Source organism: Pantoea sp. Sc1 (assembly GCF_000255315.1).
GTDB classification, from domain to species: Bacteria; Pseudomonadota; Gammaproteobacteria; order Enterobacterales; family Enterobacteriaceae; genus Pantoea; species Pantoea anthophila.
On sequence record NZ_AJFP01000001.1, the window covers coordinates 977,070 to 1,207,755 of the forward strand.

Annotated in this window: 202 protein-coding genes, 4 tRNA genes, 1 rRNA gene, 1 other RNA gene and 3 pseudogenes (2 of these 211 only partly in view); 127 read left to right on the top strand and 84 right to left on the bottom strand. The window is 57.7% G+C overall.

Features of this window, described 5'->3' with window-relative positions:
- The 3 genes in view from S7A_RS04640 to S7A_RS04650 are tightly spaced (at most 8 nt apart) and all read left to right on the top strand, a layout consistent with a single transcriptional unit that may run on beyond the window.
- Positions 1–3,340 carry the 3' portion of a cellulose biosynthesis protein BcsC gene (locus S7A_RS04640; RefSeq protein ID WP_009088379.1) on the top strand. The gene continues 464 nt to the left of window position 1, outside the view, so only the last 3,340 of its 3,804 coding nucleotides appear in the window; its start codon lies off the left edge, out of view; the stop codon is at positions 3,338–3,340.
- On the top strand, positions 3,340–3,783 hold the full coding sequence (gene bcsD, locus S7A_RS04645; RefSeq protein WP_009088381.1) for a cellulose biosynthesis protein BcsD: 444 nt from the start codon (positions 3,340–3,342) through the stop codon (positions 3,781–3,783). The genes S7A_RS04640 and bcsD overlap by 1 nt, the downstream gene beginning before the upstream one ends.
- A gap of 8 nt (positions 3,784–3,791) precedes the next feature.
- Positions 3,792–4,799: a glycosyl hydrolase family 8 gene (locus tag S7A_RS04650; RefSeq protein WP_009088382.1), complete on the top strand. Its 1,008-nt coding sequence runs from the start codon at positions 3,792–3,794 to the stop codon at positions 4,797–4,799.
- A gap of 83 nt (positions 4,800–4,882) precedes the next feature.
- On the opposite strand, the gene bcsG is transcribed toward S7A_RS04650, so the two are convergent.
- From bcsG to bcsE, 3 genes are read right to left on the bottom strand one after another with little or no spacing between them, the layout of a single operon-like run.
- Positions 4,883–6,547 carry a cellulose biosynthesis protein BcsG gene (bcsG, locus tag S7A_RS04655; protein WP_009088384.1) on the bottom strand — a complete coding sequence of 555 codons (1,665 nt, stop codon included), beginning with the start codon at positions 6,545–6,547 and terminating at the stop codon, positions 4,883–4,885.
- Entirely contained in the window at positions 6,537–6,734 is a 198-nt protein-coding gene (locus tag S7A_RS04660; protein WP_009088386.1) for a cellulose biosynthesis protein BcsF, read from the bottom strand. The genes bcsG and S7A_RS04660 overlap by 11 nt, the downstream gene beginning before the upstream one ends.
- The gene (gene bcsE / locus S7A_RS04665) at positions 6,734–8,269 is read right to left on the bottom strand and encodes a cellulose biosynthesis protein BcsE (protein ID WP_009088388.1); all 1,536 of its coding nucleotides are present in this window, start codon (positions 8,267–8,269) and stop codon (positions 6,734–6,736) included. Before bcsE ends, S7A_RS04660 begins: the two co-directional genes overlap by 1 nt.
- Before the next feature lie 195 nt (positions 8,270–8,464).
- Here bcsE and bcsR point away from each other — a divergent pair, with 195 nt between their 5' ends.
- The 8 genes from bcsR (at position 8,465) to S7A_RS04705 (ending at position 23,117) form a co-directional block, all read left to right on the top strand.
- Positions 8,465–8,662, top strand: coding sequence for a cellulose biosynthesis protein BcsR (gene bcsR, locus S7A_RS04670; RefSeq protein ID WP_009088390.1), 198 nt, complete (start codon positions 8,465–8,467; stop codon positions 8,660–8,662).
- Positions 8,662–9,387 (top strand): cellulose biosynthesis protein BcsQ, encoded by a 726-nt coding sequence (bcsQ, locus tag S7A_RS04675; protein WP_009088392.1) that lies wholly within the window; start codon positions 8,662–8,664, stop codon positions 9,385–9,387. The genes bcsR and bcsQ overlap by 1 nt, the downstream gene beginning before the upstream one ends.
- Positions 9,384–11,978: a UDP-forming cellulose synthase catalytic subunit gene (gene bcsA / locus S7A_RS04680; RefSeq protein WP_009088393.1), complete on the top strand. Its 2,595-nt coding sequence runs from the start codon at positions 9,384–9,386 to the stop codon at positions 11,976–11,978. Before bcsQ ends, bcsA begins: the two co-directional genes overlap by 4 nt.
- A 9-nt stretch (positions 11,979–11,987) precedes the next feature.
- The gene (bcsB, locus tag S7A_RS04685) at positions 11,988–14,279 is read left to right on the top strand and encodes a cellulose biosynthesis cyclic di-GMP-binding regulatory protein BcsB (protein WP_033736125.1); all 2,292 of its coding nucleotides are present in this window, start codon (positions 11,988–11,990) and stop codon (positions 14,277–14,279) included.
- Positions 14,272–17,739: a cellulose synthase complex outer membrane protein BcsC gene (gene bcsC, locus S7A_RS04690; protein WP_009088397.1), complete on the top strand. Its 3,468-nt coding sequence runs from the start codon at positions 14,272–14,274 to the stop codon at positions 17,737–17,739. The genes bcsB and bcsC overlap by 8 nt, the downstream gene beginning before the upstream one ends.
- A gap of 117 nt (positions 17,740–17,856) precedes the next feature.
- Positions 17,857–19,863, top strand: a complete 2,007-nt coding sequence (gene hmsP, locus S7A_RS04695; protein WP_033736127.1) for a biofilm formation regulator HmsP — start codon at positions 17,857–17,859, stop codon at positions 19,861–19,863.
- A gap of 225 nt (positions 19,864–20,088) precedes the next feature.
- A complete protein-coding gene (locus S7A_RS04700) occupies positions 20,089–21,378 on the top strand; it encodes a dicarboxylate/amino acid:cation symporter (protein WP_009088401.1) in 1,290 nt (429 codons plus the stop codon).
- A gap of 245 nt (positions 21,379–21,623) precedes the next feature.
- Positions 21,624–23,117 (top strand): pitrilysin family protein, encoded by a 1,494-nt coding sequence (locus tag S7A_RS04705; RefSeq protein ID WP_009088402.1) that lies wholly within the window; start codon positions 21,624–21,626, stop codon positions 23,115–23,117.
- Between the two features lie 2 nt (positions 23,118–23,119).
- Here S7A_RS04705 and S7A_RS04710 read toward each other — a convergent pair whose 3' ends face one another.
- Positions 23,120–23,992 (bottom strand): alpha/beta hydrolase, encoded by an 873-nt coding sequence (locus S7A_RS04710; protein ID WP_009088404.1) that lies wholly within the window; start codon positions 23,990–23,992, stop codon positions 23,120–23,122.
- A 489-nt stretch (positions 23,993–24,481) separates the two neighbouring features.
- Here S7A_RS04710 and msbA point away from each other — a divergent pair, with 489 nt between their 5' ends.
- Positions 24,482–26,245: a lipid A ABC transporter ATP-binding protein/permease MsbA gene (gene msbA, locus S7A_RS04715; protein WP_369750587.1), complete on the top strand. Its 1,764-nt coding sequence runs from the start codon at positions 24,482–24,484 to the stop codon at positions 26,243–26,245.
- Here msbA and S7A_RS04720 read toward each other — a convergent pair.
- Positions 26,217–27,149, bottom strand: coding sequence for a sugar kinase (locus S7A_RS04720; RefSeq protein WP_009088407.1), 933 nt, complete (start codon positions 27,147–27,149; stop codon positions 26,217–26,219). The two genes, msbA and S7A_RS04720, sit on opposite strands and share 29 nt — an antisense overlap.
- A gap of 280 nt (positions 27,150–27,429) precedes the next feature.
- On the opposite strand from S7A_RS04720, the gene pdeH reads away from it, so the two are divergent.
- Together pdeH and S7A_RS04730 are read left to right on the top strand one after the other, a co-directional pair.
- Positions 27,430–28,203: a cyclic-guanylate-specific phosphodiesterase gene (gene pdeH / locus S7A_RS04725; protein ID WP_009088409.1), complete on the top strand. Its 774-nt coding sequence runs from the start codon at positions 27,430–27,432 to the stop codon at positions 28,201–28,203.
- 63 nt (positions 28,204–28,266) lie between these two features.
- Positions 28,267–30,327: an AsmA family protein gene (locus S7A_RS04730; RefSeq protein WP_009088411.1), complete on the top strand. Its 2,061-nt coding sequence runs from the start codon at positions 28,267–28,269 to the stop codon at positions 30,325–30,327.
- Here the strand turns inward: S7A_RS04730 and ppiC are convergent, their stop codons facing one another.
- Positions 30,328–30,609 (bottom strand): peptidylprolyl isomerase PpiC, encoded by a 282-nt coding sequence (gene ppiC / locus S7A_RS04735; RefSeq protein WP_009088412.1) that lies wholly within the window; start codon positions 30,607–30,609, stop codon positions 30,328–30,330.
- Positions 30,610–30,684: 75 nt separating this feature from the next.
- Between ppiC and rep the strand changes: the two genes are divergently transcribed.
- On the top strand, positions 30,685–32,706 hold the full coding sequence (gene rep, locus S7A_RS04740) for a DNA helicase Rep (RefSeq protein WP_009088414.1): 2,022 nt from the start codon (positions 30,685–30,687) through the stop codon (positions 32,704–32,706).
- Positions 32,707–32,752: 46 nt separating this feature from the next.
- Here the strand turns inward: rep and gppA are convergent, their stop codons facing one another.
- The gene (gene gppA / locus S7A_RS04745) at positions 32,753–34,237 is read right to left on the bottom strand and encodes a guanosine-5'-triphosphate,3'-diphosphate diphosphatase (protein ID WP_009088415.1); all 1,485 of its coding nucleotides are present in this window, start codon (positions 34,235–34,237) and stop codon (positions 32,753–32,755) included.
- Between the two features lie 6 nt (positions 34,238–34,243).
- The gene (rhlB, locus tag S7A_RS04750) at positions 34,244–35,536 is read right to left on the bottom strand and encodes an ATP-dependent RNA helicase RhlB (RefSeq protein WP_009088417.1); all 1,293 of its coding nucleotides are present in this window, start codon (positions 35,534–35,536) and stop codon (positions 34,244–34,246) included.
- Positions 35,537–35,653: 117 nt separating this feature from the next.
- Here rhlB and trxA point away from each other — a divergent pair, with 117 nt between their 5' ends.
- From trxA to S7A_RS04830, 17 genes and pseudogenes are all read left to right on the top strand, one after another.
- Positions 35,654–35,986, top strand: coding sequence for a thioredoxin TrxA (trxA, locus tag S7A_RS04755; RefSeq protein WP_003851963.1), 333 nt, complete (start codon positions 35,654–35,656; stop codon positions 35,984–35,986).
- Positions 35,987–36,337: 351 nt separating this feature from the next.
- Positions 36,338–37,597 carry a transcription termination factor Rho gene (rho, locus tag S7A_RS04760; protein WP_003851960.1) on the top strand — a complete coding sequence of 420 codons (1,260 nt, stop codon included), beginning with the start codon at positions 36,338–36,340 and terminating at the stop codon, positions 37,595–37,597.
- A 280-nt stretch (positions 37,598–37,877) separates the two neighbouring features.
- Positions 37,878–38,957, top strand: coding sequence for a UDP-N-acetylglucosamine--undecaprenyl-phosphate N-acetylglucosaminephosphotransferase (wecA, locus tag S7A_RS04765; protein WP_033736131.1), 1,080 nt, complete (start codon positions 37,878–37,880; stop codon positions 38,955–38,957).
- Positions 38,958–38,987: 30 nt separating this feature from the next.
- Positions 38,988–40,037: an ECA polysaccharide chain length modulation protein gene (wzzE, locus tag S7A_RS04770; protein ID WP_009088421.1), complete on the top strand. Its 1,050-nt coding sequence runs from the start codon at positions 38,988–38,990 to the stop codon at positions 40,035–40,037.
- Positions 40,038–40,047: 10 nt separating this feature from the next.
- Positions 40,048–41,178 carry a non-hydrolyzing UDP-N-acetylglucosamine 2-epimerase gene (wecB, locus tag S7A_RS04775; RefSeq protein ID WP_009088424.1) on the top strand — a complete coding sequence of 377 codons (1,131 nt, stop codon included), beginning with the start codon at positions 40,048–40,050 and terminating at the stop codon, positions 41,176–41,178.
- The gene (gene wecC / locus S7A_RS04780) at positions 41,175–42,434 is read left to right on the top strand and encodes a UDP-N-acetyl-D-mannosamine dehydrogenase (protein WP_009088426.1); all 1,260 of its coding nucleotides are present in this window, start codon (positions 41,175–41,177) and stop codon (positions 42,432–42,434) included. Before wecB ends, wecC begins: the two co-directional genes overlap by 4 nt.
- A 33-nt stretch (positions 42,435–42,467) precedes the next feature.
- Positions 42,468–42,590: pseudogene (locus tag S7A_RS21080) on the top strand (glucose-1-phosphate thymidylyltransferase 2 RmlA2); the annotation flags it as partial.
- The gene (gene rffC / locus S7A_RS04785; protein WP_009088428.1) at positions 42,568–43,275 is read left to right on the top strand and encodes a dTDP-4-amino-4,6-dideoxy-D-galactose acyltransferase; all 708 of its coding nucleotides are present in this window, start codon (positions 42,568–42,570) and stop codon (positions 43,273–43,275) included. The pseudogene S7A_RS21080 and the gene rffC, both read left to right, overlap by 23 nt.
- Positions 43,262–44,392, top strand: coding sequence for a dTDP-4-amino-4,6-dideoxygalactose transaminase (gene rffA / locus S7A_RS04790; protein ID WP_009088429.1), 1,131 nt, complete (start codon positions 43,262–43,264; stop codon positions 44,390–44,392). Before rffC ends, rffA begins: the two co-directional genes overlap by 14 nt.
- Positions 44,392–45,642 carry a lipid III flippase WzxE gene (gene wzxE / locus S7A_RS04795; RefSeq protein WP_009088431.1) on the top strand — a complete coding sequence of 417 codons (1,251 nt, stop codon included), beginning with the start codon at positions 44,392–44,394 and terminating at the stop codon, positions 45,640–45,642. Before rffA ends, wzxE begins: the two co-directional genes overlap by 1 nt.
- The gene (locus tag S7A_RS04800) at positions 45,639–46,706 is read left to right on the top strand and encodes a TDP-N-acetylfucosamine:lipid II N-acetylfucosaminyltransferase (RefSeq protein ID WP_009088432.1); all 1,068 of its coding nucleotides are present in this window, start codon (positions 45,639–45,641) and stop codon (positions 46,704–46,706) included. Before wzxE ends, S7A_RS04800 begins: the two co-directional genes overlap by 4 nt.
- Entirely contained in the window at positions 46,703–48,046 is a 1,344-nt protein-coding gene (gene wzyE / locus S7A_RS04805) for an ECA oligosaccharide polymerase (RefSeq protein WP_009088434.1), read from the top strand. The genes S7A_RS04800 and wzyE overlap by 4 nt, the downstream gene beginning before the upstream one ends.
- A 25-nt stretch (positions 48,047–48,071) precedes the next feature.
- Entirely contained in the window at positions 48,072–48,812 is a 741-nt protein-coding gene (wecG, locus tag S7A_RS04810) for a lipopolysaccharide N-acetylmannosaminouronosyltransferase (RefSeq protein WP_009088435.1), read from the top strand.
- A 158-nt stretch (positions 48,813–48,970) separates the two neighbouring features.
- Positions 48,971–49,047, top strand: a tRNA-Arg gene (locus tag S7A_RS04815).
- Between the two features lie 98 nt (positions 49,048–49,145).
- Positions 49,146–49,221: transfer RNA gene (locus S7A_RS04820), tRNA-His, on the top strand.
- A gap of 16 nt (positions 49,222–49,237) precedes the next feature.
- Positions 49,238–49,324: transfer RNA gene (locus tag S7A_RS04825), tRNA-Leu, on the top strand.
- A 20-nt stretch (positions 49,325–49,344) separates the two neighbouring features.
- A tRNA-Pro gene (locus S7A_RS04830) sits at positions 49,345–49,421 on the top strand.
- Positions 49,422–50,513: 1,092 nt separating this feature from the next.
- Here S7A_RS04830 and hemY read toward each other — a convergent pair.
- The 4 genes from hemY to hemC are packed head-to-tail and all read right to left on the bottom strand — an operon-like array spanning position 50,514 to position 54,537.
- Positions 50,514–51,710: a protoheme IX biogenesis protein HemY gene (gene hemY, locus S7A_RS04835; protein WP_009088436.1), complete on the bottom strand. Its 1,197-nt coding sequence runs from the start codon at positions 51,708–51,710 to the stop codon at positions 50,514–50,516.
- A 2-nt stretch (positions 51,711–51,712) separates the two neighbouring features.
- Complete coding sequence (gene hemX / locus S7A_RS04840; RefSeq protein ID WP_009088438.1) at positions 51,713–52,846, bottom strand: uroporphyrinogen-III C-methyltransferase; 1,134 nt, start codon at positions 52,844–52,846, stop codon at positions 51,713–51,715.
- A 24-nt stretch (positions 52,847–52,870) separates the two neighbouring features.
- A complete protein-coding gene (gene hemD, locus S7A_RS04845) occupies positions 52,871–53,599 on the bottom strand; it encodes a uroporphyrinogen-III synthase (RefSeq protein WP_009088439.1) in 729 nt (242 codons plus the stop codon).
- Positions 53,596–54,537: a hydroxymethylbilane synthase gene (gene hemC / locus S7A_RS04850; protein ID WP_009088441.1), complete on the bottom strand. Its 942-nt coding sequence runs from the start codon at positions 54,535–54,537 to the stop codon at positions 53,596–53,598. Before hemC ends, hemD begins: the two co-directional genes overlap by 4 nt.
- Positions 54,538–54,854: 317 nt before the next feature.
- On the opposite strand from hemC, the gene S7A_RS04855 reads away from it, so the two are divergent.
- The 10 genes from S7A_RS04855 (at position 54,855) to S7A_RS04895 (ending at position 65,609) form a co-directional block, all read left to right on the top strand.
- Positions 54,855–57,413 (top strand): class I adenylate cyclase, encoded by a 2,559-nt coding sequence (locus S7A_RS04855; protein WP_009088443.1) that lies wholly within the window; start codon positions 54,855–54,857, stop codon positions 57,411–57,413.
- A 147-nt stretch (positions 57,414–57,560) separates the two neighbouring features.
- Entirely contained in the window at positions 57,561–57,761 is a 201-nt protein-coding gene (locus S7A_RS04860; RefSeq protein ID WP_009088446.1) for a lipoprotein, read from the top strand.
- A gap of 28 nt (positions 57,762–57,789) precedes the next feature.
- On the top strand, positions 57,790–58,614 hold the full coding sequence (dapF, locus tag S7A_RS04865) for a diaminopimelate epimerase (protein ID WP_009088448.1): 825 nt from the start codon (positions 57,790–57,792) through the stop codon (positions 58,612–58,614).
- On the top strand, positions 58,611–59,315 hold the full coding sequence (locus S7A_RS04870) for a DUF484 domain-containing protein (protein ID WP_009088449.1): 705 nt from the start codon (positions 58,611–58,613) through the stop codon (positions 59,313–59,315). The genes dapF and S7A_RS04870 overlap by 4 nt, the downstream gene beginning before the upstream one ends.
- Positions 59,312–60,217 (top strand): tyrosine recombinase XerC, encoded by a 906-nt coding sequence (xerC, locus tag S7A_RS04875; protein ID WP_009088451.1) that lies wholly within the window; start codon positions 59,312–59,314, stop codon positions 60,215–60,217. Before S7A_RS04870 ends, xerC begins: the two co-directional genes overlap by 4 nt.
- Positions 60,214–60,930: a 5-amino-6-(5-phospho-D-ribitylamino)uracil phosphatase YigB gene (gene yigB / locus S7A_RS04880; RefSeq protein ID WP_009088454.1), complete on the top strand. Its 717-nt coding sequence runs from the start codon at positions 60,214–60,216 to the stop codon at positions 60,928–60,930. Before xerC ends, yigB begins: the two co-directional genes overlap by 4 nt.
- Positions 60,931–61,042: 112 nt before the next feature.
- Positions 61,043–63,205 carry a DNA helicase II gene (gene uvrD / locus S7A_RS04885; protein ID WP_009088456.1) on the top strand — a complete coding sequence of 721 codons (2,163 nt, stop codon included), beginning with the start codon at positions 61,043–61,045 and terminating at the stop codon, positions 63,203–63,205.
- A gap of 67 nt (positions 63,206–63,272) precedes the next feature.
- On the top strand, positions 63,273–63,329 hold the full coding sequence (gene ysgD, locus S7A_RS21780; protein ID WP_350769477.1) for a YsgD/CorL family protein: 57 nt from the start codon (positions 63,273–63,275) through the stop codon (positions 63,327–63,329).
- A gap of 178 nt (positions 63,330–63,507) precedes the next feature.
- Entirely contained in the window at positions 63,508–64,461 is a 954-nt protein-coding gene (corA, locus tag S7A_RS04890) for a magnesium/cobalt transporter CorA (RefSeq protein ID WP_009088458.1), read from the top strand.
- Positions 64,462–64,556: 95 nt separating this feature from the next.
- Complete coding sequence (locus S7A_RS04895) at positions 64,557–65,609, top strand: AbrB family transcriptional regulator (protein WP_009088460.1); 1,053 nt, start codon at positions 64,557–64,559, stop codon at positions 65,607–65,609.
- Here S7A_RS04895 and rarD read toward each other — a convergent pair.
- Both rarD and S7A_RS04905 read right to left on the bottom strand, forming a co-directional pair.
- Positions 65,580–66,479, bottom strand: a complete 900-nt coding sequence (rarD, locus tag S7A_RS04900) for an EamA family transporter RarD (RefSeq protein ID WP_009088462.1) — start codon at positions 66,477–66,479, stop codon at positions 65,580–65,582. The genes S7A_RS04895 and rarD overlap by 30 nt on opposite strands.
- A 20-nt stretch (positions 66,480–66,499) precedes the next feature.
- Entirely contained in the window at positions 66,500–66,970 is a 471-nt protein-coding gene (locus tag S7A_RS04905; protein ID WP_009088464.1) for a thioesterase family protein, read from the bottom strand.
- 193 nt (positions 66,971–67,163) lie between these two features.
- Between S7A_RS04905 and pldA the strand changes: the two genes are divergently transcribed.
- From pldA to S7A_RS04925, 4 genes are all read left to right on the top strand, one after another.
- Positions 67,164–68,042 carry a phospholipase A gene (gene pldA / locus S7A_RS04910; protein ID WP_009088467.1) on the top strand — a complete coding sequence of 293 codons (879 nt, stop codon included), beginning with the start codon at positions 67,164–67,166 and terminating at the stop codon, positions 68,040–68,042.
- 24 nt (positions 68,043–68,066) lie between these two features.
- Entirely contained in the window at positions 68,067–69,893 is a 1,827-nt protein-coding gene (recQ, locus tag S7A_RS04915) for an ATP-dependent DNA helicase RecQ (RefSeq protein WP_009088468.1), read from the top strand.
- A gap of 12 nt (positions 69,894–69,905) precedes the next feature.
- Entirely contained in the window at positions 69,906–70,529 is a 624-nt protein-coding gene (rhtC, locus tag S7A_RS04920; protein WP_009088470.1) for a threonine export protein RhtC, read from the top strand.
- Positions 70,530–70,734: 205 nt separating this feature from the next.
- Complete coding sequence (locus S7A_RS04925; protein WP_033736133.1) at positions 70,735–71,535, top strand: DUF1460 domain-containing protein; 801 nt, start codon at positions 70,735–70,737, stop codon at positions 71,533–71,535.
- Between the two features lie 47 nt (positions 71,536–71,582).
- Here the strand turns inward: S7A_RS04925 and rhtB are convergent, their stop codons facing one another.
- On the bottom strand, positions 71,583–72,206 hold the full coding sequence (rhtB, locus tag S7A_RS04930; RefSeq protein ID WP_003854387.1) for a homoserine/homoserine lactone efflux protein: 624 nt from the start codon (positions 72,204–72,206) through the stop codon (positions 71,583–71,585).
- Between the two features lie 112 nt (positions 72,207–72,318).
- Between rhtB and pldB the strand changes: the two genes are divergently transcribed.
- Together pldB and yigL are read left to right on the top strand one after the other, a co-directional pair.
- Complete coding sequence (gene pldB, locus S7A_RS04935) at positions 72,319–73,311, top strand: lysophospholipase L2 (RefSeq protein ID WP_009088474.1); 993 nt, start codon at positions 72,319–72,321, stop codon at positions 73,309–73,311.
- Between the two features lie 52 nt (positions 73,312–73,363).
- Positions 73,364–74,164 carry a sugar/pyridoxal phosphate phosphatase YigL gene (gene yigL, locus S7A_RS04940; RefSeq protein WP_009088476.1) on the top strand — a complete coding sequence of 267 codons (801 nt, stop codon included), beginning with the start codon at positions 73,364–73,366 and terminating at the stop codon, positions 74,162–74,164.
- A 46-nt stretch (positions 74,165–74,210) separates the two neighbouring features.
- On the opposite strand, the gene glpT is transcribed toward yigL, so the two are convergent.
- Positions 74,211–75,551: a glycerol-3-phosphate transporter gene (glpT, locus tag S7A_RS04945; protein ID WP_009088478.1), complete on the bottom strand. Its 1,341-nt coding sequence runs from the start codon at positions 75,549–75,551 to the stop codon at positions 74,211–74,213.
- A gap of 373 nt (positions 75,552–75,924) precedes the next feature.
- Between glpT and S7A_RS04950 the strand changes: the two genes are divergently transcribed.
- A complete protein-coding gene (locus tag S7A_RS04950; protein ID WP_033736487.1) occupies positions 75,925–76,788 on the top strand; it encodes a carboxylate/amino acid/amine transporter in 864 nt (287 codons plus the stop codon).
- Positions 76,789–77,280: 492 nt separating this feature from the next.
- Here the strand turns inward: S7A_RS04950 and S7A_RS04955 are convergent, their stop codons facing one another.
- Both S7A_RS04955 and metR read right to left on the bottom strand, forming a co-directional pair.
- Entirely contained in the window at positions 77,281–77,760 is a 480-nt protein-coding gene (locus S7A_RS04955) for a DUF1456 family protein (protein WP_009088484.1), read from the bottom strand.
- Between the two features lie 83 nt (positions 77,761–77,843).
- Entirely contained in the window at positions 77,844–78,770 is a 927-nt protein-coding gene (gene metR, locus S7A_RS04960; protein WP_009088486.1) for an HTH-type transcriptional regulator MetR, read from the bottom strand.
- Positions 78,771–78,914: 144 nt separating this feature from the next.
- On the opposite strand from metR, the gene metE reads away from it, so the two are divergent.
- Positions 78,915–81,185 (top strand): 5-methyltetrahydropteroyltriglutamate--homocysteine S-methyltransferase, encoded by a 2,271-nt coding sequence (gene metE, locus S7A_RS04965; RefSeq protein ID WP_009088488.1) that lies wholly within the window; start codon positions 78,915–78,917, stop codon positions 81,183–81,185.
- Positions 81,186–81,236: 51 nt separating this feature from the next.
- Here the strand turns inward: metE and S7A_RS04970 are convergent, their stop codons facing one another.
- Entirely contained in the window at positions 81,237–82,070 is an 834-nt protein-coding gene (locus S7A_RS04970) for a dienelactone hydrolase family protein (protein WP_009088490.1), read from the bottom strand.
- Positions 82,071–82,373: 303 nt separating this feature from the next.
- Between S7A_RS04970 and udp the strand changes: the two genes are divergently transcribed.
- From udp to tatD, 10 genes are all read left to right on the top strand, one after another.
- Complete coding sequence (gene udp / locus S7A_RS04975; protein WP_009088492.1) at positions 82,374–83,135, top strand: uridine phosphorylase; 762 nt, start codon at positions 82,374–82,376, stop codon at positions 83,133–83,135.
- A gap of 77 nt (positions 83,136–83,212) precedes the next feature.
- Complete coding sequence (locus S7A_RS04980) at positions 83,213–84,481, top strand: lipopolysaccharide assembly protein LapB (protein WP_009088494.1); 1,269 nt, start codon at positions 83,213–83,215, stop codon at positions 84,479–84,481.
- Positions 84,482–84,566: 85 nt separating this feature from the next.
- On the top strand, positions 84,567–86,066 hold the full coding sequence (gene rmuC / locus S7A_RS04985) for a DNA recombination protein RmuC (protein WP_009088497.1): 1,500 nt from the start codon (positions 84,567–84,569) through the stop codon (positions 86,064–86,066).
- A 75-nt stretch (positions 86,067–86,141) separates the two neighbouring features.
- Positions 86,142–86,900, top strand: coding sequence for a bifunctional demethylmenaquinone methyltransferase/2-methoxy-6-polyprenyl-1,4-benzoquinol methylase UbiE (gene ubiE / locus S7A_RS04990; protein WP_009088499.1), 759 nt, complete (start codon positions 86,142–86,144; stop codon positions 86,898–86,900).
- 11 nt (positions 86,901–86,911) lie between these two features.
- Entirely contained in the window at positions 86,912–87,517 is a 606-nt protein-coding gene (locus S7A_RS04995) for an SCP2 domain-containing protein (protein ID WP_009088501.1), read from the top strand.
- A complete protein-coding gene (gene ubiB, locus S7A_RS05000; RefSeq protein ID WP_009088503.1) occupies positions 87,514–89,151 on the top strand; it encodes a ubiquinone biosynthesis regulatory protein kinase UbiB in 1,638 nt (545 codons plus the stop codon). Before S7A_RS04995 ends, ubiB begins: the two co-directional genes overlap by 4 nt.
- Positions 89,152–89,260: 109 nt before the next feature.
- A complete protein-coding gene (gene tatA, locus S7A_RS05005; RefSeq protein ID WP_009088506.1) occupies positions 89,261–89,515 on the top strand; it encodes a Sec-independent protein translocase subunit TatA in 255 nt (84 codons plus the stop codon).
- Between the two features lie 3 nt (positions 89,516–89,518).
- Positions 89,519–90,172, top strand: a complete 654-nt coding sequence (gene tatB / locus S7A_RS05010; protein ID WP_009088507.1) for a Sec-independent protein translocase protein TatB — start codon at positions 89,519–89,521, stop codon at positions 90,170–90,172.
- The gene (tatC, locus tag S7A_RS05015) at positions 90,172–90,930 is read left to right on the top strand and encodes a Sec-independent protein translocase subunit TatC (RefSeq protein ID WP_009088508.1); all 759 of its coding nucleotides are present in this window, start codon (positions 90,172–90,174) and stop codon (positions 90,928–90,930) included. The genes tatB and tatC overlap by 1 nt, the downstream gene beginning before the upstream one ends.
- Before the next feature lie 87 nt (positions 90,931–91,017).
- Positions 91,018–91,800 (top strand): 3'-5' ssDNA/RNA exonuclease TatD, encoded by a 783-nt coding sequence (gene tatD / locus S7A_RS05020; protein ID WP_009088510.1) that lies wholly within the window; start codon positions 91,018–91,020, stop codon positions 91,798–91,800.
- Here the strand turns inward: tatD and rfaH are convergent.
- Positions 91,797–92,285: a transcription/translation regulatory transformer protein RfaH gene (gene rfaH / locus S7A_RS05025; protein ID WP_009088512.1), complete on the bottom strand. Its 489-nt coding sequence runs from the start codon at positions 92,283–92,285 to the stop codon at positions 91,797–91,799. The two genes, tatD and rfaH, sit on opposite strands and share 4 nt — an antisense overlap.
- A gap of 206 nt (positions 92,286–92,491) precedes the next feature.
- Between rfaH and pepE the strand changes: the two genes are divergently transcribed.
- The 3 genes from pepE (at position 92,492) to fre (ending at position 95,525) form a co-directional block, all read left to right on the top strand.
- On the top strand, positions 92,492–93,217 hold the full coding sequence (gene pepE, locus S7A_RS05030) for a dipeptidase PepE (protein ID WP_009088514.1): 726 nt from the start codon (positions 92,492–92,494) through the stop codon (positions 93,215–93,217).
- Positions 93,218–93,297: 80 nt separating this feature from the next.
- Entirely contained in the window at positions 93,298–94,782 is a 1,485-nt protein-coding gene (gene ubiD, locus S7A_RS05035; RefSeq protein ID WP_009088516.1) for a 4-hydroxy-3-polyprenylbenzoate decarboxylase, read from the top strand.
- Positions 94,783–94,823: 41 nt separating this feature from the next.
- Complete coding sequence (gene fre, locus S7A_RS05040; protein ID WP_009088519.1) at positions 94,824–95,525, top strand: NAD(P)H-flavin reductase; 702 nt, start codon at positions 94,824–94,826, stop codon at positions 95,523–95,525.
- 67 nt (positions 95,526–95,592) lie between these two features.
- Here the strand turns inward: fre and fadA are convergent, their stop codons facing one another.
- A complete protein-coding gene (fadA, locus tag S7A_RS05045; RefSeq protein WP_009088521.1) occupies positions 95,593–96,756 on the bottom strand; it encodes an acetyl-CoA C-acyltransferase FadA in 1,164 nt (387 codons plus the stop codon).
- 10 nt (positions 96,757–96,766) lie between these two features.
- Positions 96,767–98,950 (bottom strand): fatty acid oxidation complex subunit alpha FadB, encoded by a 2,184-nt coding sequence (gene fadB / locus S7A_RS05050; protein WP_009088522.1) that lies wholly within the window; start codon positions 98,948–98,950, stop codon positions 96,767–96,769.
- 186 nt (positions 98,951–99,136) lie between these two features.
- On the opposite strand from fadB, the gene pepQ reads away from it, so the two are divergent.
- The 6 genes from pepQ to S7A_RS05080 all read left to right on the top strand — a co-directional run bounded on the left by pepQ (position 99,137) and on the right by S7A_RS05080 (position 105,053).
- Positions 99,137–100,468, top strand: a complete 1,332-nt coding sequence (gene pepQ, locus S7A_RS05055; protein WP_009088524.1) for a Xaa-Pro dipeptidase — start codon at positions 99,137–99,139, stop codon at positions 100,466–100,468.
- Positions 100,468–101,085, top strand: coding sequence for an IMPACT family protein (locus S7A_RS05060; protein WP_009088527.1), 618 nt, complete (start codon positions 100,468–100,470; stop codon positions 101,083–101,085). Before pepQ ends, S7A_RS05060 begins: the two co-directional genes overlap by 1 nt.
- Before the next feature lie 32 nt (positions 101,086–101,117).
- A complete protein-coding gene (trkH, locus tag S7A_RS05065) occupies positions 101,118–102,569 on the top strand; it encodes a Trk system potassium transporter TrkH (RefSeq protein ID WP_009088529.1) in 1,452 nt (483 codons plus the stop codon).
- 17 nt (positions 102,570–102,586) lie between these two features.
- Positions 102,587–103,120: a menaquinone-dependent protoporphyrinogen IX dehydrogenase gene (hemG, locus tag S7A_RS05070; RefSeq protein WP_009088532.1), complete on the top strand. Its 534-nt coding sequence runs from the start codon at positions 102,587–102,589 to the stop codon at positions 103,118–103,120.
- Positions 103,121–103,370: 250 nt separating this feature from the next.
- Positions 103,371–103,486: ribosomal RNA gene (rrf, locus tag S7A_RS05075) — 5S ribosomal RNA — on the top strand.
- A gap of 277 nt (positions 103,487–103,763) precedes the next feature.
- On the top strand, positions 103,764–105,053 hold the full coding sequence (locus S7A_RS05080; protein WP_009088534.1) for an MFS family transporter: 1,290 nt from the start codon (positions 103,764–103,766) through the stop codon (positions 105,051–105,053).
- A gap of 153 nt (positions 105,054–105,206) precedes the next feature.
- Here the strand turns inward: S7A_RS05080 and pssA are convergent, their stop codons facing one another.
- The 4 genes from pssA to trxC all read right to left on the bottom strand — a co-directional run bounded on the left by pssA (position 105,207) and on the right by trxC (position 110,641).
- The gene (gene pssA / locus S7A_RS05085; RefSeq protein WP_033736136.1) at positions 105,207–106,562 is read right to left on the bottom strand and encodes a CDP-diacylglycerol--serine O-phosphatidyltransferase; all 1,356 of its coding nucleotides are present in this window, start codon (positions 106,560–106,562) and stop codon (positions 105,207–105,209) included.
- 117 nt (positions 106,563–106,679) lie between these two features.
- Positions 106,680–109,337 carry a bifunctional acetate--CoA ligase family protein/GNAT family N-acetyltransferase gene (locus S7A_RS05090; protein WP_009088537.1) on the bottom strand — a complete coding sequence of 886 codons (2,658 nt, stop codon included), beginning with the start codon at positions 109,335–109,337 and terminating at the stop codon, positions 106,680–106,682.
- A gap of 125 nt (positions 109,338–109,462) precedes the next feature.
- Positions 109,463–110,140, bottom strand: a complete 678-nt coding sequence (locus tag S7A_RS05095) for a tRNA-uridine aminocarboxypropyltransferase (protein WP_009088539.1) — start codon at positions 110,138–110,140, stop codon at positions 109,463–109,465.
- An 81-nt stretch (positions 110,141–110,221) separates the two neighbouring features.
- Positions 110,222–110,641, bottom strand: a complete 420-nt coding sequence (gene trxC / locus S7A_RS05100) for a thioredoxin TrxC (RefSeq protein WP_009088541.1) — start codon at positions 110,639–110,641, stop codon at positions 110,222–110,224.
- 159 nt (positions 110,642–110,800) lie between these two features.
- Between trxC and S7A_RS05105 the strand changes: the two genes are divergently transcribed.
- Complete coding sequence (locus tag S7A_RS05105; protein ID WP_009088544.1) at positions 110,801–111,973, top strand: tRNA/rRNA methyltransferase; 1,173 nt, start codon at positions 110,801–110,803, stop codon at positions 111,971–111,973.
- 36 nt (positions 111,974–112,009) lie between these two features.
- On the opposite strand, the gene emrB is transcribed toward S7A_RS05105, so the two are convergent.
- The 8 genes from emrB to S7A_RS05145 all read right to left on the bottom strand — a co-directional run bounded on the left by emrB (position 112,010) and on the right by S7A_RS05145 (position 120,628).
- Positions 112,010–113,545, bottom strand: coding sequence for a multidrug efflux MFS transporter permease subunit EmrB (gene emrB / locus S7A_RS05110; protein ID WP_009088545.1), 1,536 nt, complete (start codon positions 113,543–113,545; stop codon positions 112,010–112,012).
- Between the two features lie 16 nt (positions 113,546–113,561).
- Positions 113,562–114,737: a multidrug efflux MFS transporter periplasmic adaptor subunit EmrA gene (emrA, locus tag S7A_RS05115; protein ID WP_009088548.1), complete on the bottom strand. Its 1,176-nt coding sequence runs from the start codon at positions 114,735–114,737 to the stop codon at positions 113,562–113,564.
- A 153-nt stretch (positions 114,738–114,890) separates the two neighbouring features.
- Complete coding sequence (mprA, locus tag S7A_RS05120; RefSeq protein ID WP_003850381.1) at positions 114,891–115,421, bottom strand: transcriptional repressor MprA; 531 nt, start codon at positions 115,419–115,421, stop codon at positions 114,891–114,893.
- An 855-nt stretch (positions 115,422–116,276) separates the two neighbouring features.
- A complete protein-coding gene (nrdF, locus tag S7A_RS05125; RefSeq protein WP_009088550.1) occupies positions 116,277–117,236 on the bottom strand; it encodes a class 1b ribonucleoside-diphosphate reductase subunit beta in 960 nt (319 codons plus the stop codon).
- An 8-nt stretch (positions 117,237–117,244) separates the two neighbouring features.
- Entirely contained in the window at positions 117,245–119,383 is a 2,139-nt protein-coding gene (gene nrdE / locus S7A_RS05130; RefSeq protein ID WP_071987795.1) for a class 1b ribonucleoside-diphosphate reductase subunit alpha, read from the bottom strand.
- Entirely contained in the window at positions 119,353–119,766 is a 414-nt protein-coding gene (nrdI, locus tag S7A_RS05135) for a class Ib ribonucleoside-diphosphate reductase assembly flavoprotein NrdI (RefSeq protein ID WP_009088554.1), read from the bottom strand. The genes nrdE and nrdI overlap by 31 nt, the downstream gene beginning before the upstream one ends.
- A gap of 4 nt (positions 119,767–119,770) precedes the next feature.
- Entirely contained in the window at positions 119,771–120,013 is a 243-nt protein-coding gene (gene nrdH / locus S7A_RS05140; RefSeq protein WP_009088556.1) for a glutaredoxin-like protein NrdH, read from the bottom strand.
- Between the two features lie 297 nt (positions 120,014–120,310).
- Positions 120,311–120,628, bottom strand: a complete 318-nt coding sequence (locus S7A_RS05145) for a DUF883 family protein (RefSeq protein ID WP_009088558.1) — start codon at positions 120,626–120,628, stop codon at positions 120,311–120,313.
- A 153-nt stretch (positions 120,629–120,781) separates the two neighbouring features.
- Between S7A_RS05145 and S7A_RS05150 the strand changes: the two genes are divergently transcribed.
- The 4 genes from S7A_RS05150 (at position 120,782) to S7A_RS05165 (ending at position 124,093) form a co-directional block, all read left to right on the top strand.
- Positions 120,782–121,117: a DUF2002 family protein gene (locus S7A_RS05150; protein ID WP_009088560.1), complete on the top strand. Its 336-nt coding sequence runs from the start codon at positions 120,782–120,784 to the stop codon at positions 121,115–121,117.
- 135 nt (positions 121,118–121,252) lie between these two features.
- Entirely contained in the window at positions 121,253–122,662 is a 1,410-nt protein-coding gene (gene mmuP, locus S7A_RS05155; RefSeq protein ID WP_009088562.1) for an S-methylmethionine permease, read from the top strand.
- Positions 122,652–123,587, top strand: coding sequence for a homocysteine S-methyltransferase (gene mmuM, locus S7A_RS05160; RefSeq protein ID WP_009088564.1), 936 nt, complete (start codon positions 122,652–122,654; stop codon positions 123,585–123,587). Before mmuP ends, mmuM begins: the two co-directional genes overlap by 11 nt.
- An 86-nt stretch (positions 123,588–123,673) precedes the next feature.
- Positions 123,674–124,093, top strand: coding sequence for a hypothetical protein (locus tag S7A_RS05165; protein ID WP_009088566.1), 420 nt, complete (start codon positions 123,674–123,676; stop codon positions 124,091–124,093).
- On the opposite strand, the gene speG is transcribed toward S7A_RS05165, so the two are convergent.
- The 6 genes from speG to S7A_RS05195 all read right to left on the bottom strand — a co-directional run bounded on the left by speG (position 124,094) and on the right by S7A_RS05195 (position 129,761).
- Positions 124,094–124,639: a spermidine N1-acetyltransferase gene (speG, locus tag S7A_RS05170; protein ID WP_009088567.1), complete on the bottom strand. Its 546-nt coding sequence runs from the start codon at positions 124,637–124,639 to the stop codon at positions 124,094–124,096. It abuts the gene before it with no gap.
- A gap of 157 nt (positions 124,640–124,796) precedes the next feature.
- Entirely contained in the window at positions 124,797–125,474 is a 678-nt protein-coding gene (locus tag S7A_RS05175) for an ABC transporter ATP-binding protein (RefSeq protein ID WP_009088569.1), read from the bottom strand.
- The gene (locus S7A_RS05180; protein ID WP_009088572.1) at positions 125,467–126,297 is read right to left on the bottom strand and encodes an ABC transporter ATP-binding protein; all 831 of its coding nucleotides are present in this window, start codon (positions 126,295–126,297) and stop codon (positions 125,467–125,469) included. Before S7A_RS05180 ends, S7A_RS05175 begins: the two co-directional genes overlap by 8 nt.
- Complete coding sequence (locus S7A_RS05185; protein WP_009088573.1) at positions 126,287–127,144, bottom strand: ABC transporter permease; 858 nt, start codon at positions 127,142–127,144, stop codon at positions 126,287–126,289. The genes S7A_RS05180 and S7A_RS05185 overlap by 11 nt, the downstream gene beginning before the upstream one ends.
- The gene (locus S7A_RS05190) at positions 127,141–128,193 is read right to left on the bottom strand and encodes an ABC transporter permease (RefSeq protein ID WP_009088575.1); all 1,053 of its coding nucleotides are present in this window, start codon (positions 128,191–128,193) and stop codon (positions 127,141–127,143) included. The genes S7A_RS05185 and S7A_RS05190 overlap by 4 nt, the downstream gene beginning before the upstream one ends.
- Complete coding sequence (locus tag S7A_RS05195; protein ID WP_009088577.1) at positions 128,193–129,761, bottom strand: ABC transporter substrate-binding protein; 1,569 nt, start codon at positions 129,759–129,761, stop codon at positions 128,193–128,195. The genes S7A_RS05190 and S7A_RS05195 overlap by 1 nt, the downstream gene beginning before the upstream one ends.
- A 657-nt stretch (positions 129,762–130,418) precedes the next feature.
- Between S7A_RS05195 and mgtA the strand changes: the two are divergent.
- Together mgtA and mgtU are read left to right on the top strand one after the other, a co-directional pair.
- A pseudogene (mgtA, locus tag S7A_RS05200) lies at positions 130,419–133,119 on the top strand (magnesium-translocating P-type ATPase).
- Between the two features lie 10 nt (positions 133,120–133,129).
- Complete coding sequence (mgtU, locus tag S7A_RS21785) at positions 133,130–133,216, top strand: magnesium transporter protection protein MgtU (protein WP_369750597.1); 87 nt, start codon at positions 133,130–133,132, stop codon at positions 133,214–133,216.
- A gap of 58 nt (positions 133,217–133,274) precedes the next feature.
- Here mgtU and S7A_RS05205 read toward each other — a convergent pair whose 3' ends face one another.
- The 12 genes from S7A_RS05205 to oxlT form a co-directional block, all read right to left on the bottom strand.
- Positions 133,275–134,129: a PA4780 family RIO1-like protein kinase gene (locus S7A_RS05205; protein ID WP_009088581.1), complete on the bottom strand. Its 855-nt coding sequence runs from the start codon at positions 134,127–134,129 to the stop codon at positions 133,275–133,277.
- 331 nt (positions 134,130–134,460) lie between these two features.
- Entirely contained in the window at positions 134,461–134,949 is a 489-nt protein-coding gene (locus S7A_RS05210; protein ID WP_009088583.1) for a cold-shock protein, read from the bottom strand.
- 261 nt (positions 134,950–135,210) lie between these two features.
- The gene (locus tag S7A_RS05215; RefSeq protein ID WP_009088586.1) at positions 135,211–135,456 is read right to left on the bottom strand and encodes a YmjA family protein; all 246 of its coding nucleotides are present in this window, start codon (positions 135,454–135,456) and stop codon (positions 135,211–135,213) included.
- A 138-nt stretch (positions 135,457–135,594) separates the two neighbouring features.
- Entirely contained in the window at positions 135,595–136,557 is a 963-nt protein-coding gene (locus S7A_RS05220) for a ribokinase (protein WP_009088588.1), read from the bottom strand.
- Complete coding sequence (alsK, locus tag S7A_RS05225; RefSeq protein WP_009088591.1) at positions 136,554–137,450, bottom strand: allose kinase; 897 nt, start codon at positions 137,448–137,450, stop codon at positions 136,554–136,556. The genes S7A_RS05220 and alsK overlap by 4 nt, the downstream gene beginning before the upstream one ends.
- A complete protein-coding gene (gene alsE / locus S7A_RS05230; RefSeq protein ID WP_009088593.1) occupies positions 137,447–138,139 on the bottom strand; it encodes a D-allulose 6-phosphate 3-epimerase in 693 nt (230 codons plus the stop codon). Before alsE ends, alsK begins: the two co-directional genes overlap by 4 nt.
- Positions 138,139–139,188: an ABC transporter permease gene (locus tag S7A_RS05235; RefSeq protein ID WP_009088595.1), complete on the bottom strand. Its 1,050-nt coding sequence runs from the start codon at positions 139,186–139,188 to the stop codon at positions 138,139–138,141. The genes alsE and S7A_RS05235 overlap by 1 nt, the downstream gene beginning before the upstream one ends.
- 15 nt (positions 139,189–139,203) lie before the next feature.
- Positions 139,204–140,193: an ABC transporter permease gene (locus S7A_RS05240; protein WP_009088597.1), complete on the bottom strand. Its 990-nt coding sequence runs from the start codon at positions 140,191–140,193 to the stop codon at positions 139,204–139,206.
- Positions 140,186–141,691 carry a sugar ABC transporter ATP-binding protein gene (locus S7A_RS05245; protein ID WP_009088599.1) on the bottom strand — a complete coding sequence of 502 codons (1,506 nt, stop codon included), beginning with the start codon at positions 141,689–141,691 and terminating at the stop codon, positions 140,186–140,188. The genes S7A_RS05240 and S7A_RS05245 overlap by 8 nt, the downstream gene beginning before the upstream one ends.
- 1 nt (position 141,692) lies before the next feature.
- Complete coding sequence (locus S7A_RS05250) at positions 141,693–142,676, bottom strand: substrate-binding domain-containing protein (protein ID WP_009088600.1); 984 nt, start codon at positions 142,674–142,676, stop codon at positions 141,693–141,695.
- Positions 142,677–142,688: 12 nt separating this feature from the next.
- Positions 142,689–143,519, bottom strand: coding sequence for a DeoR/GlpR family DNA-binding transcription regulator (locus tag S7A_RS05255; protein WP_009088604.1), 831 nt, complete (start codon positions 143,517–143,519; stop codon positions 142,689–142,691).
- Positions 143,520–143,960: 441 nt separating this feature from the next.
- Positions 143,961–145,217, bottom strand: a complete 1,257-nt coding sequence (gene oxlT / locus S7A_RS05260) for an oxalate/formate MFS antiporter (RefSeq protein ID WP_009088606.1) — start codon at positions 145,215–145,217, stop codon at positions 143,961–143,963.
- A 1,039-nt stretch (positions 145,218–146,256) separates the two neighbouring features.
- On the opposite strand from oxlT, the gene S7A_RS05265 reads away from it, so the two are divergent.
- Positions 146,257–146,895 (top strand): hypothetical protein, encoded by a 639-nt coding sequence (locus S7A_RS05265; protein WP_009088608.1) that lies wholly within the window; start codon positions 146,257–146,259, stop codon positions 146,893–146,895.
- A gap of 87 nt (positions 146,896–146,982) precedes the next feature.
- Here S7A_RS05265 and S7A_RS05270 read toward each other — a convergent pair whose 3' ends face one another.
- From S7A_RS05270 to S7A_RS05300, 7 genes are all read right to left on the bottom strand, one after another.
- Positions 146,983–147,474, bottom strand: coding sequence for a hypothetical protein (locus S7A_RS05270; protein ID WP_237712305.1), 492 nt, complete (start codon positions 147,472–147,474; stop codon positions 146,983–146,985).
- A 124-nt stretch (positions 147,475–147,598) separates the two neighbouring features.
- Positions 147,599–148,195: a hypothetical protein gene (locus S7A_RS05275; protein ID WP_009088612.1), complete on the bottom strand. Its 597-nt coding sequence runs from the start codon at positions 148,193–148,195 to the stop codon at positions 147,599–147,601.
- Between the two features lie 509 nt (positions 148,196–148,704).
- Complete coding sequence (locus S7A_RS05280) at positions 148,705–151,035, bottom strand: phage/plasmid primase, P4 family (RefSeq protein WP_009088614.1); 2,331 nt, start codon at positions 151,033–151,035, stop codon at positions 148,705–148,707.
- A 14-nt stretch (positions 151,036–151,049) separates the two neighbouring features.
- Complete coding sequence (locus tag S7A_RS05285; RefSeq protein ID WP_009088615.1) at positions 151,050–151,373, bottom strand: DUF5375 domain-containing protein; 324 nt, start codon at positions 151,371–151,373, stop codon at positions 151,050–151,052.
- Positions 151,370–151,594 (bottom strand): hypothetical protein, encoded by a 225-nt coding sequence (locus S7A_RS05290; RefSeq protein ID WP_009088617.1) that lies wholly within the window; start codon positions 151,592–151,594, stop codon positions 151,370–151,372. The genes S7A_RS05285 and S7A_RS05290 overlap by 4 nt, the downstream gene beginning before the upstream one ends.
- The gene (locus S7A_RS20710; RefSeq protein ID WP_071987823.1) at positions 151,591–152,130 is read right to left on the bottom strand and encodes a host cell division inhibitor Icd-like protein; all 540 of its coding nucleotides are present in this window, start codon (positions 152,128–152,130) and stop codon (positions 151,591–151,593) included. The genes S7A_RS05290 and S7A_RS20710 overlap by 4 nt, the downstream gene beginning before the upstream one ends.
- A gap of 28 nt (positions 152,131–152,158) precedes the next feature.
- Complete coding sequence (locus tag S7A_RS05300) at positions 152,159–152,425, bottom strand: AlpA family transcriptional regulator (protein WP_009088621.1); 267 nt, start codon at positions 152,423–152,425, stop codon at positions 152,159–152,161.
- A gap of 532 nt (positions 152,426–152,957) precedes the next feature.
- Between S7A_RS05300 and S7A_RS05305 the strand changes: the two genes are divergently transcribed.
- Both S7A_RS05305 and S7A_RS05310 read left to right on the top strand, forming a co-directional pair.
- A complete protein-coding gene (locus S7A_RS05305; RefSeq protein WP_009088622.1) occupies positions 152,958–153,233 on the top strand; it encodes an ogr/Delta-like zinc finger family protein in 276 nt (91 codons plus the stop codon).
- Between the two features lie 17 nt (positions 153,234–153,250).
- Positions 153,251–154,063 carry a hypothetical protein gene (locus S7A_RS05310; RefSeq protein WP_009088623.1) on the top strand — a complete coding sequence of 271 codons (813 nt, stop codon included), beginning with the start codon at positions 153,251–153,253 and terminating at the stop codon, positions 154,061–154,063.
- Between the two features lie 314 nt (positions 154,064–154,377).
- On the opposite strand, the gene S7A_RS05315 is transcribed toward S7A_RS05310, so the two are convergent.
- The 4 genes from S7A_RS05315 to smpB all read right to left on the bottom strand — a co-directional run bounded on the left by S7A_RS05315 (position 154,378) and on the right by smpB (position 157,835).
- Positions 154,378–155,499 carry a hypothetical protein gene (locus tag S7A_RS05315; RefSeq protein ID WP_009088624.1) on the bottom strand — a complete coding sequence of 374 codons (1,122 nt, stop codon included), beginning with the start codon at positions 155,497–155,499 and terminating at the stop codon, positions 154,378–154,380.
- A 49-nt stretch (positions 155,500–155,548) separates the two neighbouring features.
- Positions 155,549–156,754: an integrase domain-containing protein gene (locus S7A_RS05320; protein WP_009088625.1), complete on the bottom strand. Its 1,206-nt coding sequence runs from the start codon at positions 156,752–156,754 to the stop codon at positions 155,549–155,551.
- Positions 156,755–156,947: 193 nt separating this feature from the next.
- Positions 156,948–157,309, bottom strand: a transfer-messenger RNA (tmRNA) gene (gene ssrA, locus S7A_RS20715).
- Positions 157,310–157,352: 43 nt separating this feature from the next.
- A complete protein-coding gene (gene smpB, locus S7A_RS05325; protein WP_009088626.1) occupies positions 157,353–157,835 on the bottom strand; it encodes an SsrA-binding protein SmpB in 483 nt (160 codons plus the stop codon).
- A 158-nt stretch (positions 157,836–157,993) separates the two neighbouring features.
- On the opposite strand from smpB, the gene S7A_RS05330 reads away from it, so the two are divergent.
- Entirely contained in the window at positions 157,994–158,428 is a 435-nt protein-coding gene (locus S7A_RS05330; protein ID WP_009088627.1) for a type II toxin-antitoxin system RatA family toxin, read from the top strand.
- The gene (locus S7A_RS05335) at positions 158,421–158,714 is read left to right on the top strand and encodes an RnfH family protein (protein ID WP_009088628.1); all 294 of its coding nucleotides are present in this window, start codon (positions 158,421–158,423) and stop codon (positions 158,712–158,714) included. Before S7A_RS05330 ends, S7A_RS05335 begins: the two co-directional genes overlap by 8 nt.
- Before the next feature lie 89 nt (positions 158,715–158,803).
- On the opposite strand, the gene bamE is transcribed toward S7A_RS05335, so the two are convergent.
- From bamE to nadK, 3 genes are all read right to left on the bottom strand, one after another.
- A complete protein-coding gene (bamE, locus tag S7A_RS05340) occupies positions 158,804–159,151 on the bottom strand; it encodes an outer membrane protein assembly factor BamE (RefSeq protein WP_009088629.1) in 348 nt (115 codons plus the stop codon).
- Positions 159,152–159,336: 185 nt separating this feature from the next.
- Entirely contained in the window at positions 159,337–160,998 is a 1,662-nt protein-coding gene (recN, locus tag S7A_RS21185) for a DNA repair protein RecN (RefSeq protein WP_009088630.1), read from the bottom strand.
- 84 nt (positions 160,999–161,082) lie between these two features.
- Positions 161,083–161,961 carry an NAD(+) kinase gene (gene nadK, locus S7A_RS21190; protein WP_009088631.1) on the bottom strand — a complete coding sequence of 293 codons (879 nt, stop codon included), beginning with the start codon at positions 161,959–161,961 and terminating at the stop codon, positions 161,083–161,085.
- Positions 161,962–162,083: 122 nt separating this feature from the next.
- Between nadK and grpE the strand changes: the two genes are divergently transcribed.
- Entirely contained in the window at positions 162,084–162,665 is a 582-nt protein-coding gene (gene grpE / locus S7A_RS05355) for a nucleotide exchange factor GrpE (protein WP_009088632.1), read from the top strand.
- 59 nt (positions 162,666–162,724) lie between these two features.
- Here grpE and ung read toward each other — a convergent pair whose 3' ends face one another.
- Complete coding sequence (gene ung / locus S7A_RS05360) at positions 162,725–163,405, bottom strand: uracil-DNA glycosylase (RefSeq protein WP_009088633.1); 681 nt, start codon at positions 163,403–163,405, stop codon at positions 162,725–162,727.
- 242 nt (positions 163,406–163,647) lie between these two features.
- Between ung and grcA the strand changes: the two genes are divergently transcribed.
- The gene (gene grcA, locus S7A_RS05365) at positions 163,648–164,031 is read left to right on the top strand and encodes an autonomous glycyl radical cofactor GrcA (RefSeq protein WP_009088643.1); all 384 of its coding nucleotides are present in this window, start codon (positions 163,648–163,650) and stop codon (positions 164,029–164,031) included.
- 216 nt (positions 164,032–164,247) lie between these two features.
- Here the strand turns inward: grcA and srmB are convergent, their stop codons facing one another.
- Complete coding sequence (gene srmB, locus S7A_RS05370; protein WP_033736138.1) at positions 164,248–165,576, bottom strand: ATP-dependent RNA helicase SrmB; 1,329 nt, start codon at positions 165,574–165,576, stop codon at positions 164,248–164,250.
- 164 nt (positions 165,577–165,740) lie between these two features.
- On the opposite strand from srmB, the gene S7A_RS05375 reads away from it, so the two are divergent.
- The gene (locus S7A_RS05375) at positions 165,741–166,490 is read left to right on the top strand and encodes a tRNA1(Val) (adenine(37)-N6)-methyltransferase (protein ID WP_009088648.1); all 750 of its coding nucleotides are present in this window, start codon (positions 165,741–165,743) and stop codon (positions 166,488–166,490) included.
- On the opposite strand, the gene nadB is transcribed toward S7A_RS05375, so the two are convergent.
- Positions 166,475–168,097 (bottom strand): L-aspartate oxidase, encoded by a 1,623-nt coding sequence (gene nadB / locus S7A_RS05380; protein WP_033736139.1) that lies wholly within the window; start codon positions 168,095–168,097, stop codon positions 166,475–166,477. The two genes, S7A_RS05375 and nadB, sit on opposite strands and share 16 nt — an antisense overlap.
- Positions 168,098–168,509: 412 nt before the next feature.
- Here nadB and rpoE point away from each other — a divergent pair, with 412 nt between their 5' ends.
- From rpoE to acpS, 11 genes and pseudogenes are all read left to right on the top strand, one after another.
- Complete coding sequence (gene rpoE, locus S7A_RS05385) at positions 168,510–169,088, top strand: RNA polymerase sigma factor RpoE (protein WP_009088652.1); 579 nt, start codon at positions 168,510–168,512, stop codon at positions 169,086–169,088.
- A 27-nt stretch (positions 169,089–169,115) separates the two neighbouring features.
- Positions 169,116–169,769 carry an anti-sigma-E factor RseA gene (gene rseA, locus S7A_RS05390; protein WP_009088654.1) on the top strand — a complete coding sequence of 218 codons (654 nt, stop codon included), beginning with the start codon at positions 169,116–169,118 and terminating at the stop codon, positions 169,767–169,769.
- A complete protein-coding gene (gene rseB, locus S7A_RS05395; protein ID WP_009088656.1) occupies positions 169,769–170,725 on the top strand; it encodes a sigma-E factor regulatory protein RseB in 957 nt (318 codons plus the stop codon). The genes rseA and rseB overlap by 1 nt, the downstream gene beginning before the upstream one ends.
- Positions 170,722–171,187 (top strand): annotated as a pseudogene (rseC, locus tag S7A_RS05400) (SoxR-reducing system protein RseC). Before rseB ends, rseC begins: the two are co-directional and overlap by 4 nt.
- A 218-nt stretch (positions 171,188–171,405) precedes the next feature.
- Positions 171,406–173,205 (top strand): translation elongation factor 4, encoded by a 1,800-nt coding sequence (gene lepA / locus S7A_RS05405; RefSeq protein ID WP_009088658.1) that lies wholly within the window; start codon positions 171,406–171,408, stop codon positions 173,203–173,205.
- Between the two features lie 9 nt (positions 173,206–173,214).
- A complete protein-coding gene (lepB, locus tag S7A_RS05410; RefSeq protein WP_009088659.1) occupies positions 173,215–174,189 on the top strand; it encodes a signal peptidase I in 975 nt (324 codons plus the stop codon).
- A gap of 131 nt (positions 174,190–174,320) precedes the next feature.
- Entirely contained in the window at positions 174,321–175,001 is a 681-nt protein-coding gene (rnc, locus tag S7A_RS05415; protein WP_009088661.1) for a ribonuclease III, read from the top strand.
- A gap of 95 nt (positions 175,002–175,096) precedes the next feature.
- The gene (gene era, locus S7A_RS05420) at positions 175,097–176,002 is read left to right on the top strand and encodes a GTPase Era (RefSeq protein ID WP_009088664.1); all 906 of its coding nucleotides are present in this window, start codon (positions 175,097–175,099) and stop codon (positions 176,000–176,002) included.
- Between the two features lie 4 nt (positions 176,003–176,006).
- Positions 176,007–176,735, top strand: a complete 729-nt coding sequence (recO, locus tag S7A_RS05425) for a DNA repair protein RecO (protein ID WP_009088665.1) — start codon at positions 176,007–176,009, stop codon at positions 176,733–176,735.
- Positions 176,736–176,807: 72 nt separating this feature from the next.
- Positions 176,808–177,539 carry a pyridoxine 5'-phosphate synthase gene (gene pdxJ, locus S7A_RS05430; protein WP_009088667.1) on the top strand — a complete coding sequence of 244 codons (732 nt, stop codon included), beginning with the start codon at positions 176,808–176,810 and terminating at the stop codon, positions 177,537–177,539.
- Positions 177,539–177,919, top strand: coding sequence for a holo-ACP synthase (acpS, locus tag S7A_RS05435; RefSeq protein ID WP_009088670.1), 381 nt, complete (start codon positions 177,539–177,541; stop codon positions 177,917–177,919). The genes pdxJ and acpS overlap by 1 nt, the downstream gene beginning before the upstream one ends.
- On the opposite strand, the gene S7A_RS05440 is transcribed toward acpS, so the two are convergent.
- Positions 177,916–178,164 (bottom strand): YfhL family 4Fe-4S dicluster ferredoxin, encoded by a 249-nt coding sequence (locus S7A_RS05440; RefSeq protein ID WP_009088672.1) that lies wholly within the window; start codon positions 178,162–178,164, stop codon positions 177,916–177,918. The genes acpS and S7A_RS05440 overlap by 4 nt on opposite strands.
- A 55-nt stretch (positions 178,165–178,219) precedes the next feature.
- The gene (locus tag S7A_RS05445; protein ID WP_009088675.1) at positions 178,220–179,059 is read right to left on the bottom strand and encodes a MurR/RpiR family transcriptional regulator; all 840 of its coding nucleotides are present in this window, start codon (positions 179,057–179,059) and stop codon (positions 178,220–178,222) included.
- A 156-nt stretch (positions 179,060–179,215) separates the two neighbouring features.
- On the opposite strand from S7A_RS05445, the gene yfhb reads away from it, so the two are divergent.
- Together yfhb and tadA are read left to right on the top strand one after the other, a co-directional pair.
- The gene (yfhb, locus tag S7A_RS05450) at positions 179,216–179,854 is read left to right on the top strand and encodes a phosphatidylglycerophosphatase C (RefSeq protein WP_009088677.1); all 639 of its coding nucleotides are present in this window, start codon (positions 179,216–179,218) and stop codon (positions 179,852–179,854) included.
- 52 nt (positions 179,855–179,906) lie between these two features.
- Positions 179,907–180,398, top strand: coding sequence for a tRNA adenosine(34) deaminase TadA (gene tadA / locus S7A_RS05455; protein WP_009088680.1), 492 nt, complete (start codon positions 179,907–179,909; stop codon positions 180,396–180,398).
- Here tadA and mltF read toward each other — a convergent pair.
- Complete coding sequence (gene mltF, locus S7A_RS05460; RefSeq protein ID WP_009088682.1) at positions 180,395–181,861, bottom strand: membrane-bound lytic murein transglycosylase MltF; 1,467 nt, start codon at positions 181,859–181,861, stop codon at positions 180,395–180,397. The two genes, tadA and mltF, sit on opposite strands and share 4 nt — an antisense overlap.
- A 268-nt stretch (positions 181,862–182,129) precedes the next feature.
- Between mltF and purL the strand changes: the two genes are divergently transcribed.
- The 5 genes from purL (at position 182,130) to glnB (ending at position 190,533) form a co-directional block, all read left to right on the top strand.
- Complete coding sequence (gene purL / locus S7A_RS05465; protein WP_009088684.1) at positions 182,130–186,017, top strand: phosphoribosylformylglycinamidine synthase; 3,888 nt, start codon at positions 182,130–182,132, stop codon at positions 186,015–186,017.
- 560 nt (positions 186,018–186,577) lie between these two features.
- Positions 186,578–188,005: a HAMP domain-containing sensor histidine kinase gene (locus S7A_RS05470; protein WP_009088686.1), complete on the top strand. Its 1,428-nt coding sequence runs from the start codon at positions 186,578–186,580 to the stop codon at positions 188,003–188,005.
- A gap of 3 nt (positions 188,006–188,008) precedes the next feature.
- A complete protein-coding gene (gene qseG, locus S7A_RS05475) occupies positions 188,009–188,677 on the top strand; it encodes a two-component system QseEF-associated lipoprotein QseG (protein ID WP_009088688.1) in 669 nt (222 codons plus the stop codon).
- Positions 188,677–190,011: a two-component system response regulator GlrR gene (gene glrR, locus S7A_RS05480; RefSeq protein ID WP_009088690.1), complete on the top strand. Its 1,335-nt coding sequence runs from the start codon at positions 188,677–188,679 to the stop codon at positions 190,009–190,011. Before qseG ends, glrR begins: the two co-directional genes overlap by 1 nt.
- A 183-nt stretch (positions 190,012–190,194) precedes the next feature.
- Positions 190,195–190,533, top strand: coding sequence for a nitrogen regulatory protein P-II (gene glnB, locus S7A_RS05485; protein WP_003848647.1), 339 nt, complete (start codon positions 190,195–190,197; stop codon positions 190,531–190,533).
- A gap of 93 nt (positions 190,534–190,626) precedes the next feature.
- On the opposite strand, the gene hmpA is transcribed toward glnB, so the two are convergent.
- Positions 190,627–191,811, bottom strand: a complete 1,185-nt coding sequence (hmpA, locus tag S7A_RS05490) for an NO-inducible flavohemoprotein (protein ID WP_009088692.1) — start codon at positions 191,809–191,811, stop codon at positions 190,627–190,629.
- 324 nt (positions 191,812–192,135) lie between these two features.
- Between hmpA and glyA the strand changes: the two genes are divergently transcribed.
- Positions 192,136–193,389: a serine hydroxymethyltransferase gene (gene glyA, locus S7A_RS05495; protein ID WP_009088694.1), complete on the top strand. Its 1,254-nt coding sequence runs from the start codon at positions 192,136–192,138 to the stop codon at positions 193,387–193,389.
- Positions 193,390–193,517: 128 nt separating this feature from the next.
- The gene (locus tag S7A_RS05500) at positions 193,518–194,666 is read left to right on the top strand and encodes a 3-phenylpropionate MFS transporter (protein ID WP_009088697.1); all 1,149 of its coding nucleotides are present in this window, start codon (positions 193,518–193,520) and stop codon (positions 194,664–194,666) included.
- Here the strand turns inward: S7A_RS05500 and csiE are convergent.
- A complete protein-coding gene (gene csiE, locus S7A_RS05505; protein ID WP_009088698.1) occupies positions 194,648–195,916 on the bottom strand; it encodes a stationary phase inducible protein CsiE in 1,269 nt (422 codons plus the stop codon). The two genes, S7A_RS05500 and csiE, sit on opposite strands and share 19 nt — an antisense overlap.
- A 155-nt stretch (positions 195,917–196,071) precedes the next feature.
- Here csiE and S7A_RS05510 point away from each other — a divergent pair, with 155 nt between their 5' ends.
- The 3 genes from S7A_RS05510 (at position 196,072) to S7A_RS05520 (ending at position 198,886) form a co-directional block, all read left to right on the top strand.
- Positions 196,072–196,698: a DUF1007 family protein gene (locus S7A_RS05510; protein ID WP_009088701.1), complete on the top strand. Its 627-nt coding sequence runs from the start codon at positions 196,072–196,074 to the stop codon at positions 196,696–196,698.
- The gene (locus S7A_RS05515) at positions 196,689–197,669 is read left to right on the top strand and encodes a nickel/cobalt transporter (RefSeq protein ID WP_033736142.1); all 981 of its coding nucleotides are present in this window, start codon (positions 196,689–196,691) and stop codon (positions 197,667–197,669) included. Before S7A_RS05510 ends, S7A_RS05515 begins: the two co-directional genes overlap by 10 nt.
- A 203-nt stretch (positions 197,670–197,872) precedes the next feature.
- A complete protein-coding gene (locus tag S7A_RS05520) occupies positions 197,873–198,886 on the top strand; it encodes a TIGR04086 family membrane protein (RefSeq protein WP_009088704.1) in 1,014 nt (337 codons plus the stop codon).
- A gap of 59 nt (positions 198,887–198,945) precedes the next feature.
- Here the strand turns inward: S7A_RS05520 and suhB are convergent, their stop codons facing one another.
- Positions 198,946–199,749, bottom strand: a complete 804-nt coding sequence (suhB, locus tag S7A_RS05525) for an inositol-1-monophosphatase (RefSeq protein ID WP_009088706.1) — start codon at positions 199,747–199,749, stop codon at positions 198,946–198,948.
- A gap of 132 nt (positions 199,750–199,881) precedes the next feature.
- Here suhB and trmJ point away from each other — a divergent pair, with 132 nt between their 5' ends.
- From trmJ to sseB, 5 genes are all read left to right on the top strand, one after another.
- Complete coding sequence (gene trmJ / locus S7A_RS05530) at positions 199,882–200,619, top strand: tRNA (cytosine(32)/uridine(32)-2'-O)-methyltransferase TrmJ (protein ID WP_009088708.1); 738 nt, start codon at positions 199,882–199,884, stop codon at positions 200,617–200,619.
- Positions 200,620–200,764: 145 nt separating this feature from the next.
- A complete protein-coding gene (iscR, locus tag S7A_RS05535) occupies positions 200,765–201,262 on the top strand; it encodes a Fe-S cluster assembly transcriptional regulator IscR (protein ID WP_009088710.1) in 498 nt (165 codons plus the stop codon).
- An 88-nt stretch (positions 201,263–201,350) separates the two neighbouring features.
- Positions 201,351–202,511 carry an IscS subfamily cysteine desulfurase gene (locus S7A_RS05540; protein WP_009088712.1) on the top strand — a complete coding sequence of 387 codons (1,161 nt, stop codon included), beginning with the start codon at positions 201,351–201,353 and terminating at the stop codon, positions 202,509–202,511.
- Between the two features lie 159 nt (positions 202,512–202,670).
- Entirely contained in the window at positions 202,671–203,957 is a 1,287-nt protein-coding gene (gene pepB / locus S7A_RS05545) for an aminopeptidase PepB (protein ID WP_009088714.1), read from the top strand.
- A gap of 46 nt (positions 203,958–204,003) precedes the next feature.
- Positions 204,004–204,768 carry an enhanced serine sensitivity protein SseB gene (gene sseB / locus S7A_RS05550; RefSeq protein ID WP_009088716.1) on the top strand — a complete coding sequence of 255 codons (765 nt, stop codon included), beginning with the start codon at positions 204,004–204,006 and terminating at the stop codon, positions 204,766–204,768.
- Between the two features lie 38 nt (positions 204,769–204,806).
- Here the strand turns inward: sseB and sseA are convergent, their stop codons facing one another.
- Positions 204,807–205,649 carry a 3-mercaptopyruvate sulfurtransferase gene (sseA, locus tag S7A_RS05555; RefSeq protein ID WP_009088719.1) on the bottom strand — a complete coding sequence of 281 codons (843 nt, stop codon included), beginning with the start codon at positions 205,647–205,649 and terminating at the stop codon, positions 204,807–204,809.
- Between the two features lie 318 nt (positions 205,650–205,967).
- On the opposite strand from sseA, the gene ndk reads away from it, so the two are divergent.
- The 11 genes from ndk to S7A_RS05610 all read left to right on the top strand — a co-directional run bounded on the left by ndk (position 205,968) and on the right by S7A_RS05610 (position 218,657).
- Positions 205,968–206,399: a nucleoside-diphosphate kinase gene (gene ndk / locus S7A_RS05560; protein WP_003848684.1), complete on the top strand. Its 432-nt coding sequence runs from the start codon at positions 205,968–205,970 to the stop codon at positions 206,397–206,399.
- A gap of 186 nt (positions 206,400–206,585) precedes the next feature.
- Positions 206,586–207,755, top strand: coding sequence for a bifunctional tRNA (adenosine(37)-C2)-methyltransferase TrmG/ribosomal RNA large subunit methyltransferase RlmN (locus tag S7A_RS05565; protein WP_009088720.1), 1,170 nt, complete (start codon positions 206,586–206,588; stop codon positions 207,753–207,755).
- Positions 207,756–207,835: 80 nt separating this feature from the next.
- Complete coding sequence (gene pilW / locus S7A_RS05570) at positions 207,836–208,570, top strand: type IV pilus biogenesis/stability protein PilW (RefSeq protein WP_009088724.1); 735 nt, start codon at positions 207,836–207,838, stop codon at positions 208,568–208,570.
- Complete coding sequence (gene rodZ / locus S7A_RS05575) at positions 208,560–209,573, top strand: cytoskeleton protein RodZ (RefSeq protein WP_009088726.1); 1,014 nt, start codon at positions 208,560–208,562, stop codon at positions 209,571–209,573. The genes pilW and rodZ overlap by 11 nt, the downstream gene beginning before the upstream one ends.
- Positions 209,574–209,610: 37 nt before the next feature.
- Positions 209,611–210,732: a flavodoxin-dependent (E)-4-hydroxy-3-methylbut-2-enyl-diphosphate synthase gene (ispG, locus tag S7A_RS05580; RefSeq protein ID WP_009088728.1), complete on the top strand. Its 1,122-nt coding sequence runs from the start codon at positions 209,611–209,613 to the stop codon at positions 210,730–210,732.
- A gap of 105 nt (positions 210,733–210,837) precedes the next feature.
- Entirely contained in the window at positions 210,838–212,115 is a 1,278-nt protein-coding gene (gene hisS, locus S7A_RS05585; protein WP_009088729.1) for a histidine--tRNA ligase, read from the top strand.
- Between the two features lie 33 nt (positions 212,116–212,148).
- The gene (locus tag S7A_RS05590) at positions 212,149–212,766 is read left to right on the top strand and encodes a YfgM family protein (protein WP_009088731.1); all 618 of its coding nucleotides are present in this window, start codon (positions 212,149–212,151) and stop codon (positions 212,764–212,766) included.
- Between the two features lie 19 nt (positions 212,767–212,785).
- A complete protein-coding gene (bamB, locus tag S7A_RS05595) occupies positions 212,786–213,967 on the top strand; it encodes an outer membrane protein assembly factor BamB (RefSeq protein WP_009088733.1) in 1,182 nt (393 codons plus the stop codon).
- A gap of 174 nt (positions 213,968–214,141) precedes the next feature.
- Positions 214,142–215,632 carry a ribosome biogenesis GTPase Der gene (gene der, locus S7A_RS05600; protein WP_009088735.1) on the top strand — a complete coding sequence of 497 codons (1,491 nt, stop codon included), beginning with the start codon at positions 214,142–214,144 and terminating at the stop codon, positions 215,630–215,632.
- A 60-nt stretch (positions 215,633–215,692) separates the two neighbouring features.
- Entirely contained in the window at positions 215,693–215,914 is a 222-nt protein-coding gene (locus S7A_RS05605) for a zinc ribbon domain-containing protein (protein WP_009088737.1), read from the top strand.
- A 301-nt stretch (positions 215,915–216,215) separates the two neighbouring features.
- Positions 216,216–218,657, top strand: coding sequence for a glucose/quinate/shikimate family membrane-bound PQQ-dependent dehydrogenase (locus S7A_RS05610; RefSeq protein ID WP_009088739.1), 2,442 nt, complete (start codon positions 216,216–216,218; stop codon positions 218,655–218,657).
- Positions 218,658–218,701: 44 nt separating this feature from the next.
- Here the strand turns inward: S7A_RS05610 and S7A_RS05615 are convergent, their stop codons facing one another.
- From S7A_RS05615 to xseA, 3 genes are all read right to left on the bottom strand, one after another.
- Entirely contained in the window at positions 218,702–219,034 is a 333-nt protein-coding gene (locus tag S7A_RS05615) for a protealysin inhibitor emfourin (protein ID WP_009088741.1), read from the bottom strand.
- Entirely contained in the window at positions 219,031–220,044 is a 1,014-nt protein-coding gene (locus S7A_RS05620; RefSeq protein ID WP_009088742.1) for a M4 family metallopeptidase, read from the bottom strand. Before S7A_RS05620 ends, S7A_RS05615 begins: the two co-directional genes overlap by 4 nt.
- Before the next feature lie 261 nt (positions 220,045–220,305).
- Entirely contained in the window at positions 220,306–221,679 is a 1,374-nt protein-coding gene (xseA, locus tag S7A_RS05625) for an exodeoxyribonuclease VII large subunit (protein WP_009088745.1), read from the bottom strand.
- A gap of 168 nt (positions 221,680–221,847) precedes the next feature.
- Here xseA and guaB point away from each other — a divergent pair, with 168 nt between their 5' ends.
- The 3 genes from guaB (at position 221,848) to S7A_RS05645 (ending at position 226,046) form a co-directional block, all read left to right on the top strand.
- Positions 221,848–223,314 carry an IMP dehydrogenase gene (gene guaB, locus S7A_RS05630; protein ID WP_009088747.1) on the top strand — a complete coding sequence of 489 codons (1,467 nt, stop codon included), beginning with the start codon at positions 221,848–221,850 and terminating at the stop codon, positions 223,312–223,314.
- A gap of 68 nt (positions 223,315–223,382) precedes the next feature.
- On the top strand, positions 223,383–224,963 hold the full coding sequence (gene guaA / locus S7A_RS05635; protein ID WP_009088749.1) for a glutamine-hydrolyzing GMP synthase: 1,581 nt from the start codon (positions 223,383–223,385) through the stop codon (positions 224,961–224,963).
- 309 nt (positions 224,964–225,272) lie between these two features.
- The gene (locus S7A_RS05645; RefSeq protein WP_009088754.1) at positions 225,273–226,046 is read left to right on the top strand and encodes a DUF3750 domain-containing protein; all 774 of its coding nucleotides are present in this window, start codon (positions 225,273–225,275) and stop codon (positions 226,044–226,046) included.
- Between the two features lie 32 nt (positions 226,047–226,078).
- Here S7A_RS05645 and S7A_RS05650 read toward each other — a convergent pair whose 3' ends face one another.
- The gene (locus S7A_RS05650; RefSeq protein ID WP_009088756.1) at positions 226,079–226,258 is read right to left on the bottom strand and encodes a hypothetical protein; all 180 of its coding nucleotides are present in this window, start codon (positions 226,256–226,258) and stop codon (positions 226,079–226,081) included.
- 202 nt (positions 226,259–226,460) lie between these two features.
- Here S7A_RS05650 and S7A_RS05655 point away from each other — a divergent pair, with 202 nt between their 5' ends.
- Positions 226,461–226,958 carry an AlpA family transcriptional regulator gene (locus S7A_RS05655; RefSeq protein ID WP_009088758.1) on the top strand — a complete coding sequence of 166 codons (498 nt, stop codon included), beginning with the start codon at positions 226,461–226,463 and terminating at the stop codon, positions 226,956–226,958.
- Between the two features lie 3 nt (positions 226,959–226,961).
- Here S7A_RS05655 and mgtE read toward each other — a convergent pair whose 3' ends face one another.
- The 4 genes from mgtE to ppx form a co-directional block, all read right to left on the bottom strand.
- On the bottom strand, positions 226,962–228,395 hold the full coding sequence (mgtE, locus tag S7A_RS05660) for a magnesium transporter (RefSeq protein WP_009088760.1): 1,434 nt from the start codon (positions 228,393–228,395) through the stop codon (positions 226,962–226,964).
- A gap of 123 nt (positions 228,396–228,518) precedes the next feature.
- Positions 228,519–228,704, bottom strand: coding sequence for a YfgG family protein (locus S7A_RS05665; protein WP_033736145.1), 186 nt, complete (start codon positions 228,702–228,704; stop codon positions 228,519–228,521).
- Between the two features lie 101 nt (positions 228,705–228,805).
- Positions 228,806–229,420, bottom strand: coding sequence for a tellurite resistance methyltransferase TehB (gene tehB, locus S7A_RS05670; protein ID WP_009088764.1), 615 nt, complete (start codon positions 229,418–229,420; stop codon positions 228,806–228,808).
- A gap of 41 nt (positions 229,421–229,461) precedes the next feature.
- Positions 229,462–230,686, bottom strand: the 3' portion of a protein-coding gene (gene ppx, locus S7A_RS05675) for an exopolyphosphatase (RefSeq protein WP_009088767.1). 302 nt of this gene lie beyond the right edge of the window; 1,225 of the gene's 1,527 nt are visible here — the last part of the coding sequence; its start codon lies beyond the right edge, outside the window — the gene reads right to left on this strand; it ends in the stop codon at positions 229,462–229,464.

A 230,686-nucleotide genomic window follows, 5' to 3' on the forward strand; every position in this document is an offset into this window, starting at 1 on the left:
GGCGGCGGAATATTATCTCACCATGGCCGGCGACCGTACGCTGCTGCCGCAGGCGGTCGAGGCGCTGCGGCAGTTTGCGGCGCAGCATCCGCAGGACACGGGTGCGCAGCTGGCGCTGGGAAAAGCGCTGACCTATCAGGAGTCGACCCGCCGTGAAGGCATTGAAGTGCTGAGCGCGCTGGCGAGCGGCAATCAGGATGCTGACCGTTCACTGCGTCAGGCGCTGCTGTGGCTCGGCCCGCAGCCCGCCGATGCGGCGCGTTATCAGACCTGGCAGCAGCGTCATCCGCAGGACACAGCGGTCATGGACTACTACCGTAAGAACGTGGGTGGCGCAGAAAAAGGGGCGGGCTTCAGCGCGCTCAACAGCGGGGATGTCGGCGGGGCGCAGGCCAGCTTTGAGAAAGTGCTGGGTGCCAATCCTCAGGATGCGGATGCGCTGGCGGGCATGGGCTACGTGGCCCAGCGTGACGGACGTTATCAGGAAGCGGCCGATTATCTGCAGCGGGCGGCGCAGCTTGGCGGCGATCAGAGTGCGTCGCGTCAGCAGCAGGCCGACGATGCCCGCTTCTATGCGCAGCTGGCCAGCGCGCAGCAGGCGCTGAAAAACGGCGACAGCGCACAGGCGCTGACATTAAGCGAACCACTGATGCAGGCGCAGGGCGAAAAAGGGCTGGCTGCCAGGTTGTTCCGCGCCGACGTGCTGCGCCGCACGAATCAGCCCGTCCAGGCAGAGCAGATCTACCGCGAAATCCTGCAAAGCGATGCGGATAACCGCAGCGCCAAAGAGGGACTGTTCTACGTGCTGCGCCAGCAGAATCGCACGGCTGAAGCTGGCAGTCTGCTGGGCTCCCTGCCGGAGAGCGTACGCCAGAGCGTCGCACCGCGGGCGAATGAAGCCGATGCGCTGCGCCAGCAGGCGAAGCGTCAGCTGGCCGCCGGTAACAGCGCCGCGGCGATGGCGACGCTGCAACAGGCTATTCAGCGCTATCCCACGGAGGGGTGGCTGCGGCTCGATCTGGCCCGGCTCTACCGCCAGCAGGGGGATACGCTGCTGGCCGCTAACGTGATGCAGCCGGTCATGCGCAGCGGTGCCAGCAGCAGCGAGCTGTATGCTGGCGCACTCAACGCCAGCGAAAGCGGCGGCTGGCAGCAGGCCAGCACCTTACTGTCACGCATTCCCGCCAGCGCACAGACCGCAGCGATGCGTGAACTGGCGCAGCGGGTCAATTTCAACCTGCAGATGAGCACCGCCGATCGCTATCTGGCGCAGGGGGCCACGGCCGCCGCTGCCAATACCCTGAAAGCGCTCACGGTCAATCCGCCCGCGAATCCGGTTGATGCCGGTAACCTGGCGCAGAAGCTGGCGCAGGCGGGCGATCTCCCCAGCGCCGTCTCGCTGGTGCGGGCGAACCTGCAGCGCGGCGTGCAGGGGAATGCGGGCGACTATGCGGCGCAGATGGCGGTGCTGAATCAGGCGGGCCTCGGCAGTGAGGCACAGCGCTTCCTCAGCAACCCTGAGCTGCAGGCGCGCAGTACCCCGACCCAGCTGGCCGGCATTCGCAACGGCTATCTGATTAATGAAGTGGATCGCCTGCGGCAGCAGCGGCAGTATGCGGTGGCCTATGACAAGCTGATTGGTGCCCTGCAGCAGGATCCACAGAACCGCGACCTGATGTTCGCGATGGCCCGTCTTTACCAGGACGGTAAGATGAACCGGGATGCCGGTGTGGTGTATGACTACCTGATGACCCAGGATACTCCGACTCAGGATGCCCGTGTCGGGGCCATCAACGTGGCGCTGGCGCAGAACGATGTGCAGCGCGCCAGTGCGCTGAGTCGCGGCCTTAACCGCACCGCGCCGTCGGCCGATCGCCTGCTGCTGCTGGCGCGCGTCGCGGAAGCCAATGGCGACCATACGCAGGCGATGGGCTATCTGCGTTCCGCGCGTGGTCAGCTGATCGGCCTGCAGGGCGCGCAACCCGGCAGCGTGCCGACGATAGGCGGGCTGGCGCTGGCGGATAACCCCTTTATCAATCGCCACACTTCGCCGGTAGGACGCACCGCGTCCAGCTATGGCACCGTGCTGCCGTGGCAGGCAGCGCCTGCCGGGGTGACGGCACAGGGCGAACCGGCTGCGGGCAGCGAAACCGCGTCCCGACAGGCGCAGACGCTGCACGAGATCGACACCATGATGGATTCGCTGCAGGAGAAAACCGGCACCTGGAGTCAGGGTATGGTGCAGGTGCGCGGGCGTGATGGCGAGTCAGGCCTGAGCAAACTCACCGAAGCCAAAGCGCCGCTGACGTTCTCTACCGTGCCGTTTGAAAAGGCGCGCTTTGACTTTACCGCCACGCCGGTCTCGCTCACGGCGGGCAGCGGCGCGGCTGATGCGTGGCGTCGTTTCGGCACCAATGCGCTGAGCCAGGGCAATGTAGTCGCCGCAGGCGGTGCCACGGTCAATGATCTGCCGAACGCCACCACCGATTCGCAAACAGCGTCGGGCGTGGAGCTGAATCTGGCGCTGAAGGGCGACCGTTACAAGGTCGATCTCGGCAGTACGCCGCTGGGGCAGGATCTCAGTACCCTGGTGGGCGGCGTCCAGTGGTCACCGAAGCTGACCGACTTCCTGACGCTGATCCTGACCGGCGAGCGCCGCGCCATTACCGACAGCCTGCTCTCATATGTGGGCGCAGAGGATAAGGCCAGTGGTAAACGCTGGGGCCGCGTCACGAAGAACGGGGCTAACGCCCTGTTAAGCTATGACAATGGCGATGCGGGCTTCTATGCCGGGGCAGGCGCTTACAGCTATCTGGGCGAAAATGTTGCCAGCAACAACAGTCTGCAGGCGACGGCAGGCGCTTACGTTCGTCCGTTCCACAGCGACGACCGCGAGCTGAAAGTCGGGATGAGCCTGTCGTGGATGGACTTCTCGAAAAACCTCAGCTATTTCAGCTACGGGCAGGGCGGCTACTTCAGCCCGCAGAACTATGCGGCGGTCTCTTTCCCGGTGGAGTTCTCTCGCCGGTTTAACGATCTGAAAGTGAACATCGGCGGTTCCGCCGGTTATCAGAGCTACAGCCAGGATAAGAGTGCGTACTTCCCGGCCGATGCCCGGCTGCAGTCGCAGCTGGAGGCGCTTGCCGCCGGTGGCAGCGTGAAAGAGGCGTACTATTCGGGTGGCAGTAAAAACGGCGTCGGCTACAACCTGCACGCGGGGGCTGACTATAAACTCAATAAAGATGTGACGATTGGCGGCCAACTGGGCTATGACACCTTTGGTGACTACAACGAAAGCAGTGCGCAGCTCTATGTCCGCTATCTGTTCGGAGAGAAGTAATGAGTGAGCATTCGGGCGGTTCGCATCCCTGGCAGCCGGGCTGGTTTGACCTGGTCAGCGTGCTGATTGAGGGGATGATCGCCAACGCCGGTCAGCAGGAGGCGGAAGCCTTCCTCTACCGCATGGGGGAGTCGCTGGCGACCCGCTATCCGTTGCCAGCGGCACGCACCGTGCAGGATCTGGAGCGCGAGTGTAATCTGCAGCTGGCGCGCTTTAACTGGGGGTTTGTGCAGCTTCAGCCGGAAGAGGCGGCGCTGCGGATTACCTGTCACGCTATACCGGCAGGCGACAACATCCTTTCACCGGCTGAGTGGCAGTCGGCGTTTGGTGCGGTGCTGGCCGGTCTTTTTTCGGGCTGGCTGCAGGGGCAGGGCGGCAGCAACCGGGTGCCGGTAACGGCTGAACGCAGTGAAGGCAGTACGCTGTACTATCGATATCAATAGGATCAACTATGAAACGTAAGCCATTCTGGCTGGGCTGGATCTGCTCAGTGTTACTTCTGGCCTGCAGCGCGCAGGCCAGTGCCAGCGGCTGGGACACTTTTAAAAGCCGTTTTGTCACCCCTGAAGGGCGGATCATCGACACCGCCAATAACAATGTCAGTCACACCGAAGGTCAGGGGTATGGCATGTTGCTGGCAGTCGCTAACGATGACCGCGCCACCTTTGATCGGCTGTGGCAGTGGACGCGCACCCAGTTGCGTAATCCGCAGACCGAGCTGTTCTACTGGCGCTATGTGCCGGGCAGTGACAACCCGGTTGCCGACAAAAACAACGCCTCGGATGGTGATGTGTTGCTCGCCTGGGCGCTGCAGCGTGCCGCGCAGAAGTGGCAGGCAGAGAGCTATCAGCAGGCCTCTGACCGTATCCAGCGTGCCATCATCCGGCTGGATGTGGCGAATTTTGGCGGGCACACCGTGCTGTTGCCCGGGGCGCAGGGCTTTAACAAAGGCAGCTTTGTGGTGCTGAACCCCTCCTACTTCCTGTTTCAGGCCTGGCATGAGTTTGGCGAGCGCAGCCATCTCCAGGTCTGGGATAAGCTGATCAATGACGGTTTCGATCTGCTGGGTAAGCTGAGCTTTGGGAAAACCGGCCTGCCGCTGGACTGGGTGGCGCTGAATGCTGACGGATCGGTTGCCCCGGCCGTCGGCTATTCCAGCCGCTTCAGCTACGACGCCATTCGCGTGCCGCTGAATATCTGGTGGTATGACCCGCACAGTCTGGCGCTGGTGCCGTTTCAGCGCGTCTGGCAGGGTTACAGCCGGATGCTGACGCCAGCCTGGTTTGACGTGCTGGCGAATACCCCGGCCCCTTACCATCTTGAGGGCGGTCTGCTGGCAGTTCGTGACCTGACGCTGAATGAGACGGGTTATCTGAGCGATACGCTGGCGGCAGATCAGAACTACTTTTCGGCCAGCCTGCAGTTACTGACCTGGCAGGCCTTTCAGGAGAAGCGCTGATTGCTCAGCGCCCTGTTGCGGATAGCAGCGGGTTCATTCCGGTTCAGGCGCGCCGACGCGCCTGAACCCCCTTCATCGCTGCGCTACTGCGGGTAGGCGACCCAGTCGCCGCCGTTAAGCCGGATCCAGGGTTTGCCCTGATACATCATCACCACCGCACCATCATTCTCCGACACGACAGGCGTCTGCGGCAGCTTGTCCGTCAGCACCGACATGTTCACATTCGGCGCATTAAACACCTGACCATCGACCACGCGCGAGACAAGCTCTGAGACAGCCAGCAGGCTGGTTGGTGCATCGATATTCAGGGGCTGCCCCTGATGCGGTGCCTTCATGCCGACAAACTTAATTCCCACCGGCACGTGCGTGATGTCGGGGCTGGGGATATCGCGCAGGCCGGACATCTGCATTTTATCGCCCTGCAGCGCGGCACCATGCTCCGGCACCACCAGAACCATCACCCGGCGGCCCGATTTCTCCAGCTGCGTCAGGAAGGCGTCGATCTGGTCAAACAGCAGCTGAGCGCGCGGCTTCCACGGGGCCGTTTTCGTGCTGCCCAGGTCGCGCGTGCCGTCGTGCAGCGGGATCAGATTGTAGAAGGTGGCGCTGCGGGCATCGCTGCTCTTGCTGCGATCATCCAGCCAGCGCTGCATCACCTGGGCATCGTTAAGCACCGGCGAGCCGTCGAACGAGGTCAGTTCCGGCGCAATACCCGCCTGGGACATCAGCGGAGCCTGAATATCGCCTGACTCGCGTAACTCCTTGAGATAGTTACCGAACACACCGGTATGATCCATCATCAGCTGCTCTTTAAAGCCCAGTTTCGCCAGATTATCGAACAGATAGCAGCGTGAATCGGTGGGCTTATAAAGGTCACTGTGCGAGGTCTGACCGCAGCTGGCACGCAGCAGGCGAATCCCCGCCGGGCCGCTGTAGCTGGTGGCCGAGTTGAAGTTGGTCAGCATGATGTCGAAGTGCTGCCACAGCGGGTGATTACGCAGCTGGGACGCATCCATATCAGACCAGGCGAGCGAACAGATATTGATCACCAGAATGTCGAACGGCTGCGAATCGGCTGGCAGACTGTCAGGGAAGTGGGTGACGCGCTTGCGTTCACTCTCATAAAAGCGGCTGAGCCAGGCGGTCAGGCTGGCGCTGGTGGGGGCAGCCGACTGATCGAGCCCCTCCGGTGCCGCCGCGGGCTGGCTGGCGGCGGCGGGCGTCTGATTCAGAACCACCTGCGGCGTGGCGGCGCGCGTGGGTAGCAGCGACATCGCCGGGCCGGCGATAGTCAGCACGTTGAGCCAGATCATCATCAGCGACACCAGCACGGTGATGCGGAGCCAGGGCGAAATAAACAGGTAGATCACCAGCAGCACAAACAGCGCACCTAACATCTGCCAGTTAATAAAACGGTCAGCCAGATCGAGCAGGTAAGCGGCGGAGAAGCCCGCCAGCTGGTCGCCCTGGCTGAGCAGGCTGCTGAGCCCGGGCAGCCAGGTGTCATGCCAGAACAGCCCGATCCCGATGGGTAGGGAGATCCAGTGACGGAGGCGATGCAGGCGCAGCGACGGCAACGGAAAGAGGAGCCAGGCGAGAAACACCAGATTGCTCAGGGCGTGAAAATTAAGATAGCCGTACCACAGCAGGGCAAACTTCACTAAGAAATAGAAATTCCAGCCGCCCAGGCCGCGCCAGCAGGACCACAAACGGGAAGCGTGGGCTGCAGCGGGTTGATCATTTTTCATTAATGTTGGCATCCGTTTTTGAAGATTGACGCTGCCAGTGCCCCTCAGACTTCAGCGCACGTGCAGGTAACAGGCGATTCAGCAGACCGTTCCAGCGGCGCGGCAGCCACTGCTGCCACACGGGTCTGGCGATCAGCAAAATGAACAGCAGCAGCAGCGCAATCTGCACCCAATCCATCAGGTTCATCAGGACTCTCTCTCCGGCAGTAATGTAATGGGCTGCGGAACCGGGCGCTCCGGCGCGGCCACTGGCGGGATCTCCGCGGGGCGCACCGAATCGGAAACCGGCGTCAGCACCTGCAGCGCCATCGGCGTCATTTTTTTAATGTTGCCGATCTCGGCGAGGATCTGGTTGTCCTCAAACCAGATAATCCGGTTGGCAAACAGCTCATCGTGCGGCAGTGAAAAGATAAATTTCAGCGCTTTATCCAGGTCGTTGTAGCGGCAGGAGGAGAGGAACAGAATCACCCGATCCTCCAGCACCGTGACCAGATCGCCAAAGCGGCGCGGTTTGCAGAGCGTCAGAACCTGCTGAGGGGTGAGCTGCGGCACCGGGCGCAGGGCGACCAGCAGGCCTTTATCATTTTCCGGCAGCAAAGTGTTGCTGATTAACTGGCTGACCGCCTCACAGAACGCATCCAGGCGCAGATAACCTTTTTCATGCAGCGGCTGCAGGGAGGCGATCAGCGCATCCAGGCTGGCGGGCACGCGACGACTGAACCGCTGTCCCTGAATCCCTTCAAGCATGGTGAGAAAGCGCGACATCGCTGCCGTGGTGGGCACAATGGTGTTCACGCCGCAGGCCTGCAGCAGGCGCTCATCGCTGTAACGCAGGCTGACGCCCATCTCACGCACCACAATTTTCAGCCCGTTGCCGCGCGCGCGGCGCAGGCTGTGCACCATTTTTGCCAGTTCACCGATCTGTTCACTGTGATTCAGGCTGAAGATCACGGTGGCCGCATGGGCCTGCTGCGCCTGCAACCAGACCTGCTGATTATCGTCAAACAGCTGCCACTGGCGGGAAAGCGGCGGCGCGCCTTCAAGCACGCTTTTATCGGCCAGATAGTGTTGCTCGTCATTCAGGCTCAGCGGTTCCTGCGTTTCTTTTAACGCAAAGAAATGCGCATCTTCATAGCCCAGACGAAGCGTACGATCGGCAAACAGTCTTTCGCCGGTATACCACCAGCTTATTTGATACAGCCAGCTATCCTGCTCAACGGTTAAATAAGCCAGTCCGTCTATCTGACGATAATAACGCTGAAGCGAGCTGGTCTGATTAAAAAGAGTAATACCGGTGGTGACGATGAGAAGTGTAATATTTCGTTTGCGCAACATTCTGCGCATGCGTGTTATCCAGTCACGCAACTCCGCTTCGTTTAATTTATCCCATTGCGCCGTACTGCTGCTGAAGATCACCAGCCCACTTTTATGACTGAGCGTGCGGGATAAATCCCTTTCCAGCTGCAGCAGACTTTTTTTATTTGCCGGCAGAGAAAAGAGCGGGATACGGTCGGGGCCGCCCGTCAGGTCGGGCGTCAGCAGCTCGCGGGGCGGCAGCCCGGCGCTGATGAGCGTGGCGGCATGCTGCTGGGAAATAACCTGTCGAATAAAGGCACGCATATCCTGCTGACGTGCGCAGGTGACCCAATAAAAACCGGGATTTTGCAACGTTATGACTTCAGGCTGAACCTGTCGCAGCCCCAGTGAAAAAGAATTTTTCATAATGAATTCGATATTGTTCCAGCCCAGGCTAGTTTATTATAGTCAGCACAGGTTGTAACCTGACGAATTAAAAATTACTGCGACAGGCCAATTACGCTTTTCTGATAGCGTCCTTATTCTGGAAACCCCTTTTCAGAAAAAAGGCGAAGAGGCCACTGTCCTCAATCCGACACTGTTTATTCGTGGCGAAAAATAATGACAAACCCGAATGTTTATACGCCGGTCGCCGTTGAGGGTGGACCTCAGGATGATATCAGCGCACTGCGTGACGCCTTTTCTCTGCACGCGTTCCGTTATATCGATATTGCACGCGAAGAACGGCTGGCAGAGATCGTATCGCGCTGGCCATTATTAACCGAAACCGTTGCCGCACAGCCGGAGCCGCATCGCTGATGGCGCTGATGGCACTTCAGGGCATCCGGGGCGGTGTCGGCACCTCCTCTCTCTGCGCGGGCCTCGGCTGGGCGCTGTCGGCACTGGGTGAACAGGTTCTGCTGATTGACGGCTCGCCGGTCAGCCAGCTCGGCATGCATTTTAATCTGCCGGTGCAGGCGGAGCAGGGCTGGATGCAGGCGCTGTGTCACGGCGGCGACTGGCTGCAGAGCGCCCGACGCTATCCGCAGGGGCCGGATCTGCTCCCCTATGGTCAGCTCTCCGCTTCCGCCTCCGCTGCGGTTCAGGACAGCACGATTGCTGCCCCGCTGCTGGCGGCGTTACCGGCGCTGCGGGGGCGCTACGGCTGGATAATTTTTGATCTTCCCGCCGAAAGCGCGCCGTGGCATACAGCGCTCTATGCGCAGCTGGATGGCCTGCTCGGCGTCATTACGCCCGATGCGAACTGCCATTTGCGCCTGAGTCAGCAACGCTTTCCTGCGGCGACCCGTTTTCTGATCAACCAGTTCAACGCCAACAGCCGCCTGCAGCAGGATCTGCATCAGCTCTGGATGGCGTCGCTGAATCCGCTGATCCCGCTGCTGATCCACCGGGATGAAGCGCTGTCAGAAGCGCTGATGATGAAGCAGCCAGTCGGAGAATACCGGCCCCACGCGCTGGTCAGCGAAGAGCTCACCACCCTGGCGAACTGGCTGCTGCTTCATCTGAAAGGCGATCGCGTATGAACCCGCTGCGCTGGCTGCTGACCCGACCCGCCTGGCTGGCGTTGCAGCGTCGCTACAGCACCGCCCGGAACAACGGAGCATCCCGCTTCGCCAGCGCGCTGCATCTCTTCTGGTGCGGGCTGGCGGTGACGCTGTTGCGGCTGGAGGCACCGGGCTGGCAGCAGATTATTCAGCAGCGCCGCCGCCTCTATCCGCATATTTCGCCCGAACGCCCGCAGCCGCTTGATCCTGTGCGCTATCTGATCCAGACGCTCTGGCTGGTGTTTATCCTGCCGGGTGATGGCCGCCGCCGCGTGAACGGCTTCGCCACGCTGGCTGGCTGGCGGCAGCGGGTCTATCGCTGGCTCGACAGGCGTGGCAGGCAGGCAGAGGCGCAGGGGCTGGGCGCGCGGGCGGAAAAACGGCTGAAGAGACTGCCGCCCCTGCTGCGTTACGCTCTCCTGGCCGGGATGGGCGTGATCGCGTCGGTACTGGCGCTGCTCTGTATCAGCCAGCCCTTTGACCTGCTGACGCAGTTTATCTTTGTGTTGCTGCTCTGGAGTCTGGCGATGGTGGTGCGGCGCGTGCCGGGCCGCTTACCGACCATGATGCTGATCGTCCTGTCGCTGACCGTATCCTGCCGCTATCTCTGGTGGCGTTACACCTCGACACTCAACTGGGATGACCCGCTCAGCCTGGTGCTGGGTCTGCTGCTGATCGCCGCCGAAACCTATGCCTGGGTGGTGCTGGTGCTGGGCTATTTCCAGACGCTATGGCCGCTCAACCGTCAGCCGGTTTCGATGCCTGCCGATCGTGCGCTGTGGCCGTCGGTGGATCTGCTGGTTCCGACCTATAACGAACCGCTCAGCGTGGTCAGGCCGACGCTTTACGCCGCGCTGGGTATCGACTGGCCGAAAGATCGGCTTAACATCTATCTGCTGGATGATGGCAACCGGCCCGAGTTTCGCGCGTTCGCCGCCAGCATTGGCGTTAACTATGTGGTGCGTCCCTCGAATGAACACGCCAAAGCGGGCAACATCAATCATGCGCTGAAAAAGCACTGCCGCAGCGACTTCGTGTCGATCTTTGACTGCGACCATGTGCCGACGCGCGCCTTTTTGCAGATGACCATGGGCTGGTTTATCAAAGATCCCCGGCTGGCCATGCTGCAGACGCCGCACCACTTCTTTTCGCCCGATCCGTTTGAGCGCAATCTGGGCCGTTTTCGCCGCACGCCGAATGAGGGATCACTCTTTTACGGCCTGGTTCAGGATGGCAACGATACCTGGGATGCGACCTTCTTCTGCGGCTCGTGCGCCATTCTGCGCCGCACCGCGCTGGAGGAGATTGGCGGCATCGCGGTCGAAACCGTAACGGAAGATGCGCATACCTCGCTGCGCCTGCACCGGCTGGGTTACACCTCGGCCTATATCCGTATTCCTCAGGCCGCCGGACTGGCGACCGAGAGCCTGTCGGCGCATATCGGACAGCGAATCCGCTGGGCACGCGGCATGGTGCAGATCTTCCGTCTGGATAACCCCCTGTTCGGTAAAGGGCTTAAGTGGGTGCAGCGACTCTGTTATGCCAACGCCATGCTGCACTTTCTCTCCGGCATTCCGCGGCTGATCTTCCTGCTGGCTCCGCTGGCGTTTCTGCTCTGCCACGCCTACATCATCTACGCGCCCGCGCTGGCGATCGCGGTCTATGTGCTGCCCCACATGCTGCACACCAGCCTGACCAACTCGCGTATTCAGGGGCGCTGGCGGCACTCGTTCTGGAGTGAAGTCTACGAAACGGTGCTGGCGTGGTATATCGCCCTGCCCACGACCGTTGCGCTGATCAATCCCCACAAAGGCAAGTTTAACGTCACCGCCAAAGGCGGGCTGGTGGAGAAGCGGCATCTGGACTGGGTCATCACCCGGCCTTATATGCTGCTGGTGTTGCTTAACCTGGCGGGGGTAGGGATGGCGTTCTGGCGCATGCAGCACGGCCCGGCCAACGAAGTGTTAACGGTGTGGGTCAGCCTGGTGTGGGTCATCTACAACATGGTGATTCTGGGGGGCGCGGTGGCGGTCTCGGTTGAAGCCCGGCAGATCCGCGAGGCCCATCGCGTGGAGATTGCGATGCCTGCCGCCATTGCGCGCGAAAACGGCCACATGCTGCCCTGTACGTTGCGGGACTACTCCGATGGCGGGGTGGGTCTGGAGCTGCGCGAGCCGGATGCGTTGCGGGAGGATGAAAAGGTCTGGCTGCTGCTGCGTCGCGGTCAGCAGGAGTTCAGCTTCCCCTGCACGGTGCAGCGCGTCTTTGGCCGTCGGGCGGGCGTTCGTCTTGAGTCCCTGACCACCCGGCAGCACATCGATTTTATCCAGTGTACCTTCGCCCGTGCCGATACCTGGGCGTTGTGGCAGGACGGTTTCCCGGAAGATAAACCGGTGCAGAGCCTCACCGATATCATGATCCTCGGCTTCAAAGGTTATCTGCGCCTGGCGGAATATGGTCCGCCGCAGTTACGTCGGTTGTTTAACCTGCTTACCGCTGGGGTAAGCTGGCTGGCTTCGCTGTTGCCGCAAGGCATCGGACGCGTGCCCGCCTCAAAAAATCTGCATTGAGTTGATGATATGACGACAACGAGAATAAACAGGTGGGTCGCTGCGCTGTTGCTGGGTTCCGCAACATTAAGCTGCGCTGCAGCAGAGGAAAATGCACCGGTCAGCGCGGCCGGAGAGACGGCGCAGCAGGCCGTGCCGCAGCCGTCGGCTGCGCCGCTGCGAAACAGCCAGCTGAGCTTTGCTAAGCTGGCACCGCCGCCAGGCAGCATGACGCTGCGCGGAACGCGCACCACCGGGCAGATTGAGTTTGGGGTGCGCAGCGATGAAGTCGTCACGAGTGCTATGCTGAACCTCAGCTATCGGCCATCGCCTGCGCTGCTGCCGACCCTGTCGCAGCTGAAGATCTATCTCAACGATGAACTGGTGAGCCTGATTACCCTGACGCCGGAGCAGATTGGCAAAGAGAATCAGACGCAGCTGGCGCTGGACCCCCGGTTTATCGCCGATTTTAACCGCGTCCGCTTTGAGCTGGTCGGTCACTACGCCAACATCTGTGAAAACCCGGCCAACAGCACCATCTGGCTCGATATCGGTAAAGCCAGCAGCCTGGATCTGACGCTGCAAAAGCTGCCGCTGAAAAACGACCTGTCACACTTCCCGGAGCCTTTCTTTGATGCGCGCGACACGCGGCCGCTGACCCTGCCGATGGTGTTTGCCGCCCAGCCCGATGTCGCGCAGCAGCGGGCCGCCGCCATTCTCGCCTCCTGGTTTGGCAGCAAAGCCGCCTGGCGCGGCCAGCGCTTCCCGGTCCTCTACAATCAGCTGCCGCAGCAACAGCACGCGGTGGTGTTTGCCACCAACGATGCGCGCCCGGCATTCCTGAAAGATCTGCCGCCGGTGAGCAAACCGACCGTAGAGATCGTCAGTCAGCCTGACAATCCCTATGAGAAAATGCTGCTGATTCTGGGCCGCAACGACGACGACCTGCTGACGGCCGTGCAGGGCATTGCGCAGGGCGAGTTACTGCTGCGGGGCGATACCTCCACCATTGACCGCGTCACGCTGCTGGCCCCGCGCCAGCCTTATGATGCGCCAAACTGGGTACGCACCGATCGCCGCACGACTTTTGCCGAGCTGACGCAATATGAAAATCAGTTGCAGTCTGACGGTCTGCAGCCTAATCCGATCAGCCTGACGCTGAATCTGCCACCCGATCTCTTCCTGGTGCGGGCGCGCGGTATCGATATGGATCTGAACTATCGTTACACCTCGCCCACCCAGCCGGACGGCTCCAGGCTGGCGGTCAACCTGAACAATCAGTTCATTCAGGACTACCCGCTGCAGCCGAAAAACACGGCCGGACAGCAGCTGCTGCACCTTCCCCTGCTGCAGGGAACGACAGACAAGAGTCATGAGCTGAAAATCCCGGCGCTCCGTCTGGGCGTGATGAATCAGCTGCGTTTCGATTTCGACTATGCCACCACCTTTATGGGCGGCACGGCGGACGGACGCTGCGAAACCGTCACCCCGGTGAGCAATCATGTGGTGGTGGACGACAACTCCAGCATCGACTTCTCCGGTTATCGCCACTACATCGAAATGCCGTCGCTGCAGACCTGGGCGAATGCCGGCTTCCCGTTCAGTCGCTACGCCGATCTCTCCCAGACGCTGGTGCTGGTTCAGCCGGATCCTGATGCGCAGCAGGTCGCTACCCTGCTGAATGCGGTGGGCAATATCGGCGCGCAGACCGGGTATCCGGCGCTGCGCGTGCAGCTTACCGACGACTGGCGCACGGCGCAGAAGCAGGACGCGGATCTGCTGCTGATCGGCGACATCCCCAAAGATCTTCAGGACGACCGCCGGATCAGCGCGCTGGTTGACGCCACCGCCAGCTGGCTGAAAACCCCGGCGCGACGGGCATCTTTGCCGGCTCAGACTCTCAGCGAGGCGGAACGCAGCGCAGAAAGCACCACCGCCATCGGCTCCCGGGGTCCGCTGGCGACCGTGATTGGTTTCCAGTCGCCGTTCTACGATCAGCGCAGTGTGGTTGCGCTGCTCGCCGATGGCAGTCCGCGCAGCTGGCAGCTGCTCGATGAGGCGCTGGCTGACAGCGGCAAACGTGCGGCCATCTCAGGCTCTACGGCAATTGTCCGTGAGTCGGGTGTGAACAGTCTGCGTGTCGGCGAGACCTACTATGTGGGCCACCTCCCCTGGTGGGAGCGGCTCTGGGCCGCGCTGGCTACCCATCCTTTCTGGCTGGCGCTCTGCTCGGTGGGTGTCGTGGTGCTGTTTGCCATGCTGGTCTGGCGTCTGATGCGTCTTATCTCGCGCCGCCGTCTGCTTGATGATGAAGATGAATAAGTCGCTTCTGCTGCGGGCAGGTGTACTGATCGGCCTGCTGGGTGCGCTGCCGGGGCAGGCTGCGCCTGTCGCCGGTCCGCAGGTTTCACCGGTTGACTGGCTGCTGACCCAGGTGCGCATCGGCGAATCGACCAACAAGTATGAGCTGGTGCAGCAGTCGCTCTACCGGCTGGAGAAGATTGACCCGGAGAATCCCCAGGTGCTGGCGGCGCGTCTGCGACTGGCGCTGCATCAGGGCGATCTCACCACTGCACAGACCCTGCTGGATCAGCTCAACCGGCTGGCGCCCGACTCCGCTGCGGCGCGGGAATCTGCCGCCGGCCTGCGCATGATGTCGTCTGACGGACGGCAGCAACTGCAGCAGGCGCGGCTGCTTGCCACCTCAGGACGACTGGCTGAGGCGAAAAGCGCCTACGATGCCCTGTTTAACGGCGTCTTCCCCGATCCTAACATTGCCCTGGAGTACTGGCGGCTGGTGGCGCGCCTTCCCGGCCAGGAGGATCTGGCCTGGCAACAGCTTCAGGTGCTGGAGCAGCGCTATCCTGGCAACGTCGGGGTCGGATTACAGATCGCCCGCATGGCCTTTGCGCGTCAGCAGCCGGAGCAGGCAATTACACAGCTGAAGCGGCTGGCGGAGCGCGGCGGCGGGCGTGAGGCCGCCGCCGACCTCTGGCTGCAGCAGATCACTGACCAGCCGGTCAGCGACAGCAGCGTGGCGCAGCTGAAGGCCTATCTGGCGGTATTTACCGACGGCGAGCCTCATCAACAGGGTGTGGACGCGTTATCGAAGCAGCAGAGCCAGCTGGCCGATCCCGCCTATCGTGACCGGATGCAGGCGCTGGCGCGGGTCGATGCCGGTAACGATGACAGCGCCATGCGCGCCCTTGAACGGGCGCTGAAGAGCAATCCCGGTGATGCCGAACTGATGGGCGCAATGGGGCAGATTCAGGCCCGCGCGGGCCATCGTGAGGTGGCCATTCGCTGGCTGGAGCGCGCGATTCAGGCGGGTCAGCAGAGCACGCTGATAGGCAAATGGCAGTCGCTGCTGCAGACCAGTCATTACTGGCTGGCAATAGAGCAGGGCGATAAAGCGCTGGCGCAGCACGATATCGACGGGGCTGAAAAGGCCTACCGCGCGGCGCAAGCCTATGACAGCAGTGACAGCTACGCCCTGATTGGTCTGGGTGATGTGGCGATGGCGCGCAACGATGCCCCCGGCGCTGAACGGTTCTGGCAAAAAGCGCGCCGGCTGGATGGCACCAATATCACCGCGGTGCGGCGGCTGGCAGGGCTTTACCGGACGGTATCGCCCGCCCGCGAGATGGCGTTTATCGATACGCTGCCCGCCGACCAGCAGCGCGCACTGGCCGACACGATTCGCACGCTGCGCAGCGACAGCCTGCGTGCGGAGGCCGATGCGCTGGCGCAGCAGGCGCGCTGGCCCCAGGCCACCGATCGCTATCGCCAGGCACTGGCGCTGACGCCGGATGACGTCTGGCTCAGCTACCGGCTGGCGGGTGCGCTGCGTAACAGCGGTCGTGCGCAGCAGGCGGAGGCGGTGATGCGCGGCGTAGCGCAGCAGCACCCGCAGGATAGCACCGCGCTCTACGCCGCCGCCCTCTGGTTCTCGGGCAACGATAACGCCGCTGAGGCCAGCGCCACGCTGCATAGTCTGCCGGAAGCACAATGGAGCAGCGATATGCGCCAGCTGGCTGACCGCCTGACGCAGGATCAGCGCTTTGCCGAGGCCGATGCCCTGCGCGAGGCGGGCGATGAGCCTGCCGCAATCGCGCTGCTTCGGCAGCAGCCGGATTCCAGCCGCCGCGATCTGACCCTGGCCGACTGGGCGCTGGCGCGGGGGGACGCGCAGCAGGCGCTGCAGGGGTATCAGCAGGTGCTGTCGCGCCAGGCGGACAACCGCGATGCGGCGCTGGGACGGATTGAGGCGCTGGTGGCGCTGCAGCGCAACGGCGAAGCCCGTCAGTCGCTGGAGACGCTGCCGCCGCAGCAGAGCACGCTGAATGCGGATCGCCGCGCGGCGCTGGCGTGGCAGGCGGTCGGCGAAACCACGCGGGCCGCGGCGCTGTTGACCGATCTGAAACAGCGTGCCGCCTCGCTGCCCCCTTCGCAGGATAAAGCGCTGGTCTATCGTGACGCGGCACGGCTGGAAGGGGCGCAGCAGCAGCCTGAACAGGCACTGGCAGACTATCGTCAGGCGATGACGGCCAGCGGCATCGGGAGCCGTGGCAATATCAGCCGCGCAACCCGCAACGATCCCCAGGATGACTGGCTGAAGCGCAGCCTGCGCAGCGACACGGCCGATCTCTACCGTCAGCAGCAGACCACGCTCACGGTGCAGCAGGACTATTCACGCAACAGCGGCACCGGCGGCATCTCCGATTTTACGGCGCACACCACCATGCTGCAGGCGGAACATCCGTTTGCCGATGGCCGGGGCTTTTTCCGTCTTGATCGGGTCGATGTCTCCGCAGGCACCTTTGCCACCCGGAACGGCAGCATCGACGCCCTGTTTGGCAGCTGCGACGATGCCAATTCTGGCGGCTGTAATCGTGACAACCGCCAGCGCGATAGCGGGACAGCGCTGGCCGCGGGCTGGCATAACGCGACCTGGTCCGCTGACCTCGGAACCACGCCGCTGGGTTTTGAAGTCACGAACTGGACCGGCGGCCTGAGCTGGAAAACTGATGTGAAACAGCTCGGCGTCACACTGACGGCCTCACGCAGGCCGATCGCCAGTTCGCTGCTCTCCTATGCCGGGACGCGCGATCCCGCAGCCAGCGGCGGCAAAAGCTGGGGCGGCGTGGTGGCCACCGGCGGCAGCATCGGACTGAGTTACGATCAGGGCGGCGCGCATGGCGTCTGGGGCGACATCAGTGCGCATCAGATCACCGGCAAAAATGTCGCCGATAACAGCCGCGAGCGCCTGATGGGCGGCTATTACTATAAGCTCATCAACAGCGACAACCGCCGGGCGACCGTCGGGCTGAACAGCATGCTCTGGCACTATCAGAAGGATCTCAGCGATTACACCTTCGGCCAGGGCGGCTACTACAGCCCGCAGCAGTATCTCTCTTTTTCCGTGCCGGTCACCTGGCGGCAGCGGACGGAGAACTGGTCGTTTGATCTGGGCGGCTCTGTCTCCTGGTCCCATTCACAAACCCATGCCCAGCAGCGCTATCCGGTTAATCCGGGCTATACCCTTGCCAGTAACCCCTCTTCTGCCAGCAGTTCCGGCGGCGGTACCGGCTATACGCTGCAGGCAGTGATTGAGCGACGGCTGACGTCGAACTGGTTTATCGGTGCCGGTGTGGATATCCAGCAGGCGAAGGATTACACCCCGAGTCATGGTCTGCTTTATGTGCGCTATGCTGCCGGTGGCTGGGAAGGGGACCTGGATATGCCGCCACAGCCGCTGACCCCTTACGCGGATTTTAAATAATCCTGACCGGGAAAAAGCCGGACTTTTCAGACGGTAAAAAAGTCAGTTTATGGGATATACTGGCTGGCATTGTACTGTCTGCTATCTGGGCTTTTTTCATCGTCAGGAGAGAATTTTTTGCGCGTAAGCCGGTCACTTACGATAAAGCAGATGGCGACGGTTTCGCTGGTTGCGGTTATCACCATCAGTATTTTTATCGTCATCCAACTGTTTCATTTTGTGCAGCAGCGCAGGATTGACTACGCCCAGCAGATGGAGAATATCGCCCACACCGTTCGTCAGCCGCTGTCGGAAGCGGTGCTGCGGGCCGATATCCCCCGGGCCGAACACATTCTTCACTCTCTGAAACCGGCCGGTATCCTGTCGCGCGCCGATGTGGTGCTGCCCAATGCGTTTCAGGCGCTGCATGCTGACTTTGAGACAGAAAAACCGGTGCCGCGTCTGGTGGCCCGCCTGTTTGAGCTGCCGGTGCAGATTACGCTGCCGCTCTACTCGATAGAAAATACCAGAATGCCAAAGCCGCTGGCTTATCTGGTGCTGCAGGCGAACTCAACGCGCGTCTACCAGTTTATCCTCAGCACGCTCTCGACCATGATCATCACCTATCTGCTGCTGGCGCTGATCCTCTCCGTGGCGATCAGCTGGTGCATCAACCGGCTGGTGGTGCATCCGCTGCGTCATCTCTCGCGCGAGCTGCAGGAGCTGCCGCCGCAGGCGATTCTGACCCATAAACTCTCCCTGCCGCACAGCCATCATGATGACGAGATCGGCATGCTGGTGCGCAGCTACAACCGCAATCAGCAGGTGCTGGAGTCGATTCATGATGAGATGAGCCGGCTGACCACCCACTTCCCGGTCACCGACCTGCCCAACCGCACCCTGTTCCTGGCGCTGGTCGAACAGTTTATGTGCAATCCTGACCGGTCGCTGGGTCTGATGGTGATCCGCATTGAAACCCTGCAGGAAGCCAACGGCATACTCAGCGATGAGCAGCGCGACACGCTGATGCTGACGCTGGTGGAGAAGATCCGCCATACGCTGGATGACCACACCCTGCTGGCGCAGACCGGCGTCAGCGATTTTGTCCTGCTGATGAAGCGCGCCAGTAATCCGTTCCGCGCCCTGCGTCTGGCGCGCAATCTGATGATTCGCCTTAATCAGCCGGTCAGCCTGCACCAGCTGCAGCTGCGCCCTAACGTCAGCATCGGTCTGGCGCTGCGCGACGATCAGCCGCTGAGCGCCAGTGAACTGCTGGACAGGGCGATCTCGGCGATGATGTCGGCCCGTCATCAGGGCAAAAATCAGATCCTCTTCTTTGACGCCGCGCTGACCGAGCGCGCACAGAAACGCCTGACCCAGGAGCATGACATTCTGCAGGGTCTGCACGATGAGCAGTTTGCTCTCTACCTCCAACCGCAGGTTGATATGCGCACCGGGGCACTGGCGGGCGCGGAAGCGCTGCTGCGTATGCGCCAGCCGGATGGCAGTTACGGCCTGACAGAAGAGTTTATCGCCAGCGCCGAAGAGATAGGCGTGATTAGCGCAGTGGGACGCTGGGTGTTTGAAGAGGCGTGCCGCATTCTGGCTGGCTGGCAGCGGCAGGGCATGATGCTGCCGCTGAGCGTGAATATTTCTGCGGTACAGTTGCGCGATACGGGCGTGGTCTCCCATCTGCAGTCTCTGCTGACCCGTCACCGCATCGCCCCTGGCACTTTTGTGCTGGAAGTGACCGAGACGGCGCATCTGGATGATGCAGAACAGGCGATAGCGATGCTGCGACTGTTGCAGCAGGCCGGGGTGGCGGTGGCGCTGGATGATTTCGGCATGGGCTACTCCAATCTCAACTATCTGCATCAGCTGAAAGCGTTGCCGGTCAACAAGCTGAAGATGGACCGCAGCTTTGTGGCGGCGCTGCCGGATGACGACACCATGGTCTGCATCGTGGCGGCGATCGCCGAGATTATCCACCTTGAGGTGATTGCCGAGGGCGTGGAAACCGCGGAGCAGCGTGACTGGCTGCTGGCGCGCGGCATTCACATCGGGCAGGGCTACCTCTACGCGGAAGCGCTGCCTCTGACCCGATTCAATCAGGCCTGGATAGAAAATTCCTCACTGCCGCAATAATTGCCTGATTCATTGATTTTGCGAGAATTTTAGTTACAAAACCCCTTGCTGAAGCGTTTCAGTTCAGAATTACGATCCTGACATTTCCTGGGGGTTTGTCGCCCTGTATTAATCACGTAAACACAGTGTTATTTTCGGGTTACTGTCAGGCGCCACCTCTGTTGCCCGCCAGTCACAATAACGAATCCGACAACATCACCTCACGGCGTTAGTGGACACCTGTTTATGAAAACCTCACTTTTTAAAAGCCTTTATTTCCAGGTGCTGATGGCGATTGGCATCGGCGTTTTGTTAGGCCATTTTTACCCGGAGCTGGGGACCCAGATGAAGCCGCTGGGCGATGGCTTTGTTAAGTTAATCAAGATGATTATCGCCCCGGTCATCTTCTGTACCGTGGTGACCGGCATCGCCGGTATGGAAAGCATGAAAGCCGTCGGGCGCACCGGCGCTGTCGCGCTGCTCTATTTTGAAATTGTCAGTACCATCGCGCTGATCATTGGTCTGATCGTGGTTAACGTGGTGCAGCCAGGCGCAGGAATGAACGTTGATCCCGCCACCCTGGATGCCAAAGCGGTGGCGGTCTATGCGCAGCAGGCGGAACAGCAGGGCATTGTCGCCTTCCTGCTGGATGTCATTCCTAACAGCGTGATTGGCGCCTTTGCCAGCGGCAACATCCTGCAGGTGCTGCTGTTTGCCATTCTGTTTGGTTTTGCCCTGCATCGTCTGGGTAACACCGGCACGCTGATCTTCAACGTGATTGAGAGCTTCTCGAAAGTCATTTTCGGCATCATCAACATGATCATGCGTCTGGCACCGATAGGCGCCTTCGGCGCGATGGCGTTCACGATCGGTAAATATGGCGTGGGGTCACTGGTGCAGCTCGGCCAGCTGATCGTCTGCTTCTATATCACCTGTGTGCTGTTTGTGGTGATTGTGCTGGGGCTGATTGCGCGTCTGTTTGCCGGATTCAGCATCTTTAAGTTCATCGCCTATATCAAAGAGGAGCTGCTGATTGTGCTGGGCACCTCCTCGTCCGAGTCAGCGCTGCCGCGCATGCTGGATAAGATGGAGAAGCTGGGCTGTAAGAAGTCTGTGGTCGGGCTGGTGATCCCCACCGGTTACTCCTTTAACCTCGACGGCACCTCGATTTATCTGACCATGGCGGCGGTGTTTATTGCCCAGGCGACCAATGCCCACATGGATATTTTCCATCAGATCACGCTGCTGGTGGTACTGCTGCTCTCCTCGAAGGGCGCGGCAGGGGTGACCGGCAGTGGATTCATCGTGCTGGCGGCGACGCTCTCGGCGGTCGGCCATCTGCCGGTGGCGGGTCTGGCGCTGATTCTGGGTATCGACCGCTTTATGTCCGAAGCGCGTGCGCTGACCAACCTGATCGGAAACGGTGTGGCGACCGTGGTGGTGGCGAAATGGGTAGACCAGCTGGATCACAAACAGCTCAATGACACGCTCGCCGGCCGGAATAAAGAGAACAAAGCGTCCGAATCTTCAGTTTAATCATTGAATTTAACTTAAATCCCCTCAAATGCCCGCTGTCGCTTGCCCTGACAGCGGGCATTTGCATAATAAACCCCACTTGTTTTTTTGACGTTTTTCACTTCGTTGCGCGACATCCTGAACTTCCTGTGGTCAAACACGTTGTTGTTGGATAACAGCGCGATTCGGCGCCAGCCGATTCGTTAATAACAGCGGCACGTCGCGCCAGTGATAACGATATTTGAATTATTTGAGTAGGGGTTCACATGCAGGGCACCAGAATTCGGCTTTTGGTTGGTGGATTAGTGCTGGCAGCAAGCAGCTATGGTCTCCAGGCAGAAACGCTGCAACCGGATCCGGCCTGGCAGGAAGGCAAGCTGGATAACGGATTTAACTGGCAGTTACTGGCCACACCGCAACGCCCCAGTGACCGCATCGAACTGCGGCTGGTGGTCAACACCGGCTCACTGGTGGAGAGTGCGCAACAGACCGGCTTCAGCCATCTGCTGTCGCGTCTGGCCATGGTGCACAACACCGCGCTCGACACCCAGCAGCAGCGCGCGCTATGGCAGCAGGCGATGGATCCTCAGCGCCCCCTGCCGCCCGTCATCGCCTCTTATGATTCCACCCAATATAATCTGAGCCTGCCGAACAACCGCCCTGAGCTGCTGAAAGAAGCGCTGAACTGGCTGGCGGCCACGGCGGGCAATATGGCGATTACCGAACAGGTGGTGAGCACCGCGCTGACGGCCTCCGATCCGGTCGCCACCTGGCCGAAAGATACGCAGGATGTCTGGTGGCGCTACCGCCTGAAAGGCTCGGCGCTGCTGGCGCACGATCCTGCGGCGCAGCCACGCGCCCCGGTTGATTTAACCCAGCTCAACGACTTTTATCATCAGTGGTACACCCCGGATGCGATGACGCTCTACGTGGTCGGCAATGTCGACAGCCGCAACCTCTCTGAGCAGATCAACAAAACCTTCTCGGCACTGACCGGCAAACGCGAAACACCTGCGCCACTGCCCACCCTCTCCCCGCTGCCGCACGAGCCGGTGAATCTGGTCAGCAGCAACATGACGCAGGATCGCCTCTCACTGGTGTGGGATACGCCGTGGCAGCCGATTCGTGACTCGCAGAATCTGCAGCGTTACTGGCAGGGCGATCTGGCCCGTGAAGCGCTGTTCTGGCACGTTCAGCGCGCGCTCAGTGACAGCAAAGCGCAGGGCATACAGGTGGGATTTGACTGCCGCGTGCTCTATCAGCGTGCGCAGTGCTCGATCAATCTTGATGGCCGCAACGACAGTCTGGCGCAGAATATGAATCTGGTGGCTCGCGAGCTGGCTAATGTGCGCGATAAAGGCTTACCGCAGGAGGAGTTTGATGCGCTGATGGCGCAGAAGCTGCTGGAGCTGAATAAGCTGTTCACCACTTATGCCCGCACCGACACCGATGTGCTGATGAGTCAGCGGCTGCGCTCCCAGCAGAACGCCGTGGTCGATATTGCGCCTGAGCAGTATCAGAAGCTGCGGCAGGCCTTCCTGGCGGGTCTGACCCGCGAGCAGTTAAACCAGGAGCTGCGCCAGCAGCTGACCCAGGAACTGATGATGGTTCTGATCCAGCCGGAAGGCGAAGCGGAAACCAACGTGAAAAGCCTGCAAAACAGCTGGGACAAAGTGATGGCACCGTCAGCGGCACCGGCGGCCAGCAATGAAGCCACGCCGCCGGACAGCAACGTCAAAGACGTGCCGCCTGCGGCTTAAGATCAGGTCTTTGCCCTGAGCCACTCGGTCACCAACATCGGCCAGCTGGCGAGGGGCAAATCTGCCACTCCGCGGATACCAAATCCGTGCCCGCCTTTCTGATAGAAATGCACCTCTGCTGGGACCTTATGCTCCCGCAACGCACTGAAAAACGCCATGCTGTGATTCACCGAGACGGCTTCGTCGTCGGCGGCGTGGATCAACAGCGTTGGCGGCACCAGTGGGTGAACCCGGGTTTCCAGGGAGTAGGCCTCAATCGTTTTCTGATCGGGCCAGGCACCCAGCAGGCGGGTTCGGGCGCCTTCATGAGCAATGCCATCACGCATGCTGATCAGCGGATAGACCAGGATCATCGCATCCGGGCGAGGTGAGAAGTTTTCTGCCCCATCCTGCACCGGATAGAGTTTTTCCGCGAAGCGTGTGCCCAGGCTGGCCGCGACGTGGCCACCCGCCGAAAAGCCCATCATCACAATGTACTTTCCATTCAGGCCACGCTGCGCCCGTTCACGCAGCACACGCACGGCGCGCTGTGCATCGGCCAGCGGCGCATCGGGGCCTTCATGATGACCATCATAGGGCAGGCGGTAGGTCATGACCGCCAGGGTGTAGCCCATTGAGGTGAAGAAGGTCGCCAGGGCGCTGCCTTCACGGTCGATCATCACACGCTGATAACCTCCGCCTGGCGCGACCAGCAGGGTGATCCCGTTGGATTCGACCGGATGCCAGATCGCCATCTCCGGGCAACGTACACCGGTGGCGGCGCGATCGTAAGGCTCATACTCTTTTGCCATATCGACGATCTGCGGCTGTGCCCGCGAATCGCTGGCACCTGGCGCATCACCGTGTGGCCAGATATTAATGATTTCTGTGTGCATAAATAGGTCCTGATGCGGAGAATATTTTAGTTGTTTTGTTCACGGCCGGAGAGCACAGCGTCCTGCTGTTGTTGATTAAAAGATGGTCTTTTTTACGGCGAACGTCCATCCGAAAAGGGCCGAATCGGGCAGATTCGGACTATGCCTGGTGGCGCTCAGGTGGTTATAACTGGCTAATTTTATTCAATAAATTATAAGTCTGGTTGAAGGGGATGGCCGGGTCGCCTGTGCGATTAACCACAATTTTTCAGCGTAAGGGAAATGAGTGGCATGGCCCGCTTTACTAGCCGCAATTTACCGGATATCACACTGCGGGCGCTTAAGAGGCGATAATGATTTTATCCCCGCCAGATCCGGGCCTGGAGGCAGGGGAGAAGTACCAGTCTCATTTGAGACTGTTTATGATTCCTGGCGACAGGGCAGTTTCCGGTTGGTTGATACGGTTTAACATATCATCATCCGTTTCTACACAACGGTAAGATGCATGCCATGTCTGAACCCACACTCTCTGCCAGACAGACGTTTACGCGACTGTGGCCCACCATTTCACCCTTCAGGCTGGGCCTGGTGGTCGCCGGGATAGCCCTCATCGTCAACGCCGCCATAGACCCGTTTATGCTGACATTGCTGAAAAGCCTGCTGGACGATGTGATGGGCAGGCGGCATACGGGGATGCTGCTGTGGATGCCGCTGGTGATTATCGGGCTGATCCTGATCCGCGGCGTCAGCGGCTATATCTCCGGTTACTGTATCTCCTGGGTCTCCGGTAAAGTGGTGATGAGCCTGCGCCGTCGTCTCTTCAGCCATATGATGGGGATGCCGGTGGCGTTCTTTGATCAGCAATCAACCGGCACGCTGCTCTCCCGCATCAGCTACGATTGCGAGCAGGTCGCCTCTGCCTCTTCCGGCTCGTTGGTCACGGTGGTGCGTGAAGGTGCCTCTATCCTTGGCCTGTTTATCATGATGTTTTACTACAGCTGGCAGCTTTCCCTGATCCTGCTGGTACTTGCGCCCGTGGTGTCGCTGGCGATCCGCCTCGTCTCCCGGCGCTTTCGCCGCATCAGCAGGAACATGCAGGACACCATGGGGCAGGTCACCTCCCATGCTGAGCAGATGCTGAAAGGGCATAAAGAGGTGCTGATGTTCGGCGGTCAGCGGGTGGAGACAGAGCGGTTTGGGCAGGTCAGCAACAGGATGCGTCGCCAGGGGATGAAAATGGTGTCGGCGACCGCGTTGTCCGATCCGCTTATCCAGTTAATCGCCTCTTTCGCACTGGCTTTTGTGCTCTATGCGGCCAGTTTTCCGTCGGTAATGACGACGCTGACAGCGGGCACCCTCAGCGCGGTCTTTTCCGCCATGCTGATGCTGATGCGTCCGTTAAAGTCCCTGACCAGCGTCAATGCGCAGTTCCAGCGCGGCATGGCCGCCTGCCAGACACTGTTTGCGATTCTGGATACTGAGCAGGAAAAAGATGAGGGCACCCGCGTTATCGGACGCGCCGCCGGTCATATCGCGTTCCGCAACGTCAGCTTCACCTATCCCGGTTCGGAAACGCCCGCCCTGAACGCAATCAATATTGATATCCCGGCCGGGAAAACGGTCGCCCTGGTAGGCCGTTCCGGCTCAGGTAAATCGACCCTCGCCAGCCTGCTCACGCGTTTTTACGATATCGACAGCGGCGAAATTTTGCTGGATGGGCACGATCTGCGTGACTATACCCTGGCCTCGCTGCGCGAGCAGATGGCGCTGGTCTCTCAGCATGTTCATCTGTTCAATGACACCATCGCCAACAATATCGCCTATGCCCGTCGTGATCTCTTCAGCCGCGCCGCAGTCGAACAGGCGGCGCAGATGGCTCATGCCATGGAATTCATCAATAAAATGGAGAACGGGCTGGATACGATGATTGGGGAGAATGGGGTGCTGCTGTCGGGTGGACAGCGCCAGCGCATTGCCATTGCCCGCGCCCTGCTGCGCGACAGTCCCGTTCTGATCCTCGACGAAGCGACCTCGGCCCTCGATACCGGCTCAGAACGGGCGATTCAGTCTGCGCTGGAGACGCTGCAGCAGAACCGCACCACGCTGATTATTGCGCACCGGCTCTCAACCATTGAGAAAGCCAATGAGATCCTGCTTATCGAAGAGGGCCGGATCGTTGAGCGCGGCTCGCATCAGCAGCTGCTGCAGCAGAACGGCGCTTATGCCCGGCTTTATCAGATGCAGTTCAGTCAGGCATCGCCTCTGCCGGAATAATCGCGCCACGATGCTGAATCACCGTGCTGGCGATCAGATGCCCGCGCTGTGCGGCGGCTTCAGCCGATGCGCCGGTCAGGCGGCGCGCCAGATATCCGGCGCTGAACGAATCGCCCGCGGCCGTCGTATCCACCACCTTCTCCTTCGCCAGCCGGACCGCAGGCACCTCAATCAGCGGCGCATCACCCGTGGCGACCAGGCAGGCCTCCGCACCCCGCTTAATCACAATTTCGCTGGCGCCTGCTTCGCGGGTTCGCGCGATAACCTCCTCCAGCGGCTGCTCGCCCCACAGCAGATGTTCATCATCCAGGGTGAGAAAGGCGATATCGGTACAGCTGAGCATGGCGCGATACGCGCTCTGCGCACTGGCCCGATCGGCCCATAAACGCGGGCGATAATTATTATCGAAAATCACCCTGCCGCCCTCTGCCCGGCAGCGGGCCAGAAGCTGCATCAGTTTCTCCCGGCTGGCAGCGGGCAGAATCGCCAGACTGATGCCGCTGAGGTAAAGATAGTCATAGTGCGCCAGCTGGTCGGCGATCGCCTCTGACTGCGGGCTGTCGAGCCAGTAGCGGGCCGCGGCGTCGCTGCGCCAGTACCAGAAGGTGCGCTCGCCCTCCGCATCGGTTTCAATCACATACAGGCCTGGCATTTTATTATCGAGACGCTGAATCAGGCCGGTGTTGACCTTCTCCTGCTGCCAGGCGGTTATCATCTGATCGCTGAACGAATCCGTCCCCAGCGCCGTGACGTAATCGACCCGTAACTGCTGCTCATCCACCTGGCGGGCGAGATAAACCGCCGTGTTCAGCGTATCGCCGCCAAAACCCCGTTTGATGTTCTCACCCTTTTCCGACAGCTCAATCATGCATTCGCCGATAATGGCAATTTTCTTCTGCGTCATGGTTTGCAACCCGTAGTGAAAGAGTGCTCAGTCTCGCGTCTGGTATGGCAGTCGTCAACGCTTTTAAAACGCTGTTTTGATTTAGCTTAAGGTGCAGGGGAGGGCTAATCTGGCGGATAAGAGGCGCTAATTTCGGCTTTTTTTACCGATTATGCGGGCGACGCAGCTGATAGACTTTCCCTTTTTGTGGCCGGGTCGTTCATCTCTTTACCACAGACACTCACGATAATCGCAGCTGCGTCACCCGTTTTGGGGACATATTATCAACCAGGAAAATACCATGGTGATGGAGAGTATTAGTCAATGGCTGCCGTCTTCGATTGACCCTGATTATCAAACGGAAACCCCGCTCTTCTGGCAACAGTGCCAGCGGCGCTATCGGTTCCAGCCTATCTATCGGGTAACCGGTCGGTTACTCGCCATTGAACTGCTGACCGCCGTTTCTCATCCTGCCCAGCCGGAACGGAATCTGTCACCCGAGGCCTGGTTTGCCGGGCTCGATATCGCCCAGCGCCTCAATGTGATCTATGAGCAGCTGGAACTGCTGACGCAGTGGTCCGCCTTCTTCGAGCGCAACGGTGTGGTCGCGTCGGTCAACATCGATGGCCCCTCGCTGCTCTCTATTCAGCACCGGCCCGCCATTCGTCGCCTGATCGCCCGCCTGCCCTGGATCCGCTTTGAGCTGACAGAGCATCATGCGCTGCCACAGGCGGAGAGAGTCGCTAAGATCCCGGAACTGGGCCCGCTGTGGCTGGATGATTTTGGCTCCGGCATGGCCAATTTCTCCGCGCTGACCGAACTGAAATATGACTACATCAAGCTGTCGCGCGACCTGTTTATTCTGCTGGGCAGTTCTGATGAAGGGCGCAGCCTCTTTTCGATGCTGCTGGCGCTCATCAATCGCTACTGCAACGGCGTGATTGTCGAGGGCGTGGAAACGGAAGAGCAGTGGCAGCAGGTCAGGCATTCCCCGGCCATCGCGGCTCAGGGCTACTACTTTTCGCGGCCTGTCCCATTTTCTGAACTGAATCATCTGACTCTCCAGCTTCCCTGATGCCGTTGCCCGCCGTCTCGACTATCTTTAACGCAGGCCGTGAAAGAGCAAGGAGAAAGCGACATGTCGCGTACCGGGAAAATCGTCAGTTGGGTTGCAGGCATTCTGGTGTTGTTGATTGTGGTGATTATTGTGGTGATCGCGACATTTGACTGGAACCGTCTGAAGCCCACCATCAATCAGAAAGTCTCAACCGAACTCAATCGTCCTTTTGCCATCCGCGGGGATCTGGGGATCGACTGGGTGCGCCATCGCGACGAGTCGGGCTGGCGGCGCTGGGTGCCGTGGCCGCAGATACACGCTGAAGATATCATGCTGGGTAACCCGCCCGGCATTCCTGATGTCACCATGGTCCATCTGCAACGGGCCGACGCGACGCTGGCACCGCTGTCGCTGCTGCACAAAGAGCTTTTCATCCCGTGGATTAAGCTGCAGCGACCCGATGCGCGCCTGATTCAGACGGCGGATAAAAAGAATAACTGGACGTTCGATCTCGCCGGTAGTGACAAGGATGACAAGGACAGCGCGCCCTCGGCCTGGTCCTTCCGGCTGGATAATATCCTGTTTGATCAGGGGCAAATCCGCTATCGCGATGCGGTTAACCGCGCCGATGTCACGGTACAGGTGAATCCGCTGGGCAAACCGGTGCCCTATGCGCAGATTGCCGGCGGTGACGATCAGCAGAAGGGCGCGGGAGACTTCGTCTTTGGCTGGCAGGCCAGTGGCACCTACAACAATGAAAAGCTCAGCGGTGAAGGCAGGATTGGCGGCATGCTCTCGCTGTGCAGCCAGAACACCCCTTTCCCGGTGCAGGCCGATGTGCGAAACGGCACCACGCGGGTTCAGGTAACCGGGGGCGTGCAGGACCCGATGAACCTGGGCGGACTGAATGTGCGTCTGCGCTTCTCCGGCGATACGCTGGCGAACCTCTATGGCCTGACCGGCGTTCTGCTGCCTGATACCCCGCCTTATGAAACGGACGGCCATCTGATCGCGAAATTCAGCGGCGAAAAGGGCGCGGTCTACCGCTATGAGAAATTTAACGGTCATATCGGCGACAGCGATATTCATGGCTCGCTGATCTACACCCAGGGCAAACCGCGTCCCACCCTCACCGGGGAACTCACCTCTGAGCAACTGCGCATGGCCGATCTGGGGCCGCTGATTGGTGTGGACTCCGGCAAAGGGAGTGAGAAGACCGCCCAGGCCAAAGCCCGGCGCGGTGAGAAATCGAATCAGCCTGCTGACCGTGTACTGCCGCACGACAGGTTTGAAACCAAAAGCTGGGATGTCATGGATGCCGACGTGAAGTTCAGCGGCAAACGTATCGAACACAGCAACTCACTGCCGCTGAGCGATCTCTATACCCACTTACAGCTCAAAAACGGCGATCTGCTGCTGGATCCGCTGCGCTTTGGTATCGCGGGCGGCAATCTCAACAGCACTATCCGGCTGGAGGGCGATCGCTCACCGATGCGTGGCCGGGTTGACCTGCATGCACGCAAGCTGCGTTTGCGTCAGCTTTTCCCGGATGTGCAGGCGATGAAGAACAGCCTGGGTCAGCTCAACGGTGATGCCAGCTTTACCGGCACCGGCAACTCGGTCGCCGACCTGCTGGCGACCAGCAACGGTCAGCTGAAGCTGCTGATGAATGACGGGCTGATCAGCCGCAATCTGATGGAGATCGCCGGACTTAACGTGGGTAACTACGTGGTCGGCAAACTCTTTGGCGACGATCAGGTGCGCATCAACTGTGCGGCCACCGATATCAGACTGCAGAATGGTCTGGCGACGCCGAACCTGTTTGTGTTTGATACCGAGAACGCGATTATCAATGTGTCAGGGAACGCCAACTTCGCCAGTGAGCGACTGGACCTGTCGATCAATCCGGAGAGTAAAGGTGTGCGCATCGTCACGCTGCGCTCCCCGCTCTACGTGCGCGGCACCTTTAAGAATCCGGATGCGGGCGTGAAAGCGGGGCCACTGCTGGCCCGTGGGGCCGCTGCCGTGGCGCTGGGTGCGGTCGTGGGACCGGCAGCGGCGCTGCTGGCACTGATCTCCCCCAGCGACAACGAAGACAACCAGTGCAGCAACGTTCTGCAGCAGATGAAGCAGAAGAAGTAACTAGTTGCGGTAGAGCACTTTGATAATGTGATAACCAAAGCCGGTCTTTACCGGCCCGTAAGGCGTCAGCAGCGGGCAGGTAAAGACCGCTTTATCAAAGGCCGGTACCATCTGTCCCTGCCGAAACTCGCCCAGATCGCCCCCCTTACGGCCGGAAGGACAGGTCGAATGCTTCTTCGCCAGCTGCTGGAAATTGCCGCCCTTCGCCAGTTTCGCCAGAATCTCTTTTGCCAGCGCTTCCTCTTTGACCAGGATGTGTAAAGCCGCCGCGGTTTTCGCCATGTTGGTATCTCGGTTGTGTATAATTGCCGCCCAGTATAAACCCCTTTCTTTTGATTCAATCAGGCGATTTCTTCTATGCGTTTAAACCCCAGCCAACAACGTGCCGTCGAATTTGTTACCGGTCCCTGTCTGGTACTGGCGGGCGCGGGATCGGGCAAAACCCGCGTAATTACCAATAAAATCGCCCATCTGATTCGTGAGTGCGGCTATCAGGCGCGACACATCGCTGCGGTGACCTTCACCAATAAAGCCTCGCGCGAAATGAAAGAGCGTGTGGCGCAGACGCTGGGTCGCAAAGAGGCGCGCGGGCTGCTGATCTCCACCTTCCACACGCTGGGCCTGGAGATCATCAAGCGTGAAACGGCGGCGCTGGGCATGAAGTCCAACTTCTCGCTGTTCGACGATCAGGATCAGCTCGCCCTGCTGAAAGAGCTGACCAGAGAGTGGCTGGAGGAGGATAAGACGCTGTTGCAGCAGCTCATCTCCACCATCTCAAACTGGAAAAATGACCTGATCGATCCGCAGGGCGCGGCCGCGCAGGCGCGTTCACAGCAGGAGAATATTTTTGCCCACTGCTATGGCCTCTACAGTCAGCATCTCAAATCGTGCAACGTCCTCGATTTTGACGATTTGATCCTGCTGCCGACGCTGCTGCTGCAGCGTAATCAGGAGGTGCGCGAACGCTGGCAGCAGCGTATCCGCTATCTGCTGGTGGATGAGTACCAGGATACCAACACCAGCCAGTATGAGCTGGTTAAACTGCTGGTTGGCGCGCGGGCGCGCTTCACGGTGGTGGGTGATGATGACCAGTCGATCTACTCATGGCGCGGCGCGCGGCCTCAGAATCTGGTGCTGCTGAGTCAGGACTTTCCGGCGCTGGAGGTGGTGAAGCTGGAGCAGAACTACCGCTCCTCGCAGCGCATTCTGAAAGCGGCGAACATCCTGATTGCCAACAATCCGCACGTCTTTGAAAAGCGGCTCTTCTCCGAACTGGGGCAGGGCAGCGAACTCAAAGTGGTGACCGCCAACAGCGAGGAGCATGAAGCGGAGCGGGTCACCGGCGAACTGATTGCGCATCACTTTATCAAAAAAACGCAGTACAAAGATTACGCGATTCTCTACCGGGGTAACCATCAGTCACGCACCTTCGAAAAGTTTCTGATGCAGAACCGCATTCCCTATCGCATCTCTGGCGGCACCTCGTTCTTCTCACGGCCGGAGATTAAAGATCTGCTCGCCTATCTGCGCGTGCTGACTAACCCTGAGGATGACAGCGCGTTCCTGCGCATCGTCAACACACCGCGTCGCGAGATTGGTCCGGCGACGCTGCAGAAGCTCGGTGAATGGGCGAATCTGCGCAGCAAGAGCCTGTTTCATGCCAGTTTTGATGTCGGGCTGGGTCAGACACTCAGCGGACGTGGCCTGGAGCATCTGCAGCGCTTTACTCACTGGCTGAATGAGATCATCCAGCTGACCGAACGCGAGCCGGTCAACGCCGTCCGCGATCTGATTCGCGGCATCGATTACGAAAGCTGGCTGTTCGAAACCTCCGGCAGTCCGAAAGCCGCAGAAATGCGGATGAAGAACGTCAACACGCTGTTTCAGTGGATGACCGAAATGCTGGAGGGCAGCGATATCGACGAGCCGATGACGCTGGCCCAGGTGGTCACGCGCTTTACCCTGCGCGACATGATGGAGCGCGGTGAAAGCGATGAAGAGCTGGATCAGGTGCAGCTGATGACGCTGCACGCCTCCAAAGGGCTGGAGTTCCCCTATGTGTTCCTGGTAGGTATGGAAGAGGGGCTGTTGCCGCATCAGAGCAGCATCGATGAGAACAATATCGAAGAGGAGCGTCGTCTGGCCTACGTCGGCATCACGCGGGCACAGAAAGAGCTGACCTTTACCCTCTGCCGTGAACGGCGGCAATATGGCGAGCTGGTGCGACCGGAACCGAGCCGTTTTCTGCTGGAGCTGCCGCAGGACGATCTGCAGTGGGAGACGGAGCGCAAAGTGGTCAGTGCCGAGGAGCGGATGAAAACCGGGCAGAGCCGGGTTGCCGGTCTGCGGGCGATGCTGGATAAAGCCAGAAAAGGGTAAGCGCGTCGGGCGGAGAGGCGAAGGCGATTCGCCTCAGACGCAGGTATTACGACAGGGTTAACAACCAGTGGACATAGGACTGATAGTGGCTCTCCTGCTCCAGCAGCTCGCTGCGCAGCGGATGCGCTTCCAGCCAGCCAGCGGGCAGGGTCAGATGCAGGGCATCATCGTCCGCCTGGAGTCGTACCGCTGGCAGGGTGTCATCGCGGCGGCGGGTTGAGAAAATAATCGCCAGCCGCAGCAGACGGCACATCCGTTCCGCCAGACGCGGCGGCAGGGCGTTTTGCTGGGTCAGCAGCGCCAGATCGATGCTGCCGCTCTGGTTTTGCAGCAGGCAGGCCAGCAGCTTCTTCTGCGCCGGGGTGAAGCCAGGCAGGTCCAGATGGCGCACCAGGTAAGCCGCATGCTGTGGCGCATGCCGGAAGTCGACGCTGAGGCCGATTTCGTGGATCGCACAGGCGCTGAGCAGCAGTTCACGACAGCGCTGATCCAGCTTCCACGAGGTGGAAACCTGACGGAAGAAGCTCTCCGCCAGCTGACGCACACGATCCGCCTGTTCAACATCAATGCTGAAGCGGCGCTGGACGTTGTGAAGCGTGCGGGTGCGGATATCGCGGTCAACGGGCAGATGCAGCATGCCGTAGACCAGCCCTTCACGCAGCGCGCCGCCCGCCAGGGTCATGCTATCGATACTGAGCGTCTGGAAAATGGCGATCAGGATCGACAGACCGCTGGGAAACACCAGCGCCCGTTCCAGCGTCAGCCCTTCGATTTCAAGCTCTTCCAGTTTGCCGCACTGGATTGCGCGCTGCTTAAGCTGCTGCAGCTTGCTCAGCGTGATGCGCTCATCCATGCCCTGCGCCACCATAATCTCCTGCAGCGCCTGCACCGTGCCGGACGCACCGACACAGGCCTGCCAGCCCTGCTGACGCAGCTGCGCGGCGACAGGCTGGATCATCTCACGGGCAGCCTGCTCCGCCTGGTCAAAATTCTCTTTTGCCAGATGACGATCGCTGAAGAAGCGCTCCAGCCAGGTGACACAGCCCATCGACAGACTGAACAACACCGACGCGTGCGAACCATCGCCGGTTGCCAGCTCGGTACTGCCGCCACCGATATCCACCACCAGACGCTGGTCGGAGCCGCCTGTGGTGTGAGCCACGCCCTGATAAATCAGGCGCGCCTCTTCTTCACCGCTGATGACGTTGATGGTGCAGCCAAGAATCTGCTGGGCGGTATCGAGGAAGGTCTGCGCATTCGCGGCCAGACGCAGCGTGGCGGTCGCCACCACGCGAATCTGATCGGGGGGAATATCCTGCAGTTGCTCAGAGAAGAGCCGGAGGCATTGCCAGCCACGCGCCATGGCTTCGGCTGACAACTGATTACTGGCATCCAGACCGGCGGCAAGGCGAACCTTGCGCTTGATTTTTGCCACGGTCTGAATACTGCCAGAGACCTCGCGCACCACCAACATATGAAAGCTGTTAGACCCTAAATCAATCGCTGCATAAAGTGACGACGCGCTGAGCATGGTGGCCTAACCTGAACGTTTACGGTTGTTGTTGCGTGGCGCACCGCGACGATTAGCGTTATTGCCTCCACGGCGTGGGCCATTGCCGGAACGGCTGCGCTGCAGACGCTTAGGCGGCGGTAAATCGGTTAACAGGGCTTCGCTGCTGTACTTACTGACCGGGATGCTGTGGCCAATGTACTCTTCAATCGACGGCAGATTCAGCGCGTACTCTTCACAGGCCAGGCTGATAGAGTGTCCGCTGGCACCTGCACGACCGGTACGGCCAATGCGGTGAACGTAATCTTCACAGTCATCAGGCAGATCGTAGTTAAAGACGTGGGTGACCGCCGGGATGTGCAGACCACGGGCAGCAACGTCAGTCGCGACCAGAATATCCACGTCCCCTTTGGTGAAGTCATCAAGAATGCGCAGGCGCTTCTTCTGTGCCACATCGCCGGTCAGCAGGCCAACGCGGTGACCATCAGCGGCCAGGTGGCCCCAGATATCTTCACAGCGGTGCTTGGTGTTTGCGAAGACAATGGCGCGATCCGGCCACTCTTCTTCCAGCAGGGTCTGCAGCAGGCGCATTTTCTCTTCGTTAGACGGATAGAAAAGCTCTTCCTGGATGCGATGGCCGGTTTTCTGTTCCGGTTCCACTTCAACATATTCCGCGCTGTTCATGTGCTCGAACGCCAGTTCACGAACGCGATAAGAGAGCGTTGCTGAGAAGAGCATGCTCAGGCGCTGCGTGGCAGGCGGCATACGGCGGAACAGCCAGCGAATATCTTTAATAAAGCCGAGATCGAACATGCGATCGGCTTCGTCCAGCACCATGACCTGGATGGCACCGAGGTTAACGTGATTCTGCTTCGCGTAGTCGATCAGGCGACCGGTGGTGGCCACCAGAATATCTACGCCCTGCTCCAGCACTTTCAGCTGTTTATCATAACCGTCTCCGCCATAGGCGAGACCCAGTTTCAGGCCGGTTGAGGCGGTAAGGGGTTCGGCATCTGCATGAATCTGCACAGCAAGTTCACGCGTTGGCGCAAGAATAAGTGCCCGTGGCTGATTAACCTGACGACCTTCCGCCGCAGGATAAGAGAGAAGATGATGAAACGTTGACGTCAGAAACGCCATCGTTTTGCCGGTACCGGTTTGCGCCTGGCCTGCAACATCACGCCCTGAAAGCGTAAAAGGCAGAGCTAACGCCTGAATCGGCGTGCAGTATTGAAAGCCTTTACTATCAAGGGCTTCAACCACTTTAGGGTGCAGGGCGAAGTCGGAAAACTTCTGTTCAGTTAAGTGTGTTTTGCTCATAGTGTGGTAGAATATCAGCTTACTATCGCTTTACGAAAGCGTATCCGATGAAATAAAGTCAACCAACATTGGTATATATTACGCCAATTCGCCAGGCATAATCTTGTGGAGTAAAACATGAGCAGCGATAAAATCGTTCATCTGACTGATGACAGTTTCGACACCGACGTGCTGAAAGCCGACGGCGTTACACTGGTAGATTTCTGGGCTGAATGGTGTGGTCCTTGCAAAATGATCGCGCCAATCCTTGATGAAGTTGCAGAAGAGTATGATGGCAAGCTGACCATCGCTAAGCTGAATATTGACGATAACCCAGGCACGGCACCGAAGTATGGCATTCGTGGTATCCCGACGCTGCTGCTGTTCAAAAATGGCGAAGTCGCCGCGACCAAAGTGGGCGCGCTGTCTAAAGGCCAGCTGAAAGAGTTCCTGAACGCCAACCTGGCGTAATGCAGGACTGAATGTCTGGCAGTGGTGAATTTATCTCCTGCTGCTGGACGTTCGCTTTCAGGCGTGCTAATTTACTCACACTGCATTACGAACTTACCTTGTAGTTAGCATCTAAAGTTTTCCCTTGTTGAACCCATTCGCCCTGTACCTTATAAAGATAGAACGGTTCAGCAATCTTACGGTTAGCTCCAACTCTGGCATTACATTCGGACATCTCCCTGCATACCGATCGCCATTCCATTCGATGATCGTCGGGAAGAGCCGAAAAGAGCCATTAACGGCATGGATTAGTTGCCATACCATTCACGACAAACATTCCGAGTATTACCCCGAGTTTAAGAACCCATCACTATGAATCTTACCGAATTAAAGAATACGCCGGTTGCTGAGCTGATTACTCTCGGCGAAAATATGGGGCTGGAAAATCAGGCTCGCATGCGCAAGCAGGACATTATCTTTTCAATCCTGAAGCAGCACGCGAAGAGCGGCGAAGACATCTTCGGTGATGGCGTGCTGGAGATTCTTCAGGATGGATTTGGATTCCTCCGTTCCGGAGACAGCTCCTACCTCGCCGGCCCTGATGATATCTACGTTTCCCCCAGCCAAATCCGCCGCTTCAACCTCCGCACTGGTGACACCATCTCTGGCAAAATCCGTCCACCGAAAGAAGGTGAACGCTATTTTGCGCTGCTGAAAGTTAACGAAGTTAACTACGACAAGCCGGAAAACGCGCGTAATAAGATTCTGTTCGAAAACCTCACGCCGCTGCACGCCAACAAGCGACTGCGTATGGAACGGGGTAATGGTTCAACGGAAGATTTAACGGCCCGCGTTCTGGATCTGGCGTCACCGATCGGTCGTGGTCAGCGTGGTCTGATCGTTGCACCGCCGAAAGCCGGTAAAACCATGCTGCTGCAGAACATCGCGCAGAGCCTGGCGTATAACTACCCGGACTGCGTGCTGATGGTCCTGCTGATCGATGAACGTCCGGAAGAAGTGACCGAGATGCAGCGTCTGGTCAAAGGTGAAGTCATTGCCTCAACCTTCGATGAGCCGGCGTCACGCCACGTTCAGGTTGCGGAAATGGTCATCGAGAAAGCCAAGCGCCTGGTTGAGCACAAGAAAGATGTCATCATCCTGCTCGACTCCATCACCCGTCTGGCACGTGCTTATAACACCGTGGTGCCGGCGTCAGGTAAAGTCCTGACCGGTGGTGTGGATGCCAACGCCCTGCATCGTCCAAAGCGTTTCTTTGGTGCTGCACGTAACGTGGAAGAGGGCGGCAGCCTGACCATCATCGCCACCGCGCTGGTTGATACCGGTTCGAAGATGGACGAAGTGATTTACGAAGAGTTCAAGGGTACCGGTAACATGGAACTGCACCTCGCCCGTAAAATCGCTGAAAAACGTGTCTTCCCGGCGATTGACTACAACCGCTCCGGTACACGTAAAGAAGAGCTGCTTACCTCTCAGGAAGAGCTGCAGAAGATGTGGATCCTGCGTAAGATCATTCACCCGATGGGCGAAATCGACGCAATGGAGTTCCTCATCAACAAACTGGCGATGACGAAAACCAACGATGAATTCTTCGATATGATGAAGCGTTCATAATCTGATACGGCCAGGCCGGACCACTGATTCGGCTTTTTTAATCCAGATTTGCAGAAAATCGCCCTTACGCCACGTCCCGACGTGGCGTTTTTCATTTGTGAGCTATAGGATTGAACACTGGCAGGAGCATTTATAATGACTGTGGTAGTGATGGCGAATTTTTGACCGTTCGTCTGTCTCTTGATGCAGAATTCGGAATCCGACACAGCGATAAACGCGCTTTTTCGCGTATTGTTGTGCGGGATGTTAGCTGAGAGCGTTTAACGTGAATTTACTCACTATGAGTACTGAGCTTGGTTTAATTTTTCTCTTTTCACTGGCTTTCCTCTTTTTTGCTCGAAAAGCAGCTAAAAAAATTGGTTTAGTTGATAAGCCTAACTCACGTAAACGCCATCATGGCGCGATTCCGTTGGTGGGTGGCATTTCCGTGTTCGCAGGGATCTGCTTCACGTTCGCGATTACCAACTACTATCTGCCACACGCGCTGCTCTATCTGGGCTGTGCCGGTGTGCTGGTGCTGGTCGGGGCGCTCGACGATCGCTTTGATATCAGCGTTAAAATCCGCGCCGTGGTGCAGGCGCTGGTCGCTGTCGTCATGATGGTGGGGGCAAAACTCTATCTGCTGAGTCTGGGCTTTATCGTCGGTCCGTTCGAGCTGATCGTGGGGCCCTTTGGCTATGTGCTGACGCTGTTCGCCGTCTGGGCCGCGATTAACGCCTTTAATATGGTGGATGGCATCGACGGTCTGCTGGGCGGCCTCTCCTCAGTGACCTTTGCCGCTATGGGCATCATCCTCTACTTCGACGGCCAGACCAGCCTGGCGATGTGGTGCTTTGCGATGATCGCCGCCACGCTGCCCTATATTCTGCTCAACCTGGGCTTTCTTGGCCGCCGCTTTAAAGTCTTTATGGGTGACGCCGGCAGCACCATGATCGGCTTCACCATCATCTGGATTCTGCTGGAAACCACCCAGGGTCTGAGTCACCCCATCACGCCGGTGACCGCCCTCTGGCTCATCGCCATTCCCCTGATGGATATGGTGGCGATCATGTATCGCCGTCTGCGCAAAGGCATGAGCCCGTTCTCGGCTGACCGTCAGCACATCCACCATCTGATTATGCGCGCAGGCTTCAGCTCGCGTCAGGCCTTTGTGCTGATTACCGTCGCGGCCGCGATTCTCGCCGGTATCGGGGTGCTGGGTGAGTATCTGGCGTTTATCCCTGAGTGGGTGATGCTGCTGCTTTTCCTGGGCGCGTTCATGGTTTATGGCTACTGCCTGAAACATGCATGGCGCGTGGCGCGGCGTATCCGTCGCATCAAGCGCCGTCTGAGCCATCATCGCGAAGCAAAAAATAAATGAACCCGATGCTGATTAAAGGATATCTCTGCCATGCCTTCTGACGTTGTGGACAACGAACTGGATCTTCGCGGCTTAGGCTGCCGGTTATGGCGTGGCAAGCGCTGGATTGTGGGGCTGGCCCTGCTGTTTGCCCTGGTCGCCTGGCTGGCGACGCTGCTGCTGAAACAGGTCTGGAGCACCACGGCGATCACCGATCGTCCGACGGTAAATATGCTGGGCTCCTACTATGCACAGCAGCAGTTTCTGACCAACCTGGATGTGCGGAATAACGCGTTAACCCTGGCGGCGCCCTCGCCAACGGTGATGGATGAGGTCTATCAGGAGTTCATCATGCAGCTCGCCTCGTGGGATACGCGTCGCGAGTTCTGGCAGCAAACCGACTACTACAAGAGTCGTAAAACCGGCAACGCGCACAACGATGCCGCGCTGCTTGACGACATGATCGGCAACATTCTCTTCACCCCGGCGGACGCGGCACATAACCTGCCGGACAACGTCAGACTCAAAGCGGAAACCGCAGGCGACGCCAACAACCTGCTGCGTCAGTATATTGCCTACGCCAGCGAGCGTGCCGCACGTCATCTGAATGATGAGTTAAAAGGGGCCTGGCAGGCGCGCACCGATCAGTTGCAGGCGCAGGTAAAACGTCAGGAAGATGTGGCGAACGCCGTATTCCAGCGCCAGCAGCACCGTCTGGAGCAGGCGCTGAAGATCGCCAGTCAGCAGGGTATCAACGAGAAACAGACGCGTGAAGCGGGTGAAAATCTGGCGGACAGCGATCTCTTCCTGCTGGGCCAGCCCGTGCTGCAGGGACAGCTTGAAACCCTGCGTGCCACCGGTCCCAGCTTCGATATCAGCTATGATCAAAACAGAGCGATGCTGGCCACGCTGCAGACCGGACCCAGACTGAACAGCCAGTTCCAGACCTACCGTTATCTGCGTACGCCGGAAGAGCCGGTATCACGTGACAGCCCGCGACGTCTGTTCATGATGATTATGTGGGGTGCCGTTGGGGCATTAACCGGCGCGGGTGTGGCGCTGGCACGTCGTCCGCGTCTGATGTCAGACACGCATGATTGAGAGAAACAGTGTGAAAGTTCTGACCGTATTTGGTACTCGCCCCGAAGCGATAAAAATGGCCCCGCTGGTTCAGGCGCTGGCGCAGGATCCCGCGTTTGAATCACGGCTGTGCGTCACCGCCCAGCATCGCGAAATGCTCGATCAGGTGCTGCGTCTGTTCAGGCTGCAGCCGGACTACGATCTCAACATCATGCGGCCTGAGCAGGGGCTGACGGAGATCACCTGTCGCATCCTGGAGGGCATGAAAACCGTTCTGCTCGACTTCCGGCCCGACATCGTGCTGGTGCACGGCGACACGACCACCACGCTGGCGGCGAGTCTGGCCGCCTTTTATCATCAGATTCCGGTTGGCCATGTGGAAGCCGGGCTGCGCACCGGCGATCTCGCGTCGCCGTGGCCGGAAGAGGGCAACCGTAAGCTGACCGGCCATCTCGCCCGCCTGCATTTCACCCCGACCTCGCGCTCGCGACAGAATCTGCTGCAGGAAAATCTCGCCGACTCACGCATTATCGTGACCGGCAATACGGTTATTGACGCGCTGCTGTGGGTACGTGATCGGGTGCTGGATGACACCAATCTGAATGCGCAGCTGGCCGCGCGCTATCCGTTTCTCGATCCGGAGAAGAAACTGGTGCTGGTCACCGGTCATCGTCGTGAAAGCTTTGGCGGCGGGTTTGAACGGATCTGCAGCGCGCTGGCGCAGATTGCCCGCCAGCATCCGGAAGCGCAGATTGTCTATCCGGTGCACCTCAATCCCAATGTCAGCGAACCGGTTAACCGGATACTCAGCGGCATTGAAAATATTATTCTGATCGAACCGCAGGAGTATCTGCCTTTTGTCTGGCTGATGAACCGCGCCTGGTTAATCCTCACCGACTCCGGCGGCATTCAGGAAGAGGCGCCGTCGCTGGGTAAACCGGTGCTGGTGATGCGCGACACCACCGAGCGGCCGGAAGCGGTCGATGCCGGCACCGTGAAACTGGTGGGAACCGATGTCGCCACTATCGTGGCCAGCGTGAGCGAACTGCTGAGCGACGATGAGGCCTGGCAGGCGATGAGCCATGCCCATAATCCTTATGGCGATGGCAAAGCCTGCGGTCGTATTTTACAAGCCTTAAAAGATAACCGAGCCGAATTATGAGTTTTGAAACCATCTCCGTGATTGGACTGGGATACATTGGGCTGCCGACGGCAGCCGTTTTTGCCTCAAAGGGAAAAAAAGTGGTGGGCGTGGATATCAACGCGCGCGCCGTGGAAACCATCAACCGTGGCGCGATCCACATCGTGGAGCCCGATTTAGATCAGGTGGTACATGCTGCCGTCACGCGTGGCGACCTGCGTGCCACCACCCAGCCTGAGCCTGCGGACGCCTTTCTTATTGCCGTGCCGACCCCGTTCAAAGATGACCATCAGCCCGACCTGCGCTTTGTGAAAGCCGCCGCAGAGTCGATAGCTCCTGTGCTGAAGAAGGGCGACCTGGTGATTCTGGAGTCGACGTCGCCGGTTGGCAGCACGGAACAGATGGCCGACTGGCTGGCGGCAGCGCGTCCCGATCTGCGTTTTCCGCAGCACGGTGAGACGCCCGATGTCTTCGTCGCCTACTGCCCGGAGCGCGTACTGCCGGGTCAGGTGATGGTCGAACTGATCAATAATGACAGGGTCATCGGCGGCATGACACCCGCCTGTTCCGCCCGCGCCAGCGAGCTGTATCGCATTTTCCTGAAAGGCGAGTGTGTGGAAACCAACGCCCGCACCGCCGAAATGTGCAAGCTGACTGAGAACAGCTTCCGCGATGTGAACATCGCCTTTGCCAATGAGCTGTCGCTGATTTGCGCCGATCAGGGGATCAACGTCTGGGAGTTGATTGCGCTGGCGAATCGCCATCCGCGCGTCAACATTCTGCAGCCGGGGCCGGGCGTCGGGGGACACTGTATCGCCGTCGATCCCTGGTTCATCGTGGCGCAGAATCCCGAATTAGCCCGCCTGATCCGCACCGCGCGCGAGGTCAATGATGCCAAGCCGCAGTGGGTGCTGGACCAGGTAAAAACCGCGCTGGCGGAGTGCCTGACCCAGACCGGTAAGCGCGCCAGCGATATCACCATCGCCTGCTTCGGCCTGGCTTTTAAACCCAATATTGACGATCTGCGCGAAAGCCCGGCGGTGGGCGTAGCGCAGAAGATTGCGGAGTGGCACCGCGGCACAACCTGGGTGGTTGAGCCTCACATTGCGCAGATCGCTGACGCGCTGGCAGGCAAAGCTGAGCTGGTCTCGGGCGAGCAGGCGCTGGCCCAGGCCGATATTCTGGTGATGCTGGTGGATCATCGCGCCTTCCGCGCCATCGATGCCGCTCAGGTACAGCAGCAATGGATTGTCGACACCAAAGGTGTGTGGCGATGAGGCGTTTTAGCGTTTAAATAACTGACATGTGCGGTTGCCTGGCGTAACGGCTGGCTGAGTGACGAACAGCTGCGCGCCGCGGGTGACGCGTTGACGAAAACCGGCTACGGCCAATACCTGCTGGATTTATTACATGCCCGTCCACGTCAATATTAATCCCCTCAGCTGGGAGAGCGCATTCTTCGGTGTTGAGACAGTGAGGCTGGAGCTGCAAGGCGACACCCCACTGGAGCAGGCGCTGCGCCATCCCTGTGCACTGATGCAGATGAAAGTCGCTGCGGGTGAAACGGCGCTGATTGATACGCTGCAGCAGCATCAGTTCCAGCTGGTGGAGGGCGAGGCCGATCTGACGCTGGCGATTGACCAGACGGAACGGCAGGCGGGTATTCGCATTGCGCGTGAGGCACAGATCCCCTCTCTGCGTGACGCCGCGTCGCAGCTCTTCAGTCAGAGCCGCTTTCGTGCGCCCTGGTATGCGCCGGACGCCAGCGGTCGCTTTTATGCGCAGTGGATTGAAAATGCGGTGCGCGGGGCGTTTGACGATCAGTGCCTGGTCGCCTGCGATGCCGCGGGTGGAGTGCAGGGCTTTGTTTCGCTGCGTGCGGTGGAGGGCGATGCCCGCATCGGCCTGCTCGGCGTCCTGCCCGACGCACAGGGACAGGGGCTGGGTCAGCGACTGATGCTGGCGGCGGCGGACTGGGCGCGGGTCAGGCAGCTCGCGCAGCTTCGGGTGGCGACTCAGCTCAGCAATCTTACGGCGATGCGCCTCTATTTACGCAGCGGTGCCCGGCTCGACAGCACCGCCTACTGGTTTTACAGGAAAGGTCATGATTCCATTTAATGCGCCGCCCGTGGTGGGCACAGAAATTGAGTATATGCAGTCGGCGATGAGCAGCGGCAAGCTGTGCGGCGACGGCGGCTTTACACGCCGCTGCCAGCAGTGGATGGAGCAGCGTTTCGGCAGTAAAAAAGTGCTGCTGACCCCCTCCTGCACCGCTTCGCTGGAGATGGCGGCGCTGCTTATCGATCTGCAGCCTGGCGATGAAGTGATCATGCCGAGCTACACCTTCGTCTCTACCGCCAATGCCTTTGTGCTGCGCGGCGCGCGTATCGTCTTTGTCGATGTCCGCCCGGACACCATGAATATTGATGAGACCCTGATTGAAGCGGCCATCACAGAAAAAACCCGTGCCATTGTCCCGGTGCACTACGCAGGCGTCGCCTGTGAAATGGACACCATCATGGCGCTGGCGGCAAAACATAAGCTGTTTGTCATCGAAGATGCGGCGCAGGGTGTGATGTCACGCTACAAAGGCCGTGCGCTGGGTACCATCGGTCATATCGGCTGCTTCAGCTTTCATGAAACCAAGAACTACACGGCGGGTGGCGAAGGGGGGGCAACCCTGATTAACGACGCCAGTCTGGTCGAGCGCGCCGAAATCGTGCGGGAAAAGGGCACGAACCGCAGCCAGTTCTTCCGCGGTCAGGTCGATAAATACACCTGGCGCGATATGGGGTCGAGCTTCCTGATGGCCGATCTGCAGGCGGCCTACCTCTGGGCACAGCTGGAAGCGGCTGAACGCATTAACCAGCAGCGTTTACGTATCTGGCAGCGTTACTATGAGGCGCTTCAGCCACTGGCGGCACAGGGGCGCATTGACCTGCCCGTGATCCCTGCCAGCTGCGAACATAATGCCCATATGTTCTACATCAAGCTGCGCGATCAGGATGATCGTCAGGCGCTGATTAACTGGATGAAGGAAGCCGAGATACTGACGGTGTTCCACTATATTCCGCTGCACAGTTCGCCTGCCGGTGAGCGTTTCTCGCAGTTTGTCGGGGAGGATCGCTTTACCACAGCGGAAAGCGAACGCCTGCTGCGCCTGCCGCTGTTTTATAACCTGTCAGATAATAATCAGAGCACGGTTATCAGCTCACTGCTGAGCTTCTTTTCCTGATGTCATTAGCCAGAGCCTCAGTGTGGACCGCGTCGTCCACGCTGGTAAAAATTGTGTCTGGTCTGCTGGTGGTGAAACTGCTGGCGGTCAGCTTCGGTCCTGAAGGTGTGGGGCAGGCGGGGAACTTTCGTCAGCTGATTACCGTGCTGGGTGTACTGGCCGGGGCGGGCATCTTCAACGGTGTCACCACGTATGTGGCGCAGTATCAGCAGCAGCCCGGCCAGCTGCGGGCGCTGGTGGGCACGGCATCGGCCATGGTGCTGGGCTTTTCCGGCGCGCTGGCGCTGCTGTTTCTGCTGGCGGCGGCCCCGGTCAGCACGGCGCTGTTTGGTCATGACCGCTATCAGGGCGTTATCCGCGTGGTCGCTTTCCTTCAGCTCGGCATCGCCTGGGCCAACTTTACGCTGGCGCTGCTGAAGGGGTATCGCGACGCGCGCGGCAATGCGCTGGCGCTGATCGCTGGCAGCCTGATTGGGGTCATGGGCTATCTGGTCTGCTGGTGGCTGGGTGGCTATCAGGGCGCACTGACCGGCCTGGCGCTGGTGCCGGCCCTGCTGCTGCTGCCGGCCCTGGTGATGCTGAAACGCCGCGCGCCGCTGCCGCTGAGCTGGCTGCGTCCGCAATGGCATCCTGAGCTGGCGCGCAATCTGGCGAAATATACCCTGATGGCGCTGATCACGGCGGTAACCCTGCCGGTGGCCTGGGTGCTGATGCGTAACCTGCTGGCAGAGCAGCAGGGCTGGGCGCAGGTCGGCCTGTGGCAGGGCGTGACCAGCATTTCCGATGCCTATCTGCAGTTTATTACCGCCACCTTCAGCGTCTGGCTGTTGCCGACCCTGGCACGGCTCGATAACAAGCGCGACATCGCGCGGGAGATTGGCCGGGCACTGCGCTTTGTGCTGCCTGCCGTGGCCGTCGCCAGCCTGACTGTCTGGGTGCTGCGCGATTTCGCCATCAGCCTGCTCTTCTCCGAAGCCTTTCGCGGGATGCGCGATCTCTTTGTCTGGCAACTGTGCGGCGATGTTTTTAAAGTTGGCGCCTATGTTTTCGGATATCTGGTTATCGCCAAAGCCTCGCTGCGCTTTTATGTTCTGACTGAGATCAGCCAGTTTCTGTTACTGACCCTGTTCTCACGCTGGCTGATCCCGTTACATGGCGCAACGGGGGCCGCACAGGCCTATATGCTGACCTACATGGCTTACTTTGCCCTGTGTTGTGGCGCTTTTATTGTTTACTGTCGGAAAAAATGAGTTTAATTCACGTTCTGGGATCGGATATTCCCCATCACAACCTCACGGTGCTGCGCTTTTTTAACGACGTTCTCAGCGTTGAGCAGCCTGCGGCTTCGCCACGCCATTTTATGGTGGTGACCGGGCAGCCCGAGAGTCTGGCAACGTTCAGTGCGTTACAGATCGAGTGCTTCGCCAGCAAGAAAGCGCTGGCGCAGGCGGTAGTGCAGCGGGCAAAAAATCGTCAGCAGCGTTTCTTCTGTCACGGCCAGTTTAACCCGTGGATCTGGCTGGCACTGCTTAGCGGAAAGCTGCGCCGCTCACAGCTGTTCTGGCATGTCTGGGGAGCCGATCTTTATGAAGACTCACGCAGCCTGAAGTTCCGCCTGTTCTATCACATTCGCCGGTTAGCTCAGGGGCGGGTGGCACAGGTTTTTGCCACCCGTGGAGACCTGCACCACTTTCAGCAGCGGCATCGCCGGGTGCCGGGTTCACTGCTCTATTTCCCGACCCGAATGCCTGCCGCCGCCGTGCAGGCCGATCCGACGGAACCGTTCACGCTGCTGCTGGGCAACTCGGGCGATCCGAGTAACCTCCATATTGAAGGCTTAAAAGCGATTCACGCGCAGTTTGGTGAGCAGGTGCGTATTGAGGTGCCGCTGGGTTATCCGCCGGGCAATGAGGCTTATATCAGCCAGATTCAGGCCGCAGCGGATGCGCTGTTCCCGCAGGGGCAGGTGAACCTGATACGTGAAAATATGGCGTTTGAAGCCTATCTGGCGCTGCTGGCGCGCTGCCACGTCGGCTATTTTATGTTTGAACGTCAGCAGGGGGTGGGCACACTCTGCCTGCTGATTCAGGCGAACGTGCCGTTTGTGCTGACCCGCAAAAATCCATTCTGGCGCGATGTGGCAGAGCAGCAGTTGCCGGTCCTGTTCAGCGAAGATACGCTGTCGCCTGCTGTTATCGCCGAGGCGCGTCGCCAGCTCATGACCTGTGATAAAGCGGCGATCGCCTTTTTCGCTCCCGGTTATCTGGCAGGCTGGCGGTCAGCGTTACAGCTCAGCGAAGGGGAAAAGTCATGAGTCTTATGCAGTTTGGCGGCCTGCTGGTGGTCTATCTGCTGTCGCTGGGTTTCATTCTTACCCTGACATGGCGGGAGTTTAAGCGTGTCCGTTTTAACTTCCACCTCTTTTTCACGCTGCTATTTTTACTGACCTTCTACTTCGGCTTTCCGCTGACCTCCCTGCTGGTGTTCCGGTTTCATGTTGAGGTGGTGCCGGTGGAAAACCTGCTGGAGGCGCTGCTCTCTGCCACGGCGTTTTATGCCATCTATTACGTCAGTTATAAGGTGCGGCTGAAGCCGGCCAATGCACCGCCTGCAAAACCCTGGCTGCAGATGAACCGGGTCGAAACCCACCTGACCTCTGTGATTCTGGCGCTGGTGGCGCTGGGCACCGTTACGGTGTTCTTTATTCACAACGGTTTTCTGCTGTTCCGCCTGACGGCCTATAACCAGATCTTTTCCAGCGAAGTGTCGGGCGTGGCGCTGAAGCGCTTCTTCTATTTCTTTATTCCGGCGATGCTGATCCCCTATTTTCTGCGTCCGACGCGTCGCAACTGGCTGCTGTTTCTGGTGGTGACGGTGGCCTTTGGCCTGCTGACCTACGCGCTGGTGGGCGGGACTCGCGCCAATATCATCATTGCGTTTGCGCTGTTCCTGTTTATCGGTATCACGCGCGGCTGGATCACCCTGTGGATGCTGGCAACGGCGGGGGTGATGGCTATCGCGGGAATGTTCTGGCTGGCGCTGCGCCGCTATAACCTGGACGTTATGGGCGATGAAGCGTTTTACACCTTTCTTTATCTGACGCGGGATACATTCTCGCCGTGGGAGAATCTGGCCCTGCTGCTGGATAACTACGCCAGAATAGAGTTTCAGGGGCTGGCACCGCTGTGGCGCGATTTCTACGTGTTTATCCCCACCTGGCTGTGGCCGGATCGGCCGCTGACCGTGCTGAACAGCGCGAACTACTTCACCTGGGAAGTGCTGGATAACCATTCGGGCCTGGCCATTTCCCCGACGCTGATCGGCTCGCTGGTGGTCATGGGCGGCGTCTGGGCGATTCCGATCGGTGCCGTGGCGGTAGGGATGATTATTAAAGCCTTCGATGCGATCTACCAGCGTGGCTGCCGTGAAGCCAACCGCTACAGCGGTGCTATCCTGCAAAGTTTCTGTTTTGGTGCGGTCTTTAACATGATCGTGCTGGCACGCGAAGGGCTGGATGCCTTCGGTTCACGCGTGGTGTTTTTCTGCATCATTTTTGCTGCCTGTCTGGGCCTGGCTAAATTACTTTTCTGGTTACTGGATCGCGCAGGTTTAATTCGCGACCGCAGTGGACGGGTGCTACACAGCCCGCTCTGATTAACCTCTGGGATTAACGGAAGATATGACACAGTTAACGGATACGCCGCAGTACCGGATCCGCGGCGTTGACCTGTATGGCTTCGAAAATATGTCGTCGGCGGTGAGCTTTCTGATGCCGCCGCAGAGCGTACGCAGCGGCATTCTGGTGGCGATCAATGCGGAGAAGATCCTGACCGCCGAGCGGGATGAGGGATTACGCACGCTGCTGGCGCAGGCGGAGTATGCGTATGCCGATGGCATCAGCATTGTGCGCTCGATCCGTAAAAAGTATCCGCAGGCGTCAGTGCAGCGTATTGCCGGCGCAGATTTGTGGGAAGCGCTGATGGAACGCGCCGGGCGCGAAGGGACGCCGGTGTTTCTGGTCGGCGGTCGCCAGCAGGTGCTGGATGAGACCTGCGCGAAGCTGCGTCGTCAGTGGAATGTGAATATTGTCGGGGCGCAGGATGGCTATTTTGCGCCAGCGGACCAGGATGCCCTGTTTGCCCGGATTGCCGCCAGCGGCGCAAAGCTGGTGACCGTGGCGCTGGGGTCGCCGCGCCAGGAACTGCTGATGCTGGCGTGCCGCGCACACTGGCCGGATGCGCTTTATATGGGGGTAGGGGGAACCTACGACGTCTTCACCGGCCATGTGAAGCGCGCACCCAAAATCTGGCAGCGACTGGGGCTGGAGTGGCTCTACCGTCTGATTCGGCAGCCGAGCCGCCTGCGCAGGCAGTTAAAACTGCTTAAATATTTGCGCTATCACTGGCGCGGCGATCTCTGATATCGCTGATAAATGCCGCATTTTTACGCACGGTGAGCGCGGAAATGTACTATTTGTCGACGAAATGCACAAAGCGTAATCAAACGCGCCTTTTTATTTAAAAAGCACTAGACACGATGGGCGCTTATCTCTAGTATGCACATCCGCAACGGCGCTACGCGCCCGTAGCTCAGCTGGATAGAGCGCTGCCCTCCGGAGGCAGAGGTCTCAGGTTCGAATCCTGTCGGGCGCGCCATATCGTTTGTGCGCATGAGCTTCGGTGGTTGATTTACCGCGGTTGGCAGTAAAGATTTACATGCTGCAGGTCTTTGACTTGTAACATTAAGTACAGTGGTGGCTATAGCTCAGTTGGTAGAGCCCTGGATTGTGATTCCAGTTGTCGTGGGTTCGAGTCCCATTAGCCACCCCAGATTTTGCTGGGATACGCGAAGGTGGCGGAATTGGTAGACGCGCTAGCTTCAGGTGTTAGTGTCTTAACGGACGTGAGGGTTCAAGTCCCTCTCTTCGCACCAGGCAAAACAGTTAAAAAAATCGGCGAGTAGCGCAGCTTGGTAGCGCAACTGGTTTGGGACCAGTGGGTCGGAGGTTCGAATCCTCTCTCGCCGACCATTTTTAGAAACCTGTCTGAAAAGACAGGTTTTTTTTCGTCTGTAGAAAAGTGGGTGAGGACCTTTGCAGAAGGTTCAGGCAGGTACGGCGAGATAAGTTTACTGTAAATCTGAGCCTGCGAAGGGAACACGGTCAGATCGGAAAGTCGCTTAAGCCATCCATGGCCGCTCGGCCCACGCGATTATGCACCTCATCCATGAGGTGCGCCCGTAAACGGGCCAACGCGTTGCGTTGTTCAAAAACGCTCCCGGCGTTTTTATCCGGGCGGCGGGACGCTTTCCTCCTCTGCCCGTGCTCCCTGCGCGTTGAGCTTCTTCATTGCTGTAAACCCTCTGAAGCTTATGTCAGTACTTAATGCGTCTGCCAGACTTAAAGCGAAGGGAGCATACGCCTGTAGCAAAGCATAGCGGGCCAGGGATGGCCCGCGCTGAGCCTGCCAGGGATGGCGTCTTTTGCGTCTTTGCGAAAGGCGTATGCTCCCTGAAGCCCGCACTGTGGTGAGAGCCGGCGTGCTCGTTAGCGTATTGTTTGATGCCAGATTACCCGCTTTGAGTGAGTCAGTTGTCAGAGAAGGTTGCTGAAGCAGGATCGCTAACGTCGTGAATTGCCGACAAATAAGTTATTGTTATTTATAGATTCATAAAGAGTCCGGGCTCGCTGTCTCCGTTCAGAGACAGAGAAAGTCTCTGCTGTCGCCAGATACCGACACTTACCCGCCATCTGCTCCGCTGAAGCACTCAGCATCTTCAATAACATAATGATTTAAAATAGTTTTTAAAATAACCTTCAATCTGGCACGGCTTGTGCAATACTCCTGCTGTAGATGCTCATTCCACCTCTTATGTCTGCTGATGCTGCATAAACCTGGGAATGATGCAGAGCCAATTTTAGGTACCTGTTGTCTGCCTGCCTGTATCGCGAAAGCCTTACAGGATTACCAGACACCACGTTGAGTCGGGTACCTCCCGGTTGTCTTACCGACCTGATCTTACACCTGCCACTGGCAGGTGTTTTTTTTGCCTGAGGAGAAGGAGCGGCAGATTGCGGGCACAAAAAAGCCGGGCGAGCCCGGCTTAGTTAGCTTTGCGCCTGTCAGGCGCCAGGATTATTTTTCAGCGTCAGCAGTAAGCCTTCACGGCGCATCTTCGCGGCCTCTTCCGGACGATGCAGACGATCATACACATCCGCCAGCCACGCATAATCGAATGCGTCAGGACGCTGTGCCAGCGCCTGCTGCAGAGCATCCGCTGCCTGCTGCCACTCTCCATGACGCATCAGCAACTGCCCCAGCGTGCTGTGCAGCAGCGGCGTTGCGCCATGCTGTTTGATCTGCTGACGTAGCGCCTTCTCAAGTGCTTCCGGATTGCCGCTTTTAATGCGGGGCATCAGCAGCACCAGACGATCGTCATAATGACGCTTGAGGCCTTCCAGCACGATCGACTGCGCGGTGTCATGATCGTTGCACTCAATCAGGTGATCCGCCATGGCGACCTGCAGCGTGGTATCCTGACGGGTCTTACGGCTCAGCGTATTCCACCAGCGCTTCAGACCGTCACTGCCCTGATCGGCCATCGCCTGATTCATCAGGCCCAGCCAGGCCTGCTGCTGCAACGCGTCGCGATGGAGGTCGTCGCCGACCTGCGCTTTCTGCATCGCAGGCAGAATATCCAGCAGCGCACTCCAGGCGCCGGTACGGACATAGGCCTGTTCAGCCAGACGCAGCACTTCAGGATGACGCGGTGCCACTTCCAGCAGACGATCGATGCTGTGACGTGCGGCGTGATCTTCATTGCGCGCCAGCTGAATACGTGCGCGGGCAATTTCTACCGGAATAGTATTGTTTTCGGACAGCTCTGCCGCGCGTTCAAGATGCTGATTGGCACGCACTTCATCACCGCGCTGCTGCGCGGCTTCCGCAGCCAGCAGGTAGTTTGCTACCGGCACATCCGCGTGATCGGCATCTTTAGAGAGCAGTTTTTCCGCCTGACGGTGGTCACCTTCCGCCAGCTTCATCAGCGCAGTCTGCGTATGACGCTGGGCGCGGCGGCGTTTACGTCCGGTAAACCAGCCACGGGTGCGTGCGCCGGTTCGCAGCACGCGACGCAGCAGCCACTCCACGGCCAGAATTACCAGCAGGCTGAGAATAAGGATAATCACCAGCCCGGTGACGCTGGTTTCGATATTCCAGTTATCAGTCTGAATCAGCACATAGCCCTGATGACCGGCAATCATCGGTCCCAGTACCACGCCCGCAATCAGCAGGATAAAGAGGATAAATACCTTAAGCATGCTTAGCCTCCCTGCTGAGTGGCAGCGGCAGAGGGCTGAGCTAACAGGTTCCGCACACGGGTCTGCATCAGCTGTTCCAGCAACGGCTGGCTTTCCAGCGTGTCAGGCAGATCCATATTGATGTTCTGCTGGCTCAGCTCATCCAGCTGGGCAAGGAAGGCTTTCGTTGCCGCATCGTTAGTGTCATACCAGGCGCGAACCCAGGCGGAGACGGTATCGATAGATTGTTTGTAAATCTCATCCTGATGACGCGGCACAGCCTGCGCTGCGATCAGCAGACGCGAGCGGATATTCTCACGCAGATAGACATCCTGATTCGGGGCCAGCAGCGGCTGTGCGGTGTTATCGCGGCGGCGGATGGTAATAAAGTCATCCATAAAGTTGTGCCAGCTCTTCACCAGGTTCTGACGCCACTCGCGCACGGAACCCGACAGTTCGCCGCCATCGCTGTCCATCGGCGCATCATCGCTGTCGTTGTCTGCCAGACGCAGATTATCGACGTTGTTCGACAGCTGATTCAGCTTGAGGATCACGCCGTCATAATCGACCTGCGTCACGGAGGAGAGATTGCTGATGTCCTGGGTCAGGGCGCGACGCACGTTCATTACGCTGGGATCGTTCATGTCGGCCAGGCTGGCATCGGCGCTTTTCAGCAGCGCAGCGGCGGTCGTGACATCCTGATCGCTCCAGAGCTTGCGGCCAGCCAGTTTCACCAGATAATCGGCCTGGGCCAGCAACCAGCTGCGCACGTCATTGCCGGAAATCACGGCCATTTTTTCACGCAGGGTTTCCAGCTCTTTGGCTGACGCGTTCTGCTGGGCCTGTGCCGTTTGCAGTGCGGTTTCAGCGCCGCTCAGCTGCTGGGTCAGCTGCTGTTTGTCGCTGCTGGCCTGCTGCTGCAGCGCACTCAGCTGGTCACTCAGCTTCTGATTGGTTTGTGCCTGTAAATCAGCCTGATGTTTCCCGTAAAGGTATAAACCTGCACCCATCGCCAGCGCAATGACGATCGCCACTGCCCCCAGCGCCATGCCACCTTTATTCGCATTGCGCGGAGGCGTGTCGTTGCTGGAGAGAGAGCGGTCGACCGCTGGGGTGGTTTCTTCAACCATGGCGGAGGAGTCTTTTTGTTCCGTCATATGTGGCACATCCCATTGTTAAGTTCATCGTAACGCGCGCAGCAGCGCATCGTTATCGGCACCATCGGCTACCTGAATATCCTGCCAACCCAATCCTGCGGCCAGGGTAGCCAAACGTTCACTGACGACAATCAGTCGGCAGTTGAGCAGCCATTCCTCGCGATCGACTGCGGGGAACAGCGAAAAGAGCTGTTGTAACATTTCACCGCTGGTGACCACCAGTACCGAGACGCCGCGATCGCGCCAGCGGCGGCCTTCGACCGGTCCGTCGTAATGCTTCTGACAGCGCTGATAACAGGCAGCAAACGTCACCTCAGCACCACGCCGGGTTAATGTCTCTGCCAGCAATTCGCGTCCGGGGTCGCCGCGCAGGATTAGCGCACGTTTACCGGTAATCTGCTGCAGCGTATTCAGCTGAATCAGTTCTTCACTGGTTTCATGAGCATGGGGCCATGTTACCTGCCGGCCGCTGGCGGTGTGAAACGCCAGCGCAGTGCTGCGACCAATTGCATAATAGTCCAGCTCGCCGGGCCATGCTTTGATCGCGTGCTGCGCGTAGTGAATAACCTGCTGAGAAAGAATGAAAACCATGTCCCCCGGGCGGAGGGCGGCGAGCTTCTGAGGCAGAAAGGGGAGGTCCGCGCCCGGTGCGAACTCGATTAGCGGCAGGCTCCACGCCTGCCTGCCAAGGGCATGCAGGCGTGACACCAGCTCTGCCGCGGCGGGTTCCGGGCGCGTCACCAGAATGGTCATGCCGGTGGCTGCCCCTGGTAAACGTCCTGCAGAATCTCACGGGCGCCACCGTCCAGCAGCTCGTCGGCCAGGGAAATGCCCATCTCGCGGGCCTGACTCCGCGGACCACGACGCTCGCCGCTGACCATTACATGACCATCCGGTGCACCGACCATGCCGCGCAGCCAGAGTTCATCGCCTTCCAGCACGGCGAAACTGCCGATAGGCACCTGACACCCCCCTTCGAGACGGGTATTCATGGCGCGTTCCGCTCTGACACAGACTTCCGTGTCGTCGTGATTCAGCGCCTGCAGCAGGCCGATCAGGGTGGTGTCATCCAGACGGCATTCAATACCGACTGCGCCCTGGCCCACGGCGGGTAAGGAAACTTCAGCAGGCAGGGCCTGACGAATACGATCTTCCAGCCCCAGACGTTTCAGCCCGGCAACGGCGAGAATAATCGCGTCATATTCACCGGCATCCAGTTTGCTCAGACGGGTGCCCACATTGCCCCGCAGCGAGCGGATCACCAGATCCGGGCGGCGAGCGCTAATCTGGCACTGACGACGCAGGCTGGAGGTGCCGACAATAGCACCCTGAGGCAGCGCGTCCAGGCTGTCATAATGATGAGAAACGAACGCATCGCGCGGATCGTCGCGCTCGCAGATGGTTACGAGGCCCAGACCTTCAGGGAAATCGACCGGCACATCTTTCATTGAGTGCACCGCCATATCGGCCCGGCCATCCAGCATCGCCAGCTCCAGCTCTTTGACAAACAGCCCTTTACCGCCGACTTTCGCCAGCGGCGTATCAAGAATAATGTCACCCTTGGTGACCATCGGCACCAGTTCAACGCGCAGTCCCGGATGGGCGCTCATCAGGCGTTGCTGTACATAATGTGCCTGCCATAATGCGAGCGGGCTTTGTCTTGTAGCAATTCTGAAAATTTTGTCTAACATGCTGTTAACCATTTTTATCGTTCACTGAATATCCTATCATCTCTGGGTGAATACTGTCAGTTTCAACGGATTGAAAACGGCCTGTGAGCGGTTTCAGGCCCGGTTTATCAAGCCATCACGTGGGAACCAGTGCTGAAAAGGCGGGAAGCTGGTAAGAACGTGCTAAACTGTTAAGTAGCGCAACTTTCTTTACGGTCAATCTGCCGGGTGTTAGATTGATCACGTTTCCAGCAATTATCTGCCCACTTTTTTACTTTTATAAGCGGCAGAGCGGGGAAACAGGGTGCTTAAACACTGGGACAATCAGGCGAAACGTCTTGTACCTCTACATTGAGACACTGAAACAGAGACTGGATGCAATCAACCAGCTGCGCGTTGATCGTGCGCTGGCTGCCATGGGACCCGCTTTTCAGCGCGTCTACAGTCTGCTGCCAACCTTATTACATTATCAACATCCGCAGATGCCGGGTTACCTTGAAGGTAACGTTCCACATGGCATCAGCTTTTTCACGCCTGATGAAAACCAGCGTCAGCTGCTGGCCGATCTCACCGGTGACAGCGACCTGCGCCATGCCGATGCGCCGAAAGGCGAAATGCCGATCACGGCGATCTACTCCATGGGCAGCACCTCCTCTGTCGGGCAGAACAGCGTCTCAGATCTCGATATCTGGGTCTGCCATCAATCCTGGCTGGATAATGAAGAGCGGCTGAATCTGCAGCGCAAATGCACGCTGCTGCAGAAGTGGTGCGTCTCGATGGGCGTGGAAGTGAGCTTCTTCCTGATCGACGAGAACCGCTTCCGTCACAACGAAAGCGGCAGTCTGGGCGGGGAAGATTGTGGCTCAACGCAACACATTCTCCTGCTGGATGAGTTTTACCGCACCGCGGTGCGTATGGCGGGTAAACGCCTCCTGTGGAATATGGTGCCGGGCGAAGAGGAGCATCACTACGACGATTACGTGATGTCGCTCTACGCCAAAGGGGTGCTGACGCCTAACGAGTGGCTCGATCTGGGCGGCCTTGGCACCCTGTCGGCGGAAGAGTATTTCGGTGCCAGCCTGTGGCAGCTCTATAAGAGCATCGATTCGCCCTATAAAGCGGTGCTGAAGACCCTGCTGCTGGAAGCCTACAGCTGGGAATACCCGAACACCCAGCTGCTGGCGATGGACATTAAACAGCGTCTGCACGATGGCGAAATCATCTGCTTCGGGCTGGACCCTTACTGCATGATGCTGGAGCGCGTGACGCACTATCTGACCAGCATCGACGATCAGCCGCGTCTCGACCTGGTGCGGCGCTGTTTCTATCTCAAAGTTTGCGAAAAGCTCAGCACGGACGACCATCCGCAGCGCAGCGGCTGGCGTCGCGAAATTTTATCGCAGCTGGTGAAAGAGTGGGGCTGGAACGACGAGAAGCTCGCTATCCTGGATAACCGCGCCGGGTGGAAAATCGAGCGCGTGCGTGAAGCCCACAATGAACTGCTGGATGCGATGATGCAGAGCTATCGCAACCTGATCCGCTTTGCCCGCCGTAACAATTTAAGCGTGAGCGCCAGCCCGCAGGATATCGGCGTGCTGACCCGTAAATTGTATGCCGCCTTTGAGGCGCTGCCGGGCAAAGTGACGCTGGTGAACCCGCAGATTTCACCCGATCTCTCTGAGCCGAACCTGACCTTTATTCATGTGCCGCCTGGCCGTGCCAACCGCTCCGGCTGGTATCTCTATAATCAGGCGCCGGATATGGATTCGATCATCAGCCATCAGCCGCTGGAATATAACCGCTATCTGAACAAGCTGGTGGCGTGGGCGTGGTTCAATGGCCTGCTGACCCGTAAAACACGGCTGCATATCAAAGGCAATGACACCTGCGATCTGGCGCGCCTGCAGGAGCTGGTTAACGACGTCTCCAGCCACTTCCCGCTGCGCCTGCCTGCGCCGACGCCCAAAGCGCTCTACAGCCCGTGCGAAATTCGGCACCTGGCGATTATCGTGAACCTTGAGCACGATCCGACGGCGGCCTTCCGCAATCAGGTGGTGCATTTTGACTTCCGCAAACTCGATGTCTTCAGCTTCGGTCAGCAGCAGCAGTGTCTGATTGGCAGCATTGACCTGCTCTACCGTAACTCCTGGAATGAGGTGCGAACCCTGCACTTCAGCGGTGAACAGGCGATGATCGAGGGACTGAAAACCATTCTGGGCAAGATGCACCAGGATGCTGCACCGCCAGACACGGTAGAAGTCTTCTGCTACAGCCAGCATCTGCGCGGTCTGATTCGCACGCGCGTTCAGCAACTGGTGTCCGAGTGCATTGAGCTGCGCCTCTCCAGCACGCGTCAGGAGCCTGGCCGCTTCAAGGCGCTGCGTATGGCTGGCCAGACCTGGGGACTCTTCTTTGAACGCATGAGCGTCTCCGTGCAGAAGCTGGAAAACGCGGTGGAGTTTTATGGCGCGATCTCCAATAACAAGCTGCACGGGCTGTCGATCAAAGTCGAAACCAACCAGACGCCGCTGCCGCCGGTGGTCAACGGCTATGCCAGCGAAGGCATTATTCAGTTCTTTTTCGAGAACACGACGGACGACCAGGGCTTCAATATCTACATCCTGGATGAGTCCAACCGGGTTGAGGTTTATCATCACTGCGAAGGCAGCAAAGAGGAGCTGGTGCGCGACGTCAGCCGGTTCTACTCCTCCTCGCACGATCGCTTTACCTACGGGTCGAGCTTTATCAACTTTAACCTGCCGCAGTTCTACCAGATAGTGAACACCGGCGAGCGTTTTCAGGTGATACCGTTCCGCAGTCAGACGCTGACCCAGCTCTGCACCAGCCAGCCTGACAACGACAACAGCGACTATCAGCCACGCTATCAGGTGCACTGATGCCGACCGGCTGCCTGCGTTCAGCAGGTGGCCGCGCGCTTCCTGACCGCTTATCAGGTTCACGCTATTTGCGGGGATTTCCTGTTGCTTTTCCACCTTCAACTGCGATGATAAGCATCCAGGTAAAGGACATGAAGAGCATAAAGAATGAAGAAAGTGATAAGCCTGTTTGCCATGACACTGGCAGTAATCAGCCTTGCAGGTTGTGGTCTGAAAGGGCCGCTTTACTTCCCGCCGAAGGATCAGCCGAAGAAACAACAAGCGCCGACCGAACGCCAGAAAGCGGACGCCTCTAAAGCCGATGTGGGCGGGCTGGTAACCGGCAATTCAGGCGTAAAAGCGAACTAATCTGATGGCTTACCCGGCGGAGCAAAAAATGCAGTTCTCCAAAATGCACGGTCTCGGCAACGATTTTATGGTTGTGGATGCGGTGACGCAAAACGTCTTCTTTTCGCCGGAATTGATCCGCCGGCTGGCCGATCGTCATCTGGGGATCGGCTTCGATCAGCTGCTGATTGTTGAACCGCCCTACGATCCCGATCTCGATTTCCACTACCGCATTTTCAACGCCGACGGCAGCGAAGTGGCTCAGTGCGGTAACGGCGCACGCTGCTTTGCCCGCTTTGTGCAGCTGAAAGGGCTGACCAACAAAAGCGATATCCGGGTCAGTACCCAGAATGGCCGCATGGTGTTAACCGTGACGCCGGACGATCAGGTGCGCGTAAACATGGGCGAACCGAACTTTGAGCCGCAGCAGGTGCCGTTCCGTGCCAATAAAGCGGAAAATCTCTATCTGCTGCGCGTGGCCGAACAGACGGTGATGCTGGGCGCGGTGTCGATGGGCAATCCGCACTGCGTGATTCAGGTTGAAAGTGTGAAAACCGCACAGGTTGAACTGCTGGGCCCGATTCTGGAAAGCCATGAGCGCTTCCCGGAGCGGGTCAATGTGGGTTTCATGGAGATCGTCAATCCCGAACACATCCGCCTGCGCGTCTACGAACGCGGCGCGGGAGAAACGCAGGCGTGCGGCAGCGGCGCCTGTGCTGCCGTGGCATGCGGCATCCAGCAGGGCATTCTGGCACCCAAAGTGCGTGTCGATCTGCCCGGCGGAACCCTGCATATCACCTGGAAAGGGGCCGGACAGCCGCTCTACATGACCGGTCCTGCGACACACGTCTACGATGGGTTTATTCATCTATGAAAAATATCGAAGAGCAGGCTGACAGTTCGGTTCTGCTGGACGATCAGGCCGTCAGTGATTATCTTCGGCAGAATCCCGATTTCTTTATCCGTAACGCCCGCGAAGTGGAACAGATGGCCGTGCCGCATCCGGTTCGCGGCAGCGTCTCGCTGGTGGAGTGGCATATGGCGCGTCAGCGCAACCACATCCAGCGGCTGGAAGAGGAGATCACGCTGCTGATGGAGCAGGCCAGCGCCAACCATGAGCTGTTTGATCGTCTGCTGTCGCTGGAGAGCCATCTGGCCGCGGCTGACTCGCTGCAGGATATGCTCAACCGGCTGCATCGCTGGGCGCGAGAGCTGGGGCTGGCGGGTGCCAACGTGCGGCTGTTCAGCGATAAATGGCTGCTGGGCGCCCCCTCCGATTTCTTCCAGCTGAGCCTGTCGCGTCAGGCCTTCGAACCGCTGCGTATTCAGCGTTTCGGTCATCAGCACCACTATCTCGGCAACATCAACGGCCCGGAACTGCTGCTGCTGCTGCCGCAGGCTAAAGCGATCGGCTCGGTAGCGATGTCGCTGATGGGCGAAGCGGGCGACCTCGGCGTGCTGATTTTCAGCAGCCGCGACAGCCAGCACTATCAGTCAGGCATGGGAACGCTGCTGTTGCAGCACCTGTCACAGATGATGCCAGGTCTGCTGTCGCGCTGGGTTGAACGCGCATGAGCAGCGCGCTGCAGGAGGCCGTTGACGGATTTCTGCGCTTCCTGAAAGTGGAACGCCAGTTAAGTCCGCTGACCCAGAGCAGCTATGCGCGCCAGCTGGCTGCGCTGGTCGCCATTGCGGATGAGATGAAGCTCAGCAGCTGGGCCGCGCTGGAGCCCGCCCAGGTGCGCAGTATGGCGGCACGCAGCCGCCGCGCCGGACTCTCGGCCAGCAGCCTTGCGCTGCGTCTCTCAGCCCTGCGCAGTTTCCTGGACTGGCAGGTCAGTCATGGTATGCTCGCCGCTAACCCCGCCAAAGGGGTGATGACGCCGCGTAAAGCGCGCCATCTGCCGAAGAATATCGACGTTGATGAAGTGAATCAGCTTCTGGAGATCGATCTCAGCGATCCGCTGGCCGTTCGCGACCGGGCGATGCTGGAGGTGATGTATGGCGGCGGGTTGCGTCTCTCTGAACTGGTCAATATGGATTGCCGCCACGTCGACCTCGATTCCGGTGAGGTGTGGGTGGTGGGTAAGGGCAGTAAAGAGCGCCGGGTGCCGATTGGCCGCACGGCCGTGACCTGGATCGAACAGTGGCTGCCGCTGCGTGAGACCTTCGGCTGTCAGGATGATGCGCTGTTTCTTTCAACGCGCGGCAACCGCATCTCGCCGCGCAGCGTGCAGAAGCGCTTCGCCGAATGGGGCATTCGTCAGGGCGTCGCCAGTCATATCCATCCGCATAAGCTGCGTCACTCCTTTGCAACGCATCTGCTGGAATCCAGCGGCGATCTGCGCGCCGTGCAGGAGCTGCTGGGGCATGCGAACCTGTCGACGACCCAGATCTATACCCATCTCGACTTCCAGCATCTGGCTTCGGTGTATGACGCCGCGCATCCCCGCGCCAAACGAGGAAAGAACGAATGAAGTTTTATCGTCCGCTGTCGGCCATCAAAGCCATGACTTTCGACCTTGATGACACGCTTTACGATAACTACCCGGTGATCCGCCGCACCACGCTGGAGTCTCATGCCGCGTTACAGGCTTTTCATCCGGCGCTGCGCGACTTTACGCCGCAGGATTATCAGCAACTGCGTGATGAGCTGTTGCAGCGAGAGCCCGACATCTTTCACGACGTTTCGGAGTGGCGCCGCCGTTCGGTTGAGCTGGCGATGCTGAATATCGGCCTCTCTGCAGCGGAAGCCACGGCGGGCGCGGCAGAGGTGATGGCGGTCTTCCACCAGTGGCGGAGTCAGGTTGTGATGCCGGAGGAAACCCATCAGACGCTGAAAGCGCTGGCGGAGAAGGTGCCGCTGGTGGCGATCACCAACGGCAACGCCAGCCCGGAAAAAATGGGTATTGCCGGCTATTTTCAGTTCACTCTGCGCGCCGGGCCCGACGGGCGCGCCAAGCCGTGGCAGGATATGTATCAGCTGGCGGCGCAGCGTCTTGCTATCGCGCCTCACCATATTCTGCATGTGGGCGACGATCTCACCACTGACGTGGCGGGTTCGCTGCGCGGCGGGCTGCAGGCGTGCTGGATTAACCTGCGGCAGGGCAACCTGATGCATATCCCGGACGCGCGCCTGTTGCCGCATGTCGAAATTTCGCGGTTGGCATCACTCACCTCACTGCTATAATGGCTGTAAATTTATCCAGTCGTTGCCGCTTTCAGCTTTGCCGCCAGCCTTGTCTGTGGCAGGCGCAATACCGCGCGCGATGACGGCGTTTTCTCTTTGGTAACCGGTGCTTATGGACGTTTCTGAACTGCTCGATGGGTTAAATGACAATCAGCGTGAGGCCGTAGCGGCCCCGCGCAGTAACCTGCTGGTGCTGGCAGGCGCGGGCAGTGGCAAAACGCGGGTGCTGGTGCATCGCATCGCCTGGCTGATGTCGGTAGAGAACTGTTCACCCTATTCCATTATGGCGGTGACCTTTACCAACAAAGCGGCGGCGGAGATGCGTCACCGTATTGAGCAGCTGATTGGCACCAGCCAGGGCGGGATGTGGATCGGCACCTTCCACGGTCTGGCGCATCGCCTGCTGCGTGCTCATCACCTTGACGCCGGTCTGCCACAGGACTTTCAGATCCTCGACAGCGAAGATCAGCTGCGCCTGCTTAAGCGCCTGATTAAATCGATGAACCTGGATGAGAAGCAGTGGCCTGCACGTCAGGGCATGTGGTACATCAACGGCAAAAAAGATGAAGGCCTGCGGCCAAAGCATATCGAAAGCTACGGCAATCCGATCGAGCAGACCTGGCTGCGCATCTATCAGGCCTATCAGGAAGCGTGCGACCGCGCCGGTCTGGTTGACTTTGCCGAGCTGCTGCTGCGCGCGCATGAGTTATGGCTCAACAAGCCGCACATTCTGAATCACTACCGCGAACGCTTCACCAACGTGCTGGTGGATGAGTTCCAGGATACCAACAACATTCAGTATGCCTGGATTCGGATGCTGGCGGGTGACAGCGGCCGGGTGATCATCGTGGGTGACGATGACCAGTCGATCTACGGCTGGCGTGGCGCGCAGGTCGAAAATATTCAGCGCTTCCTGCAGGATTTTCCCGGCGCGGAAACCATTCGTCTGGAGCAGAACTATCGCTCCACCAATAACATCCTGAAAGCCGCCAACGCCCTGATCGCCAATAACAATGGCCGGCTGGGTAAAGAGCTCTGGACCGACGGCAGTGATGGGGAACCGATCTCTATCTACTGCGCCTTCAATGAGCTGGATGAAGCGCGCTTCGTGGTTAACCGCATCAAGGTCTGGATGGAGAACGGCGGGGCGCTCAATGACTGCGCCATTCTCTACCGCAGTAACGCCCAGTCGCGCGTGCTGGAAGAGGCGCTGCTGCAGAGCAGCATGCCCTACCGGATTTATGGCGGCATGCGCTTCTTTGAACGTCAGGAGATCAAAGATGCGCTCTCCTATCTGCGTCTGATCGCGAACCGCAATGACGACGCGGCGTTTGAGCGTGTGGTCAATACCCCGACGCGCGGCGTGGGCGATCGGACGCTCGACGTGGTGCGTCAGACTGCCCGCGAACGTCAGATGACACTGTGGCAGGCGACGCGCGAACTGCTGCAAACCCGTGCGCTGGCTGGCCGGGCCGCCTCGGCGCTGCAACGCTTCTGTGAGCTGGTCGATTCCCTGGCGACCGAAACCGCCGAATTACCGCTCCATGTTCAGACCGATCGGGTGATCAAAGACTCCGGTCTGTGGCTGATGTATGAGCAGGAGAAAGGCGAGAAGGGTCAGGCGCGAATCGAAAACCTTGAGGAGCTGGTGACGGCAACCCGCCAGTTCAGCTATCAGGACGAAGATGAAGATCTGATGCCGCTGCAGGCGTTTTTATCTCATGCGGCGCTGGAAGCGGGCGAAGGTCAGGCGGACAAATGGCAGGATGCGGTTCAGCTGATGACGCTGCACTCGGCAAAAGGGCTGGAGTTCAGCCAGGTCTTCATCGTCGGCATGGAAGAGGGGATGTTCCCGAGCCAGATGTCGCTGGATGAGGGGGGCCGGCTGGAAGAGGAGCGTCGTCTCGCTTATGTCGGCGTCACCCGTGCGATGCTCAAGCTGACGCTGACCTACGCCGAAACCCGCCGACTCTATGGTAAGGAAGTGTATCACCGTCCTTCCCGTTTTATCGGTGAGCTGCCCGAAACGTGCATTGAAGAAGTGCGGCTGCGCGCCAGCGTCAGTCGTCCTGTCAGCCATCAGCGGATGGGGGCACCGGTGACCAAAAATGACAGCGGATTCTCGCTGGGCCAGCGTGTTCATCACGCCAAATTTGGTGAAGGCACCATCATTAACCTGGAAGGCAGCGGCGAGCACAGCCGCCTGCAGGTGGCGTTTCAGGGGCAGGGAATCAAGTGGCTGGTGGCGGCTTACGCGAAGCTGGAAACGCTTTAGCGTGCGGTTGACGGCTTTTTCGTCTCAGCGTAACATGCGCCCACTATTATCATGAGAGGACAACGCCTTGGACACGCCCAGTCGATGCTGGCTCAATGACCTGGATACCAGGCATAACATCTAAGGCTACCTCTTTACGCGGGTAGCCTTAGCGGTTATCAGCGACCTCCCTTTTTGATCCCGTCGCACGAGTCAGCACTGATTTACCTTTGAAACTCTGTTTCCGTGTTCAGGCCGCCCGTTCTGTGTTGAGGAACGGCGGATTGCCTTGTCCCATTTAGTCTGCAATGGGGAGTATTGCTATGCTGAGCGCATTTAAACTGGACCACAGCCGCCTGACGCGACTGGAGCTGGAAGACGAAAACGACAAGCTGACCACCTCCGTCTGGGTCGATCTGATCGAGCCGGAAGAGGGCGAGCGTGACCGGGTGCAGTGTGAGCTGGGCCAGAGCCTGGCAACCCGACCTGAGCTGGAAGATATCGAGGCGTCGGCGCGCTTCTTCGAAGATGAAGATGGTCTGCACATCCACTCCTTCTTCTTTTATGAAGATGCGGACGACCACGCCGGTAACTCCACCGTGGCGTTCACCATCCGTGAAGGCCGCCTCTATACCCTGCGCGAACGCGAACTGCCCGCTTTCCGTCTCTACCGCATGCGCGCCCGAAACCAGACCCTGATCGACGGCAACGCGTTTGAGCTGCTGCTCGACCTGTTCGAAACCAAAATCGAACAGCTGGCGGATGAGATCGAGAACATCTACAGCGCGCTGGAGAAACTCAGCCGGGTGATTATGGAAGGCCAGCAGGGCGAAGAGTACGATCAGGCGCTGTCACGCCTGGCAGAGCTGGAAGATATCGGCTGGAAAGTGCGTCTCTGCCTGATGGATACCCAGCGCGCCCTGAACTTCCTGGTGCGCAAAGCGCGTCTGCCGGGCAATCAGCTGGAGCAGGCGCGTGAAATCCTGCGCGATATCGAGTCGCTGCTGCCGCACAACGAATCACTGTTCCAGAAGGTCAACTTCCTGATGCAGGCCGCGATGGGCTTTATCAACATCGAGCAGAACCGCATCATCAAGATCTTCTCGGTGGTCTCCGTCGTCTTCCTGCCGCCGACGCTGGTGGCATCCAGCTACGGGATGAACTTCGAGTTTATGCCGGAGCTGAAGTGGAGCTTTGGCTATCCGGCGGCGATTGGCCTGATGATCCTGGCGGGCCTGGCACCTTATCTCTACTTCAAACGTAAAAACTGGCTGTAAAACGTTCCGGGCCATCGTCGATGGCCCGTTCTGCTGGCTCCCGTCGCCATTTCTGCGTACTCTGTCCCCCTTGTTTTTACAAATAATTAACTTTTATGGACGCTTTATCCTTACGCGTGCAGTGGGCGCTGCTGCTGCTGGTGTCGGTCCTGCTGGGGACGCTGCTGCACCACTTTCAGGTGCCCGCGGCGCTGCTGCTGGGCCCGATGGCGGTCGGCGTGGTAATGGGATTATCAGGCGCAACGCTGCGCATCGACAGGCGGTTGTTCCTGCTGGCGCAGGCGGTACTGGGCTGCATGATTGCGCAGAGCCTGTCGCTGTCGATTCTGACGCCGCTGATTCAGGAGTGGCCGGTGGTGCTGGCGGTGCTGCTGCTGACCCTGGCGGCCAGCGGCGTATCGGGCTTTCTGCTGGTGCGTTTCAGTCAGCTGCCTGGCCCGACCGGTGCCTGGGGATCGTCACCGGGTGGCGCATCCGCCATGGTGGCGATGGCGGGCGACTTTGGGGCCGACGTGCGGCTGGTGGCGTTCATGCAGTATCTGCGGGTGCTGTTTGTCGCCTCGGCGGCGGCGCTGGTGGCACGTATCGGTCTGGGGGATGAGGCACACAGCGTCTCGCTGCTCTGGTTTCCCGCCCTGAATCGCGGCTTTGTCATCACGCTGGCGGTGATGCTGGCGGGCGCGTGGCTGGGCACCCGGCTGCGCATCCCGTCGGGGGCGCTGTTGCTGCCCGCGCTGGCGGGGGCAGCACTGAACGGCAGCGGTGTTGCGGTACTCCAGGTGCCGGAGTGGCTGCTGGCTCTGGCCTACGCGCTGATCGGCTGGAGTGTCGGGCTCCGGTTCACCCGTCCGATTTTCCTGCTGGCGCTGCGCACGCTGCCGCAGATGCTCGCCTCCATCTTCGGGCTGATGCTGTTGTGTGGCGGGCTGGCGTGGATGCTGACGCAGATGCTGGATATCGATCTGATGACCGCCTATCTCGCCACCAGTCCGGGCGGGCTGGACACGGTGGCGATTATTGCCGCGGGCACCCAGGTCAACATGGCTTTTGTGATGGCGTTACAGACGCTGCGTCTGTTCACCATCCTGCTGACCGGTCCGGCGATGGCGCGTTTTATTTCACGCTACGCGCGCACGGGTGCGGAATGAAAACGCCACCGCATCGCAGACAAACACCAGCAGCGCCAGCCAGATGAAGCCAAAGGTGACCATCTTGTCTGGCGTGATGGTTTCCCCGTAGAAAACGACCGCCAGGATAAACATCAGGGTCGGACCGAGATACTGAAAGAAGCCAACCGTGGAGAGACGCAGCCGGCTGCAGGCCGCCGCAAACAGCATCAGCGGAATGGTGGTGATAATCCCTGCCGCGACCAGCCTGAGGTTGAGGCTCAGCGGGTTAGCGGAGAGATGGCTGGTAGGGCTGTCGGCAAAGCCGAACAGATAGATGGCCGCCAGGGGGAACAGCCACAGGGTCTCAATCAGCATGCCGCTCTGAGCATCGACCTGAATCTTTTTACGCACCAGACCATACAGGGCGAAGCTCAGCGCCAGCCCCAGCGCAATCACCGGCAGCGAACCGAACTGCCACAGCTGCACCAGCACGCCGAGGGTGGCCAGCAGCACCGCCAGCCACTGGAGACGACGGAAACGCTCGCGCAGAAACAGCATACCGAACACCACATTGATCAGCGGATTAATAAAGTAACCCAGACTGGCTTCCAGCATATGCTGATTATTGACCGCCCAGATAAACAGCAGCCAGTTGCCGCCAATGGTCAGCGCGGTCAGCGCCAGCATCAGCACTTTTGCTGGCTGAGAGAACACGCTGCGTACGACGGGCCAGCTGCGGCTCAGCGTAATCAGCAGCAGCATAAACAGCGCAGACCAGATAACCCGGTGCGTCATGATTTCCGTGGCCGGAACCTGCTTCACCAGTTTGAAGTAAGCCGGCGCGATGCCCCAGATAAAGTAAGCCCCCAGGGCGAAACCCACACCCTGGCGGGTTTGTTGCGTATCCATATGAGATCCAGATGGCGTGCTTAGCCGATAAGATAGGTGGCGGTTGCCGTGGCGATATAGTCGCCCTGTTGGTTGTGCAGCTCGACGCGCGCCACGGCGACTTTGTTACCGGCACGCAGCAGGCTGCTGGTGGCGGTAAAGCGCTCGCCGCGTCCGGGACGCAGATAGTCAACGCGCATATCGATGGTGCCCATGCGGGAGAGACGCTGGCGAAGCTCGGCTTCGCTGATGCTCTCCTGACGGGTCAGCGCGTTACTGACGCAGACCATGCCAGCCGCCACATCCAGAACCGACGCGATCACCCCGCCGTGCAGGATCTGTTGTGCCTGGTTGCCCACCAGCATGGTTTTGTTGGCAAAGCTGATTTCGGCGTAGTCTGCCTCCAGGCGCATCAGTTCCAGACCCAGCGCCTGATTGAAGGGCATGTGATAAACGAAAATTTCGCCGACCAGCTGGCGAGCGTCCTGCGGTGTCAGCACGGGTGATGACATGATGATGTGTCCTGAAAAAATCGGGCCAGAGGGGCGCGCAATCTGAATGAGTTGTGTATTCTATGCCGCCTGCGAGGGGGTTTCCAGTTTAAGAAATCAGCACTCTTGCTCACTGCCATTTGCGTGTAGAATGGCCTGCTTTTTACGACACCCTTTCAGTTGTTTTGATACGCAGCGCTCACCGGAGAATTTTATGCGTAAGCATCGCGCCTTGCTGGCGGCAATGTTGATAATTCCTGCGCTGGCGCAGGCAGATGAAGCTCAGATCAAAGAGGTTCATGACGCGCCACAGGTTCAGGGCAGCATCATTGCTAACCTGCTGGAGAAGCATGATAATCCGTTTGTTCTCTATCCTTACGAGAACAACTATCTGCTCTACACCTACACCAGCGACCTGAATAAAGAGGCGATCTCCTCCTATAACTGGGGAGAAAATGCCCGCAAAGATGAAGTGAAATTCCAGCTCAGCCTGGCGTTTCCGCTGTGGCGCGGTATTCTGGGTGATAACTCGGTGCTGGCCGCCTCTTACACCCAGCGCTCCTGGTGGCAGCTGTCGAATCGCGGTGAATCCTCGCCCTTCCGTGAGACCAATTATGAGCCGCAGATTTTCCTTGGCTGGGCCACGGATTATTCGCTGGGTGGCTGGACACTGCGGGATGTCGAACTGGGTCTGAATCATGAGTCTAACGGGCGCAGCGATCCCACTTCGCGCAGCTGGAACCGCGTTTATGCGCGGCTGATGGCAGAGAACGGGAACTTCCTGGCGGAGATCAAACCCTGGTATCGCATCCCGGACGGGGCAAATAATGACGACAACCCCGATATCACCAAATACATGGGTTACTACCGCACCCGGCTGGGCTATAAGCTGGGCGACAGTATCTTCAGCGTTGAAGGCAACTATAACTGGAACAGCGGTTATGGCGGTGCGACGATGGCCTGGAGCTACCCAATCAGTGAGCATGTCCGCTTCTATACGCAGGTGTTCAGCGGCTACGGTGAATCACTGATCGATTACAACCATCGCCAGACGCGTCTGGGTGTGGGTGTAACGCTCAACGACTTGTTCTAATCCCTAACGTACGACAGGAATCGCGTGGCAACCTCGGCAGTTCTCAATCAGGAAGCGCTGGCGCAGCAGGTATTGCAGGATACCTTCGGCTACCAGCAGTTTCGTCCCGGTCAGCAGACGATCATCAATCAGGCGCTGAGCGGGCGCGATTGTCTGGTGGTCATGCCCACCGGCGGCGGTAAATCGCTCTGCTATCAGATCCCGGCGCTGGTGCGCGAAGGCCTGACGCTGGTGGTCTCGCCGCTGATCTCACTGATGAAAGATCAGGTCGATCAGCTGCTGGCAAACGGCGTGGCCGCGGCGTGTCTCAACTCCACCATGACGCGCGAACAGCAGCAGACGGTGATGGCTGACTGCCGCACCGGTCGGGTGAAGCTGCTCTACATCGCCCCTGAACGCCTGATGATGGATAACTTCCTGGACAATCTGGCACACTGGCAGCCCGTGATGCTGGCGGTGGATGAGGCGCACTGTATCTCGCAGTGGGGGCACGATTTCCGTCCGGAATATGGCGCGCTGGGCCGGTTACGTGAACGCTTCCCGGAAGTGCCGGTGATGGCGCTGACCGCGACCGCCGATGAAACCACCCGTAACGACATCGTTAACCTGCTGCACATGCAGGACCCGCTGATCCAGATCAGCAGCTTCGACCGTCCCAATATCCGCTACACCCTGGTGGAAAAATTTAAGCCCACCGATCAGCTGCTGCGCTACGTTCAGGATCAGCGCGGCAAGTGCGGCATTATCTACTGCAACAGCCGGGCGAAGGTGGAAGACACCGCCGCGCGCCTGCAGAGCCGTGGGCTGAGCGTCGGGGCCTATCATGCCGGTATCGACAGCGAACAGCGCGCCAGAGTGCAGGAAGCGTTTCAGCGTGACGATCTGCAAATCGTGGTGGCGACGGTGGCCTTTGGGATGGGCATCAACAAGCCCAACGTCCGGTTTGTGGTTCACTTTGATATCCCGCGTAACATCGAATCCTATTACCAGGAAACCGGCCGTGCCGGCCGTGATGGTCTGCCCGCCGAGGCGATGATGCTTTACGACCCGGCAGATATGGCCTGGCTGCGTAAGTGTCTGGAAGAGAAAGTGCCGGGGCCGCTGCAGGATATTGAACGCCATAAGCTCAACGCCATGGGCGCGTTTGCGGAAGCGCAGACCTGCCGCCGCCTCGTGCTGCTCAACTACTTTGGTGAGGGGCGCCAGCAGCCGTGCGATAACTGCGATATCTGTCTCGATCCGCCTAAACGGTATGATGGTCTGGTCGAGGCGCAGAAGGCGCTCTCCGGCATCTACCGCGTGGGGCAGCGTTTCGGCATGGGCTATATCGTGGAGGTGCTGCGCGGCTCCAACAATCAGCGTATCCGGGAACAGGGCCATGACAAACTGCCGGTCTATGGACTCGGCAAAGATCAGAGTCACGAGCACTGGGTCAGCGTGTTGCGTCAGTTGATCCATCTGGGGCTGGTCACGCAGAACATTGCCATGCATTCGGCGCTGCAGCTGACCGAAGCTGCCCGCCCGGTGCTGCGCGGTGAAGTGCCCCTGATGCTGGCGGTGCCGCGCCTGATTACCGCGAAGACGAAGAGCAGCAGTCCGGCGAAGTTTCACGGTGGCAACTACGATCGCAAGCTCTTTGCCAAGCTGCGTAAGCTGCGAAAAGCGATCGCCGATGAAGAGAATATTCCGCCTTACGTGGTGTTCAATGACGCCACACTGATTGAAATGGCAGAACAGATGCCGGTCAGCGCGTCAGAGATGCTCAGCGTCAATGGCGTGGGTCACCGCAAACTGGAGCGCTTTGGCAAACCTTTCCTGGTGATGATCAAAGAGCATCTCGATGAAGAGTAAAGGACACTGATTATGCTGATGTTATTTGCCACTGTGGCGCTGGTACACCTGGTGGCGCTGATGAGCCCCGGTCCGGATTTCTTTTTCGTTTCACAGACGGCTGCCAGCCGCTCACGCAAAGAGGCGATGATGGGCGTGCTGGGCATTACGCTCGGTATCGTTGTCTGGGCGGGAGTGGCGCTGATGGGGCTGCATCTGATTCTGGAGAAAATGGCCTGGCTGCATCAGATCATCATGGTCGGTGGCGGACTCTATCTGCTGTGGATGGGCTGGCAGCTGATGGGCTCGGCACGTCAGCGCCATAAACAGCCGCAGCAGGATGAGCCGGTGGTCGAGCTGCCAAAACGCGGCATGAGCTTTCTCAAGGGGCTGCTGACGAATCTCTCAAACCCCAAAGCGATTATCTACTTCGGCAGCGTCTTCTCGCTGTTTGTCGGGGATGATGTCGGCGCGACGGAGCGCTGGGGTCTGTTCCTGCTGATCATCGCGGAAACTTTTGCCTGGTTTGCGCTGGTGGCGGCAATCTTTGCCCTGCCGTGGATGCGTGCGAAATATCAGCGCCTGGCAAAATGGGTGGATGGTATGGCAGGGGTGCTCTTTGCCGGTTTCGGCATCCATCTGATTATCTCCCGCTAAGCATCGCGGATGCCGGCGTGCACGAGGCGCGTCCGGCAGGGTTCTCACCTCCCATCGTCTCTTCCTCATGTGACAGCGATCACACTCTGCTTCACCGTTTATCCCGTTACCTTAACCGTCACTCAATCGTCACCCGGTGTTAATCTACCGAGGCATCACCTCTGGTAAGGTCGGTAACCGGGCATATTTTTGCAGGAACAGGATGATGAGAATGAAAGCGCTGCTGCTGCTGTTAATGAGTGCGGGCATCAGCGCCTGCGCGTCACCGGCGGCGACCCGTTATCCGGCATCGCAGCCGATCCGGACGGATAAGGTGACGTCGATGCTGGCGCAGCTTCCTGCGCCCGGCCTGCCGCAGGGTGACAGGATTAGCCGGATCTCTGCGGCTTTTCTCGGGACACCTTATCAGGCCCATACGCTGATCGGCTCGCCTGCGACGCCCGAAGCGCTGGTGATCAACCTCTACGGGGTAGACTGCTTTACGCTGCTGGATTATGTGCAGGCGCTGAGCCAAAGCCACGATCGCCCCAGCTTTGAAGCCAGCCTTATCCGCACCCGTTATCGGGATGGCGAGGTCAGCTACCTGAAACGGCGCCACTTTTTTTCTGACTGGGCTGCTGACAGCCCGCCGATTGCCGATGACGTCACCCGCACACTGAGCCCGGCGGCGGTGACGGTGATGAAACCACTCAATCGTCAGGCCAGCGGAACAGAAAAAGTGCCGGGTCTGGGCGTGATGCCGCGTCCGATCACTTACATTCCGGCCCGCGCCCTTACGCCCCGGCTGCTTGACCAGATTCAGAATGGCGATTACGTCGGGGTTTATACGCCCGCGGCGGGGCTGGATGTCTCACATGTGGGGATTGCCGTCCGGCACGATGGCCGGTTGTGGTTCAGGAACGCCTCCTCGCGGGCTGAAAACCGCCGGGTTGTCGATGCGCCGTTCAGGGAATATATGCGGTCAGTGCCGGGCATCATCGTGCTGCGTGCCGTGCCGGCGGTGTGATGAGAGAGAAGCGATCGCGCCGGCCCTGGCGGGCCGGCGCGTCAGGATCAGGCGATCTTCCTGGCGCTGGCCAGCAGGGCGCCGACCGCCATAAACAGTCCGCCGAAAATACGGTTCATGAGCTTCATCTGTTTTGGCCCTTTAATCCAGCCCGCAATGCGGGTCGCCAGCGTGGCGTAGCCAATCATCACGATGATATCGACCACTACGGTCGTCACGCCCAGCACCAGATACTGCATAAAGAGCGGTTGATGCGGCTGAATAAATTGCGGGAAGAGCGCCGCCAGAAAGACGATGCTTTTGGGGTTGGTCAGGTTCACCAGCACGGCACGTTTGAACAGGCGACGGCGCGGCATCGCTTTAGCGACCGCGTCCAGGTCGATACCGCCCGCTGAGCGCCACTGCTGAATACCCAGCCAGACCAGATAGGCCGCACCGGCCCATTTCAGAATCTCAAAGGCGAGCAGCGACTGGGAAAACAGCGCCCCCAGCCCGATGCCTACCAGCACGATATGCAGCGCCAGCCCGACCTGCAGGCCTGAGATGGATGCCACCGTGCCGCGATAGCCGTGGCTGATGCCGGTACTCATGGTGTTAATCGCGCCGGAGCCGGGCGACAGGCTGAGAATTGTGGTGGTGAGCAGATAGGTCAGCCACCATTCGATGGTCATGGGTTGCGCTCTCTTTAGGGGCGGAAGTGTGACACAATACGCCAGAAATAAGCGCGGCGCTACGGCCTGCGTACGGCAACAGGGACTCTTTATCCGGTCATCAGGAGGGCGAATGAATCCACACAAAGCCAGCTGGCTGCGACGCGAAAAAGCCTTTGCTGCCTTTGCAACCGGTCCGCTGCTCGACTTCTGGCACAGCCGTGAAGAGCGTGAGTTTACCGGCGTCGGCAATCTGACATTGCGTTACGTCCGGTTCACGTCACCGAAACACACGCGTGTCATCCTGATTGTGCCCGGCCGCATCGAGAGTTACATCAAATACCCCGAGCTGGCCTACGATCTGTTTCACTGTGGCTTCGATGTGGTGATCCTCGATCATCGCGGCCAGGGGCGCTCCGATCGCCTGCTGGAGGACTCACACCGCGGCCACGTGGTGGAATTTACCCACTATGTCGACGATCTCGAAACCCTCTATCTGAAAGAGATCGTCAGCGGACACTATCAGCAGCGTTATGCGCTGGCTCACTCGATGGGGGGCGCAATATTAACGCTGTTTCTGGCGCGGCAGCCGCAAGCTTTTCATGCGGTTGCCCTTGTGGCCCCGATGTTTGGTATTGCGCTGCCGTTGCCCGCCTTCCTGACCCACCGGATTCTCGACTGGGCGGAGAAACGACCGGCGGTGCGCGATGGCTATGCGCTCGGCACCGGACGCTGGCGCGCGCATCCGTTTGGCATCAACCGGCTGACGCACAGTGCTGAGCGTTACCGGCGTAACCTGCGCTTTTATGCTGATGATCCGGCGATTCGCGTTGGCGGGCCGACCTATCACTGGGTGCGCGAAGGCATCCATGCCGGTCGCAACATCATCAGCCAGGTGGATAAGATCACCACGCCGCTGCTGCTGTTACAGGCCAGCGAGGATCGGGTGGTCGATAACCGTTCGCAGGACCTGTTTTGTGCCGCGATGGCTGCGGCGGGTCATCCGTGTGAGGGCAACACGCCGCGGGTGATCAACGGCGCGCGTCATGAGATCCTGTTTGAAAAAGACGCGATGCGTGCCGAAGCGCTCAATGCAGTGGTCGACTTCTTTTCAGCGCATCACTGACGTTATTTATCCGACCGGCGAAAGCCGGCAGACTCCGATACCCGAGGTTTTCATGTACCACATCGTTGCATCCGACCTGGATGGCACGCTGCTTTCTCCCGAACATCGCCTGACCCCATTTGCACGCGAAACGCTGCAGCAGCTGGTCGCCAGAGATATCCACTTCGTTTTCGCGACCGGCCGTCATCATATCGATGTCGGACAGATGCGCGACAGCCTGGCGATTCCGGCTTATATGATCACTTCAAACGGCGCGCGCGTTCACAACGCGGCGGGCGAACTGGTCTTCAGTCACAATCTGGATGCCGACATCGCCAGCGATCTGTTTGGCCTGCAATATCACCACAACGAAATCCTGACTCACGTCTACCGGGATGATGAGTGGTTTGTCAGCCGCTCAAGTCCGGCGGAACAGGATTACTTCCGCGAGTCGGTGTTCAATTATCAGGTCTATGAGCCAGGTCTGCTGCCAACCGATAACATCAGCAAAGTCTTCTTCACCTGCGAAAACCCTGAACATCTGATCCCGATGGAGCAGGCCATCGAAGCGCGCTGGGGTGATCGCGTTAACGTCAGCTTCTCATTGCCCACCTGTCTGGAGGTCATGGCGGGCGGCGTGTCGAAGGGGCATGCGCTGGAAGCCGTGGCGAAGCAGCTGGGTCATTCGCTGCAAAGCTGTATCGCCTTCGGCGACGGCATGAACGATGTGGAGATGCTGAGCATGGCAGGTAAGGGCTGTATCATGCAGAACGCTCATCAGCGGCTGAAAGATACGCTGCCGGCGCTGGAAGTGATTGGATCGAATGCGGATGATGCGGTGCCGCAGACGCTGCGCGCACTTTACCTCGCATAAGCAGATGAATGAAAAGGGCCGGTTATCCGGCCCTTTTTTTATACCGTCAGGCGATTTTCTGTTTGTGTCTGTGTTCGCTGACCATGGTCAGGAGCAGCAGAATAACGGCGAGCACGCAGCCTGCGATCATCACCAGGAAGCCGCCATCCCAGCCGAAGTAGTCGACGGTGTAACCGACAATGGCGCTGGCGGCCACCGACCCACCCAGGTAACCGAACAGGCCGGTAAAGCCCGCTGCCGTTCCTGCCGCTTTTTTCGGGGCCAGCTCCAGCGCGTGCAGACCAATCAGCATCACCGGACCGTAGATCAGGAAGCCAATCACGATCATACAGGCCATATCGACGCCGGGGTTACCCGCCGGATTGAGCCAGTAGATGACGGTCGCGACGGTGACCAGCGTCATAAAGAACACCCCGGTCGCCCCCCGATTGCCGCGGAACACTTTATCCGACATCCAGCCGCAGAGCAGCGTCCCCGGTATTCCCGCATATTCATACAGGAAGTAGGCCCAGGAGGATTTATCCAGCGTGAAGTGTTTCACCTCTTTGAGATAGGTCGGAGACCAGTCGAGGATGCCGTAGCGCAGCAGATAGACAAACACGTTGGCCAGCGCGATGTACCACAGCAGCTTGTTCGGCAGCACGTACTTCATGAAGATCTGCTTTGCCGTCAGCTCCTCTTCATGGCTGGCATCGTAGTCGGGCGGATAGTCGTTTTTATACGCTTCAATCGGCGGCAGGCCACAGGATTGCGGGGTATCGCGCATCAGCGCAAAGGCCAGAATCGCAATGGCAATCGCGCCAAAAGCGGGCATGTAGAGCGCCGCTTTCCAGTCGTTAAACCACGCCATGCCCAGCAGAAACAGCAGCGGGGGGATACCGCCGCCCACATTATGGGCGCAGTTCCAGACCGAGACGATCCGGCCGCGCTCCTTCTGTGACCACCAGTGAACCATGGTGCGTCCGCACGGCGGCCAGCCCATCCCCTGAAACCAGCCGCAGATAAACAGCAGTACAAACATCACCATGATGCTGGAGGTCGCCCAGGGCACAAATCCCATGATCAGCATCACCGCCGCGGCCAGAATCAGGCCAGCCGGCAGGAAGACGCGCGGGTTTGAGCGGTCCGACACCGATCCCATGATGAATTTTGAAAAGCCGTAGGCGATGGAGATGCCCGACAGGGCAAACCCTAAATCGCCCCGCGAAAAACCCTGCTCGACCAGATAGGGCATCGCGAGCGCAAAGTTTTTTCTGACCAGATAGTAGGCGGCATAACCGAAGAAGATCCCGATGAAAATTTGCCAGCGCAGACGACGGTAGAGGGGATCGACACGATCCTCTGCCACCTGTGGCTGGCGTGGCGCAGGTTTAAAAATGCTCAGCATCAGTGAGGCCCTCCAGGGCACATTATGGTTTTTGAATTCCCGGCAGGTTGAAGCAGGAAAAGAGGAGAAAATGGCCATCCGATGTTCCATTTCGCGCAAAGAATAGTGTTAGTTGCGCAGCGTTACTGTGATGAATGACACATTTGTTACAGTTTTATTACAGTTGAGAGCGAAAGTGTTCACCTGATGGATCATTTCGCGCATTTTGTCTGGCGGAAAAGCGGTTCTGTCGACAGTTATGTCAGTCTGTGTAAACGGTCCGCTGCTTAAAGATTCTGATCGAGTGTTTTATAGTCAGATGTCAACCAGATTTCACAGCCTGATGGCAGCACATTGTTTACACTGGCGGCCTGTTAATTTCAGGGTCATGACCGTGTTCTTATTAATTATTACCACTATTCTGTGGGCCTTTTCGTTCAGTCTGATTGGCGAATACCTTGCCGGGCAGGTGGACAGCTGGTTTTCCGTGCTGATGCGTCTGGCGCTGGCTGCGCTGGTCTTCCTGCCTTTCCTGCGCTGGCGCGGCTACCGCCCTTCAACGCTGCTGCTTTATATGCTGGTGGGGATGCTGCAGCTCGGGGTGATGTATCTGCTGAGTTTTGAAGCCTATCTCTATCTGAGCGTTTCAGAATTTTTGCTGTTTACGGTGATGACGCCGCTGTATGTGACGCTGATTTACGATCTGATCAGCCGTCGTCCGCTGCGCATCGGTTATGTGTTCAGTGCACTGCTGGCGGTGGCCGGTGCGGCGATTATCCGTTATGACAAAGTCAGCGATCATTTCTGGTTCGGGCTGCTGTTAGTGCAGCTGGCAAACATCTGTTTTGCGGCGGGAATGGTTGGGTATAAGCGTCTGCAGGAGACCCGTCCGATGCCGCAGCACACCGCCTTCTCCTGGTTCTATCTGGGTGCGGTCGTGATTGCCGTGATCGCGTGGTGCGCCTGGGGTAATCCGCAGAAGTTGCCGACCACCTCACTGCAGTGGGGCATTCTGGTCTGGCTGGGCGTTGCGGCTTCCGGTCTGGGCTATTTTATGTGGAACTATGGTGCAACGCAGGTCGATGCCGGCACGCTGGGCATTATGAATAACATGCACGTTCCCGCCGGGCTGCTGGTGAATCTGGCAATCTGGCAGGAGAAACCGCACTGGCCGAGCTTTATTGCGGGTGCGCTGGTGATCCTCGCCTCGCTGTGGGTGCATAAGCGCTGGGTGGTGGGGCGCAGCAGCCGATCTTAAAGGAGAATCGTACCTAATCAGTGGCTGTGGGTCAGGTGAGGCCCCCCGGGCTGGCGCGTCCGATCGCGAAGGAATCTCACTTCCCTGTGGATCGGCCGGGCCATCCCTGGCCCGGACGCTTCGCTCTTCTGACGCGCCAGCCCATGAGGCGCGACAGCCTCATCGCTGTTAAATGTGTGGCTCAGTGGGAGCATGAAGGAGTGATGCAGGGTAGTAAAGCCTGGAGGCGCAACAGCCTCATCGCTGTTAAATGCGTGGCTCAGTGCGAGCATGAAGGAGGGAATGGCGGGCTGAGAAGTAAAGCGTCCGCCGCATGGCTGGCCCGGTGCTGCTCTTGTCAAAGCCCTGATGAAGCGGGAGGGAAGGGGTGGCGCAGCTGGGGGAGCAAAGCGTCCGAGCCAGGGATGGCGAGGCCGTGCTGCATGGATGCAGGCTTTCTTTGCGATCAGATGCGCCACCTCTGACCACGCAGAGGTCAGAAGCGATCAGAAATTAAGCCGGTTTATCACTCTTCGGACGCTGGATCATCGCCAGCCCTTTCAGGAAGTTACGCAGAATCTGATCGCCACACTCGCGGTAGTTCTTATGGTCAGGCTTGCGGAAAATCGCCCCTACTTCCGCCTGCGACACGGTAAAGTTTGCGCGCTTCAGCACGTCAGGAATGTCGGTCGTTTTCAGATCGAACGCGATACGCAGTTTCTTCATGAAAATATTGTTATTCATTTTGCGCTCGATCGACGGGGCAGGCGCCTCTTCGCTTTTACCACGACGGTAAAAAATCAGGCCATTCAGAAAATAACCCATCAGCACATCAGGGCAGGGACGGAACGCGGCGTCGTCATCTTTTTTCAGCCACGCCTGAACATCCGTCTCGGGTACCTCACATTCCGCCAGCGCAAAAATCTTCACCATTCCGGCATCGCTCAGATTAAGCATGTAGCGCACGCTGCGCAGAATATCGTTATTAGTCATGGTGAGATCTTCTCATGGTCAGTCGACAGGCTGCGCATTATAGGGGATTTTGCCAGCGTTCGCGCAGGTTTGTGCCCGACCGGTTACCGCTGCAACACCGCACCGGGCAGCGCAGCATCACGCACAAACGGCAGATGCTCACAGGCGTGCTGGCGGGCGAAACGGATAAAGGCTTCCAGCACCGGCTGCCGCTGTTCACCTTCGCGCACGGCGGCGTAAAGACGACTCCAGAGCCCCTCACCCAGCGTGCGGGTCACGACCAGACCCTGCTTCTCAAAACTCTCCACCACCCAGTGCGGCAGCGCCGCGATACCCATGCGCGCGGAAACCATCTGAATCATCAGCAGGGTGTTATCGACACTTTTCAGTGCCGGGCTGACGCCAGCAGGCTGCAGGAAGTGACGCCAGATATCCAGACGCTGACGCTGCACCGGATAGATCATCAACACCTCATCGGCCAGATCTTCCGGGGCAATCTGCTCCACCTGTGCCAGCGGATGATCCGTTGCCAGCACCAGCCGCACTTCATAATCAAACATCGGGGAATAGAACAGGCCGGAGCGCGCCAGAATATCGGAGGTCAGCACCACATCCAGCTCACCCTGCTGCAGAGCGGGCTGAGGATCAAAGGTCACGCCCGATTTGAAATCCATCACCACCTGCGGCCAGCTCTGACGGAATTTATCCAGCGCGGGGGTCAGCCACTGAATACAGCTATGACACTCGATCGCCACCCGCAGCGTGGTCTGATGCGGCTCATGGCACGCCTGCAGGGCGTGCTGGATCTGCGGCAACACCTGCTCTGCCAGCTGCAGCAGAATATCGCCCTGCGGCGTAAACCGCAGCGGCTGACTTTTACGCACGAACAGGCGGAATCCCAGCCGCTGCTCCAGGTCGCTGAACTGATGAGAGAGCGCCGATTGCGTCTGGTGAAGCTGGGCCGCCGCCGCCGCCAGCGATCCCGTATTGCGCAGAGCCTGAAGCGTCCGCAGGTGCTTGAGTTCGATCATGAGGGTCCTTCACATCGAAAATGAACATATTGCGCTTGAGCCACATACAGTACCCGCAGATTATAGCAGTGTAAACATCTGGACGGCTAAACCTCTCTGGCTGCCTGTAAAAGCCAGAGTGAAAGATTATCTGGAGAACAGCACATGACTATCCTGAACCACACCCTCGGCTTTCCCCGTATTGGCCTGCGCCGGGAACTGAAAAAAGCACTGGAGCAGTACTGGGCGGGTGATATTTCGCAGCAGGACTTACTGGCGGTGGGCCGTGAACTGCGCGCCCGCCACTGGCAACAGCAGAAAGCGGCGGGTGTCGATCTGCTGCCGGTCGGCGATTTCGCCTGGTACGATCATGTGCTGACCACCAGCCTGATGCTGGGCAACGTGCCCGCACGCCATCAGAACCCGGAGGGCAGCGTTGACCTGGACACCCTGTTCCGCCTGGGCCGTGGTCGAGCCCCCAGCGGGGAACCCGCCGCCGCGGCAGAGATGACCAAATGGTTTAACACCAACTATCACTACATGGTGCCGGAATTTACCCGGGGACAGCGGTTTAAACTGACCTGGACTCAGCTGCTGGACGAGGTCGATGAGGCGCTGGCACTGGGTCACAACATCAAGCCGGTGCTGCTGGGGCCGGTAACCTATCTGTGGCTGGGTAAAGTGAAAGGTGAGCCGTTCGAGCGCCTGTCGCTGCTGGAAGCGATTCTGCCCGTCTACCAGCAGGTGCTGGCAGAACTGGCCAGACGGGGCATCGAATGGGTGCAGATTGATGAACCGGCCCTGGCCCTGGAACTGCCGCAGGCGTGGCGCGACGCCTTCAAACCGGCGTATGACGCGCTGCAGGGTCACAGCAGACTGCTGCTGACCACCTACTTTGACAGCATCGGACAGAATATTGAGGTGATTCGCGCACTGCCGGTGCAGGGCCTGCATGTCGATCTGGTTCATGGCCACGATGACCTCCAGCAGCTGAATCAGCAACTGCCCGCCAGCTGGCTGCTGTCACTCGGGGTGATCAACGGGCGTAACGTCTGGCGCGCCGATCTCAGCCGCTGGTTCAGCCGTCTGCAACCGGTGATTGCACAGCGGGAACAGGTCTGGATCGGCTCCTCCTGCTCGCTGCTGCACAGCCCGATCGATCTCAGCGTGGAAACCCGTCTGGATGATGAGGTCAAAAGCTGGTTCGCTTTCGCCCTGCAGAAGTGTGCTGAACTTTCGCTGCTCACTCACGCACTGAACCAGAACGATGCGGCGTCGCTGGAGGCATGGAGTGCCCCGGTGCGCGCCCGTGCGCACTCGCGCCGCGTGCACAATGCCGCAGTGGGCCAGCGTCTGCAGGCCATCACGCCACAGCTCAGTCAGCGCCAGCGCGCCTATTCTGAGCGGGCTGCCCTGCAGCGTCAGCGTTTCAGACTGCCGGCCTGGCCCACCACCACCATCGGCTCTTTTCCCCAGACCACCGAGATCCGTGGCCTGCGCCTCGACTTTAAGCAGGGCCGTCTCGACAGCAGCCACTACCGCACCGGCATCGCGGCACATATCAGGCAGGCCATTACCGAACAGGAGCGGCTGGGGCTGGATGTGCTGGTTCACGGTGAAGCGGAACGCAACGACATGGTGGAGTATTTTGGCGAGCATCTGGAGGGATTTGTCTTCACCCAGAACGGCTGGGTGCAGAGCTACGGTTCCCGCTGTGTGAAACCGCCGGTCATCATCGGGGATATCAGCCGGCCGGCGGCGATCACCGTGGAGTGGGCCAGCTATGCGCAGTCGCTGACCGACAAGCCGGTAAAAGGGATGCTGACCGGCCCGGTTACCATCCTCTGCTGGTCTTTCCCGCGTGAAGATGTGTCACGGGAAACCCTCGCAAAGCAGATCGCGCTGGCGCTGCGTGATGAAGTGAAAGATCTGGAGAAGGCGGGAATCGGGATTATTCAGATAGATGAACCGGCTCTGCGTGAGGGCCTGCCTTTGCACCAGTCGGAGTGGGCCGCCTACCTGACCTGGGCGGTAGAGGCGTTCCGGCTTACCGCGGCCGTGGCGCAGGATGACACCCAGATTCACACCCATATGTGTTACTGCGAGTTCAACGACATCATGGATGCCATTGCGGCGCTGGATGCCGATGTCATCACCATTGAAACCTCGCGCTCCGATATGAAGCTGCTGGAATCGTTTGAGCATTTCGACTATCCGAATGAAATCGGCCCCGGCGTCTATGACATTCACTCGCCTAACGTTCCCAGCGTTGAGTGGATAGAGGCCCTTCTGCAGAAGGCCGCACAACGGATTCCGGCAGCGCGTCTGTGGGTAAACCCGGACTGCGGCCTGAAAACGCGCGGCTGGACGGAAACACGTCAGGCGCTGGCCAATATGGTAACGGCGGCGAAGAAACTGCGTGGTGAGACGGCGTAGGGAAGCGGGTCCGAGTGGCAAAAAAGGGGCGCAGACGCGCCCCTTTTTCAGTTACTGCGAGGTCACACCATATTGCCTGAACCAGGTCAGCATCCGCTGCCAGCCATCCTGAGCCGATTCCGCATGGTAGCTCGGGCGGTAGTCTGCATTAAACGCATGACCCGCTTCGGGATAGACGATGATCTCGGCGGTGGCATTGGCGGCATGCAGCGCCTGTCGCATCTGCTCGACGCTCTCCAGCGGGATGCTTTCGTCCTGTCCGCCATAGAGTCCTAAAACCGGCGCGTTGAGCGCGACGGCAATATCAATCGGGTGCTTCTGCTGCTTCAGAGTGCGGTCGCCGGTCAGCCGTCCATACCAGGCCACGGCGGCGCGCAGCTGCGGATTGTGCGCGGCGTAGAGCCAGCTGATGCGGCCACCCCAGCAGAAACCGGTAATGCCCATGCGGCGGATGTCGCCGCCGTTGCGTGCGGCCCAGTTGGCGGCATGGTCCAGGTCAGCCAGCACCTGAGTATCCGGCACTTTACTGACCAGCTCGCTGAACAGCGTCGGGATATCATGATACTCAGAGGGATCGCCCTCGCGGAAATAGAGCTCCGGAGCAATCGCCAGATAGCCTTCCAGCGCCAGACGGCGGCAGATATCCCGGATGTGTTCGTGCACACCAAAGATCTCCTGCACCACCAGCACGACGGGTAAAGGACCTTCTGCTGACTGCGGTTTTGCAAAATAGGCCGGCATGTTTTCGCCCTGACTGGGCACGGAAGTCTCACCTGCGTGAATGGCCGGACTATCGGTAATAATGGTGGTGTCGGCGGTGGGCTGCACGGCTGGGGCAAAGCCGCCCGTCGCCGGTTTTTGTGGCAAAGTATCACTGGGTTTCATTATTCTCTCCGTGCAAGCATTGGCGCAATCACGTAACTATAGCCTGGCCCGAAAGCGTGCGTGCCAGGTGTCGGGTAACAGAATCAGCAGCGAACAAACGCATCCACCTCTTTAACATTGCCCTGACCCCGACACAGCCCCACCGGGCGTTATCCGGGCGAAGAAGATGTTAATGTGTGATTAATGTCGCATTTTTTCTTCCGGTAAATGTAACTTTCATTTTCTTAAGTGAATGCTGTCACATATTTATCGGGCGTGCTGGCGTAGAGTGGCGCGCTATCATCCCTTAACAGGAGTCTGCAAATGACACAGTCTGACGTTTTCCATCTTGGCCTGACGAAAGCCGATCTGCAGGGCGCCACCCTGGCGATTGTGCCGGGCGACCCGGAGCGCGTGAAGAAAATTGCCGGACTGATGGAGGATGCCACGCATCTCGCCTCACACCGTGAATTTACCTCCTGGCTGGCAAAGCTGGATGGCAAGCCGGTGGTTGTCTGCTCAACCGGCATCGGCGGCCCTTCGACCTCGATTGCGGTAGAAGAGCTGGCTCAGCTTGGCGTGCGCACCTTCCTGCGCGTCGGCACCACGGGTGCCATTCAGCCACATATCAACGTCGGCGATGTGCTGGTCACGACCGCCTCCGTGCGCCTGGATGGCGCCAGCCTGCATTTCGCGCCGATGGAGTTCCCGGCGGTGGCTGACTTCGGCTGTACCACTGCGCTGGTGGCGGCTGCAGAAGCCTGTGGCGCCACAACCCATATCGGCATTACCGCCTCCTCTGACACCTTCTATCCGGGCCAGGAGCGCTACGACACCGTCTCAGGCCGCGTCGTCAGCCGTTTCAAGGGATCGATGAAAGAGTGGCAGGAGATGGGTGTCCTCAACTATGAGATGGAATCCGCTACACTGTTAACCATGTGCGCCAGCCAGGGCCTCCGCGCCGGTATGGTGGCAGGCGTCATTGTGAACCGTACGCAGAAAGAGATCCCTGATGCGGTCACCATGAAACAGACAGAAAGCGACGCAGTGAAGATTGTGGTCGAAGCGGCGCGTCGCTTGCTGTAGGCCGCGTCAGGCCGCGGGCCCCTATCGGGCCTGCTGCTGTATAAGGCGCGTCATTTCAGCGAAACCTGAGAAGGCTTATGCGCAATACACTTCCTGTCCGACGACCGGCATTCAAAGCCGATCCCGCCGCCCTTAATACCCGGCTGGAACGCGGTGCCGAACGCTTCCGTGCCGCCATGCAGCAGGGTGACTATGCACAGGCCGCCCAGTGCTGCGAAGAGGCACTGCGCTATCTGCCTCAGCAGATGCAGGTGCTGAGCGACTATGCGCTCTGTCTGCTGCGTCTGGGTCAGTACCAGAAGTCCTATAAAATCTATCAGAAGATCGCACACTCCCCGCCCGCGGTGCGCAGCACCGCCTCTGAAACCTGGCTGGATGGCCTGACGGAAGTCTGTGGCTGGCTGAATAAGCCGGATGAGGTGGCGCGCTATGGTCTGGCGTCGCTGATGCAGTCCGATGCGCGTTTCAGTCAGGGGCAGCGCGTGGCGTTTCCCGCTCCCCAGCCCGAACCTGCCGATCTCACACAGCCGCACCAGAATGTCATTGCCTTCAGCCTGTTTGGTGACCAGCCGCGCTATTGCGAAACCCTGATTAAAAACGTTGAAGTCGCACCTGAACTCTATCCCGGCTGGGTCTGCCGCATCTACCTTGACGACAGCGTGCCGCAGCATGTCTGGCAGCGACTGGACCAGCCGCATGTGCAACGGGTCGATATGTCGCATGAGAAAACCCTGTTTCCCACCCTGTGGCGTTTTCTGGTGATGGACGATCCCGGCGTGAAGCGCTTTATCGTCCGCGATGCCGACTCGCTGCTCTCAGAGCGCGAAGCGGCGGCGGTCAGCGCCTGGCTGGCTTCACCTTACTGGTTCCACCATATGCGTGACTACTTTTCCCACACCGAACTGCTGCTGGCGGGGATGTGGGGCGGCTGTCATGGCGTCTTTCACAACGTGGAACAGGCGATGCGTGATTTTATTGCGCACTACCGGGGGAGCGAACGCTTCACCGATCAATATTTCCTCAAAGTGGCGTTATGGCCGACGGTACGTGAAAGCGTGCTGAATCATGATGAACTGTTTCACTTTCATCAGGCCCGGCCGTGGCCTGCCCATGCGCCGGTGCGCTGGCAGACGCCGCAGTTCCACGTGGGCAGCAATGCCGGCTTTGCCAGTATGACCGGGAAAGCCAGTGTGGCCGACGGCAGCAGACAGCGCGTGGCGATCACCGCGGGCGAAACCACCTGGCACTATCTGGCGCAGGTTAAGCAGGGTGAGTGGCTGTTGCCGATGCCCTTTTTTCTGATTGAGGAGTGGCAGGCGGGAAGGGTGACCGTGACCGCGCTCTAAGTTGCTGAGCGCGAATAAATTTATCTGGACATTCATACAGTGCGACTCTACCTTTTTCCTCAGCAGCGTAAGTCGCGGGGAAATCATGGATCAGCACATCATCATCAGCATCTGTCTGGCGCTTGCCGGGGTCGGGATCGGCTGGATGCTGGCACAGCTTCGTGCCGGGCACCAGGCCGCCAGTTTCCAGACTGAGCGCCGTCTGCAGCAGGAGGCGCAGCAGCGTCAGCAGCAGCAGACTGAACAGCTTCAGCAGCAGATCCGGGAGCGGGAACAGGAGCTGCGTCAGCTGCACGGTGCCCTGAGCGGAGCCACGGAGCGGCTGCAGCAGCTCGACTACTGGCGCAATGAAAGCGAGCAGCTCAATCGCGAGCTGCGCAATCAGCTGGAGGTCAATAGCGCGCAGGAAGCGGAGCTGCGTGAGGTGACCATCCGTCTGGAAGAGACCCGTTTTGCCGCCGAGGAGAAGCAGCGCCTGCTGACCAACAGCGAGCAACGCCTCAGCGCCCAGTTTGAAAACCTCGCCAACCGCATTTTCGAAAACAGCGGCCGTCGCGTCGATGAGCAGAACCGTCAAAGCCTGGATAGCCTGATTGGCCCGTTACGTGAACAGCTGGATGGCTTTCGTCGTCAGGTGCATGAAAGCTTTGGCGCAGAGGCGCGTGAACGTCACACCCTGACCCACGAAATCCGTCAGCTTCAGCAGCTGAATGCGCAGATGGCGCAGGAGGCGCTCAACCTGACCAAAGCCCTGAAGGGCGACAATAAAATCCAGGGTAACTGGGGGGAAATGGTCCTGAGCCGGGTGCTGGAAGCCTCCGGGCTGCGTGAAGGCTATGAATATGAAACGCAGGTCAGCATTCAGTCTGAACAGCAGGGCAGGATGCAGCCGGATGTGATTGTGCGGCTGCCACAGGGCAAAGATGTGGTGGTGGACGCCAAGATGACGCTGGTGGCCTATGAGCGCTACTTCAATGCGGATGATGAGATCGAACGTGAACAGGCGATTCAGGAGCATGTCAGCGCCATGCGGGCCCATATCCGCCTGCTGGGGCGAAAAGATTATCAACAATTGCCCGGTTTACGCTCGCTGGATTATGTGTTGATGTTCATTCCGGTTGAACCGGCTTTTTTACTGGCGATCGACCGCCAGCCTGAGCTGATTAGCGAGGCGCTGCAGCAGAATATCATGCTGGTCAGCCCCACCACGCTGCTGGTGGCGTTACGGACCATCAATAATCTGTGGCGCTATGAGCACCAGAGCCGCAATTCACAGCGTATTGCCGATCGGGCCGCACGCCTCTATGACAAGATGCGGCTGTTTGTGGATGACATGAGCGGTATTGGTCACAGTCTGGACAAAGCGCAGAACAGCTATCGCGAGGCGATGAAAAAGCTGGCAGAGGGGCGCGGTAACCTGATTGCGCAGACGGAAGGCTTCCGTGCGCTGGGCGTTGAAATCAAACGGCCTATCAATCCTCAGCTGGCCGAACGGGCCATGCCGGAAAAGCGGATGGCAGATGACGACAGGGATGATGAGGATGCGGATGACAGTGACAGGCGTGTGAGACGCCTCCACGAATAGTATGGGCGCAGCGTGCCTGACTTCCGTGACTCTGATACACTTCGGAAAGTATTGTTTGTGGAGCAGGTAAAACCGATGGCAGATGAATCACAGCAGGAAACCACCCATTTTGGCTTTCAGACGGTCGCCAAAAGCGAAAAAGCTGACAAAGTCGCGGATGTGTTTCACTCCGTAGCGGCAAAATATGACCTGATGAACGATTTGATGTCCTTTGGCGTCCATCGTATCTGGAAGCGCTTTACCATCGACAGCAGCGGTGTTCGCCGCGGTCAGCGTGTGTTGGATCTGGCGGGAGGCACCGGCGATCTGACGGCAAAATTCTCTCGTCTGGTGGGTGACACCGGTCAGGTGGTACTGGCGGATATCAACAGTTCCATGCTGAAGATGGGCCGCGAAAAGCTGCGCAATCAGGGTGTGGTGGGCAACGTCAGTTACGTGCAGGCCAACGCAGAAGCTCTGCCTTTCCCTGATAACTACTTCGACTGCATCACCATCTCCTTTGGTCTGCGCAACGTCACGGAAAAAGAGAAGGCGCTGGCCTCCATGTTCCGGGTGCTTAAACCGGGCGGACGCCTGCTGGTGCTGGAGTTCTCTAAGCCAGTGCTGGACCCGCTGAGCAAAGCGTATGACGCCTACTCGTTCCACATTCTGCCGCGTATCGGCCAGCTGGTGGCGCAGGATGCTGAGAGCTACCGCTATCTCGCCGAATCGATCCGTATGCATCCCGATCAGGAGACCCTGAAGGCGATGATGAATGATGTCGGCTTTGAAAATACCACTTACTCCAACATGACTGGCGGCATCGTGGCGCTGCATCGTGGATTTAAGTTCTGAGTGAGATGGTGATGAACCTGACTCCTTTGATTACGGCGGGCATGGAGACGGCGCTGAACCGTATTCTGTACCGCGATCGCGGCCTTAAGCCGGCGCGGCAACGTCTGAATGGCAAAGTCCTGACACTGCGCCTGAATGAGTTCTCGTCTCCCCTGGTGCTGGTGTTCAGTGAACAGCAGCTGGACGTGTTAGCTGACTGGCAGGACCGCAGCGACTGCACGGTGATCACCTCGCTGAAAAGTCTGCCAAAGCTGCGCGATCGCCAGCAGCTGACGCCGCTGATTCGCAGCGGTGAACTGCAGGTAGAGGGTGATCTGCAGGTGGTGCAGCAGTTCTCGGCGCTGATGGATCTGGCAGAGCTGGATCCGGCGGAATATCTGGCTCCCTGGGTGGGCGACATCGCCGCGCAGGGCATCAGTCAGCGGGCACAGCAGGCTTTCCGCTTTTTCAAAGGTGAAGCAGCGCGTCGTCAGGGATATCTCGGACAGGCCATGACCGAAGAGTGGCGTGTTGCGCCTGGCTCACTGGAACTGGCCTGGTTTTCTGAGGAGGTCGACGCGATGGAACGTTCGCTTGATGCGCTTGATGCGCGTCTGGCGCAGCTGGAGGCAAAATGAGTTTAGGAGAGATCCGCCGCTTATATCTGATCATGAAGGTGTTTCTGACCTATGGCCTTGATGAACTGATCCCGCAGACACGTCTCACTTTCCTGTTCCGCCTGTGGCGTCGCTCAATTTTCTGGATCCCCAATCTGCACCAGCATGAACCGACCGGTGCGCGTATGCGTATGGCGATGGAGCAACTGGGGCCGGTCTGGATCAAGTTTGGTCAGATGCTGTCAACGCGCCGGGATCTCTTCCCGCCGCTGATCGCCGATCAGCTGGCGATCCTGCAGGACCGTGTGGCGCCCTTCGATGGCGTCAAAGCGAAAGCACAGATTGAAGCCTCAATGGGCGCACCCATCGAGACCTGGTTTGATGATTTTGACATTAAGCCGCTGGCGTCTGCGTCGATTGCCCAGGTTCACACCGCCACGCTGAAATCTAACGGCAAAAAAGTGGTGATCAAAGTGATCCGCCCCGACATTTTGCCGGTGATCAAAGCGGATATGAAGCTGATCTATCGCCTGGCGCGCTGGGTTCCGCGTCTGCTGCCGGATGGCCGTCGTCTGCGTCCGGTCGAAGTGGTGCGCGATTATGAGAAAACCCTGCTTGATGAGCTGAACCTGTTACGCGAAGCCGCCAACGCTATTCAGTTACGCCGCAATTTTGAAGAGAGCCGTATGCTCTATGTGCCGGAAGTCTATTCCGACTATTGCAGCGAAACCATGATGGTGATGGAGCGCATTTACGGTATCCCGATTTCCGACGTTGCGACGCTGGAGCGCCACGGCGTGAACATGAAGCTGCTGGCCGAACGCGGTGTCCAGGTCTTCTTTACCCAGGTCTTCCGCGACAGCTTCTTCCACGCAGATATGCATCCGGGCAATATTTTTGTCAGCTATGAACACCCGGAAGATCCGCAATATATCGGTATCGACTGCGGCATCGTGGGGTCGCTGAACAAAGAAGATAAGCGTTATCTGGCGGAAAACTTTATCGCGTTCTTCAACCGTGACTATCGCAAGGTTGCCGAGCTGCACGTTGATTCCGGCTGGGTACCGCCCGATACCAACGTCGAAGATTTCGAGTTTGCGATTCGCACGGTGTGTGAGCCGATTTTTGAAAAGCCGCTGGCTGAGATCTCGTTCGGGCATGTGCTGCTGAACCTGTTCAACACCGCGCGTCGCTTTAATATGGAAGTGCAGCCGCAGCTGGTGCTGCTGCAAAAAACGCTGCTTTATGTGGAAGGCATTGGCCGTCAGCTCTACCCACAGCTCGACCTGTGGAAAACGGCCAAACCCTTCCTGGAAGAGTGGATCAAGGATCAGGTGGGTATCCCCGCCATTATCCGTGCGGTCAAAGAGAAAGCGCCGTTCTGGGCTGAAAAGCTCCCGGAGCTGCCAGAACTCTTTTACGACAGCATGCGCCAGCACAAGCTTTTACGGCACAGCGTCGATAAATTAGTGGGCGATCTCAATGCGCAGCGCGTCCGTCATCATCAGGCGCGTTATCTGTTTGGCGTCGGTGCCACGCTGCTGCTAAGCGGAACGGCAGTTCTGCTCACCCGACCGGACTGGGATCTCTTTCCGGCGGTTCTGATGGCAGCAGGAATCGTTTCATGGCTAATCGGCTGGCGTAAGACAAACTGATTGTCACGTCTGTTTAAAAAAAGGTAATGTCGCTGGCTAAAGCCCGGCTAAAAAGGGCACTCTGTCCTGCATTACCTTATCGTTTTCACAGAATATTAGAGGCTATCTCATGGGCGGTATCAGTATCTGGCAACTGTTAATCATTGCCGTGATTGTTGTACTTCTGTTCGGTACCAATAAATTACGTAATCTGGGTTCGGATTTAGGTTCTTCGATTCGTGGCTTCAAAAAGGCCATGAGTGATGAGGACGACAAAAAGGATCAACCGAAAGAGCAGGACGCTGACTTCGCTGCCAAAACGCTGGCGGACAAACAGCAAACTTCGGCTAACAAAGAAGAAGCCAAGAACGACAAGCAGGTGTAAACCGTGTTCGATATTGGTTTTAGTGAACTGGTATTGGTGTTCGTGATCGGGCTGATTGTACTCGGCCCGCAACGATTACCGGTTGCGGTGAAAACCGTGGTCGGCTGGATCAGGGCGATTCGTTCGCTGGCAGCCAATGTACAACATGAACTGGCGCAGGAACTCAAACTGCAGGAGTTGCAGGAGAGCCTGAAAAAGGTGGAAGAGGCGGGCCGTGGCACGCTCTCCCCTGAGCTGAAGGAGTCGATGGAAGAGCTGCGTAAAACGGCAGATTCAATGAAGCGCTCGGTCAGTCAGAGCATCGACATTGAAAAAGAGGAAGACGAAGCGAACACCATCCACTCAGCACAGCACCGGTATGCCCCTGAGCCTGCTGCGACGGAAACCGCCGCGACGCCAGCCTCAGCAGAGCATCAGGCCAGCGCACCGGCACAGGCACCGTCTGCGGTAGCGGGTGCCGATGCCGCGGTGCAACCCGCACCGGCCGCGGCCGCACAGCGACCCTCTGCTGCGCCATCCGCTCCGGCTGCGCCATCCTCTGCTGCGCCTGCTGCTGTGGCCAGCGCACCGGCACAGGCACCCGCTGGCGACGCCGCCAGGTCATCAGGGTCTGCGCGTCCTTCCGCGACCTCCTCTTCTGCAGGTGATGAACGATAATGGCCGTTGAAGATACCCAACCGCTCATCAGCCATCTGATTGAGCTGCGTAAGCGATTACTGAACTGCATCATCGCCGTACTGGTCATTTTCCTGGTACTGGTCTATTTCGCCAACGACATCTACCAGCTGGTCGCATCACCGCTGATCAGTCAGATGCCGGTGGGCTCCAGCATGATTGCAACCGATGTCGCCTCGCCGTTCTTTACCCCGATAAAGCTGACCATCATCGTGTCAGTGTTTCTCGCGGTGCCGGTGATCCTCTATCAGGTCTGGGCATTTGTCGCCCCGGCGCTCTACCGGCATGAGCGCAGGCTGGTGATGCCGCTGCTCTTTTCCAGCACCTTCCTGTTCTACTTCGGTGTGGCCTTTGCTTATTTCGTCGTTTTCCCGCTGGCATTTGGCTTTTTCACCAAGACCGCGCCCATCGGCGTGACGGTCGCAACGGATATCGCCAAATACCTCGATTTCGTCATGACTCTCTTCATGGCCTTTGGGGTGGCGTTTGAGGTGCCGGTGGCGATCGTGTTGCTCTGCTGGACCGGTATCACCAGCCCGGAAGATCTGAAAAAGAAACGTCCCTATATTCTGGTGGGCGCTTTCGTAGTCGGGATGCTGCTCACACCTCCGGACGTTTTTTCCCAAACTTTGCTCGCTATTCCGATGTACTGCCTGTTTGAAGTCGGCGTATTCTTTTCCCGTTACTATGTGGGTAAAGGCCGCTGGTCACAGGATGAGGATAAACATACCGACGCCTGACGCTGACCGTATGACCCGCACAGGCGGGAAGCGAGCCATCCAGACCGCCCCTCCGGGCGGTTTTTTTTACAAACTGTGGGAAAAATTATGTTTGATATCGGTGTAAACCTGACCAGCACGCAATTCGCCTCCGACCGGCAAAAGGTGGTTAAACGCGCGCGTGATGCGGGCGTCACCGGCATGCTTATTACCGGCACCAACGCGCTGGAGAGCCAGCAGGCTCAGCGACTCGCTGAAGGCCAGCCCGGCTTTTGCTGGTCTACCGCGGGCGTTCATCCTCATCATGCCAGCGAATGGTCGCTGGAGATCGCCAGCACCCTGCGCCGGCTGGCGGAAAAACCGGAAGTGGTCGCCATTGGTGAGTGCGGACTCGATTTTAATCGCAACCTCTCGGCCCATGAGCAGCAGGAGTATGCATTTGACGCACAGCTGGCGCTGGCCGCAGAACTCAATATGCCGGTGTTCCTGCACTGCCGTGAAGCCCATGCGCGTTTCGCTGCGGTGCTTGCTCCCTGGCTGCCAAAACTGCCGGGTGCGGTGATCCACTGCTTTACCGGCACGCGCGACGAACTGGAAGCCTGTCTGGAAATGGGGTTATCTGTGGGCATTACGGGCTGGGTCTGCGATGAGCGTCGGGGTCTGGAACTGCGCGAGCTGCTGCCGCTGATCCCGGCCGAACGCCTGCTGCTGGAAACGGATGCGCCCTACCTGTTGCCGCGCGACATGCGTCCGCGTCCGCCTTCGCGCCGCAACGAACCCTGCTTTTTACCGCATATTGTCAGTCAGGTGGCGACATGGCGAGGTGAGAGTGCGGAGGCACTGGCGGCCCGCATCGATCATAATGCGCGGACGCTGTTCAGACTGGCTTAAAGCTTGCGGAACTGCTTGTTATCGACGCTGCGCATCACCTGCTTGTTGAGGAGATTCAGCAACAGGATCGAGCGTGTTTCACCATCCGGCTCGGCAAAAATGGCGCGCAGCCCTTCAAACGTTCCTTCGGTGATGACAACCTCATCGCCGCTCTGTGGCGTTTCAGGATCGAGCAGGATTTGCGGGACGTCGGTTTCCAGCGCTTCGATGACCGCCGACGGCACGGTTGCCGGGGTGGAGCCGAAGCGGACAAAGTGACTGACACCGCGGGTGCTGCTGATGGTGGTGGTGTGAATCTCTTCAGGATCGAATTCGATAAACAGGTAGTTAGGGAACAGCGGCTCACTCACCGTGGTGCGTTTACCGCGCACAATCTTTTCCAGAGCGATCATCGGGCTGAGGCAATGCACCTCCTGCCGCTCAAGATGCTCCTTCGCGCGCAATAGCTGTCCACGTTTGCAATAGAGTAAGTACCAGGCTTCCATAACGGCTCCCATTGAATGGACGCTAAGAATAGCAAACCTGTTGCCAGAGTTATAGCGCAGGGGCAGGGTAAAGCGGCCCGCAGAGAAAATAAATTGAGACTTTTCTTAGCAGGCCGGAGGCGTGCAGAAACGGTAACGGGAAATTGACGTGTACCAGGACTCTGTATCAGACTCGATAACCTTCACCCCTGCAAAAGGAACGTCTGATGGAACTCTTTCTGTTGAGCAATGGCAGGCTGGCGGACGATGCGCCGCTGCTGGGTTATGCGCAGCCGCAGCTGCACGCGATGATCGCCCGACGCGCTATCCGCTCGGCGGTCCTTATCCCCTACGCGATAATCCGGGGCGATCAGCAGCAGCGCGCCGCCGAACTCACGGCGTCTCTGGGCATCCCGGTCAGGCTGGTTCAATCCTTTGCCTCACCGGCTGAGGCGATTGCACAGGCAGAACTGATTCTGGTCAGCGGCGGCAATACCTGGTTTCTGAACCAGATGCTGCATGAGCAGGATCTCATCGTCCCGATCCAGCGTGCGGTACGTGAGCGACAGGTGCCTTATCTCGGCTGGAGCGCGGGCTGCAATGTGGCGACGCCCTCCATCCGCACCACCAACGATATGCCGGTGCGCAGCAGTGTAGTGCTGCCCGCGCTGGGACTCTTTCCGGTGCAGATCAATCCCCACTATCTTGATGCCAGCGTCAGCGGCCATATGGGCGAAACCCGCGATGAGCGTCTGGCGGAGTTCTGCGCGGTTAACCCGACGGAGTCGGTGATTGCCCTGCGTGAAGGCAGTTTTCTGCACCTGCATGACAACCAGCTGCGCTATCACAGCGTGCGAAACGAGGACTTTAAGCTGTTTCGCCACGGTGACCCGATTCAGGGAATGCACAATACCCGCGAACTGCAACCGCTGGTTCCCTTTCAGTGCGTATGAGGCTGCGGTATAAACCTCAGCAACTCCGCGTAATCAGACCTATAATGGCCGATTCACTCTGGCCGGAATGTTAAAGCCGCATGAAATACCACGATTTGAGAGACTTCCTCGCGCTGCTTGAACAGCGCGGTGAGCTAAAGCGCATTACCCAGTCCATCGATCCCGAACTGGAAATGACGGAGATTGCCGATCGCACGCTGCGTGCCGGTGGCCCCGCCCTGCTGTTTGAAAACCCGAAAGGGTACGATATGCCGGTGCTGTGCAACCTGTTCGGCACGCCTAAGCGCGTGGCCATGGGCATGGGGCAGGAGGAGGTGAGCGCCCTGCGTGAAGTGGGTAAGCTGCTGGCCTTCCTTAAAGAGCCTGAGCCGCCAAAAGGCTTCCGCGACCTGTTCGATAAAATGCCACAGTTTAAGCAGGTGCTGAACATGCCGACCAAACGGCTGCGTAATGCGCCCTGTCAGGAAGAGGTGTTCAGCGGTGATGAGGTCGATCTGACGCGTATTCCGGTCATGAAGTGCTGGCCAGGCGATGCCGCACCGCTGATTACCTGGGGACTGACCGTCACGCGCGGCCCCCACAAAGAGCGCCAGAATCTCGGTATTTACCGTCAGCAGGTGATCGGTAAAAATCGTCTGATCATGCGCTGGCTGTCGCACCGTGGCGGCGCGCTTGATTTTCAGGAGTGGACGAAAGCGCATCCGGGTGAACGTTTTCCGGTTTCGGTCGCGCTGGGCGCCGATCCTGCCACCATCCTCGGCGCGGTGACGCCGGTGCCTGACACGCTGTCAGAATATGCGTTTGCCGGTCTGCTGCGCGGCAATAAAACGGAAGTGGTGAAGTGCCTGTCGAACGATCTCGAAGTGCCGGCCAGTGCGGAAATCGTGCTGGAAGGGTATATCGAAGCGGGCGATATGGCGCCAGAAGGCCCCTACGGCGACCACACCGGCTACTATAATGAAGTGGATAGCTTCCCGGTATTTACCGTGACGCATATCACGCAGCGTCGTCAGCCGATCTATCACTCCACCTATACCGGGCGTCCGCCGGATGAACCCGCCGTACTGGGCGTGGCGCTGAATGAAGTTCTGGTACCGATTCTGATTAAGCAGTTCCCGGAGATCGTGGACTTCTACCTGCCGCCTGAAGGTTGCTCCTACCGACTGGCGGTTGTGACGATTAAAAAGCAGTACGCAGGGCATGCCAAACGTGTCATGTTTGGCGTCTGGTCATTTTTGCGGCAGTTCATGTACACCAAATTTGTTATTGTGTGTGACGATGATGTTAATGCGCGCGACTGGAATGATGTGATCTGGGCGATCACCACGCGAATGGATCCGGCCCGTGATACGGTATTAGTCGAAAATACCCCTATCGACTATCTCGATTTCGCCTCGCCGGTTTCCGGGCTGGGGTCGAAGATGGGGCTTGATGCAACCAATAAGTGGCCGGGTGAAACGCAGCGTGAATGGGGTACGCCCATTGTTAAAGATCCTGCGGTCACGGCGCGCATTGATGCTATCTGGGATGAGCTAGGTATTCTTGATCAGCCGCCACAGCGTTGATGGCGAGCACAACCATAAAGACGACCCGACAGAGGGAACGCATGACAACGTTAAGCTGTAAAGTAACTTCGGTTGAGGCGATTACCGACACGGTCTATCGCGTTCGCCTGATCCCTGAAGCGGAATTCAGTTTTCGCGCGGGGCAGTATCTGATGGTCGTGATGGATGAGCGTGATAAGCGTCCGTTCTCACTGGCCTCAACGCCGATGGAAAAAGATATTATTGAGCTGCATATCGGCGCGTCCGATCTCAACCTCTATGCGATGGCGGTGATGGATCGGATCCGCAACGATCGCCAGATCACCGTCGATATGCCGCACGGTGACGCCTGGCTGCGCGAAGAGAGCAGTAAGCCGCTGATCCTGATTGCAGGTGGCACCGGCTTCTCCTACGCCCGTTCGATTCTGCTCACCGCGCTGGCGGAACAGCCGGAGCGCGATATCGCCATTTACTGGGGCGGACGTGAGCTTAAGCATCTGTACGATCTGGACGAGCTGAATGCGCTGGCGGTGAAGCACCCGAACCTGAAAGTGATCCCGGTTGTAGAACAGCCTGAAGCGGGCTGGCAGGGACGTTCCGGTACGGTACTGACCGCGGTGATGCAGGATTTCAGCACGCTGAGCGAACATGAGATCTATATCGCCGGGCGCTTTGAGATGGCAAAGATTGCCCGCGACCGTTTCTGTGCCGAGCGTGGCGCAGTCGAGTCACAGATGTATGGCGATGCGTTTGCCTTTATCTGATCGCCGGCAGCAGACAGAAAAAACCCGCCGGTAACGGCGGGTAAATCTGACAAAAAAACGCAACGTATTACAGACGCTCGAATACGGTTGCGATCCCCTGGCCCAGCCCGATACACATGGTGGCAAGGCCCAGGCTGGCATCGCGTCGTTCCATAATGTTCAGCAGCGTGGTACTGATACGCGCGCCGGAACAGCCCAGCGGATGGCCTAACGCAATCGCGCCGCCATTCAGATTGACCTTTTCATCCAGCTGCTCCAGCAACCCTAAATCTTTGATGCACGGCAGTGTCTGCGCAGCAAAGGCTTCGTTCAGCTCAAAGACGTCGATATCGCTGACGCTCAGTCCCGCCCGTTTTAACGCCAGCCTACTGGCCGGAACCGGCCCATAGCCCATGATTGAAGGATCGCAGCCCACCACGGCCATGCTGCGGATGCGGGCGCGCGGCGTCAGTCCCAGCTCGCGGGCGCGTGATTCGCTCATCACCAGCATGGCGGCTGCGCCATCTGACAACGCTGACGAGGAGCCCGCCGTCACGGTGCCATTCACCGGATCGAAAGCCGGTTTCAGCGCCGCCAGGCCTTCGGCGCTGGTCTCTTCACGGATCACTTCATCGAAATCATAACGTTTGAGGATGCCGTCGCTGTCATGACCATAGGTGGCGACAATCTCTGTCGCAAAGTCGCCGCGCCGGGTGGCCTGCCAGGCCCGCTGGTGCGAACGCAGGGCAAATGCATCCTGCTGCTCACGGCTGATATGATGCATTCGCGCCAGCATTTCTGCCGTCAGGCCCATCATCCCTGCGGCTTTGGCAACCGTCCGGCTCAGCCCGGGATGAAAGTCGACGCCGTGGTTCATCGGCACATGCCCCATATGCTCCACGCCGCCGATCAGACAGCTCCGGGCATCACCGACCATAATGGCGCGGGCGGCATCGTGCAGCGCCTGCATGGAAGAGCCGCACAGCCGGTTGACGGTGCTGGCTGGCACCGTGTGGGGAATTTCGGCCAGCAGGGCAGCGTTACGTGCGATATTAAATCCCTGCTCCAGCGTCTGCTGCACGCAGCCCCAGAGAATGTCATCCAGCTCTGCCGGGTTCACGGTCGGGTTGCGGCTCAGCAGTTCACGCATCAGATGCGCAGAGAGATCTTCGGCGCGCACATGACGGAAGGCGCCGCCTTTTGACCGGCCCATTGGCGTGCGCACGGCATCAATAATCACCACATTTTCCATCTTCTTGCCCTCAGGCGCTTTTCAGCGCGGCTTCATCAATCGGTTTGGCGGCGGGATACCAGCTTTCATGCTGATGGGCTTTCTGCAGCAGCAGGGCAGGCAGGGCATACAGGCCACCGAGGCCGCTATAACGCCGTGCCTGATCCACCACGTTGCTGTTGCCCAGAGTATCGAGATAGCGGAAAGCCCCGCCACGGAAAGGCGGGAAGCCGAGGCCATACACCAGCGCCATATCGGCTTCAGCCGGTGAGGCGATAATCTTCTCTTCCAGGCAGCGCACCACTTCGTTCAGCATCGGCAGCATCATGCGGTTCAGAATCTCTTCATCGCTGAAGATTCGCGCGGGCTGACAGGCCTGCTGCAGCAGCGTATCGACATCGGCATCGGCCACTTTTTTTGGCTTGCCCTTTTTATCTTCTTCCCAGCGCCAGAAGCCTTTGCCATTTTTCTGACCAAAGCGACCAGCCTCAAACAGCAGATCGATCGCGTCGCGATAGTCATGCTTCATGCGGTCCGGGAACCCGTCAGCCATCACGCTTTGCGCGTGGTGCGCCGTATCGATGCCCACGACATCCAGCAGCCATGACGGCCCCATCGGCCAGCCAAACTGTTTTTCCATGACCTTATCTATCTGGCGGAAATCTGCGCCATCGCGCAGGAGCAGGCTGAAAGCGGCGAAGTAGGGGAACAGCACCCGGTTAACAAAGAAGCCGGGGCAGTCGTTGACCACGATAGGGGTTTTACCCATTTTGCTGGCCCAGGCCACCACTTTGCCGAGGGTCGCTTCACTGGTTTTCTCGCCCCGGATCACTTCGACCAGCGGCATACGCGGCACCGGGTTAAAGAAGTGCATGCCACAGAAGTTTTCCGGGCGCTGCAACGCCTGCGCCAGCTGGCTGATAGGAATGGTCGAAGTATTCGAGGCCAGAACGGCATCGTCACGCAGGTGCCGCTCTGTTTCAGCCAGCACTTTAGCCTTGATCTGCGGGTTCTCGACCACCGCTTCCACCACCACGTCGGCCTGTTCAAAACCGGCGTAATCCAGCGTGGGCTGGATGGTGGCGATGACGCTGGCCAGCCTGTTACCGTCAATTTTTCCGCGCGCCAGCTGGGTGTTGAGCAGCTTGCTGGCTTCATTCATCCCCAGCGTCAGCGCCTGTGGGTTGATATCTTTCATTCTGACCGGCACGCCTTTCCAGGCAGACTGGTAGCTGATGCCACCGCCCATGATGCCTGCGCCCAGCACTGCCGCCTGAGCAGGTGCGCCGCTTTCGCTGGCGCGTTTTTTTGCCAGCCCTTTAACGTACTGATCGTTGAGGAAGATGCCGACCAGTGCGCGCGCTTCGTCAGACTGCGCCAGCGGCACAAATGCAGCCGTTTCAAGCTTCAGCGCATCATCACGACCGAGACTGGCCGCGGCCTCAATGGTTTTTACCGCCATCAGCGGAGCGGGGTAGTGTTTTCCTGCGGTCTGTATCACCATGCCCTTCGCAATGGTAAAACTCATCGCCGCCTCAATCGGGCTGAGCTTCAGCGGGGCCAGTTTAGGCGCACGGCGCGCCTGCCAGCTGCCCTCTTCGGCGGCCGCTCTGAGCATGGTGATGCCCGCTTCGCGCAGTTTGTCACGGGCAACCACCGCATCGACCAGGCCCAGTTTCAGCGCGGCATTGCCATCCACATCTTTACCGGCGGCAATAATTTCCAGCGCGCTGTCGGCTCCCAGCAGGCGGGGCAACCTTACGCTGCCGCCAAAGCCTGGCATGATGCCGAGTCTGGTTTCCGGCAGGCCGATGCGGGCATCCGCAGTGGCGATGCGCAGGTCGGTCGCCAGGACGCACTCACATCCGCCACCCAGCGCATAACCATCAATGGCTGCCAGGGTGGGCACGGGCAAATCTTCCAGACGGTTGAAGATGCTGTTGGCGTAACTCAGCCACTGGCTCAGCTTTTCGGTGGGGGCATTAAACAGGGAAAGAAACTCGGTAATGTCCGCACCCACGATAAAGGCGGGTTTAGCGGAGCTCAGCAGCAGGCCGCGCAGTGCTGGCTGCTGTTCCAGGACCGCAATAGCCTCGCCCAGACTGGCGACCGTTTGCGTATCCAGCTTGTTGACTGAGCCTTTGGCATCAAAAACCAGCTCGGCGATGCCATCGTCCAGCCAGTGAAGGGTAAGGTTAGCGCCTTGGTAGAGCATGTGCGTCTCCTGAAACCGCGAAAGGTGATCTGGTCATACCAGATGATCGTGAGTGTGGGAGTGATGTTAATTTTTTGCAAACCGCTCTTTGCTTATTTGCTAACAAGATCACAGCCACGCCGGCTTCGGCATCTGAGCAAGGGGTATGCTAAACTGCGGCCATTTCGCGACACGGGAGAGACGGCTATGGATTCACTGAAGACCTTGTATCACGCGCACATCGCCACGTTGCAGCAACGGGCGCAGCAGGTGCTGGCACACAATAAACTGGATGCGATGCTGATCCATTCCGGTGAGTTGCTGACGGTGTTTCTGGATGACCACACCTATCCGTTTAAGGTGAATCCGCAGTTCAAAGCCTGGGTGCCGGTCACGCAGGTGCCTAACTGCTGGCTCTGGATCGATGGCGTGAACAAACCGAAACTGTGGTTCTACTCTCCGGTGGATTACTGGCATAACGTTGAACCGCTGCCGGACAGTTTCTGGACCGGAGATGTCGAGGTTATCGGCCTGAAAAACGCCGATGAGATTGCGCAGCTGCTCCCTGCACAGCGTGATAATGTCGCCTATATCGGGCCGGTTAATGCGCGCGCGGCGCAGCTCGGAATCTCCTCAGACAACATCAACCCTAAAGCGGTCATCGACTTTCTGCACTACCATCGCAGCATCAAAACCGACTATGAACTGGCCTGTCTGCGCCAGGCGCAGAAGCTGGCGGTTGCGGGGCATCGCGCGGCCAAAGAGGCGTTCTCTGCGGGCCTGAGCGAATTTGACATCAATCAGGCTTACCTGACCGCGACCGGCCATCGTGATACCGATGTGCCGTACGGCAATATTATTGCGCTGAATGAACACGCGGCGGTGCTGCACTACACCCGCCTGGATCATCAGCCACCGGCGAAACGTCACAGCTTCCTGATTGATGCCGGCGCCGAATATCTGGGCTACGCCGCCGATCTGACCCGCAGCTATGCGGCGCAGAGCAGCTCGCTCTATGCCAGAATGGTGGAGGCGATGAACGCCGAGGAGCTGGCTTTAATCGCCACGCTGAAACCGGGTGTGCGCTACACCGATTATCATCTTCAGATGCACCAGCGTATTGCGAAGATGTTGCTGAAGTTTGAGCTGGTGCAGGGAATCAGCGAAGAGGCGCTGGTGGCTGAAGATCTGACCGGGCCATTTATGCCACACGGTCTGGGGCATCCGCTGGGCTTGCAGGTGCATGACGTTGCCGGGTTTATGCAGGATGAGCAGGGCACCCATCTCGCCGCGCCTGCGCAGTATCCTTACCTTCGCTGCACCCGCGTGCTGCAACCCGGCATGGTCTTAACCATCGAGCCGGGCTTCTATATTATCGACTCGTTACTGGCGCCGCTGCGTCAGGGCCGTTTCAGTCAGCACTTTAACTGGCAGGCGATTGATGCGCTTCGGCCTTATGGCGGCATTCGCATCGAAGATAACGTGGTGATCCATCCAAACCGCGTTGAAAACATGACCCGCGATCTGCATCTGGCCTGATGGACGCGTTTGATATTCCCGCGCTGGCCGTGAGCATCAGCGAGGAAACCATCAAAAAGAGTCGCTTTATTACGCTGCTGGCGCACACCGAGGGGACAGAGGCCGCGCGCGCCTTTGTCCAGCAGGTGAAAAGCGAGCATCCTGCTGCCCGGCATCACTGCTGGGCCTGGGTGGCGGGCGCGCCGAATGACTCTCAGCAGCTCGGTTTTTCGGATGATGGTGAGCCGTCGGGCACCGCCGGGAAACCGATGCTGGCGCAGCTGATGGGTGCCGGTATTGGCGAGGTGACCGCTGTGGTGGTGCGTTATTACGGCGGCATCATGCTGGGCACCGGTGGCCTGGTGAAGGCGTATGGCGGTGGCGTCCAGCAGGGACTGAAGCAGTTACCGCGACAGCGCAAAGTACCGATGATGGTTTTCACGCTGCAATGCGACTATGCACAGCACAGCGATATCGAACGGCTGGTGCAGCGTTTTGAAGGTAAGGTGACCGACAGCCACTATCAGGATCGTATTGCGCTGACGCTGGCATTGCCTTACGGACAGATCGAGGGGTTCAAAAAAAATCTGTCAGACTTTAGCCGGGGCGCGTTGTCGCTGATCCCGCTCACACCATGATGTTCATCTCTCTTATTTAAAGGAACGGCTGAATGCACTTTCGCGCCATTACCCGCATCGTCGGTCTGCTGGTAATTCTTTTTTCAGTGACAATGATTCTGCCCGGCCTCGTCGCATTAATTTATCGCGATGGCGCGGGACGGGCGTTCAGCCAGACATTTATGATGGCGCTGGTGATCGGCTCGCTGCTGTGGTGGCCGAACCGTAAAAAGAAAACCGAACTCAAACCCCGCGAAGGGTTCCTGATCGTCGTCCTGTTCTGGACGGTGCTGGGCAGCGTAGGGGCCATGCCCTTTATCTTTGCGGAGCAGCCGCATCTTTCCGTCACGGATGCGTTCTTTGAATCTTTCTCGGGCCTGACAACCACCGGAGCCACCACGCTGGTGGGGCTGGACTCGCTGCCTAAGGCCATCCTCTTCTACCGGCAGATGCTGCAGTGGCTGGGCGGGATGGGGATCATCGTGTTAGCGGTAGCCATCCTGCCGATTCTGGGCGTCGGGGGCATGCAGCTCTATCGCGCTGAAATGCCGGGACCCCTGAAAGACAATAAAATGCGCCCGCGCATCGCCGAGACGGCCAAGACACTCTGGCTGATCTATGTTCTGCTGACCGTAGCCTGTGCGCTGGCACTCTGGCTGGCGGGCATGCCGGCGTTCGATGCTATCGGCCACAGCTTTTCGACCATCGCCATTGGCGGCTTCTCAACTCATGATGCCAGCATCGGCTACTTTAACAGCAGCACCATCAATACTATCGTGGCGGTCTTCCTGCTGATCTCCGGCTGTAACTACGGCCTGCACTTTTCCATGCTAAGCGGACGTAACCTGCGCGTGTACTGGCGGGACCCGGAGTTCCGCATGTTTATCGGCGTTCAGCTGACGCTGGTTCTGATCTGTACGGTGGTGCTCTGGTTCCACAATGTCTATGCCAGCGGCTGGCAGACCCTGAACCAGGCCTTTTTCCAGGTGGTATCCATGGCGACGACGGCGGGTTTCACGACCGACAGTATCGCTCGCTGGCCGCTGTTCCTGCCGGTTCTGCTGTTGTGCTCAGCTTTCATTGGTGGCTGTGCCGGTTCAACCGGGGGTGGCCTGAAGGTGATCCGCATTCTGCTGTTGTGCAAACAGGGTAACCGCGAGCTTAAGCGTCTGGTTCACCCGAATGCGGTGTACACCATTAAGCTGGGCAATCGTGCGCTGCCGGAGCGTATCCTGGAAGCCGTCTGGGGATTCTTCTCGGCCTATGCGCTGGTGTTCCTGGTGAGCATGCTGGCGATCATCGCCACGGGCGTCGATGACTTCTCCGCTTTTGCTGCCGTTGCCGCCACGCTGAATAACCTCGGGCCGGGCTTAGGCGTCGTGGCAGACAACTTCACGTCGATGAATGATGTGGCGAAATGGATACTTATCTCTACCATGTTGTTCGGGCGTCTCGAGGTTTTCACCTTGCTGGTGCTGTTTACGCCTACTTTCTGGCGTGAATAATTAATAAGGATGCTGACATGAAAGCGCTGATTCTCTATTCCACCCGCGACGGGCAAACGCAGAAGATTGCTTCCGCTCTTGCAGAGACCATCCGGCAGCAGCAGCCGTGTGATGTGCTGAACATCCAGGATGCCGCTGTGCCTGACTGGACACAGTATGATCGCGTACTGATTGGCGCCTCGATCCGCTATGGCCATTTTCAGCCGGTCGTCGAGACCTTCGTTAAGCAACATCTCCCTGCGCTGCAGCAGCGTACCAGCGGTTTCTTTTCGGTAAACCTCACGGCACGCAAACCTGAAAAGCGTTCTCCTGAAACGAATGCCTATACCCGGAAGTTCTTATTGCAGTCTCCATGGCAGCCTGACTGCTGTGCCGTATTCGCAGGGGCGCTCTATTATCCCCGCTATCGCTGGTTTGACCGTGTGATGATTCAGCTGATTATGCGTATGACCGGCGGTGAAACCGATGCAACGAAAGAAGTGGAATACACGGACTGGCAACAGGTGAGCCGTTTTGCCCATGAATTTGCACAGTTACCAGGCAAATCGTAGCGAAATAGCGCGATTTGGTGAAAATTACTTCGAACAGTAATCTTTTCGCAATAAACGCTTGTCAGCCCGCGCGAACTTTGTTACCGGATAACAGTTGTGTCCTGCGGAGTCAAGTCCGAAGGATTCTGCGCTGAGGCAAGGCGGCAACCGAGCGATGTGAAGGAGCATACTGACGTATGTGACTGAGCAGCGGGAGGGCGGCCAACGCAGCATCAGCACAGAAGACACAGGACAGAGCACAAAGAATTTGCCTGGCGGCTTTAGCGCGGTGGTCCCACCTGACCCCATGCCGAACTCAGAAGTGAAACGCCGTAGCGCCGATGGTAGTGTGGGGCCTCCCCATGCGAGAGTAGGGAACTGCCAGGCATTATATAAGTGAAGAAGCCCCGCACCGACGTGCGGGGCTTTTTTACGTCTGAATTTTTCTTTTTTATACTGAAATGCGGCGCTGATCCTCTGCATTCCTTCACTTTCTGACCCTCCATTTTCCCTGCCTTTATCGCCAGCAAACCGCTGATTTTTCGATAATTAGCGATGCGGCTCACAATAATAATCTCAGATTAGGCCGCCTTTACCTTCCGTGGACTTAAATGCTTTACTCATACTTTAAACGCTGTTGATCAGCAAGGAACAGAGGTAAGGCATGACACCCACAACAAATAAAATGCAGACGGATGATACAAAAAAGCGTATCTGGGCCATCGTCGGTGCGTCATCGGGTAACCTGGTAGAGTGGTTCGACTTTTATGTCTATTCATTCTTCTCACTCTATTTTGCCCATATTTTCTTCCCGCAGGGCGATACCACGACCCAGCTGCTCCAGACAGCGGGCGTATTTGCGGCCGGCTTCTTAATGCGTCCGATAGGGGGCTGGCTGTTCGGCTATATCGGCGACAAACATGGCCGAAAAAATTCGATGCTGGTTTCAGTCTGTATGATGTGTTTTGGCTCACTGGTGATCGCCTGCTTACCCGGTTATGCCTCCATTGGTGTGGCGGCTCCGGTCATTCTGCTGCTGGCGCGTATGTTTCAGGGCCTGTCGGTAGGGGGCGAGTATGGAACCAGCGCAACCTACATGAGCGAAGTTGCGCTGGAAGGGCGCAAAGGTTTTTATGCCTCATTCCAGTATGTCACGCTGATCGGAGGCCAGTTAGCCGCAGTGCTCACCGTCGTGGTGTTGCAGTTTCTGCTCACCGATGCAGAACTGCGGAGCTGGGGCTGGCGTATTCCGTTCTTCCTTGGCGCGCTGCTCGCCGTTGTTGCGCTCTGGCTGCGCCGATCGCTGGAAGAGACCTCAGATAAAACCAGCCGTGAACATCGCGATGCAGGAAGCGTAATCGGGTTGCTGCGCAATCATACCCGTCCCTTCCTGATGGTGCTGGGTTTCACCGCTGGCGGCTCTCTGAGTTTCTACACGTTCACAACCTATATGCAGAAGTATCTGGTTAACACCTCGGGAATGGATCCTAAGACCGCCAGCGGCCTGATGACCGGCGCACTGCTGGTCTTTATGCTGATTCAGCCCATTATTGGGGCCCTGTCAGATAAAATTGGCCGTCGTACCTCAATGATGATTTTTGGCGCGGGCGCGGCCATCTGTACAGTTCCGATCCTGACGCTGCTGCAAAATGTGCAGAGCCCCGGCGTGGCTTTCGTGTTGATCATGCTGGCGCTGCTAATCACCAGCTTCTACACCGCCATCAGCGGCATCCTTAAAGCCGAAATGTTTCCGCCTCAGGTGCGTGCGCTGGGGGTAGGACTCTCCTATGCGGTCGCCAATGCGATTTTCGGTGGGTCGGCCGAGTATGTGGCCTTACTGATGAAGAAGCAGGGCATTGAGACAACCTTCTTCTGGTATGTCTCCGCGATGGGGGCGGTGGCCTTTGTGGTGTCGCTGTTACTGCATAAGCGCGGGAAGGGAATCAGGCTCTGACGCGATTACTGGCCTGGATTCCACGGGGCAATGCCGCTGGCTGTACCGGCGGCATCCCGGGCGGAATCTGTGCCATCCGATCGGCTCTCATATCCCTCTTTGCCTGCTCCGGGCCGCAGGATTCACATAGTGCGGCCTCTGAGCGTCAACCTTTTAAAGAATACGGCTGATTAAACGATCGATACGGATCCGGCGCAGACGGCGGATCAGTTTCCGCACCTTGGCTGGATAATCCGCAATACTTTCGAGTTCACGGAAATGGTTCACGACCGTGGTGTGCTGCCGGATTAACGTCAGCTCCTTCTCACGCTGGACTGCTAACTCCTGATGCGGATCGTGGATCAGCACCGCATTTTCCAGATCGAGTCGCCATGCGCGCGGATTGAGATTATTACCGGTGATCAGCTGCCACTCATCATCCACCCACATCCCTTTGAGGTGATAGCTGTTCTCGCCATCCTTCCACAACCGTACGACCAGCTGTTCGTTGCTGACGTAGTATTGCAGGCGGCTCAGGAAGCGACGCAGGTTAATCTCATAGAGATAAGGCAGCGCACCAATGATCTTGAAGGGCTGATCGGGGGCGATGTAGAAGTCATTGGCGGTTTTATCCCCCACAATGATCTCAACCTGCTTACCCTGACGCAGCAGATGAATGATATTGCGAACCAGCAGCGCAGGCAGGTTGAAGTAGGGGGTGCAGATAATGAGTTTCTGCTCTGCACAGGGCATCAGGTGGAAAATCGTTTTGTTCAGCAGGCTATGCTTACCCAATCCCACCAGCGGGGTGACCGCCAGCTCTTCGTTACCCGCATTTCCGTCGAACTGATAGTTAAAGCCACGCAGATCCTGACGAAACTGACGCGTTTCATTTTTGATTTCAGGACTGGAAGGGCGTTCTGCCGCGTCGAGACGGTTGACCGCTTCGGCTGGCTTAAGGTTGAGATCGATCCAGGCATACATGGTATCGGTCAGCTGAGCATTGCGGATGATCTGGTAGCGGTCATAGCGATATTTATCATGCTGATGCAGATAGACATCATTAATGCTGGCTCCGCTGTAGATCAGCGTGTCATCAATAATGAAGCCTTTCAGATGGAGCACACCCAGCGCTTCGCGGGTATTAACCGGGATGCCATACACCGGAATCGCAATGTCGGCATGGCGGGTCGCCATTTCGCAATACCAGTCCGCATTAGTGACGCCTCGCGCGGCACCAATGCGTCCACGCTGTGCACGATGCCAGTCAACCAGAATTGAAATATCCAGTTCCGGACGCGCCTGCTTCGCACGGTAGAGCGCATCCATGATGGCGCGCCCGGCATCATCATTTTCCAGATAGAGCGCAACGATACAGATGCGGGTCTGCGCTGCGGCAATTTTTTCCAGCAGCGTCTCACGAAATTCGGCAGGCGAGTAAAGTGTCGACACATCCGCAACGGATTGTGACAGTTTCGGCAACTGTGCGAGGTGTTGTTGGTGTTTATTACGTTTGAATTTAGACAACATCACAGTGCACTTCTTCTCTGTTCATTGCATGGCCTTTTGCCATCAAATCAGGGTTATAACCATAAATAATAACATTAACTCCGTCGACCCGAACCTTTTTTACCTTTCTCTACAAGGTTAGTTGATCCCCTCCTGTAAAGGCAATTTCAGGCTGACAATACCGTCATCCAGTTGAATATCAACATGAAAGTTAAGTTTTCGTGCCAGCGTAATCATGCCGCGGTTGTGGGGCATGGTGATACCGTTTAATTGTTGCAAGCCGTGATGGCGCGTATAACGGATCATCTTTTCCAGCAGGCGGCGTCCCATACCCAGCCCTTTGAGGTCAGAACGCACCAGCACCGAGAACTCGGCGTCGATGTTATCGGCATCTGAGATAGCACGCGTGACGCCGATGATCTCAGGGTGTCCCTGATGCTGACGCACGGCCACAATCGCCATCTCACGGTCATAATCGATTTGCGTCATGTTGGCGAGGTCTTCATGGGTAAACTCATTGATTTCGCTGAAGTAGCGGTAGTAGAGATCCTCTTTCGTGACCTGGCTGATAAAGTCGCGCAGCAGGGGTTCATCTTCAGGCAGGATGGGACGGAACAGGCAGAACTGCCCATCTTTTAATTCGACCTGCTCTTCCAGATGCTGCGGATAAGGGCGGATAGCCAGCCGTGCTTCATTGTCACCGTGGAAGGGGGCCAGCGTCAGGGTGACGTCCAGCAGGGTAAAATCACTACCCGCCGCCAGCAGCGGATGGATATCGAGCCGATCGATTTCCGGGCAGTCGACCACAAGGTTTGAGACCTGCACCAGCAGCTGACTTAATCCGGCGATATCCAGCGGATTCAGGGCGCTGCGGCTGCGGATTTTTCCGCTCTTGATTGCCTGAATCACCAGATAGCGCGCCAGCGTCATGTTGAGCGGCGGCAGCGCAACGGCGGCCTGTTTGTCAGCCTGCCATTCGACGCCGCCTTCGCCCAGCATGATGATCGGACCAAACAGTGCATCCTGTTCGACCACAACCCGCAGCTCCTGTGCGCCCGCACGGCTTGCCATGCCCTGAACCAGTAGCCCTTCAATACGCGCCTGCGGCAGCGTCTGCCTGACCCGATCGAAAATGGCTTCGGCGGCGCGCTCCACTTCACTGGCATTGCGCAGGTAGAGCATCACCCCCTGCACCTCCGACTTATGCGCGATATCGGGTGAACGCAGCTTGAGCGCCACCGGATAGCCAATCTGGTCGGCAATCGTTACGGCCGACGCGCTGTCGCTGGCAATCCAGGTTGGCAGCGTGGTCAGCCCGTATGCCTGAAGAACCGGCTGCACTTCGTGCGTATCCAGCGCCGTGATCCCGCGCGCCAGGGCCTGGGAGAGTAACTGGTGAACATGCGCGCTATCCTGCGTCAGCGTCGCGGGGAGGGCAGGGGTTTCGCGCAGCTGCTTCTGGTTACGCCGGTATTCAACCTGATGCATAAACGCGGTGACGGTGCCCTCCGGCGTGCGCCAGGTGGGGATTCCCGCCTGGGTAAAGGCGCGTCGTGCCGCCTGCGAAGAGAACTCTCCGCTCCAGTTAGTCAGCAGGGTTACCCGCTTACCGCGCGGGTGACGGGCAAGGGTTTCGATAAGGTGGCTGGCCGTTTCGGTAGGGGGCGCAACCGCGCTTGGCGCATGAATAATCATCAGCGCATCAAAGTCATGACTGTCGAGCAGGATCTCCACACAGGCGGCATAGCGCGCGGGCGTTGCATCATCCTTTAAGTCGAGCGGATTTCCCCGGCCCGCGCCTGCGGGCAGCAGCGCCTCCAGCTGCTGACGGGTCTGTTCGCTGAGCTGTGCCAGTTTGCCGTTGCGGGCATAGAGCTCATCCAGCGCCAGCGCAGCAGGGGCGGCACCATTACTGACGATCATCAGCCGGTCACCCCGCAGCGGCCGCATATGACTTAGCGATTCCACCGCAGAGAAGAGCTCATGGGTATCCTGCACCCGTAGCAACCCGGCACGCTGAATGGCGGCATCCCAGGCCGCATCCAGGCCGCTGTGGGTGCCGAGCAGCGCCTGCGCTTCACGGCTGCGACCGCTCTTGATCACCAGAATCGGCTTGTTGCGGGAGGCACTGCGCGAGGCAGAAACGAAACGGCGTGCGTCACTGAGGTGTTCAAGGTAGAGCAGAATGGCGCTGGTTTTACCGTCGCGCGCCAGGAAGTCGAGCAGGTCGTCGACATCGGTGTCCAGGCTGTCACCCAGAGCGATAAACCAGGAGAACCCGAGGTTACGCTGCTGCGCCCAGTCGAGAATGGTATTCGAGACGGCGGCGGACTGGGAGATAAAGGCGAGTCGGCCTTTGGCTATCGGCACCGGTGAGAAGCTGGCATTTAATCCCTGCCAGGGGGCCAGCAGGCCAAGACTGTTTGGTCCCAGCAGGCGTATCTGCCACTGACTGGCGCACGCTTTAAGTTCAGCAGACTGGCTGGCGGGGGCCGAAAGGATGATGCAGGCCTTGCAGCCTTTTTCGCCGAGCTGTTGCAGCAGCGCAAGGTTGCGCTTTGAATGGGTGCAGATGACCGCCAGATCCGGCGCGAAAGGCAGGCTGTCGATGGTGGGCCAGGCCAGGACACCGCTGACCGCCTTATATTTCGGTGTCACCGGCAGCACCGGTCCGCTGAATCCGCCCGCCAGCAGGTTTCGCATCATAAAGTAGCCGGCGCGCCCCGGCGTCACCGAGGCACCAATAACCGCAATGGATTTAGGTCGTAACAGCGCTTCCAGCCCACGTTGACTCATCGCGTCCTCCAGAGTTCGGGATTTGCGTGATTGTAAACGCTTTTTGCGGGCCGTGCTTTCGGGCAGATCGCAGCCTGAGCATCCGGCCGCGCAGGCCTCAGGCAACCGGTGAGAAGCGGGGCCGGTTAATCCTGCCCGGCATGATGCGGTTTGCCTGCCAGGTAGGCGGCACGAAAGCGATCAAAATGGTGAGATAACGCGTCTGCCGCGAGCCGATCGCCCGCCTGCTCCAGCAGTGCCGCGGCGACTTCGGCGGTACAGTGCTGACCTGCGCCATGGGCTTCGCGTAGCGTGTAACGCGAAGGAGTAGTGACATTCAGCGACATGACCGGCAGGGCATCGAGCCAGGGGCTTTTGCGGAACATTTTGCGCGCTTCGGTCCAGGTGCCATCCAGCATAATAAACAGCGGCGGTTTTCCCTGCGCGGGCGGCGAGGTCAGCACCTCCCGGCCCGAATCGGCATAGCTGGCCGGAAAGACCACCAGCGGCTGGTAATCGGGGTTGCGCACAGCCGCCAGCAGCAGCGGATCGGGCTCGGTGCGTGACCAGCCGAAGGCCTGGGTGTCGGGCAGAATATCGGCAATCAGACGGCCGGTGTTGCTCGGCTTCATCGGCTCGGTATCAAACATCACCAGACAAAAGCGGCTGCGGGCGGCTTGCGGGACGATCTGGCTGCAGAGACAGCTGGCCTCGGGCAGCAGGCAGCCCTGGCAGCGAATGACCCGGTTTCCGCGCGCGAGGAAAGGACGGGTCGCGCGGGCGAGACGTTGGGTGCGCAAGCGCAAAACAGCATTATCAGACATGAGTATTCAGGGCAGGAAAAACGTCAGTGTAATCGAAGCGCAGGCGAAAAGGAAAAGGCCAGCCGGGCTGGCCTGGGAAGATTAAAGGGATTCGTCCAGCCATTCGTTAAACGGCGCTTTGGGCATGGCACCGTTCAGCATGTCGACCCGCTCGCCGTTTTTAAACAGCATGATGGTCGGGATACTGCGAATGTTGAAGCGGGCGCTCAGCGCCGGTTCCGCTTCGGTGTTCACTTTAATGAAACGCACTTTACCGCTGCGCTCACTGGCGACATCTTTAAAGACCGGCGCAAAGTTGACGCACGGACCGCACCACGGCGCCCAGAAATCAATCACGACGGGCAGGTCGTCCTGAAGATATTTGTCGAAGGTCGCGGCGGTGGCGTTGACCACTTCACCGTCGAACAGTTCGCTTCCACAGCGTCCGCATTTCGCCGCATCGGCAAGGCGCTCTTCGGGAACGCGATTAGTTGCCTGGCAGGAAGCGCATACCGTATTCATAGGAACCTCTGAAGTTGGAAAGTGTCAGTCTGGTAATTATTGTCCATTATGAAAGGGGAGCGATTTACCCTCAATCTGGATCGCTCTATAGGTTCAATAGTTGATAGCTAAGCGCCGGCACATCAGGTAATCTGCGCGCTCTCAATGCAGGAGGAAGACATGAACGACGAATTTAAAGGCAAAAGCGGTAAGGTTAAGGTGATGTACGTGCGTGGCGAGGATGAAAAGAGCACATCTAATCCTCGTACAGGCAAAGGTGGTTACGCTGCTGCCCGCCAGGATGATAATCGTCGTTCATCGGGTTCCCGTGCAGAACGTAGCCAGGAAGGCGGCCGCTCTGCGGGTCGTCGCAGCGACGACAGCGGACGCAGCGGTTCAGCGCGCCGCGACGAAGGCGGACGGGGTGCGCCACGCCGCTCGGGTGAGGGTTCAGGCCGTCGCAACGAGCGCTCCGACGATCGTAGCTACGGCAGCAGCGACTCCCCATGGCGGACTGTGTCACGCGCGCCTTCTGCCGATCGCACCGCGGCGTCAGAAAGCGACAAGCCCGATCACGGCGGCATCAGCGGCAAGAGCTTCGTCGATCCGGAGCAGATTCGTCGTCAGCGTAACGAAGAGACGCGCGTCTATGGTGAGAACGCCTGTCAGGCCCTGTTCCAGAGCCGTCCGGAAGCGATTGTCCGCGCCTGGTTTGTGCAGGAAGTGACACCGCGTTTCCGCGAAACCCTGCGCTGGCTGGCGGCCAACCGCAAAGCCTATCATGTGGTTGAAGATGCAGAGATCACCAAAGCCTCCGGCACTGAGCATCATGGCGGCGTCTGCTTCCTGATCAAAAAGCGCATGGGTATGGCGGTTTCTGAGTGGCTGGGTCAGGCGAATGCCAAAGATTGTGTACTGGCACTGGAAGATGTCAGCAACCCGCATAACCTCGGCGCAATCATGCGCAGCTGCGCGCACTTTGGCGTGAAAGGTCTGCTGGTCAACGACGCCTCTCTGCTGGAGTCCGGTGCGGCGGTGCGAACCGCAGAGGGCGGAGCCGAGCATGTGCAGGCGATCAGCGGTGCCACCTTCAGTGAAGGTCTGGAAGCGTTTCGCAAAGCGGGTTACACCATCGTCACCACCTCCAGCCATCAGGGTACGCCACTGGCTCAGGCTGAGCTGCCGGAAAAAATGGTGCTGGTGTTAGGTCAGGAGCGCGAAGGTCTCTCTGACACGGCGTTTCAGCAGGGGGATATGAGCGTGTCGATTGGCGGCACCGGCAACGTCGAGAGCCTTAACGTCTCGGTTGCCACCGGCGTGCTGCTCGCCGAATGGTGGCGTCAGAACGCATAAAAAAACGGGCCGAAAGGCCCGTTTTGCTTTGTCTCATCAGTGCGCGCCACCGCCACCGCCGCCCGCGCCAAACGGCGGACGGGCAAACCAGATCAGCACCAGCAGGATCAGAAACACCCCCGCCGACGCCCAGAAAATTTCATTCGCTGAAATAATCAGTCCCTGGTTAGTGATCTGCTGCGCGATCCAGGCTGACGCCTGTTGCTGCGTCATCCCCATGCCCTCCAGCTGGCTGTACATCTGCTGCGAATTGACGTTGTACGGGGTAATCGACTCCGTCAGATAGCTGTGATGCATTGACTCGCGATTGGTCCACATGGTGGTGGTAATCGACGTACCCACTGACCCGGCAAAGGTTCGCAGGAAGTTCGACAGGCTGGATGCCGCCGCCAGACGCTCCGGGGGAAGGCCCGACAGCGTGATGGTGGTCAGCGGCATAAAGAAGCAGGCCACGGCAAAGCCCTGAATAAACTGCGGCCAGGCGGAAGCGCCGAAGTCCATACCCGGTTCAAACGTCCAGGCGCGCCAGTAGAAGCAGACCGCATACATAATGAAACTGAAGGTGACCAGCCGTCGCATGTCGAGCTTGTGGGCGAAGCGACCGATAATCGGCGACAGGATCACGGGGATGATCCCCACCGGCGCAGAGGCCAGACCGGCCCAGGTTGCGGTATAGCCGTAGACCTCCTGCAGCAGCTGCGGCAGCAGCACAATCGAGCCAAAGTAGAGCATGTAAGCCAGACTGATCGACAGGCAGCCGATAGTGAAATTGCGCGACTTAAACAGCGACAGGTCGATGATCGGATGATCGTCCGTCAGCTCCCACACCAGCAGCACGGAGAGCGCAATCACGGCCACTACCCCCAGCACGATGATCTCCGTCGAGCTGAACCAGTCGAGCTCTTTCCCGCGATCGAGCATCACCTGCAGACAGCCGATCCCGACGACCAGCAGCACCAGACCGACCGTATCGATGGGGCGAATTTCGGTTTTGGTTTCCCGGCCTCGCAGCGTCTGCAGCGTCAGCATCACCACCACCGCACCAATCGGTACGTTGATGAAGAAGATCCAGCCCCAGTGATAGTTGTCGCTGATCCAGCCGCCCAGAATCGGGCCGCAGATTGGCGCTACGATCACCGTCATCGCCCACAGCGACAGCGCGATACTGCGTTTAGCAGGCGGATAGTTGCTGAGCAACAGACTTTGCGACAGCGGGATCAGCGGACCCGCCACGATCCCCTGCAGGATACGGAAGAAGATCAGCATCTCCAGGCTCTCTGACATGCCGCACGCCCAGGAGGCGACGGCAAACAGAATGGTCGCCCAGGTAAAGAGCTTCACTTCACCGATGCGTCTGGCCAGCCAGCCGGTCAGGGGGATCGAAATCGCATTGGCTACGCCAAACGAGGTGATCACCCAGGTGCCCTGCGAGTTAGACGCGCCCAGGTTTCCGGCAATGGTGGGGATAGCCACGTTGGCGATGGTCGAGTCCAGCACCTGCATGAACGTGGCCAGCGACAGCGCCACGGTCATCAGGACCAGCGGCATCCCTTCAAGCGGTTTTTGTGCCATTACAGCCTCCGCGCCATCATCCGGCGTTGGCGCGGACGATGTCGGTGATCAGTTTATTGACCGGCGCAAGGTCAATCGCCAGGGCGTTGCTGCTGTAAGCGGCCTGCTGCCGGACACTGTTCGCCAGCGTAATGCCCTCTTTGCTGGTGGTATCGATCTTCACCAGCGTTGAGAGGCCAATACGCAGGGGATGTCTGGCGATATCGTCCTGATTCAGTTCGATTCGCACCGGCAGGCGCTGAACCACCTTAATCCAGTTACCGGTGGCATTCTGGGCGGGCAGCAGCGAGAAGGCACTGCCGGTGCCCATATCCAGACCGGCGACTTTGCCGTGATAGACCACATCATCACCATAGATATCCGCCACCACGGTAGCGGGCTGACCAATACGCACGCCAGCCAGCTGTGTCTCTTTAAAGTTGGCGTCGACCCACAGATTGGTTGCCGGGACAACGGCCAGCAGCGGGGTGCTGGTGGAGATTTGTGAACCTACCTGAACGCTGCGGCGGGAGACATAACCGTCCATCGGGCTGCGGATGTCGGTTCGCTGCAGGGCCAGCCAGGCGTCACGCAGTTCAGCGGCGCTCTGCTGCACCGCAGGCTGATTTTCCAGCGTGGTATTGAGGATCATCGCCTGATTGGCATTGTATTGCTGAACGGCAACGTCCAGCTGCGCTTTGGCGGTCGCCACGGCGTCGCGGGCATGCTGCAGCTCTTCACGGCCAATCAGATTAGCGGCACCCAGGGGCTCCCGGCGTTTCAGGTCAGCCTGCGCCTGGGCCAGAGCGGTCTGCTGCAGGGTGATGCTGGCTTCATACTGCTTACCGTTGATCATCAGCTGATGCGTCTGACGCACGCTGGTGGCGAGGGCCGTCTGCGCTTTTTCAAACGCCTGCTCGGCATCGGTCTTATCCAGGGAAACCAGCACATCGCCTTTTTTGACGTAGTCGGTGTCTTCAAACCAGACTTTATTGACGCTGCCGGAGACCTGGGCCATCACCTGCACCTGATTACCGGCAACGTAGGCATCATCCGTTTCCTGAAAATGGCGCAGTACCAGGAACCAGTAAACACCCCAGGCAATCCCAATCAGCACAAAGATCAGCGCCAGCACAATGAGCACACTTTTGCGCTTCTTCTTTTTGTTGCTGACTGACGGTTGCGGGCTCTGTGCTTCTGCCGTTGCACTCATGTCTTTCTCCACGTATTCCATTGAGTCGGGGAGGGGCAGGGATCCCTGTCCGCCGGCGCCCGAGTCGAAAAAGCCAGCGACTGAGCGCTGGCCAGATAAAAAAGGAACTTAAAATAACGATTCCGACAGGTGATTGTGTCGCACTTATTGCTATCAGCGGGACAGTGAGGCGATCAGCTGATCTTCATCCATTTTGTCGAGGCGATTAAGCAGCTTGCGGGTAATCCCTTCCAGCTGCGACTTCTCATCAACCGACAGCGAAGACCAGAGATATTGCAGGCTCTGATGCTGCGGGGGCAGCAGCTGACGCAGGAACTCCATGCCTTTGTCGGTCAGATGCAGGTGCAGGCAGCGGCGGTCGTGATCGCTTTCGCGACGCTCAATCCAGCCGCGTTTTTCCAGCTCATCAGCAATGCGCGTAGCATTGGTGCGTGACGAGCCGAGGGCCGAGCTGAGTTCCGAAGGCTGAATGCTGTGATTTTCCTGAGCATCCAGCGTGATCAGCGCCATAAACAGGGTTTCGTTGATCCCCTGTGCTTTCAACATCTTATTACGATTGTCCAGCAGTTTACCCTGCATATGCATACAGAGACGCGTCAGGATAATTTCCTGTAACGGAAAATCCTTATGGCGATTGGCACGGATGTTTAGCATCTGCTCAATGGGAGTAAACGAACTTTCCATTAAAAAAAACCTCACTAATTGCAACTTGTATAATAACTATGGTGACAGGCTAAGCGTAGTCACTTTTCGGCAGGTGATCGCTGACCGACGCACGCTGCACCATTAAAGGTGTTCCAGGCCATTCCCTGGCCCTGGGTCAAAAACCCGTCCGCCCGGCGGCAGCCGCAGTGCCAGAGCGTTATCAAAAAGGGGGCAAATTTAATAATATCGCGAGGAAAAATAACTGAAGTGAATAGGTTTGCTGCTAACCATAACAAACCTAACCATTTGTGACCAGATGCAATCCGCTTTCCGGACAGAGTTCAGTGAATTTTTCGGGTTCAGCGTGCGATCCGGCGGCCTCCACCCGACCCGGCAGGCCGATTTCACCCTCTGAGAAATGACAGAGTGCTCCGGCGAGGCTGACAGAGAGGGAAGAGTGCTGAGCAATCGTATGAGCAGCGGCTGAACGTCGTCGTTGCTGCCCACGCAGAGGCCGGTGGCTACCGACAGCGGGAGCACTGAAACGGGCGTCAGACCCTGAAGGGGCGCAGGCATAAACCGTGTCGTTCGCTAATAATCATATGTGGTTAATAATAACTCAAAAAACTATTTCACACGCATGTTTATTAACAGGCCATACCAGTCATAACAAGAGGTTTAAACCTCGGCAGAGGATTTACGGGTGACGTTATGCGAATAGGCTCAGGAAGCATACGCCTTTCGCAAAGACGCAAAAGATGCCATCCATGGCAGGCTCAGCGCGGGCCATCCCTGGCCCACTATGCTTTGCTACAGGCGTATGCTCCCATCGCTTTGAGTTTTGGCGCCGTCTGAATGAAGAAACGCTTTCAGATCAGGACGACCTGCCCGCCATCAGAAGTTCCAGTCCTCATCTTCCGTCTCAACCGCCTTACCCATCACATAGGATGAGCCCGAACCGGAGAAGAAGTCGTGGTTCTCATCAGCGTTGGGTGACAGCGCTGACAGAATGGCCGGATTCACCGCCGTCAGCTCCGCCGGGAACAGCGCCTCGTAGCCGAGATTCATCAGGGCCTTGTTGGCGTTGTAGTGCAGAAAGGTCTTCACCTCCTCCACCCAGCCAACATCACCATACAGCGCCTCGGTATAAGCCACTTCATTCTCATACAATGCCAGCAGCAGATCGTACGCGAACTGCTGCAGCGCTTCGCGGCGCTGATCGTCCACCGTCGCCAGCGCCTGCTGGAACTTGTAGCCAATGTAATAACCGTGCACCGCCTCATCACGAATAATCAGGCGGATCAGATCCGCGGTGTTGGTCAGCTTGCCGCGACTCGACCAGTACATCGGCAGCCAGAAGCCGGAATAGAACAAAAACGACTCCAGGAAAACGCTGGCGATTTTCTTCTTCAGCGGATCGTCGGCCTGATAGTGTTCCAGAATGATGCGCGCCTTGTTCTGCAGCGGCGCATTCTCTTCGCTCCACTGATAGGCAGCATCCACATCCTGCGTGTTGCACAGGGTTGAGAAGATGGAGCTGTAGGAGCGGGCATGCACCGCCTCCATAAAGCTGATATTCGAGAGCACCGCCTCTTCATGCGGGGTGATCGCATCGCCCATCAGTCCCGGCGCACCGATCACGTTCTGAATGGTATCCAGCAGCGTCAGACCGGTAAAAACCCGGATGGTCAGCTGCTGCTGCTGTTTATCCAGCGTCTGCCAGGCAGGCAGGTCGTTGGAGAGCGGCACTTTCTCCGGCAGCCAGAAGTTGCTGGTGAGGCGGTTCCAGACCTCAAGATCTTTCTCATCCTGAAGACGGTTCCAGTTAATGGCCTGAATCTGTTTAAGTTGCATAGTTTTTATCACAGGGAGCAGGAGACGCAGCCCTGAACCTCCGTGCCCTGAAGCGCCATCTGGCGCAGTCGAATGTAATAGAGCGTTTTGATGCCTTTCTTCCACGCGTAAATCTGTGCTTTGTTGATGTCACGGGTGGTGACGTCGTCGCGGAAAAAGAGCGTCAGCGACAGCCCCTGATCAACGTGCTGAGTCGCTTCTGCATAGGTATCAATAATCGCTTCCGGCCCAATCTGATACGCATCCTGATAGAGATGCAGATTTTCATTGGTCATGAACGGCGCGGGATAGTAAACGCGTCCGGTTTTGCCCTCTTTGCGGATCTCGATCGGCGAAACAATCGGATGGATACTGGAGGTGGCGTGGTTGATGTAGGAGATCGAACCGGTCGGCGGGATCGCCTGCAGGTTCTGATTAAACAGTCCGTGCTGCATTACCGCATCGCGCAGCGCCTGCCAGTCCGCCCGGGTCGGCAGCGTCACGCCGGCGTCGGCAAACAGTTTTGCCACCCGTTCGGTGCGCTGCAGCCATTCGCGCTGCAGATATTTGTCGAAATAGACGCCGCTGGCGTACTGCGAATCAGCAAAACCGTCGAAGGTCTGCTGACGCTCCTGTGCCAGCTGATTAGAGGTGCGCAGCGCGTAATAGGTGATGCAGTAAAAGTAGAGGTTGGTGAAATCGAGCGCTTCCGGCGAACCGTAGACGATGCCTTCCCGCGCCAGATAGCCGTGCAGGTTCATCTGACCCAGGCCAATGGCGTGCGACCGCCGGTTTCCTTCGGCGACCGACGGCACCGACGCGATCTCACTCATCATCGACACCGAGGTCAGGGCGCGTACCGCCACGTCCACGGTGCGCGCCAGATCGCGGGAATCCATGGCGTGGGCAATATTGAGTGAGCCAAGATTGCAGGAGATATCTTTGCCGACCCGGCGATAGCTGAGATCGTCAAAGTACTCGCTGGCGCTGTTCACCTGCAGAATCTCTGAACAGAGGTTGCTCATATTGATGCGACCGGCAATCGGATTGCTGCGGTTCACGCTGTCCTCATACATGATGTAGGGGTAGCCTGACTCAAACTGAATCTCGGCCAGCGTCTGGAAGAAGTCACGCGGCTGAATCCAGGTTTTGCGGATGCGATCGTCGGCCAGCATCTCGTCATACTTCTCGCTGATGCTGATATCGCCAAAGGCCTGGCCGTAAATGCGCTCAACATCGTAGGGCGAGAACAGCGCCATCGGCTGGTTCTCTTTCGCCAGCCGGAAGGTGACATCGGGGATCACCACGCCCAGCGACAGGGTTTTGATGCGGATCTTCTCATCGGCGTTTTCGCGCTTGGTGTCGAGAAAGCGGAAAATATCGGGATGATGCGCGTTCAGCCATACCGCGCCCGCGCCCTGACGTGCGCCCAGCTGATTGGCGTAGGAGAAGGCATCCTCCAGCATCTTCATGACCGGGATGACGCCCGACGACTGGTTTTCGATACGCTTGATGGGCGCACCGGACTCACGCAGGTTGGAGAGTAAAAAGGCAACGCCGCCGCCGCGCTTTGAGAGCTGCAGCGCGGAGTTTACGGCACGGCCGATGGACTCCATGTTGTCTTCAATGCGCAGCAGGAAGCAGGAGACCAGCTCGCCGCGCTGCTGCTTGCCGCAGTTCAGAAAGGTGGGGGTGGCAGGCTGGAAGCGGCCGCTGAGGATCTCCTCCAGCAGCGCCCGCGCCAGGGTTTCATCGCCCTGAGCCAGCGTCAGCGCCACCATGCAGGCGCGCTGTTCAAAGGTTTCCAGATAGCGTTTGCCGTCGAAGGTTTTCAGCGTGTAGCTGGTGTAGTACTTCCAGGCACCCAGGAAAGTTTTGAACTCAAATCCCCACGTCTCCGCCACCTCATGCAGCGCAAGCAGGAAGTCGAAATCGTACTGGTTCAGCACCTCAGCTTCGTAATAGCTCTCCGCCACCAGATAGCGTAAACGCTCGGCGCGGCTGGCGAACTTCACCGTGTTCGGCTCCACATGCTGCAGATGAAACTGACGGGTCGCTTCGCGATCCTTGTCGAACTGGATGCGCCCCTCCGCGTCATAGAGGTTGAGCATGGCGTTGAGCGCGTGATAGTCGAGCGTCACGCCGTTGAGGGTGTCTGTTGTTGCCAAAATTGGGTTACTCCCGCTTTAACGTTCGCGATGTCGTCCGGGGTTCCCATCAGCTCGAAACGATAGAGCAGGGGAACCTGACATTTTTTTGCAATGATGCTGCCCGCCAGGCAGTAACCGGCGCCGAAGTTCCGGTTGCCCGCGGCGATGACGCCACGGATTTCCCGCCGGTTGGCCTCATCATTAAGAAACTGAATCACCTGACCGGGTACGGCACCGCGACTGCTGCCACCGCCATAGCTGGGCACGACCAGAATATAGGGCTGGTCGATATGCAGCGTCTGACGGGCATCAAGCGGTATGCGCCGGGCTGGCAGGCCAAGGCGCGTCACAAACCGGTGGGTGTTTTCCGACTGGCTGGAAAAATAGACCAGCGGGAACATGCGTTTATCCCCCGACAGCGGACAGCGTGCGCAGGGAGGCGATTTTGTCCGGGCGGAAGCCGCTCCAGTGATCGTTATCCGCCATCACCACCGGCACCTGGCGATAACCCAGGGATTTCAGGTTGTCGATCGCCTCGGGCTGGCTGTCGAGATTGATGAGCTGATAGGTCAGACCCTGACGGTCCATCGCACTCTTCGTGGCATTGCACTGGACACAGTTATCTTTAGTGTAAATAATAATGCGCATGATTCGTATTTCCCTCTGTATGCGGTTCGGGTGCCCGGCAATAACGCCACCCGCCTGATTTACGGGCTTCATTCTGGCGGACATCGGGTGTCAGACTGATGGGTTAAATACTAGATGTAGGGGTTTTGGTGGTCAAGCCCACCAGATATAGGGTTTTATGATTTGCATTTGCGCAACACGACCAAAGCCAGCAGGCATGCGCCCTGCGACGCGGAAAAAATCTTTTGTAAATTTTACGGGCCGGATGACAGGCAAAAAAAGCCCCGCACGGGGCAGGGCTCAGAAGATTTTTCGCGCTTAGCGGCGTGAGGCCAGCAGGACACCCACCACGATACCGAAAGCGGCACCGATACCGACACCGTGCCACGGCTTATCATGTACATAGGTATCAACCTGTGCACCGGCATCACGGGCAACCTGGGTCACACGGTTGCTGCCACCATTCAGTTTAGAACGGGTCTGCTTCAGCAGTTTTTCTGCCTGACTTCGGGCAGAGTCCACTTCGTCTTTGGCATCACTGCCGTAAGATTTCAACAGCGCTTCCAGTGAATCGGCCAGTTCGTTAACGTCCTGATTGATATCAATGTCATCGTTTTTTACAGTGCGATTAAACATTTTTTGGCTCCCTTTGATTTAAAAACGTAATACTAGTGTAGACGACCTTGAGATAAACGAGACGCGGGAGGGGGCTTTAGGGAAAATTCCGAATGCCCGCTCTGTCATGCTGATGTAAGGTTGCGAAGCTTTTGAAAGAGGAGAGGATCGAGCATGTATTTACGACCAGATGAGGTAGCGCGCGTACTGGAAAAAGCGGGTTTCGAAATGGATCAGATTACCCCACGGGCCTATGGCTATCGCCGGGGGGAGAACTATGTCTATGTGAATCGCGAAGCGCGTATGGGGCGCATGGCATTAGTGATTCATCCGACCCTGAAAGAGAAGAGCCAGCCGTTCGCTGAGCCGGCGTCTGAAATGAAAACCTGCGATCACTACACCCAATTCCCTCTCTACCTGGCGGGTGATTCACAGGAACATTACGGCATCCCGCACGGATTCAGTTCCCGCATGGCGCTGGAACGCTACATTCAGAGCGTTTTCGGCTGAGGCATCAGGCCCCGCCGCGACGGGGCACTGACGCGCATGACCCCGCTCCCTGTTCTCCTGCCGTTGCAATTCCCGGCTGTGACGCGTATAAATTTGTCCCTTATAGATGTTTAGACGTCCATACGGATAAAATTGATGAGCGAACAGCCAACTTCCCCGCAGCAACAATTTAAACGCACCATGAAAGTCCGCCATCTGGTGATGTTATCGCTGGGCGGTGTCATCGGCACCGGCCTCTTTTTCAACACCGGCTATATCATCTCCACCACCGGGGCCGCAGGCACGCTGCTCGCCTATCTGATTGGGGCGCTGGTGGTGTGGCTGGTAATGGTCTGTCTGGGTGAACTGTCGGTGGCGATGCCGGAAACGGGCGCGTTCCACGTCTATGCGGCGCGCTATCTCAGTCCGGCGACCGGCTATACCGTGGCCTGGCTCTACTGGCTGACCTGGACGGTGGCGCTGGGCTCCAGCCTGACGGCGGCGGGCTTCTGTATGCAGTACTGGTTCCCGCAGGTGCCGGTGTGGGTCTGGTGCCTGGTATTCTGCTGCGCCATCTATCTGCTGAACGTGGTTTCTGCCCGCTTCTTCGCCGAAGGGGAGTTCTGGTTCTCGCTGATCAAGGTGGTCACCATCATCGCCTTTATCCTGCTCGGCGCGGCGGCGATGTTTGGCTTTATCCCGATGAAAGATGGCACGCCTGCACCCGGTCTGAGTAACCTCACGGCGCACGGCTGGCTGCCCAACGGCGTGCTGCCTATACTGATGACCATGGTGGCGGTGAACTTTGCCTTCTCCGGCACCGAGCTGATCGGGATTGCCGCCGGTGAAACCCAGCAGCCGCAGAAGGTGCTGCCGCTGGCGATTCGTACCACGGTGGCACGGTTGATTCTCTTTTTCATCGGCACGGTGCTGGTGCTGGCGGCGCTGATCCCGATGGATCAGGCCGGTATTGTGAAAAGCCCGTTTGTGCTGGTGTTTGAAAAGATCGGTGTGCCCTGGGCCGCGGATATCATCAACTTCGTGATCCTGACGGCCATTCTGTCAGCGGCCAACTCTGGCCTCTATGCGTCGGGACGTATGCTCTGGTCGCTGGCTAATGAAAACACGCTGCCACGTGCCTTTGCGAAGGTGAACCGACGTGGTGTGCCGCTGCTGGCGCTGACCGTCAGCATGATCGGCGGCCTGCTGGCGCTGATCTCCAGCGTGGTCGCGCCTGACACGGTATTTGTGGCGCTGTCGGCCATCTCCGGCTTTGCCGTGGTGGCGGTCTGGCTCAGCATCTGCGCCTCGCACTTTGTGTTCCGTCGCCGTCACCTTCAGCAGGGCAAATCGCTGGCCGATCTCGCCTACCGCGCGCCGCTCTATCCGCTGACGCCTGTCCTCGGCTTTCTGCTCTGCCTGCTGGCGTGCGTCGGCCTGGCGTTTGATCCGACACAGCGCATCGCCCTGTGGTGTGGCATCCCGTTTGTACTGTTCTGCTACGCCGCGTACCATCTGACCCACAAATCATCCCCGAAGCCTGAGGAGGCCAATGATGTCGTATAACCCTGTCGCGCAGGCTTTAACAGAGTCACCGCTGCTGATTCTGGATGGCGCGCTGGCCACCGAGCTGGAAGCGCGCGGCTGTCAGCTTGCCGATGCCTTGTGGTCAGCCAAAGTGCTGATGGAGGATCCTGAGCTGATCTATCAGGTGCACTACGACTACTTTGTGGCGGGTGCCCGCTGCGCCATCACCGCCAGCTACCAGGCGACCCCGCAGGGCTTTGCCACGCGCGGCCTGAGTGAGGATGAGTCCCTGGCGCTGATCGCCCGCAGTGTTGAACTGACACAGCGCGCCCGTCACGACTATCTGGCGGTGCGGCCCGATGCGAAAACGCTGCTGGTGGCAGGCTCGGTGGGGCCTTATGGCGCTTTCCTGGCGGACGGGTCGGAGTATCGCGGGGATTATGCGCTGCCGGAAGCGGAGATGATGGCGTTCCACCGCCCGCGCGTGCAGGCGCTGCTGGCGGCAGGGGCCGATCTGCTGGCCTGTGAAACCCTGCCTTCCTTTGCCGAGGCGCAGGCGCTGGTGAAGCTGCTGGCTGAGTTCCCTGACGCCCGCGCCTGGTTCTCGTTTACGCTGCGTGACGCCGGACACATCAGCGACGGCACGCCGCTGGCAGAGGTGGTGAGCTGGCTGAATCAGCAGCCACAGGTAGTGGCGCTGGGGGTCAACTGCGTGGCGCTGGAGAGCGTAACGCCCGCCCTGCAGCAGTTACAGACCCTGACCGACAAACCGCTGGTGGTCTATCCCAACTCCGGCGAGCAGTATGATGCCGGCAGCAAAACCTGGCATTCTGCGCCGTCGGGCTGCACCCTGCATGACAAGCTGGCCGAGTGGCAACAGGCGGGTGCCCGGCTTATTGGCGGCTGCTGCCGCACCTCACCGGGCGACATCGCGGCCATCGCCCGCACTTGTCAACCGCAATAAGCTGCCGGAATCGGGCGATGATAGCCCGATTGAGGCGGAGAGGGGAGACTACACTCTGATCACTGATCACTCTGTGGACCCCCTCTATGAAACAGCGAATTCTGGCTCTGGCCGCCGCGCTGCTGCTCAGCGGCTGCGCCACCATTGTCGGCAATGAAACCCAACTGGTGCGCATTGACTCTCTGCCGCAGGGCGCGCGTTTTACCGTGCAGGATGAGCGCGGCTATGCGGTGGCGCAGGGTTTCACGCCCCAGACCGTTGAACTGGCCAAATCCACCGGCCGCTACTTCGGCAAAAAGCACTACCTGCTGATGCTGGAAAGTCCGGGCTACGTGCCGGTCACGGTGCCTATCGAAGCACGCGCTAACCTCTGGTATCTGCTGGGCAACATTCCGCTGGGCGGTTTCCCCGGCTGGCTGCTGGTCGACCCCTTCTACGGCGGCATGTATGACCTCAAGCCGGAACATCCGCGTCCCTTTATGAACCCGGTTGGCGCGCGCGGCTGATTACTGCGCGGTCGGCTTCACCATTCCGCCTGGCGTTTTGTGGCGTTCCAGATACTGATGCTGGAAAATGCACATGCGGATGGTGTTGCGGTACTCCCCGTTGATAAAGAACTCATGCTTCAGCACGCCTTCGATTTCGAAGCCGAGTTTGGTGTAGATGTGAATCGCCTTTTCGTTCTCCTGATCCACAATCAGGTAGAGCTTGTAGAGATTCAGCACCGAGAAGCCGTAATCCATCGCCAGTTTCGCCGCCTGTGTGGCCAGCCCTTTGCCCTGATGGGCCGGATCGATGATGATCTGAAACTCGGCGCGGCGGTGCACATGGTTAATCTCAACCAGCTCCACCAGTCCCGCTTTCTGGCCGTCATGCTCCACCACAAAGCGACGTTCGGTCTGATCGTGAATGTGCTTGTTGTAGAGATCGGACAGCTCCACAAACGCCTCATAGGGCTCCTCGAACCAGTAGCGCATCACGCTGGCGTTGTTATCCAGCTGATGGACAAAATGCAGATCTTCCCGCTCCAGCGGACGCAGTTTTACCGTCATCGTCAGACTCCTTGTTAAAAACGTCGTCGCGAGTATACCGCAACGGCAGAGCCTGAGCAGGCGGGAAGCGCGAGCCGTGATGGCCGGGGAGACGATAAGGCGGGCAGAGGCGGAGCAGGAGGGGCCGGACAGCGGAGCGGTGCCGTCCGGCCGGCGATCAGGCGGTGATCTCTTCGATAATACGACCCTGCGCCATGCGCACGGCGCGATCGCACATGTGATCGATCACATCGGGATCGTGGCTGACCAGCACCATGGTCAGGCCATCCTGCCGTTTCAGATCGTTAAGCAGGTTGAGGATCTCCGCCTGCACGGACATATCCAGCGCCGACGTCGGCTCATCCAGCAGCAGGATCTTCGGCTGCAGCAGCAGGGCGCGCACGATGGCGACGCGCTGACGCTGACCACCCGAAAGCTGATGCGGATAGCGATCGGCCAGCGCCGGGTCCAGCCCGACGTGACGGAAACCCTGATCGATACGGTCGTTGATATTATCGCGTTTCAGCAGCTTCAGCGGCTCCGCCAGCGTGCGGCGCAGACGATGCCGCGGATGCAGCGAGGCATAAGGATCCTGAAACACCATTTGCACTTCCTGTCGCAGCGCGCCGGTGAAGGCTTTGCCGGGCTGGACCTGATGACCGGCCAACTGCATCTGACCCTGCCAGTGCGGGTTCAGTCCCGCCAGCACCCACAGCAGCGACGACTTGCCGCAGCCGGACGGGCCGACCAGGCCAAAGCACTCTCCCGCTCTGACCGTGAGGTTAACCTCATGCACCACGGTGCGCAGCTCGTAGCCCTGCTTATGGGCGACGCTTAAATTCGCAAGCTCAATCATGATTTGCCTCCAGTGCCGCGCGGTCCAGCACCGGTAACGCCTGGCCGTGGGTCGCCTTGCCCGGCCGGCAGGCCCACAGCGTGCGGGTGTAGGGGTGGGTCGCGCGGGGCAGGTCAGCGGCAGGCAGCGTATCGAGCAGCCGGCCCTTGTACATCACCATCACCCGTTCGCAGTGTTCCGACACCTGCTGCAGGTCGTGGCTGATCAGCAGCAGACCCATGTTGCGTGCCTCCACCAGACCGCGGATCAGCGCCAGCACCTGATCGCGCATCGCATGATCCAGCGCGGAGGTGGGTTCATCGGCAATCAGGAAGTCGGGATCGGTGATCAGGGCGATAGCCAGCATCACGCGCTGGCCCATGCCGCCCGAGAGCTGATGCGGGTAGTGCTGCATCAGGCGACGCGGGTCGGGCAGGCCGACCGCATTCAGCATCTCACACACTTTCTCTTTGCGCTCGGCACGGCTCAGGCGGCGATGCAGGACCAGCGGCTCCTCCACCTGCCAGCCGATGGTGCGCGTCGGATTCAGGGCATATTTCGGGTCCTGCATCACCATCGCCACGCGGTTACCGCGCAGCTGGCTCCAGTGGCGCTCACTCAGCGTCAGCGCATTTTCGCCCGCGACCTGCAGCTGGCTGGCCTGCAGATGCAGCGCCGGAGAGAGTAAGCCCATCAGGCTGCGGGCAGTCAGGGACTTACCGGAACCGGACTCACCGACCAGCGCCACGCGTTCGCGGCCCACGGAAAAGGTGATGTTGTCGACCAGCAGCGCATCATCGCTGCGAATGGTCAGCCCCTCAGCAGAGAGCAGATTATTTTGCATGACGGGTATCCAGTCGGTCGCGCAGGCCATCGCCTGTCAGGTTAAAGGCCAGGCTGGCAAACAGAATCGCCGCGCCCGGTGCGGCAGCTACCCACCACTGATCGAAGATCACTTTACTGCCCTCGGCCACCATCGACCCCCATTCTGCCGTCGGCGGCTGAACGCCCATGCCGAGGAAACCGAGGCCGGCAGCGGCCAGAATAATTCCGCCGAGGCTCAGCGCGGCGCGCACCACGGCGGTCGGCAGGCAGAGCGGCAGAATGTGACCGAACATCAGGCGAAAGCCGGTAATGCCCTGCATCCGCGCGGCGGCCAGGTAGTCGCTGCGGCGCAGCGCCAGGGTTTCCGCGCGCGCCTGGCGGGCAAACGGCGGCCAGCTGGTCAGCGCCAGCGCCAGCGCGCCGTTCATCAGGCCGGGGCCGAGAATCGCCACCAGCGCCAGCGCGATGACCAGGTTCGGCAGCGACAGGAAGATATCGGTAATGCGCATCAGCACGCGCTCCGTCCAGCCGCCCACATACCCGGCGGTGATGCCGATCAGCAGCCCGGCCGGAATGGTCAGCACCAGAATCAGCGACACCAGCAGCAGGGTAGGGCGCGCGCCATAAATCACGCGCGACAGCAGATCGCGGCCAAAGCCGTCGGTGCCGAACCAGTGCTGCGCCGAAGGCGGCAGCAGGCGGCTCGACATGGTCTGCAGATTGGGATCGAACGGCGCAATCAGCGGGGCTAACAGCGCCATCAGAATCAGGATCGCCACCAGCGTCAGCCCAACGGTTAACGAGGTAACGCGTTGACGGCGACGGCGTGGTCGCAGCGTTTCGAGTTCAGAGAGTTGTTGCGTCATCGGGTTCTCGGATCGGTTAACCAGGTTAAAACATCCGCCAGGGTGTTAATCAGAATAAAGCAGCCGCCGATCAACAGGGTTGAGCCCAGAATCGCCGGCACGTCGCCGGAGAAGAGCGCGTTGGTCATATAGCGGCCCACACCCGGCCAGGCGAAGACGGTTTCGGTCAGCACCGAGCCTTCCAGCAGCGTGGCGTAGGAGAGGGCGATAACCGTCACCAGCGTCCCCAGCACGTTGGGGAAGATGTGACGCAGCAGGATGCGCACCCGACCCGCGCCCTTGGCTCGCGCCAGCACCACATACTCTTTGCTGCTCTCTTCCAGCAGCGCGGCACGCAGCAGACGGGTAATGCCCGCCATCGCCAGCAGGCCCAGAATCACCACCGGCAGCCAGAGGTGCGCAATCGCGTTGCGGAACATCTCCGGTTCACCCGACAGCCAGCTGTCGATCAGCACAAAGCCGGTTTTCGGCTCCAGGGTATAGATCCAGATGTCATCCAGCCGTCCCGGTCCGGCAGACCAGTGCAGCACCGCATAAAAGAGCAGCAGACCCAGCAGGCCGAGCCAGAACACCGGCACCGAGTAGCCGAGCAGGGAGATAAAGCGGGCGAGATTATCGATCCAGCTGCCCGGTTTCCAGGCCGCCAGCAGCGCCAGCGTAACACCGAAGATAACCGCGAAGATCATCGCACAGGTGGCCAGCTCAATGGTGGCCGGGAAGGTGGACATCAGGTCGCTGCTCACCGACTGATTCGTCAGGCGGGAGACACCGAGGTCGCCCTGCGCCAGATGTTCAATGTAGCGCCAGAACTGTGTCAGCACCGGCTGGTCAAGACCGAGGTCGTGGCGCACCTGCGCATAGGTAGCTTCACTGGCGTGATCGCCCGCGATCTGCTGCACCGGATCGATCGGTGAGAGATGCGACAGCATAAAGGTAAAGGCGAGCAGGCCGAGCAGCGTCACCAGCAGCGACAGCACGCTGCCGAGCAGACGCCCGCCCCGCTGCCAAAAAAGCCGGGCGAACCCGGCTGAAGGAACAGACTGAGCCATTACTTGGTGACCTGCGAGTAATACACCATGTCAGGGTTGATGCCCTGGACATAGCCTTTCAGGTTGTCGCGCAGGGCGATGAGGTTCTTCGCCTGCATCCCAATCACGTAAGGTGAGTTCTTCATCACTTCACGCTGCATCGCTTCATACAGTGCCACCCGTTTTTTCGGATCGCTTTCGGCGGTCGCCGCAATCACCTGCTTGTTCAGCTCAGGAATGTGCCAGTCTGAACGGTAAGCAATGGTTTTGCTGCCATCTTCCGGATTGTAGGCAAAGGAGGCGGCATTGGTGTTGGGGTCAAAATAGTCGGAGCCCCAGGCGTTCAGCGTCGCTTCATACTTATGCGCCTTCACGTTGGTGGAGACTTCGGAGCTCAGGCCCGGCACCACTTCGACCTTCACGCCGCCTTTGGCGAAGCTGCCCTGTAGCGCCTGCGCGATATCCAGATAAGGCGGCTGGTTGCTGGTGGAGAGCTTAAAGGTCACGTTGGTCAGGCCCGCTTTCTTCAGAATCGCTTTGGCTTTTTCCGGATCGTAGCTGTAAGGCGTGTCGTTGATCGCGCCCAGGAAGCCTTTGGGCAGGAAGGACTGGTGCACGTCGAACTGGCCTTTCAGCAGCTCATTGGCGATGCCTTTGTAATCCCACAGGTAGCGCGCCGCTTCCCAGAAGGCCGGGTTCTTCAGCGTGTCGTTCGCGCCGATGTTGAACTGGATATAGTAGAGCGACGCCATCGGAATCGCTTCGGTCTTCACGCCCGCTTTGCCGTTCAGCGCGGCGATCTGGTCAGCCCCCAGGTTACGGGCGATATCCGCATCACCCTGTTCCAGCAGCAGACGACGCGCGGCCGGTTCCGGCACGTTTTTGATCAGGATGTTTTTCATTTTGGGTGCGCCCGCCGGTGAGGTCGGGTTAGCACTCAGCAGCACCACCTGATGCATGACCACTTTACGGATCTGATACGGGCCGCTGCCCGCAGAGTGGGTGGCCAGCCAGGCGTTACCGAAGTCGCCATTTTTCTGGTTCGCCATCGCGGTTTTCTCATCGACGATTGAGGAGACCGGGGCGGAGAGCAGGCTCAGAACATAGGTCGGGCTGACGTTGGCGGTCCAGCTGATCTGCACATGGTTGTCATCGACCTTTTTCAGGAAGCCATCGACGTTCTCTTTGGTCCAGCCGAGCTGCGTCAGAATGAAAGAGGGGTCCAGGTTCAGTTTGACCACGCGGCCCAGCGAGAAGATCACATCTTCCGGACGCACAGGGTTACCGGTAGAGAACTTCGCATCTTTGCGCAGTTCAAAGGTCAGACTGCGGTTGTCGCTGCCAGGCTGCCAGGCGGTCGCCAGCGTCGGCTTCAGATCCACCGGGTTCTGCGGGTCAGACTGGACCAGGCGCTGATAGATGTTGGTGAAGGCCTGAACGCTGGTCAGTTCAAAGCCTTTTGCCGGGTCAAAGCTGTCTGCATCGTCTGTGGACTGCGCGATGACCAGCGTATCTTTGGGGGTGGCGGCCTGGGCTGTGAAGGAGGCAGCCAGCGTCAGCGCCAGCAGTGATGGAATTATAGTTTTCATGAAATTTCCTTGCCTTAGAAAGTTACGCGAGTTTACGAAAGGGCCGATGTGAAGAATAGTCGAATATGGGCTAATCATATGCCTTAAAGTTATAAGCGATGGGTTGTGGTTATAACAGCGTAACGGCGTTGTTAGCGAAGCGGCAGGCTGAGCAGAAACAGAACCTCAACGAAGCGGTTATTTCCCACGAAACGGCTTTACCACAATCCCGCTCTTCTTATAATAGCGGCATCTCACTACTGGAGTATTCCGTTGGACAGTCACCCTGAATTAACGATTATTCTGGCAAGCTGAATTTTCTCTGCTGCTTGCCAACCGGCGAGCAGCGATCCCCCGTTTTAATTCCCGATCGCGCTCCTTAATAATTTCCCGTTGTCTGTGGGAGTGCGCGTTATACTGCTGTTTATCTTAGCCCTTTTTCCTCCGCCTCGTCTGGCGTAGCTCAGGCTGCGCCCGACCGCTGATATCAGACCCGGATTACGCTGTGTTTAAACAGCGTCACGCTTCGCTGCGCGCGACATTATTTTCTGCGCCGTCAGAAACGCGTGTTCATTTCTCAGGGTCGCCTCATTAAATAACCCGGCTACGCCAGGTTTTATCCATGCACGTTATTTTGCGTGCAGGACAACCATTGCTTTAAAACAGGGAGATGTCGAAATGAGCGACATGAAACTGGAACAGGCTGCCATCCTCGCCTCCGGCAACCGCAACGATAAAAAAGTAAAAAACATTTGCCGTGACCCGGCAGGCAGGTCAGCACGTTGAGATGACGCTGTCGAACCTGCGCACGCATCGCCAGGGGCTGACCCAGGCTGAAGCGGCAAAACGCCTGGCCACCTATGGCCGCAATGAAGTGGCCCATGAGAAAGCGCCACCGGCGCTGGTGCAGCTGCTGATGGCGTTTAACAATCCGTTTATCTATGTTCTGCTGGTCCTGGCACTGGTCAGCCTGTTTACCGACTACATACTGCCGCTGCGCGCCGGTCAGGAGACCGATCTCTCCGGGGTGATCATCATCTGCACGATGGTGACGCTGAGTGGCCTGCTGCGTTTCTGGCAGGAGTTCCGCACCAACCGCGCGGCGCAGGCACTGCAGTCTCTGGTGCGCAGCCAGGTCACCGTGCTGCGGCGCGAGGCGGGCAGTGAAACCGCACAGCGTCAGGATGTGGATATGAGCGAACTGGTGCCGGGCGATATTATTCTGCTCAGCACCGGCGATCAGGTGCCCGCGGATGTCCGGCTGCTGAGTTCACGCAATCTGTTCATCAGCGAAGCGGTGCTGACCGGAGAGTCTCTGCCGGTGGAGAAACAGAGCCTGGATGCCGGTATCGACGCCCATGACCGAACCGATCAGGAGCTGCTGGCGTCAGCCAACATCTGCCTGATGGGCACCAGCGTGGCCAGCGGCACCGCCAGTGCCGTGGTGGTGGCGACCGGTGGCGACACCTGGTTTGGCTCACTGGCCTCCTCGCTGACCGGCAGCCGTCCGCAGACCGCTTTTGATCGCGGCGTTAACAGCGTCAGTAAACTGCTGATCCGCTTTATGCTGGTGATGGTGCCGGTGGTGCTGCTGATCAACGGCTTTACCAAAGGCGACTGGATGGATGCGACGCTGTTTGCGCTGGCGGTGGCGGTCGGGCTGACCCCGGAAATGCTGCCGATGATTGTCAGCGCCAACCTGGCAAAAGGCGCCATTGCGATGTCACGCCGCAAAGTGATCGTTAAAAAGCTCAATGCCATTCAGAACCTGGGGGCGATGGATGTGCTCTGCACCGACAAAACCGGCACGCTGACCCAGGACACCATTCTGCTGGCGCATCATCTGGATACCCGGGGCGCGGAGGATGCGGAGGTGCTGCTGCTGGCCTGGCTCAACAGCGGCAGCCAGAGTGGCGCAAAAAACCTGATGGATCGCGCCGTGCTCTGCGCCGGAGACAAGGTTATTTCACAGACCCGGCGCAGCCAGTATCAGCTGATCGATGAGGTGCCATTCGATTTTACCCGCCGCCGCGTTTCGGTGCTGGTGGAAGATCTGGCGCAGCATCGCTCACAGCTGATCTGCAAAGGGGCGGTGGAAGAGATGCTGGCGGTGAGCATCGCCGTCCGGCAGGGCGATGAAGTCGTCGCGCTGGATGCGGCACAGCGCGAGGCGCTGCTGGCGCAGACCGAACGCTACCATCAGCAGGGCTATCGGGTGCTGCTGGTGGCGACCCGTGATGATGAACTGCACGCGCCGCTCAGCGAAAGTGATGAGCGCGATCTGGTTATCCAGGGAATGCTGACCTTCCGCGATCCACCGAAAGCCAGCGCCGGTAAGGCGATTAAAGCCCTGCGCGACAGCGGCGTGGCGGTGAAAGTGCTGACCGGGGATAACCCCCTGGTGACGCAGCGGGTCTGTGCCGATGTCGGGCTGACCGATCCGGCGATGCTGACCGGCGAACAGATTGAGGCGATGGACGACACGCAGCTGGCACTGGAGGCGGAACGCTGCACCCTGTTTGCCAAGCTGACGCCGCTGCAGAAATCACGTCTGGTGCGCCTGCTGCAGCAGAACGGTCATACCGTGGGATTTCTGGGCGATGGTATTAACGACGCGCCTGCGCTGCGGACGGCCGACACCGGGATTTCCGTAGACAGCGCGGCGGATGTGGCGAAAGCCTCGTCAGACATCATCCTGCTGGAGAAAGATCTGCAGGTGCTGAACGAGGGGGTATTAAAGGGACGTGAGACCTTTGGCAACATCATTAAGTATCTCAACATGACCGCCAGCTCGAACTTCGGCAACGTTTTCTCGCTGCTGGTCGCCAGTGCCTTTATTCCGTTTCTGCCGATGCTGTCGATTCATCTGCTGATTCAGAATCTGATGTATGACGTCTCCCAGCTGGCGCTGCCGTGGGACAAGGTTGACCGTGAGTTCCTGAACAAGCCGCGCAAATGGGATGCCGGCAACATCAAACGCTTTATGCTGTGGATGGGGCCAACCTCGTCGATTTTTGATATCACCACCTTTGCGCTGATGTGGTTTGTCTTCAGCGCGAACCATGCGGGCGTGCAGTCACTGTTCCAGTCCGGCTGGTTTATTGAGGGGCTGCTGTCGCAGACGCTGGTGGTGCATATGCTGCGTACCCGGAAGATTCCGTTTATCCAGAGTCGCGCCACCTTGCCGGTGATGCTGACGACTTTGGCGATCATGGCACTGGGCATCCTGATTCCGTTCTCACCGCTGGGCGCGATGGTCGGACTGGTGCCGCTGCCCTGGCAATATTTCCCCTGGCTGGTGCTGACGCTGTTCAGCTACTGCCTGGTGGCGCAGGGCATGAAACGTCTCTACATCCGTCGTTTCGGTCAGTGGTTCTGAGGAGGGGAAGATGAAAAAAAGCAGGCTGGATAGCGTTTTTGTCAGCGTCATGATTATCGGCGTCACCCTGATTGCGCTGACGGTTCTGGTGCGGTGACAGAAGAAAGAGCATGCGGCAGCGAGGTGACTCGCTGCCGTTTTTACTGGCGGGGCACCTATTCCTGGTCGCGCTCCCGGCTGGCGCGCTGACGCTCGTAATACTCATCTTCAGCGGTGATGATCTCATCCAGCAGGGAATCCATATCCACGTCGCGCTCCTCTTCCACAAACTGGCCGGTGAGCGTCGTTTCCGGGGTTAACTTACCCTCTTCATAGAGCTGCCAGATCTCGCCGGCATAGCGCGTCTTTAAAAGCTGCGGGGCGAACTGCCCGTAGTAGGCGGTGATGTTATTCACGTCACGCGCGAACATCGACTCCGCATGGTTGTTGGCCGCCGCATCCACCGCCTGAGGCAGGTCGATGATCACCGGTCCCTGATCATCCAGCAGGACGTTGAACTCCGACAGGTCACCATGAACGATACCGGCACAGAGCATCCGAACGATGTTGCGGATCATGGTGTTAAAATCGGTGATCGCCTCCTCTTCGGAGAGCGTCACGTCGCTGAGGCGCGGCGCGACCGAACCATTGGCGTCGGTGACCAGCTCCATCAGCAATACCCCGTCGATGCAGAGATAGGGCTGAGGCACGCGCACACCGGCGTTAGCCAGACGAAACAGGGCGTCGACTTCGGCGGTCTGCCAGGACTCTTCCTGCTGCTTACGGCCAAACTTTGAGCCTTTCTGCATGGCGCGGGCGTTACGGCTGTTGCGGGTTTTCCGGCCTTCCTGATACTGAACCGCCTGCTTAAAGCTGCGCTGGGTCGCCTCTTTATAGACTTTGGCGCACTGCACTTTGTCACCGCAAAGCACGGTGTAGACGTCTGCTTCCTTGCCGCTTTTCAGGCGCTGCAGCACATCGTCAATCAGGCCGTCATCGACCAGGGGCTGAATTCTGTTTGGGATTTTCATGCGGCTTTATACCTTATTTCACCCACTTTTCGTATCAATTTGCGCTGATGGAAAACCTGAGCCATGCGTGAACAAAGTCTGTAATTCTACCCTGGAAAACGCTTCAGGGGGATGATCCTTGCCTGACCCGCGTTTCTGACCGGTTTTTTTCCGCAGGCTGTCAGAGGGTGGCGTGCTGAAGCAGAAGGGGATACGTGCGGCCCCGTGGTGCAACAGAGAAACCTAGGGAGCATGGCGTCAGATGCGCAGCGACGGGACAGGTTCAGGGAGAGAGGGGCAGCGGGCCGGTATCCTTGTGCGGCGGCGCACAGGCATCCGGCCCTGCGGCGGGTTACTTCAGGGACTTGAGCACTTTGACCGTGCTTTCAATGTCGATCTCATCTTCGGAGAAGATCAGCGTCGAGCCCTGGAAGGTGGTGACCGCCAGCTTTTTCAGCGAGCGCATCTCACCCGGTTTCGCGTCTGATTTAGGCCGGATGTTATTCAGCAGCAGACCCACTGAGAGCACCGCGTTCTCTTTGTCGATACCGGTATCCGCTGGCACTTCTTCGCTGTAGACCAGGTAAGACTTGATCGAGGTGATTTTCAGCCGCTCGCCCGCGATGAAGATATATTTACTCTCCGGGGCCACCTTCACCGCATAGGCGGATAAGCCTTTGTTGTTGGTGGTTGGCTCAAACGTTACCGCCGCATCTTTCTTAATCAGATCAGGATTGGCGACCTTAATCACATGAAAATAGCGGTTATCGCCGTTTTCATCTTTGATAAAGCCGAATCCTTTATCTTTAAACCAGGTTGTGATTGTTCCGTTCATCGCCATTTTTCTTGCCTGCTTACTCTGCTCAGTTTTTACAGCGCGCAGTGTAAAACACAATGCCTGCGCAGACTATATCAGTCTGGACGATAATTTTCCGGCATGCCAGGGGCGGCGGCGCGTCAGGCGGCGGGGTAAAAAGCGGGGCGGAAAAGGGGAAGGCGGGGATATCAGGCTGTCCGGCGCCGTGCTCCGCAGCGGAGCGATCGGGCAGGCGCACCAGACGGGCTGCCGGAAAGCGCAGGCCCGCCTGAGGATCAATCGCCGTTACTCATTGCCCCAGCGGTTCAGGAATTCAGCGATATCATCAATACGCTGCTCGTCGATGCCCGCTTCACGCGCCATCTCCTGCTGCGACGCTTCACTGATCTCCTCGTTGTTCATTAAACGGGTGATGAGCAGCTGGAAGTAGTGCGCCAGCGGAGTGCGTTCCGCTTCGTCCACCGGCTTCGCGGACTCGGTCGCATACTCATCGGCGACATCGTAATACTTAAGAGGGATTTCGTTGGTCATAATGGGGTCCGCTGGATTAACGTCGGTTCAGAGGCTGCCAGGGGGCCTGGCGTGTGGCGCTATTATTTCGTGTCTGGACGGGGGCTGTAAAGGGGGAGAGGCGGCAGATGACACTGCCGCGTAATCGGGCTGTCTGCGTCAGGCGGTGATACTCTCAATCGGCTCGACAAGACACTCCGGGTGCGCCTGCAGGCGTGCCAGCGCCTCGGCATAGGAGGGCATGGAGTCGGCCGCGCCAGCACGCTCGACACAGAGTGAGGCAAATGCCGCAGCAAAGCGCGCCGCCTGCGGCAGGTCATCGCCCGAAGCGAGCCGGGCGGCGAGCGCGCCATTGAATGCGTCTCCCGCACCGGTGGTATCGCGCGGCTGCGCCGGGAAGAGCGGAATGCGCTGCTGCTCCGCAGGCGTTGACAGCAGCGCTCCGGCGATGCCCAGCGTGATGATCACCTGACGCGCCCCTTTGCGATGCAGCACCGCGGCGGCGCGGCGGGCGCTGTCAAAATCGGTGACGGTTACGCCGCTGAGCTGGGTCGCCTCGGTGCTGTTGGGCGTCAGCAGATCGATCTTTGCCAGCAGCGCATCGCTGACTTTTTGCCAGGGGGCCGGATTGAGGATCACAAAGGTGCCGCTGGCTCGGGCGTTGTCGATCATGCGCTGGATGGCGCTGAGGTTATTTTCGAGCTGCACCAGCAGGATATCTGCGGCGGCTACCGTCGGCTGACAGCGCGTCACCTCTGCGGCCGTCACGGTGGTATTGGCGCCGGGATAAACCGAAATCATATTTTCCGCATCATCGCCTGCAACATAGATCAGGGCGTTACCGGTGGGCTTCTCCTTACAGGTAAAGAGCGTAATGGCGTCAAAGCCGGTTTTCTCCAGATGACGACGCGCAAAGAGGCCGAAATCGTCGTTACCCACTTTCCCGATGTAGTGCACCCGCGCACCTGCGCGCAGCGCCGCCGTGGCCTGATTTGCTCCTTTTCCGCCCGCACCCATCATGCTGTGGTGCGCCGTCAGCGACTCACCCGGTAGCGGAAAGCGACGCATCACGGCGACTACATCGAGATTAAAAGAGCCGAACACACACACTTTTCCTTTCATCCTGCGCTCCTGAACAGGCGTTCGGCGGCGAGACAGGCACCGCGACAGCCCGTGTAGTCGGTTGAGTGGCTGAAAACAATCTTCAGGTTTTCGCGTGTGACCGGTGGCCGCAGATGCTGCTGGATCTGGCTGCGCAGCAGGGCCAGCGGAAAATCAGCCATTGCCAGCACGCCGCCGCCAAGGATCAGATATTCCGGGTCGAGTATATTCATCTCGGTGGCGATCAGCTGCGCCAGACGTCGCACAAACGCCTGAAGTTCCGGCTGCTCCCCGTGGCGGGTAAACAGCGCGGCGATAGGCGTGTCGGCGGCGTTCAGAGCGGCCCAGTGACTCAGCCAGTGACCCGAGGTCAGGGTCTCCGCACAGCCGCGATTGCCGCACGGGCAGGGGAGATCGTTTCCGGCGACGGGCACGTGGCCCAGTTCGCCTGCACCACCATGCTCGCCGTGATAAAAATGGCCATTCAGCCACAGGCTGTTGCCCATCCCGGTGCCGGGATAGAGGCCCACGGCGTTATCCGGCAGCTGCTCCAGCTGCAGCAGATCCCACAGCATCAGATGGTTCACATCTTTGTCCATCGCGACCGGCACGCCGAGTTGCGCCGCCAGACGCGCCGCCACCGGCTGATGATCCAGCGCCTGAATAAAGGGCAGCGAGATCACCTGTTTCCTGTCGCGGCTGAGGATGCCGGGCAGCCCCAGCATGATGCCGCTGACCGGCTGCTGCTCCAGCGTTTCATCAATGAGCTGTGCCAGGGCCTGCAGCGCATCGGGCTGCTGCGCCCAGCTGATGGTGGGCACCTTGCGAAAGCTGCTCCAGACGCCCCCCTCTTCCATCAGCTGCAGCCGGGTACCGGTGCCGCCGATATCGATACCGAGCCAGCGTGATCTCATGCGGACACCTTCGCCAGCCCCTGGGCCTCATCAATGCTATCGCGCATCATCTCCCACGCGGTGGCTAAATCGTCATGGATATTGAACAGGCCGGAGGTGCCGACAATCAGCACTTCCGCGCCTGCACCGATCAACTGGTGATAGGTGCGGGTGTTGCAGGAGCCGTCGATCTCGATCAGATAGTGAAAGCCGTGCTGCTCCTTCAGCGCTTTCAGCTCACGCACCTTTTCCACCATTTCCGGAATAAAGGGCTGGCCGGCGTAGCCGGGGTCGACCGTCATCACGGTGATCTTATCAAGCAGATGGATATAGTGCTGAAGGTATGACACCGGCGTCGCCGGATTCAGCACCACGCCCACCTTTTTATCGAAGCTGCGGATGAGGTTAATGACGCGAAACGCATCGCGATTGATGGTCTCCGCGTGCGGACAGATATAGTCAGCGCCCGCTCTGGCGACCGCCTCGATAAAGTCGGTTGGCTCTTCCACCATCAGATGCACGTCGATCGCCACGCGGGTAAAAGGACGGATCTGCTCAATAAAGAAGGGAGAGAGCGTGATGTTCTTAACGTAGTGACCATCCATGATATCCACATGAAGAAAGTCAGCGCGCGAGTCGAGGATCTGCAGCTGGTGCTTGATCTCCATCAGGTTCATACACATCAGTGACGGGGAGATTTGAGTACGCATCATACTTCCTTCTTTTCAGTCAGAGGATTAAGCACCGCGGCCAGCCTGCTGAGCTTTACGGCACGGTGTTCGTTGAATCGGGTTTTGAATTGTTTGAAGGCGAGAACCACAATCAGCACCGCGCCCCACATGGCCAGGCTTACGTGCTGGCTGATATTCATCAGATTGAAACCGGTGGAGAGCACCTGCAGCGCAATCAGCGCCAGCACCACGCCGGTCACACGGCCGAAGCCCCCGTTGGGATCGGTGCCGCCGAGAATAATGGCCAGCACTGTCAGCAGCAGATAGGCGTCGCCGTAGCCCATACGGGCGGAGTTGAAGCGCGCCATCATGATCAGCCCCGCCAGCACGCAGAGCAGGCTGGAGATCACATAGACCAGCATTACCATGCGATGGGTGTTGATCCCGCTGAACCAGGTGGCGTTGATGTTGCTGCCGCCCATATAGATGCATTTACCGGCACGGGTTTTACCGAGGAACAGCGCCAGCAGCGCGGCGGCGACTAGGAACACCCAGAGCGGCAGCGGCATGCCCAGCAGCGTGTCAGCCCCCAGCGCCTGCACCACCGGCGGCATGCCGCTGACGGCCGCGCCGTGGGTCAGCCAGATCCCGATGCCGTTCAGCGTCATCATCGTCGCCAGCGTCACCAGAATCGGATGTGCGCCGATCCGCGTCACCATCAGCCCCGTCACTACGCCGATCGCGGCCGCGATCAGCATGGCGCCAAGGATGGCGATAAAGAGCCACAGCAGCTGCAGCGCTATCCCGGCACCGGCGGGCAGGGCGCTCATCAGCGTCCAGGCGATAAACAGCGCTGTGAGGTTAGCGGTCGCGATAATGGCGAGGTTCAGGCCGCCGCTGAGGATGGCGATAAACATCGCCAGCGTCAGTAAGCCGAGTTCCGGCAGCTGAAACGCCATACTCATAAAGGTGGAGTCGGTCAGGAAGCGCCCCGGCAGCATCACCGTAAAGGTGGCCAGCGCCAGCGCAATCAGCAGCATCAGGCCGATGTTGGTCCCGTCGGGTCGCAATGCAGTCAGTGATTTCATCATCAGTGCCCTCGGTCACACGAAACTGACGTCAGTTTCTTTGCGTTTTTTGTAGTGGGTCACGGCGATCGCAATCATGATGACGCCGCCTACCACGATATTCATGAAGTAGTTCGAGACGCCGACCAGGTTGAGGCCGTTCTTGAGAATGGCGATCAGGAAGACCCCCATCAGCGTGCCGCTCACCGTGCCTTTGCCTCCCATCAGGCTGGCACCGCCCAGCACCGTGGCGGCCAGCACGTCCAGTTCGCCGCCAACCAGCGCGTTGGGCACCACCTCGCCCATGCGATAGACCTGCACCAGCCCGCCGATGGCCGCCATCGCCCCCAGCCAGCCGTAAGCGAACACGTGAATCAGGCCGACGCGGATACCAATACGGCGGGCCGACTCTGCATCCCCGCCAACGGCGTAGAGCTGGCGTCCAAGGTTAGTTTTGTTCAGCAGTAGCGCGGTGACAGCGGCGATCAGCAGCATGGTGACCAGCGGCAGTCCGACCTGGAAGCTCTCACCCTGCCAGTTGAACGGCAGCACGTTGCGCAGCGTGATCCACCATTCCGGCAGCGAGTAGAGGCTGCGGCCCCCGGTCACCCACATCAGCAGCCCGAACAGCAGCGACTGCATGCTGATGGTGATGATGATGGAGACCACCCGCAGTGTGGTGATCAGCAGGGCATTGAGCACCCCGAACAGCGTGCCGCACATCACCGCCAGCAGAATGCTGAGCAGCGCATTGTCGAACTGGAACTGCACAAACAGCGACGCCAGCAGGTACTGCACCACCGAGGCGACGGCCGCAAACGAGATATCGATCCCACCGGTGACCAGCACCACAAACAGGCCCAGCGCAAAGATGCCGGTAACGGCGTAGCTCTCCGCCAGATCCAGCAGATTCTGCATGGTGAGAAACTGGTCGCTGGCGAGCGAGAAAAACAGAATGAACGCCAGCAGCACCCAGGCGAGCCAGCCCTGACTGGAGTGCGGACGGAAACGGGAAAAGTCAGGCATTGATCACCTCCGCCAGCTGCTGCTGTTCGACGCTATCGGGTTGGTATTCAGCATGGATCGTGCCATCGCGGAAGTGCAGGATCCGGTCGCAGTTGTACCAGACCTCCGGCACCTCGTCGGAGATCAGGATGATCGACAGACCCTCTTTCGCCAGCTCATGGATCAGCTGATAGATGCTGGCCTTGGCACCCACATCGACGCCGACGGTGGGGGAGTCGAGGATCAGAATGCGCGGCTGGGTCAGCACCCATTTCGCCAGCACAATTTTCTGCTGGTTACCGCCGGAGAGGGTGGAGATGGCAAGATTTGGATCGGCGACGCGCACGCCAAGCTGCTGGATCCACTGCAGAATCAGCTTGTTCTTACGGTACTCATCGATCAGGTGAAAGCGGTTCTGCAGCTTGTCGAGGATCGGCAGCACCATGTTGTCCGCCACCGACTGCTGCTGCACCAGGCCCAGCGTCAGCCGATCTTCCGAGACGTAGCCGATGCCCGCTTTGATCGCATCTTCATGGCCGCGAAAGCGCACCGGCTTGCTGTCGAGCCAGATCTTGCCGCTGTCGGGACGGGTCATGCCGAACAGCGACAGCGCCAGCTCCGTACGGCCGGAACCGAGCAGCCCGCACAGTCCGAGCACCTCACCTTCATAGAGTTTAAAATTGACGTCGTGATACTGACCGGCGCGGGTTAACGACTCGATCTCCAGAATGGCGCGATCGCTGTTGCGCGTCGGGGCTTTCAGCTGATAGTCGAGTTTCAGGCCGGTCATCAGCTCTGTCAGATGGTGCGGCGTCATCTCACGCGCAGGCCAGCAGCCCATTTTGCGTCCGTCGCGGATCACCGTTACGCGGTCGGAAATCTCCAGCACCTCATCCAGCCTGTGGCTGACAAACACCACGCAGATGTTCTTATCTTTCAGGTAGCGCACGGTACGCAGCAGCTGATTGACCTCAGTGCGGGTCAGGGAGGCGGTCGGCTCATCCATGATCACCAGACGCGCATCGGCGACCAGCGCACGGCAGATTGCCACCTGCTGACGCTGCGCGATAGAGAGCGCCGCGACCTTCTCATCCAGATCGAGATCGAACTTCAGCTCGGTAATGATAGTGCGCGCGCTCTCCCGCAGACGTGCGCGGTGGTGCCAGCGCAGCAGGCCGTTGAGGTTATGCTCGAAGGCGATGTTCTCTGCCACGCTGAGGTTGGGGAACAGCGAGAGATCCTGATAAATCACCTGGATACCGAAGTCGCGCGCCTGCCGGGTAGTGAGGCGCGGCAGCGCCGGACCGTCGCCCAGCGTGATGCGGCTGCCGCTGTCCGGGGCGTGCACCCCGGAGATAACTTTGATCAGAGTGCTCTTGCCACAGCCGTTGGTACCCGCAAGGCAGTGCACTTCGCCTGCCCGCAGAGTCAGGGAGATATCGCTGAGAGCGCGGTTACCACCAAATGTTTTCGACAGATTCCCGAGCGCAATCAGTGTCTGTGGAGTGACCTCTTGCATATCAGAGCCCCATTTTTACCAGTTTTGGCAGGTTGGCTTTATCCAGACTTTCGGTGCTGTTACCCAGAATGGTGTGGGTGGCTTCATCCACTTTGACTTTGCCCAGCCCCTCAATCGTCATGCCGTCGGTGATCGGCTCCTTCTTCTGCATCATGTCGGCGATGCGGACAAAGACTTCGCCCGCGGTCTCGGGATTCCAGATGTAGCCCCCTTTGATGGCGTTACGCTGCACCAGCGAGGCACCCTGGCCCGGACTGAAAGAGCCAATGACGCAGACCTGGTCAATTTTTTTACGGTTCATCACCGCACGCCCGGCGCCGATAGGCCCCTGTGAACCAAACGCCAGGATCCCTTTCAGATCGGGATATTTTGACATCAGCTCATTGGTGGTACGGATGGAGTCATCCAGCGATTCGCCGACGCCAAACTTGTCGGTGACCAGTTGCATTCTGGGATAGTGTTCTTTCTGATAAGTGAGCGCGGCGTCGGTCCACTGCTGATGCAGAGGCACCGTCAGGCTGCCGACGTACATGGCATATTTGCCTTCGTCGTGCATGCAGCTCGCCAGCGCTTTCATATGGTTGATGCCGTGAGTGGTCGCATCGACCAGTTCGAAGTCCCAGTTGGCGCCCTGCTGGCCGGGTGACTCATGGGTAATCACTTCGATACCGGCGTCACGGGCCCGTTTCAGCACCGGCTCCAGCACTTTCGGGTCGTTGGGCACCACGCCGATGATATCGACTTTCTGCGCAATCAAATCTTCAATGGCGCGCACCTGAAGCGCCGGGTCCGCGGCGGTCGGCCCCACCATCCACGCATCGATACCGCGTTTAGCCGCTTCACTTTTAATGCCTGTCTCCATGGCATTGAACCAGGGAATACCGCCTATTTTGACCACAATACCCATACGTAATTTATCTGCGGCCTGCGCACCAGAGGCGGCAAACAGGGCAAGCAGAGAGCAGGCGATAAGATGTTTTTTCATACAGACTCCGGATTAATTTTTAATTAGCTGCATGGATTGATAACGCTGAGAACAGACGATGACGTTGACACCATTCCATGCCAGTTCCTGTTCAAGCTCTTTATCTTTTAACTGGTCGGTAATAAGAAAATCGACATCACGGTAGTGACAGATACGGGCAAAAGAGGGACGCAGAAATTTACTGCCATCCATTAAAAGATGTTTTCTTTCTGCGGCCAGCAGCATCTGTTGTTTCAGGTGCGCATTATTCTCATTGCCTTCGCGTAAATATCCGTCGTTGCCCAGACTGCTACAGGAAAAAAAGATTTTATTAATCTGAAATTCACGCAGTGGCTGCTCGGCCACCACGCCGTGAAAATCTTCATCGCGATCGGAATATTCCCCACCCAGGCAGATCGTGCGGATACTGCCGCGCGCCGCCAGCGTCTGCACGATACGCAGCGAATTGGTTAATACCGTTAACTCAATGTCCGGCAGCTGTCGCGCCAGATACCAGCAGGTGGTGCTGCTATCCAGCAGGATGCAGTCGCCGGGGCTGATAAAGTCGAGCGCACGCTTGGCAATGATCATTTTTTCATCAGCGTGCTCATTAATTCGCTGCCGGAAGGATAATTCGTTCTCTTTAGCGATTCTGTTATTTCCCGGCGTGCCGGTGCTTTGTTTTTTTATCAGTACAGCGCCGCCATGGCTGCGCTGTAATAAACCGCGCTTTTCCAGCTGGCTTAAATCCCGGCGAATGGTTTCCTGTGAAACCTGACAAAGCGTGACCAGTTCTGAGACAATTACCCGGCCATTAATATTAATCTCATTAATAATTCTTTGCTGTCTTTCAATCGGCAACATACTTTTCCTCCGATGGAGATAAATTACTGGAAGCGAACATGGGAAAATGTGGACTGGGCAGGAGTCCACGTGGGCAAATAGTGACGCCCTTTATTAAGTGATGAAGTCGAAATAAAACATGCAAAGCCATGCAATTAATTGCAGTTGAAAGTGATTCCTCTCACATATTTTCGCGCTGAGGGCCGGTAAAAACAAAATACCGGCTGAACAGACTATACCGCTATTACGGGAAAGGCATGACTGTTTGTGACCGTTTATGTGGTTTTGACCGTTTAAGCTTACGCTTTAACGTTTTCATGAAGGGAACTGATCCATCTGACAGCGGGCGGAGGGTGAGAGTCGTATGGCGATTCCGGGCATGGTGAGGGATGGCGCTGCTTTTCTGGCCGGGACTTCGGGTCCCGGCTGTACACTGTATGTTCTGCGTCGCCAGCGCCAGACTTACCGGCGCATAAAGCGTGCCCGCCACGGCTTGAGAACCCATAACGCCAGCCCGGCCGTGATGAAGTCGAAGGTAATCGCGCAGCCAAAGACCAGGTGCCAGTTATGGGTGTGCTGATACATCAGCGCCGCCAGCGGGCCGCCAAAGATCGAGCCTATGCCCTGAGAGATATAAAGCCAGCCATAGTTGGCTGAGGCATTTTCACTGCCGAAGGTGTCGGTGAGTGTGGAGGGAAAAAGCGAGAAGATTTCACCCCAGCCAAAGAAGACGACGCCTGAGAGCAGAACGAACAGCAACGGATCTTCACGGCACGCCAGCCACAGCGTCATCGCCACGCCCTCCAGTGCGAAGGCAATAAACATGGTGTTTTCACGCCCATAGCGGTCGGAGATAAAACCAAACAGCGGTCGCGTTAAGCCGTTAGTGAAACGATCGATGGTCAGCGCCAGAGGCAGCGCGGCCATACCGAAAATGATCGCCTTGCTGATGCCAAAGTCTTCGGCAAAAATCGCCATCTGCGACGTCACCATCAGACCCGAGGTCGACATCATCGTCATCATCACAAACATCAGCCAGAACAGCGGCTGACGCAGCATTTCCCCGGATTTAAACTGGCGCTGACTTACCACCGGTGCGGATGATGTGCTGACCGGCGTCATCATGCTGGTTCCGGGCAGCCTTAAGTTCTGACTGGCGAGAAGACCCACCGCGGCGAAGAGCAGGCCAAAAACCGTCATTGTCTGTTCAAGGCCGTAGCTGTTGAGAGAGATGGAGATGGGGAAGGTGGTAAAAATCGCACCCATGCCGTAGCCCGCCGCCACGGTTCCGGCGGCAAAACCGCGCTGCTGTGGAAACCATTTCATCACCAGCCCCACGACGCCGATATAAACAATCCCCGTGCCCAGTCCGCCGAGGCAGCCATAAACCAGATAAAGTGCGGCCAGGCTATCGACCCGGGCGGCAATGACCCAGCTGAAGCCAGCCATCACCGTACCTATCGAGATCAGCAGACGCGGGCCAAAACGCTCCACCAGCCGACCCTGAAAGGGTGAGAAAAAGGTCTGCAGGATAATCAGCACTGAGAACGTTACCTGCAGTTCCGCCAGCCCGACGCCGAGTCTGGCCATCATCGGTTTGGTCAGCAGCGTCCAGACGTACTGCGGGCTGGAAATGGCTGCCATGCAGATCAATCCAAGCAGAAGCTGTACCCACTTGCTGTGTTTCGCTATTACCACTGGTTCGCTAATTGAGGTCATGGCTCTCTCCGGAAGTACGTTCTGTAATGCAGCCAGATTCCGCCCGCTCTGTATGCCACTCTTATGGCGTCGCAGATATCCGGACGGTTAACGGCTGATGCCAAATCTTTGAGATCATCATCCCTGGGGAACGATGTGACTGAAAAGTTTGCAGGAAGTGTGCCAATCTAAAAAACCTTCAAAATCAGGGATTAAAAGGAAGGGCAAAGTGATAAGTGTGATGCAGTGCAAAATATGAGTGCGCTGAGTTGGTGCGCAGGAATGGGATGAGCGCGGGTAGTGACTGATTTAAAGAGGGTGTGCTGAAGAGGTTACAGGAAGAATGAAGGAGACGAAAAGCCGGCAGGGGGGCGGGATTTCAGGGGAAAGGGTGGCGCTGGCAGAATCTGAATGTCTAAGTTATCTTTATGAATATAAATAAAAATTATGAATTCACTTAGCTTAAGTATACCAATGCGTATACCAATTACTTTTTATTAAAGCTCGTTATGGAGGAGGGTATAGCGTACTTTCTCGCACTAAAATTATCAAACCAATGCACATTTAATGTTGCTTGAAGTAAATTATGACGCTGAAATTTTGAACGTTCATCTTCGATAAGTTTTGTGTGTGCAAAGCAGTGAATTTAAGTTCAGTTATGCTAACTATACGCAAGAAACTGACATAGGTTCATGTTAGTAATGACATTTTGTAATAAACCTCGTCATTATTAAGCCTGTAAAAAAGCAAGAAAAAACCCTGCTGACAGTAAATTATATTCGTGGAAATCCTACTTTGCCGGTTTTTATCGAAGGGCACAGCGGGAAAAACGGCGCGTTCTGCCCCGGCGCGGACCGCCTAACAACTATATCTGGTATTATTCTGAACGATTTAGGCACAAAATATAGTTTTCAGCGCCGCTGCGGACGCGATTCGGTCTTAGGGGCATTTTACCGAATCTTGGTACTCCACATCCTACTTCGGTGCGCCAGATATCGCTCTGCCGGTACACACGATATAAGATGTCAGTCAACAGTGGCTTGCAAAGTTTGGAATTTGAATGGAGAAGGAAACGTGGGCTTTACTTGGAGCAGCAGCAGCTGTAGCAGCTCCGCTGATCTTTAACACAGTTAAAGAGGTGGTTTGGGAGACGAAAAAAAGAAAAAGAGAAGAGCGTCATATAGTCGTACAGCTTATTTTTTTGCTTGATAAGTATATTTCGCGATGTGAGTTCTTGTCTTATAACGAGGGAGTTTATGATCCTCAACGTGAACACAAAGTAATGGATTATGAAAAGCCTGACCTCAACTTATCATCGGTGAAAGGCGATTATAAATACCTTGATGCAGATTTACTTTACAGGCTGCACAGCATTGATTCCAAGCGTGCTCAAGTAATCAGTGAACTCTCAAACCTTAATGACAGTTACTTCGACGATGCACCAGATTTCACTGCTTATTATGCCAAGCGGCAGGAACTTTATGCAAAGCATGGCCTTTATGTGATTGAGCTGTCAGAGGATATTTGTCGAAAGTTCAAAATAAAACACGTGTCATGGGAAGGGGGGTTCAATCCGGCAGCCTCTATCAGGGAACGTCTAGTTCAGATTCGCGCATCGAAGTCCCAAGCCTATCTTCGCAGAATGGAAATGAAAGCGAAGCGAGTTGCTGAAAAAAAGAGAAAATTAACACAAGGGTAAGCTACGCCAGTGATGCTGGCTGTCAACAATCCGTAGAAAGGCGTGCCCGAAAACAGGCTAAATTAAGCCACCTGCTGGCGGCTTATATTAGGCTGTTTTTCCGGTTCCCAGCATGCGAACGTCATGTTCTGACATCCAGTTATCCGTAGCCTCTGTATGTTCGTCTGACTCGGTAAAAACGATGATTTCATGAACGGGTCTAAGGCTAGCCTGATATTCAACAGATTTCAGAAGTTCAGGGCTGGGGAACATTAATAAATATACAGCTTCCGGCAGATAACTTTTATTCAGGGTCATGGGCGAATATAAGCTCAGTTTCCGACCGTTAACGGTGATACTCTGATTTGACTTAAGTTTGTTGACAACACTTTTTTCAAAAATTCGTTTTAGTATCTGATCGCATTGCGATTTGTTGTTCACGCACATATAAACCTCACATTTATGGTGTTCGGCTCGTTCAGCTGCATATTTTAAGATGCTTTCGTGCAGCCCGCTCATAAGTTCAGAAATCTCACGCTGCAATATCACCCGGTCAGTCATTTTAGTTCCTTTAGATGAATAAATTTCGGCATCAATCATATCAGTATCGTACGGTTCGGCATAGTGCGGCTGCACTGCTCGGCGTTTTAGCGGACTACCGAATGCCCGTAATAGGGAGCAAAAAAAATCGCCTCGCAACGGCCTTTTAACGTGGTTGACGACATCATTTTATCTCATTAGGAATAATGATGCGTTCTGCACATGTTTTAATATTGATTTCTTCGAATAGAGATGCTAAAAATTTTTCGGGTGGATTTAAGTAAATTAAACCATGAATAAACCCAAGGCATCCGAGCATGTAATTCAATATATAGCGCACTCTAGCCTTTAAAAGCTCAGGTTTTTTTAGAATTTCATTAATTGAACTTAATTCTTTTGTCTCTGCAAAATTATCATCATATGTTCTTAAGAATTTAACAATCTTTTCGTCGAGTTTTGAACTATCTATCCTGTGAGCTAACTCATTTCTGAGTTTATTGAGCGCGTCGAGCACGGGCCAAATGCGAAATGGAATTTCAAAATTATAGAAATGAGCTCCGTGAAGCGCTTCTGCTAATTTCAATTTATGATGAAAGGAGAATTGAATGCTATCTAAAGCCTTAGGATTCTTACATTGAAGTAAAATGATTTCATGTAAAATTTCTTCCAAGAAAAGGTGAGATTTTAATACTAGTGATGTGATATCGAGTTCAGGAGTCAAGTGTTTATTGTATTTGAATGAATGCTCTTTATAAATTTTATTCAAATTTTCTTGATTCATTTTTTTCATTATCTCATAAAATAGAATTAGCGTTATTGCTGGGGTGTTTAAATCTCAGTAGGTACGTGACGTGATATGACATTATGCTTTTCCGGGTGACCTTACTACATCTAATTTGCGTATTATCGGCAGTCACTGCGAAATACTCAACGAATATTGTTTCGGTTTTGGCTGTATAACAGGGATGCGGTCCATTGCTAGGGCGTTGTACCGAATCCGTTTGAACAGCAAAACAAAATCGCCTCGTAGTGGTTTACAAGGAAAGTACGTACAATCGCTAATGTGCATGTTTGGCATTTTGCGGAACAAACACATTATTCGCTTGTTAAGAAGGGGTAAAGTCAGAAAAAGATTTTATAGGAAATCCTTCACACTGTTCACTTTCCATTTTTATTTATATATATATATCAGTTGCTTAAGCGATGAATGATAGATGTAGGGTGAAGGATATCATTCATCACCGGTGAAGTTTCGGCGTAAAAAAACCGGCTTTCGCCGGTTCTGCGTAGTCATGCCGCTGTAGGGGCGTCGCACTTCGGTAGCCAGTCGGTGCTGCTTTCTTCCGTCAGGTCCAGGTTGGTCTGCACCCCCAGCTTTGTACGCCGCTTCATGTAGTGTTGTCCGTACTCCCGCATGATGCTCTCAAGCGAAAGGCCGAACATCTTCATGCTGAGCGGATTCCTGTAGCCGTTGGCTTCCATGTAGGCCAGGTAGGCATGATAGAGATAACGTCTTGGCTGAAGCGGCCTGATGCTGGCGTTCCCCATGTAAAGCGCGTTTGGCTCCGCCGTGGTGAACAGGTAGCCGCAGAAGTCCACCATCGGGTCCGCATCGCGCTTGATGCGCATCGCCTCGTCAGAGTTCTGCTGCGACTGAAGCAGCGACCGGGCCTGCTGCGGCTGGCTGAACTGCTGCATCAGCTGGCGCACAATGACGGCCAGCTCACCGCTGATTTTTTCCTTCAGCTGCGGGTCGCGCTCGTCTGCCGGGATAATTTCCGGGAAGTGCAGGATCACCCGGCGGCGCGACACGCCCCCGCTGCGGTCGGTGAAGCGCATCGGGTTGTTGTTCACCGCCAGAATCACCGCCGGGATATGGGTTGAGTAGGCGTCGCGGTACTTCGGGTCCACGGAAACCGCATCGCCGCCAGTAATTGCCTTGATGCCCGAGCCGTCGCCGCTCCACTTTTCCTGGTCGGGAAGGATAATCAGCGAGTAGCCAATCACTGCGGCGCGTTCGCGCGACGACTCCAGCGTTTCAATGGTGGCGGAGGTAGTGTTGTCCGTTCCGGCCAGCAGGGTGGCGATTTCCGCCATGATGCTTTTACCACTGCCACCAGGACCGGTGACTTCCAGAAACAGCTGCCAGTCGTAGCGGTTCGCCAGCACCATAAACAGCGCGGCCAGAATAATGTCGCGTTTGGCCGGGACCCGTCCGGCGGCACGATCGAGCCACTGCCAGAAGTGCGGCGCATGGTCTGCCAGCGTTTCACCCTGAACGGGCTTTGTGTAGTCCACCTCGCTGACCGTGCGCAGCCAGAAGTCTTTACTGTGCGGGCTGAAGCCGCCGGTGCGGGTGTCCAGCACGCCATTACGGAAGCCAATCAGGCGGCGCGCCGGGTCGGCCTGCTGCGGCAGCATCAGCTTCAGCGTGTCCACTATGCCCGAAATCTTGCCCGCCGAAAACGGCGCGCGCAGGCGCTGAAACAGCTTCGCCACGTCGCGCTCAAACTGCTTCCCGGAAATCACCTTCCACGCACCGGAGCGGTAGCGTGACAGAATTTCCCCGCTGGCGTCCACGGCCAGCGCGCTGCGGTAGTGCTCCGCCACGCGCTCCGCCTTTTCACTGGCGCTCATGGCTGAAAATTCCGCCTCGCTCATTACGTCGAAGGGACTGGCGGCAGGCGGCGTGGCGGCTTCGGCCAGCGCCAGCCGGGTGCTTTCCTCACCGTGCTGCATGAAGGCGTCATTCCAGTCACCGAACACCGGCGGCAGGGCCACGGCGGCGCGACTGGCTTCGGCTGCCTGCCTTGCTTTAGTCTGGCCGTCGCCGTTCAGGTCGCGGTCGGCGGCAATCAGCAGCGGCAGTGCGGCGTGCTTTTCACGGGCAAGGCCAGCCAGAGAAAGGAGGTTAACGGACGACAGTGCAATCCACACCTCATCCCCGGTCAGGTTGTGCACCGTCAGGCCGGTGGCGTAGCCCTCCGTCAGCCAGATGCGCGCTGCCGGTTTGCCGGTGCTGAGAACGTGACATGCGCCTTTTACCTGGCCGCCCTTCAGCGTGCGCTTTTCACCTGTGGCGTTAATCAGCTGCACGTTCACCAGCTGGCCGCCCGTATCATGAAGGGGAACGAGCAAATCACCGGCACGATAGGCCGTTAGCGCGACCTTTAGCGGCTTTGCCAGCGTCAGGCAGGACTGATGCGGCCAGCCCTTGCGGGACAGATAGGCATTGCCGCTGGCATGCTGCGCGCTGCTGACCAGCTGCTGTGCCTGCTTCACGGCGGCGGCACGGGCGGCTTCGTTATCTTCGCCCGCGCTGGCGGCAGGCGTGTTGTCCGCCGGTGGCAGGCAGCCGGTCAGGCCGTTAACGCGCGCGGCGGCTTCGGTCAGGCTCAGTGAGAGGGCCTTTTTCACCAGATCCATGCCGTCACCGGCACCGCACTGATTACAAATCCACGTGCCGCGCCCCTCCTGGTCGTCAAAGCGGAAGCGGTCGGTTCCGCCGCATACCGGGCAGGAGGTATGGCGGTTCTTTACCACCTTCACGCCCAGCGCGGGCAGGATGCGGGGCCACTGGCCCTGTGCGGCTTTTGCCGCGTCTGATACGGTCATTTTCATTGTTCTTTTCTTCCTCAGTGCAGCACCGGCGCGTCTTTGAGACGCCCGCAGAGTTCATCCATCACCACCTGTCCCAGAAAGCTCAGGCACGGAACCGACTTCAGCGGCCCGGCGGCCAGCAGATCGTCGAGCAGCGCGCAGGCAATTTCCTGACCGCGCTGGCGTCCGTGCTGGCGCAGGTAGAAGCCCTCCAGCTCGGTTTCAATGGCGTGCTCAAGACGCGCCAGCGTCAGGCCGGGATAGCGCTTCTGTTCGCTGCAGACGGTCAGCCAGGCGCAGGCCACTGCGCGGCGTGAAAGCGCGGAACGCAGCTCAGTTGAAAGGGTATGTGCGCTCATGGCTCAACCTCCCCGTTCATCCAGCCGTCCTGACAGCGGTTTACCACTCCGTCCAGCTGCTCGGTGATGAGGAAAATCAGCGAGTTCAGCTGCGCCTGCTGTGAAGTCGGTGGCTGCTCGTGACACTCCTGAAGCAGGGTCATGTCACTGATAAAACGTCCGGCGTTGCGAAGGTGCTCGAGGCGTAACAGGTCGGCGTGGGAAATGGTGGCGTGAGTCATGCGCGCACCTCCCGGACCGGCAGGCGGGCGGCAAGGGACAGTACGTAGTCGCGGGCCAGCGTCAGGCGGGCGGCACGTTCGTCAGCGGCAACGGTGCGGAGCATGTGGATACGCTGCTGGCGCTCAGTACGGCGCACGGCGGCAAAGACGAAAACAAACTGAGGGTATGGGGAATTCAGGACCGTAGCCATGATGGCAGTCTCCATTGAGTAGCGGTTATCGCCACCACCGGAAACGCCAATTTCACTGGTGGTAGCCCGGACGGGGTTGGCGTAACCGGCCTCAATGGATACCGGCGCTTCGTGAGAAGCCCCCGCCCGGGCCACCATTACACAGACGGCACTACGGCAATAAAACCGCAGCCCGAAAAATGGTTGCACTAAGGCATGGACACAAAAAAAGACGCATTGGGCGTCTGGTGTCGCCATTGAGATATTCAGGACGCCAATCCCGGCTGCCGATTTTGCGACAGCAGAAAGACTGTACCAGGGAATGGCCCCGGCGTGCAAGCCGGGGAACAAAGGAAAATGCAGCATGGCGGAAAATCTCAAGAGTTGGTGAAGATCATGCTGCACGTTCCCGACCGCGTGCGGCGATGCGTGCATTCATCCAGGCGCTGATTTCACTGGCAAGCCACGCGACGTTCTTGCCGCCAAGCGACACCTGCGCCGGAAAAGCACTGCGGCTGATGAGGTCGTAAATGGTCGAGCGGGACAGGCCGCAGACGTGGATCACTTCCGGCAGGCGCATAAAGCGTTCCTGGACCGGGAATGATACTGGCATGGCAGGGGCCGCAGGGGCGGATGAATGAGCGTTTAAAGTCGTGTGCATGAGCTACCTCTAAGGTGTCCGTGAAGCGCCGCACAGGTGTGTACGGCATCGGGTAGCTCTTTATTTTGCGAATATTTTTGCCGGTGACAACAACAGAAATCTGCCTGACCGGACGCACAAAAACCACACAAAAAATGCGTGTACGTGAATAGTACCAGACTGCACCAAAAAGTACTGATAAGGTTTTATCCAATAACTTTAGATCCACTTTAAGGCAGCTTTTAAAACCAATCGTTCTAAATAGCTAATAAGGCCAAAATCCTGCTGATGAACGATGGTGAACAGAGGGTGAAGGATTACTTTTTCACTCTTCACCTCTTAATTTACTGTATTTACTATTTTTTTCTCTCTGGTGAAGAATAGTGAAGGATTTATATAAAACTGAAAGCTGATAACAGGCTTCAGTGAGACCTTTTCCTGGCTCGCCAGAATTAATGCTTTTGTCTGGTCCGTCATACAACGCCATCCGGTAGAAGCCGCTGTGCCAGACCCGGCACAATTGACTTACTGAAACCAGCCGACAGGAAACGAGATGGCACTGAAATGTCCCGAATGTGGTCAGGTGGCCCACACCCGCACCAGCGCTTATGAAGCGCCCTCCGTAAAGCGTACCTGGTACCAGTGCCAGAACCTCGACTGCTCCTGCACGTTCACCGCGCTGGAGAGCGTCGAGAAAATCATCATGAAGCCGCACAGGCTCAAGGTCGCAGAGCCGGAACAGCAGAATGACGTGCCGGTTCGCCAGCCGCAGACGCTGGGCCGCTATGGTTCAGCCAGCGCCCGCAAAGACCGCCACGCACAGCCCTGACAGAGAGGAAAAACAGCATGACACAGCAGCAGATGACCGACGAACAGATTCAGGCCGCCGGTAACCGTATCGGTACGGCGCAGGCCAGAGCACAGCGGCCACTTAAGGAGGCAGGTTGGCTCCTGCGGTTACCCGAGGCCGATGTTATCAGTCACACCACCGAGCTGGTAAAGGGGCTGTCCTCTGAGTGGCGGTTGCGTATTGAAGACCTCAACACAAAGATGCTGGCCTGGCTGGAGGCAAGACAGACCGAAAACGCCGCTACTGAAAATCTCAGCGGGCTGCGCCAGCGTAAGGCCGAGATGGAGCAGGCAAGCCGGGACAGCCGGGCACGCTTCCGTGAACTGCTGGGACAGAATGGCGGCAGCGTCACGCCGGAGATGAAGGCGCTGCGGGCGGAGTATCTGGAGCAGCAGGAAACGGCATCAGACCTTGCCGGGCTGATTGCCGAAAAGGAAAAACAGCTGCCGGTGCTGGCAGACGTGACGGGGCGCAAGGCTAATGCTTACGTATTCTGTCATGAGGGCATCACGGATGAGCGCATTGATACGCTGATTGAGGACTTCTTTATCATTCATGGCGCAGAGCTGAGCAGCCTGCTCATAATGAAGTACAGCCAGTTTGAACGGAATGGCTCAACGCATGCACCGGGTGTTATCGAAGGCGCGAACGATGCCGACACGCTGTACCGCGTATATATCCAGAACCTGATTAAGAGATGGACGAGCGTAAATCAGCCGCTGATGTTCCGTGATGACGTGCTGAGCGTGAGCGGTGCGCATCCTTTCCGTGGAGCCAGAACCGACCGCCGCAAGCGTAAACTTTTCTGAGCCGCAGACTCAGGAAATCACCGAAGCCCGGCCCGTACCGGGCTTTTTTACGTCTGCTGCGTGAGTGCATGTCTATGCTGCATGAAAATGCATGAGTCTCCGGCACCCCGGAACGGAAGACAAGGCCAGCAGCGGCGCGGCTCAGGCCTAATCATGCAGGTGCATGAAAACCGCTGCATAAAGCGGGCAGGCGTGGCGGGGCTACGAGCGCGCGCATTGAATGAAAACTGTGGGGATGAGAATCAATGATCATCGTTTTTTGAAATTAAAGAAGGAAAAACGCATATGATAAAAATCATATGCGTGGCTGCAAATTAATTCTGAGGCTGCATTTTTTTGATGTCGTCTTTGTCTTGGTGGGAAAATGGTAGTTTATTAGATTTCAGATTTGATGTTCTGAAGTTGAATTTAAATAATGTAATCTCACTATCATTATCATCGGACGTGATGAAAATATTAATATTAAGGTCTTCAGGGGTTAATCCATTGGCGATATTTCTTGTAAGGGTTATCGTTGTTTCTTTTCCCATTTTTAGTTTTACTTTTTCAGTTGAAAAGTCACCTGTTGGATATCTGAATTCAGTTATGAGCCCGTCATATAGTTTCTTGTATTTTTTATAATCGTTATCTTTATAATAATCCTCACTTAATTTTTCACTTAGCTTTTTAAATCTTTTATAATCTTGCAAGTCAAATGATGCAAAAGTTGTGGCGTTTAAATATAATTTATTAACCACTTTAAGTTTAAATATTATTTCTTTATCGGAAACTTTAAAGTCAATCATGGTTACAGGGAGTTCATTGTTTTTTATATCATACTTCCCAAGGGTTTCACTTATACCATATCTTGACGTCTCAAAACCACGACTATAAAAATTTGCATATTTATAGTTATTATACTTGTCACTTACGTAATCAATAGGGTCAATTTTAAATATAAATAAGGTGGATATTGAACATACTAAAATAAAAAACACAGTCACGATGAACAGTGCAGGGCCTCTACTTGGCGGAATAAGGTCTTTTTTAGCATAACTTTTACCAGAAGCATTATCTGAGAAAATCTGGGGGAGATTACCTTTCGATAATATCTCTCCAATGTAGCTTATCGTAAAGGTAGTATCTTCTTTACTGATTAATCTTTTGATTTTTATTTTATTGTCTTCTGCTTCCACAAAAGGTTTATCTCCAGATAATATTTTTATGAATTTATTCTTAGGAAAGTGTAACTCAATATTTTTCTCTGTTTCTCTTCCTTTATTTATGACATAGATAATGGTTGTATAACTTTTTGAATTGTTACCTAAAGATTGTAAGGAGTATGCTATGGCTGCATAAAGCTCTGGTTTTCTCATTTTGGATGCCAATGATGCGATAAGCTTACCAATAAAAATATTAGCGACCAACCATACGCCCTTTGATACATCTTCATTCATTTTAGTTTCTACCTTCTCCGAAAATAAATATATAATTAATTTTGGTTTTTTATAGAACGGTTATTTTCATATGTTTAACTTTGCTACCCCACCAATCCATTAAATCTTTGCGTTTTTCAAGATAAGTAGAACGATTGTAAGCACGTCTAACTTCGTTTTTATCAATGTGAGCTAAGGCAGCCTCAATAACATCGGAATTTAAACCAGCTTCATTCATTGCTGTACTTGCAATTGAACGTAAACCATGTGCTACAAGTTTGCCACCATATCCTATTCGTTTTAATGCCGCATTAGCAGTCTGATTGTTCATTGGTTTTTTTGGATCATTTCTGCTTGGAAAAATATATTCCCGATACGCACTTATCGGCTTCATTATTACCAATAATTCTAAAGCCTGCTCTGAAAGAGGTACAATATGCTCACGTTTTGCTTTCATCCTTTCTGCGGGAATCGTCCAAAGCCTAGCATCAAGATCAATTTCTGCCCATCGAGCCCCAGAAGCTTCGGAGGGCCGAACAAGCGTCAGAAGCTGCCATTCAATCAGGCAGCGAGTAGGAATAGATAGATTAGATCTTACAAGCGAACGCATAAGCTGCGGCAGTTCCTCTGGTCGCAGTGTTGGCATATTCTGCTTTTTGGGCTTTTCAAAAGCCATACCGATCCCAGAAGCAGGATTTGCATCAATCAATCCCGTGTTTACAGCATAAATCATAATCTCGTTAATACGCTGTACTAAGCGGCGTACTGTTTCAAGAGCACCACGGGCCTTAATCGGTTCAAGTGCTTCTACAAGCTTACGTGCTTTTATTTCCTGTACAGGAATCTCGCCAATGGCAGGGAAAACATCTTTCTCAAGGGAACGCCAGATATCCTTCGCGTAATCCGGGGTAACGCTAGCTTGCTTCAAGGTAAACCAGTTAGCGGCCACGGTTGAGAAGATGCTGTCCAAGGCGTTCTGCTTCTGTTCTATAAGCTGTTCGGCTTGCGTCTGTGGGTCAATTCCATTAGCGAGTAAGGAGAGGTAATCAGCGCGCAAGCGTCTGGCGTCGGCTAACGATAGGGCAGGGAAGGCACCGAGGCCCATCATAGTGCGCTGCCTTGTTACTGGCCGCTGGTAACGAAAACGCCAAAGCTTCTTGCCGGTAGTTTTTACCACCATAAAAAGCCCATCTCCATCATGCAGCGTTAAATCTTTATCGATGGCTTTTGCGCGAAGTACTTCAGTGTTGGTTAAAGGGCGCGTTGTCCTTGCCATACAGGGCTTTCCTACGAAAATTGGTATACGTTTTTAGGATACATCTTACCGTATACCAATACGTATACCAATTATCTCTGGATTCAGGCGGATCGTCTCGGAAGGTAACAGACACAAAAAAACCCGCAGGGCTTGTGCCGTGCGGGCTTTCAGGACTTCTACGGATGGCACTGGAACCATCTTTGAAGAATTTTGGTGGAGCTGGCGGGAGTTGAACCCGCGTCCGAAATTACTACACCGTCGGCACTACATGCTTAGTCAGTTTTTACATTCGCCGGTCAGCTGCGAACAGACACGCCACTGACAGACTAGCCTGATTGGATTTAACGCTTCAACCCCAGGCAGGGCCTCCACGCGATCTCTTTTGGGTTTGACCTCTCTTGATCCCCGTCTTAAGAGCGGAAGCTAGGGAGAGAGGGCTCAGAGCAGGTTATTAAGCTGCTAAAGCGTAGTTTTCGTCGTTTGCGACTATTTTTTTGCGGCTTTTTACGAGGCAAACCGCCCCTCGGCATGCTCCTAAGGCTTCACAATCCCGTCGAATCCAGAATCAGCCCCAGAACTTCAAATATTAGCAATTAAACAGCATAAAATCCAGTGCTTAGCGCGCTGAATTCTTCATGATACGGGCTTTGTCTAATTTCCATTCGCGGTCTTTGATGTCGTCGCGCTTGTCGTGCTCTTTCTTACCGCGTGCCACACCAATCTTCAGTTTGCACCAGGCGTTCTTCCAGTAAAGCGACAGCGCCACAAGGGTGTAACCTTCGCGGTTAACGCGCCCATACAGGGAGTCGAGTTCGCGTTGCTTCAGCAGGAGCTTACGGTTACGGGTCGGGTCACAGACCACATGGCTGGACGCAACCGCTAAGGGTTGAAAGGTTGAACCGAACAGGAACGCTTCGCCATCGCGCAGCAGAATATAGCTGTCGCTGATGTTGGCTTTACCGGCACGAAGTGATTTAACTTCCCATCCCTGTAACGATAATCCCGCTTCATACTCCTCTTCGATGAAGTATTCGTGGCGGGCGCGTTTGTTCATGGCAACAGTGGCCGAACCGGGTTTGTGTGCTTTTTTCTTTGTCATAATGAGGCGTATTTTACATCACTTAGTCGGTTATCGCATCCCCAGTCCAGCGGGGCAGCAGGAAACGGGATATTCTAGCACACCCTTTACCAGGGACATTTTTGTTTGATCGCTGAAAATGCTATTATTCAGCGGTTTCTTGATGAACAGGAACCATTATGGCTCAGATTAGTCGTTCGGCACTGGTCCCGTTTAGTGCCGGGCAGATGTACAAACTTGTAAATGATGTGGATGCCTATCCGCAATTCCTGCCGGGTTGCACCGGAAGCCGCGTGCTGGATGCGTCAGAGAATCAGATGACGGCGTCTGTGGATGTCTCGAAAGCGGGTATCAGCAAAACCTTTACCACCCGTAACACCCTGACGGATAACCAGAGCATCCATATGCAGCTGGTTGATGGCCCGTTCCGTAAGCTGACCGGCGGATGGAAGTTCGTCTCGCTGGGCGATGACGCCTGCAAAGTCGAATTAAGCCTGGAGTTTGAATTCACCAATATGCTGGTAGAGATGGCCTTTGGACGCATCTTCAAAGAGCTTGCCAACAGCATGGTGCAGGCTTTCACCCAGCGCGCCAAAGAGGTCTACAGTGCCTGACATCACCGTTGAGGTGGTCTATGCATTGCCTGAAAAGCAGTATCAGCTCTACGTCAAAGTGGAGCAGGGCAGCACGGTAGAACAGGCCATCGTAAAATCAGGATTACTGGAGCTGCGTCGCGAAATTGACCTTGCCAGCAACAAGGTCGGCGTCTACAGCCGGCCGGTGAAGCTGGATGATGAGGTGAATGAGGGCGATCGTATCGAAGTTTATCGCCCGCTGATTGCCGATCCTAAAGAGCTTCGTCGCCAGCGTGCAGAGCGGGCTGCGGTGAGCAAAAAATAAGTTCTGTCTGGCTTTGCAGATAACGGACATAAAAAAAGGCGCTCGGTGCGCCTTTTTGCTGCCTGTTTTTCAGACTCTCTGCCGTGTGATTAATCGCTGTTCTGAGAGAGATTCGGCTTATTGTCGATGTTGGTCAGCACACCGTTGCCATCAAAGGTCAGGGTCAGCGTCTGCTGTTTGACGCGCTCATGACCGGGTTCCTGACGGAAGATGTAATACCAGACGTTGCTGCCAAACGGGTCTTTCATCATCGGCGTGCCGAGGGTGTAAGCCACCTGCTGCTGTGTCATACCGGTATGGATCTTGGCCACATCGTTGGCAACCAGATAGTTGCCCTGGTTGATATCAGGACGGTAGACCACGCGCTCTAAAGTGGAACATCCGGCGGTCATCATCAACATTACCACTGCCGCGGCAGTCAGCGTTTTACAGCGCATCTATACATTCCTTTTCCGGGGCCAAACGCCTCAACAGGCGATTTTATTGCCATCAAAATCTGAACTCTGCCTGCGGCAGGCTTTATTACTCTGGCGACATAAGTGCCGATGATAATAAACCTTTTCGCTGTTGGAAACCTCTGCAGAGCAAGCATATGACCCCGTCAGGTTAAAAAAGTGCGCTGCTATGCGGCTAAAAGTTCTTTTGCATTCGCCAGGGTGTTGCGGGTGACCTCGCTGCCGCCCAGCAGACGAGCCAGTTCCTGCAGGCGCGCCCGCTTGTCCAGCGGCTGCATGTGGGTTTCAGTCATTGCGCCGTCGGTCTCTTTGCTCACAAAGAAGTGCTGATGACCGCAACCGGCCACCTGCGGCAGGTGGGTGACACACATAACCTGCGTCGATTCACCCAGCTGACGCAGCAGTTTACCTACGACAGCGGCGGTCGGGCCGCTGATGCCGACATCAACCTCATCGAAAATCATTGCCGGCGTTTCCATTTTCTTCGCGGTGATCACCTGAATCGCCAGCGCGATACGTGACAGCTCACCGCCTGAGGCCACTTTACCCAGCGGCTGGAGCGGCTGACCAGGGTTAGTGGTGACCTGGAAGTCGACGCGGCTTGCGCCGTCAGCCGTCAGCTGATCCGGGTTAAAGGTCAGGGCGATTTTAAACTGGCCGTGCGGCATTGAGAGCAGATGCATGCTCTGGGTAATCAGCTGCTGCAACTCGTCTGCAAAGTGGCTGCGCTGCTGATGAAGCTCTTCGGCGCTCTTAAGAGCCGCCTGATAGTGTTCACCGACCAGCGATTGCAGGCTCTCCTGATCGCTTTCGTGCTGTGATAGCAGCTCCGCTTCATCCAGCAGCTGCCGGTGCAGTTCAGGCAGCGCTTCGGGCGTGACGTGATGCTTACGCGCCAGGGCGATCTGGCGCGAAATCCGTTTTTCCAGTTCGTACAGGCGATTAGGGTCCAGATCGAGGCTGTCACAGTAGTGACGCAGCTCATCGCTCGCTTCGCTCAGCTGGATAGCTGCCTCTTCCAGCAGGTTATGCACGCCGTTCAGCTTCTCATCCAGCGAGGTCAGCTCAGAAATCAGCTCACGGGCGCTGTAGAGCAGGCTGTTGAGATTGGTGTCATCACTGTCGGAGAGCATCTGCAGCGCCTGCTGGCTGGTTGACAGCAGCTGGCCGCTGTTTGCCAGACGCTTGTATTCTTCGTCGATCTGCTCATATTCACCCGGCTGCGGGGCAAAGTCGTTCAGCTCTTTCAGCTGATACTGCAACAGTTCGCGACGCGCTTCGCGCTCCTGCGCCTGCTGCTGATGCAGCGCCAGGGTACGGCAGCTCTGATGCCAAGTCTGATAGCTGGCACGCATGCGCTGCAGCAGATCATCATGACCGGCATAGGCATCCAGCAGATGTTTCTGGTGATCGGGTTTAAGCAGAAGCTGATGGGCATGCTGACCGTGGATCTGAATCAGCAGCTGACCAAGGTCGCGCAGCTGAGAGAGCGGGACCGCGGTGCCGTTGATAAAGCCGCGCGAACGGCCATCGGCGCTGATCACCCGGCGCAGCAGACACTCGTTACCATCATCCAGCTGATTATCCAGCAGCCAGCGCTGGGCTGAAGGGGAGGCCTTAAGCTGAAAGCGGGCACACAGATCAGCCCGGCTGGCTCCCTGACGCACCATGTCGGCGTCAGCACGACCGCCAAGACATAATCCCAGCGCATCAATCGCGATGGACTTACCGGCACCGGTTTCACCCGTGATGGCTGTCATGCCGCGGTGGAAATCAATGTCGAGCTCACGAACGATAGCGAAATTACTGATGGTCAGTTGGGCCAGCATAGGTTCACCTGTACGAATAAACACATATGGTTTTTCATACAGTATAAACTGGTTTTTTATCCAGTAAAGAGGCTGCACCCCTTTTCAGAACAATTTTTTTGACCAGCCCAGTTTAGAGCTCAGCGTATTGAAATAGCTGTAGTTTTTAGGGTGAATCAGGTTGAGGTGATGATTGCTGCGCCGGATCAGGACATCCTCTCCTTCCTGTATCGGCAGGGCGATCTGACTGTCGCAGCTGATTTCCAGGTCGCTGCGGCGGGACGAAAAGCGCAGGCGGATGGTGCTGCTGCTGTTGATGACCAGCGGCCGCGCCGAGAGCGTGTGCGGGAACATCGGCACCAGCACGATCGCTTCCAGTGACGGTGTCAGAATCGGGCCCCCCGCAGAGAGCGAGTAGGCGGTCGAGCCGGTAGGGGTGGAGATAATCAGTCCGTCAGAGCGCTGCGAAAAGGCGAACACCTCATCGATGTAAACCTCAAATTCGATCATGTGCGCGACTTTGCCGGGATGGAGTACCACCTCGTTGATGGCGGTGCCGATGCGCGGCGAACAGGCCGATTTGCACACCTGCGCTTCCAGCAGAAAGCGGCTCTCGACAAAATAGTTGCCCTGCAGCACCTCATCCAGCTGCTGCTGCGCATTGTCCGGGTCGAGGTCGGTAAGAAAACCGAGGTTACCGCGGTTAATGCCAATCACCTTGATATCGTAACGGGCCAGTACCCGCGCGGCACCCAGCATGTTGCCATCACCGCCTACTACGACCGCTAAATCGGCCTGCTGACCAATCTCCGCCAGCGTGCCGGTCTGCACATCGTGAAGCGACAGCTCCTGCGCAATCTGTTGCTCGACGATCACTTGATAACCTTTGGCTGTCAGCCAGCGCCAGAGCATCTCATGCGTGGTTAGCGCGGTGGGATGGCGTGGATGACCCACAATACCAATGCAGTTAAAGTGTTTGTTCATCTGGTCGGTGTTCCTTATAAGCCAAAACGGCAAGGCAATGTGACAGGTTCCCTTGAAACCGCTATTTCAATCCCCATAATAAGCCAACCAGCGAAATGAATGTGCAAAACGCGGAGAAATTCATGAGTAGTAAAGAACAGAACACCCCAAACGAGCAAGTCTCAGACGAAATTCAGCAGGATCAGCAGCAACCTCAGGAAGCGGAGACAGCGGCAGAGGTGGATCCGCGTGATGAGCGTATCGCTCAGCTCGAAGCTGAATTAGCGCAGTCGCAGACCGGCGTGCGTGATGCTCAGCTGCGTGCGCAGGCTGAAGTCGAAAACATTCGTCGTCGTGCGGAAATGGACGTTGAGAAGGCGCACAAATTTGCGCTGGAGAAATTTGCCAACGAACTGCTGCCGGTTATCGACAGCCTTGAGCGCGCGCTGGAAGTGGCGAACAAAGAAGATTCACAGCTGGCGCCTATGATCGAAGGGGTTGAACTGACACTGAAAGGTCTGCTGGGTGCCGTGCGTAAATTCGGTGTTGAAGTGGTCGGCGAAACCGGCGTGCCGTTTAACCCGGAAGTGCATCAGGCGATGTCGATGATGGAGTCTGAAGAGTTCGAGCCTAACCATGTCATGCTGGTGATGCAGCGTGGTTATACGCTGAATGGTCGCCTGCTGCGCCCGGCGATGGTTGCCGTTGCCAAAGCCAAAGGCTGATTCAGCACCGGAATCCCGCTACACGGCCGCGCACTGACGCGGCCGTGTGCATTATGGCGTCAGTCCGGTAATACCGGCGTCCAGTCCACCGGTTTTTTTCCGGCCGCGCTGAGCAGTTCGTTGGTTTTTGAGAAATGGTGGCTGCCGAAAAAGCCGCGATGCGCAGAGAGCGGCGAAGGGTGCGGCGCCTGCAATACATGATGGCGCTGGCGATCGATGATGCTGCCTTTCTTCTGGGCATGCGATCCCCACAGCAGAAAAATCACCCCTTCACGATGCTGATTGATCGCTGCAATCACATTATCGGTAAATGTCTCCCAGCCGAATCGCGCATGGGAGTGCGCTTTGCCCGCCTCGACCGTTAAAACGGTGTTCAGCAGCATCACACCCTGTTTCGCCCAGCTCTCCAGGAAGCCGTGATTAGGTTTCTCAAAGCCCGGAATATCCTGCTGCAACTCTTTATAGATATTTTGCAGGGATGGCGGCACCTGTACGCCTGGCAGCACAGAGAAGGCCAGGCCATGTGCCTGGTGAGGGCCATGATAGGGGTCCTGGCCGAGGATGACGACATTGACGTCGCCCAGTTCCGTCAGGCGAAAGGCATTAAAGACATCTTTCTGCGGCGGATAGACGGTGACCCCCGCAGCGCGTTCATCGGCGACCAGCTTCATCGTCTCGACAAAATAGGGTTTCTGTTTCTCTTCAGCCAGCACGTCGTGCCAGGTCAGCTTTTCAGCCATGTTCAACTCCCTTTCCGTTAGTGCCGTAAGCTTAGCCGTTCCTGCCGCCCAGCTGAAGGTAAAATAAATTTGAAAAATACAAATAAAGTTAAGAAGCAATGCATTTTCAGATCAACGGGTTAGCCTGAATGGCCACGGAGCGCCGGGTGAAGATTGATGCAGGTCAAGGTCGGTCGAAAGGATGGGTGGTATACCGGAGCCTTAAATTTGATTTATTCACCTATTATTCGGGAGATGCAAAGATGATCACAGGAATCCAGATCACTCAATCCAACCATGCCAACCTGCTGAACTCCTTCTGGCTGCTGGACGAAGAGAAAGCCCAGGCGCGTTGCCTGTGTGCCGCCGGGGGTTATGAAGAAGACCAGGTTGTGGCTATCAGCGAGCTGGGCGAATTTGCTTATCGTGAAGTTCCGGTAGAAATCAAACCGCAGGTGCGTGTTGAAGGCGGTCAGCATCTGAACGTCAACGTGCTGCGTCGTGAAACGCTGGAAGATGCGGTGAAGCACCCGGAAAACTACCCGCAGCTGACCATCCGCGTGTCGGGCTATGCCGTGCGCTTCAACTCACTGACTCCTGAACAGCAGCGTGACGTGATTGCCCGTACTTTTACCGAAAGTCTTTAAGTAGCCTGAGTGATCGGACGCTGAAAATAAACGCAAAGCGCACACAGCATATTTTATCATCCTTATCAGCAAGATAGAGAGTCATGTGCAGCGAGCCGGTCAGTGAGTATCGCCAGTGACGCGATCAGGCAGGTAAAATGGTGTGAAAAGGCTGTTAACAGCTGTCAGCTAAAAAAATCGCCTCATCAGAGGCGATTTTTTTGTTTAAGCGCTGTTTTATTCCGCATTCTCGTTAGCGGACGCGGTGCCGCTTGCCTTACGGCGTTTGCCGATATTTTTGGCATCACGATGGCGTTTTTTCACGCGGGGTTTTTCAGTTTCGCTCGCTTTCTTCTCTGCGCGCTTAGCCAGCACCTTTTTCGACGGTTTGCCGGTGGTTTTCGCACTTGGAGCGCGGGTCACCGGACGCAGCTCGTCAATGACGCGCGCTTTAATCGGCTCATTAACGTAGCGGGTGATTTTACCCAGCAGGACGTAATCGTGCGCTTCCACCAGCGAGATGGCGATGCCTTTACGACCGGCGCGACCGGTACGGCCAATACGATGCAGATAGGTATCGGCGGTGCGCGTCATGTCATAGTTGAAGACGTGGCTGACATCTTCAACATCGATACCGCGCGCCGCAACGTCGGTGGCAACCAGCACGTTCACCCGTCCTTCACTCAGACGTTTGATCGCTTCATTACGCTTCGCCTGCACCATTTCGCCTTCCAGATAGCTGGTGCGAATCCCCGCTTCGTGCAGCCAGCTCACCAGCTCATGCAGACGCTCACGCTTGCGCACGAACACGATGCTGCGTGTCACTTCCGGCTGCTTCAGCAGATGGATCAGTAGCTTGGTTTTGTGCTCAAGATCGTCAGCGCGGTAGTACCACTGCTGGATCTTTTTACGCTCGCGACGGCTTGGATCCGCTTCCAGCTCAACCGGATCGTTCAGCAGACGTTCGGCGAAATCGCAGATGTTGTCGCCTTCCAGCGTGGCGGAGAAGAGCAGGGTCTGTTTGCGCCAGCGCGTTTCAGCCGCGATGGTTTCGATATCCTGGGCGAAGCCCATATCCAGCATACGGTCCGCTTCATCCAGCACCAGCGTTTCCACGGCGCGGCAGTCGAAGTTCTCTTCTTTAATATACTGCAGCAGGCGGCCGGTGGTCGCGACCACGATATCCTGGTTTTCGCTGAACACTTCGGCATGGTTCATGTAGGCCACGCCGCCCGTGATGGTCGCGATATCCAGATGGGTATGTTTTGCCAGCTCACGCGCATGTTCGGCGACCTGCATCGCCAGTTCGCGGGTCGGGGTCACAATCAGGATGCGTGGCGGGCCAGATTTCTTGCGCGGAAAATCAAGCAGGTGCTGCAGCGCCGGTAACAGATAGGCGGCGGTTTTCCCGGTCCCGGTAGGTGCCGAACCCAGAACGTCGCGGCCCTCCAGCGCGGGCGGAATTGCAGCAGCCTGAATCACTGTTGGACGCGTGAAGCCTTTTTCCTGCAACGCTTGTAGCAGGCTTTCGTCGAGTTCGAGTTCGGAAAATGTGGTTACTGTCATGGTCTACCTCAGTTTGGGGCGCTGATTATAGACAGATCAGACTGAATCTTCATCTGTTAATCCGTTTCCGCTGCGCCTGGGGTTGTCTGCCGCGTGAATTCCCTCTGTTGCCACGTTACACTCATGCGCTGCCGGACGGCAGGAAAAAACGATGGTAGTGACGAATGATGCAGGATAAGCCGCGTGAACGGCCACAGTTAAACAAGAACGGTTTTACCTTTAAACAATTTTTTGTCGCGCACGATCGCTGTGCGATGAAAGTGGGAACCGATGCCATTCTGCTCGGGGCCTGGGCACCGGTGGCCGGGGTCAGACGCATTCTGGATATCGGCAGCGGCAGCGGGCTGATTGCCCTGATGCTGGCGCAGCGTACACCGTCGCAGGTGCTGGTCGATGCGGTTGAATTAGAGCCTGAGGCCGCGCAGCAGGCGCAGGAGAATGTGCAGCAGTCGCCGTGGCCTGAACGGATCCGGGTGCATCAGCACGACATTGCCCGCTGGGCAGAGGAGTCCACCGCGCGTTATTCCCTCATCGTCAGTAACCCCCCTTACTTTGCGCCTGGCGTGGCCTGTTCTACGCCAGCGCGGGACAGCGCCCGCGCCACAGCCTCGCTCGACCATCAGACGTTACTGCGCAGCGCGGCGTTACTGATTGAGGAGGAGGGGATGTTCTGCGTGGTGCTGCCTGCCGCCATCGGCCAGGATTTTATCGCGCTGGCAGAGGCGGATGGCTGGCATCTGCGTTCGCGCCTGGATGTGGCGGAGTATGCCCATCGTCCGCCGCACCGGGTTGTGCTGGGCTTTTCGCCGAAGCCTGGCGAAACCCTGCTGGAGCGGCTCGCTATCCGCGCAGCAGACACCCACTATTCGGATGAGTGGTGCAGCCTGACGCGGGCATTCTATCTCTTTATGTAGCCGGGCGGCGTCAGAATTGTCGGTCGCGCCTCTGGCAGCAGGTTCGGGTAGTCGCGGATATAGTGCAGGCCGCGACTCTCTTTTCGCTCCAGCGCACAGCGCACCATCAGATCCGCCACCTGAACCAGATTCCGCAGTTCCAGGAGATGATTGGAGAGGCGGAAGTGACGGTAATACTCATCGATCTCCTGCTGAAGCAGGGTGATGCGGCGCAAAGCCCGCTCCAGTCGCCGCGTCGTACGCACAATGCCGACATAATCCCACATGAAGAGCCGCAGCTCATGCCAGTTGTGCTGGATGACGACGCGCTCATCGGCATCATCGACCTGGCTCTCATCCCAGGCGGGCAGGGTGGTCACAGCGTCTATGCCAGGCAGGCTCTGGATCAGCGCTTCGGCGGCTGACAAGCCATAGACCAGGCACTCCAGCAGCGAGTTAGAAGCCATGCGGTTCGCACCATGCAGGCCGGTGTAGCTCACCTCACCGATGGCATACAGGCCGCTGACGTCACTCTGCCCATGCTGATCCACCATCACGCCGCCGCAGGTATAGTGGGCGGCTGGCACGATCGGGATCGGTTCCCGGGTCAGGTCGAAGCCAAAGGTCAGCAGCTTTTCATAGATCATCGGGAAGTGGGCGCGCACAAACTCTTCCGGCTGGTGGCTGATATCCAGATACATGCAGTCCACGCCCAGCCGCTTCATCTCATGATCGATGGCACGTGCGACGATATCGCGCGGAGCCAGCTCGGCGCGCTCATCAAAATCGGGCATGAAACGGCTGCCATCGGGACGCACCAGCCAGGCGCCTTCTCCGCGCAGGGCTTCAGTCAGCAGGAAGTTCTGCGCCTGGGGATGAAACAGGCAGGTGGGATGAAACTGATTAAATTCGAGGTTGGCGACCCGGCAGCCCGCACGCCAGGCCATCGCGATGCCGTCACCGGAGGCGACGTCAGGATTCGTGGTGTACTGATACACTTTGGCGGCGCCGCCAGTCGCCAGCACCACCGCCCGCGCCTGACAGGTTTCCACCTGCTCGCGGTTACGGTTCCAGATCCAGGCACCCACCACCCGGCGCGGGCCAGGCAGGCCGATTTTATCGGAGAGAATCAGATCGACCGCGTTAGTGCGTTCCAGAATGCGGATGTTGGGATGGCTGAGCGCCTGGCTTACCAGCGTGGTTTCAACCGCATGACCGGTGGCATCGGCACTGTGCAGAATACGGCGATGGCTGTGTCCGCCTTCGCGCGTCAGGTGATAGCGCATCTCGCCTGAGGCCTGCGGATCGAGATCAAAGGCAACGCCATTGTCGATCAGCCACTGCACGCAGTGCCGCGCATTACTGGCGATAAACGAGACCGCCTCCCGGTCGCACAGTCCGGCGCCGGCAATCAGCGTATCTTCTATATGCGCTTCAATACTGTCGGTCTCATCGAACACCGCTGCAATGCCGCCCTGAGCATAAAGCGTAGAGCCTTCATTAACCTGCGCTTTGCTGAGCACCGTGACCTGATACTGTTTCGCCAGGCGCAGCGCTAAAGAGAGGCCCGCCGCACCGCTGCCCACAATCAATACATCACACTGATAATCCGGATTCGCATTTGTCATGGTGTTTAATTTACTAAACAAAGATTGCCCTGAGCATAAGCCCTGAGCCGGTCGCTGTGAAGTATTTTAAACAAAAGTTCGCAGATTCACGGTGTGAATTCAGAAAAATTACCGATAATCATTAAGTTATAAACAGTACAATTTGAGCTCTGTTTTCTATACCAAACTTATTATCGGCGGAGGATTTAATGATGAAAAAGCTGTTGTCATAGGTTACTCTGCCTGCGATTTGCGCTCCTTACACTGAACGAAAACGAACAACCTGTGTAATCAATTCCGGAGCGGCAAATATCAGGTCGGGAAGTGAACTTCGCACCACATCACAACTCTAAGCGCATGCTTGCTCAGAACCAATGAGATGTGCTGGCAGTTACTTTATGCGTAAGAAAAGTTTGGGGAGACATTACCTCGGATGAGCGAGCAGTTAACGGATCAGGTTCTTGTCGAGCGGGTTCAGAAGGGAGATCAAAAAGCTTTCAACTTACTGGTGATTCGTTACCAGCACAAAGTGGCGAGCCTGGTTTCACGCTATGTACCTTCAGGCGATGTGCCTGATGTCGTACAGGAATCATTTATCAAAGCGTATCGCGCACTGGATTCATTCCGTGGCGATAGCGCCTTTTATACCTGGCTGTACCGCATTGCGGTCAATACAGCGAAAAATTACCTGGTTGCTCAGGGGCGTCGTCCGCCATCCAGCGATGTGGATGCGATTGACGCAGAAAATTTCGAAAGTGCGGGTGCATTAAAAGAAATTTCGAACCCTGAGAACTTAATGTTGTCTGACGAATTGAAACAAATTGTCTTTCGTACCATCGAGGCGCTACCCGAGGATTTGCGTATGGCAATCACCCTCAGGGAACTGGACGGCCTGAGCTATGAAGAGATCGCCGTCATTATGGATTGCCCGGTAGGCACTGTTCGATCACGTATCTTTCGTGCGCGAGAGGCTATTGATAACAAAGTTCAACCGCTTATCCAACGTCAGTGATAACGGCTACTGGAAGGGTACATAGGCATGCAGAAAGAAAAACTTTCCGCTTTAATGGATGGTGAGACCTTAGATAACGAGCTGTTTTCCGCCTTATCGAAGGACGCAGAACTGCAGAAAAGCTGGGCAAGCTATCACCTGATCCGCGATACCATGCGCGGTGACGTGAGTGAGCACCTGCATTTCGATATCTCTGCGCGCGTCGCTGCTGCTATCGAAAAAGAACCGCTGCGTTCTGTCACAACGCTGATTCCTGAAGCTCAGCCAGAACCTTCCCGCTGGGAAAAAATGCCGTTCTGGAAAAAAGCGCGTCCGTGGGCAGCTCAGCTGACGCAGGTGGGTGTGGCAGCCTGTGTGTCACTGGCCGTCATCGTGGGTGTTCAGCACTACAATCAGCCTGAGGGTAGCGCGACTCAGACCTCTGACTCGCCGGTGTTCAATACGCTGCCGATGATGGGTAAAGCGTCGCCGGTCAGCCTGGGCGTGCCGTCTGATGCGTTTGACACCAACAGTTCTAATCAGCAGGTTCAGGATCAACGTCGTCGCGTCAATGCGATGCTGCAGGATTATGAACTGCAGCGTCGTCTGCACGCTGATCAGCTGCAATTCGAAACCGATGCCCCTAAACAGGCACAGGTGGATGTTCCCGGAAACCAATCTTTAGGACAGCAGCAGCAGTAATGAAGCCGCATTGGTATGCTGTTAGCCTGCTGGCAGGCAGCCTGTTGTGGTCATCTGTCTCCCCGGCGCAAACTTCGGCGTCCGGGGCGCTATTGCAGCAGATGGAACAGGCAAGCCAGAACCTCAACTACGAATTCGCCTATATCAACGTCTCCCGCATCGGCATCGAATCGCTGCGCTATCGACATGCTGTGATCGATAACCGGATATTCGCTCAGCTGCTGCAGATGGACGGGCCGCGTCGGGAAGTGATCCAGCGCGGCAACGATATCAGTTACTTCGAACCTGGCCTCGATCCCTTTTCGCTTCCCGGCAATCACATCATTGACGCACTGCCGTCTGTGATTTTTGCTGACTTCAGCAAGCTGGCCAGCGCCTACGATTTTATTACCGTAGGGCGCTCGCGCATTGCCGATCAGATGTGTGATGTGCTGCGTATCGTTTCACGGGATGGCACCCGCTACAGCTATGTGGTCTGGCTGGATGTCGACACCAAACTGCCGCTGCGCATTGACCTGCTTGACCGTGATGGTGAAACGCTGGAGCAGTTCCGCGTGATCAGTTTTGCGGTGGATGAGGGGGTGCGTAACCTGATGCAGGGGCTGGAGAAAGCCAATCTGCCGCCGTCGCTGTCGGTGCCGAAAGGGGATGCGGTCACGCTCACCTGGCAGCCAGGCTGGATCCCGGCCGGGATGTCACTGGTGTCGCAGAATCGCCGTTCGCTGCCGGCGCTGAACAAAAATATGGAATCGAAGCTCTACAGCGACGGCCTGTTCAGTTTTGCGATCAACGTGACGCCGGCGGATAAAACCAGCCTTACCCAGACATTGCGCACTGGGCGTCGTACGGTTCAGACTGTTGTGCGCAATAATTACGAGATTGCGGTGATTGGCGAGATACCGCCTTCAACCGCTAAACGTATTGCGGACAGCATCGACCTGGGATCACAGAAATGATGAGAGAATGGGCCACCGTGGTGGCATGGCAGGATGGCATCGCCACGCTGCACACTGAAGCAAAAAACTTCCTGCAACAGCTGCCAGGCGCGCAAAGGCTGTGGCAGTCATATGCTGAATAAACTCGGCCCGAAAAATGCGCACGTGATGCAGATCGCCAGCAGCGAGCCACTGCAGCCGGGGCAGCGCATCGAACTGGGCATCAGAGAGAGCAGCCTGCTCGGTTCGGCGCTGCTGGTCTACATGACGCCGCTGCTGGGCCTCTTTCTGGTGGCGGGTCTGTTTCAGTCGCTGTTCAGCAGCGATCTGGCGGCGGCCTGCGGTGCACTGCTGGGCGGCGTTGGCGGCTTTATTATCGCCAAAGGCGTTTCACTGAAATTTGGCGATCGCGAAGCCTTTCAGCCGGTGATCCTCAACATCGCGTTACCTCCCGATGCGCTGCGTGTCGAAAGCGAAGCGTAACGCACGTCCAGGCCGCGCACTCCGCGGCCTTTGTCCGTTCTGCCCTGCGCAGATATCTGTTTCGCTTCCACCTCGTTCCATTCTTTTATGCGCGGCGTTAACAGTGTAATATGCGTCGTCATTAATGAGGCTGACAGGATTGTGGGTAAAGAGCGATCTTCCTGAATGTGTCTGTGCTCAGGTTTTCAACTGAATTTTAAGCGAAGATATCCCTATAAATGAAGCACATAAGAAATTTCTCCATCATCGCTCATATCGACCATGGTAAATCCACGCTCTCTGACCGCCTTATTCAGATCTGCGGTGGCCTCACAGACCGTGAAATGGCTGCGCAGGTTCTTGACTCTATGGATCTGGAGCGTGAGCGTGGCATCACCATCAAAGCACAGAGCGTCACACTCGACTACCATGCGAAAGACGGCGAAACTTACCAGCTCAATTTCATCGACACCCCGGGTCACGTAGACTTCTCCTATGAAGTGTCCCGCTCACTGGCTGCCTGTGAAGGGGCACTGCTGGTGGTGGATGCCGGTCAGGGTGTTGAAGCGCAGACACTGGCGAACTGCTACACCGCGATTGAGATGGATCTGGAAGTAGTGCCGGTTCTGAACAAAATCGACCTGCCGGCTGCCGACCCTGAGCGCGCGGCGCAGGAGATTGAAGATATCGTCGGCATTGATGCCGCCGATGCGGTGCGCTGTTCTGCCAAAACCGGCGTTGGCGTGCCTGACGTGCTGGAACGTTTAGTGCGCGATATTCCGCCGCCGGAAGGCGATCCGGAAGCGCCACTGCAGGCACTGATTATCGACTCCTGGTTTGATAACTACCTGGGCGTGGTCTCACTGGTGCGTGTGAAAAACGGCACCATGCGCAAAGGCGACAAGATTAAAGTCCTGAGCACCGGCCAGACCTACAACGCGGACCGTCTGGGCATCTTTACTCCGAAACAGGTCGACCGTACCGAACTGAACTGCGGTGAAGTGGGCTGGCTGGTCTGCGCCATCAAAGATATCCTCGGCGCGCCGGTGGGCGATACCCTGACCACCGCTCGCAACCCGGCTGACAAAGCGCTGCCTGGCTTCAAAAAAGTGAAGCCGCAGGTTTACGCCGGTCTGTTCCCGATCAGCTCCGATGACTATGAAGCCTTCCGTGATGCGCTCGGCAAGCTCAGCCTGAACGACGCCTCGCTGTTCTATGAGCCAGAAAGCTCAACGGCGTTGGGCTTTGGTTTCCGCTGCGGCTTCCTGGGTCTGCTGCACATGGAGATCATTCAGGAGCGTCTGGAGCGTGAATACGATCTCGACCTGATCACCACCGCGCCGACGGTTGTGTATGAAGTCGTGACCACAAGCGGTGATACCGTCTATGTCGACAGCCCCTCTAAGCTGCCGCCACTGAACAACATTGAAGAGCTGCGTGAACCGATTGCGGAATGTCACATGCTGCTGCCGCAGGAGTATCTGGGCAACGTCATTACGCTCTGTATTGAGAAGCGTGGCGTGCAGACCAACATGGTTTACCACGGCAACCAGGTCGCGCTGACCTACGAAATTCCGATGGCAGAAGTGGTGCTCGACTTCTTTGACCGTCTGAAGTCGACCTCACGCGGTTATGCCTCGCTGGATTACAACTTCAAGCGTTTCCAGACCTCTGACATGGTGCGCGTTGACGTTCTGATCAACTCTGAGCGTGTGGATGCGCTGGCGCTGATCACGCACCGCGACAACGCCCCTTATCGCGGCCGTGAACTGGTTGAGAAGATGAAAGATCTCATCCCGCGTCAGCAGTTTGATATTGCGATTCAGGCCGCCATTGGTAACCACATCATCGCACGTTCAACGGTTAAACAGCTGCGTAAAAACGTGCTCGCCAAATGTTATGGCGGTGACGTCAGCCGTAAGAAGAAACTGTTGCAGAAGCAGAAAGATGGTAAGAAGCGAATGAAGCAGGTTGGCAACGTTGAGCTGCCACAGGAAGCGTTCCTCGCCATTCTGCATGTCGGTAAGGACAGCAAATAAGGATTTCCAATGGCTAATATGTTCGCCCTGGTTCTGGCGATAGCGACGCTGATTACTGGCATCGTCTGGGTAATTGATCGTTTCAAATGGGCGCCGGAGCGCCGTGCAAAGCAGGCCGCGGCGCAGGCGCAGACCGGCAATGCACTCGACAGCAAAACGCTGGCGAAGGTCTCTTCACAGCCTGGCTGGGTGGAGACCACCGCCTCTGTTTTCCCGGTGCTGGCCGTGGTGTTCATCGTGCGTTCGTTTATCTACGAACCGTTCCAGATCCCGTCTGGCTCGATGATGCCAACCCTGCTGATCGGTGACTTTATCCTGGTGGAGAAGTTTGCCTACGGGATTAAAGACCCGATCACCCAGACCACGCTGATCCCAACCGGTCAGCCGAAGCGCGGCGATATCGCGGTCTTTAAATACCCGAAAGATCCGAGCCTGGACTACATTAAGCGCGTGATTGGCCTGCCGGGCGATAAAGTCATCTATGATCCTTACAGTAAGACGCTGACGGTGAAACCGGCCTGCGATGAGGGCAAAGCCTGTGACTCTGCGCTGCCGGTGACCTACACCAGCGTTGAGCCAAGCAAGTTTATCCAGACCTTCAGCGGCTTTGATGGCAACGAAACCGGTAACGGTTTTTATCAGGTGCCGCAGGGCGATACCCTGCGCGGCGGACTGCGCCTGGGCACCCGTAAAGAGACCATCGGAAGCGTAACGCATGACATTCTGCTGGTAAACGAAGCGCAGAGTCAGGCAGGCATGTATTATCAGCAGCCGGGCCAGCCGCAGGCGACCTGGGTGGTGCCGAAAGGGCAATACTTCATGATGGGCGACAACCGTGATAACAGCGCCGACAGCCGCTACTGGGGCTTTGTCCCGGAGCGTAACCTGGTCGGTAAAGCGGTCGCTATCTGGATGAGCTTTGAGAAACAGGAAGGCCAGTGGCCAACCGGCGTACGATTCAGTCGTATCGGCGGTATTCACTGATAAAATTGTCTGATTAACAGGCAAAACGGGTGGCCTCCTTTGGGAGGCCACTGCACACCAAACGGAACGTGCTGGAAAGCCAGCCCCGTTTGGTATGCAGAGTCACAGACGCAACAAAGAACTGGAATCGCATGAACCCCATCCTGATTAATAAGCTTCAGCGCAAACTGGGCTACACTTTTACTCATTCGGAACTGTTACAGCAGGCCCTGACACACCGCAGCGCCAGCAGTAAGCACAACGAACGCCTGGAATTTCTTGGCGATTCTATTCTTAGCTATGTGATTGCGAATGCCCTTTATCATCGCTTCCCGCGGGTTGATGAAGGTGACATGAGCCGCATGCGCGCCACGCTGGTGCGCGGCAATACGCTGGCTGAAATGGCGCGCGAATTTGACCTCGGTGAATGCCTGCGCTTAGGGCCGGGCGAGCTGAAAAGCGGCGGCTTCCGCCGCGAATCGATTCTGGCCGATACGGTCGAAGCGCTGATTGGCGGCATCTTCCTCGACAGCAGTATCGAACGGGTAGAGCAGCTGATCCTCGACTGGTACCGGACACGCCTTGATGAGATCAGTCCGGGCGATAAACAGAAAGATCCCAAAACCCGCCTGCAGGAGTATCTGCAGGGACGACACCTGCCGCTGCCCAGCTATCTGGTGGTGCAGGTGCGTGGCGAAGCCCACGACCAGGAATTCACCATTCACTGTCAGGTGAGTGGCATGGCCGAGCCGGTTGTCGGCGTCGGCTCCAGCCGTCGTAAAGCTGAGCAGGCTGCCGCTGAGCAGGCGCTGATCAAGCTGGGCCTCGAATAGCACTCCGGCATACCGGCGTCTGCGGACGCCGGATGCGCTAAGACACATTGCACTCTTTCGGCGCCACAACAGGCGCTGAATAACTCAGGATTCGAATGAGCGAAAACGTTACCTATTGCGGCTTTGTCGCGATTGTTGGCCGACCTAACGTCGGTAAATCCACCTTACTGAACCAGCTGCTGGGGCAGAAGGTGTCGATCACCTCGCGTAAGCCGCAAACCACGCGCCACCGCATCATGGGCATTCACACCGAGGGCGAATATCAGGCGATCTACGTCGATACCCCCGGTCTGCACATGGAAGAGAAGCGCGCGATTAACCGCCTGATGAACCGCGCCGCCAGCAGCTCTATTGGCGACGTGGAGCTGGTGATCTTCGTGGTGGAAGGCACCCGCTGGACGCCAGACGATGAGATGGTATTAGGCAAGCTGCGTGACGGCAAAGTGCCGGTCGTCCTGGCGATCAACAAGGTCGATAATATCCAGGACAAGAGCGTGCTGCTGCCGCATCTGCAGTTCCTGAGCCAGCAGATGAACTTCCTCGACATCGTGCCGATCTCTGCCGAAAGCGGCAAAAACGTCGATACCATTGCGGCGATCACCCGCAAGCATCTGCCGCAGGCCGATCATCACTTCCCGGAAGATTACATCACTGACCGCTCCCAGCGCTTTATGGCGTCTGAAATCATCCGTGAAAAACTGATGCGCTTCCTGGGCGCTGAACTGCCTTATTCCGTCACGGTGGAGATTGAACGCTTCGTAAGCAACGAGCGGGGCGGTTACGACATTAACGGTCTGATTCTGGTCGAGCGCGAAGGGCAGAAGAAGATGGTGATTGGCAACAAAGGGGCCAAAATCAAAACCATCGGCACCGAAGCGCGCAGGGATATGGAAGAGATGTTCGAAGCGAAAGTGCATCTCGAACTGTGGGTGAAAGTGAAATCCGGCTGGGCAGATGACGAACGTGCTCTGCGCAGCCTGGGTTATACAGACGATCTCTGATCTGATGGAAGGCTGGCAACGCGCTTTTGTGCTGCATAGTCGCCCCTTCAGCGAAACCAGCCTGCTGCTCGACCTGTTCAGTGAAAATGAAGGGCGGGTGCGGGTTCTGGCCAAGGGCGCACGTTCCCGGCGCTCACAGCTGAAGGGCGCGTTACAGCCTTTTACCCCCCTGCTGGTGCGATGGAGCGGGCGTGGTGAAGTCAAAACCCTGCGTAACGCCGAAGCGGTGTCGCTGGCACTGCCGCTCAGCGGCATCACCCTCTACTGCGGTCTCTACGTAAATGAGCTGGTCTCTCGCGTGCTGCAGCAGGAATCGCCTTTCCAGGAACTCTTCTTCGACTACCTTCACTGTCTGCAGGCGCTAGCCTCAACGCACGGCAAGCCCGAACCGGCCCTGCGCCGTTTTGAGCTGGCGCTGCTCGGTCACCTGGGCTATGGCGTCGATTTCCTGCACTGCGCAGGCAGCGGCGAGCCAATCACGGATAACATGACCTACAGCTACCGCGAAGAGCGTGGCTTTATCGCCAGCCTGGTGCTCAATCAGCGCAGCTTTACCGGCCGCGAACTGCGTGTCCTCTATGAACGCGACTTTCCCGATGCGGAGAGCCTGCGCGCCGCGAAGCGTTTTACCCGTATCGCCCTGAAGCCCTATCTGGGCGGCAAGCCGCTGAAGAGTCAGGAGCTGTTCCGTCAGTTTATCCCGAAGAAGAAGCCCGAACAGACAGATGAATAGCGCTGGTCGTACCGCCTGCTGACCTGGGCGCGGTACACTCAACACCCCGATGGAAAAGAAGTGAGGATAGTCATGGCTGAGTTGCTGTTAGGCGTCAATATCGATCACATTGCCACGGTGCGAAACGCCCGTGGGACAAATTATCCCGATCCGGTGCAGGCGGCGTTTATTGCTGAGCAGGCGGGCGCAGATGGCATCACGGTGCATCTGCGGGAAGATCGCCGCCACATCACTGACCGCGACGTGCGTATTCTGCGCGACACCATCCAGACCCGTATGAATCTGGAGATGGCGGTGACCGATGAGATGATCGGTATCGCCTGCGATATTCAGCCCCATTTCTGCTGCCTGGTGCCGGAAAAGCGTCAGGAAGTCACCACTGAAGGCGGCCTGGATGTGGCAGGGCAGCAGGAGAAGATCACTGCGGCGGTACGACTGCTGAGTGATGCGGGCATTCTGGTGTCGCTGTTTATTGATGCCGACCACCGCCAGATCGAAGCTGCCGTTGCCAGCGGTGCGCCCTATATCGAAATTCACACCGGTGCCTACGCCGAAGCACCGGAAGGGCTGGCGCGCGAGGCGGAACTGGCACGCATCCGCCACGCCGCGACCTTTGCTGCCAGCCTGGGGCTGAAGGTGAATGCCGGTCACGGCCTGACCTACCACAACGTCCTGCCCATAGCGGCACTGCCGGAGATGCATGAGCTGAATATCGGCCATGCGATTATCGGTCGTGCGGTGATGAGTGGCCTGCCGGAAGCGGTCAGAGAGATGAAACAGCTGCTGCGTGAAGCCCGTCGCTGATGGCTATTCTGGGACTGGGCACGGACATCGTTGAGATCGAACGCATTGCCGGGGTGATTGAGCGCTCCGGCGATCGTCTGGCGCGTCGGGTGCTGAGCGAAGCCGAATGGCAGCAGTATCAGGCCCATCAGCAGCCGGTGCGTTTTCTCGCCAAGCGATTTGCGGTGAAAGAGGCGGCGGCTAAGGCCTTTGGTACCGGCATTCGCGGCGGCCTGGCGTTTAATCAGTTTGAAGTTTACAACGATGCGCTGGGAAAACCGGGATTACGCTTCTTCCAGCACGCGGCGGAAGTGGCACAGCAGCTGGGCGTCAGCCGGGTACACGTGACACTGGCAGATGAACGTCACTACGCCTGCGCCACGGTGATTATCGAAAACTAGCCGTGCAGCAGCACAAACTTCTCCCACAGCGCATCGCGTGATTCGGTGTGCTGTGGGTTAACGATGATGGTGTTATCGATAGGGCAGACCTGCTGACAGGTTGGCGCCTCATAATGGCCGACACATTCGGTGCAGCGGCTGACATCTATCTCATAGATCGCCTCGCCCAGTGAGATCGCCTGATTCGGGCACTCTGGTTCGCACATATCGCAGTTAATGCATCTGGACGTAATCAATAACGCCATGTTTCCCACCTGATAACAACAGAAAAAGCGCGGGTATTATACGCGCTCCCGCTGATCAGACCAGCTTTTTCACCAGCGCCTCGCTGTGGCGAATGTGGCTGGAAGCGCGCTCCGGATCGTTTTGCACCAGCGCCATAAACAGCAGATCGGTCAGCGCAAGCTGGGCCGTCGTCGAGGAGATCGCCGCGCTGCGGGTACTCTGCTCTTCCGCCACCGTATAGAGGCAGTAACTGGCGCTCTGCTGCAGCGTATTCGGGGTAAAGCCGGTAAAGGCGACCACATCCGCACCCACCTCAGCGGCCTCCTGCGCGGCCAGATTGATCTCGCGCCGTTCACCGGTATAGGAGATGGCGAGCAGCACATCGCCTGGCCCCATTGCCTGGACGCTGGCCAGCAGGGCGTGCATATCCTGCTCCGCCACGGCATTGATCCCGATCTTCATCAGCTTCCAGGAGAAGTCTTTTGCCACCAGACCTGACGCCCCAATCCCCACCAGCAGAATACGCCGGGCATTCTTCAGCAGCTGCAGCACATCATTGAGCTTCTCTTCGCTGTTGATATCCAGCGTGGCCCGGATCGCCGACAGCTTTTCGGTCAGCAGTTTTTCACCCACCATTTTGAGCGGGTCGTCGCTGAGAATATGGTTATGCACCGTGATGGCATCCTTGTCCGCCAGTGACTCACTCAGCGCCAGCTTCAGCGCCGGAAATCCTTTGTATCCCAGCTTCTGCGCAAACTTCACCACGCTCGACTGGCTGACGCCGGACTCCTCCGCCAGCTTCTGCGAGCTGAGATGACGCGCCCTGTCAGGTTGCGACAGTAAAAAATCGGCCAGCCGACGCTCGTTCAGTGCCAGACGTGGATAAAGCTGGCGAATGCGCAGCAATGAACTCATGCCCAATCCTCATCATTCAGGGGATAATCGGAGAAGAATAAACTATTCATCAGGCATTGTAGTCATCGGAATTAAAAATGACACTCATCGCCGTTACGCCTGATGATGGCTACACTACTCTTTATGATTCCGGAACCAGACCCGAAGGAGAGTTGTTTGACCAGGGGAACACAACGTCGCATCGTATTTTTCGACCTGGATGGCACTTTGCACCAGCAGGACATGTTCGGCACCTTTATGCGCTATCTGCTGCGCCGGCGACCACTTAATCTGTTGCTGGTGGTGCCCCTCCTGCCGGTGGTGGGGATCGGCCTGCTGTTTAAAGGCCGGGCGGCCCGCTGGCCAATGAGCCTGCTGCTCTGGTCGATTACCTTTGGCCGTTCAGAGCAGACATTGCTGCGTCTTGAGGCGGAGTTTGCCCGGTGGTTTCGTCAGCGGGTTACCGCCTTTCCGGTGGTGCAGCAGCGCCTGACCGACTACCTCGGCAGTGATGACGCCGACGTCTGGCTGATCACCGGATCGCCTCAGTCGCTGGTGGAGCAGGTCTACTATGACTCCGCCTTTCTGCCGCGCGTGAAGTTGATTGCCAGTCAGATGCGGCGCGGCTGGGGGGGACGGGTGCTGGCCATGCGCTGCCTCGGCCATGAGAAAGTCGCCCAGCTCGAAGAGAAAATCGGCACGCCGTTGCAGCTCTACAGCGGCTACAGCGACAGCAAACAGGATAACCCGCTGCTGTTTTTCTGCCAGCATCGCTGGCGCGTGACACCGGCAGGTGAGCTGCAACAGCTGGAATAAGTTTCGGCACCCGTTATAATGCGCCGCTTTTCTGTCGCCCGGAGTGGTCTGCATGAAACAACAAGATGAATACTGGATGCGCCATGCGCTCAGCCTGGCACGCCGGGCCTGGGAGCAGGGCGAAGTGCCGGTGGGGGCGGTGCTGGTGCAGAATGACCGGGTGATCGGCGAAGGCTGGAACCGGCCCATTGGCCAGCACGATCCCACCGCCCATGCGGAGATCATGGCTCTGCGCCAGGGCGGCAAAGTGCTGGAAAATTACCGTCTGCTGGAAACCACCCTCTATGTGACGCTGGAACCCTGCGTGATGTGCGCCGGGGCGATGGTGCACAGCCGGATTACCCGGCTGGTCTATGGCGCGCACGATCTGAAAAGCGGGGCGGCGGGTTCGCTGCTGGATGTGCTGGGTCACCCTGGTATGAACCATCAGGTTGAGTTAGCGAGCGGCGTGCTGGCGGAGGAGTGTGCTGCGATGCTGAGCGACTTCTTTCGTATGCGTCGCGAAGAGAAAAAAGCGTTGCGTCAGGCGCAACGCCAGAGTTAGTTCATGGCGATCTTCGGCTCCACCGCCGGATAGCCTTTGGCCAGTTCGGCCTCGGCTGCTGCCTCCGCCGCCTGGCGTGCCAGGCGCTTCTCCTGCTCCTGCAGATAGCCCACCAGACTGATCTGATACTTGCGGATGTTCTCCACATAGTTATAGGCCTCATGCCCGCGCGCATAGCCGTAGGTCGTCTGGGCGTAGTAGCGTTTCTGGCTCAGCATCGGTAACCGCAGCTTCACATCTGCCCAGCTGTCCGGATTGCCACCCTGACGGGCCGTGAGTTTCCGCACATCCAGCATATGGGCGTAGCCCATGTTGTAGGCGGCCAGCGCAAACCAGATGCGCTCATCTTCCGGGATGGTCTGTGGCACTTTCGACATCATATCCTGCAGATACTGACTGCCGCCGCGAATACTCTGTTCAGGATCGGTGCGGTCGCCCACATCCAGGCTCTCTGCGGTGTTGCGCGTCAGCATCATCATGCCGCGCACGCCGGTAGGGGAGGTGGCCTGAGGATTCCAGTGTGACTCCTGATAGGAGATCGCCGCCAGCAGCCGCCAGTCAATGCTGGTGGCGTACTTCTCAAACAGCGGCTTGATGTCGGGCAGCGTGTTATCGATCGCGCGCAGGAAGGTGCGGGTATCGACATAATCGAAGGTGCCGACGTGGCCGAGATACTTCTCCTCCAGTCGCGCCATCGCGCCTTCTTCACCCATGCCATTAAAGAAGTCGAGCATCGCGGCATTCAGGCTGTCATCGTCGCTGTGCCGCACATACCAGGTGACCGGCTCCTCATCAGTCACGTCGAACGCCACCGCCAGCTGCGGGTAGATACGCTGCAGCAGGGCGATGGTGACGGAATCACCAATGGTGTAGTCGAGCTTGCCGTCTGCCACCGCTTCCAGCAGGGCTTTCGGGCTCTGGTCGGTGGAGATGGCCCAGTCCAGGTCGGGGAACTGATTGGAACGGGCACTCTTCAGCGTGGAGAGGTAAGCCGATCCGGACGCAACCGTTAACCGCCCCTTTAAGTCACCGAGGTTTTTGGGGCGAGGCTTATCCACGCGGTAGACCAGCTGCTGCGATACGTTGTAGTAACCCGGCCCGGTCTGATAACGGGTCAGGCGTTCGCTGTTGTAATTCAGGCCAGCGGCCAGCAAATCGGCTTTGCCATCATCCAGGTCATCAAACAGATCGCTCAGATTAGGGCGCACCGTGACCTTGAGCTTGACGCCCAGATAATCAGCAAAACGTTTTGCCAGCTCATAATCCATACCGGCCGGAGATTGATTGACGGTGTAGTAAGTCAGGGGGGAATTGATGGTACTGACGCGCAGCACTCCCCGTGATTTAATCTGTGAAATCGTGTCCTGCCCACCCCCATACCAGGGAATGGATGGCCACAGCGCTAACGCTAACAGCACGGCAACCAGACCGATAAACAGATAATTAAATTTTAGGCGTTTCAAATAGTTATCTCTCGCTGGCTCTAAGGCCTCTGTCTTTTAAAGGCAGTATTTGTCTTCTTTGAACTCCCAGAGCGAGGGGCATTTTGCGCAACAAAATGACGCTGAGCAACTTTTATAGCAGCTTTTGCGCAAATTTCAGGCAAATCCGTGTCGCCAAAAATTGTGCGCAAACGGTTTCGTCGCGAAGGCGCTTTCTCTATAATACGCCCCGTTTTCCCTGTTGCGCCCAATCAAGCGTCGCCCGGCGCCCTGACGAGAGACTTATGTAATGGAAATTCTGCGTGGTTCGCCCGCCCTGTCGGCATTTCGTGTAAACAAACTGCTGACCCGCTTTCAGGACGCTCATCTGCCGGTGAGTGATATTTACGCCGAGTACATCCATTTTGCTGATGTCAGCACGCCGTTAAGCGCAGACGAACAGAGCCGTCTGCAGCGCCTGCTGAAATATGGTCCCTCTCTTGCTGAACATGCCCCGCAGGGCCGTCTGCTGCTGGTGACCCCGCGTCCCGGTACGATTTCGCCCTGGTCATCCAAAGCCACCGACATCGCCCACAACTGCGGCCTGCCGCAGGTTCGCCGCCTCGAACGCGGCCTGGCCTTTTATGTGCAGGCCCCGCAGCTGACCGAAACGCAGTGGCAGGCGCTGAGCACACTGCTGCATGACCGGATGATGGAAACGGTCTTCAGCGATCTGGCGCAGGCTGAGCAATTATTCGCGCACCATACGCCGCAGCCGGTGAAGAGTGTCGATCTGCTGGGTGAGGGCCGTCAGGCGCTGGTTCAGGCGAACACCACGCTGGGTCTGGCGCTGGCGGATGATGAAATCGACTACCTGGTGACGGCCTTTACCGCGCTGGGGCGCAACCCCAACGATATCGAACTTTATATGTTTGCTCAGGCGAACTCTGAGCACTGCCGTCACAAGATCTTCAACGCCGACTGGATTATCGACGGCGAAAAACAGCCAAAGTCGCTGTTTAAGATGATCAAAAACACGATGGAGCAGACGCCGGACTACGTGCTCTCTGCGTATAAAGATAACGCCGCCGTGATGGAAGGCTCCGAAGTGGGCCGCTTCTTCGCTGACGCCGGAGAGAGCGAATACCGCTGGCATCAGGAAGCGGCGCACATCCTGATGAAGGTGGAAACACACAACCACCCGACGGCCATCTCACCGTGGCCAGGCGCCGCGACCGGTTCCGGTGGCGAAATCCGTGATGAAGGTGCAACCGGACGCGGCTCCAAGCCGAAAGCGGGCCTGGTCGGCTTCTCCGTTTCTAACCTGCGCATCCCGGGCTTTGAGCAGCCGTGGGAAGAGGACTTCGGTAAACCGACTCGCATCGTCAGCGCGCTGGAGATCATGACCGACGGTCCTCTGGGCGGGGCGGCGTTTAACAACGAATTTGGTCGTCCGGCTCTGAATGGCTACTTCCGTACCTACGAAGAGCAGGTCACCAGCCACAACGGCACCGAACTGCGCGGCTATCACAAGCCGATTATGCTGGCAGGCGGCATCGGTAATATCCGTGCCGACCATGTGCAGAAAGGCGAAATCAGCGTCGGTGCCAAACTGGTGGTGCTGGGCGGCCCGGCCATGAACATCGGTCTGGGCGGCGGTGCCGCGTCATCAATGGCCTCGGGCCAGTCTGATGCAGACCTCGACTTCGCCTCCGTTCAGCGCGATAACCCGGAGATGGAGCGCCGTTGCCAGGAAGTGATCGACCGCTGCTGGCAGCTGGGCGATGAGAACCCGATTCTGTTTATCCACGACGTGGGCGCGGGTGGCCTCTCCAATGCGATGCCAGAGCTGGTCAGCGACGGCGGACGCGGCGGCCGCTTTAATCTGCGTGACATCCTGAGCGATGAGCCGGGCATGAGCCCGCTGGAAGTGTGGTGCAACGAATCACAGGAACGTTATGTGATGGCCGTGGCTCCGGATCAGCTGGCGCAGTTTGAAGCGATCTGCCAGCGCGAACGCGCCCCGTTTGCGGTGATTGGTGAAGCGACCGAAGAGCTGCACCTGAGCCTGGAAGATTCGCATTTCAATAATAAGCCGATCGACATGCCGCTTGACGTTCTGCTCGGTAAAACGCCGAAGATGACGCGGGATGTGGTAACGCAGCAGGCGCAGGGCAACGCGCTGCAGCGTGACGGCATTACCCTGGTTGATGCGGTCAACCGTGTCCTGCATCTGCCAGCCGTGGCGGAAAAAACCTTCCTGATCACCATCGGTGACCGCAGCGTGACCGGCATGGTGGCGCGCGATCAGATGGTCGGACCGTGGCAGATCCCGGTCGCCAACTGTGCCGTGACCACCGCCAGCCTCGACAGCTATCACGGTGAAGCCTTTGCCCTCGGCGAACGTTCGCCTGTTGCACTGCTCGACTTCGCCGCCTCGGGCCGCCTGGCCGTGGGTGAAGCGCTGACCAACCTGGCGGCAACCCAGATTGGCTCGCTGAAGCGCGTGAAGCTTTCGGCAAACTGGATGTCTGCAGCCGGTCATCCGGGTGAAGATGCCGGTTTATATGCGGCGGTGAAAGCGGTCGGCGAAGAGCTCTGTCCGGCGCTGGGGATCACCATCCCGGTCGGTAAAGATTCGATGTCGATGAAAACCCGCTGGCAGGAAGGCACCGAACAGCGTGAGATGACCTCTCCGCTGTCGCTGGTGATTACCGCGTTTGCCCGGGTCGAAGATGTGCGCCGCACCGTTACGCCGCAGTTGCAGGCCGACCGGGATAACCTGCTGCTGCTGATCGATCTTGGCAATGGGGCAAATACCCTCGGCGCAACCGCGCTGTCTCAGGTCTATCGTCAGCTTGGCGACAAGCCTGCGGACGTGCGCGATGCCACTCAGCTGGCGGGCTTCTTTAACGCCATTCAGGCGCTGGTGGCTGAGCAGAAACTGCTGGCTTACCACGACCGCTCAGACGGGGGTCTGCTGGTGACCCTGGCCGAGATGGCCTTTGCCGGTCACTGCGGCATCGACGTTGACATCGCCGCGCTGGGTAACGATGCGCTGGCCGCACTGTTTACCGAAGAGCTGGGCGCCGTGATTCAGATTAACGCCGCCGATCGTGCTGCGGTTGAGCAGATCCTTGCCGATCACGGCCTTGCCGCCTCAACGCATCTGCTGGGCAGCGCGCAACCGGGCGACCGCTTCGTGATCCGTGCCGGTGAGAGTGCCGTCTACAGCGAAAGCCGGACCACGCTGCGGACCTGGTGGGCAGAGACCACCTGGCAGATGCAGCGCCTGCGTGACAACCCGGCGTGCGCGGATCAGGAGCATGAGGCGAAGAAAAACGACAGCGACCCAGGCCTGAACGTTAATCTGACCTTCGATCCGCAGGAAGATGTTGCGGCACCGATGATCGCTACGGGTGCGCGTCCACGGGTCGCCGTGCTGCGTGAGCAGGGGGTCAACTCCCATGTGGAAATGGCTGCGGCTTTCGACCGGGCCGGATTCACCGCCATTGATGTGCACATGAGCGACCTGCTGGCCGGTCGTCGCGGTCTGGAAGAGTTCCAGGCGCTGGTTGCCTGTGGTGGCTTCTCCTACGGTGACGTGCTGGGCGCTGGCGAGGGCTGGGCGAAATCGATTCTGTTCAACCCGCGCGTGCGTGATGAGTTCGAAACCTTCTTCCACCGTCCGCAGACCCTGGCGCTGGGCGTCTGTAACGGATGCCAGATGATGTCGAATCTGCGTGAGCTGATCCCGGGCAGCGATCTCTGGCCGCGCTTTGTGCGTAACCAGTCTGAGCGCTTCGAAGCCCGCTTCAGCCTGGTCGAAGTGGCCGCCAGTCCGTCACTGCTGCTGGACGGCATGGCTGGCTCGCACATGCCTATCGCGGTTTCCCACGGTGAAGGCTTCGTTGAGGTGCGTGATGCGGCGCATCTGGCCGCGCTGGAATCGAAAGGTCTGGTGGCGCTGCGCTTCGTGGATAACTTCGGTAAGGTGACCGAAACCTATCCGGCTAACCCGAACGGCTCGCCAAACGGTATCACGGCCGTGACGAACGAAAGTGGTCGCGTCACCATCATGATGCCGCATCCGGAGCGCGTATTCCGTACCGTCAGCAACTCCTGGCATCCGGCAGAGTGGGGCGAAGACAGCCCGTGGATGCGTATTTTCCGCAACGCGCGCAGACAGCTGGGTTAATCTCATCCGCTGCATTAAAGAGGAGGCCTCCGGGCCTCCTCTTTTTTTGCCCCCTGTTGGCAAAAGGCGACAGAGCGGTAAGGAGAATGTCGCTTTCTGGCGACATCTATCCTGCTGATTTTATTAGATTGCTGAACAGGGGTGATTTTATGTCGCTTTCGGACGACACTCCGCCCCTGTCATCATCAGACTTTTCGCACGGGGAGGCGGGCTAAGGCAGGCAATATGCTGAAAAATATAATCATTTATTTTCTGGCACGGAACTTGCTATAATCCTGCAGCTGCTCATTCACCTGTTTATGATTGCCCCGCCTGGCGGAAAAGAGCTCATAAAGCCCGAATGACGCACCAAACGGAGCCTGCCGTCCAACTGACCGATAATCGCTTGCGTTATCAAACACCGGACGTAACGTTGAGTAAGGCTCCACCCATTCTTACACGAGGCATTGCGCGTCGTGTCCACGGCAGGCCACTGAGCCTGCCGTTTTCTTTTCTTCCTCTTTCTTCCGTCAGCAGAGTCCGCTAGCATCCTGTCAGCACTCTTTTAAGGAAGCGGCCGCGTGAAAAAATGGCGTTTATTTCCCCGTTCTCTGCGTCAGCTGGTGCTGATGGCTTTCGTGCTAGTGTTGCTGCCTTTACTGGTGCTGGCCTGGCAGGCGTGGGAAAGTCTCTCTGCGCTAAGCGAGCAGGCCGCTGACACCAACCGTAATACGTTTACCGATGTTCGCCGCAGTGAGGCGATGGCGCGCACGGCGGTGGAGCTGGAGCGAAGCTATCGTCAGTATTGCGTGCTGGACGATGCCTCACTGGCCCGCCTCTATCAGACCCAGCACACCCGCTACAGTCAGATGCTGAGTTCGCACAGCGCCAGCCTGCCGGAACTGCCCGTCTTTCAGACGCTACAGGCCACCCTGCCGCTGCTGACGCCACTGAAATGTGACAACGGCAATCCGGTGCCGGTTGCCGCGGAGGCGCTGGATCGCTTTTCAGCCACCAACGCGCAGATGGTGCAGGACACGCGTGAAGTGGTGTTTGCGCGCGGCTTACAGCTGCAGCGCGAAATTGCCGATCGCGGCCAGTTTTTCGGCTGGCAGGCGCTGATTCTGTTTATCATCAGCCTCGCGCTGATGACGCTGTTCACCGGCATGATTATCGGACCGGTCAAGCGTATCGAGCGGATGATCAACCGGCTGGGAGAAGGGCGGGAGCTGGGGAACAGCGTGAAGTTTCGTGGCCCGCGTGAGCTGCGGTCGCTGGGACAGCGCATCGTCTGGCTGAGCGAACGGCTGGCCTGGCTGGAAACGCAGCGCCATGAATTTCTGCGCCATATCTCTCATGAACTGAAAACGCCGCTGGCCAGCCTGCGCGAAGGCACTGAACTGCTGGCGGATGAGGTGGCTGGCTCGCTGAATGCCGATCAGAAAGAGGTGGTCGCTATCCTCGACGGCAGCAGTCGCCATCTGCAGCGCCTGATTGAACAGCTGCTTGATTACAACCGCAAACTGGCCGATGGCCCGATTCGGCTGGAGCCGGTCAGCGTGGTGGATGCGGTCGGGTCGGTGGTGAACGCGCATGCACTCTCGGCCCATGCCAGAATGATGCAGACGGTGGTCGACCTTAAAGTCAGCCACTGTCTTGCTGAACCCACGCTTCTGGTGCGGGTCATCGATAACCTCTACTCGAACGCCGTGAACTACGGCAGCGAATCCGGTACCATCTGGCTGCGCAGTCAGCAGCAGGGGGATCGGATCTGGATTGATGTCGCCAACAGCGGCACGCCGATCCCGCCGGAGGAGCAGGCCATGATTTTTGAGCCGTTCTATCAGGGCAGCCAGCAGCGTAAAGGGCCGGTCAAGGGCAGCGGGCTGGGTCTGAGCATTGCCAAAGATTGCCTGCGCCGGATGCAGGGCGACCTGACGCTGGTTGCCTGCGAACAGGCGGATGTCTGTTTTCGAATTGAACTGAACACCACAGCCGGGAACGTCTGACTGATGAAATATTTACCCGCTTTGCTGCTGAGCACGCTGGCGACGCTGCTGCTCAGCGGATGCACCACCGCACCGGCCACCTCCTCTCTGCCGTCTGGTCATCAGGTGGCGGAACCGGAGGTGACGGTCGCTGACTACCTGGCGACCCGCTGTAACGATCTGTGGCCGATAGAGAAGAGCGCAGCGCTGAGCAATCCTCTCTACTGGATGCGGGCGATTGACTGCGCGGAACGCCTCTCTCCCGCCGAAGCGAGAGCCGAAGCCCACCGCTGGCCGGCAGAGAGCTGGTCGCGCGCGTTCAAGCAGGGCGTGCTGATGGCCAATGGCAACGTGACCCCCGTTGAACGCCGTGACTATGTGGCAACCCTGGATCGCTACAACAGTGATTTTCCGCCGTCCGTGCGCCCGCTGATTCAGCTGTGGCGCAGTAACCAGACCGCGCAGCTTGACCTGAGCGAAGCGCGCACCCGCTATGCGCATCTGCAACAGAGCAGCGACCTTCAGCAGGAGACGCTCCGCCAGCAGATGGTTAAACAGCAGCAGCAGCTCAGCGATACCCAGCATAAGCTGGAGCGGCTGACGGACATTGAGCGTCAGCTCTCCTCGCGCAAAGCCCCGGATGTCTCTGAAAACGGCCACGGCACCGCGCTGCCGCAGGATGAGGAGCAATAATGGTCAGACAAGCGGCAAAACTGCTGCTGGTGGATGACGATCCCAGCCTGCTGAAGCTGCTGGGCATGCGTCTGAGCAGCGAAGGCTATCAGGTCACCACCGCAGCCAGTGGACCAGAGGCGTTGCGCCTGCTGCAGAAAGAGAAGATTGAGCTGGTGATCAGCGATCTGCGCATGGATGAAATGGATGGCCTGGCGCTGTTTGGCGAGATTCAGAAACGCCATACCGGTCTGCCGGTGATTATCCTGACCGCACATGGGTCGATCCCGGATGCGGTTTCCGCTACGCAGCAGGGGGTGTTCAGCTTCCTGACCAAACCGGTCGATCGCGATGCGCTCTATAAAGCGATTGATGAGGCGCTGGCCCAGCAGGCACCGGTCAGTGATGACCGCTGGCGGGAGGCGATTGTGACCCGCAGCCCGCTGATGTTAAGGCTGCTGGAGCAGGCCCATATGGTGGCGCAGTCGGACGTCAGCGTGCTGATCAACGGACAGAGCGGCACCGGTAAAGAGATGCTGGCGCAGGCGATCCACGCCGCCAGCCCGCGCAACGGCAAGCCGTTTGTCGCCATTAACTGCGGCGCGCTGCCGGAGCAGCTGCTGGAGTCGGAGCTGTTCGGTCACGCCAAAGGTGCCTTTACCGGCGCGGTCAGCGCCCGCGAAGGGCTGTTCAAAACCGCGGGCGGCGGCACGCTTTTCCTGGATGAGATTGGAGACATGCCGCAACCCTTGCAGGTCAAGCTGCTGCGGGTGTTGCAGGAGCGTAAGGTCAGGCCGCTGGGCAGCGATCACGACAGCGAGATCGACGTGCGCATTATCTCCGCCACCCACCGCGATCTGCCGAAGGCGATGGAGAAAAAGGAGTTTCGCGAGGATCTCTTCTATCGTCTCAATGTGGTGAACCTGAAAATTCCGGCGCTGCATGAGCGCACCGAAGATATTCCGCTGCTGGCTAATCATCTGCTGCGTCAGGCTGCGGAACGCCATAAACCGCAGGTGCGCAGTTTTTCAGTCGATGCGATGAAGCGTCTGATGGCCGCCAGCTGGCCTGGCAACGTGCGTCAGCTGGTTAACGTGATTGAGCAGTGCGTGGCGCTGAGTTCATCGCCGGTCATCAGCGATGCGCTGGTGGAGCAGGCGTTAAGCGGTGAAAACAGTGCGCTGCCCACCTTTGCTGAGGCGCGCAATCAGTTTGAGCTGAACTATCTGCGTAAGCTGCTGCAGATGACGAAGGGCAACGTGACCAATGCCGCGCGACTGGCTGGACGCAACCGCACGGAGTTCTATAAGCTGCTCTCCCGTCATGAGCTGGATGCCAGTGATTTCAAAGAGTAGGGCAGGCTGAGACGGGCGAGCGGCAGGTTGCCTGCTGAGGCCCGGATCGTGGCCGGGCATGCTCCCGGCGCTGACAGCGCTTGCGGCAACCTGAAGAATCCCGGATATTAGCGCCCGACAGCGCCAGCAACATTTATACTTGATAAACCCTCTGACCATGGAGGGAGTGAAAAAGGGTCTGACATGAAAAAGATTGATGCGATTATCAAACCATTCAAGCTCGATGATGTTCGTGAAGCCTTAGCGGAAGTGGGCATCACCGGGATGACCGTGAGTGAGGTTAAAGGCTTTGGTCGCCAGAAAGGGCACACCGAGCTGTATCGCGGCGCAGAGTATATGGTCGACTTTTTGCCGAAAGTGAAGATCGAGATGGTGGTGGGCGACGATATCGTTGATACCTGCGTCGAGACCATTATGCGCACGGCGCAGACCGGCAAAATCGGTGACGGTAAAATCTTTGTCTTTGACGTTGCGCGCGTGGTGCGAATCCGTACCGGCGAAGAGGATGAAGAGGCAATCTGATGCCCTGCTGCGCCTTGCGTATATCCGCTGCTGCCAGCATTACCCTGCATCGTTCAACAGATTAAGCCCGCACTGCGGGCTTTTTTACGCTCATTACATGCCTTTATGCGGGCCAAACAGTTCGTAATGAATGCGTGTGTCTGCCACGCCGGCATCCCGCAGCTGCGCCACCACGTGCTCCATAAAAGCCAGCGGACCGCAGAGATAGAAGTGGGTGGCGGGTGAGGCCAGCCGTGCAGAGAGGGCGGTGAGATCCATCACGCCCTGAGCATCATAGTGTCCGGCATCCTCAGCTGCAGGCTCGCGATACCAGACCCGGTGGGTGAAATCGGCCAGCTGGGCGCCTGTCGCGGCCACTTCATTGCGGAACGCATGCTGTCTGCCGTTCTCTGCCGCGTGCAGCCAGCTGACCGGCGCGCGATGATGACCGGCGGCCAGCGCATGCAGCATCGCCAGCATCGGCGTCTGACCCACGCCCGCGGAGATCAGCGCCACCGGCGTAGCAGGCGTCACCTCAAGGAAGAAATCCCCGTGCGGCGCAGTCAGCTGCAGCACATCACCTTCGCAGGCATGCTGATGCAGCCAGCCGGAGACGCTGCCCGCGGCTTCACGTTTCACCGCGATACGGTAATCTCTGCCGTTGCTGAGGTGAGTAAGCGAATACTGACGGATCTGACGATGGTCGAAACAGGCGGGCTGCAGATGAACGGTCAGATACTGACCCGGTTTAAAGGCCGCTACCGGCCCCCCGCCAACCGGCGTCAGGGTAAAGCTTTTGATCACCTCGCTCTGCTGTTCAATCGCGCTGATGCGAAACGCACGGGTGCCGCGCCAGCCACCGCGCTGGTTCTGTGTCGCCTGATAAATCTCCTCCTCACGCTGGATGAACAAATCCGCCAGCACGCCATAGGCCCGTCCCCACGCGGCCAGCGCCTCTTCACCCGGATTCAGCAGCTCGCGCAGCGTTGCCAGCAGATTCTCCCCGACGATAGCGTACTGCGCAGGCTGAATATTCAGGCTGGTATGCTTCTGCGCAATCTTCTCTACGGCGGGCAGCAGTACGGCCAGATTCTCCAGATTCGCGCCATAGGCGCAGAGGGCGTTAAACAGGGCTTCGCGCTGAGCACCGTTGCGCTGATTGTTCATGTTGAAAACGTTTTTCAGCTCCGGGTGGCGGGTCAGCATGCGTTCGTAAAAGTGCGCGGTCAGCTTCGGACCGCAGGCGGCGACGGCAGGGAGGGTCGATTTAACAGCGGCGATTGTCTGTGCATCAAGCATATCAGTGACCTCATTTTAAAGTTGCATTTTAAATGCATCTTAATACCGTCTCGCTTCTGCTGTAAACCCGCCGGTCAGTTTTCACCGGCTGCCGGTGGCAACTTTTCCGTGCATCCGGAAAAAAGCGCCTGTTATCAGACGCGGATTCGGCGGGCCGGAGAGGGGAGAAAAGGTGTAAAAAAGCAGTGCCACCCGTCAGCCAATCGTTTGCGTAAAAAGAGGCGGTTCACCCTACCTTCACCTGTTAAAACGGTTTACACTGTTGGCCTTCGCTCCCAGAGGGGGCAAATACCGTCAGAAAGTTAGCTGAGTCAGGAGATCCGGATGTTAAAGCGTGATATGAACATTGCCGATTATGATGCCGAGTTGTGGCAGGCGATGGAGCAGGAGAAAGTGCGTCAGGAAGAGCACATTGAACTGATTGCTTCTGAAAACTACACCAGCCCGCGTGTTATGCAGGCGCAGGGTTCTCAGCTCACCAACAAATACGCTGAAGGCTATCCGGGTAAACGCTACTACGGCGGTTGTGAATACGTTGATATCGTTGAGCAGCTGGCGATCGATCGCGCAAAAGCGCTGTTTGGTGCCGACTACGCTAACGTGCAGCCTCACTCCGGTTCACAGGCAAACTTCGCCGTCTACACCGCACTGCTGCAGCCGGGCGACACCATCCTTGGGATGAACCTGGCGCACGGTGGACACCTGACTCACGGCTCACCGGTTAACCTCTCCGGCAAACTCTATAACGTGGTTGCTTACGGTATCGATGAAACCGGTAAAATCGACTATGACGAGCTGGCTGAACTGGCGCAGACCCACAAGCCAAAAATGATCGTGGGCGGCTTCTCTGCCTACTCCGGCGTCTGCGACTGGGCAAAAATGCGTGAAATCGCCGACAGCGTCGGTGCCTGGCTGTTCGTCGACATGGCGCACGTTGCCGGTCTGGTCGCGGCTGAGGTCTATCCGAGCCCGGTTCCGCATGCGCACATCGTCACCTCCACCACCCACAAAACCCTGGCGGGTCCGCGTGGCGGCATCATTCTGGCGAAAAACGGCGACGAAGATTTCTACAAAAAGCTCAACTCTGCGGTCTTCCCGGGCGGTCAGGGTGGTCCTCTGATGCACGTTATCGCCGGTAAAGCGGTAGCCTTCAAAGAGGCGATGGAGCCGGAGTTCAAAACCTACCAGCAGCAGGTGGCAAAAAACGCCAAAGCGATGGTAGAGGTGCTGATTGAGCGCGGTTACGACATCGTCTCTGGCGGAACCCATAACCATCTGTTCCTGATCGATCTGGTGAGCAAAAACATGACCGGTAAAGAAGCGGATGCCGCACTGGGCCGTGCCAACATCACCGTCAACAAAAACAGCGTGCCAAACGATCCGAAGAGCCCGTTTGTCACCTCGGGTATCCGTATCGGTACCCCGGCCGTCACGCGTCGTGGCTTTAAAGAAGCAGACGTGCGTGAACTGGCTGGCTGGATCGCGGACGTGCTGGACAACGTCAACGACGAAGCGACTATTGAGCGCACGAAGCAGAAAGTACTGGAAATCTGCGGTCGTCTGCCGGTCTACGCTTAATCGCTAACCTGTTGTAAGACACCACAAAAAGGATGGCATCTGCCATCCTTTTTTATTGCCTGTCCGGTGGCGCTCTGCCAGAGTAGCGCCCACCTGTGCTGCAAGGCAGCAAACCTGCTGGAGGGAATATGGCAATCGGCTCCGCCAGATGGCTCGGACTGGGCTACTTCACTTACTTCTTCTGTTACGGCATCTACCTGCCATTCTGGGGCGTGTGGCTGAAAGGCACCGGTCTGGATGCAGAAAAAATCGGCCTGCTGCTGGGCTGTGGCATGGTGGCGCGCTTTGTCGGCAGCCTGCTTATCGCGTCTCAGGTCAGAAATCCTGCCCGGCTGATTACGGCGCTGCGGCTGCTGGCCCTGATGACCTGCCTGTTCATCATCGGATTCTGGGTGGGTGAGCAGTGGATGTGGCTGATGGCGGTGATGATTGGCTTCAACCTCTTTTTCTCCCCGCTGGTGCCGCTCAGCGATGCGCTGGCCGCCACCTGGACACGGCAGATTGGTCTGGCTTATGGACCGGTGCGACTGTGGGGATCGCTGGCCTTTGTGCTCAGCTCAGCGTTAACCGGTGTGCTGGTCAGCGCCTGGACCTCCCAGGCGATTCTGCTGCTGCTGTCGCTGGGCGCGGTCAGTATGCTGGCCGGCATGATGCTCACCCCCGTCACGCAGCCACAGGGCGATGAGCGCCAGGGTGCCGCAGGTGGAGGCTGGCAGGCGTGGCGGGCGCTGCTGCGTGAGAACGCCGTCTGGCGGTTCATGCTCTGCGTGACGCTGCTGCAGGGGGCGCACGCCGCCTATTACGGCTTCAGTGCTATCTGGTGGCAGGAGAGCGGCTACTCCGCCTCGACGGTGGGCTATCTCTGGTCGCTGGGCGTGGTGGCGGAAGTCGTGGTCTTTGCCCTGAGCAACCGCCTGTTCCGTCGCTGGAGCGCCCGGGATCTGCTGCTGCTTTCAGGCATCTGCGCGCTAATCCGCTGGAGCCTGATGGGAGCCACTACCACACTGCCGCTGCTGATAGTGGCGCAGATCCTCCACTGTGGCAGCTTCACCGTCTGTCATCTGGCGGCGATGCGCTTTATTGCGGCGCGGCAGGGAGCCGAAGTGATCCGGCTGCAGTCGCTCTACTCCGCCCTGGCAATGGGCGGCGGGATAGCGGTAATGACCATGATCTGTGGCGTGCTGTTTACCCATCTGCAGGGCCACCTTTTCTGGGTCATGGCGCTGGTGGCGCTGCCCGCCCTGTTCCTTCGTCCCGGCTACGACTCCAGTAAATAACGAATACGCTGCTGATGGTGTAACGTCAGCGGCAGTTCGGCGTGCACCAGCGGCGGCGAGAAGAGAGGCAGCGAAGTAGGGTAGGGCGAGATGATGATATCGACATCACGCGGTGCGCCCTCCTGCTGAAACTGTCTGATATCCTGATAGGTAATATTGATCGGCAGCAGCGTGATCTCGCGGATCTGCTGCTCCACATCCTGCTCCAGCTGCGTATCATCCCCCGTCAGAATCAGCACCTGCTTCTCCTGCAACGCACTCTCCTGCATCAGCCAGGCACCGAAGATAATGGTCATTAAACTCACTTCTTCCGGCGTAAAAGCGACACTGTAGTGCTGTTCAAACGGCTGTAAGGCCTGCTGGGTGGTGCGCAGCAGACGGGGATAGAGGCGGCTGACATCCAGCGCGACGCTGTTGTCGATACCGATATGGAAGTGGGTGCGCTCCAGCGCCTGGGCCAGATGCGGGTAGAGCTGGTTCAGCAATCCGTCGCGGTCAGCAAAGGTAACACCGGCGCACTGTTCGAAGTCATTGATCAACTGCTGCGTCGCCGTCATTAACTGCTGCTCGGCAGGATGATGAATGGCATGGGTCAGCGGCGTATGGATCTGGCTGAAGAGCAGCGTCCAGAAATCCGCTTCGCTGATCGGCGGGGCCAGGTGGCAGCGTTTGCGCCAGTGGTGAATCACATCCTCGGCAGCCTGCCGCTCTGCCTTATGCAGCAGCCAGTGACGCTGCGCCTCACTGAACAGCACCGGCTGGCGCTCGCATAAGCCATATTTCATAAAAATCTGCAGAAAAAGGCGGTCACGCTCGCTGAAATCCCGCTTCAGGCGCAGGCCGCAGTGCTGGATCAGTGCCTGCAGATTGGTCTCATCCCACAATGCTTTCTCAATCTTCATCACCTTCAGGCGCTGGCGCAGCGGGGCGGCAAAATGCGCGCAGACAAACTCCTGCGACAGACGCAGACTGCGCCGCAGGTTGTGCAGCAGACAGAGTCGCCGATTCAGCTCTGTGCCATGAAGACGAAAACTGCCGTCCACCATCTGGTGCAATTCCAGCTGGTGATATCGCTGTATCTCATGACCGACATCCGCGATATCCTGTCGGGCAACGGCAGGATCGACGCCATTAAGCTGGCAGACTTTCTCAAGTGTGAGCGCGGATGATGGCAGAAACAGCAGCAATAAAAGGTGGCACTGACGCTGTGAACGGGTGAAGAGTGGTGCCAAAGGGGTAGCAGAACTCATCAATCAGATTTCCAGCAGGCTATTTTGAGCTAAGAATAGTCAACCGCGTCAGCGCCTGTGCGCTTTGCGCGGTTTATTTGCCGGAGGTTTAAGGCGGGTCACAAAATTTTGTTACTTATAGATTCTTTTCATCGGGAACGTTACTTTATAACATTATGAAACGCGCACTTTTAACCTTACTGATGGCACTAAGTCCGGCTGTCGTGGCTCACCCTCACAGTTTCATCGACATGAAAACCGCGCTGGTGGCACAGGGTGATACCTTTACCGGTTTAAAGATGACCTGGACCATGGATGAAATCACCTCCGCCGATCTGCTTTATGATGCAGGCGACGCCAGACCGGGCAGCGTAGTGTGGAAAAAGCTGGCGGCGGGCGTGATGGCGAACGTTCTTGGCCAGCACTACTTTTCTGAAGTCTGGCATAACAAACAGCGGGTAAAGTTTTTGAATCTGCCAACGGAATACAATCTGTCACGCAATGGCCACAAGGCGGTGCTCGAATTTATTCTGCCGCTGGCGGAGCCGCCGACGCTGACCGGACAGCACTTTGAGATCCTGACCTTCGATCCCACCTACTTCGTCGATATGTTCTATGACAATCCCGGCGCCTTAACACTGCCGCCTGCACTGCAGGGGCGCTGCCGCTTTACCCTGACGACACCGAAACCCAATGATTCGCTGAAGCAGTATGCGCTGTCGCTGGATAAAGCCGATGCCCCCGCAGAGGAGATGGATCTGGGCCGCCAGTTTGCTCAGACGGTGGGGCTGACATGTCAGTAATGTCCACACCGGGGCGGGGATCGCGGCTCTGGCCACTCTGGCTGATGGCGGCGCTGCTGCTGAGCGGCGGACTGCTGGTCTGGATCTACTGGTCACAGATTCTGCTGCAGAGCGTGTTGTGGCAGAAAGATCTGCACCGGCAGATGACGCAGCTGTTGCAGCAGGTGGCTGAGCAACCCCACCAGGCCGGTCTGTCGCTGGTGATTTTCAGCCTGCTGTATGGCGTGCTGCATGCGCTGGGGCCGGGCCACGGAAAAGTGGTGATCGCCACCTTTCTGGCGACCCATCCTGCCAGAGTGAAAACCAGTATCAGGCTGACGCTGCTCGCCTCACTGTTGCAGGGCTCGGTAGCTATCGGGCTGGTGACGGTGATGCTGGTCATACTGCAAACCTCGTCGCGGCAGCTGCACCTCAGCAGTTTCTGGCTGGAGAAGGGCAGCTATCTGCTGGTGATCGGTCTGGGTGTGCTGATGGGCTATCGGGCGCTGCGTGCCCTGTGGCGGGCTTTGCGTCCCCGGCCTGCGCCGCTGTTTCGCGCCTTCCAGCCCCATCATCAGCATGATGCGCAGTGTGGATGCGGACATGCGCACCTGCCAACACCGCAGCAGATGCAGGGAAGTGTCAGCCTGAAAACTCAGCTGCTGGTCGTGGTGTCGATGGGATTACGCCCCTGTTCCGGCGCGATCATGATGCTGCTGTTTGCCAAAGTGATCGGCGTTTATGGCTGGGGCGTGCTCTCGGCTGCGGTGATGGCGCTCGGCACGGCCCTCACCATTTCCGCCATAGGCGTGCTGGTTCAGCAGGCGCGCTCGGTGGCGCAACGGCTGGCGCAGCCCCGCGAAACGGCGGGCAGCGCGCGGCTGCTTATCCCGCTGCTGACCCTGACCGGCAGTCTGATTTTAATCGTCGCGGGTCTCGCCCTGTGGCAATCAGCCCAGCTGACGCTGGGCGGTGGTATCCGCCCTTTCTGAATTAAAAACGCAGCGGGAATAAAATAACCGCTGCGTTCTTCTCTTCGCTAATCCGCTTTAAATTCACATCTTTATTATTTTCTCACGCCGCTTTAGTGGAGAAGTGACTATTTCCTGTCTACGCTGTTAATACCAAATCGGCACGTCGCCGTCGGGATGATAAAAGATCAAAGCAGCTTTCTTTTTTGCGAGGAGTATATTTCATGGCTGATACCCGTATTAATAATGGTTATACCGAAACGCTGGCGACCGGGCCCGCAGGATTACCGTTAAAGCGTATTTCCTGGAGCGCCGTATTTGCCGGTGTTATCTGCGCGCTTATCGTTCACATCATTCTGACGCTGCTGGGAACGGCGATCGGTGCCACCACCATTGATCCGATGAAAGAACAGAATCCTCTGGATGGCCTTGGTACGGGCGCACTGGCCTGGACGGCGATTGAGATGCTGGTTGCCATTGCGGCGGGTAGCTATGTGGCAGGACGTCTGGCGCAGCGCGAAGGCGCCATGCACGGTTTACTGATGTTTGGCCTTAGCACAATTTTCACTATTTACCTGGCAGTTACGCTGGCTTCCAGTGTATTAGGCGGCGCGATGAATATTGTAGGCTCCGGCTTCCAGGCGCTGGGTAATGGTATTTCCGCAGCGGCACCTTCGGTAACGCAAATGGCAAAAGAGAAGCTGCAGGAAAATAATATTAATCTGGATAACCTGCAGAGCGAACTGGAAACCACGCTGCGTCAGACCGGTAAGCCGGAATTACAGCCAGAGAATTTAAAACAGGATGCGAATAACGAAGCGCAGAATGCAGAGAATCAGGCGAACAACACCGCAAACCATCCGCAGACGGCCGATACCGATCTGGCTAACTGGTTAAAAGGTGTGATGGACCGTCATTCTGATACGCTGCAGGCCGCTGACCGTGATGCGCTGAAAAATATTATCAAGGCGCGTACCGGTAAAAGCGATGAGGAAGTGGATCAGATCGTTGCCAAAACCGAGCAGAGCTATCAGCAGGCCGTTCAGAAGTATCAGGAACTGAAACAGCAGGCTGAGCAGAAAGCGCGTGAAGCTGGCGAAAAAGCGGCCGCCGCCACTGCAAAAGCGAGCTGGTATGCCCTGATTCTGCTGATCATCGAAGCCGTGCTGGCGGGTGTGATGGGTATGGTGGGTCGTCGCACTCAGCCTCGTCAGGTGCTGGCGCACGAACGTCGCTAATCCCCTGTAACAGGCAATAAAAAAGGCGGCTGAGAAGCCGCCTTTTTTCTGTCTGAGACTTAGCGCTTTAACGCTTCGCTCAGCTCATCACGCATGGAGGAGAGCATCGCTTTCACCACGCGCGGGTTACCGGCAACGATATTACCGGAGTGCATATAGCCATGGTTACCGGTGAAGTCTGTCACCAGACCGCCCGCTTCACGAACCAGCAGTTCACCCGCCGCAAAATCCCACGGCTTCAGGCCGATTTCAAAGTAACCGTCCACGCGACCGGCGGCCACGTAGGCCAGATCCAGCGCAGCTGAACCGGTGCGGCGGAAATCGGCGCACTGCGTAAAGAGTTTGGTCAGGATGTTCATGTAAGCCGGTGCATGCTGCTTCATCTTGAACGGGAAGCCGGTTGCCAGCACGGTGCCATCCAGATCGCGGGCAATGCTGCCGCGCAGACGATAGCCGTTCAGCTGGGCGCCCTGACCGCGTGAAGAGGTGAAGAGCTCATTGCGCATCGGATCGTAAACGACCGCGACTTCAGTGCGGCCTTTGATGCGCACAGCGATAGAGACAGCGAAGTGGGGCAGACGTTTGATGAAGTTTGAGGTGCCATCCAGCGGATCGATAACCCATTGAACGTCCTGATCTTCGCCCGCCAGCTCACCGCTTTCTTCGGTGATGATGGTGTGTTTCGGGTAAGATTTACGAATGATTTCGATAATCAGGCGTTCTGCTTCACGGTCAACATTGGTTACGAAGTCGTTGCTGCCTTTCTGGCTGGCTTCGACGGCGTCCGGGGTTTCATAATATTTGGCAATTAAATTTCCGGCCTTGCGCGCTGCGCGCACGGCAATGTTGAGCATTGGATGCATCGGTATCTCTCGCTGGATGTTAAAGAACGGGGAAAACGGCGCGGAGTATAGCAGTGTGTTCGGTAAATGTCCTGCTTTATGTTAGGATTCTCCCCACTGATTTTACTGACCCGTTTCTGAGTATCCCTAATCATGCTGCAAAATATTCGTATCGTTCTGGTTGAGACCTCTCACACCGGTAACATGGGCTCCGTTGCGCGCGCCATGAAAACCATGGGCTTAACCAACCTCTATCTGGTGAATCCGCTGGTCAAGCCCGACTCACAGGCCATCTCACTCGCGGCGGGTGCCAGCGACGTTATCGGCGACGCGAAAATCGTTGACTCGCTGGATGAGGCGATCGCCGGCTGCAGCCTGGTCGTGGGCACCAGCGCCCGTTCCCGTTCACTGCCATGGCCGATGCTGGATGCGCGTGAGTGCGGCGTGAAAAGTGTGGAAGAGGGCCAGCAGGCACCGGTCGCGCTGGTCTTTGGGCGTGAGCGCGTCGGCCTGACCAACGAAGAGTTGCAGAAGTGTCATTATCACGTCGCGATTCAGGCTAATCCGGAGTACAGCTCGCTGAATCTGGCGATGGCGGTGCAGATTATCGCCTATGAAGTGCGCATGGCATGGTTACAGTCGCAGGAGCAGGCCAGCCCGGCACCGAAGTATGAAGAATCGCCTTATCCGCTGGTCGACGACCTGGAGCGCTTCTATCAGCATATGGAACAGATGATGCTGAACAGCGGCTTTATCCGTGAAGCCAATCCGGGTCAGGTGATGAGCAAACTGCGCCGTCTTTATACCCGCGCGCGTCCGGAACGCGATGAACTCAACATTCTGCGCGGCATGCTTTCCTCCTTTGAAAAGCCAAAAAGCGATAAAAAATAAGCGGTTAATAGTTGACTGAATTACCAGGTTAAATAGTTGAGTGTTTTACCAGGTTAAATAGTTGACCAATTTACTCGGGAATGTCAGACTTCAGAGCATCTGTTGCTAATCCTCCGATAACCGGACGCTATTGAGGTCGTATGCTATGAGACTGACATCCAAAGGACGTTATGCCGTTACCGCAATGCTGGACGTTGCCCTTCACTCCCATGAAGGCCCGGTCCCGCTGGCTGATATTTCAGAGCGTCAGGGCATTTCGCTCTCCTATCTGGAGCAGTTATTCTCGCGGCTGCGCAAAAACGATCTGGTCTCCAGCGTCCGGGGACCGGGCGGCGGTTATCTGCTGGGCAAAGCGTCCAATACCATCTCTGTCGGTGAAGTGATCACCGCCGTGGATGAGTCTGTTGATGCAACGAAGTGCCAGGGGAAAGAGGGCTGCCAGGGCGGCGAACGTTGCCTGACCCACGTATTGTGGCGCGACCTGAGCGTGCGCATCAGTGACTTCCTGAATAACATCACGCTGGCTGAGCTGGTGAACAATCAGGAGATCCTGGATGTCGCCGACCGGCAGAATGCGATTGATAATCGCCGCTTCCAGAGCCCGCGTACTCAGGAAATCAACATCAATCAGCGCGCCTCGTAATCCCCCCTGTTGCGGCCCTTACTGCTAACGCGGTCAGGGCCGAATCTGCTATAAAGACGTATGATTTTTTATACGGAGCTGTAGCGCAATGAAATTACCGATTTACCTGGATTACGCCGCCACCACGCCGGCCGATCCGCGTGTGGCCAGCAAAATGATGCAGTTTCTGACGCTGGATGGCACGTTCGGTAACCCGGCCTCGCGATCGCACCGTTTTGGCTGGCAGTCTGAAGAAGCGGTCGATGTTGCGCGTAATCAGATCGCCGAACTGGTCAATGCCGATCCGCGTGAAATCGTCTTTACCTCAGGCGCCACCGAATCTGACAACCTCGCGATCAAAGGCGCGGCCCACGCCCATCAGGCGCGCGGCAAACATATCATCACCAGCCGGACCGAACACAAAGCGGTACTCGACAGCTGTCAGCAGCTGGAACGTGAAGGCTTTGAGGTCACCTGGCTTACGCCAGGCAATGACGGCATTATCTCCCCTGACCAGCTGCGGGCGGCGCTGCGCGACGACACCATTCTGGTCACCCTGATGCACGTCAATAATGAAACCGGCGTGGTTCAGGATATCGCTGCCTTTGGTGAACTCTGTCGCGAACGTGAGATTCTGTTTCATGTGGATGCGACCCAGAGCGTCGGCAAGCTGCCTGTCGATCTCGGCATGCTGCCGGTGGATCTGATGTCCTTTTCTGCTCACAAACTCTATGGCCCGAAAGGCATCGGCGCGCTCTATGTGCGGCGGAAACCGCGCGTGCAGATCGCCGCCCAGATCCACGGTGGCGGGCACGAGCGCGGTATGCGATCCGGCACCCTGCCGGTTCATCAGATTGTCGGGATGGGGGAAGCCTTTCGCATCGCAGCTGAAGAGCGCGAAACCGAGATGGCGCGTCTGCAGGCGCTGCGTGAGCGTCTGTGGCAGGGCATCAGCGCACTGCCGGGCGTGACCCTTAACGGCCATCCTCAGCAGAGCGCGCCGAATATTCTCAACGTCAGTTTCGCTGACGTTGAGGGTGAATCATTGATCATGGCGCTGAAAGATCTGGCGCTCTCTTCTGGCTCGGCCTGTACCTCCGCCAGCCTGGAGCCGTCCTATGTTCTGCGGGCGCTGGGGCTGAGTGAAGAGCTGGCGCACAGTTCGCTGCGCTTTTCGCTGGGACGCTTCACCACCGATGAAGAGATCGACTATGCCATCGCGCTGGTGCAGAAATCCGTGACGCGTCTGCGGGCATTAATGAAATCCTGACCCCCTCAGAATCCGGAAACGGCACCTGTCACTGCACTTCGCTGGCATCACCCGACGGAATCTGTTATCAGGTCTGTCTGCGGATTGCATTTAACATCTTATTAAAGCCGTTATAACAATCAGGCTGGATGAAACAGATAACGATTATGGAGCTTTTCGATGACCACACAACCGATGAACATCACGCTTAGCAGCCAGCCCGCCGATGCGCGCTGGGGCGAAAAAGCGATTCTCAGCAGCAACGACAGCGGCATGACGCTGCATCTGACCGGCGCGGATGCGCTGAACACCATTCAGCGCGCGGCGCACAAAATCGACAGCCAGGGGATCCGCCACGTGGCGCTCACCGGAGAAGGCTGGCACCTTGAGCAGTGCTGGGCATTCTGGCAGGGCTTCCGTGGCCCGAAAGGGCAGCGTCAGGTGGAGTGGCCGGCGCTGGGCGAACATGAGCAGGCGGAGTTTGACCGTCGTCTGAAAGCGATCGACTGGGTCCGCAACGTCATCAACCTGCCTGCAGAAGATCTGGGGCCGGAACAGCTGGCACACATGGCGATCGATCTGATCAGTGAAGTGGGCGGCAGCGCCGTCAGCTATCGCATCACCAAAGGTGACGATCTGCGCGAGCAGGGCTACATGGGCCTGCACACGGTAGGACGTGGCTCGAATCGCCCGCCGGTTTTCCTGGCGCTGGATTACAACCCGACCGGCGATGAGAGTGCGCCGGTCTACGCCTGTCTGGTCGGTAAAGGCATTACCTTTGATACCGGCGGCTACAGCCTGAAGCAGAGCAGCTTCATGGATTCGATGAAGTCAGATATGGGCGGAGCGGCGACCGTCACCGGCGCGCTGGCGCTGGCGATTTCCCGTGGCCTCAACAAGCGCGTCAAACTCTACCTCTGCTGTGCCGACAACATGGTCAGCAGCAACGCCTTTAAACTGGGCGATATCATTCGCTATCGCAACGGTAAATCGGTGGAAGTGATGAACACCGATGCGGAAGGACGTCTGGTTCTGGCCGACGGCCTGATCGATGCCAGCGAACAGAATCCGACGCTGCTGATCGACGCTGCTACCCTGACCGGCGCAGCCAAAACGGCGCTGGGTAACGATTACCATGCGCTGTTTACCTTTGACGACGTGATGGCGCAGTCGCTGATGGGCAGCGCGGTGAGCGAGAATGAACCTTTCTGGCGTCTGCCGCTGGCAGAATTCCATCGCAGCCACCTGCCGTCTAACTTCGCCGACCTTAACAATATCGCCAGTCCTTCCCATGCGGCGGGTGCCAGCAGCGCGGCAGCGTTCCTGTCCCACTTCGTCAGCCACTATCAGCAGGGCTGGCTGCATATTGACTGCTCTGCGACCTATCGCAAAGGCGCGGTCGATCAGTGGGCCGCAGGCGCAACCGGCCTGGGCGTGCGCACTATCGCCAACCTGTTACTGAAATAAGCTGACCCCAGCGGTGGCCGATGCCACCGCGATGCAGAGAGCAACTATGAACCGTCTTGAAGAGGTGCTGAAGCTGGCCGCAACTGAGCCAGCCCATCGGCCCGAATTTTTTCAACTGCTGCTGGAGTCCGATGTCTGGGTACCGGGTGAAAGCACCCAGCCACAGCTCGATGCCAGTACGCCGGTTGATCTGCAGCACTGGGAAAAAGAGGATGGCAGCAGCATCATTCCTTTTTTCACGTCGGAACAGGCGATGAGCGAAGCCGTCACGGGTGAACAGGCCTGGCTGCGTCTGCCGGTGCGGACGCTGTTTGAGATTACGCGCGGCGAAACGCTGTTTCTCAATCCAAAACTCCCTTCCGGCAAAGAGTTTACCCCGGCAGAGATTACGCATCTGCTGGCGGAGCAGGGCAGTGCGCTGAGTCAGCAGACCGTGCTGGAAGGCGGGCACGCCCTGCTGCTCTCTGAGGTGGCCGAGCCGCCTGCGCAGATGATCGACTCGCTGACGCAGCTGTTCAGCAAGCACAAGGAGGTGCGGCGCGCCTTTGTCGCCAGCATTCGTGAGCAGGCCGACGAAGCACCTAATCTGCTGATTGGTATCGAAGCGGACAGCAACATTGAGGCGATCATTCAGGCGGCGGGCAGCGTGGCAACGGATACGCTGCCGGACGATGCGCCGATTGATATCTGCGAAGTTACCCTGCAGGACCGCGGTATCAGCCACTTCTTTACCGCGCACATCACGCCCTTTTATGAACGTCGCTGGGGCAGTTTCCTGCGTGACTTCAAGGGCAGCGAGCGGATTATCTGACGCAGTTAAAAACAGGCGGCTCATGGGCCGCCTGTTTTTTATTTCGCAATCGGTAAGTCGTCGCGACTGCCCCATTCACCCCAGGAGCCGTCATACAGCGTGACATCCCGCGCCCCCAGCGCCGTCAGCGCCAGGATCACCACCACCGCCGTGACGCCAGAGCCGCAGCTGGCCACTACCGGTTTGCTGATATCGACGCCGGCGTCAGCAAACAGCTGGCGCAGCGCCGCCTCCGGCTTCAGTTCTCCCTGCTCTACCAGACTGTTCCACGGCACGTTCAGACTGTTGGGAATATGCCCGCGATGTAATCCGGGACGCGGCTCGTCCACTTCCGCGTTGAAGCGATTGGCCGCACGTGCATCCACGATCTGTGCGCCGCCTTCATGGCTGATCAGCAGCACGTCCGTCAGACGTTTCACCCGGCTTTCATCCGCCTGAGCCTCAAACTCGCCTTCCGGCAGGCTGACCTCGCCGGTTTCCAGCGCAAAGCCTGCTGCTTTCCAGCCCTGCAGCCCGCCCGCCAGGATCGACACCTGCGCCACCCCAAAGGTCTTCAGCATCCACCAGGCGCGTGGCGCGGAAAAGAGATTGCCTTCGTCATAGACCACCAGGTGTTTATCACTGCTGACGCCCAGCTCGCGCATCGCCACGGCAAAGCGTTCGGCGCGCGGCAGCATATGGGGATAGGGGCTGGTGTGGTCGGACAGCGCTTCGATATCGAAGTAAGGGGCGTCGGGTAAGTGTCCCGCCAGATATTCAGCCTGAATATCACGCACGGCCTCCATGCCGGGTGGCAACATGCGCGCATCCAGTACCTGAAGCCGCTCATCGTCATAGTGCTCTTGTAACCAGTCGGCGGACACAAACAGTGGCGTCGTCATAACAACCTCATCTCTGCAATCTGTGATAGCAGTGTCGGGGAATGTGGAGACCATCTCAAGCGATGCGTTAATAAAATGGGGCAGGGGAGGAGAAAAAGCCTGGCGTGCTGCTCAGGAATCGTTCGTCAGGCCAGCAGCACCGGCGCTTTTTCAGGCAAAATCATAACGGAGAGGCGTCTGCGTCGACTCAGATCAAGAATTTTCAACAAATTAGGGATCTCTGATAGGCAATGCCGCACTCAGCCCCTATAATCGGCGCCGTTTATTGGCCGGGGGCTGCGCCGCCGGTTTCTTCAGGACGTCAAGACAGAGGTCATCATGGCAATCGAACGTACTTTTTCTATCATCAAGCCAAACGCCGTCGCTAAAAATGTGATTGGTGCTATCTACAACCGTTTTGAAAGCGCTGGCTTCAAAATCGTTGGTGCAAAAATGCTGCAGCTGAGCAAAGAGCAGGCTGAAGGTTTTTACGCTGAGCACCAGGGCAAGCCATTCTTTGATGGTCTGGTTGAATTCATGACCTCTGGCCCGGTTGTCGTTTCTGTACTGGAAGGTGAAAATGCCGTTCAGCGTCACCGTGACCTGATGGGTGCGACTAACCCGGCAAACGCACTGGCTGGCACCCTGCGTGCTGACTACGCAGACAGCTTCACCGAAAACGCCACGCACGGTTCAGATTCTGCTGAATCCGCTGCCCGCGAAATCGCCTATTTCTTCGGCGAAAACGAAATCTGCCCACGTACCCGTTAATCGCCTGGCGATAAACAGCAGGTCGGCTTTACAAAAATCTGCCTGAGGGAGCCACTCCCGCCTGTTATCAGGCCGCAGATGTTGTACAATATTGCGCCTTCATTGACTTCGCTTAATGAAGGCGCAATTTTTTTCACCTATCCCTGAACAGCGCCATAACGTGTAACAACGAGGCCAGAGAATATTATGTCCGAACAGATTGTGACGTCCGCGTCCGCATCCCCCATTGTCGTTTCCCCTAAAAGCCAGAAAATCAACCTGCTGGATCTCAACCGTCAGCAGATGCGCGAGTTTTTCCAGTCGCTGGGCGAAAAGCCGTTCCGTGCCGATCAGGTCATGAAGTGGATTTACCACTACTGCTGCGACGATTTCGAGCAGATGACCGACATCAACAAAAAGCTGCGTAACCGGCTGATGGAGCTGACGGAGATCCGCGCACCGGAAGTGGCTGAAGAGATGCGCTCCACTGACGGCACCATTAAATGGGCCATCCGCGTGGGCGATCAGCTGGTGGAAACGGTCTATATCCCGGAAGGCGACCGCGCCACGCTGTGTGTTTCTTCGCAGGTGGGGTGTGCGCTGGAGTGTAAATTCTGTTCGACCGCACAGCAGGGTTTTAACCGTAACCTGCGGGTGTCAGAAATTATTGGTCAGGTGTGGCGTGCGGCGAAAATCGTCGGCGCAGCAAAAATCACCGGCCAGCGTCCTATCACCAACGTGGTGATGATGGGCATGGGTGAGCCGCTGCTCAACCTCAATAATGTGGTTCCGGCAATGGAGATCATGCTGGATGACTTCGGCTTCGGTCTCTCCAAGCGTCGTGTGACCCTCTCTACTTCAGGTGTGGTGCCTGCACTGGACAAACTGGGCGATATGATTGATGTGGCGCTGGCCATTTCACTGCACGCGCCTAACGACAAGCTGCGTGATGATATTGTTCCGATCAACAAAAAGTACAATATCGAAACCTTCCTGGCAGCGGTGAAACGCTACATTGGCAAATCTAACGCCAACCAGGGACGCGTGACCATTGAGTACGTCCTGCTGGATCATGTCAATGACAGCACCGACGATGCGCATGAGCTTGCCGCATTACTGAAAGAAACACCGTGTAAAATCAACCTGATTCCGTGGAACCCCTTCCCGGGTGCTCCTTATGGCCGCAGCTCAAACAGCCGCATCGATCGCTTCTCCAAGGTGCTGATGGACTACGGTTTTACCACCATTGTGCGTAAAACTCGTGGCGACGATATTGATGCCGCCTGTGGTCAGTTAGCGGGTGAGGTGATCGACCGCACCAAGCGTACGCTGCGTAAAAAAATGGCGGGTGAAGCCATCTCTGTGAAGGCGCTCTAGAAGCGTGACAGAGAACGTTTCCTGACGTGAAGACGCGTGGCAGGCTGCAGCCTGTCAATGTCAGGCAGAGGGAAACGATCGTGCGTAACGGATTACCCGCCAGTGTACTGGCGCTGTTTGTTGTAAGCGGGTGTGTCAGCCAGCCGCGCTCATCCGGTGCTGAAGAGGTGCGTCTGCAGTTAGGGATGCACTATCTGGCGGCGGGTGATTATGCCGCCGCTGAGCGAAACTTTCTGCGCGCACAGGCCGCCGCGCCAGAGGATTACCGGGTCTCGCTTGCGCTGGCACGACTGGCGCAACAGCAGGGCAATCAGACAGCAGCCCAGGCAGGGTTTATACTGGCACAGCAGCAGGCCCCGGATAATGGTTTTGTTGCTAACAATTACGGTGCGTTTCTCTGCGCTTTAGGGCAGTATGACGAAGCGCATCAACAGTTTAGTCGGGCAGAAACCGCTCCGTCGTCTGATGCACGCAACGACGCGCTTGAACTGGCAGGTTTTTGTTACCTGCAGGCGGGGGATGTTGTTGCCGCCCGCAGGACGCTACGCCGGGCCATTGAAGCCGACAGGCGAAAAGCTGATTCGCTGCTGGCGGAGGCTGAAAAGCAGATGGCTGAAAACCATCTGGCGAGGGTGCAGATTTTGCTCGACGTTTACCAGCTACAGTTGCCCGAAACGGCACGCAGTCTGGCGTTACACTTACGTTTCGCCGCGCTACAGGGAAATGCCGCAGACGTTTCACGTTATGGCGACCAGTTAGCGCGACGTTTTCCGCAATCGATACAGTACCAGCGTTATTTAGCTAATGAATACTGAAGCCACTCAAGAAAACTCTGCATTACATTCAACAGGTGATCGCCTGCGTCTGGCCCGTGAGCAGATGGGGCTGTCACAGCAGAACGTCGCTGAACGTCTGTGTCTGAAACTCTCTACCGTGCGTGACATCGAAGAGGACAAATCGCCTGCCGATTTAGCCTCGACGTTCCTGCGCGGTTACATCCGCTCTTATGCGCGTCTGGTGCACATTCCTGAAGAGGAACTGCTGCCGATGATGGCGAAACAGACGCCGGTCCGGGCGGCAAAAATCGAGCCGATGCAAAGTTTCTCCCTGGGCAAGCGCCGCAAGAAACGCGACGGCTGGTTAATGATTTTTACCTGGCTGGTGGTGTTCGTGGTGATTGGCCTGACCGGCGCCTGGTGGTGGCAGAATCACAAAGCGTCGCAGGACGATCTGGTGCCGATGACCGACCAGAACGGCAGCAGCGGCGATAGCGGCCAGTCGATTCCGCTGGGTGAGACCAGCGGTGACAGCGCGGCGCCAGCCGCGCCTGACGAAAGTAATACGGCCGCCAGCGACAACAGCGCGACCAGCACGCCAGCCACCTCTGCGCCGGCTGCCAGCACCACCACTACCCCAGCCACAACGCAGACCGACAGCAGCAATGCTGTCGTGTCACCGAGCCAGGCGCCACAGGACACCACATCGGCAGCACCGGCCACGACTAACCCTGCCACCAGCACGACACCACAGATGCCGGTCGGCGCTGCCGCAGTCAGTGAACCGGCGGCCGACCCGAATGCGGTGGTCATGAACTTCACCGCCGACTGCTGGCTGGAAGTGAGCGATGCCACCGGCAAAAAACTGTTCAGCGGCATTCAGCGTAGTGGTGGTAAACTGAGCCTCGCGGGCACACCTCCGTATCGTCTGAAAATTGGCGCGCCGTCCGCGGTTCAGGTGCAATATCAGAATCAGCCCGTTGATTTAAGTCGTTTTATCCGTAATAACCAGGTTGCTCGCCTGACGTTGGGTGCGCAATAACAGCGTATCGCGTACCGGGCAATTGTGGAGAAGAAATATGCATAACGAAGCACCCATTATCCGTCGTAAATCCAGACGCATTTACGTCGGCAAGGTGCCGGTCGGTGACGGCGCACCTATTGCCGTCCAGTCGATGACCAACACCCGCACCACTGACGTGGAAGCGACGGTAAATCAGATCAAAGCCCTTGAGCGCGTCGGTGTCGACATCGTTCGTGTCTCGGTGCCGACCATGGATGCCGCAGAAGCGTTCAGGCTGATCAAACAGCAGGTGAACGTGCCGCTGGTTGCAGACATCCATTTTGACTACCGCATCGCCCTGAAAGTCGCCGAATATGGCGTTGACTGCCTGCGCATCAATCCCGGTAATATCGGGAACAATGAGCGTATCCGTATGGTGGTTGACTGCGCGCGCGACAACAATATTCCGATCCGGATTGGCGTTAACGCCGGTTCGCTGGAAAAAGATCTGCAGGAAAAGTATGGCGAGCCTACGCCGCAGGCGTTGCTGGAATCGGCCATGCGTCACGTCGATCACCTCGACCGTCTTAACTTCGACCAGTTTAAAGTCAGTGTAAAAGCCTCTGACGTTTTCCTGGCAGTGGAATCTTATCGCCTGCTGGCAAAACAGATCGATCAGCCTCTGCATCTCGGGATCACCGAAGCGGGCGGGGCGCGCGCTGGCGCAGTCAAATCGGCGATTGGGCTGGGTCTGCTGCTGTCAGAAGGGATCGGCGACACGCTGCGTATCTCGCTGGCGGCCGATCCGGTTGAAGAGGTCAAGGTCGGCTTCGATATTCTGAAATCACTGCGTATTCGTTCGCGTGGGATTAACTTCATCGCCTGCCCGACCTGTTCACGTCAGGAGTTTGACGTGATCGGCACCGTCAACGCGCTGGAGCAGCGTCTGGAAGATCTCATCACGCCGATGGATGTCTCCATTATCGGCTGTGTGGTCAACGGACCGGGCGAAGCGACGCTCTCGACCCTGGGCGTGACCGGTGGCAGCAAGAAGAGTGGTTTCTACGAGGATGGCGTGCGTCAGCGCGATCGTCTCGATAACCATGACATGATCGATCAGCTGGAAGCGCGCATTCGTGCCAAAGCGTCGATGCTGGATGCCAGCCGCCGTATTGACGTGCAGCAGCTGGAAAAATAATGGCGTGCGCAGCCTGCGTGCGTGACTTTTTTGACTGAACCTGTGCGGTTTCATCCTCATAAGGTATGATGCCGGACAGGTTTTTTTGCATTAAGAGATTTTAACGTGGCGAAGAATATTCAGGCGATTCGCGGGATGAACGACTACCTGCCTGCGGATACCGCTCTCTGGCAACGGATTGAAGGCGTACTCAAGCAGACGCTGGCGAGCTACGGTTACAGCGAAATTCGCTTGCCGCTGGTGGAGCAGACCCCACTGTTTAAACGCGCCATCGGTGAAGTCACCGATGTGGTTGAAAAAGAGATGTACACCTTCGAGGACCGCAATGGCGAAAGCCTGACGCTGCGTCCGGAAGGAACCGCAGGCTGCGTGCGAGCCGGTATCGAGCACGGTTTACTCTACAATCAGGAGCAGCGCCTGTGGTACATGGGGCCGATGTTCCGCTATGAGCGTCCGCAGAAGGGCCGTTATCGCCAGTTCTACCAGATCGGCGTCGAAGTGTTTGGTCTGCAGGGACCGGACATCGATGCGGAGCTGATTATGCTCAACGCCCGCTGGTGGAAAGCGTTAGGCATTGCCGACCACGTTCGCCTGGAACTCAACTCCATCGGCTCACTGGAAGCGCGTGCGCACTACCGCGACGCACTGGTCGCCTTCCTCGAACAGCACAAAGAGGTGCTGGATGAGGATTGCAAACGCCGCATGTACAGCAACCCGATGCGCGTTCTCGACAGTAAAAATCCCGATATTCAGCAGCTGCTGAATGATGCGCCGCAGCTCGGCGACTATCTTGATGACGAATCACGCGACCATTTCAGCGGCCTGTGTGCCCTGCTGGATGACGCGGGCATCCACTACACCGTCAATCAGCGTCTGGTGCGCGGCCTGGATTACTACAATCGCACCGTGATTGAGTGGGTCACCGACAGCCTGGGTTCACAGGGTACCGTGTGCGGCGGCGGTCGCTATGACGGCCTGGTAGAGCAGCTCGGTGGACGTGCCACCCCTGCGGTGGGCTTCGCGATGGGCATGGAGCGTCTGGTGCTGCTGGTTCAGGCGGTGAATCCGGAATTTGAACCGACGAGCAATGTGGATGTCTATGTTATCGCTTCCGGTCAGGGCGTGCAGTCCGCTGCGATGCAGCTGGCTGAGAAATTGCGCGATGAAGCGCCAGAGCTGAGGCTGATGACTAACTTTGGCGGCGGCAACTTCAGGAAGCAGTTTGCCCGCGCTGACAAGTGGGGCGCTCGCGTCGCGCTGGTGCTGGGCGAGGATGAAGTCAAAGCCGGTCAGGTCGTGGTGAAAGATCTGCGCCGTGGCGAGCAGCAAACGCTGGATCAGGCAGAGGCTGCTGCTGTATTGCGCACGCTGTTACAGGCGTAACACAGCACCAACCATAGAAAGGAGAAGGATTGCGTGGAAGTGTATAGCAATGAGAACGAGCAGACCGAAGCGCTGCGCAACTTTTTTACCAGCAATGGTAAGGCGTTAGCCATTGGCGTAGTCATCGGCATTGCTGCGCTGGGTGGCTGGCGTTACTGGAGCAGTCATCAGGACGATACTGCGAAAACGGTATCGGCCCAATATCAGCAGCTGACCACCGCCATGCAGGCGGGCAAACCTGAGACGCTGGAAGCGGTCAACCGGTTTGCCAGCGAAAACAGCAACACTTATGGTGCGCTGGCGGCGATGGATCTGGCGAAGCAGTATGTGGATGCCGGTCAGCTTGATAAAGCCGCAGCACTGCTGCAAAACGGACTGAAAGATACCAAAGATGCCAATTTGCAGGCGGTCATTAACCTGCGTCTGGCTCGCATTCAACTGCAACAGAATCAAGCGGATGCGGCGCTTAAAACCCTTGACGGTGTGAAGGGTGATGGCTGGACAGCCATTGTGGCCGATATTCGCGGCGAAGCGCTGCTGGCCAAAGGCGACAAGCAGGGCGCGCGCGATGCCTGGAGTAAAGGGGTGGAATCTGACGCCTCTCCGGCATTGAAGCAAATGATGCAGATGAAGATGAATAACTTAAGCTAAGCCAGTCAAGAGAGAGCGCATGGAATTACGTAAATACCTGCTGCCGGGACTGATTTCAGTCACTTTGCTCAGCGGTTGTTCGCTGTTTAGCGGCGAAGAAGATGTAGTGAAAATGGCCCCGCTGCCGAAGGTGGAAAATCAGTTTACGCCAGAGAAAGTGTGGAGCACCTCGGTCGGCGATGGCGTGGGTGATTTCTACTCCAATCTGCATCCTGCCTGGCAGGACAGTACGGTCTTCGCAGCCGACCGCTTTGGTATCGTGAAAGCGCTGGATGCCGCGGACGGTAAAGAAAAATGGAAAGTCGATCTCTCTGAGAAAACCGGCTTCTTCTCGAAAAATCGCTCAGCCCTGTTATCGGGCGGCCTGACGGCGGATGGCGATCGGATCTATGTCGGCAGCGAGCGCGGTCAGGTTTATGCCCTGAACAGCAGCGATGGCGGCCTGGCCTGGCAGACGAAAGTCGCCGGTGAAGCGCTGTCACGTCCGGTGGTCAGCGATGGCCTGGTGCTGATCCATACCAGCAACGGCATGTTGCAGGGTCTGGACCAGAGCAGCGGGGCGGTGAAGTGGAGCGTTAACCTGGATATGCCTGCGCTATCACTGCGCGGTGAATCGGCTCCGGCTGTTGCGTTTGGCGGGGCCATTGTCGGTGGTGACAACGGCCGCGTCAGTGCCGTCGTGCTGAACCAGGGGCAACTGATCTGGCAGCAGCGTATTTCTCAGGTCAGCGGCGCAACCGAAATCGATCGTCTGAACGATGTCGATACGACCCCGGTTATCGTCAACGGCGTGGTTTACGCGCTGGCGTACAACGGCGACCTGACAGCGCTGGATCTGCGCTCCGGCCAGATTCTGTGGAAACGCGAAATCGGCGGTGTGAAAGATCTGATTGTTGATGCCGGCCGCATCTATCTGGTCGATCAGGATGACCGTGTGATTGCCCTGAACGCGGACGGTGGCGTCGCTATCTGGCGTCAGAGCGATCTGCTGCATCGCAACCTGACTTCACCGGTGCTCTACAACGGCTATCTGGTGGTTGGCGACAGCGAAGGGTATCTGCACTGGCTGAACACCACCGACGGTCGTTTTGTCGCGCAGCAGAAGCTGGACAGTTCCGGTTTCCAGACCGAGCCCGTGGTCGCCAGCGACAAGCTGCTGATCCAGTCGAAAGATGGTGAGGTTTATGCGATTACCCGTTAACGGGTAAACGTCCGGCAGGTGAAATCCTCCGTTCCGACGGCTCCTGATTTAATCAGGGGCCGTTTCGTTTTTAGTCAGGCATGGTATTCTTTGCGCCTTAAGCCTGAACTTAACGGCCAGAGCCGTTATAATCACGCCATTCGGGCGATTCATTTTTTATTGAGGCATTTTGTTATGGTACCTGTGGTCGCGCTGGTTGGGCGTCCCAATGTGGGAAAATCTACGCTATTTAACCGCTTAACCCGCACTCGTGATGCGCTGGTAGCGGATTTTCCCGGACTGACTCGCGATCGCAAATATGGTCGCGCCGAAGTGGAAGGGCGCGAATTTATTGTTATTGATACCGGTGGTATCGACGGCACCGAAGAGGGTGTTGAAACGCGGATGGCCGAGCAGTCACTGCTGGCGATTGAAGAAGCGGATGTCGTACTGTTTATGGTCGACGCGCGTGCGGGCATGATGGCCGCCGATCAGCAAATCGCTAAACACCTGCGTTCCCGTCAGAAAGCCACTTTCCTGGTGGCGAACAAAACTGACGGGCTCGATCCGGATCAGGCGGTTATCGACTTCTACTCACTCGGCCTGGGCGAGATCCACGCCATTGCGGCGTCGCACGGTCGCGGTGTCACCAGCCTGATTGAAACGGCGCTGCTGCCGTGGATGGAGACGGTTGAGCCGGTCGAACTGACCGAAGAGGAAGAGAACCAGGCTTACTGGGCGGCGCTGGACGCCGAGGAGATCGCTGAGCAGGAAGCCGCCGAGGAAGAAGAAAACTTCGACCCGACAGGTTTACCTATCAAGCTGGCCATCGTGGGGCGTCCTAACGTAGGTAAGTCAACGCTTACTAACCGTATCCTCGGTGAAGACCGCGTAGTGGTCTACGATATGCCCGGTACCACCCGCGACAGTATCTATATTCCGATGGAGCGTGACGGACGTGATTACGTACTGATCGACACCGCCGGGGTGCGTAAGCGCGCCAAGATTTCTGACACCGTAGAGAAATTCTCGGTGATCAAGACGCTGCAGGCGATTGAAGATGCCAACGTGGTGATGCTGGTCATCGACGCCCACGCCGGTATCTCGGATCAGGATCTCTCCCTGCTGGGCTTTATTCTCAACAGTGGCCGCTCGCTGGTGATCGTGGTTAACAAATGGGATGGCCTGTCGCAGGAAGTGCGTGACGAAGTGAAAGAGACGCTGGACTTCCGTCTGGGCTTTATCGATTTCGCCCGCATCCACTTTATCTCTGCGCTGCACGGCAGCGGCGTGGGTAACCTGTTTGAATCGATCACTGAAGCCTATGACTGTTCGACCCGGCGCGTAAACACTTCGCTGCTGACGCGCATCATGAACATGGCGGCAGACGATCACCAGCCACCCCTGGTGCGCGGCCGTCGCGTTAAGCTTAAGTATGCCCATGCCGGTGGTTACAACCCGCCCATCGTGGTCATCCACGGGAATCAGGTGAAAGATCTGCCAGATTCTTACAAGCGCTACCTGATGAACTATTTCCGCAAATCCCTGAATGTGATGGGAACGCCAATCCGTATTCAGTTCAAAGAGGGTGAGAACCCTTATGAAGGCAAGCGTAACCTGCTGACGCCGACGCAGCAGCGTAAACGTAAGCGTCTGATGGCGCATATGAAAAAGAATAAGCGTTAATGAGAAGAGGGCCATGAGGCCCTCTTTTTTTGTGCTGAACACGCTGCTCAGGAGGAGAAAGTGACTATTCACTGCGAAAAATGTCAGCAGCCACTGCGGCTCAGCGACGGCGAATTTATCTGTGACCGCTGCAGTGCGCACTATCCGGCGCAGCCCGTCTGTCCGGACTGTCACCAGCCACTGACGGTACTGAAAGCCTGCGGTGCGGTCGACTATTTTTGTCAACATGGCCACGGATTGATCTCGCGCAGGCGGGTGCAGTTTCAGCCGTCCACACCGTAAGATTTGGCTATGATTAAACGCACCGGTGAACCCGACCCGCCCGCCGTTTTGTAGCAAAAATGCTATTACGTCGTAACAAATGAGTTGTATATGTTCACTCGGTTATGTACCAGGTGGTACAATCCTGCCGCGTCGTGGGAGGGGCCAGCCACATCTGTAGGCTTCCGGCCCTCAGATTCTTACGGACGCGGGTCTGTTTATAATTGATTTGAAACAGAACGGGGCTCTGCGCAGAACGTTTAAGGCGCGGAGTCCGGACGGCACCTGTCCGGACATTCTGTTTATTCAGGAGAGATAGTTTATGGCTGAAACATCCTCCCGCTCCGCCAGGGGGTTGGGAATCGCATCCGTGCTGCTCGGACTGGTGCTGCTTGCTACCGGTCTGTTCTTTGCAATCGGTGGCGGCAAACTGGTTGCGCTTGGCGGCAGCTGGTACTTTTTGATTGCAGGGATCGTCATCGTACTTTCCGCAATTCAGTTCTTCCGCCGCAAATCGTCGGCAGCGGTTCTTTTCCTGCTGGTCTTTATCGGCACGCTGATCTGGTCGCTGTTTGATGCCGGGCTGGATTTCTGGCCGCTGGTCTCACGCCTGATGGTGCCAGCCGGACTGACACTGCTGGCCTTCCTGATCTGGCCTTCACTGCGTAAGCATGAAGGTAAGCCCTCACTGGCAAAACCTTCCTATACCTTCTCCGCACTGCTGGCCGCAGGCATGGTGGTCACGCTGGTGCAGATGTTCCAGCCGCATCCTACCGTGGCCGGTAATGGTGAAGAGCTGCCGCTGATTCCGGTCGATAAAACCAAACAGCAGAAAGACTGGGATAACTACGGCAATACGCCGCAGGGCAGCCGCTTTGTGGCGCTGGACCAGATTACCCGCGACAACGTGAAGGATCTGAAAGTTGCCTGGACCTTCCGCACCGGTGACACCCCGATCAGCCCGACCGGTAACGGCGCAGAAGATCAGCAGACGCCGTTGCAGATTGGCAACACGCTCTATCTCTGCACCCCACACAATAATGTGATTGCGGTGGAAGCGAACAGCGGTAAGCAGATCTGGAAACGCGAAATCAATGCGCAGGCTGAAGTCTGGCCGCGCTGCCGTGGTCTGGCTTACTTTGACGCGACGAAACCGCTGCAACAGCCGGACAAGCCGGGGTCAGTTCCGGTAACGGCCGTTACCCTGCCTGCCGGTGACACCTGTCAGCGTCGTATTCTGATGAACACCATCGACGCGCGTCTGATTGCCATCAACGCCGACAACGGTGAGTTCTGTGAAGACTTTGGCGATCACGGCATTGTCGATCTGAAAGCCGGCATCGGTAAGGCGCCAGACCCGCAGTATCAGCTGACCTCAGCCCCTACGCTGGCAGGCACCACTGTCGTGGTTGGCGGACGCGTGGCGGATAACGTACAGACCGATATGCCGGGCGGCGTGCTGCGTGGATTCGACGTTATTACCGGCAAGATGCGCTGGGCGTTTGACCCGGGCAACGTTGACCCGAATGCGATCCTGATGCCGGGCAAGGAGTATACCCGCAGTACGCCAAACTCCTGGGCACCGATGTCATACGATCCGACCATGAACACCGTGTTCATTCCGATGGGCAGCTCCTCTGTTGACCTCTGGGGCGCGAACCGTACCCCACTGGATCACAAATATGGCGCATCCGTGCTGGCGCTGGATGCCACCACCGGTAAAGAGAAGTGGGTCTATCAGACCGTGCACAACGATCTGTGGGACTTTGACCTGCCGATGCAGCCAAGCCTGATCGACTTCCCGCAAAAAGATGGCAGCACCACGCCAGCGGTGGTGATCGGCGGTAAAACCGGCATGATCTTTGTGCTCGACCGGATGACCGGTAAGCCTTTGACCAAAGTCGAAGAGCTGCCGATGCCGCAGGGCCATATCCCGAACGAGCAGTACACCAAAACCCAGCCACACTCGACCGGCATGCCGCAGATTGGCAACCAGACGCTGAAAGAGTCTGACATGTGGGGAGCGACGCCGTTTGATCAGCTGGCCTGCCGTGTTGCCTTTAAATCGATGCGTTATAACGGCCTGTTCACCGTACCGGACACCGACAAGTCGCTGAGCTTCCCGGGCTCGCTGGGTGGAATGAACTGGGGCAGCATGTCGACTGACCCTAACAATCATCTGCTGTTCGTTAACGATATGCGTCTCGGCCTGTGGGTGCAGATGATCCCGGCTGACACCAACAGCATTTCACGTGGCAGCAACGGTGGCGAAGCGATCAACACCGGTATGGGTGCAGTACCGCTGAAAGGCACGCCGTACGCCGTAAACAAAAACCGCTTCATGTCTCCGCTGGGCATCCCTTGTCAGAAGCCGCCATTTGGTACGCTGTCGGCGATCGACATGAAAACCCAGAAAATCGTCTGGCAGGTACCGGTTGGTACCGTGCAGGACACCGGACCGTTTGGTATCAAAATGGGCGTGAAAATGCCGATTGGTATGCCGACGCTGGGCGGAACGCTGGCAACGCAGGGTGGCCTGGTCTTCATCGCCGGTACCCAGGATTACTATCTGCGCGCCTTTGATTCTTCAACCGGTAAAGAGGTGTGGAAAGCGCGCCTGCCGGTCGGCAGTCAGGGTGGCCCGATGAGCTACGTCTCACCGAAAGATGGTAAGCAGTACATCCTCATCTCGGCAGGTGGCGCACGTCAGTCACCGGATCGCGGTGATTACGTGATTGCTTACGCGCTGCCAGACAGCAAGTAACCATGCATAAGGAAAAGGGCCGACATTGTCGGCCCTTTTTTTGCTTATTTGCCGTCGCGCCACAGCGCCTGCAATTCGGGAGGGGCGACCTGTTCCGGGATCAGCAGCACAATGGTGCCGACCTCACGGCGGGTCGCGTACTGGATCTGAATACGAAAATAGCGCTGATCGCCACTGCCCACCTGCGCGGCTTTCTCCTCGGGTTCGCCCAGCGGCATCGCCTGTTCCAGCGCATGGCAGACGCGCTGTTTTTCAGGCGGTGGCAGATCGCCCAGCATAAAGCGACGCTCGGCGCGCAGCCCCGGAATAAAGGCCATGCCGCCTTCACGCGCGACGATGACCGTAGCGTCATCGGTGAGTTCGGGCAGTTCACTCATAGCACGCCAACCTCCTTCCACGCCTGTTCAATGGCACGGCCGACCGACGAATTAAAGCGCTTTTCACCGTGCTGAACGGTGAAGCGGGCAAAGGTCTTAAAGTCCGCATCCTGAGGCAGTTCGTCGTCACACAGGGTGTCATACCAGGCGTAGCCTGCCTGCTCCCAGGCAAAGCCGCCCAGCGCGGTGGCCGCCAGATAAAATGCCCGGTTAGGAATACCGGAGTTGATGTGAACTCCGCCATTATCTTCACGGGTTTTCACATAGTCATCCATGTGCGCCGGTTGCGGATCTTTACCCAGCATCGGATCATCGTAGGCGGTGCCGGGTTCAGACATTGAACGCAAACCGCGCCCATTGATGCCGCTTGCCAGCAGGCCTTCACCGATAATCCAGTCCGCCTCTTCGGCGCGCTGTTTCTTGCTGTACTGTTTGACCAGGGAGCCAAAGACGTCAGACAGGGACTCATTCAGTGCGCCCGCCTGCTCAAAGTAGATCAATCCGGCTTCATTTTCCGTGACGCCATGCGCGAGCTCATGTGCCACCACATCAATCGCAATGGTAAAGCGATTAAAAATTTCGCCGTCACCGTCACCAAATACCATCTGCTGACCGTTCCAGAAGGCGTTCTGATATTTTTCCCCGTAATGGACGGTACCAAGCAGCTTCAGCCCCTGATTATCCAGCGAGTTACGCTGATAAGCCTGCCAGAAAAAGTCATAGGTGACGCCGAGGTAGTCCCAGGCTTCTTCAGCCGCCACATCATCGCTGGCGGGCTGGCCCTCCTGTCGAATCAGCTTACCGGGCAGGGTTTCTCTGCCCTGGGCATCATAAATTTCCCGGTCCACATGGCCGCCCGCAGCCGTTTTAGCCACGGCGGGCTTTTGCCAGTGTTCTGCCATCAGGTGCTGAACGTGGGTGAGGGTGCGACGCGCCTGCGCCTGCTGGTGACCTGAACCGTGAGCAATGATCTTACGAAGGATATAGGGAGGAATAACGCAGTAAGCCATCTGAAACTCCTTGGCAGCTGAGAAAGAGGTACCGGAGAGTATAGACCCGTCAGGCAGACAACTTTGACAGGCTATCTGAAACCCCCTGGCAGCAGAGATGTACCGGAGAGTACAGACCCGTCAGACAGACCACGTTGACAGGCCATCTGAAACGCTCTGGCAGCAGAGATGTACCAGAAAGTATAGACCGGTCACGGCGAATGCACGCGGTAAATGAGACCAGCCATAACTGGAAAGGAAGGGCGATGAGAGCGGAGCGGGTCAGGAGGCGGTTTTGCGGCGACGCTTTTTCTCAGGCAGTAACTGTGTGACCTGGCTTTCGACCCAGCCATCATCCAGACGGGTGCGCAGCAGGTCGCCGCTCTGCAGCTGCGCCGTTTTTTTCACCACCTGTCCGGTGGTGTCGGTCGTGACGCTGAATCCGCGTGCCAGCGTGGCCAGGGGACTGACGCCCTCCAGTTGCGCTACCAGCTGACCAAACTGCTGTTTTCCGCTGCTCAGCTGAGTGGTCATACTCTGCTGCAGGCGGTAGTGCCAGCTTTGCAGCTGCTTCTGCGCTTCGAACAGGCGCGGCTGCGGCTGTTGGGCACTGAGCCGGTGCTGCAGGCGATCCTGCTGACGGGTAGCGTGACGCAGACGGGTTTCCATCGCATCCCCCAGACGCTGCTGCAGGCGGAACAGGGCAGTCTGCTGGCGGGCCAGACGCAGCTGCGGATGCTGCTGCTGCAGGCGATGCTCCAGGCGGCTGTAAAGCCGCTGCTGGCGCGCCAGATAGTAATCCATCGCCATCTCCAGCCGCTGCTGCTGTGACTGCAGCTGACGCAGCAATTCAAGCTGATTGCGGCTGACAATTTCTGCTGCGGCCGACGGTGTGGGCGCGCGTAAATCTGCGACGAAGTCGGCAATGGTGACGTCGGTTTCGTGTCCGACTGCGCTGACGATGGGAATGCGGCTGGCAAAAATCGCGCGCGCTACCCGTTCGTCGTTAAAGCTCCACAAATCTTCCAGCGACCCGCCGCCGCGCCCGACAATTAACACGTCGCATTCATTGCGCAGGTTAGCGACTTCAATCGCCCGGACGATAGCCGCAGGCGCATCGACACCCTGCACGACAGTAGGATAGATGACCACAGGCAGGGAGGGATCGCGGCGATGCAGCACGCGTAACACATCGTGCAGGGCGGCGCCGGTCGCCGAGGTGATCACCCCGACCTGACGCGCTGGTTCCGGCAGCGGCTGCTTATGCTGCGGGTCGAACAATCCTTCGGTCGACAGCTTTGCCTTCAGCAGTTCAAACTGCTGCTGCAACAGCCCTTCGCCCGCCGGATGCATACTCTCGGCAATCAGCTGATAGTCGCCACGAGGCTCGTAAAGGGTGATGCTGGCGCGCACCAGCACCTGCTGGCCGTGCTGCGGACGAAAAGTGACGCGACGATTGCTGTTGCGGAACATGGCGCAGCGAACCTGAGCACCATCATCTTTCAGCGTGAAGTACCAGTGACCGGAAGCAGGCTGAGTAAAATTGGAGATCTCGGCGCTGATCCAGACCAGGCCCATCTCTTTCTCCAGCAGCTGACGCACTGTCGTATTGAGACGGCTGACGGTAAAAATATTGGCGTTGGATGGCAGCGACATGTGACGAAGATCAAATTCCAAATCAGCAGGTTAATTCACCGATACTACAGGGCTGCCAGTGCGGATCAAGAGTTTTTCGTAAATAATAGTGGAGGCAATCGATTACGGCCTGTATAATGCCGCGGCAATATTTTATCTAATCTCAATCACCCGAGGTGGAGTATTGCCATGTTAAGAATCGCTAAAGAAGCACTCACTTTTGACGACGTTCTGCTCGTTCCTGCTCACTCCACCGTCCTGCCTAATACGGCCGATCTCAGCACACAGCTGACCAAAAACATCCGTTTAAACATTCCTATGCTTTCCGCTGCCATGGACACCGTGACCGAAGCGGGTCTGGCAATTGCGCTGGCACAGGAAGGCGGCCTTGGCTTCATCCATAAAAATATGTCGATTGAACGCCAGGCGGACGAAGTGCGCAAGGTGAAGAAACATGAGAGCGGCGTCGTGACTGAACCGCAGACCGTACTGCCGACCACCCCACTGGCTGACGTCAAAGCGCTGACCGAGCGCAACGGCTTTGCAGGCTATCCGGTGGTTAACCGCGACAATGAACTGGTCGGTATCATCACCGGTCGTGACGTGCGCTTTGTGACCGATCTCTCCCAGCCTGTTTCCGCGGTCATGACCCCGAAAGATCGTCTGGTGACGGTGAAAGAGGGTGAAGCGCGTGATGTCGTGCTGCACAAAATGCATGAAAAACGCGTAGAGAAAGCGCTGGTTGTGGATGACAGCTTCCATCTGCTGGGCATGATCACCGTTAAAGACTTCCAGAAAGCCGAACGTAAGCCTAACGCCTGTAAAGATGCGCAGGGCCGTCTGCGTGTGGGTGCCGCTGTCGGTGCCGGTGCAGGCAACGAAGAGCGTATCGATGCGCTGGTTGCTGCGGGCGTTGACGTGCTGCTGATTGACTCTTCTCACGGTCACTCTGAAGGCGTGCTCTCCCGTATCCGTGAAACTCGTGCTAAATATCCGGACCTCGAAATTGTCGGCGGTAACGTCGCTACCGGTGCCGGCGCACTGGCACTGGTTGAGGCCGGCGTCAGCGCGGTCAAAGTCGGTATCGGCCCTGGCTCTATCTGTACTACCCGTATCGTCACCGGTGTCGGTGTTCCGCAGATCACCGCCGTCTCTGACGCTGTAACCGCACTGGAAGGTACCGGTATTCCGGTCATCGCCGATGGCGGTATCCGTTTCTCCGGTGATATCGCAAAAGCGATCGCGGCGGGAGCCTCCTGTGTCATGGTGGGTTCAATGCTGGCGGGCACCGAAGAGTCTCCGGGCGAGATCGAACTCTACCAGGGTCGTGCATTTAAATCCTATCGCGGCATGGGTTCACTGGGCGCGATGTCCAAAGGCTCTTCAGACCGTTACTTCCAGACCGATAACGCCGCTGACAAGCTGGTGCCGGAAGGCATCGAAGGCCGCGTGGCCTATAAAGGCCGTCTGAAAGAGATCGTCCATCAGCAGATGGGTGGACTGCGTTCATGCATGGGCCTGACCGGTTGCCCGACCATTGATGACCTGCGTACCAAAGCGGAGTTTGTCCGCATCAGCGGCGCTGGCATCAATGAGAGTCACGTACATGATGTGACCATCACCAAAGAGTCACCGAACTACCGTATGGGCTCGTAATTCCGATTTCCCGCCCGGCTTAAGCCGGGCGCTTTTATTTATTAAGTCACCGTTCTGGAACCCCCTCAATGACGACGGAAAATATCCATAAGCATCGCATTCTGATTCTCGATTTCGGCTCGCAATATACTCAGCTGGTGGCACGCCGCGTGCGCGAGCTTGGCGTTTACTGTGAACTCTGGGCATGGGATGTGAGCGAAGAGCAGATTCGCCAGTTCAACCCAAGCGGCATCATCCTTTCCGGCGGTCCGGAGAGCACCACCGAACTGAACAGCCCGCGTGCGCCGGAATATGTCTTTAATGCTGGCGTGCCGGTACTGGGCGTCTGCTACGGTATGCAGACCATGGCGATGCAGCTGGGCGGCGCCGTTGCCGGTTCGAACGAACGCGAGTTCGGTTATGCGCAGGTTGAAGTGACCACGCCAAGCGCTCTGGTTCGCGACATCGAAGATGCGATCAGCGCGGCCGGTAAACCGCTGCTGGATGTCTGGATGAGCCACGGCGATAAAGTCACCGCTATCCCGGCTGACTTCGTAACCGTTGCCAGCACCGAAACCTGTCCGTTTGCCATCATGGCGAACGAAGAGAAGCGTTTCTACGGCGTGCAGTTCCATCCGGAAGTGACCCATACCCGTCAGGGCCTGCGGATGCTTGAGCGCTTCATCATCGACATTTGTGAATGTGAAGCCCTGTGGACGCCAGCCAAAATCATCGAAGATGCGGTAGAACGTCTGCGTGAGCAGGTAGGAAATGACAAAGTTATCCTCGGCCTGTCTGGCGGTGTGGATTCATCGGTAACGGCGATGCTGCTGCACCGTGCCATTGGCGACCGTCTGACCTGCGTGTTTGTAGATAACGGTCTGCTGCGTCTGAACGAAGCGCAGCAGGTGATGGATATGTTTGGCGATCACTTTGGTCTCAACATCGTCCATGTCCCGGCTGAGCAGCGTTTCCTGGACGCACTGGCGGGTATTGATGAACCTGAAGCCAAGCGTAAAACCATTGGTCGCGTCTTTGTGGAAGTGTTTGACGAAGAAGCGCTGAAGCTGGAAGACGTTAAGTGGCTGGCGCAGGGCACCATCTATCCGGACGTGATCGAGTCGGCGGCATCAGCCACCGGTAAAGCGCACGTCATCAAGTCGCACCACAACGTTGGCGGCCTGCCGAAAGAGATGAAGATGGGCCTGGTTGAGCCGCTGAAAGAGCTGTTCAAAGACGAAGTGCGTAAGATTGGTCTGGAGCTGGGCCTGCCGTACGACATGCTGTTCCGCCATCCGTTCCCGGGCCCGGGTCTGGGCGTGCGCGTGCTGGGCGAAGTGAAGAAAGAGTATTGCGATCTGCTGCGTCGTGCCGATGCTATCTTCATCGAAGAGCTGCACAAAGCGGATCTCTACAACAAAGTCAGCCAGGCGTTCACCGTCTTCCTGCCGGTTCGCTCGGTCGGTGTGATGGGCGATGGCCGTAAATATGACTGGGTGGTTTCACTGCGCGCGGTGGAAACCATCGACTTTATGACCGCTCACTGGGCGCATCTGCCGTATGATTTCCTGGGCCGCGTCTCTAACCGCATCATCAATGAAATCAACGGGATCTCCCGCGTGGTGTATGACATCAGCGGTAAGCCACCGGCGACGATTGAGTGGGAGTAATCGGCCTGTAGCCGGTTAACCCTGACGATGTTCAAGCCCGCTTCTCAGCGGGCTTTTTTCTGCCCTGGCTGCCCGCCGATCCGCCGTTTTAACCTTTCAGCACATCCGCACCCGAACCTGGTGATTTTCTGTTCACTTTGCCACAAATTGCGCTATTCTGCTGGTCAGCAAAAGCACGTCGGGCTTCCTGTCTGACGCCCGCTTTTGACTCGCCGCTTTTACCGATTATCCATATCTCAAAGCCGCCGCTTACGGAAACTGCCTTCTCTCCAGGCATTTCCTGATTCTGACGCCACCAGGAATGTTGTCATGCTCTCACTCAAAGTGTTCAGCCTGTTTTTTGTTGTCGTATTGCTGCTCTCTCTGGGAGCCAGTATCGCCCAGGCAACCCGTCACAACGAAACCGCAGAGCGGGGCGGCTGGTGGTCGGCGCGACGCGATTCAGCCGGTATTGCGCCCGACCCGCGCGCCTTCGCTAATCTGGCTATCGTGCAGGTCTATGCCGCGCCCACCTATGGCTGGAAAGGGCGAGTTGCGGTGCATCCCTGGATTATCTTCAAACGTGCCGGTGAAACGCACTACAATCGCTATGAAGTGATCAGCTGGGGCAGTGGCGATAAAGTGCGTCACAATACCAATCTTCCCGATGGCTACTGGTATGGTGCAAAACCGCGGCTGCTGGTGAACCATCGCGGACCCGAGGCAGAAGCGATGATCCCGCAGATTGAAGCGGCTATTCAATCCTATCCCTGGCCGACGACCTATCACGCGTGGCCGGGGCCCAACAGCAATACTTTCCTGGCGCACATTGGTCGCGAAGTCCCGGCCTTAAAACTCGATTTGCCTGCCAATGCCCTGGGCAAAGATTACCGGCCACTGTGGCGTCCGGTCGGGCTGCCACCATCCGGGCGAGGTCTGCAGGTATCGGTTCTGGGTGTGGCGGGCGTCACGCTCGGAGCGGAAGAGGGGTTCGAAGTGAATCTGCTGGGTCTGAACATGGGCCTCGACTTTACCCCGTTCCGCCTGCGGTTGCCGTTTATTGGCGGGCTGGGTAACGATAACCTGCAGCAGGATAAGCCCTGATCGTCTGGCCCCGCTAACGGGGCCGGTTTGTTTCAGCACACGCCAAAATCACCCTCTTCGTGATAGAGGTTGACGCTCTCTGCCTTCACTTCAATCTCTTTTTTGGTCGCATCATCCACCCGTGCGCAATACAGGGTGTCACCTTCAACGCGCAATACCTGCATTTTAGGGCCACCGGTTTTCGACTGAACAAAATCCTCTGCTTTAAACATAGTTTCTCCGTCGTGAGTCGTAATTGCTGCCAGCATCGCGCTGACATTTTTTGCGTAACGTTTTCCAGTGTAGATCCTGACCGTTTTACTGTGTGAAAAAGTCTGCGCATGCTCAGCCGTAAAAGAATATTTTTATCGGTTGTCAGTTGACAACTTATTAGTCCGGCGGGAGGATAGGGAGGACGTGCGTAAGGAGAGGCATATGGAATATTGTTTTACATTACGGTTCAGCCTGCCGGAAGGGCATGCGCCGGCAGATGAGATGATGGAAGTGCTGGCCGCAGCCGGCTTTGACGATGCGCTGATCGGTCTGGGGTTGCCGGGGCGAATCGCACTGGAGTTTACCCGGGAGTCAGGCTCCGCGACGGAGGCACTGGCAGAGGCAGAAGCGGCGGTACTGCGCGCGATACCGGGTGCCACGCTGGTGGAAGCGGCGCCTGACTTTGTGGGACTGACTGATGTAGCCGAGCTGATCGGCATGTCGCGCCAGAACATGCGCAAGCTGATGCTCAGCCACCGCCCGCCATTTCCGCTGCCGGTGCATGACGGCAAAACCGCCATCTGGCACCTGGCGGATGTGCTGGAGTGGCTGAACCAGCGCGGTAACTATGTGCTGCCGGTGGCGACCCGGGAACTGGCGCAGGTGACGCGCCAGCGTAATCTCAGCGGGTCACTGCAACGCTACGGTCTGCTCGCCTGAGGGTCAGTGCGTGGTCAGAAACAGCGTCGCCAGTCCCAGGAAGATAAAGAATCCGCCGGTGTCGGTGATGGCGGTAATCAGAACGCTGGAGCCGACGGCCGGATCGCGCTTCAGTCTGGTCATCACCAGCGGTACCAGTACGCCCATCAGCGCCGCCAGCAGCAGATTAAGCGCCATGGCTAGCATCATGACACCGCCCAGCGCCATATTGTCATACATCAGCCAGGTGATGCCGCCCATGATGCCGCCCCAGAAGAGACCGTTGATCAGTGCCACGCCCAGTTCACGGACAATAAGAAACGAGAAGTTACCCGGCTCCACCTGATGCAGCGCCAGTGCGCGCACAATCATGGTGATCGTCTGGTTACCGGTATTGCCACCGATCCCGGCCACAATCGGCATCAGTGTCGCGAGGGCGACGATTTGCGAAATGGTCCCTTCAAACAGCCCGATAACGCGTGAGGCAACAAAGGCGGTACAGAGGTTGATCGCCAGCCAGGCCCAGCGTTTACGGACTGACTTATGCACCGGGGCAAAGACATCCTCTTCCTGACTGATACCACCCATCTTACGGATATTGCTTTCGTTTTCGGCGTTAACCAGGTCGATGATATCTTCAATGCTTACACGGCCAATCAGTTTTCCTTTTGCATCGGTAACGGCGGCAGAGATGAGGTTATAACGCTCAAAGGCGCTGGCGGCGTCTTCAGCCTTGTCATTAAGCTGGAAGGTGGTGGGGCGTGCGTTCATCACCTCGCTCACCAGCGTTTTGGGCTTATTCAGCAGGATATCGGTCAGCAGCAGTTCACCCAGCAGCTGATTATCTTTATTCGTGATGAAGAGCTTATCGGTGCCGCCCGGCATACTTTTGCGCTTGCGCAGGAAACGCTGCACCGTCGCCAGCGTGACATCTTCACGCACCGTCAGGATGTTGAAATCCATCACCCTGGCGACGCGGTCGCGGTCAAACTGCACCATGCTGAGCATCCGGGCGCGCAGGCCAGGTTCCACGGTGGCCAGCAGGCGTCCGGTCAGGTCACGCGGCAGATAGCGCGCCAGCCAGACCTGATCGTCGATATCCAGCGGCTGGATGGCGCGCAGGATATCGCGGTCGCTCATCTCCTCCGTGAGGCTGGCCCAGACCGTTTCTGACGCTTCGACCAGCACGTGACCGCGCCGCTCGTTTGGCACCAGCCGCCACAGCGCCTGGCGCTCCTCTTCCGGCAGGGCTTCGAGAATATCGGCAAGGTCAGCGGCATGCAGCTGAAGAATATCCTGTTCCAGCGCTTCACGCTGGGCCGCATTTTCACGTTGCTGTTCAGGCGGCTGATCGCCGGATTTCTCCAGCAGGGCATCAACCAGATCGTGTTCATTGAGCAGCAGCGTCAGAATGCGATGACGGGTTTCACTTAAACGTTGAGAGTGAGAGGCAGACACATTGGATCCCTTTAGTCTGAAAGCACCAGCACGAAGTGTAGCGTTTCGCCTGAAAAAGGGATGCAAAAAAGCGTCCGAACGGTCGGATAACGTTTTAAATTCAGTTCAGAAGGGGACTGTGCGTTAGCGGGTATCGCCTGATGTCACTGTAACCGGTCCAGGCGTCGCTTTCTGTTGCTGATGATGTTCGAAGGCAGCAGGCAGGATGAAAATCAGGCGACTAAAGAGAATGATAAAACTGATCAGCAACACGATGCGGGTCATGGTGCCGGTTTTCTGACGTCTTCGGGGAGAAATAGCGCTGTTCACGCGGGGTGGTTCCTGTAGTGACCCTCATCGGGGCGATTGCAATATTTAGTCACAGTCGCCCGATGAAATCAATCGCTGTTGAAAAAAACAGCAGATAATGATCAGTAACTCGCTTTCTGCGCCAGCAGCGTGGCAAAGCGGCAGGTGATGCGCTGGCCGTTTTCATCTTTACGGTGCAGCTGGCCGGGATGCTCGTTGTACTTCACGATGTGCCAGTTGCGATAGTAGTGACTGAGTTCACCCGATTTAAACGCAAAGGAGAAATCAGCCGGGCAGGGCATATCGTCCGTGTTCATCGCCGCCACAATCAGGTTAAAGCCATATTTCACCGTGCAGGCCTGCATGTCCGCAATCAGCTGTGGAATGGTCTGCGGCTGCAGAAACATCATCACCACGGTCGACAGCACAAAGTCATAGCCGCCATTAAAGCGCGTCGTGTTCAGGTCATGCTGCGCGGTGTGGATACCGCTGAGGTTTTCCTGCGTCACAATCTCCTGCAGGCGCGCCAGACTTTGTGGATTGTGATCCCACGCCGTCACGTCAAATCCCTGCTGATTCAGAAACAGCGTGTTACGGCCCACGCCACAGCCAAGATCCAGCGCCTTGCCGACGGTGAGCTGGGGCAGCGCCGCAACCACTTCAGAGTGAGGCGGAGTCAGGCCATAGGTTTCGGCGAAGTAGTTTGCGCCTGAAAGCAGTGTGGTTGGTTGTGTCATAGTCATCAGTTCAGTTAAAAGGGCGCCAGGCGCCCATAAGGTCAGGCTTCTTCTTTAAGGATCAGTTTCCATCCCGTCACGTCATTCCAGTAAACCTGCTCACGTTCGAGATCGAGCTGAACCAGGTTGTTCTGACTGAAATAGCCTGCCGGGAAGGTCAGCGTCCAGTGGCCGTCATCACACTTCAGGCTTAACGCATCCGGGCGCGTCGTGGCCTGGCGCTGATTATTGAGCAGCGTACCCAGGCGCAGCAGGAAAATCAGCGGGATAAACTGCTTTTTCTTGAACAGCGTGACGCGCGGCAACTCATCGAGTTTAATCGCTTTGCGATGGAATCTGACCAGCGCAGCCAGCAGCATCTGCTGATCCTGATTGAAACCGGGCAGGTTGGTGTTTTGCAGGATGTAGGCGGAATGGCGCTGCAGCGCGCTATGGTTAATGGTCAGGCCCACTTCATGCAGCATGGCCGCCCACTTCAGCAGCGCAGCCAGTTGCGGATTGGCCAGCTTTGGATTCTGCTCGCTCCACTGCACATAAAGCTGCTCGGTGGTGTCAAGCACGCGTCGCGCCTGATCGCTGTCGATGGCGTAGTGATTCGCCAGACTCTGTGCGGTCCGGCTGCGAATATCCTGATGGCGGAAGCGGCCTTCCATCTCATAGAGCACGCCTTCACGCAGCGCACCGTCAGAGAGGCGCAGCTCGCGGATCGCCAGCGCATCAAATACGCCACAGAGAATCGCCAGTCCCGGCACGAAGACGTTTTTGCGCTCTTCAGAGAGGCCCGGCAGGCTCAGTGCCGCAAAGGATTTATGCTTCATCACCTCGTCATAGAGCTTGTCGAGACGCTCAGGGGTGATCAGCTTCTCTTTCTCATCCATCGCCTGCAGCACTTCACAGGCGGCTTTGATGGTTCCGGACGCCCCCAGCGCATATTTCCAGCCATGCAGACGATACTGCCACGCCAGCGTTTCCAGCTTCTGCGCGGCCGCTAAACGGGCACGACGGAAGTTTTCACGGCTGATTTCCCCCTTAGGGAAATAGAGCTGGGCGAAACTGACGCAGCCCATGCGGCGGCTCTCAACCAGCTGCGGTTCAAAATCCTCGCCAATCACCAGCTCGGTTGAGCCGCCGCCAATGTCGATCACCAGCTTGCGGCCTTTTTCCGGCTGCGTATGCTCCACGCCCATAAAGATCAGACGCGCCTCTTCATGACCTGAAATCACCTCGATCGGGTAGGGGATCACCTCAGCCGCCCGCTGCAGGAAG

Bases quoted from the DNA above. Each gene is read 5' to 3' on its own strand.
- S7A_RS04660 (WP_009088386.1), bottom strand. From the start codon at position 6,734: ATGAACCTGATGGATTGGGTGCAGATTGCGCTGCTGCTGCTGTTCATT.
- mprA (WP_003850381.1), bottom strand. From the start codon at position 115,421: ATGGAAAGTTCGTTTACTCCCATTGAGCAGATGCTAAACATCCGTGCC.
- S7A_RS05375 (WP_009088648.1), top strand. From the start codon at position 165,741: ATGATGCAGGATAAGCCGCGTGAACGGCCACAGTTAAACAAGAACGGT.
- S7A_RS04895 (WP_009088460.1), top strand. From the start codon at position 64,557: ATGGACGCTTTATCCTTACGCGTGCAGTGGGCGCTGCTGCTGCTGGTG.
- rhtB (WP_003854387.1), bottom strand. From the start codon at position 72,206: ATGACCATCGAATGGTGGCTGACCTATCTGCTCACCACCACAATTCTC.
- S7A_RS05285 (WP_009088615.1), bottom strand. From the start codon at position 151,373: ATGAGCGCACATACCCTTTCAACTGAGCTGCGTTCCGCGCTTTCACGC.
- fre (WP_009088519.1), top strand. From the start codon at position 94,824: ATGACAACGTTAAGCTGTAAAGTAACTTCGGTTGAGGCGATTACCGAC.
- S7A_RS05655 (WP_009088758.1), top strand. From the start codon at position 226,461: ATGGAATATTGTTTTACATTACGGTTCAGCCTGCCGGAAGGGCATGCG.
- pepE (WP_009088514.1), top strand. From the start codon at position 92,492: ATGGAACTCTTTCTGTTGAGCAATGGCAGGCTGGCGGACGATGCGCCG.
- S7A_RS05195 (WP_009088577.1), bottom strand. From the start codon at position 129,761: ATGAAAACTATAATTCCATCACTGCTGGCGCTGACGCTGGCTGCCTCC.
- bcsR (WP_009088390.1), top strand. From the start codon at position 8,465: ATGACAAACCCGAATGTTTATACGCCGGTCGCCGTTGAGGGTGGACCT.
- S7A_RS04800 (WP_009088432.1), top strand. From the start codon at position 45,639: ATGAGTTTAATTCACGTTCTGGGATCGGATATTCCCCATCACAACCTC.
- mgtU (WP_369750597.1), top strand. From the start codon at position 133,130: ATGAAAAAAAGCAGGCTGGATAGCGTTTTTGTCAGCGTCATGATTATC.
- S7A_RS05235 (WP_009088595.1), bottom strand. From the start codon at position 139,188: ATGAAATCACTGACTGCATTGCGACCCGACGGGACCAACATCGGCCTG.
- tatD (WP_009088510.1), top strand. From the start codon at position 91,018: ATGTTTGATATCGGTGTAAACCTGACCAGCACGCAATTCGCCTCCGAC.
- mmuM (WP_009088564.1), top strand. From the start codon at position 122,652: ATGTCGTATAACCCTGTCGCGCAGGCTTTAACAGAGTCACCGCTGCTG.
- S7A_RS05500 (WP_009088697.1), top strand. From the start codon at position 193,518: ATGGCAATCGGCTCCGCCAGATGGCTCGGACTGGGCTACTTCACTTAC.
- lepB (WP_009088659.1), top strand. From the start codon at position 173,215: ATGGCTAATATGTTCGCCCTGGTTCTGGCGATAGCGACGCTGATTACT.
- tatC (WP_009088508.1), top strand. From the start codon at position 90,172: ATGGCCGTTGAAGATACCCAACCGCTCATCAGCCATCTGATTGAGCTG.
- S7A_RS05650 (WP_009088756.1), bottom strand. From the start codon at position 226,258: ATGTTTAAAGCAGAGGATTTTGTTCAGTCGAAAACCGGTGGCCCTAAA.
- gppA (WP_009088415.1), bottom strand. From the start codon at position 34,237: ATGCTCAGCGCGTCGTCACTTTATGCAGCGATTGATTTAGGGTCTAAC.
- S7A_RS05180 (WP_009088572.1), bottom strand. From the start codon at position 126,297: ATGCAAAATAATCTGCTCTCTGCTGAGGGGCTGACCATTCGCAGCGAT.
- S7A_RS05540 (WP_009088712.1), top strand. From the start codon at position 201,351: ATGAAATTACCGATTTACCTGGATTACGCCGCCACCACGCCGGCCGAT.
- S7A_RS05205 (WP_009088581.1), bottom strand. From the start codon at position 134,129: ATGAAAATCCCAAACAGAATTCAGCCCCTGGTCGATGACGGCCTGATT.
- pdeH (WP_009088409.1), top strand. From the start codon at position 27,430: ATGGTGATGGAGAGTATTAGTCAATGGCTGCCGTCTTCGATTGACCCT.
- fadA (WP_009088521.1), bottom strand. From the start codon at position 96,756: ATGGAAAATGTGGTGATTATTGATGCCGTGCGCACGCCAATGGGCCGG.
- rnc (WP_009088661.1), top strand. From the start codon at position 174,321: ATGAACCCCATCCTGATTAATAAGCTTCAGCGCAAACTGGGCTACACT.
- recN (WP_009088630.1), bottom strand. From the start codon at position 160,998: ATGCTGGCCCAACTGACCATCAGTAATTTCGCTATCGTTCGTGAGCTC.
- S7A_RS05300 (WP_009088621.1), bottom strand. From the start codon at position 152,425: ATGCACACGACTTTAAACGCTCATTCATCCGCCCCTGCGGCCCCTGCC.
- tatA (WP_009088506.1), top strand. From the start codon at position 89,261: ATGGGCGGTATCAGTATCTGGCAACTGTTAATCATTGCCGTGATTGTT.
- ndk (WP_003848684.1), top strand. From the start codon at position 205,968: ATGGCAATCGAACGTACTTTTTCTATCATCAAGCCAAACGCCGTCGCT.
- bcsC (WP_009088397.1), top strand. From the start codon at position 14,272: ATGAATAAGTCGCTTCTGCTGCGGGCAGGTGTACTGATCGGCCTGCTG.
- S7A_RS04870 (WP_009088449.1), top strand. From the start codon at position 58,611: ATGAAAAATATCGAAGAGCAGGCTGACAGTTCGGTTCTGCTGGACGAT.
- trkH (WP_009088529.1), top strand. From the start codon at position 101,118: ATGCACTTTCGCGCCATTACCCGCATCGTCGGTCTGCTGGTAATTCTT.
- wzxE (WP_009088431.1), top strand. From the start codon at position 44,392: ATGTCATTAGCCAGAGCCTCAGTGTGGACCGCGTCGTCCACGCTGGTA.
- S7A_RS05175 (WP_009088569.1), bottom strand. From the start codon at position 125,474: ATGATTGAGCTTGCGAATTTAAGCGTCGCCCATAAGCAGGGCTACGAG.
- S7A_RS05290 (WP_009088617.1), bottom strand. From the start codon at position 151,594: ATGACTCACGCCACCATTTCCCACGCCGACCTGTTACGCCTCGAGCAC.
- alsK (WP_009088591.1), bottom strand. From the start codon at position 137,450: ATGAGATCACGCTGGCTCGGTATCGATATCGGCGGCACCGGTACCCGG.
- wzzE (WP_009088421.1), top strand. From the start codon at position 38,988: ATGCCTTCTGACGTTGTGGACAACGAACTGGATCTTCGCGGCTTAGGC.
- S7A_RS05060 (WP_009088527.1), top strand. From the start codon at position 100,468: ATGGACGCGTTTGATATTCCCGCGCTGGCCGTGAGCATCAGCGAGGAA.
- sseA (WP_009088719.1), bottom strand. From the start codon at position 205,649: ATGACGACGCCACTGTTTGTGTCCGCCGACTGGTTACAAGAGCACTAT.
- S7A_RS04860 (WP_009088446.1), top strand. From the start codon at position 57,561: ATGAAGAAAGTGATAAGCCTGTTTGCCATGACACTGGCAGTAATCAGC.
- S7A_RS05620 (WP_009088742.1), bottom strand. From the start codon at position 220,044: ATGGCTTACTGCGTTATTCCTCCCTATATCCTTCGTAAGATCATTGCT.
- tadA (WP_009088680.1), top strand. From the start codon at position 179,907: ATGAAACAACAAGATGAATACTGGATGCGCCATGCGCTCAGCCTGGCA.
- S7A_RS05320 (WP_009088625.1), bottom strand. From the start codon at position 156,754: ATGGCAAGGACAACGCGCCCTTTAACCAACACTGAAGTACTTCGCGCA.
- emrB (WP_009088545.1), bottom strand. From the start codon at position 113,545: ATGGCACAAAAACCGCTTGAAGGGATGCCGCTGGTCCTGATGACCGTG.
- ispG (WP_009088728.1), top strand. From the start codon at position 209,611: ATGCATAACGAAGCACCCATTATCCGTCGTAAATCCAGACGCATTTAC.
- S7A_RS05190 (WP_009088575.1), bottom strand. From the start codon at position 128,193: ATGGCTCAGTCTGTTCCTTCAGCCGGGTTCGCCCGGCTTTTTTGGCAG.
- S7A_RS05515 (WP_033736142.1), top strand. From the start codon at position 196,689: ATGTCAGTAATGTCCACACCGGGGCGGGGATCGCGGCTCTGGCCACTC.
- bcsG (WP_009088384.1), bottom strand. From the start codon at position 6,547: ATGAAAAATGATCAACCCGCTGCAGCCCACGCTTCCCGTTTGTGGTCC.
- glnB (WP_003848647.1), top strand. From the start codon at position 190,195: ATGAAAAAGATTGATGCGATTATCAAACCATTCAAGCTCGATGATGTT.
- wzyE (WP_009088434.1), top strand. From the start codon at position 46,703: ATGAGTCTTATGCAGTTTGGCGGCCTGCTGGTGGTCTATCTGCTGTCG.
- grcA (WP_009088643.1), top strand. From the start codon at position 163,648: ATGATCACAGGAATCCAGATCACTCAATCCAACCATGCCAACCTGCTG.
- xseA (WP_009088745.1), bottom strand. From the start codon at position 221,679: ATGTCGCTGCCATCCAACGCCAATATTTTTACCGTCAGCCGTCTCAAT.
- nrdF (WP_009088550.1), bottom strand. From the start codon at position 117,236: ATGCAACTTAAACAGATTCAGGCCATTAACTGGAACCGTCTTCAGGAT.
- hemY (WP_009088436.1), bottom strand. From the start codon at position 51,710: ATGCTTAAGGTATTTATCCTCTTTATCCTGCTGATTGCGGGCGTGGTA.
- S7A_RS05215 (WP_009088586.1), bottom strand. From the start codon at position 135,456: ATGACCAACGAAATCCCTCTTAAGTATTACGATGTCGCCGATGAGTAT.
- S7A_RS04970 (WP_009088490.1), bottom strand. From the start codon at position 82,070: ATGAAACCCAGTGATACTTTGCCACAAAAACCGGCGACGGGCGGCTTT.
- trxA (WP_003851963.1), top strand. From the start codon at position 35,654: ATGAGCAGCGATAAAATCGTTCATCTGACTGATGACAGTTTCGACACC.
- alsE (WP_009088593.1), bottom strand. From the start codon at position 138,139: ATGCGTACTCAAATCTCCCCGTCACTGATGTGTATGAACCTGATGGAG.
- nrdH (WP_009088556.1), bottom strand. From the start codon at position 120,013: ATGCGCATTATTATTTACACTAAAGATAACTGTGTCCAGTGCAATGCC.
- S7A_RS05315 (WP_009088624.1), bottom strand. From the start codon at position 155,499: ATGAATGAAGATGTATCAAAGGGCGTATGGTTGGTCGCTAATATTTTT.
- corA (WP_009088458.1), top strand. From the start codon at position 63,508: ATGCTGAGCGCATTTAAACTGGACCACAGCCGCCTGACGCGACTGGAG.
- S7A_RS05280 (WP_009088614.1), bottom strand. From the start codon at position 151,035: ATGAAAATGACCGTATCAGACGCGGCAAAAGCCGCACAGGGCCAGTGG.
- yigB (WP_009088454.1), top strand. From the start codon at position 60,214: ATGAAGTTTTATCGTCCGCTGTCGGCCATCAAAGCCATGACTTTCGAC.
- S7A_RS05510 (WP_009088701.1), top strand. From the start codon at position 196,072: ATGAAACGCGCACTTTTAACCTTACTGATGGCACTAAGTCCGGCTGTC.
- trxC (WP_009088541.1), bottom strand. From the start codon at position 110,641: ATGAATACGGTATGCGCTTCCTGCCAGGCAACTAATCGCGTTCCCGAA.
- rmuC (WP_009088497.1), top strand. From the start codon at position 84,567: ATGGATCAGCACATCATCATCAGCATCTGTCTGGCGCTTGCCGGGGTC.
- glpT (WP_009088478.1), bottom strand. From the start codon at position 75,551: ATGCTGAGCATTTTTAAACCTGCGCCACGCCAGCCACAGGTGGCAGAG.
- rffA (WP_009088429.1), top strand. From the start codon at position 43,262: ATGATTCCATTTAATGCGCCGCCCGTGGTGGGCACAGAAATTGAGTAT.
- guaA (WP_009088749.1), top strand. From the start codon at position 223,383: ATGACGACGGAAAATATCCATAAGCATCGCATTCTGATTCTCGATTTC.
- wecA (WP_033736131.1), top strand. From the start codon at position 37,878: ATGAGTACTGAGCTTGGTTTAATTTTTCTCTTTTCACTGGCTTTCCTC.
- der (WP_009088735.1), top strand. From the start codon at position 214,142: ATGGTACCTGTGGTCGCGCTGGTTGGGCGTCCCAATGTGGGAAAATCT.
- glrR (WP_009088690.1), top strand. From the start codon at position 188,677: ATGGTCAGACAAGCGGCAAAACTGCTGCTGGTGGATGACGATCCCAGC.
- S7A_RS05255 (WP_009088604.1), bottom strand. From the start codon at position 143,519: ATGTTGCCGATTGAAAGACAGCAAAGAATTATTAATGAGATTAATATT.
- rseA (WP_009088654.1), top strand. From the start codon at position 169,116: ATGCAGAAAGAAAAACTTTCCGCTTTAATGGATGGTGAGACCTTAGAT.
- era (WP_009088664.1), top strand. From the start codon at position 175,097: ATGAGCGAAAACGTTACCTATTGCGGCTTTGTCGCGATTGTTGGCCGA.
- pepB (WP_009088714.1), top strand. From the start codon at position 202,671: ATGACCACACAACCGATGAACATCACGCTTAGCAGCCAGCCCGCCGAT.
- nadK (WP_009088631.1), bottom strand. From the start codon at position 161,961: ATGAACAAACACTTTAACTGCATTGGTATTGTGGGTCATCCACGCCAT.
- S7A_RS05245 (WP_009088599.1), bottom strand. From the start codon at position 141,691: ATGCAAGAGGTCACTCCACAGACACTGATTGCGCTCGGGAATCTGTCG.
- S7A_RS05185 (WP_009088573.1), bottom strand. From the start codon at position 127,144: ATGACGCAACAACTCTCTGAACTCGAAACGCTGCGACCACGCCGTCGC.
- tehB (WP_009088764.1), bottom strand. From the start codon at position 229,420: ATGACACAACCAACCACACTGCTTTCAGGCGCAAACTACTTCGCCGAA.
- pdxJ (WP_009088667.1), top strand. From the start codon at position 176,808: ATGGCTGAGTTGCTGTTAGGCGTCAATATCGATCACATTGCCACGGTG.
- iscR (WP_009088710.1), top strand. From the start codon at position 200,765: ATGAGACTGACATCCAAAGGACGTTATGCCGTTACCGCAATGCTGGAC.
- yigL (WP_009088476.1), top strand. From the start codon at position 73,364: ATGTACCACATCGTTGCATCCGACCTGGATGGCACGCTGCTTTCTCCC.
- suhB (WP_009088706.1), bottom strand. From the start codon at position 199,749: ATGCATCCAATGCTCAACATTGCCGTGCGCGCAGCGCGCAAGGCCGGA.
- oxlT (WP_009088606.1), bottom strand. From the start codon at position 145,217: ATGACCTCAATTAGCGAACCAGTGGTAATAGCGAAACACAGCAAGTGG.
- S7A_RS05615 (WP_009088741.1), bottom strand. From the start codon at position 219,034: ATGAGTGAACTGCCCGAACTCACCGATGACGCTACGGTCATCGTCGCG.
- wecC (WP_009088426.1), top strand. From the start codon at position 41,175: ATGAGTTTTGAAACCATCTCCGTGATTGGACTGGGATACATTGGGCTG.
- grpE (WP_009088632.1), top strand. From the start codon at position 162,084: ATGAGTAGTAAAGAACAGAACACCCCAAACGAGCAAGTCTCAGACGAA.
- sseB (WP_009088716.1), top strand. From the start codon at position 204,004: ATGAACCGTCTTGAAGAGGTGCTGAAGCTGGCCGCAACTGAGCCAGCC.
- mmuP (WP_009088562.1), top strand. From the start codon at position 121,253: ATGAGCGAACAGCCAACTTCCCCGCAGCAACAATTTAAACGCACCATG.
- rpoE (WP_009088652.1), top strand. From the start codon at position 168,510: ATGAGCGAGCAGTTAACGGATCAGGTTCTTGTCGAGCGGGTTCAGAAG.
- rep (WP_009088414.1), top strand. From the start codon at position 30,685: ATGCGTTTAAACCCCAGCCAACAACGTGCCGTCGAATTTGTTACCGGT.
- pldB (WP_009088474.1), top strand. From the start codon at position 72,319: ATGAATCCACACAAAGCCAGCTGGCTGCGACGCGAAAAAGCCTTTGCT.
- bamB (WP_009088733.1), top strand. From the start codon at position 212,786: ATGGAATTACGTAAATACCTGCTGCCGGGACTGATTTCAGTCACTTTG.
- ubiB (WP_009088503.1), top strand. From the start codon at position 87,514: ATGAGTTTAGGAGAGATCCGCCGCTTATATCTGATCATGAAGGTGTTT.
- S7A_RS05165 (WP_009088566.1), top strand. From the start codon at position 123,674: ATGAAACAGCGAATTCTGGCTCTGGCCGCCGCGCTGCTGCTCAGCGGC.
- bcsE (WP_009088388.1), bottom strand. From the start codon at position 8,269: ATGAAAAATTCTTTTTCACTGGGGCTGCGACAGGTTCAGCCTGAAGTC.
- csiE (WP_009088698.1), bottom strand. From the start codon at position 195,916: ATGAGTTCTGCTACCCCTTTGGCACCACTCTTCACCCGTTCACAGCGT.
- hemG (WP_009088532.1), top strand. From the start codon at position 102,587: ATGAAAGCGCTGATTCTCTATTCCACCCGCGACGGGCAAACGCAGAAG.
- metE (WP_009088488.1), top strand. From the start codon at position 78,915: ATGACTATCCTGAACCACACCCTCGGCTTTCCCCGTATTGGCCTGCGC.
- S7A_RS05440 (WP_009088672.1), bottom strand. From the start codon at position 178,164: ATGGCGTTATTGATTACGTCCAGATGCATTAACTGCGATATGTGCGAA.
- trmJ (WP_009088708.1), top strand. From the start codon at position 199,882: ATGCTGCAAAATATTCGTATCGTTCTGGTTGAGACCTCTCACACCGGT.
- rseB (WP_009088656.1), top strand. From the start codon at position 169,769: ATGAAGCCGCATTGGTATGCTGTTAGCCTGCTGGCAGGCAGCCTGTTG.
- S7A_RS04905 (WP_009088464.1), bottom strand. From the start codon at position 66,970: ATGTCATCACCCGTGCTGACACCGCAGGACGCTCGCCAGCTGGTCGGC.
- S7A_RS04925 (WP_033736133.1), top strand. From the start codon at position 70,735: ATGAGAATGAAAGCGCTGCTGCTGCTGTTAATGAGTGCGGGCATCAGC.
- bcsB (WP_033736125.1), top strand. From the start codon at position 11,988: ATGACGACAACGAGAATAAACAGGTGGGTCGCTGCGCTGTTGCTGGGT.
- S7A_RS04650 (WP_009088382.1), top strand. From the start codon at position 3,792: ATGAAACGTAAGCCATTCTGGCTGGGCTGGATCTGCTCAGTGTTACTT.
- speG (WP_009088567.1), bottom strand. From the start codon at position 124,639: ATGACGGTAAAACTGCGTCCGCTGGAGCGGGAAGATCTGCATTTTGTC.
- S7A_RS04730 (WP_009088411.1), top strand. From the start codon at position 28,267: ATGTCGCGTACCGGGAAAATCGTCAGTTGGGTTGCAGGCATTCTGGTG.
- glyA (WP_009088694.1), top strand. From the start codon at position 192,136: ATGTTAAAGCGTGATATGAACATTGCCGATTATGATGCCGAGTTGTGG.
- S7A_RS05520 (WP_009088704.1), top strand. From the start codon at position 197,873: ATGGCTGATACCCGTATTAATAATGGTTATACCGAAACGCTGGCGACC.
- fadB (WP_009088522.1), bottom strand. From the start codon at position 98,950: ATGCTCTACCAAGGCGCTAACCTTACCCTTCACTGGCTGGACGATGGC.
- S7A_RS05270 (WP_237712305.1), bottom strand. From the start codon at position 147,474: ATGATTGATGCCGAAATTTATTCATCTAAAGGAACTAAAATGACTGAC.
- S7A_RS05145 (WP_009088558.1), bottom strand. From the start codon at position 120,628: ATGTTTAATCGCACTGTAAAAAACGATGACATTGATATCAATCAGGAC.
- S7A_RS05080 (WP_009088534.1), top strand. From the start codon at position 103,764: ATGACACCCACAACAAATAAAATGCAGACGGATGATACAAAAAAGCGT.
- emrA (WP_009088548.1), bottom strand. From the start codon at position 114,737: ATGAGTGCAACGGCAGAAGCACAGAGCCCGCAACCGTCAGTCAGCAAC.
- purL (WP_009088684.1), top strand. From the start codon at position 182,130: ATGGAAATTCTGCGTGGTTCGCCCGCCCTGTCGGCATTTCGTGTAAAC.
- S7A_RS05445 (WP_009088675.1), bottom strand. From the start codon at position 179,059: ATGAGTTCATTGCTGCGCATTCGCCAGCTTTATCCACGTCTGGCACTG.
- dapF (WP_009088448.1), top strand. From the start codon at position 57,790: ATGCAGTTCTCCAAAATGCACGGTCTCGGCAACGATTTTATGGTTGTG.
- acpS (WP_009088670.1), top strand. From the start codon at position 177,539: ATGGCTATTCTGGGACTGGGCACGGACATCGTTGAGATCGAACGCATT.
- S7A_RS04710 (WP_009088404.1), bottom strand. From the start codon at position 23,992: ATGCACACAGAAATCATTAATATCTGGCCACACGGTGATGCGCCAGGT.
- qseG (WP_009088688.1), top strand. From the start codon at position 188,009: ATGAAATATTTACCCGCTTTGCTGCTGAGCACGCTGGCGACGCTGCTG.
- ubiE (WP_009088499.1), top strand. From the start codon at position 86,142: ATGGCAGATGAATCACAGCAGGAAACCACCCATTTTGGCTTTCAGACG.
- S7A_RS04995 (WP_009088501.1), top strand. From the start codon at position 86,912: ATGAACCTGACTCCTTTGATTACGGCGGGCATGGAGACGGCGCTGAAC.
- rodZ (WP_009088726.1), top strand. From the start codon at position 208,560: ATGAATACTGAAGCCACTCAAGAAAACTCTGCATTACATTCAACAGGT.
- S7A_RS05095 (WP_009088539.1), bottom strand. From the start codon at position 110,140: ATGTCTGATAATGCTGTTTTGCGCTTGCGCACCCAACGTCTCGCCCGC.
- rffC (WP_009088428.1), top strand. From the start codon at position 42,568: ATGCCCGTCCACGTCAATATTAATCCCCTCAGCTGGGAGAGCGCATTC.
- guaB (WP_009088747.1), top strand. From the start codon at position 221,848: ATGTTAAGAATCGCTAAAGAAGCACTCACTTTTGACGACGTTCTGCTC.
- udp (WP_009088492.1), top strand. From the start codon at position 82,374: ATGACACAGTCTGACGTTTTCCATCTTGGCCTGACGAAAGCCGATCTG.
- nadB (WP_033736139.1), bottom strand. From the start codon at position 168,097: ATGACAAATGCGAATCCGGATTATCAGTGTGATGTATTGATTGTGGGC.
- S7A_RS05090 (WP_009088537.1), bottom strand. From the start codon at position 109,337: ATGAGTCAACGTGGGCTGGAAGCGCTGTTACGACCTAAATCCATTGCG.
- ppiC (WP_009088412.1), bottom strand. From the start codon at position 30,609: ATGGCGAAAACCGCGGCGGCTTTACACATCCTGGTCAAAGAGGAAGCG.
- ung (WP_009088633.1), bottom strand. From the start codon at position 163,405: ATGGCTGAAAAGCTGACCTGGCACGACGTGCTGGCTGAAGAGAAACAG.
- uvrD (WP_009088456.1), top strand. From the start codon at position 61,043: ATGGACGTTTCTGAACTGCTCGATGGGTTAAATGACAATCAGCGTGAG.
- pepQ (WP_009088524.1), top strand. From the start codon at position 99,137: ATGGATTCACTGAAGACCTTGTATCACGCGCACATCGCCACGTTGCAG.
- S7A_RS05220 (WP_009088588.1), bottom strand. From the start codon at position 136,557: ATGAAAGGAAAAGTGTGTGTGTTCGGCTCTTTTAATCTCGATGTAGTC.
- rhtC (WP_009088470.1), top strand. From the start codon at position 69,906: ATGCTGATGTTATTTGCCACTGTGGCGCTGGTACACCTGGTGGCGCTG.
- rho (WP_003851960.1), top strand. From the start codon at position 36,338: ATGAATCTTACCGAATTAAAGAATACGCCGGTTGCTGAGCTGATTACT.
- S7A_RS04705 (WP_009088402.1), top strand. From the start codon at position 21,624: ATGCAGGGCACCAGAATTCGGCTTTTGGTTGGTGGATTAGTGCTGGCA.
- S7A_RS20710 (WP_071987823.1), bottom strand. From the start codon at position 152,130: ATGCTGCATTTTCCTTTGTTCCCCGGCTTGCACGCCGGGGCCATTCCC.
- S7A_RS05305 (WP_009088622.1), top strand. From the start codon at position 152,958: ATGGCACTGAAATGTCCCGAATGTGGTCAGGTGGCCCACACCCGCACC.
- S7A_RS05240 (WP_009088597.1), bottom strand. From the start codon at position 140,193: ATGCCTGACTTTTCCCGTTTCCGTCCGCACTCCAGTCAGGGCTGGCTC.
- S7A_RS05645 (WP_009088754.1), top strand. From the start codon at position 225,273: ATGCTCTCACTCAAAGTGTTCAGCCTGTTTTTTGTTGTCGTATTGCTG.
- S7A_RS05250 (WP_009088600.1), bottom strand. From the start codon at position 142,676: ATGAAAAAACATCTTATCGCCTGCTCTCTGCTTGCCCTGTTTGCCGCC.
- ubiD (WP_009088516.1), top strand. From the start codon at position 93,298: ATGAAATACCACGATTTGAGAGACTTCCTCGCGCTGCTTGAACAGCGC.
- S7A_RS04955 (WP_009088484.1), bottom strand. From the start codon at position 77,760: ATGACTAATAACGATATTCTGCGCAGCGTGCGCTACATGCTTAATCTG.
- recO (WP_009088665.1), top strand. From the start codon at position 176,007: ATGGAAGGCTGGCAACGCGCTTTTGTGCTGCATAGTCGCCCCTTCAGC.
- pldA (WP_009088467.1), top strand. From the start codon at position 67,164: ATGCGTAAGCATCGCGCCTTGCTGGCGGCAATGTTGATAATTCCTGCG.
- xerC (WP_009088451.1), top strand. From the start codon at position 59,312: ATGAGCAGCGCGCTGCAGGAGGCCGTTGACGGATTTCTGCGCTTCCTG.
- rfaH (WP_009088512.1), bottom strand. From the start codon at position 92,285: ATGGAAGCCTGGTACTTACTCTATTGCAAACGTGGACAGCTATTGCGC.
- bcsA (WP_009088393.1), top strand. From the start codon at position 9,384: ATGAACCCGCTGCGCTGGCTGCTGACCCGACCCGCCTGGCTGGCGTTG.
- S7A_RS05105 (WP_009088544.1), top strand. From the start codon at position 110,801: ATGAACGACGAATTTAAAGGCAAAAGCGGTAAGGTTAAGGTGATGTAC.
- msbA (WP_369750587.1), top strand. From the start codon at position 24,482: ATGTCTGAACCCACACTCTCTGCCAGACAGACGTTTACGCGACTGTGG.
- bcsQ (WP_009088392.1), top strand. From the start codon at position 8,662: ATGGCGCTGATGGCACTTCAGGGCATCCGGGGCGGTGTCGGCACCTCC.
- S7A_RS05210 (WP_009088583.1), bottom strand. From the start codon at position 134,949: ATGGCGATGAACGGAACAATCACAACCTGGTTTAAAGATAAAGGATTC.
- S7A_RS04720 (WP_009088407.1), bottom strand. From the start codon at position 27,149: ATGACGCAGAAGAAAATTGCCATTATCGGCGAATGCATGATTGAGCTG.
- S7A_RS04700 (WP_009088401.1), top strand. From the start codon at position 20,089: ATGAAAACCTCACTTTTTAAAAGCCTTTATTTCCAGGTGCTGATGGCG.
- S7A_RS05310 (WP_009088623.1), top strand. From the start codon at position 153,251: ATGACACAGCAGCAGATGACCGACGAACAGATTCAGGCCGCCGGTAAC.
- S7A_RS05265 (WP_009088608.1), top strand. From the start codon at position 146,257: ATGGAGAAGGAAACGTGGGCTTTACTTGGAGCAGCAGCAGCTGTAGCA.
- rarD (WP_009088462.1), bottom strand. From the start codon at position 66,479: ATGGATACGCAACAAACCCGCCAGGGTGTGGGTTTCGCCCTGGGGGCT.
- hemC (WP_009088441.1), bottom strand. From the start codon at position 54,537: ATGTTAGACAAAATTTTCAGAATTGCTACAAGACAAAGCCCGCTCGCA.
- S7A_RS05610 (WP_009088739.1), top strand. From the start codon at position 216,216: ATGGCTGAAACATCCTCCCGCTCCGCCAGGGGGTTGGGAATCGCATCC.
- S7A_RS05330 (WP_009088627.1), top strand. From the start codon at position 157,994: ATGGCTCAGATTAGTCGTTCGGCACTGGTCCCGTTTAGTGCCGGGCAG.
- S7A_RS04980 (WP_009088494.1), top strand. From the start codon at position 83,213: ATGCGCAATACACTTCCTGTCCGACGACCGGCATTCAAAGCCGATCCC.
- nrdI (WP_009088554.1), bottom strand. From the start codon at position 119,766: ATGTTCCCGCTGGTCTATTTTTCCAGCCAGTCGGAAAACACCCACCGG.
- hemD (WP_009088439.1), bottom strand. From the start codon at position 53,599: ATGACCATTCTGGTGACGCGCCCGGAACCCGCCGCGGCAGAGCTGGTG.
- S7A_RS05150 (WP_009088560.1), top strand. From the start codon at position 120,782: ATGTATTTACGACCAGATGAGGTAGCGCGCGTACTGGAAAAAGCGGGT.
- metR (WP_009088486.1), bottom strand. From the start codon at position 78,770: ATGATCGAACTCAAGCACCTGCGGACGCTTCAGGCTCTGCGCAATACG.
- pssA (WP_033736136.1), bottom strand. From the start codon at position 106,562: ATGTTGTCTAAATTCAAACGTAATAAACACCAACAACACCTCGCACAG.
- lepA (WP_009088658.1), top strand. From the start codon at position 171,406: ATGAAGCACATAAGAAATTTCTCCATCATCGCTCATATCGACCATGGT.
- hemX (WP_009088438.1), bottom strand. From the start codon at position 52,846: ATGACGGAACAAAAAGACTCCTCCGCCATGGTTGAAGAAACCACCCCA.
- hmpA (WP_009088692.1), bottom strand. From the start codon at position 191,811: ATGCTTGATGCACAGACAATCGCCGCTGTTAAATCGACCCTCCCTGCC.
- bcsD (WP_009088381.1), top strand. From the start codon at position 3,340: ATGAGTGAGCATTCGGGCGGTTCGCATCCCTGGCAGCCGGGCTGGTTT.
- smpB (WP_009088626.1), bottom strand. From the start codon at position 157,835: ATGACAAAGAAAAAAGCACACAAACCCGGTTCGGCCACTGTTGCCATG.
- S7A_RS05275 (WP_009088612.1), bottom strand. From the start codon at position 148,195: ATGAATCAAGAAAATTTGAATAAAATTTATAAAGAGCATTCATTCAAA.
- S7A_RS05565 (WP_009088720.1), top strand. From the start codon at position 206,586: ATGTCCGAACAGATTGTGACGTCCGCGTCCGCATCCCCCATTGTCGTT.
- srmB (WP_033736138.1), bottom strand. From the start codon at position 165,576: ATGACAGTAACCACATTTTCCGAACTCGAACTCGACGAAAGCCTGCTA.
- bamE (WP_009088629.1), bottom strand. From the start codon at position 159,151: ATGCGCTGTAAAACGCTGACTGCCGCGGCAGTGGTAATGTTGATGATG.
- rhlB (WP_009088417.1), bottom strand. From the start codon at position 35,536: ATGAGCAAAACACACTTAACTGAACAGAAGTTTTCCGACTTCGCCCTG.
- wecG (WP_009088435.1), top strand. From the start codon at position 48,072: ATGACACAGTTAACGGATACGCCGCAGTACCGGATCCGCGGCGTTGAC.